The following is a 230,686-nucleotide window of genomic DNA, read 5'->3' on the forward strand; positions in this document are numbered from 1 at the left end:
GAAAGGCTTTTCGCAATACCATCACCATAATAGTCCGAGCTAGGATCTGTCAGCGCTGCCAGGGAAGCGCCTTGAATCTGGCCGCCATTGGCTAGTGTTGCCGCATCAATAGTGGCTCCGCCACCTATATTGATATAAAAATCGGTGAGTACGGTGCCATCGGCCGCTGCAATGCTTGATGCTGTACTTTGAACAACACCAGGCTGTGATCCCAGAGAGTTAATACGGGCATCCACACCAGACACCTCAACACCTTCTCCGGCATTCGCACCAATCTGAAAATAGTACGACGACAAGGTACCATCCAATACATTACGGCCATTGAAAGTGGTGGTGGTTGCTATACGGTCAACCTCATCAATCAGCTGATCCACCTCTGCTTGCAATGAAATACGATCTGCCTGACTGTTGGTATCGTTTGCAGACTGTACGGCAAGATCCCGTATACGCTGCAGTGAGGTCGTGATCTCATCCAAAGCACTTTCTGTTGTCTGCGCCAAAGAAATACCATCATTGGCGTTCCTGATCGCAACGTTCATGCCTCTAACTTGGGTAGTAAAGCGATTAGATATCGCCAACCCTGCGGCGTCGTCTTTCGCGCTGTTTATGCGCAGCCCGGATGAAAGCCGCTGCAATGATGTTTGCAACGAGCCTTGAGACTTGTTTAAGTTACGCTGAGCGTTGATAGACGAAATATTCGTATTAATAATTTGTGGCATTTTAGTATCTCCTACTCCGCCTTCCTTTATTCAATAGGGTTTGAGGAAGGCTCAATTAATTTGTCTGTTAAAACCAGTGGCATGAAAATTTTGTATCATGCTAGCCTCCTCGCCATTGACCATACTGTAATAAAAACTCTGTACTCATCTGCAAACCACGCTATATGAATTCAAAAAGGGATAGATTCTGAACCTTAACAAAACTTTGTTGCGCAGCCTGCAATGCCAACGTACGCTTATTTAACTCTGTTATTGCTTCTGCATAATCCAAATCCTTAACAACTGAAAGTGCTGATTGGGCCTCCACTTTGAGGCTTTCATTAATTTCACTTTCGCTCTCAATAACATTCAGGCGACTACCGACGCTGGCTCTTACTTCATCGATATGCGTCATCGCTTGATCAAGATTTTGCAGGCCAACATTTAAGGCATTCTGAAACGTCGCCTGCAATGTTGAGGTACTATTGGGGATCTCAAGAGCCGTTATGATTTGATTTACGGTGGCAAAAACAGATTGCCGGAAGCTAGGCTCAACAGTGAAGCTATCACCTGATGAAGGCAGGCCTGAGATCGAATAGTTAATGCCATTAAAAGACACCCTAGTGTCTTCATCGTATAGCGGTAGCGGCGCAGCGTAGACCGGCCCAGTATTAGCACCTGTAATCTGATACTGGAGTGCACCACTTCCATTCAAAGAGAAATCTATCGTATATACATCACCAACGTAGAGAGTCGGATCTTCCAGAACCGCCGAACTGATAACACCTGTACCAAGGTTTGATGGATCACCAGCCGCTACAAACGAACCATTGCCAGTTTTGATATCAAAAAACACTTCATCGCCACTATTGCCACTTTCTACACGGACCGAAGTATTAACATTGACATTCAATACACCCTGATCACCGTTGTACGAGATATTACCGGTACCATCAGCAGTGAAAGGCCTCACATTTGATTTGAACCCTGAAAACAGATACTCACCATTGGCTAATTGGCTATTACCAAGGCCCACCAGCTCGTCTAATCTTTGTTTAATCTCAACGGTAATAGCTGCCCTATCTGCCTGATTCTGAGTAGCATTGGCAGCCTGCAGAGTAAGCTCTCTAATTCGCTGAAGGATGTCGGTTACGTTGGACAAACTCGACTCTTCAATCGCGAGCTTAGTCTCAGCAGTTTGCCCATTGGATATATACTGAAGGGCATTATCGATCTGCTTTTGCAGATCCAGAGCGACGGCAGAACCAATAGGGTCATCTGAAGGCTTGAGAATTCGAGTACCTTTGGATAGCTGTAGCTGGGTCTGACTCACCTTGGACTGATTGTTGAGAATCGAGTTCGTGCCCTGGGAAAACGTCTGCGATGTTGAAATTCTTATAGGCATGTCAATATCCTCACAGCGAACTTATGATCGTATCGAACAGTTCGCCGGACACCTGAATAACTCTGGCAGATGCCTGGTATGATTGCTGGAACCGAATAAGATTCGCAGCTTCCTCGTCAAGATTGACTCCTGATATTGACTCCCATTGGGTTTGTGATTGCGTAAGTATGGTTTCTGCGGCTTCTTGACTGACGGCGGCGTCGTTGGTTCTTGTACCCACACCGCTTACCAGCTGTGCGTAGGCCCCCTGATAACTGACGGTGCCACCGGCTATAGTTTTTTCTGCGCTTAGCTGCCCAAGCAGAAGTGCGTTACGGTTATCTGCAACACCACCATTGTTGTAGCTGATCTCAACAACGTCATTTGTACCAGGGTTACCATTGAAAACGACATCGTAACCAGAGGCCGGATACAACCCGGCCTGACTTAACAGACCATTGGATTGGCCCGGAGTGAATGCCACGGCTCCAACTACAACCGCATTAGTACCAGCATCGACTACGTCATAAGATGTAGCGCTCGTGAATTCAACACGATAGGCAGGCGTCAATGAAAAGGGAGCAGTGGCAAAATCAACAGTAGTGGTATCAGAGACAACAACCTGCTCCACAAATCCACCACCTGTATTCGCAGAAGGCAAATTGGTCGAAACAGGCAGTGCCGCTGCTATTTGTCGTACGTCAGTGATATCTACCGTCATCTCGGACGCACCACGACGGGTTGGCAACACTCTAAAATTGTCCCCATTCGCAGGCGCACCGGAGATAAAATTCAGAGTAAACCCATCAGCAGTAGTGAAGGTCCCGCCTGCACCCGGATCAGCAAACGTAGAATTTGTAGTGCCGTTACCATTGAATAGCGTGTAGTTACCGGTTCCTGCATCGTAGCGCAACCGATAATCTTGAGTTGTCAAAAGATTCGTATCATCAATTGTTACGGATATTGATGCAGTGCCCGCATTCGACACATTGGATGCAATCCGGGAAAACTGGGCTGAAGGCAAATTTATATCGCCAAAGAATAATCCACCTAGCTGATTATCCAAGTCCATACCGAGCTGATGCTGATCGTTAAATGACTCTGAAACCGCCAGAGACATCCGACCCAGTTCATTGAAAACAGGATCAATCAGATCTTCTCTAACTGACAACAATCCTCCCAGCCGGCCACCGCTTAGAAAATCGGTAATATTCTGTGAGCTTGTTCCATCTGTAATAATGATATCTTTTCGGTTCAATCCTGTAGAATTAGACACCGTTTGAACCGAGAATGATTCATTGCCGATAACCAAAGGCTGGCCGCTGCCCACAAATACACTCAGGCTCAGGTTGGACTGCTGTATAACATCTACGCCTATCAGTTCAGCCAGCTGCTTAACCGCTTCATCGCGCTGATCAAGCAAGTCATTAGGAAGCTCACCTGTGTTATTCGAATACACCGACTGAATTGCTTGATTATATGAGGCAATACTTTGGCCCAACTGAGATATCTTTGACGTGACAGCATCCAATTCAATATTAAGCGTCTCGTTAGCCTGAAAAACCTGCTCATATACTGTATTGAACCGATTTGCTAACGCCTCGCCACTGCTTAAAAGTACCTGCCTGTTGGGGATCGATGCCGGATCGTTTGAAACATCCTGAACCGCATCAAAGAATGACTGTAGAGATGGCGTAATCGCGGTTGAGTCATCACCAAGCAATTGATCCACACGAACCGCATATTCGTAGTAAGAATCGAATGAGTTAAAAGAGGAAACGTCACGACGCAATTGATCAACAACATACTGATTGCTGACTCGAGCGATGCTATTAATATCGACGCCCTGGCCAACAAATGACCCCCCGTAAGATTGCGGAACCCGTGTGGCCAATCCAGTTGTTTGACGGCTATAGCCATCGGTATCGACATTAACAATATTATGGCTAGTGGTCGAAAGCGATGTCTGACTCGCTTTCAAACCTGATAATGCTATGCCTGCAAGATCTGCCATTAGTGTTATCCGCTTTCAAAAGTTCTTGTTTACTACGGGTTACTTGTTTGCCAATTGCAACGCCGACTTAAAAACGTCGCTATCCATAATGTTTGCAATTTTGTTGCCATAATTTGGGTCTGTAGCGTAACCTGATTGCTGAAGTTCATAACCCCATTGTTTCGCTTCAGTTTTTTTCTGTAATGCAGAGTCATAGCGGCTATTTGAATGAAGAAACTCAACGTAATCATCAAATGCCTGACCTAAAGAACGATAAGAGCGGAAAGCGGCATTCTCTTGAGCGGCAATACCATTCCGGTATTCAACAGTGTTTTTCCTTGTAACACCGCCATCCCAACGAGAATCGGCTTTGATCCCAAACAGATTGTATGAGCTCTGTTTGTCCGCCCCACTCATTACGTGTTGCCCCCATCCAGTCTCTAAAACAGCCTGAGCAATAATTGCCTCTGGGGAAACACCAAGACGACTCGCCGCACGACTGGCGTGGGGGTATATCGCTTCGATAAACGTTTCAGGAGAATTCCAACTCGATTGGGTAGGGGATGGTGAGGATTCAGTCTTGAGCGGAGTCTCAGCCACTACATTCTGTAAATCGGGAGACTCATCTTCAGTGACTTGACGGCTCTCAGTAAGTTGTCGAGCCAGCACCGGATGCTGAAGATATTGGGATATATCAGTGGATGATTCTGTGATACTTTTTTCCTTGCCCGCTGACATCTGGCGCACAATGACGTCTGCCAAACCAATTCCACCATTATTACTGATGTTTAGGGCTAGCTGCTTGTCATACATACCTTGGTAAAACTGACTATCACGGGATTCAAGCATATTTCCTTCTGAAAATATTGCATTAGCATCGCGCATGCTCTGCAGCATCATATTCAGGAAAACGCCTTCCATCTGCTTGGCAGCGGCAATAAGAGCCTGACCATTATCGTCTCGGCTCAACTTCCGCATCTGATTAAATTGAGAGAAATCCAGGTACAGGTCAGGTGAACTATCGCTGGCCGACTTTATCATGATCAGATCACTATCAGCTCTGCTCTAAGCGCTCCAGCCTGTTTAAGCGCTTCAAGAATTGCCATCAAGTCACCGGGTGCCATGCCAACCCTATTAACCGCCGCGACAATATCGTCCAGGGTGACGCTATCACCCACCTTGAACATATGGCTTTTTTCCTGGCTTACATCAATCTGAGATTCATTCGCGGCAACGGTTCGCCCACCCGCTAATGCGTTGGGTTGAGTCACCTCAACTCCTTCGGTAATGGTTACTGTCAAATTTCCATGAGTAACCGCTGCCGGCGACACTTTTACGTTGTTTCCGATTACAATAGTGCCGGTGCGAGAGTTTATAATCACCTTGGCAGAAGGTTCCGCTGGTTTAATTTCCAAATTTTCAAGCACTGATAGGTACGTCACGCGTTGAGATGGATCTCTTGGCGCAGTAACCACGATAGAAGTGGCGTCGATCGAACGTGCCACGCCGGGGCCGAGTAATCTATTGATCTCATCTCTGACCCTTTTAGCCGTGGTGAAATCTGCTTGGCGCAAATTGAATGTTAAGGTATCGCCTTGATTAAATGGATTGGGAGCAGCTGCCTCTACACTGGCACCATTTGGAATACGGCCCACGCTGGGAACATTCACCGTTATCTTGGATCCATCAGCCCCTTGCGCACCAAACCCACCGACAACCAGATCACCTTGCGCCAAACCATATACTTTGCCATCGGCACCTCTAAGAGGCGTCATCAATAACGTGCCCCCGCGTAGACTGGACGCATTGCCCAACGAAGAAACCGTCACATCAATACGCTGCCCTGGCTTTGCAAAAGGAGGCAGCTCCGAGTGAATGGATACGGCTGCGACATTTTTTAACTTTGGTGTTAGATTTTCTGGAACACTGATACCGAACTGTTCCATCATGTTACGAAAGGTTTGCGCGGTAAAGGGAGTCTGGTTGGTCTTATCGCCGGTTCCATCCAGGCCAACAACCAGGCCATAACCAATTAGTTGGTTACTGCGAACACCCTGCACATCGGTAAGATCTTTTAGCCTGTCTGCGAAGGCAAACTGCGGCAAACTGATTATCAATATGATGGATAGTACTACTCTCATATCTTGCGCTCCTGCTTAGAACGGCCACCAAGTACTGCCGAAGAATTTAGATGCCCAACCCTGCTCCTGAGCAGCTGCCAACGCACCGGTTGCACTATATGTAATACGAGCATCTGCCAGTCGAGTTGACAGCGCCGTGTTATCAGGAGACACATCAGAAGGACGCAGCATTCCCTCGATCCGAATAAACTCATCACCTTGTGAGAACGTCATCCATTTCTCACCACGAACCACTAGCACGCCATTGGGCAGCACATCTGCCACCGTTACAGAAATCTGGCCTTGCAATCTATTGCTTTGATCTGAATTGGCGTCACCTTCAAACTCACGAGTATTGTCCGCCTGAATCGACATATTCAGATTCGATCCATTCAAATGACCAGAAGGGTTGGTTCCCAACAGCGTTTCAACACCCATATCGAGCTTGTCATCCTTATCAATGGCGGTCTTATTTGACTTGGATGAAACCGTGCGCTCCTCAAGATACAGGGTGATAATGTCGCCAATTCGGCGAGCACGTTTATCTTCCCAAAGGCTTATGCCCGCTCCACTGGCATAAATTGACCCGGTCGCACTTTGACCCGGGGGCGGTGATACAGGCATAACGGGTGAATACCGAGCATCTCCCGGGCGAGGCGTGGGAGCCGATGCACACCCTGCCATGAATAGAGCAACTACCACCCAAAATACCCGTACTGCTCTATCTGTTCGCCGCGAAGAACTCATCATATCTCTCCTATACCAACTACAGTTGTTGCCCAACGAACTGCAACATCTGATCTACTGTAGATATCACCTTTGAATTCATCTCATAGGCACGTTGGGTCTCGATCATGTTGACCATCTCCTCCACCACATTCACATTCGAGCTTTCCAGCGCACCTTGAATAATGGGGCCCAATCCATTTTGACCTGGTTCACCCTGCGTGGGCGCACCACTGGCTACTGTTTCACGAAACAAGTTACTGCCCATCGCTTCTAAACCCGATGGATTAATGAAGTCTGCTAATTGAACGTTCCCTATTTGGGTAGAATCCCCGGTTTGTGCATCTGATACTGTTACAACACCATCGGTGCCTATAGTCACATTCTGAAAACCTTCAGGCACAGTCAGGCCAGGCTCAAGCGGAAACCCGCCGGATGTAACCACTTGACCGGTAGAATCAATTTGAAACTTGCCATCACGGGTATAGTTAACCGACCCATCTGGCATGAGAATTTGAAAAAATCCTCGACCATTAATTGCCATATCAAGGCCCTGATCAGTTACCTCGATGTTTCCCATGGTGAACTCTTTTTGAGTTGCTACCATGCGTACACCAGTACCCAACTGAAGCCCCGATGGCAATTCAGTATTCTGTGAGGACTGACCTCCAGGTTGTCGATTAATTTGATACAGCAGATCCTGAAACACCGCGCGATCACGCTTGAAACCCGTAGTACTCACGTTTGCAAGGTTATTGGATATCGTTTTTAACTTAGTATCCTGTGCGCTTAATCCGCTTTTACTTACCCAAAGAGCTGAATGCATGTCTTGTACTCCGATAAAGCTGGCAATGCTTAACCTTGTTGAGGAAAAAAATTGCCGTTAATTCTTTTCCTATGACATTTATCTGTCGTTGTAATTAGTTCTGCAGGATCCGTGCCGAGGCCTCATCCATTTCTTTGGCGGCCTGCATCATCTTCACATTCATTTCGAAAAGACGAGCATGAGATATGATGGCCGTCATCTCATTAACAGGATTCACGTTTGATCCTTCCAACATGCCATTGATAACCTGCACATCTGGATCAGACTCGAGTTCAGAGCCATCCTTCATACGAAACAAGCCATCATCCCCTTTCACCATCTGCTGCTGATCCGGTTTGACCAGTTTTAAACGAGCGATCTGCGTTAGAGATAGCGGATCCTCTCCTAGACCTGTTATAGAAAGCGTTCCGTCGACCCCTACTACCAGCTTGTCGTATTCGGGCAGTACGATCGGGCCTCCATCGCCCAAAACGGGCAATCCTGTTCCTGTCGTAACCGCCCCACTTACATCCCGCTTGAGGTCACCCGCTCGTGTGTATGCCTCCGATCCATCCTGCAACTGAACTGCAAACCAGCCATCACCTTTTATCGCCACATCCAGATCTCTGGCTGTTTCCATATAAGATCCCGCACCTGTATCAGTTCCGGGCCGCTCGTTCATTGCGTAAGCTCTGGATGGGTGGTGCTCACCAAACACGGACATCGAGCGGTATTGGTGAAAATCAGCTTTGAAGCCAGCGGTAGATACATTCGCCAAATTGTTGGCTCGCAGGCTTTGGGCATCCAAAGCCTCCTTTGCACCTGTCATGGAGATGTATAAGAACTTGTCCATAGCGATTCCTGCACCGTCAATAATTCATCGAATTAAGTCTCACTGAGTAAAAGTGCAATTCGCTTGCCAGTTTTCAGGCAAAAAAAATCCCTGCTATGCAGGGATCTTTTTTGCCTGGTTTTATTACCTTATCTGAATGATTGTCTGCGTCACTGCATTGGAGGTTTCTATAGACTTGGCATTGGCCTGAAAGTTTCTTTGCGACGTTATTAACGTCACCAGCTCTTCGGTGAGATCTATATTGGATGTTTCCAGAGCACCAGACTGTATTAGACCAAAACTTGAAGTGCCCGCCTCCCCAGGAATAGGTTCTCCCGATGCTGTAGACGAGCGCCAAGTAGTGTTACCAATTTGCAGCATACCCTGCGGATTAGAAAATCGTGCCAACGCAACCTTGCCAACGGCGGTTGTCTGTCCATTTGAATAGGTGGCCTGAATAACACCTTGGTCATCCACACTCAAACCGGTAAGACGGCCGATTGTAAAACCGTCCTGTGATAACGCCGAAACCGAGAAAGGCGACGCAAATTGTGTTGGTGGATTACCGGCAAAATCAAAATATACTTGCTGCGTGGTATCGGCACCGTTGGTTAAAAACGAAAATTGATCCGTAAATATACCGCCGCCAGGATCGGTTCCTTGAAACACACCCTGTGAGTCAAAAGCCAGAACACCATAGCCTACACCATTCGCGTTAACCTCCGAACTGATAGCGCCACCCAATCCATCATAAACATCCAGGGTGTTTACACCACCAGTGTCATCAGTAACCGTCAAGAAAACACCCCACGTATTTTGCTGGCCACTTGTTCCCAAGTTGGGCTCTTTAACAAAATACGCAGTTGCTATGTGCGAATCCCCCAGGCTATCGTATAAAGTGATAGATGTAGACGCGGAATAGGTGTTGGAGTCGGTCGGATCAAACACGTCAACGTTCAAGTTGGTAGCATTGGCAGGCAGGTTTACACCGATCTCCACTTCAGCCGTCGCCTGGGGCGCACCCGCTGTATCGGGCAATTGCAGAGGCGTGGTACTGGACAGAGCTGTTGCCGTTACCGAACCATCATCATTTACCGGAAACACCTGTAAATACTGGTTTGATGCATTCACAACAAATCCATTTTCATCAACACCAAAATTTCCGGCCCGCGTGTAAACACGCTCCTGACTTATTTGATCCGGAGACAGTACAAAGAATCCCTCACCGCTGATTGCCAGATCCAAAGCTTGAGATGTAAAATTGAGATTGCCTTGATCAAATAGCTGTTGAACCTGCTGCAACAACACACCATTACCCACCGCAGTATCACTGTTGCCAAACGCAGAGTTCGCATAAATATCGCCAAACGCGGTTCTTGAACCTTTAAAACCTGTCGTTTCTACGTTAGCAATATTATTACTGGTAACATCCAGTTGCGCTTGCGCAGCATTCAGTCCACTTAACGCAATATTAAAACCCATGACCTTCTCCTGCTATCATCGTACTTCTTGAATTTCACTTGAATTAATCTGACCCACACCATTCAGGTTTAACAGCATACCGCCTTGATTATCGACGATACTGACACTGTTAACCCGGCTATACATACTGGTTATCAAAGCTTCATTCTCACCGGACATCGTGCCCTCAATAGATATTGAGTAGAGGCCAGCGGGCAGATCCTCACCTAGATTATTGGTTCCATCCCAGCTAAACGGTGTTTCAGCGCTGCCTATATTTCCCAGATCTCGATTTGCCACAACCTGGCCGGCAGCATCTTTAATGACCATCATAACGTCGCCGGATGCTTGGTTGGCCTCAATCATGCCGCTGATCTCACTGCCCTGCTCCAGATACCCAACCTGACCCGGCACTAACACTTCCCGCCCCACCAGAGCAGTAGCCTGTAAGGCCTGGCTGGATCGGTACATGGCGCCGATATCCTGCACGCTGTTACTTAGATTCTGAATACCTTCTAACGAGCTGAACTGTGCCAATTGCGCTACAAAATCGGTTTGATCTGTTGGTTTAAGTGGATCCTGGTTTTCTATTTGCGCCAACAGAAGGCGCATGAACATGTCCTTATCCGACTGGGAGGCCGACTTCTCACTTTCTGGTTTATTGCGAATAGAGAGATCATTCAGAACACTGTTAGCTTCAACGCTGTTAATAGCCATGATTTATCCTCCCCCCGTTACCGGCCTAAGCTCAACACTTGCTGCATCATCGTTTTTGCAGAACTCATCACATCTACGTTAGTTTGAAACGCGCGTGAGGCGCTGATCATATTGGCCATTTCTTCCACGACATTTACATTGGGATACGACACATACCCGTTATCATCCGCCATTGGGTGATGAGGCTCATAACGCATTTGCAAAGGCGCATCACTTTCTACGATACCTTGAACCTGTACGCCGCCGCCCATATCCAGTTGTTTGGCCGAAAAATCGAAAGGCTGACCCGACATCGCCGCCTGCAGTTGGGCTTTGAATATCGGCTCCCTGGCTCGGTAAGTTTGATCTGTATTGCTACTCACGCTCTCGGCATTCGCAATATTGGAACTCACCGTATTCATTCGTACAGTTTGGGCACTCATGCCACTGCCAGCGATATCAAATACATTTAGTAGCGACATAATTAATCTCCTCGAATAGCTGACATCAGGGATTTGACTTTGCCATTGAGAAATTCAAAGGCCGCTTGATACTCCATGGTGTTACGCGCAAATTCGGTTTTTTCCGCTTGCGCGTCCACGGTGTTGCCATCTATCGCAGGCTGGGTTGGGTTTCGATACTTCAACCCGGTTATGGTGTCCGCCTGAGGTATTGCAATAAAGTGGTTGGCGCTGGTTGATTCAACCGGGACAATATCCGCGGTCTCCCCCATGCGCACTTTCAGCATCTGCTGAAAATCAATATCCCGCGCTTTGTAACCCGGGGTATCGGCGTTGGCTATGTTGTTTGCCAAAACATTGGCGCGCTGAGAGCGCAGCTCAAGTGCATGCTGGTACAACCCAATGTGTTTATCGATACTGATCGCCATGTATCACTCTCGTTCTGTCGTCACATGCCATAAAACTGGCAATGCGGAAGTAGATACACAGTACAAAGCAACCCTTGTGCCAGAGTCGATCAGCTCTTATAAATCATAGGGTTAGCGTTTAACGGAGGGATTTTATCAAGGCAATGCGGCAAAGGATTACCGAAAGCGGCAAAACTCTACTTTTTGATGTACGCCACACCTGGGGTGTAGTACTGAATGTCGAATAAATCGTTCAGGCCTTTGGGCGTTTCAGAGCCACCCAGAAAAAGCGTGCCACCGGGTTTAAGCACCCGATGAATGTTGGTAATAATCTGTTGTTGCAGCTCACTCGAGAAATAAATCAGAACATTGCGACAAAAAACCACGTCAAACTTCCCGATCGTCACAAAGTTCTCTTTAAGATTAATCGGGCGGAAATCAATACGCTTCCTGATTGCGGGGTCGATCTCCCAGCTGCCATCGGACAGCGGCTTAAAATGCTGCTTGAGTCTGTCATCGGGCATGCCACGCTTAAGGGCAAGCGGCTCATAGATTCCTTTTTTGGCTTGATCCAGCACCCGTGCTGATATGTCTGTAGCTAGAATTCTGATCTGCTTGTTGGCAAGGCTCATGTGTCGACGCTTGATTTCTTCCACACAAATCGAGATGGAGTACGGCTCTTGGCCTGTGGAACAGGCTGCACACCATATGGCGATTTCACCAGGGGCTTTAGCTAATTCAGGTAGAAGTGAATCTTGAAGATAGGTAAAAGGATGGCGATCACGGAACCATAACGTCTCGTTGGTGGTCATGGCGTCAATCACTTCCTGGCGCAAATGCCTTGCACTCACGCCGTCGATTTTACGCACCAATTCCGCAAGGGACTCAATTTTCTGTTCTTTCAGAAGCTTGCGTAATCGACTGTCGATCAGATAATTCTTGTTATCTCCCAACAGTATGCCGCAAGCCTTCTCAAGATATTGGCGAAACTGGGCATAATCACCCTCAGCAAACCTAGAGTTGTCACGAGAAGGAAACACCATGCTAGTTTTTTATCATCCCTGATTCAGGCTAACCATTGCGTTTTGCCAAGGCATCTTTGACCCGCTCTTGCACAAGATCAGCCAAGCTGTCTGGTTTAAACTTTGCCAAAAAGTTATCCGCACCAACTCTCTTCACCATCGCCTCATTAAAGATACCGCTAAGGGACGTATGTAACAGTATATGAAGGTCTTGAGTGCGCGGATCTTCCTTGATGGATGCAGTCAATGTGTAGCCATCCATTTCTGGCATTTCAATGTCGGAAATCAACATGATATAGCGATCCGTGATGGATTCTCCCGCATCAATCAGCTCGCGCAGGTGATCCAGTGCCTGGCGACCATCCGCCACCACATGGGTCTTAACGCCAACCTTTTCGACACAACGCTTGATCTGTTTACGCGCCACACTGGAATCATCTGCAATTAATACAGCCAGATCGCTGGCACTGGCCTGATCGACTGTATCTTGACGAATCACATCGTTAGAGATTTCTTCCTCCATGGGAGAAACTTCAGACAATATCTTTTCAACATCGATGATTTCGACAATACGATTATCCACCTCTGTCACCGCAGTCAGGTAGCTTCCTTTACCCGCACCGCTGGGTGGTGGATGAATGTTTTCCCAATTAAGATTAACAATGCGCTCAACGGCCTTCACCAAAAAGCCCTGAACAGCCATGTTGTATTCCGATATGATGACGAAGCAATTTTCGATGTCATCCAGAGGCTCATTACCCATGGCAAGATTCATATCCATTACGGAAATAGTGCCACCACGGATATGCGCGATGCCTCGAACCACTGGGTTGCGCTGAGGCAGTTCTGTGAGTTTTGGGCACTGCAGAACTTCCCGCACTTTAAACACATTGATTCCGTATATCTGGTTATCACCCAGCCTGAACAGCAGCAATTCCAGCCGGTTTTGGCCCACCAGCTTGGTTCGTTGATCGACTGTATCCAGCACCCCGGCCATATTAAAACTCCGCATTCGCCGTTTACGGCATACCCTTTGCTTGATTCACTGAGCACAGTTCGGATCGTCAAAAATGCGTCGCCTAACTGTATTTACTCACCATTCATTTAGAATAGGTCAATTTGGATAAATGAACAGAAAGCATCAAGAAATTATAGCGTCCTGCTGGCACGCACTGCTGCTTGTTCTGGCCATGTACTCAACTGCACTGCAGGCGGCCCCATCCAGCCTGCAGCAGCAGATTAATGACGCCATTAACCTGTATGTTGATGAAACACACAATGGTGGCTTTGAACAAATTGAAGTGGATATTCAGCCCGTCGACACTCGGCTGCGGCTAAGCGATTGCGAGTCAGCACTGGAGCTAGAACACCGCCCCCGTAATCGCTCAACTGGCAGGCTGACCTTTAAGGTTAGCTGCGCCAACCCCGAAAATTGGACAATCCACGTTCCAGTAACGATACAAGCGTTTGATAATATTGTGGTTTCAGACTTGCCCATAGCCAAGGGCACCCATCTGAGCCCAAGCGACCTGCGCCTGGAGTTGAGAGATGTGTCTAGGCTCTATGGCGGATATTTCAAAACCATTGATGAACTAGTGGGCTTTGTGGCACGCAGACCGATTCCCGCCGAGCAGGTAATGAACCCCGCGCTAGTGGACCCTGCCAAAATGATCAATCGCGGGGAAAGAGTCGTCATCATCGGCGAAGGCCACGGGTTAAGCATCCGCACTACCGGCTTGGCGATGGAAGATGGTGCCTTTGGTGAGCTTATCCGGGTTAGGAATACCTCATCAGATAAGGTGGTAGAAGGCCGTATTACGGCTCCAGGGCAAATTAAAGTCAGCCTCTAAATGGCCGATAAACAAAGTGGCGCGAACGAAAATTTTGTGCATTAATTGACTAAAGTTACTGTGCTTGCGGCCGATATATGGAGTAAGAACGCAGTATTTATATGAAGGCGTATTAAGATGGCTATGGAAATCAATGGCTTAAACAGCAACCAAGCAAATGCAGGCAAGGCGAAGTCTGGCCAGAAAACATCTGCTGTGGATACCGGAGTCAGGAAATCACCTCCCTCCGCTGATGGTAGCCGCGGTGAAACTGAGACCGTTAAAATCAGTGCTGAAGCTCAAGCGTTGAATCGAGCCAGCCAGCAACTTGAAACCGAAGCTCCGGTAAACCAAGAAAAAGTGGATGCCCTGCGTGCGGCCATTGCCGATGGCAGTTACAAGGCGGATCCCCAATCCATTGCACGTAAAATGCTGGAGAGCGACTCTCTGTTCTGATTTGTCCCAAACAGACGCTCTCCCACTTTTCTCTTTCAATCCACTCATCACTATTCTCCCCTAAATCGAATCAGGCACACTCCTTGCAATTAACCTCCATGAACGTCAATGTTTGTTGAGGAGTTGGTATGGCTACACAAATATCCCCTAAAGCTGCACAACAGCTGCTACAGGCCATAGAGCAAGATTTCAAACTGTCACAGACCCTGAAAACAGTTCTGCAGGAGGAAAAAACCATCCTGGAGAAGCGGCAATACGCTGCCCACCCGGCGCTGCTTGCCCGCAAAACCCAGCTCCTAATGGAACTGGATCAAGCGGATCAACTACGACGCCAAACCATGGCCGATATGGGGTTGGAATTGGATAAAGGCGGTTTTGATTTCTTTCTCACCCAAATACCAACGGCCTGGAAGGAACGCTTCCAAAGTGTTTGGGAGAAGCTTTCAGATACGATGAATACCTGTGCACGCCTGAACAAGGTCAATGGGAAGATACTGGCTCACGCCCAACATTCCATGGAAAGCCTCATGTCCATAATCAAAGGTACGGCCACCCAGGTTTCCATCTACCAAGCCAATGGCCGCCGCAATATGAACGCGGATCATCGCATGCTGGCAACTGCCTGATTTTCAAAGGCAAGCAGTAAATCAGAGTTCTGCTAAAATGAAGTCAAAGATGTTATTTCAGGGTAACAAACCCGGTATGATCAACGAATTACTGGACAAACTGTTCGGCAACGAAGACAAACCCAACGACGGCTCACCCAAAAACATCAAGCACAGCCCGAATGATATTGGTGAACTGTTGAGCTTATATCATGATCAGAATCACCTAGTGACTGCCATGATCATGAATTTGGGTAAGCGTAAAATCGCCAAATTGAGTACAGGCATACTGTCTGTGGACAGTGCCGCGCTCCGCTTTACTACTGACGAATTCATTCCCAGTGATCTACCTGAACTTTTAGGGGACGGAACCAAGGTTCAGTTTTCTCTGACCCACCACGGTGTGCGCCATCAATTCGACTCCATCCATATTCAGGCACTCCCCTCCGATTCTGGAACCCATCATGTGTTTCAATTCCCAAAGGGGATTGAGCAGATTCAGTTGCGAGACGCATTCAGGGTTAAGCTAAGTCAGGCTCACCCGATCAAAGTCACCCTCACTCATGCCACTAACCCGGCTATCACCGGTACGCTGGCAGATCTGTCATCCAGTGGCATGCGGATTCGTATTGATGGGCTGGTGACACCCAAGCCTGTTCGCGGGGAAATTTACAGCTCATGTCATTTAGTGCTGAGCGACGGCCAACCTGTAGTGGGTGGTGCACGACTGATGCATTGGCAATACGATCCTGACCTGCGTATTTCTTTTCTCGGTGTTCACTTTGAAAATCTGGACGGTACCACTCAAAGGGCGTTAAATCGGTTTTTAACCGACCTGCAACGTAAACAGAGATTAACGGGTTAAGATTCGGTTTTTAGCCATTGGGGCACATGTTGCTCTATGTCCTGCAGGGTGTCGATGTCCCACCGATCCCCCATAACATGGAAATTTACGCCGTTGGTAAGGAGTCTCTCCAGGGTCAGCCCCATTACATCGGCCGTACCCCAAGGCATATTCCCAAACACAAAGGATACTGGTTCAGTCGCACCAATCATAATGTATCCACCATCCAGCGCAGGCCCAACCACCACAGAAGACTGATCCAGGGCTCGGAAGGCCTCCGCCAGATAGTCCGGCGTAATTGACAAAGCATCTGCCCCAACAATGATGACCTGATCATAACGGGCCAAGCCATGACGCAAGGCAAAGTCCATACGGGTGCCAAGATGGGTGCCCTGCTGCTGCAAACATCTTGTGCCAAATTCTTCAAAGTACTGCTGAGCTGCGACATTCGTTGTCCACACCTCCACTTCATCTGCATCGCTTGCTAAAGCAGTGCCAATAACAGCGGCGCAGAGTTTGTGGTGAATGTGCAGTGCGAAATCGCCTCCCGCTGCTTTCGCAATGCGGGTTTTCACCTGCCCCTTCACAGGTGCCTTGGCAAACACTTGAATCAGTTTCGTCATCTGCTTGAACCGTAATACCATGAATGCAGACGCTGCGGGCTTACACCAAAGCGAAATGCCAATCGCAACCACCACATCAACAGCACCGTTTTTACAGGGCCATGTCGTATCCAGCGGCGCGCGGATGTCAGCACAGGCGCAGTAATACGATAAGGGCGAGTAACTTTACGGGCCCTAAGGGTAAACTCGACATCCTCCATCAATGGAATATCAACGTAGCCTTTCAAACGCGTAAATAATTCGCGACGTAAAAACAACGCCTGATCCCCAGTACACACGCCCGTAATCCAAGATCTTTGATTGATGAACCAGCTGATAATCTTAAAGAGCCAGCGGGGATCATCCAGCTCAACATCAAAACGCCCCCACATGCATCGGCTGTGAATAAACTTGTTCATTTGGGGCATAAAATCATCAGGAAGCTGCGTGTCGGCATGCAGAAAGACTATCAACTCACCGCTCACACTATTGGCACCGGCATTCATCTGCCTGGCTCGCCCCGCCTGACTTGAAATCACCTTTACCGGGAAGGCCTGTAGTTTCAACAAGGTATCATCTGTACTGCCACCGTCCACCACAACAACCTGCCATTGATCATTGAGCAGATGAAACAAGCGATCCAGATTCCTTTCTATGCCTGCAGCTTCATTCAGCACTGGCATGACAATGGTTCCAGTTACCGAATCAGACATGATCAGGCCAGTGCACCGCCACAACTGCTGCCCTGGCCGGCGGTGCAGCCGTAACAGTGATCGGCTACCAACACCGGGTTGCCATCCATATCGTCAACCAGCAGGTCTTTTAAGATAACGCCTTTACCAGAACGGGAAAGAGGTAATTCCAACATTTGATTAAAATCACAATCGTACAGATTGCCCTGCCAATCCACACTCACGGTACTGCGACACATCAGCCCAGCCAGATTGCCTTGATTAAAACTATCCTGTAACAACTGCATATAGTCATCAAATTGGCCTTTCGATACCAGCATGCTACCAAAACGGCTGATCGGCATGTTGGCCAAAGTAAGCAGATTATTGAACCTGATGCCGTGATCCTCCAGCAATCGTTGTTTGTAATCCTGCTCCAACACCTGCTGTGAGGGCGGCAAGAACGCGCCGCCAGGATTGTAAACCAGATCAAGTAACAAACCGCTGCCTTCAACACCAAAACCCAATTGATTCAGGCGCTGCAGACCCGCAATGGAATCGTGAAATACACCCTTGCCTCGCTGGGCATCTACATTCTGTTCGCTGTAGCATGGCAAAGAGGCCACGACACGCACCCCTTGCTGGGCAAGAAACTCGGCAAGATCCTCTTGCTCCGGCTCCAACAAAATAGTGAGGTTACAGCGATCAATTACCTCCACCCCCAAATCGCGCGCCTGTTTTACCAGCCAACGAAAATGAGGATTCAGCTCAGGCGCGCCACCAGTCAGATCCAGTGTCTGTAATTTGCGCTTGCGCAACACCTCAACCACCTGTTGAATCGTGTGCCAGCTCATCTCTTCTGTGCGTTTTGGACCGGCATTCACATGACAATGAGTACAGCTGAGATTACAGCGATACCCTAAATTGATCTGTAGCACGCTCACCTGCCCTCTCTGCACAGGCGGAAAAGCTGTATTAGAGCGAAACAGTAGCGGTTTGGTATCGATCATCCTTTCATTTCCTGGTGTTTAACGCACATGAACATCCCAAACATCTTAATGCAGTCGTTGTCGTGAATAAACTCAATAAAAAAACCCGCAACCGGGAAGATTACGGGTTTTGACTGCATTGAGGGGAATTCGTTACAGCTTACATTGCCATAAAACGTTTCAGGTGATAATCCCCATTTCCAAAGAGGGTATTAATGACATTGATACGTTTCAAATACATACCAACGCTCATTTCGTCCGTCATACCCATTCCACCAAAAATCTGAATTGCTTCGTGGGCGACTTTCTGACCTTTGGTGGCTACTGCATATTTGAGCGCCGAAACGTTTTTACGATAGTCCGCCTCATCTGCCTGATGGCTCATCACTGTACGCAGCAGCAGTGATTTGCACTCCTCATGAAGCGTGAACATTTCCACCATTCGATGCTGCAACGCCTGAAAAATAGAAATAGGCACACCAAACTGCTTGCGGTTCTTACTGTATTCCACTGTCTCTTTGTACAGTTTTTCCATCATACCGACCGCTTCTGCACAAAGCGCCATTGATGCCTCATCTGCCACCGCCTCTAATACAGTCAGGGCTGCTCCCTGCTCACCAATCAGTGCCGATTCGGGAACCTTTACTCCATTCAGAGACAGCTCTGCAGCGCGGTGCCCATCCAAAGTCGGATAATCCTGGATTTCCAGGCCTTCGCTATCAGTAGGCACCAAAAACAAGGAAATGCCTTCCCGATCACGACTGCTGCCACTGGTACGCGCAGAAACGATAAAGGTATCTGCTGAAGCGCCATGCAATACCATCGCCTTGGAGCCCGTTAACTCGTAGCGACCGGCACTGAGCTTGGCTTCAGTCACCACGTCAAACAGATCAAAGCGAGACTGAGGCTCGATCGCTGCCAGAGCCAGTTTTCGGTTGCCCTCGATGATGCCTGACAGAATCTCTGCTTTTTGCTCGGCACTGCCCGCTTTGGCTACAACCCCACCCGATATAAGAACAGTGGACACGTAAGGCTCGACTACCAGCCCTTTGCCGAACTCCTCCATCATGATCATGGTCTCAACCGCCCCGCCGCCGATCCCGCCATCCTCTTCTGAAAACGGAACACATAACCAGCCCAGTTCAGCAAAGGTCTGCCAGGTTGCGACATCAAAGCCGCCGTCCATGGCACTGTGTTTTCTGCGCGTTTCATAGTCGTAATCGTTGGCTATAAACTTGGCAACGCTGTCTTTTAAAAGGGTTTGTTCTTCGCTGTAATTAAAATTCATTGTGCCACCTATAATCCCAGTACCATTTTAGCGATGATATTCTTCTGCACTTCATTGGAGCCGCCGTAAATGGTGGCGGCTCGACCGTACAGGTACTTGGTAGAGATCGGGCCCGCGTAGTGGTTGCCGATTCCATCTCCGAGCGCATGTGCATAATAGCCACACGCCTCCACCGACAGTTCAGCTACAGCCTGCTGAATTTCGGTTCCCCGAATTTTCAGAATCGAGGATTCAGGCCCCGGAGCGCCACCATCAACCACGCTGGCAATCGCACGCAGCTCGGTATACTCCAATGCCATAAGATCCACCTCCACCTGCGCCAGCTTGGCACGAAACATATCATCTTCGATCAGAGGCTTGCCGCCAGACATCTCCTGGCTCGCTATTTCCTTAATCCGCTCGATGGCTTTTTTCGATTGTGGAACACCGGCAATCGCAGTTCGTTCATGGGTGAGCAGATATTTGGCGTAGGTCCAGCCTTTGTTCTCCTCGCCAATCAGATTGGTGACAGGCACTCGAACATTGTCGAAGAACACTTCGTTCAGAGAGTGCTGATTATCAATCGAGTTGATCTTACGAACTTCTATGCCTGGAGTATTCATATCGATAAGCAGGAATGAAATGCCCTCCTGCTTTTTCGCCGCAGGATCAGTTCGCACCAGGCAAAATATCCAATCCGCGTATTGCGCATAGGTAGTCCAGATCTTCTGACCATTGACGATGTAGTCGTCACCATCCCGCTCTGCCTTAGTTTGCAAAGCCGCCAGATCAGAGCCGGCACCGGGTTCAGAATACCCCTGACACCACCACACATTGCTCTGCAATATATCCGGCAGAAAGCGCTGCTTCTGCTCGTCGGTTCCGAACGTGTAAATAACAGGCCCCACCATCTTCAGGCCAAACGGCACCACACCCGGTGCTCCAACTTCGGCACATTCGTTCTCAAAAATAAACTTCTGGGTAATGGTCCAGCCAGTGCCACCGTATTGCTGAGGCCAATTCGGAGCAATCCAGCCTCGCTCATACAGTATTTTCTGCCACTCAATCATGGTGTCCTTGTCGATGTATCCACCGACGATCGCTTGTTTGATTCGATCGGACAATTTGTCTTTCAGGAATGCACGCACTTCTTCACGAAATGCGACATCATTGGGAGTCAGTTGAATGTCCATTCCTATCCTCTGTTGTTTGAGTAATTTGAGTGGCTATGAGCAATGGCGATTACCGCTACGACTGCCGCCGTTAGCCTGTCTGCTTAAACAGACCCTATATAATGGGATTCTCAGTCTATGCGACACTAGAAACAGCGTCACTGACCAAAATTGCCAGAATTTTGGCCTGAGTAATCCTTATCAAATCGATTACTTGCCGTATTTAGTATGGCATTTAGGGTAGATAATGCCCTACCAAGCCGCTAAAATCCTGCCTGTCTAGAATGTCCGCCCTTAGCTCAGCTGGATAGAGCGTCCCCCTCCTAAGGGGAAGGTCTCAGGTTCAAATCCTGAAGGGCGGGCCATATCAACCTGATTCCAGCGCCTACCGTAGGGCTTTCTCCATTCTCATCAAGCGATTACTATTGTTACACAGTGATCTTAAACCGTTGGGAAACCATGGATCTTTCTGCAGTCGACAACTCTGCCATCTGGCTGACACTGAAGTTGGCCCTCTACACCACGCTGACTTTATTAGTAGTGGCCACACCACTGGCCTGGTGGCTTGCCAATACCCGTAGCCGTATCCGGCACGGTGTATCTGCCCTGGTGGCTATGCCCCTGGTATTACCACCAACAGTACTTGGTTTTTACCTGCTGGTTATGTTGGGGCCTCAAGGCACTCTGGGCCAGCTCACACAAACCCTTGGGCTGGGGCTACTCCCCTTCACTTTTGGCGGATTAGTGGTGGCTTCGGTTATCTATTCGTTGCCTTTTGCAGTGCAACCCATCCACGGTGCCTTTGAACAACTCGGTCGACGCCCGATGGAAGCCGCCGCCACACTGCGAGCATCACCCATAGATCGCTTTTTCAGTATCGCCCTGCCCATGGCTCGCCCTGGTCTACTTACTGCAACGGTGCTTACCTTTGCTCACACCGTCGGTGAGTTCGGTGTGGTTTTGATGTTGGGGGGCAATATCGACGGGGAAACACGAGTCCTTTCGGTTGCAATATACGACCATGTTGAATCGCTCGAATACAGCCAGGCCCACGTACTGTCTATCGGGTTGATTGTATTTTCGTTCAGCGCGTTACTGCTGCTCCAACTCTATAGCAAAAGGAAGTGGCAACCGGTATGAGCGGCATAGAGATGCAGTTTGAGCTGAGACGGGATAGCTTCCACCTGCAGGTAGATACCACATTGCCGCACACTGGCATCACTGCATTGTTTGGTGCATCTGGCTCGGGCAAAACGACGTTACTGCGGTGTATTGCCGGCCTTGAGAACATTCCAGGAGGCAAGCTCAGTATGGATGGTGTGCCCTGGCAATCGGACTCTGTGTTCCTGGCTCCGCATCAACGCCCGATTGGCTACGTGTTCCAGGAAGCCAGCCTGTTTCCCCACCTTTCCATTAAAAAGAACCTTGAATACGGCTGGAAACGCACACCAACACAAAACCGAACCGTTCAACTTGACGAAATTGTGTCGTTACTTGGCGTTGAAGGCTTTATACATCGATATCCTCACCAATTATCAGGTGGTCAGCGACAACGAGTCGCCATTGCCCGGGCGTTGTTGACCAGCCCAAAGCTACTGTTGATGGATGAACCACTTTCAGGTTTGGATTTACAAAGCAAACAAGAAATTCTGCCCTATCTAGAGCGATTACATGAGCAGACAAACTTACCGATTCTCTACGTGAGCCACTCCCCCGACGAAGTTGTCAGGTTAGCAGACAGCTTGGCTCTTATGGAATCAGGCAGAATCCTGGCACAAGGTGAAATCAACACCATGTTAACGCGACCGGACCTCTACCTGTCGAAACTGGATGAAGCCAGCGCCGTATTGAACTGCCACGTTTCATCTCATGATGAGCGTTATCACATCAGCTATCTGAGCATGGATCAGGCTACACAAAACCAGACGTTATTGGTTCCTTACCGGGATCTTGATTGCGGCCACTCAGTGCGCGTGCGCATTTTGGCAAGGGACGTAAGCTTATCGTTGCACAAGCAAGAGAACACCAGCATCAGCAATATTCTGCCTGCAACAGTCACTGATGTTTTCCCGAGTATTTCGCCATTCCAGGTTATGGTTAAATTGGACATTGGGGGTCAAACCATATTGTCAAAAATCACCAGCCGCTCCCAGGAGTTGCTTGGCATAGAGAAAGATAAATTCGTCTATGCCCAAGTCAAATCCGTAGCATTGATGCGTTAAGCCTTACTGTTTGCCGCGCCATCGGTTCGGGCTAACAATCCCCCCAAAAAACACCCTGTAAGCAGCCCGCTGAGGTGGGCTTGATTGGCTACCGGTAAAATGTTGGCAAAACCCAACACTAATGCAATCACCATAAATACCATCAACCCAGGCGGCAGTCGAAATGGCGGAGCCGGGCTGAACCGTTCATAAAACCACAGATAACCAAGCACCCCATAGACCACACCAGAGAGGCCACCAAACTGATTACCGCTCCACAAGAACTGCACCAGGTTGGATATAACACCGCAGACGATAAACAACATAAACAAGCGCATTGAGGACTGAGATCGCTCGACCATACCGCCGAATACCCACCAAGCGCTCATATTGAACATAAAATGAAAAATACCAAAATGGATGAAAGCCGGTGAGATCCAACGCCAGATTTCACTGCTCCCAGACAGATGTTGCAGGCTGCTGAAAAACATAAACGGGGCACGCGCACCGGCATCATAACCGGTAGTGTTCAGAATTCTGTGTCATTTCTTTATCATTAGACCAAAAGAGATGACCTATGACCAAACCTACTTTCGATATGGAAGCCGCCCTCAAAGCCCTGCGTGAAGGCCAAGACCTCACTGGCAAGGACGGCATCCTGACACCCCTGATCAAACAGCTCACTGAGGCCGCCATGAAGGCCGAGCTGGAAGAGCATCTGGCCAACGAGGAAGCCCCTAACCGTAAAAACGGCAAGTCTTCCAAGACCATAAAAGGCCCTACGGGCAGCTTTGAGCTGGATACCCCCAGAGACCGGTCTGGCACCTTCGAACCCCAGCTGGTCAAAAAGAACCAGACTCACCTCACCGATGAATTGGAACGCAAGATCCTGGCTCTGTTTGCTCTGGGTAACAGTTATCAGGATATCCGCGGCCATATTGCCGATCTCTACGGTGTCGAGCTTTCCAATGGTACCATCAATGCTGTCACCGACAAGCTTCTCCCAGAGCTTCAGGCATGGCGTGAGCGAGATCTGGAGGCTATCTATCCGATCGTCTGGCTGGATGCGATTCACTACAAGATCAAGGAAAACGGCCGCTATGTCAGCAAGGCTATCTACACCATTCTGGGCCTCAATATCGAAGGCAAGAAGGAGCTGCTGGGCCTGTATTTATCGGATCAGGAAGGTGCTCACCACTGGCTATCTGTGTTGACCGACCTGAACAACCGGGGCCTAAAAGATATTCTGATTGCCTGCGTGGATGGCCTGAAAGGATTCCCTGAAGCCATTGAGACCATCTACCCCGACACCGAGATTCAGCACTGCATCATCCACCAGATCCGCAACTCCATGAAGTACGTTGCCTCCAAAAATCAGAAAGCCTTCATGAGTGACCTGAAGTGCGTTTACAAGGCTACCACCCTCAACGCCGCAGAAATTGCCTTGGACGACCTGGAAGCCAAATGGGGCGACAAATATCCAATGGTAATCCAGTCTTGGCGCAGTAAATGGCCGACGTTATCGACTTACTTTAAGTACCCGGATTACGTGCAGAAGGCGATCTACACGACAAACGCTGTCGAGGCTGTACACCGCCAGTTCCGAAAACTCACTAAGACGAAAGGCGGCTTCCCTAATGAAAACAGCTTACTGAAGCTGTTGTATGCCGGTATACTCAAAGCCACTGAGCGATGGACTCACCCGATACAGAACTGGAACCTGACGCTGTCACAGCTCACAATCCACTTCCCAGACCGGCTGGACAAATACATCAGCTTATGACACCGCTAGGCTGACACAGAATTTTGAACGCCCTCTCATAACCCTGTGCCGTCAGTAAATAGACTACCAAGCACACCACCACGATGGATTTTGTAACTATGCCCGTCAGCTCCAATATACGAGCAAAGGTAACTCCTCGATATAATTTGGAGAGCTTCTCTGCCTGGAGATTATCTTCCTCCACCAGCCAAGAAGCCTGACGATATCGGTCATGATTAGGCTCTTGTAAAAAACGTTGCAACTCTGTCTGCGCAAGATCCAGATCGGTCTCGTTTTCAACAAAAACATTGGCACCGTTATCCTGAATCTGTAACGATGCCGACACACCCAGGCTCTTCAAGTAATCTACCAACGCTTGGGCATATCGGGGATGCTGGATATAGGTTAAGTGATGCATCAGAGTGATTTCAGAATCTCTATGACATCATCATGGTGGGTTTTGGTTTTTACCTTATCCATGATGTGTTTCAAACGTCCGTCTTTACCGATAATGAAGGTGGTGCGCAGAATCCCCATAAACTCCCGACCCATGAACTTTTTCATACCCCACACTCCGTACTTCTCTGCAATAATCTTGTCTTCATCTGACAGCAGATCGAAGTTTAATTCTTTCTTCTCAATGAAATTCTGTAACTTCTTCACAGGATCAGGGCTGACACCGAATACCACGGTATCCAGTTTCTCAAATTCCTTCTTGGTATCCCTGATACCGCAGGCCTGGGTAGTACAACCGGGTGTCAATGCTTTTGGATAAAAGTAGAACACAACGTTTTTCTTACCTTTGAAGTCTTTCAGGCTTACTTTTTCTCCATTCTGGTTCTGCAATGTCCAGGCTGGTGCCATATTTCCCACTTTCGGCATGGCCATAGTTATTCTCCCATTAATCAATAGCTAGAAATAATCGTTCAAATGTCCCATTGAAGCATAATTGACTTACAATATCCCGATCAACCAAGGAGGCAGATCTTGTCTAGTCACAATAAAGCAGCGTTTGGCGTTATGCTCGTCAATTTGGGCACACCCGAAAACCCCGATGCCGCCAGTGTGCGAAAGTATCTGGCAGAGTTTCTGTCTGATCCCAGAGTGATCCGCATCCCTCGCGTTCTATGGTGGCTAATTTTACACGGCATTATTCTGCGAGTGCGCCCCGGCAAGGTCGCCAAACTTTATCAGACTGTGTGGACCGACGAAGGTTCTCCACTGATGCACATCAGTCGCAAACAGCAAGCTGCATTACAACTTTGCATTCAGGAAAAAACCGGGCAACCTATTCCTGTCGAGTTGGCCATGAGCTACGGCGAACCTAGCCTGGCCACAGCCGGACGTAAATTGGCCAGCAGCGGAGTGCAACGCATCATCGTACTGCCCATGTATCCTCAGTATTCCTCCACTACCACCGCTGCCGTGTTCGACGGCTTGGCCCGAGCACTGAAGCCGTGCCCAGATCTGCCCGAAATGATCTTCATTCGTGATTACTGGGAGCGGGAGGACTATATCGCCGCGCTGGCCAACAGTGTAAGGGAATACTGGGATGAACACGGCAAACCCGACAAGCTTTTATTATCTTTTCACGGTATACCGCAACGATACGAAGACACCGGTGACCCCTACCCCTCCGGTTGCCGCGGCACTGCCCAAGCGGTGATCAAACAGCTGGGACTAACGCCTGATCAATGGTCAGAAAGCTTTCAATCACGCTTTGGACGTGAGGAGTGGGTCAAGCCCTATACCGATGCGCTATTGGAAGAGTGGGGCCAGAACGACAGCATTCACCGGGTCGACGTGGTCTGCCCTGCCTTCTCTGCAGACTGCCTGGAAACCTTAGAAGAGATCGAAGAACAGAACAAAATCACCTTTTTGGAAGCCGGTGGTAAAGAATATCACTATATCCCATGCCTCAATGATCGCCCGGATCATATTGAAATGCTGGCCAAACTGGTGCTGGAACGTGCGAAAGCCTGGCTCTGACCGTGACATCCGGCGAATACTGACTACGCTTACTTATATAAATTAGTCACCGTATTTCAGTCTATTAGCGTCGCAGCATGGAACTAGAAGGATTCTCACAGCTGGAAAAAATTGCTGAGGGCGGTATGGCCGTTCTCTATCGGGGCATACAATCCTCCCTCAGCCGTCCAGTTGCCATTAAAGTCATGAAAGGTGCCTTATCCGGCACCCCTGAAGCCCATGAGATGTTCGAGGCTGAATCTCGTATCGTGGCGCGACTGGACCACCCACACATTATCCGGGTCATCGACCGCGGCCTAACCGCAGACGAAATGCCCTACTTCGTCATGGATTATGTGGAAGGTCTGACCCTGAAGGATGCCCTGAAAACCCAAAAGCTGTCTGATCGACGCAAATTACGCATCATCATGCAGATTGCCAAGGCACTGGGTTACGCCCACAAGAACAACGTTATTCATCGCGACATTAAACCGGGCAACATCCTGCTGGATAAAGAAGGCAATGCACGGGTGGTGGATTTTGGCATAGCACGGCTTTCGGAAGATACCGAAGTATCCATTCGCGAAGAAAGCATGACCGTGGGCACACCGGCTTACATGGCACCGGAACAGCGCCGGGGGGCCGCGTTTACCAGTTCCGCCAGCGACATCTATTCTCTGGGTGTCATCATGTATCTGATGCTGGCCAGCAAACTGCCCAAGGCCGGTTATCCCGCTCCATCCCATTTCAACCCTAAAATCCCCTCGTCCCTGGATAAAATCACCATGGCTTGTCTGGCGGATGATCCTGATCGCCGCCCCAGCGCCGACAAACTGGTGGCCCTGTTACTCAAAGCACTGAAAGGTGCCCACCTCAAACAAGAGCAAAAAGCCCAAGCCCAAGACACCTTCAAAGATCCAAAAGAAAAATTCAGGCTGCTTGATGTGATTCGTGAGACCCCTTACGGCACCGTTTGTCTGTACGAAAACCGGGAAGATCATTCTTTGATGGTGCTGAAAAAGCGGGTGGGTAATTTTCAGGGTTATAACGAATCAGAAATTCTGTCGCGGGTGAAACACCGCAATATTATCAACGTGAGGGGGGTGAGCCGTAACGATCGCATCTTCATCACCATTCTGGAATATCTGTCCGGTGGCAGCTTGCAAAATCGCATGGCGCAGCCCATGCCGCCTACTACGTTCACTGCCGTTGCCGATCAAATATGCGATGCCATGATTTTTGCTCATAACAACCGTATCGTGCACGGCAATCTGCGCCCCCACAATATTCTGTTTGACGACACCAACACGGTCAAGGTAATGGACTTTGGCTTCGAACCCCATTACGCCGAAGCTGCGGAGCAAAACTGGTACAAGGCACCAGGCGAAACGGCATCCGTACTGGCCGACATATTTGCCGCAGGGGTGATCTTTTATCAATTGCTTACCGGCATGCTACCGGAATGGAAACGGGGTTTACTGCAGCCCTGTGAGCCATTTGCCACTATTCCTCAGCATCTGCGTACCCTGATTAAGGGCATGCTGTGCCTCGAAGCCCATGTGCGCATCCAGAGCTTCGAAGAAGTGAAGCGCTGCCTGCACTTGATAGAAGAAGACGAAGACGAAAAAACCCGCACCAAGATCAAGCAGCACGCGCCAAGCAAGAAGCGCAGAAGCCCGTTACGAAGCCTGGCCATGGTATTGGCCCTGCTTTTACTGGTAGGCGTAAATGGCGCACTTTATTCCTGGCTGCTGCTGAAAAAGGGGCAAGATATGCCTGCTGTTGCCAGTATTTTGGCATCCTTGGGTTTTGAGCATCCTACCGCCACACCAACACCTGAATCGGCCAGCCAGACGGCTTCGTCGATACCGCCCAAAACGGCAAGCAAACCGGATCAGGAACTTACGCTAAGGCGGGTAGATCAAGCCAAACAAAATTAGCATTGTTTACTTCGTCGCCTATTCACTAATCCTGAAAGTGTGATAGTTTACCCGATTGTGTATAGTCGACGCGTTCAGGAAGAAGTTGCGTCTTTCTCCCACTGGAGGGTGTCATGATCGATTATGAACTAACCGATCTTTTAATTGAATTGGAAGAGATTCAACAGGATCGATTCCTTAACAAAGCGCGCGGTCAACAGGTTGTAGACTTATTAGCGTTCTACGATATACCAGAATCTTTGTATGAATTACGCCAAGAACCCCAAAACGGGCGTGAACCTCATCAATGTCGGCGCAAAATAGCACTGTTCAATTTTGCCCACGTACCACCTGAATTCAAAGTACAACTGATCGAATGTTTGTTTATGATTGGCCACTCACCCGAGTTCATCGCTGAAGCTATGGGTGAAGATATTCGTGCAGTTGCAGAATCATTGCGGTCGGTTGTGGATGAGAATCGTGCCCGACGGGCGTCCGATCTACGCAAGAATCCCCAGCGTTTTCGTTTAGTAAAATCCTGATCCCCAGCGTTCCAAACCTATCGAACCCATGTTGACTTAACACGCTTTAAGCCAACATGGGATCCTTTCACCTAGCTAGAAAGGTCCAGGCCTGATGGCTAAAGCCCGAAGCCAGGATCGTACAATCCAAGCCGGTTTCCAAATGCTGGGTTATTGTTGAAAATAATGCCCTTCTCGGTAACAAGAAAAGCTCCTTCTTCAAACATCGGCCCCTGAGTAGGCATGACCGCAGTCGGTGCAAAAAAAGTATCGGATTTTGTCTCCTGTATTTCGCCATCAAGCCAATACAATAAAGTACCTTTTAGATAATCCGTGATTACAAATCCCTCTGCATACGGCACAAAGTCATCCAACACCGTGCCCCAGCGCTCATATAAAACCTCCCGCTCGCCTGCAGTGCCATCGGCATTACGCTCTATGTATCCCAAAACTGAAACCAAGGTCCCGTACTTGATGCCGGTGTAATACAGCCGGCCGCCAACCCAGTTCAACCCATTCACAAAAAAAGCGGTGTTTTCATCCCAAACCGTTATGGAGCCTACCTGCATCGGCTCATCAAGCACGATTTTGAAAACATCCCCTTTACCTGAATCAGAGATAAAAATATTACCGTATTCATCAACATCAATACCGTTAGGAATGCCAACATCCGTCATTGGCGCAATCACTGACAACTCCATAAATGGATGCACTCCAGGTGTTATAACGTCATCAGGCGTAGGAGGCTGATCGCTGAGTTTTCCCGCCAAAAGGTATGAATCGGCAAATTCTGAAAAATTGGTTTTTGAGCAAACTGCGTATACATAATCGTAACGTTGAATGGTACCTTCGACCAAACAATCATCATGAAACATATCCAGCTTTTGAAATGTCCCATCTGCATTTTTTATAACTTCAAAAACGCTTGAGCCACCGGATAGAAATAAGCGTCCTTGTTCGGTAAAAAATAAATTTTCTGATTCAGGTACGTCATCCACTATCACCTCACTGGATGACCCGCACCCGGTGAGCCCCAACACCAAACAACATCCCAGTGACATTACCCATCGACTGCTTTCCATAACGCTAACCTCTTGTACTTTTTGTTTTAGTTCCAGGCTTGATGGTAGGATGGATGCTGATGCTCGAACACTGCCCGGGCGGCCATTGTTCTTGTCAATATCAGCCAGTACCGGGCTTTACCAACCTATAAAATAAAAAAGGTGTATACGGATGTCGCCACCATCAGAGGTAGCTCTCTGGCATCAAGAGACGGTGCCTATTCAATATATGCATGCGGTATTGCTTGCAGCAGAAGATTGGGATGCAGATTTCGCACATCAGCCCATTCCCAGACAACTTAAAGAGCGCTATCCCGCACATTGCGATCGAATCCCGTTGCTGGAGTTTATCCAGTTATGCTTTTGTGCTGCACAGCAGTTCCCCAAACGGGGCATTTCATACGATATTGGCTGGCAGCTGCCCCCTACCGCTTATGGCAATCTGGGTTACGCTATGCTGTGCTCCGAATCACTTTTAGACAGCGTTAACATCATGGAGCGATACTGGGCCTTAATATCCAAGTCCGTATCCCGGTTTAACTGGTATGAACAAGATGATCTGTGCGTTATTGATTTGACCATTAATGATCATCTTCAAGGGCCGCTACGAGCATTGTGGATAGAGGCTTCTCTCACCAGCTGGCAACGCTGCATTGAGTCCATGCTGGGCGAGCCTCTGACCTGGAAAGAAATCTGGCTTGACCACTCAAATACCTGCCAGCATCCGCCGAAACAGGCAGCCATTGGCTCTGTTAAATTCAATATGCCATCGAACCAACTGCGCTTCCCTTCCAGCTATCTTAAGGTGCGTTTACCCATGGCAAATTCGCGCAGCTTTGCCATTGCAGTGGATAACTGTGAAAAAGATATGCATTTTAATGGGCTGGATGGCGGGGAACTTATCGCGCGAGTGAAGGCGTTGCTAACCCTGTCTGACTCAGGCTACCCTAGCTTGGAAGCATTGTCAGATCAGCTCAATGTTTCCAGCCGGACCTTGCGACGCCAACTGTCTAGTTACGGCTATGGATATAAATCCATGCTGGATCAGGTGCGCCGCCAAGATGCCATTCGCCTGTTGTGCATTAACGACTTAACGATTCAACAGGTATCGGATTTACTGGGCTATTCTGATCCAGCCAGTTTTTCCAGGGCGTTTCGCCAGTGGTCGGGCCAATCACCACAACGGTTTCGTCATCAGGGTAAAATTGAAGCCTGCCCCATATAAAAAGGCCGCCATATAATCAGGCGGCCTTTTTATGGAACCATGGCAATGACTTCCGTCACTTACCCCTAATGCATCCAGCACTAACCAACGTAGTTCAACAGGATACCTGCAGCAACTGCTGAGCCGATAACACCCGCCACGTTGGGGCCCATAGCGTGCATCAGCAGGAAGTTTTGCGGATTGGCTTCCAGACCCACTTTGTTGGAAACCCGAGCCGCCATTGGCACAGCCGATACCCCGGCAGATCCAATCAGTGGATTAATCGCCTGCTTGGAGAATTTGTTGAGCAGCTTGGCCATCAACACGCCACAACCGGTGCCGATGCAGAACGCGGCCATACCCAACACCAAAATGCCTAGCGTCTCGGCAACCAGAAACGACGATGCACTCAACTTGGAACCGACAGCCAGCCCCAAGCCAATGGTAACAATGTTGATCAGCGCGTTTTGTGCAGTATCACTAAGGCGATCCACCACACCGCATTCGCGCATCAAATTTCCAAAACAGAACATACCCAGCAGCGGTGCAGCATCAGGCAACAATAGAGCTACCAACACCAGAATCAACATTGGGAAGATGATCTTTTCAGACTGGGAAACCGTGCGCAACTGCTCCATTTTGATTTTGCGTTCCGCTTCTGTCGTCAGCGCACGCATGATCGGTGGCTGAATCAATGGTACCAACGCCATGTAGGAATAAGCCGCAACGGCAATAGCACCCAACAGGTCCGGTGCCAACTTGGTGGTAACGTATATTGCAGTAGGCCCATCCGCACCGCCAATAATACCGATAGCCGCCGCATCAGCCAGCGAGAAGTCGATTCCGATGTTCATACTGGTGAGGGCTAATGCACCGAGCAGGGCAGCAAAAATACCGAACTGCGCTGCCGCACCCAACAACAAAGTGCGAGGATTGGCCAGCAAAGGGCCAAAATCCGTCATGGCGCCTACGCCCATAAAGATTAACAGCGGAAACAACCCGGTGGTTAAGCCTACGGTATAGATGAGATACAGTATGCCGTCAGAATGGCCGCCAGCTTTCACCATGTAAGCGACTTTATCGTGAATTTCCGGTGTAGCGGCATACCAGGCATTTGTCACCTGAGTGGCAGTCGCATCCGTCGCCAAGTTCAGCACGGATTTGATACTGTCCACAAGCGCCACATCACCATAGTACAGCGCGTGACCCAAGGCAGATTCTGCCATTCCGGCAACCGGGATGTTAGAAAGAATGCCGCCCACGCCGATGGGTACCAGCAGCAAGGGTTCAAAGCCCTTTTTGATGGCCAGCCAAAGCAACAACAGCCCCACCACGATCATCACCCCCTGGCCAATTTCCAGGTGGTAAATGCCGGTGCTATGCCAAAGCTTTACTAAATTATCCATGGTTTAGCGCTCCGCTCAGCCGATGATCATCAGTTGATCGCCTACTTTTACGGCGTCGCCTTCTTTCACAGTCACTGCCGATACCGTACCGGTTTTGACAGCACGTATCTCGGTTTCCATCTTCATGGCTTCAAGAATTACGATCACGTCACCTTCTTGAACCTGCTGCCCGGTTGCAACCTTCACTTTGAAGATGTTACCGGCCAGCGGTGCCAACACAGGCTCACCAGCGCCCGCTGCAGGTGCTGCTGTTACAGGTGCGGCAGCGGCAGGAGCAGGTGCCACACTGGAAATATCGCCACCTTCGGCAACCTGTACCACGTAGGATTGCCCACTTACCGTTACGGTGTAAACGCTGCTATCACCCGCGGCCACCTTGGCAGGCGCCGCTGCAGGTGCTGCGTCGGCTGCGGTAGGAGCCGGTTCGAAAGCATCTGGGTTACCACGGTTTTCCAGGAACTTCAGACCAATCTGTGGGAACAGCGCATAGGTCAGCACGTCGTCCACCGCGTCGGCAGCCAGTTTGATGCCTTTCTCGGCAGCAAGCTTTTTCAGCTCGGCACTGAGTTTGTCCATTTCCGGCTCAAGCAAATCTGCGGGGCGGCAGGTAACAGGCTCTTTGCCTTCCAGCACCCGCGCCTGCAACTCTTTATTGAAAGGTGCAGGGGCTGCTCCGTATTCGCCCTTGAGCACGCCAGCGGTCTCTTTGGAGATACTTTTGTAGCGCTCGCCGGTCAGCACGTTCAACACCGCCTGCGTGCCTACGATTTGCGAGGTTGGGGTAACCAGAGGGATAAAGCCAAGATCTTCACGCACGCGGGGAATTTCAGCCAAAACCTCGTCCAACTTGTCGCCGGCACCCTGCTCTCTCAATTGGCTTTCCATGTTGGTCAACATGCCACCAGGTACTTGCGCTACCAGGATTCGGGAATCAACCCCTCTTAGTGCACCTTCAAATTTGGCGTATTTCTTTCTCACTTCGCGGAAATAAGCAGCCACTTCCTCCAACAGGATAATATCCAGCCCGGTATCGCGCTCAGTACCTTGCAGTATTGCTACCACCGCCTCTGTGGGTGAGTGGCCATAGGTCATACTCATTGATGAAATCGCGGTGTCTACGTTGTCGATTCCAGCTTCGGCACACTTCAGCGCAGTCGCAGTAGACATCCCGGTGGTGGCGTGACACTGCATGTGCACGGGGATATCCAGTGTTTCTTTCAGGCGGCTTACCAGTTCGTAACCCACGTATGGCTTTAATAGACCGGCCATATCTTTGATACAGATAGAATTGGCGCCCATATCTTCGATGGTCTTCGCCATATCCACCCACATGTCGATGGTGTGAACCGGGCTGACGGTATAGGAGATCGTGCCCTGAGCATGCTTGCCTTGCTTCAGAACGGCCTTGACGGCGGTTTCCAGGTTACGCGGATCATTCATTGCGTCGAACACGCGGAACACGTCCACGCCGTTCACGGCAGCACGTTCCACAAATTTATTCACCACATCGTCGGCATAGTGGCGGTAGCCCAGCAGGTTTTGTCCACGCAACAGCATTTGCTGTGGGGTCTTGGGCATGGCTTGCTTTAATAATCGAATTCTTTCCCATGGATCTTCGCCCAAATAGCGAATACAGGAATCGAAGGTGGCGCCGCCCCAGGATTCGATAGACCAAAAGCCTACTTGATCCAGTTTGTCTGCAATGGGGAGCATGTCATCAATACGCATGCGGGTTGCAAAAAGCGATTGGTGCGCGTCACGAAGAACAACGTCTGTAATACCTAAAGGTTTTTTTACCTTATTCATGGGAATTGGCCTTTTTGTGGTTTTGCTTAACTCTGGTATCGACTCGCTACTTGTGGCGCGAACGATGCCGGTGTATTGCGGCTGCGATAACAGCCATCAACTGACCATCAGTTGCCTGAGTAGGCTTCTGGCCAGCGGATGTTGGTGTTGAGGGAGCTTCGGGGTCTGGCATGAATCTGGAAATCAGGGCGGACATACCGCTTGTTGTAACGACAAGCAGCACTAAGAAAGAGAATACCGCTCCCATTCCAATGGCCATCAGGTTGACACCTTCCCACAGCAAATTGCTCATTTTTTCGCCTCGATAGTGGTTTCACCTAACGCTGCACGGGGGGCTTCCCAATAATGAACGTCTTTTCAGACGCGCAAAAAACCCTCGGAACCCCGAACGCACAAGCTGCGCAAATTTACCGGTTATACCTACCCATAGCAACCTGAAGATGGCAAAAAGAGCCGGAAAAACCGCCCATTAGCGCCTATAAACTGGCTATTTAAGTATCACGATTGGTGGCTCATGTACGCAGTAAAAATCAATGGCTGCACGGACGTTTTGACCGCAATTTGTGACCGGCCAGTCCCAGGCTGGAAGCAAGCACAGCAGCAGGTGGGTTATGTTCAAACTGAAACAGAGTAGAAAGCAAACGGAGGGAATTTCGAAGATAAAAAAAGGGGTTACGTAAAACGTAACCCCTTTCTCAATATGGCGCGCCCGGCACGATTCGAACGTGCGACCGCCTGGTTCGTAGCCAGGTACTCTATCCAGCTGAGCTACGGGCGCGTGGGTGATGCATTCTACGTATCCAGCCTTTCATGTCAATCAAAAATGATAATTTTCTAATCAACTTTCAAGCAATTACGTGATCAACATCTTTTCAGTTGCTTGGCCACCCTAAACCTCTGGATAACCCTGAAAAATGGCGGAGAAGGAGGGATTCGAACCCTCGATACGGGATAAACCGTATACTCCCTTAGCAGGGGAGCGCCTTCAGCCTCTCGGCCACCTCTCCGAAACGTGCGCGAGATAATACTCGTCTTTGTTAAAAATTCCTAGCCCAAATCGCTGATTTAGATGGAATTAATTATTCGTAGTCCATAAAAGCAAAAAAAGCGATGGCCAGCATCGCTTTTCCATTACCGATCAGCCCATTACAGTTCGTTATGGTCTGAGGTTTTTTCCCGCTGAATGCGTTGGTATATCTCTTCACGATGAACGGCCACTTCCTTTGGCGCATTAACACCAATACGCACCTGGTTGCCCTTCACTCCCAGCACGGTCACAGTGACTTCATCACCGATCATCAACGTTTCGCCGACACGGCGAGTCAAAATTAACATATCCTTCTCCTGTTACTACTGCTCCCGGGGCATCCCAGCCAACCAGCCCAAATACGCCCATATTTATAAAGCACAAACCTAATCTAATTATTGACCAGGTTTCCCATTTTGGTAGGGCAGCAGATAGATTTATTTCGGTTAAAGGTCAAGTTTACTTGGCTTCGAACGGTTCTTTATCCAGCTCAAAACCACTGTGTAGGGCCCGCACGGCCAGTTCCAGGTACTTCTCTTCGATGATCACCGATATCTTGATTTCAGATGTGGAAATCATTTGGATATTGATGCTTTCTTGTGCCAGAACTTTAAACATGTTGCTCGCCACTCCGGCATGGGAACGCATCCCTACACCCACCATGGATACTTTGGCGATGGAAGCATCTGACTGAACTTCCTTGGCTCCAATCTCTGAAGCGATATTCTTCAGTACATTGGTGGCCTTTTCCATTTCGTTTTTGTGCACGGTGAAGGTGAAATCGGTTGTCTTGTCCGCTCCCACGTTCTGCACAATCATATCGACTTCGATGTTGGCCTCACCCACTGGCCCCAGGATGCGATACGCTGCACCGGGGATATCCGGAACGCCACGAACTATGATTTTGGCTTCGTCGCGGTTAAACGCTATTCCCGAGATGACAGGTTGTTCCATGGGATCCTCTTGATCTACTGTAATTAGGGTTCCGGGGCCATCTTCAAAACTGGACAGCACGCGGAGAGGTACATTGTATTTGCCAGCGAACTCAACTGAGCGAATTTGCAGCACTTTTGAGCCCTGACTGGCCATCTCCAGCATTTCCTCGAAGGTAATCTGGCTGAGCCTGCGGGCACTACTCACTACGCGTGGATCGGTAGTGTATACGCCATCGACATCGGTATAGATCTGGCATTCATCAGCCTTCAGCGCAGCCGCCAAAGCGACTCCGGTCGTGTCAGAGCCACCTCGACCCAGAGTGGTGATATTACCCTCACCATCGACACCCTGAAAGCCCGCCACAACGACTATTCGACCCTTCGCCAGGTCATCACGGATACGCTTGGCATCGATTTCCTGGATACGGGCTTTGCCATGGGCATCATCGGTCAGGATTCGTACTTGAGCGCCGGTGTAAGAACGAGCATCGTAGCCGTCACTTTGCAAGGCCATGCTCAACAATGCGATGGTAACCTGCTCACCAGTAGTCACCAACACATCCAGCTCCCGCGCAGAGGGCTGGGGGGTCATATCGTTTGCCAACGCCAGAAGACGATTGGTTTCTCCGCTCATGGCGGACACCACGACGACAACGTCATGGCCTTCATCACGAAAACGCTCTACGCGTTTGGCAACATTGCGAATACGCTCTATGGTGCCTACCGATGTACCGCCGTATTTTTGAACAATTAGCGCCATTGCAATAATTCTTAGATAGGATTAAAGGTATAGGTTCAGCATTACAGGCAGGAAAGATAACCGTTCTGCAAATGAAACTAAAGGCCTGTATTGTATACCTTTTGTTGTAGGACAAAAGTACAAAAAGGCCATATTTCATTCGCCTTTAGAGTTTATCAGTCAACCAGCTTTCCACACTAGCAATTGCGGCTGGCAATTTATCCACATCTGGACCCCCAGCCATTGCCAGATCCGGGCGACCGCCACCTTTGCCGCCCAGCTGTTGCGCCACGTAATTCACCAGATCCCCTGCCTTCACCTTGCTGGTGAGATCTTTGGTCACGCCAGCCACCAGACTGGCTTTGTCTCCACCGGCTCCTAATACGATGATGCCTGAGCCCATTTTGTCTTTGAGCTTGTCCACCATGTCGCGCAGGGATTTTCCGTCGACCCCTTCCACTACGGCACTCAGCACTTTAACACCTGCCAGTTCTTTGGCCTGCTGCAGCAGGTCATCACCGGCGCTACTGGCCAGTTTGGCTTTTTGCTTTTCCAGTTCTTTCTCAAGGGTTTTTACCCGATCCAGAATCTGCTGAACCTTGTCCAGACTGGTGTCACGGGAGCCTTTTACCAGGGCACCAATTTTATTCAGCACGGCGTCCGACTCATCCACCCAAGCCATGGCTCCGGCACCGGTTACAGCTTCGATCCTGCGCACACCGGCGGCAACGCCACCTTCTGAGATAATACGAAACAGTCCGATATCACCGGTACGACGGGCGTGGGTACCACCACAGAGTTCAATAGAGAAGTTATCCTCCCCCATGGAGAGCACGCGCACTTCATCGTCATATTTCTCACCAAACAGGGCCATTGCGCCTTTGGCCTTGGCGACCTCAATGGCCATAAGCTCGGTGGTGACCGGGGTGTTGGCTCGAATCTGTTCGTTTACCAGACGTTCCACCTCTTTGATCTCTTGCGGTTTCATGGCTTCCAGATGGGCAAAGTCAAAACGCAGGCGATCGGCTGTCACCATGGAGCCTTTCTGAGCCACGTGCTCCCCCAGCACCTTGCGCAGAGCGGCGTGCATCAGGTGAGTGGCGGAGTGGTTAAGACGGATGGCTTGACGGCGGGTGTTGTCGATTGTGGCGGTGACGCTGTCACCTACTTTCAGCTCTCCACTGGCCAATACGCCATGATGCAGGTGGGCATCACGCTCTTTGGTGGTATCGGTCACGTCAAACGTAGCGTCCGAGCTTCGGATAAAACCAACATCGCCGACCTGCCCACCGGACTCGGCATAGAATGGGGTATTGTTAAGAACGATCACGGCCTGCTGCCCGGCTGTGATTGCAGCGACCGACTGCCCTTCTACGAACAGCTCCACTACACTGGATTCACCCGCAATGTCGTCATAACCACAGAACTCGCTGGCACTGGTGACTTCCAGACCGTCGTGGTAGTTGGCCTTGAACTTGCCAGCCTCTTTGGAGCGCTTTTTCTGTTGCTCCATCTCTTTCTCGAAACCGGCTTCATCAATGGTGAGTTCACGCTCACGGGCGATATCGGCGGTCAAATCCGCAGGGAAACCATAGGTGTCGTAGAGCTTGAACACCACATCACCGGGAATCTGGGTGCCCTGTAAGGTTTCCAGATCCTGCTCCAGAATGCGCAGGCCCTGCTCGAGAGTCTTGGCGAACTGCTCTTCTTCGAGCTTTAGTACTTTCTCTACCTGAGCCTGGCTTTGCTTAAGCTCCGGGTAGGCATCCCCCATCTCGGCAACCAAGGGGGCTACCAGCCGGTGGAAGAACAAATCTTTCATCCCCAGCTGATTACCATGACGAATGGCTCGACGCAGAATACGACGCAACACGTAACCGCGCCCTTCGTTAGACGGCATCACGCCATCGGTAATCAGGAATGAGCAGGAACGAATGTGATCGGCGATTACCCGTAAGGATTTATTGTCGAGATCCTGGGTACCCACAATATTGGCAGTGGCCTTTAGCAGGTTGGTAAATAGATCAATTTCGTAGTTGCTGTGCACGCCTTGCATGACCGCCGCAATACGCTCCAGGCCCATGCCGGTATCCACGGAAGGCTTGGGCAGCGGTTGCAGCTCACCATCTGGCTGTCGGTCGTACTGCATGAACACCAGGTTCCATATTTCGATGTAACGATCGCCATCTTCTTCAGGGCTGCCTGGAGGCCCACCCCACACATCGGCGCCGTGATCGTAGAAGATTTCGGTGCAGGGGCCGCAGGGGCCAGTGTCACCCATCTGCCAGAAATTGCTGTCCGCCCCCAGGCGCGAGAAACGCTGTGGATCGACGCCCATTTCCTTCAGCCAGATGTCTTCTGCCTCTTGGTCCTCGTGGTAGACGGTCACCCACAACTTTTCTTTGGGCAGGCCCAGGGTCTCGGTCAGAAACTGCCATGCGAAACGGATGGCTTCGGGCTTGAAGTAGTCGCCAAAACTGAAGTTACCCAACATTTCGAAAAAGGTATGGTGACGGGCGGTGTAGCCCACGTTTTCCAGATCGTTATGCTTACCGCCAGCACGCACACAGCGCTGAGATGAGGTAGCACGGCTGTAACCACGCTGATCGCGCCCCAGAAACACGTCCTTGAATTGAACCATGCCCGCATTGGTGAACAGCAGGGTTGGATCGTTACCTGGCACCAGAGTGCTGCTGGCAACCACTTCGTGGCCTTGAGACTGAAAATATTCGAGGAATGCTTTGCGGATTTCTGAGGTTTTCATAGCAGTGGCTATCTGAACTCGCTGATTCGGTAAGTTTAGGGGGCGATTGGCCCGAACAGGGCGCAATCAGCAAAAGGCGAAGTTTACCATCTATTGGGACTATTGCATCTAGGGTGGATGTAATTTAGGGGCTCAGGGGTCGTAAGGGTCATACTGATCCGCCGGATCAAATTTCAACGCATGATTGATCTGATCAAGGGTGAATCCGCGATACTGAAGGAACCGCATCTGCTTGGCTCGGGTTTTGATGTCCGTGTCGCGCTTAATGCCAAAGCGGCGCTGACAGGTAGCAACTGCCTGCTCGAACCAATCGACCGGGTTGGCTTCCAGCGCCTGCTGGATTGTATCCTGGTCGATCCCTTTCTGCTTAAGCTCTGACTGAATGCGAATGAGACCGTGCCCCTGATTGATACGGCCTCGCACCAAATTCACGGCAAAACGGGCATCACTCTGCAACCCCCGCTCTGCCATCTGCATCAGTACCTGCTCCACCAGTTCGGGATCGTACTTGGCGGACAACTTAACGCTCAGTTCGCGCGCGCTGTATTCACGCCGCGCCAGCAGTTGCATCACCTTCTCCCGAATCTCCTGCTGGGCTTCCATCTCTGCTTATGCGACCGTTTCAGGGGTCAATCGTTTGATCAAGGCTTCCAGGCGGCTCAGCGCTGCCTCTACCTTCATACCTTTGAGCTGACGACGGGCATCGAATTCTGCCAGGGCCTGGGGCTTGCTTTTGGCAGGGCGACGACCGCTCACATCACCTTGCTGCACCTGCAGGGTCAACGCGTTCACTTCAAGCTGCTGCTGATCATCCAGCGACAGTCCGGCAGCTTGCTCACAGGCCCGAGCCAATCGCGCTGTCAGCTCTGGGCTAAGGCTGACTGGCGACTGCTTTTCGGTTGCCTTTACCGGCTTTCGAGCTGCGACCTTTTGCTGCTGCGGCTTAGCAGGCTGCTTGGGCACAGATTTGAGCGCCTGACTTGCGGGCGCCCTGGTTTTGGCGACGGGCCGGCTTTGAACGATACGGGCCGGAGCCGGTTTCGCGGCGGCGAGGGCTGGTGGATCTGTGCGGTTCAAAGCCTGCTCACCCTCTTCTACCAACTCATCAAATACCCTGAGGGATTCCTCCACCAGCAGGTTGATGGTGCCCGTACCTAGCAAGCTAATGCGCCCCACCACTGTATCGGAACCGCCAAGGGGCTCACCCATATCCACGATCTGCCGATACAGACGCGTGCGCTCCGAATCCACGATACTGGCTAATCCGACACCAGCCAGGCCCACCTTACGCAGATTGATCTTCACTTTCTCTGCCAAAGACAAGTCTTCCACTACCATGTCAGTTAACTTTCCCATGTTATTTCTCTCGTAATCGTTGTGATGAGGAGGGCTTCCGACCTTAGCTACGATCGGCGATGGTCGCTATGCTACACAAAATTGATAAGAATGAAAAAGCCCCTCGAAAGGGGCTTCTGCAAAGAGCTTCTTGATTTTCCATGAATGGATAAAGACTAGTCTTTTTCTTTATCCATAAACTCGGACTTGGCGGAAAGAAAGCCCAACTTGAGAGAATCCCAAGCCAACTCCAAACCTTCCTTGACGTCTTCCCAGGCCTCCTCCGCTGCATCTTCCAGCTTGTCGAACTTTTGCTTGATCTCAGCACGCTTGCTTTTCAGCTCGGCCAAGGTTTCATCCAGCTTAACCTTGTATTCATCCGACGCCTGATCGAGCTTTGTTTCAAGACGCTCGATATCCACTTCCCATTCGGCCAACTGCTTTTTCAACTTTTCAGTATATTCGTGCTTGCTCATAATGCGTGCCTCCAATTGTTATGGTCAGACTTTGGCAGATGCCAACAACCCAGGTATTGATACATATCAAGCAAGTATTTCAATTACACCATCATTACGCCGCCGGGTTGGAAAAGGTGATCACACCATCATCCAGATCACCGTATCGCAACATCGCCAAATCCAATGCATAGTTCTGATGCAGCTTCCACGGTGCCTTGTTGCCCTGACGAGGAAGGTGCGCTAGAGCACGCTGCACATAACCTGACTGAAAATCCAAAAACGGCTCTTCGTGCACACTGCTATCAGTCAAGCGCGGCGTGACCTGCTTCATCTTCTTCTTATCCATCAATTTGAGCAAGCGACACAGGTATTCAATGGTGATATCCGCCTTCAGCGTCCAACTGGCGTTGGTATAACCAAATACCATGCCGAAGTTAGGCACATCCTTAAACATAAAGCCTTTGTAGTTCATGGTCTGCGACATCGTAAAAGGCTGACCATCCAGCTCCAACGCCATCCCACCGAGCAATTGCAGATCAAGCCCGGTGGCGGTGATGATGATATCCGCCTCCAGCTCTTGCCCCGATTGCAGCAAAATGCCTTTCTCAGTAAAGGTGTCGATCAAATCCGTCACCACCGAGGCCTTGCCGTTACGAATCGATTTAAATAAGTCACCATTGGGCACAGCACAGAGGCGCTCATCCCACGGATTGTACTTGGGTGAAAAGTGCTTCATATCGAAGTTTTCACCCACCTGCCGACGCACCTGAGATAACAATAAGCGACGAATGGCTTTGGGTTTGGCTCGAGCCAGTTTGAAAAAGAACATCTGGAAACCCACGTTACGGGTTCGAGCCATGCGATAAACCAACTTCTCAGGCAGATAACGACGCAACTTGTTCGACAGCTTATCTTTCAACGGCACCGACGCTACATAGCTGGGCGAACGCTGCAACATCACCACATGCTCAGCGGTTTCGGCCATAGACGGAATCAAGGTCACGGCGGTGGCGCCACTGCCGATCACCACAACCCGCTTGCCGCTATAGTCGAGGTTCTCAGGCCAATGTTGCGGATGGATAATCTGCCCCTTAAAGCGATCACGGCCTTTGAATTCAGGTGTAAAACCAGCGTCGTAGTTGTAATAACCCGTACAGCCCAGCAAGAAACCGCATTCAATCTGAAACACGTCTCCAGTATCGGTACGCTGAACATCTACTGTCCAGCGCGCTTTATCGGTACACCAGGAAGCCTTGAGGCTTTTGTGCCCGAAGCGAATGTTCTTTTCGATTCCGTTCTCACGGGCCGCTTCCTGAATATAGGCGCGAATGTCCGGACCATCGGCAATGGCTTTTGGGTTGGTCCAGGGTTTAAAGTTGTAGCCCAGCGTGTACATATCAGAATCAGAGCGTATACCAGGATAGCGGAACAGATCCCAGGTTCCACCGATGGCCTGACGGCCCTCGAGAATGGCGTAGGTTTTATTGGGCACCTTCTTTTGCAGGTGGCAAGCAGCACCAACACCGGACAGACCGGCGCCAATAATTAATACATCCACGTACTCTGTAGTCATACAATACTCTCTGATCGTTATAATTCTGTGCTCTAATCAGGCATCACCAACGCTACCAAGCGGAACAACTAAAGCACTCGAGTTAACCATAAGACACCATATCAATGGTAACTGTCACTGACCGAACTGACCAAAAACTGATATTTTCAGCCAAGATGATCGGCAACCACCGCCTCCTGCTTTCGGTCGGCTCACTACCCCATTAAAAAAGGCGCATATCTATGCGCCTTTGTAGGTCTGGAGTTACAACAGAGATCAGGCCGTCTTGGCGCTGGATTCGGAGCCATTAGACATATGACACAACCCCTGCATATCCAGCACTTCTACTTCCTTACCATCCACATGGATGATCCCTTGCTTCTGCAAGCGCGTGAATACACGGGACACCGTTTCTACTGCCAAGCCAAGAAAGTTACCAATGTCATTACGTGACATCGGCAGACGGAAGCCCGACGCTGACAATCCACGCTTGGTATGCCGAGTAGAAATACTCAACAGCAAAGAAGCGATTCGCTCTTCAGCGCTCTTTTTGCTGAGCAGCATGATCAATTGCTGGTCAGCCTGAATTTCCCTGCTCATCAACTGGAAAAAGTGGCGCTGCAAAGTTGGAATCTGGGCGGATAACACTTCGAGCTTTTCGAAAGGAATCTCACATACTGCGGCCGTTTCAAGAGCTTTGGCAGAGTTGGAATGGATGTTAGTACTGATACCATCGATACCCAGCACCTCTCCGGGCAAATAGAAACCCGTAACCTGCTCTTCCCCATCTTCGGTGACAGAATAAGTTTTAATCGTGCCACTGCGTACCGCGTAAATGGACGCAAACGGATCGCTGGCGCGGAACAAATGCTCACCTTTTTTAAGAGGCTTGCTGCGCTTGATGATGTTATCCAGCTCTTCGAGCTGATTGTCATTCACTGCCACAGGAAGACAGATCGGATTAAGGCTACAGTCCGTACAGGACACGTTAATATTTCGGGTGGGAACCCGGCTCTTGCAATCATGTTCTGAGGACATAGGCTTTTCCGTGCTGACCTGCCGAGAGGTGTAAATCTCATTTATCTAATATGCGGCGATGTTAACACGGTTAAGCGGACTATAGAACTCTTGAGAAACGACGCCCCGATTTCATATGTTGAGGAAGATACGTATCAAAAATCATGCAGATCTTGCGCACAACCAAGCGCCCCTTTGGGGTGACGTGATAGTTATTCCCGCTGCGGGCCAGTAAGCCCTCCTCGACATACAAATTCAATTGATTGATTTCACTCGAAAAATGCGATGAAAAGTTGATATTGAACTGTTCCTCAATCTGCGTGGGAACAAGCCAGTTCTGACATAACAGAGACATAATGACTGCACGGCGGATTTCATCATCGGTGCTGAGCACGACCCCGGCAGTAACCGGCACAACCTCGTCATCCATACACGCCTGATATTCCGTTATAGATTTGGTGTTCTGGCAGTAAACGTTATTGATCAGGCTTATGGACGACACACCCAACCCCACCAGATCTGCATCTTTGTAGGTGGTATAGCCCTGAAAATTACGATGCAGCGTGCCATTGGCCTGAGCTTGCGCTAGCTCATCACTGGGCTTCGCAAAGTGATCCATACCGATATACACGTACCCAGCCGCAGATAACTGATTCGATGCCGCACACAAAATCTGCAGCTTCTCCTCGGCAGGAGGCAGAGCCTCTTCTGGCAGCAACCCTTGCGACTTGAAACGCTCCGGCAAGTGCGCGTAATTGAAAAGCGATATTCGATCAGGTGACAGGTGCACAACTTTATCGATGGTTTCCCGAACCGATTCAACCGTCTGATATGGCAGGCCGTAAATGAGATCAAAATTCACCGACCGATACTGATAATTTCGAGCAGCCAGCATCAACTCTTCTATTTGCTCATAGGATTGCACCCGGTTGATGGCCTCCTGAACTTTTTCATTAAAATCCTGAATACCCAGACTGATCCGATTGAACCCTAAGCCTTTCAATAACCCCAATTTGTCGGCATCAATGGTACGAGGGTCAATTTCTATTGAGTACTCACCCCTCTCTGAATCGACCAAATGAAAATGACGCCCTATCTCAAACCATAACTCAGTCAGTTCTGCATCATTAAAATAAGTGGGCGTACCACCGCCCCAATGCATCTGATACACAGGCCGCCCTTGCTCAAAGTTCCGTGATTTAATACGGATTTCTTTAATCAACGCATCCAGATAACGGCGCTTCTTCTCTTCATTTTGCGTGATTACTTTATTACAGGCGCAGTAATAGCAAAGGGAAGCACAGAAAGGTAAATGAATATAAAGAGACAACGGCATACGTGAGGCGTTACTGCGACCCACCGCGCTCAGATAATCCTGTTCGGTGAACTCTTCGTGAAATTGCAGAGCCGTCGGATAGGAAGTATAGCGAGGACCAGCGACGTCATGCTGCCTGATAAACTCACTGTCCCACAGCGAGTCAGCGTCGGACTGTTGTTTGACCAAATGCATATATAGTTCCCATCACCAATACGAAACCAAATTCTTTTGTTGTATTGGGTGAATTATCCATTTAAAGCAAAACAGAGCCTTGACCCACGTCAAACATGCCCTTGTCGGCACGATCTGGACGTGCAACTTACTGATAAAACATAAAAAAACCGACAGAAAAGCATCTGTCGGTTTTGTATAAAGCCTTGCAGGAAGTCTTTATGAGCAAAAATCAGGCTTCTTCCAGAGCCTCGGCTTCCTTAACCGGTGGCTTAACGCTCAACATCTGGTTACGGATCTCCTGTTCGATTGTGTTAGCCACATCGAGGTTATCCTCCAGAAACTTGGACGCATTGGCTTTACCCTGACCAATTTTGTTGCCCTGATACGCATACCAGGCACCAGATTTATCCACCAAGCCACAGGCTACCCCCAGATCCAGCACCTCTCCCATGTGGTAGATGCCAGAGCCATAGAGGATCTGGAACTCGGCCTGCTTAAACGGTGGGGCCACCTTATTTTTCACAACTTTGACTCGGGTTTCGTTACCCACCACTTCTTCACCTTGTTTCACTGCACCGGTGCGACGAATATCCAAGCGCACAGAGGCATAAAACTTAAGCGCGTTACCGCCGGTGGTGGTTTCCGGGTTGCCGAACATAACACCGATTTTCATACGAATCTGGTTGATAAAAATGACCAGACAATTGGCCTGTTTGACGCTACCGGTGATTTTACGCAGAGCCTGAGACATCAAGCGAGCCTGCAGCCCCACATGACTATCGCCCATTTCACCTTCGATTTCAGCTCTGGGCACCAGCGCGGCAACAGAGTCCACAACAATGACATCAACCGCGTTGGAGCGCACCAGCATGTCGGTAATTTCCAACGCCTGCTCACCAGTATCAGGCTGGGACACCAACAGATCATCAACATTAACACCTAGCTTTTGGGCATAGGTTGGATCCAACGCATGCTCTGCATCCACAAAAGCGCAGGTTAAGCCCTGCTTTTGTGCCTGCGCCACTGCACTGAGGGTTAAAGTGGTTTTACCGGAAGATTCTGGCCCGAAGATTTCAACAATACGGCCTTTAGGCAAGCCACCAATACCCAGCGCAATATCCAAGCCGAGGGAACCGGTTGAGATGGCAGGAATAGCTTGCAACTCCTGATCACCCATACGCATTACAGCACCTTTACCGAACTGACGCTCGATTTGAGAAAGTGCAGCACCTAGCGCCTTTTTCTTGTTGTTGTCCATCAATCTTTCCTCACATTGTTAATTCGCAGTGTTATATCGATCACCCAATCAATTACTGTATATTTAAACAGTATTATTCTGTTTCATCAAGTGATTCAGGCAATTCTTTTTCTGAGCCCTGTGGCTGCGCCTGTTCGGACAACCACGAACGAATGCGTACCAGCAGCCCCTGTAACGCCAAAGTGACCGCCGCAGCCCTCACATCCCGGCGCGCCCCTGGCAACAGGGTTAACGATGAATCCACCGAGCCAGCAATATTCCAGGCCAGCCATACCGTACCGACAGGCTTCTCATCGGTGCCGCCATCGGGACCAGCGATGCCACTGATAGCAACCGAAAAATCAGCACCGGACTTTTTTACTGCACCCAGCGCCATCTCCTCCACCACCTCACGGCTCACCGCACCATATTTATTGAGGGTGCGAATTTTTACTCCCAGCATTTCACGCTTGGCTTCATTGCTGTAAGTAACGTAACTGCGATCGAACCAGGCAGAACTACCCGCCACCTGAGTGATTGACTGAGATACCCAGCCACCAGTGCAGGACTCCGCAGTGACGATTTTTTTTCGTTTATCTGCCAACAGAGTGCCGAGCTGCGTAGACAAGGCCTCTATTAACATTATTTGATCGTTGTACAACAACATAGACAGTTCTAGGTTAATAAAAGTGCATTGAATTCTACTGGTTTAACCTGTCGGGGACTACGACGAATCCCCTATTTCTGGTAGTTCATTATCCTGACAGCAGGTCAGCAAATTACCGGTCAGGTTCTTTTAAACCCTGCCAGACAGGTTACAATGGCCTCTTTTGATTCTTAAACCTCCAGACCAAAAGAACACACCATGTCCGCTACTGAAGCTCAAGCCCAACACACCCCTATGATGCAGCAATACCTGCGCATCAAGGCGGAACACCCCCATGAACTGGTGTTTTATCGTATGGGGGATTTCTACGAGCTGTTTTTTGAAGATGCGCAGAAAGCCGCCGAGCTTCTGGACATTACCCTGACCCAGCGGGGCCAGTCTGCGGGCAAACCGATTCCCATGGCAGGTGTGCCTTACCATGCGGCGGAAAACTATCTGGCGCGGTTGGTAAAAATGGGTGAATCCGTGGCAGTCGCAGAACAGATCGGTGATCCGGCCACCAGCAAAGGGCCTGTAGACCGCCAGGTTGTGAGGATTGTCACGCCGGGCACAGTCAGCGATGAAGCCCTTCTGGATGAAAAATACGACAACCTGTTGTGTGCAATAAGCCAGCATATGGATCGCTTCGGTATCGCTCATCTGGACATCAGCAGCGGCCGCTTCTTTGTATCTGAAGTCGATGGCGAGGCCGCTTTGCAGGCGGAGCTGGCGAGGCTCGACCCTGCCGAATTACTGGTCACCGAAGAATCCCATGTTCACAGCCTGATGAAAGAGCGCAAGGGCGTGCGTTCGCGCCCAGCCTGGGACTTCGATCAGGAATCCGCCCAACGGGCACTGGTGCAACAGTTTCAAACTCAGGATCTGGCGGGCTTCGGCTGCGAACACATGACCGTAGCCGTGGCGGCAGCTGGCTGTTTGCTGCAATACGCAAAGGAAACCCAGCGCGCTGCCCTGCCCCATATTCGAGGCCTGGCGGTAGAAACTCTCAGCGACTGCGTAGTGCTCGACAGCGCCACACGCCGCAACCTGGAACTGACCGAAAACATCCACGGTGAGGATAAATACACACTCGCCTGGGTATTGGATAAAACCAAAACCGCCATGGGTGGCCGCATGCTGCGCCGCTGGCTGCATCGCCCTATTCGCAATCGTAAACAACTTACGCAACGCCAGGATACCATCGCCGCTTTGCTGGATAACTACCAGTACGAACCGATACAAGCTGTGCTCAAACAGATCGGCGATATAGAACGCATATTGGCGCGGGTGGCATTAAAATCCGCTCGACCGCGAGATCTGTCCCGCCTGCGGGACGCATTGAATGCGCTACCGGCGTTGCAAGACGCCATCACTGCCATGCGCTCCGACACCATGGCCAAACTGGCGCAAGAGATCAGCACCTACCCCACCCTGGCAGAGCTGCTCAACAAGGCCATTATAGAGACGCCACCGGTACTGATTCGCGATGGCGGTGTTATCGCCGAAGGCTATGATCCTGACCTGGATGAACTGCGGGGAATCAGCGAAAACGCAGGCCAGTATTTAATCGACCTGGAAGAGCGTGAACGGGAGAAAACCGGGCTCAGCACCCTTAAAGTGGGCTACAACCGGGTACACGGATATTTTATAGAAATCAGCAAATCCCAAGCCAAAGACGCTCCCGCGGAGTACATTCGCCGTCAAACCTTGAAGAACGCCGAGCGCTATATCACCCCTGAGCTGAAAACCTTTGAAGACAAAGCACTCAGCGCCAAAAGCCGTGCATTAGCTCGCGAAAAAGCCCTGTTTGACGAACTGCTGGACACCTTGAGTGAAACACTGTTCGAGCTTCAAGGCAGCTTTATGGCGGTATCTGAGCTAGATGTGCTCTCGTGCCTGGCTGAACGGGCTGACACCCTGGCCTTGTCCCGCCCAACCCTGGCGGATGAAGCGGGGCTGTATATCGAGTCCGGTCGCCATCCGGTGGTTGAACAAGTATTAAGCGATGCTTTTATTCCCAACGATCTGCGCCTGGACAGTTTTCGTCGAATGCTGGTCATCACCGGCCCTAACATGGGCGGTAAATCGACCTTCATGCGTCAAACAGCGCTCATTGCCATTCTCACCCATATGGGCAGCTTTGTACCTGCTGAGAGCGCCAAAATCGGGCCTATTGATCGTATATTCACCCGCATCGGCTCCTCCGATGACCTCGCCAGCGGGCGTTCTACATTCATGGTGGAGATGACGGAAACCGCCAACATCCTGCATAACGCCACGCGTCAAAGCCTGGTGCTGATGGATGAAATCGGTCGCGGCACCAGCACGTTTGACGGTCTATCGCTGGCTTGGGCCTGCGCTAACCATCTGGCGGTAAAGATTCAGGCATTAACCCTGTTCGCCACCCACTATTTCGAACTGACCCAATTACCGGATCAAGCACCCAATGTGGTGAATGTGCACCTGTCTGCCAAGGAGCAAGGGGACACTATCCTGTTTTTGCACAAAGTGATGGAAGGTCCAGCCAACCAGAGCTATGGTTTGCAAGTAGCGAAACTGGCTGGTGTCCCGGCGAACGTCATCAGCAATGCCCGTAAAAAGCTGACGCAGCTGGAAAAGCAGGATCTAAACAACCAAGTGCTGATCCAGGCCAACCAGCCACTGCAATCCGATCTGTTTGCGGAACCACCGACGCCACACCCGGTGGTAGAAATGCTGGGCAAGCTGGATCCAGACTGCCTGAACGCACGCCAGGCTCTGGATCTGGTGTACAAACTGAAAGAAATGACCGAAAAGTCATAACTCGCAAACTTTTGTATACCAGTACTTTGCGAGCAACGTAGAATGCGCGATTAGAGTTGCCTGTAATGGGTATAGGCAGTAGACTCCCCCGCGTAAAATTCAGTAGAGGGCGTTAATTCATGACATTCGTTGTTACCGATAACTGCATCAAGTGCAAATACACGGACTGTGTTGAAGTTTGTCCTGTGGACTGCTTCTACGAGGGCCCAAACTTCCTGGTCATCCACCCCGATGAGTGCATCGACTGCGCCCTGTGTGAGCCTGAGTGCCCCGCTAACGCAATTTACTCAGAAGATGAAGTACCGGCAGATCAGCAGCAGTTTATTGAACTGAATGCCGAGCTGGCTGAAACCTGGCCCAACATTACCGAAAAGAAAGACTCCCTTGCTGACGCAGAAGAGTGGGATGGCGTTGAAGGCAAGATTCAATATCTGGAAAAATAAACAGACGCGCAAAAAGAAGGGCGGTTTTTACACCGCCCCACCTCGCTTTGGATATCCCTACCCAGGCTTCCTGCCTAAACGTCCCTGACAATCATCCTGATTGTGTCCTTTGCACAGCGTCCTGCTGTTGAGGTAATACTACCCCATACAAACCACTACGATTGATATACAAAACAACACAATTTCGACGCGACTGTCGGACAATATATTTTTATGCCGTAATATCAAGGCATTACAGAGACACGAACAGAAAAATACAGAGTAGGATGAGGTACAAACTACGACTCTCGCACATACCTGTGAGATATCTCCTACACAGCTGCGGGATTATGTCCTATGATGTGATTATCGATTTATCGAAAGGAATTCTTTGGAAGACAAAGAAGGGCGGTTTACCGCCCACCTCGCTTTGAACCTGCTCCCTGATTCTATCCGCCTGGCGTCCATGCCGGCTTCCTTACTCGTCCCTGACTGGCATCCGATGCCTAGCTCCTGAACTTCCCTGTTGAACTCTACAAGCTTCCTGCCTGAACTTTCCTGATGCTGGTAATCCGTTACCCGCTAAATCCCTTTATCCCTTCTTAATCCATTGCAATCCGTTCGGAAACGATTCCTTCGTTTCGCACCAACATCCAGTTGGTTCCTTTTATCCTTTTAACGTCGGCTCCTGCCGTGGCCACTACCCTGTAACCCATCGACACCCTGTCAACGAAAGAAAGTGTACGCCAACGGCACCGGAGAACAATAACCACCATATTAGCTGCCGATAACCCGACTGCTCATCCAGAAAATTAACCTATATAATTCAATTACATAGAATACCGTCAGCACCTGATAGCGCACAACTTTTATACAAGAACCTACAGCACTGTGAGATATATCGCACAACCGCCCCTCCTCTTTTCCCACAAACAAAAAACGCGCCCGAAGGCGCGTTTCATAAGCAATGGCAGTGCTAGGGATTAACCACCAAAAATAGCTTCCCCAGTCAGACCCTGTTTTTCCAGCAGATCCCGCAACCGCTTGAGAGCTTCCACCTGAATCTGGCGCACTCGTTCACGGGTAAGACCGATCTCCAAGCCAACCTCTTCCAGAGTGCTCATTTCGTAGCCACGCAAACCAAAACGGCGAGCTATAACTTCACGCTGCTTGGTGGGCAACTGATCCAGCCAGTAATCAATGCTATAACGCAGATCGGCGTCCTGCAGTAACTCAGCGGGGTCAGAAACCGTGGTATCGGCGATGGTATCAAGGAGGGATTTGTCGGAATCGTGAGCCATGGGTGTATCAACGGACGAGACCCGCTCATTGAGGCCCAGCATGCGTTTCACATCATCCAGTGGCTTATCCAGCAGCTCGGCGATTTCCTCGGCACTGGGCTCGTGATCCAGCTTCTGAGTCAGTTCGCGGGCTGCACGCAGGTAGATGTTGAGCTCTTTGACCACGTGAATGGGCAAACGAATCGTACGGGTTTGGTTCATGATGGCCCGTTCGATGGTTTGACGAATCCACCAAGTTGCGTAGGTCGAGAAGCGGAAGCCACGCTCCGGGTCGAACTTTTCCACCGCACGAATCAGGCCCAGATTACCTTCTTCAATCAGATCCAGCAGGGACAGACCTCGATTCACGTAACGCCGAGCAATCTTCACCACCAGGCGCAGGTTACTTTCAATCATGCGTTTGCGGGCATCTTCATGGCCACGCAGCGCACGGCGGGCGTAATACACCTCTTCTTCCGGCGTCAGTAGCGGCGAAAAACCGATTTCATTCAGATAAAGCTGGGTGGCATCCAGCGTTTTCTGCATCCCGGGTTGAGCGGAAAAAGAATCATCGTCGATGTCATCAGCTCCACTGCGTTTATCGCGCAGTTCCGCGGCGCGCTCTTCAAACGCATCCTCCAGATCTGTGTCCTCTTCTATCAACTCCAAATTTTCGTTGTCATCCCGTTCTGCTTGAATCATCTCTATTCTTCCCGCGCTATTTATATTTAGTTGTTATCACCGCCCAGAACTGCGGCCCCGTCCTAATAAAAACTGCTCAATGGCAGTAAAAACAAATTGTTCAATTTCCATCAACGTCTTGGCAAATACTGCACCGGATTCACCGGCTTGCCGTCACGACGAATTTCAAAGTGCAATTTGTCGCGGTTTGTACCAGTAGAACCTATTTCGGCAATTTTCTGCCCAGCTTTAGCTGAATCACCTTCTTTTAGCAGTAAGCGGCTGTTGTGGGCATAAGCGCTCAAGTACGTTTCATTGTGCTTGATGATGATTAAGTTGCCGTAGCCGACCAACCCGGTCCCGCTATAAACCACCTTGCCATCCGCCGCTGCAAATACAGGCTCCCCTTTCTTGCCAGCCAGATCGATACCCTTGTTAACTTCCCCTGTCAGTGAGTACGCCTCAATCACGGGGCCTTTCGATGGCCAGCTCCAGGACATAATTACCTTGTTATCTCTTTGATTTGCAAATTTTTCTTGGACCGGTTTGGTATTGGTTTGCGGTTTCTTATAACGAGTTGCAGGTTTTGAGCTGGAACCGCTGGAGGTGGTTCGAGTTTTATTGACCGTTGTAACGGGAGCGGAAACCAAGCTGATAACCTGGCCAGGATATATACGGTAAGGGGCCGAAATGCCGTTGCTGCTGGCCAGTTCTTCGTGATCACGATTGTAACGCCAAGCGATTGAGTACAAGGTTTCACCAGCACGAACAGTGTGAGAGCCTTGTGTGACGGGGGCTGGAGAGCGGTATACATTTCGATAGGGTTCGTAGCGGGATGGACCACAGGAACAAAGCAGCAGTACGAGGATGCTCAGATGTATGCACTTTATAACGGCCATTCTTTCAGACAACACGACGCAGCTCCGACAACCCGCACCCATTCAGATCACAAATTCACCTAAATTACTTTAGAATCAAAACTCATAAACCTCTTAGGCTTATTACGACAAAATCTAACTGATTTTTGAACAAAATCACACTTGCTGATCACTTTATGTTCAATCTTGAGCTAACGTCCTGACTCCGTTGAGGCTGAATCAGCGCTGCTGAACCGCTCCAGAGCGAGCACCAACACCACCGCTACCGCCATCAAAATCAGGCTATAGATAAGATGAGGGTTCTGCCCGGTGAGCTCAAAATATTGTTGTGGCAGCACATTTAATTGCTCCACGGGAACCTGCTCGCCGTGACTGTTAAGACGGGTGGTGAGGGTATGTTTCCATGGCCACACCTTGTTGAGTGAGCCCAGCATAAAACCGGTCAGCACTGCGAGGGTGAGATTATGGTGGTGATGCAGTAACCATGACAACAGACGGGTGAACAACAGCAACCCGACCAAACAACCCGCTGCAAACACAGCCAGACTCATAACATCCAGTGATTTCACCGCGCCGATAACGTGAGCATACATACCTAACAACAACAGAATAAAGGATCCAGAGATGCCCGGCAGCACCATAGCGCAGATAGCGATGCTCCCGGCAATAAACAAGGTAAGCGGATTAAGGGCAATTTCTGTAGGGGAAACTGCCGTGATCCCATACGCGATCAGCGATCCCGCCACCAACGCTGTAACAGTGCCAATCTGCCAGCGGGGAATCTGTCTGCCAATATGCACCGCAGACACCAGAATCAAACCGAAAAAGAACGACCAAAGCAATTCTGGCTGCGTGTTGAGCAAATGCGATATTAATTTGGACAGGGTAAATACGCTGGTAAGGATGCCCAGCATCAGCGCTAGCAGGAAATTACCATTAAAGGAATGCCAAGCGGCTGCAGGCCCCTGCTTAAACAGCAATGACAGGGTTTTAGGGCCGATTGCACCGATACTGTCGATGAGCGTGGCGTAGATTCCTGTAATAAAGGCAACGGTGCCACCAGACACGCCGGGCACGATGTCTGCTGCCCCCATGCCCATACCTTTCACGTATACCCACATGTAGTCTTTAGCAGACAGTTTATCCATTGCTCACTACCAGGTTGAACTTGTTGAACTGGCCGGTTTAGCAGATTCAGCGCAAACCGGAACGAAATGGCACAAAACGCACATCTTCAACAAATTCTTTCTGAAATCCGTCTTCTGTACGCGTAATGCGATAGAGTTTTTGCTCTTGTTCACCGATGGGGATCACCAGCCGCCCGCCAATGGCAAGCTGATCCAACAGTTCACGAGGTACTTCTGCCGGTGCAGCCGCCGCCAATATGCCATCGAAGGGGGCTTTCTCTGCCAAACCAACACTGCCATCGGCATAACGAAAGACCACATTGTGGATTTTAAGGGCACGAATCCGCTTGCGGGCTTTTTCCTGCAGGGCTTTGATGCGCTCAAGGGAGTATATTTCTTTGCAAAAGCGGGCCAGCACCGCGGTTTGATAACCTGATCCGGTACCGATCTCGAGCACCTTCTCAAGCGGGCCTGCTTCAATAAGCAGCTCCGTCATACGGGCAACGATATAAGGTTGGGATATTGTCTGATTATTACCGATGGGAAGGGCGGTATCTTCATAGGCACGATGGGCCAATGCTTCATCTACAAACAGATGACGGGGCACGCTGCGTATGGCATCGAGCACTTCGAAGTTGCGAATGCCCTGATCCTGTAGACGCGCAATGAGCCGGTCCCGAGTACGCTGGGACGTCATGCCAATACCGCTGACCCCATTTGATGCCAGAAAAGAATCGTTCACTCGCTGGTCCTCATCCCACTCTTTGTATTCAATCCACCTCCCCCAATTGGCAGGCTTACGCTGAATAAATTCTTGTTATTCAAGTATTTCATTGTAAAAGAAGGTACCGTAAACGGCGAGTCGAATTCACTCTTTATTTTGCTGCAGGCCTGAAAGATCGTTGAGTTGGGTCAGTTCTCGTAACAATGTGGTTGCAAACGCCCCCTTCGGGAGCTGGAACTGCAGATGCAGCTGATCATTACACCATTGCCACTGAAAATTCAGGGGTCGCAAGCACAATGAACGCGGCTCTGCTTTAATCGCAGCCAGACGCAAAAACGCACTGATGGGTGCAGGCAGGCCTTCCTGCTCGGCGCATGGCAACCAGCCGCCTATGTGAATATCCCCACTCTGGTATCGTGCTTCGAGCACCTCAGACCATGCTGATTCTTGAAAATAGCTCTGACTGCCATCCAGCAGGATAGGATCTTCTGCTTGCCAGCGTGTCCAGCTTTGTGCCAAAACCCGCTGCCCCAACATGCCGTTAAACCACCAACTGCGCAATGTGGTCAGGGCGCGGCTACGCAGGGCTTTTTCCCGTGGCAGCGCGTTTTGCTCCACCCAGTGCATGGCCTCTTCAATATTGCCGCTATCGTGCCCGAAACGCTGCGCGCCAAAATAATTGGGCACGCCTGACTCTTTTATAAGAGCCAATCGCTGCTCCAATTGATCTTTCCCGACCAGGTTACGGAGCACTATTTGGAAACGATTGGTCTTATGGGTGCCAATACGCAGTTTTTTGTTATGACGAGCGTAGCGTAGCAGTGTGATGCCCTGCTCTGCCATTGCCACAGCATCGGGTTCGAGGTTTTTACCGGGAAGATGCAAAGAGAACCATTGACTGGTAAGGCCACGGCGATCTTTTAGCCCTGAGTAAGTAATGGCTCGTTGCGATAAACCAAACAGGCTGGACAAACACTTTACGGTAAAGCGGGTATTTTGATCATCGGTTTGCAGCAACAGAAACAAATGCTCACCCTCGCCACAGGGTTCGAAGCCCAGCACTTCCTCTACAACAAAATCCTGCGGGAAGGTCTTAAAATCCGCTTGGCAAACTGGCGCGCCATAAGCATAAGGAGCCTGATCCAAACCAAAGGCAGGCAACGCCTGATGCTGGATACTCATAAGGGATAAATCAAGGCGACGGCATGCACCGCAATGCCTTCCTTGCGGCCGGTGTAACCCAGTTTTTCGGTGGTCGTGGCTTTTACGTTGACCCCACCCAAGTCGAGCTGCAGATCTTCTGCAATATTCGCTCGCATCAATGGTATGTGTGGTGCCATTTTGGGGGCCTGCGCAACAATGGTGACATCCACGTTGCCGACCTGGTACCCGGCTGTGCGCACCACCCCCATCACATGGCGCAACAACACTCGGCTGTCCGCGCCTTTGTATTGGGCATCGGTATCAGGAAAATGTTGACCGATATCACCCAATGCCGCTGCACCTAGCAACGCGTCAGCCAGGGCGTGGAGCGCAACATCGCCATCAGAGTGAGCAACAAAGCCATGCTCAAAGGGAATCGAAACGCCTCCCAGCATTAAATGGTCGCCTTCTCCAAAGCGATGCACGTCAAATCCGTGGCCAATGCGAAACATCTGTGTCTACCTTATCGTGTTGCGGCTTATCGGGGTTCACTGCTGCTGCATAAACAGGGCAGCCAGAGGAAGATCTTGTGGATGTGTGATTTTGATGTTGTCATAGTGACCTTCCACCAACAATGGCTGGTGGCCCATTCGCTCCATGGCTCCGGCTTCGTCAGTTACCATCACGCCTTCTGCCAGCGCGGCCTCAATCGCTTTACGCAAAGCCCCCAAGCGGAATAACTGTGGTGTGAGTGCGTGCCATAGCTGCTCGCGATCCACTGTCTCGGCGATCTGATTCAAGCGATTGGCTCGCTTCATGGTGTCCCGCACGGGGTTGGCCAATATGCCTCCTACCGCATCAAATTGGTCGACCTGATCAATCAGTTTGCCAATATCAGCACTGCGTACACAGGGGCGAGCGACATCATGCACCAACACCCAATCTTGTGCATCGCCCACTTCAGACAGGTAACGCAACCCATTGAGCACCGAATGGCAACGCTCATTGCCGCCGGTCACGGCCTTTATACGCGAATGAGTGGCGATTTTCAGGCCTTGAAAGCGCTTGTCTTCTGGGCTGATGGCCACTATTACCTGGGCTATATCAGCCAGCTCAAGCAATCGCTCAAGGGTGTTTTCAACAACGGTCTTGCCGTTCAATTCCAGATATTGCTTCGGCATCGACGAACCAAAACGCTTCCCCACCCCAGCAGCGGGCACTACACACCAAATTCGCACTGAATTATTCATATCGGGTTACGGCTGATTGTCGTCAATAATAAGGAAAAAGGTTTCATCTTCTTTCACCATTCCCAGTTGGGTGCGCGCCCTTTCTTCCACCGCATCCAATCCTTCTTTGAGGTTTTTTACCTCTGCCTGCAAACGCTTATTGCGCTCCTCAGCCAGATAATTCTCTTGTTCCTGGCGCTCGATTTCGCCTTTCAACCGCCAGATATCTGCCAGACTGCCTTCGCCTATCCACAGCCGCAGCTGCAAAGCAAAGAAACATAGCACCAGCACCCAGAATAAAAACCTGGGAAGGGTGAACCACGTTGGTTGGCTGCTCTCGGTCATGATGATTTACTGTGGCGCAAGGTGAGTATGCGCATAAGAATGGAGCTTTAGGTAAGAATGGTCAAGCCACCCCGGCCAATGGATGACCTGAGGGCGGTACGCAGAGATGAACAGGACGGATGGAGTATCCTTCCGTCCTGTTAGCTGCCGTCACGCAGGTTCGGCTTATTTGAAATTGCGGAACTCTGCCTTACCGTTGTAGGGGGCCTGATCACCTATGACTTCTTCAATGCGCAGCAATTGGTTGTACTTGGCAACGCGGTCGGAACGACACAGAGAGCCGGTTTTGATCTGACCAGCCGCAGTGGCTACGGCTAAGTCGGCGATCGTTGCATCTTCTGTCTCGCCTGAGCGATGGGAGATTACCGCGGTGTAACCGGCATCCTTGGCCATTTTGATAGCATCCAAAGTTTCGGTCAGGCTACCGATTTGGTTGAATTTGATCAGGATGCTGTTGGCGATGTTCTTGTCGATGCCTTCTTTCAGGATCTTGGTATTGGTTACGAACAGGTCATCACCCACCAGCTGGACTTTGTCGCCCAGTTTTTCGGTCAGTATTTTCCAGCCATCCCAATCGCTTTCATCCAGGCCATCCTCGATGGAGATAATGGGATAACGGTTGCACAGATCCGCCAGGTAATCCGCAAACTCTGCAGACGTGAGGGATTTATTGTCACCGGCCAATACGTATTTACCGTCTTTATAGAATTCAGAAGCAGCGCAATCCAAAGCCAGGGTTACGTTCTCGCCCAGTTTGTAGCCGGCTTTTTCAACGGCTTCAGAGATAACTTTCAAGGCTTCTTCGTTTGAAGACAGGTTGGGCGCAAAACCACCCTCATCACCCACCGCCGTATTCAAACCCTTGGCACTCAGTACAGCTTTTAGCGCATGAAATATTTCCGCACCGCAACGCAGGGCTTCCGCAAAATTGGGGGCGCCCACTGGCTGAATCATGAATTCCTGAATATCAACGTTGTTATCAGCATGAGCACCACCGTTGATGATGTTCATCATGGGAACCGGCATGCTGTAAGGACCAGCTTTGCCGTCCATTGCTTCACTGATGTGCTGGAACAGAGGAACCTGTTTGTACACCGCAGCCGCCTTGGCCACCGCCAAAGACACTGCCAAAATTGCGTTGGCACCAAACTTGGATTTGTTTTCTGTGCCGTCGGCATCGATCATGAGCTGGTCGATAGCACGCTGATCCACAGCACTTTTGCCTTTCAACAGTGCCTGGATGTCTGTGTTAATCGCTTCAACGGCTTTGAGGACACCTTTTCCCAGATAGCGGGACTTGTCGCCATCACGCAACTCCAGCGCTTCGCGGGAGCCGGTGGAAGCACCAGATGGAGCACAGGCGGTTCCAGCCGCTCCGGATTCCAGAATAACGTCGGCTTCTACAGTAGGATTACCTCGTGAATCCAACACTTCGCGGGCACGGATTTGAGCGATCTTAGGCATTGTCAGGATGTCTCCTATGAATAAATTTCAATTGGTTATAAATATAAATCGGTGTGTATTGATCAGTGGGTGTCTAAAGGCTCAAAGCCTTTCACCAGTTCATCCAACGCTTTAACCTGAGCCAGGAATGGCTCCAACATGGCCAGACGCAGGGCACAGGGGCCATCACATTTGGCTTTGTCCGGATCCGGGTGGGCTTCCAGGAACAAACCGGCCAGGCGCTGGCTAATGCCCGCCAAAGCCAATTCGGTTACCTGCGCACGACGGCCGCCAGCCGCCTCTGCCAAGCCACCGGGCATTTGCAAGGCATGGGTAACATCAAAAAACACGGGGCTGCCGAATTCCTTCATGATGCCAAAACCAAGCATGTCTACTACCAGGTTGTTGTAACCAAAACTTGAACCCCGTTCGCACAGGATCACTTGATCGTTACCCGCCTCTTCGCACTTACGAATGATGTGTTTCATTTCGCGAGGTGCCAGAAACTGCGCTTTTTTCACGTTGATGATGGCACCGGTTTGCGCCATCGCCACCACCAGGTCGGTCTGGCGGGACAGGAATGCGGGCAGCTGAATGATGTCACAGACTTCGGCGACCGGCCGGGCCTGCTCGGGCTCATGCACATCGGTGATAATGGGCACGTTAAACGTCTTTTTAACTTCTTCGAAGATCTTAAGACCTTCATCCAGACCTGGGCCACGAAATGAACTGACAGAGGAACGGTTGGCCTTGTCAAAAGATGCCTTGAATACATAAGGAATGCCCAGTTTCTCGGTCACCTTAACGTAGTGTTCGGCAATCTCCATGGCCATGTCGCGGGATTCCAGCACATTCATACCACCAAACAGTACAAACGGCAGATCATTACCCATTTTGATGCTGCCACCGTTGGGGGTGGTCAGCTCAATCACTTTCTGAGGTTGAGTACTCATACCGGGTTCCTTCTCCGCAACCTATTCTTTATTGCTCAGTTTGCTGTCTTTGTGGGTTTTGGCAGCTTTGATGTAGCCAGTAAACAGCGGATGCCCATCACGGGGTGTGGAAGTAAACTCTGGATGGAACTGGCAGGCCACAAACCAGGGGTGATCAGGCACTTCAACCATTTCCACCAATGATCCGTCAATAGAACGACCGGCGACTCGCAGACCGGCCTTTTCCAGATCAGGAACATACTTGTTGTTCACTTCATAGCGATGACGGTGACGCTCATAAATGACATCCTGGCCATACAGTTCGCGGGAACGGCTGCCATCCACCAGTCGACACTCCTGCGCACCCAGGCGCATGGTGCCACCCAGATCGCACTCTTCGTCACGCTGTTTGACGGAGCCATCTTCTTCCACCCACTCGGTGATCAAGCCCACTACCGGGGTATCGGTATCGCTCACAAATTCGGTGCTGTGGGCGTTCATCATCCCGGCCATGTTGCGGGCGTATTCGATTACGGCTACCTGCATACCCAGGCAAATGCCCAGGTAAGGAACCTTGTTCTCGCGGGCAAAGCGTACGGCTGAGATCTTGCCTTCGGTTCCCCGCTTGCCGAAGCCGCCGGGCACCAGGATGGCGTCGTATTTCTCAAGGCATTCTACGCCATCGCGCTCCAGATCTTCAGAGTCTACGTACTCGATATTGACCTTGGTACGTGTGCTGATACCCGCATGCAGCAGAGCCTCATTTAGAGACTTATAAGCATCCGCCAGATCGGTGTATTTGCCCACCATAGCCAACGTCACATCGTGCTGGGGGTTCAACTGGGCGTCTACTACACCGGTCCACTCGTTCAGGTCGGCAGGCTCACAGTCCAGCGCCAGCTTTTCCACCACAAAATCATCCAGCCCCTGTGCGTGCAGCACAGAAGGGATTTTGTAGATGGTGTTGACGTCCTGCAAGCCAATCACCGCGCGGCGTTCCACGTTGGTAAACAGGGCAATTTTGGCCAGGGAGGAGTCGGGTATTTTATGATCTGAGCGGCACAGCAACACATCGGGCTGCAGGCCGATGGAGCGCAGCTCTTTCACTGAGTGCTGGGTGGGCTTGGTTTTGGTTTCTCCGGCCGTGTCGATATAGGGCACCAGCGTCAGATGGATAAACACCGAGTTGTTGGAACCCAGCTCTACCCGCAACTGACGCACCGCTTCCAGGAACGGCTGCGATTCAATGTCGCCCACCGTACCGCCGATTTCCACCAGCAGCACGTCTACACCCAGGTCATTGTTGAGGATGCGGTTTTTGATTTCATCGGTGATATGGGGAATCACCTGCACGGTGGCACCCAGATAATCACCACGGCGCTCTTTCTCGATAACATCCAGATAGATGCGACCGGAAGTAAAATTGTTCTTGCGCGTCATAGTGTTACGGATGAAGCGCTCGTAATGACCCAGATCGAGGTCAGTCTCGGCACCGTCTTCGGTAACGAACACTTCCCCGTGCTGATAGGGGCTCATGGTGCCCGGGTCGACGTTGATATAAGGGTCCAGTTTCATCATGGAAACTTTCAGACCACGCGCTTCCAAAATAGAGGCCAAGGAGGCTGCTGCTATCCCTTTTCCTAAGGAGGACACAACACCACCCGTCACAAAAATGTATTTTGTCATCGACTTACCAGTGAACGGAGAATGGAATCAGTTTGCGTAGGGACCGCCAATGCAGGATCGGCCATCGCCCGGCTCGGAATGGACGGCAATTCTACCCGATTAGGGGGGCAGACTCAATCGCGAGCGCGCAGGAGCCTTAGCCGCCTCGCACCCAATCCAGCAACAAGCCATCTTCACGGCTGTGCGGCTCAAAGCCTGCGCACACCAGCAGGCCGGGAAGCCCCGCAATTCGCTCACCGCTGTACACAATGGGCCAAATACCCCGCAACCAGGGCGGCACACCCATTTCCTGAAAGATGTCTTTAAGGGGTTTAGACGGCCGACCAGGCATTGTCAGGCGCTCGCCTCCTTGACGAAAGCCGATGCAAAGCGGTGCCTGCCGGAGAACCTCCCGTGAAAACGGGGTTGATTGGCCATTTGACCCGAGGCCACCACTAAGACAGCCATAAGGCAACCTGATTGGCTCAAATGGAATAGAAAAGGGGATAGATTCCTGTTCACCGCCGGGTAGATTCAGATCCATGCAATACAGCACAGACTGGAACCGGCGTACACAACAGGAGCCCCACTCCACACGGGGCTGGGCATCTTCTGCCGCCATCATTACCTCGGCCTCGATCCGGCCCAGCACCACCTCACTGGGTGGCTGAAACCCCTGCTGTCGCAACCAATAACGCAACAGATTATTGCGACGCGGGCTGCTCAGGGGCTCCAATCTGCTTAAGGAAAGCCCGCCATCGGCTCTGGGCAACCCCAGATCCAGCTCCGCCAGCTGCGCCAACAGTTCTGATGATTCCTGACACAACCTGGCGGAGCGGGCCAGGGTCTGATTTAAGCGGGGGTGCTGTTGCCGCCAACGCGGCAAAATACGATTACGCAGAAAGTTGCGCTCAAAGCTGTCATCCTGATTGCTGGGATCTTCAATCCATTTGAGCTTGTGGTGGTTGGCGTAGCGCTCCAGCTGCTCGCGATCAAGTTCCAACAGCGGCCTTACCACACGATAATCACGACGCTGACTAACCCTGGCCATGGCACCCAGGCCAAGAGGGCCACTGCCCCGCGCCAGGCGCTGCAACAGTGTTTCTACCTGATCATCCCGATGATGGGCCAACATCAGCACCTCGCCAGCCCCGACCTGCTCATCAAAACAGTGATAACGAGCAAGCCGCGCCTGTTGCTCTAAACTGGCAGCGCCCTGGTCTACGGTTACCGTGAGGCAGTCAAGCTCTACCTGCCATTGCTTGCAGACTTGCTGACAGTGCTGCTGCCAGCTTTGGGCTTGCGGCAATAACTGGTGATTGACATGGATGGCGCGCAGAGGCTGGGCTTTACCCCGCCCCGATGGGCGAGCCTGCTGCCAAGCCACCAGCATATGCAGCAACACCGTAGAATCGAGGCCACCGCTGTACCCCACATGAATACGGCAAGGCCCCGGCATGAATGCCAGGGCCTGCTCGATCAACTGAATGTAGGTGTTGTCAGTATTCAAATTAATAGATCAATTTATTCAGCACAGTCAGCGCTTGCGGCGGCGGTACACAGCAACACCCACCACCAGCAACGTTAATAAAACAGGTACCAGTGCAATATTGATCAGTTTTAATGTGAAGTCCAGTTGTTCAATATCCTTGTTCAGCTGGTGCTGCACATCTCGCAACTGTTTACGGATCTTGAGCTTTTGTTGCTGGAACTGCATAAGCTGGGCTTCGACCTCTGGCGTCAGCGTGATGGTGTTGCCTGCCTCACCCTGCTGACTCTGCAATTGCAGCAATTGTTGCTCGACCTGCTCCAACTGGTTCTGCAAATCCTGCTCTACATTCTGGAAACGGGCTTCCGCTTCGCGCTGCATCTCTTTCACCACAGTGAAAGGACGGAAATATCGGCCCTGCCCTCGGATGCTGATCAGATCGCCGCTACCGGACAGCATATCCACGGAATTGAAAAAGAAATCACCGTTGTCCGCGAAAGGCGTCGCCATGCTTTGACCGAAGAACTGTTGCACTTGCACCCAAAGTCGATCGGTGAGCACATCGGTGTCCGCGACAATGATCACATTGATAGGCTTGACGGATTCCTGTAGATATTCCGCCGGTTTTGCCTCCGCTGAGGGATCATCGGCTGACTCGACAGTCGCTTCCGGTGTGGGCGCATCTTCTGAGCTGGCCTCACCTTCTGATACCGGCACGCCGTCAGGGAACGCGGTTTTCACCTGCCCTCGAACTGTCGCCGCCAGCACATACTCCTCCCCGGTGGGGTTGAAACCTACTCCAAGCGCTCTTGGATCCTGCATCATATCCAACTTGCTGGAGACAATGGGCATAGCGTATTGAGTAGACTTCATGAGCGCGATCATTTCTGTGGTGGCTTTCTCCACAGGCTTCAGGTATCCGGCTGTGGACAGATGCAGGGTCTCCAACTGACTGACGATCTGATTATCCCGCGCCAGGTTTTGATCACTCAGCTGCAAAATACCCAGATGACGCATGGGCTGACCATTAGCACCTGACACCTGCAAAGCCAGCTGGGCATCGCCAATAAATTCACTGGTGGACACATCAACACCCCAGGCGTTAAACAACTTATTCAGATCGTCGGACGCTTTACTGGCGGCCCCCTGCGACTGCTCGGCATAAGGGTCTACAAAAAATAGCGCATGACCTCCCCGCAATACGTACTGATCAATAGCAAACAGGGTTTGCTGGGTAAGCTCCTTGGGATGAATGACCACCAACAGATCATAATCTTCGTTCGCTATCTCATCTTCATCGTTGCCTAAGGTGGTCACATCAAATAACTGTTTGACCTGAGCAACAGTGAACCAGGGCTGAGTAGGCTGACGCATCATCATATTGAACCCACCGTCCACTTCCAGGCCAGCGATCAACGCTACCCTGGGTTTGCGCTCCTGGCTGACCTGATAGATCATTTTAGCGATGTCGTATTCTAGGAATTCCTGTCGATCTGGTTTAAAGAACGGAATTTGCAGGGTAGCCCGTTCATTTTCCTCAGGTGTGGCACCTTCGACCAACTCACCGTATTGGGCCACCAACCCGAAATACACAGAATCACCGCTATTACCAATGGGCGCTGCCTGCAAACCGAAAGCGGCGGCACGATCCTCGTCCTCAGAGAAGGGTTCAGGATCAATGACCGTCAACGTAATTTTGCCGTTTGACGCCAGCACGTATTCTTCAAGCAATTCACGCACTTGCTTGGCATAACTGCGCCAGCCTAACGCCTCTTTGGTAGTGGAATCGGAGAAGAAGAAATACAGCTCCAGGGGCCGCTCTAACCCCGCCACAATATTCTTGCTACCGTCTGACAACGTATAGAGCCCACCTTCGGTAAGATCCACCCGCGCCCCTTTAAACAACCAATCTGTAAACAGTGTTGAAAACAATACAACCACTGCCAGCACGACAAGGCCGGCACCTGAAAACCATTTGCTTACTCGCATTGTGTCGGCTCCTCTTAGCTGGCTTTTTTCATATCAATGACAATTGCAGTGGCCATCAGCCAGCCCACAATCATGATGCAGAAATACACAATATCCCGCAGATCAAGAACGCCTTTGGCAAAAGCGTTGAAATGCGTGAGAAAGCTTAATGCAGCGATGGATTCCATCACCCAATCTGCCATCCAGCCAGGCACCCACCCCATGACGATGTCCATTCCGCTTACCATCATCAGAAAGCACACGACTACGGTGAGAATAAAGGCGATCACCTGATTTTTAGTGCAGGCTGAAATACACGACCCTACCGCCAGCATGGCTCCCGCCATAAACCAACTGCCAACGTAACTGCCCAATATCACGCCATTATCAGGATCGCCCAGATAATTCACGGTAAACCACATGGGAAACGTCAAAAACAACGCAATACCCGTAAATACCCATGCAGCCAGATACTTGCCCAGCACCATATCACGCAGGCTGATCGGCAGTGTCATCAACAGCTCGAGGGTTCCACTTTTACGTTCCTCTGCCCATAACCGCATCGACAATGCAGGCACCAAGAACAAATACAGCCAGGGATGGTAATTAAAGAACGCCTTAAGATCCGCCTGCCCGTTCTGAAAAAAACCGCCGAAGAAGAACGCGAACGAACCCGCCAGCACTAAAAAGATAACGATAAATACGTAAGCCAATGGCGTTGCAAAATAGCTGGCCAGCTCCCGCTTAAATACGACTGATAGCTGACTCATCACGCCACCTCCCCTGTGATCGTACGAAACACCTCATCCAGACGGCCACGCTCTACGTGCAGCTCGTCAACCTGCCAGCCGTGCTTCTGGATCAAATTATTCACCGGAGCAAACAGCGCGGCACCGGATCGAGGAAACACCACGATCTTATGCTCGTCGACTTCAACACTGGCTACCTCAGGCAGCTTCACCAGCTCGCTTTCGGCATTAGCGGCGCTTTGCAAGCTCATGGTGACCGCGCCGTGATAACGAGAACGGGCCTCCAATTGATCGGGGGTGCCGTCCGCCAAAATACGGCCACCGGCAATGATGATTGCACGAGAACACACGGCAGAGACCTCTTCCAGGATATGGGTGGATACGATAACGATCTTGTCCTTGGAAAGATTGGCAATGAGGCTGCGTACCTCCTGCTTTTGATTAGGGTCGAGGCCGTCGGTGGGCTCGTCCAGAATCAGTACCTTAGGATCGTGAATGATCGCCTGCGCCAGCCCCACCCGGCGCTTGAAGCCTTTTGACAGTGTTTCGATGGATTGGTCGAACACCGCACTCAACTGCAGCGCAGCTTCCACCCGCTGTACTCTGGCATTCAGATCTGCACCACGAAAACCGCGAATCTGACCTATAAAATTCAAAAATTGGCGTGGCGTCATATCGCCATAACTGGGGGCCCCTTCCGGCAGATAACCAATCAGCTCTTTGGCTTTCAAGGGTTGCTCGGTGGCATCATGACCAAATACAGTCACTTTACCGGAGGTAGGTGCCATAAAACCGGTGATCATCTTCATGGTGGTGGATTTACCGGCTCCGTTAGGGCCCAGAAAACCCAGCACCTCCCCCGGTGCCACTGAAAAAGAAAGGCCGTTTACCGCCGTAAACTGGCCAAATGTCTTAGTGAGATTGTCGATTCTGATCATGTTTGTTTCCTGTTGCTCCTGGCAGCGTGCGATAACATTCGCTCAGACACGAAAAGACAGTTAAACGTTAGATAGTTTGTCATAAGCGCGTTGGCTTATCCTGAAAACGCCTTTTTGACAGAGCCGGCTGCGGAAAGTTCTGAGAAATTTCACCCCCCGGCCCGCCGGTAATATGAGTTCACAACACTGACTTTTCAACCGCTTATTTTGCTATATCGTACACATTAATGCTTTGTTACAGTGAACGATGTAAGATTTTTGCCTAAGCCGTCGTTAGGCAGTAGACTGCAGCCATTTTGAAGGACTCTATAGGTAGTTACATGACTCACTGGTTAGGATTGGATCTGCTGCTCATCTGGCTAATCAAGCAATTTCTGTTCTGGATGGTACGTGCCAACGTGCAACCAGAGTCACGGGAAAGCCTGAATGTTGACCCCAATCTTCCGGTTTGCTATGTACTGAAAAACGAGTCTATCGCCGATTACCTGGTGATGGCCCGCGAGTGCAGTAACCTGGGCCTTCCGGATCCTACCAAAGGCCTGCAGGTGGGCCAGTATCACCATAAACGGGCCTCTTATTTCCTGACCGCCAAGGGCTGGTTTTGGGAGCGCAAAGAAAAAGCACTGGCACAACCACAAAAACTTCTCAAGATGATTGATGAACTGGAGAAAAACCCAGAGCTGGATGTGCAGCTGGTGCCGGTTTCTCTGTTCTGGGGGCGCGCCCCCGCCCGTGAGAATTCCATATTTAAAATCATTTTTTCTGACACTTGGCGCGTACCGGGTCTGCTGCGCAAATTGCTTATCATAATGATCCAGGGCCGTCAGACGGTGGTTCACTTCGATGAGCCCGTATCTTTGCGCAAAATGCTGGATGAGGGGCTCCCCAAAGAGCGTGCGATCCGCAAACTAGGCCGTGTATTCCGCACCCACTTCCGCCGATTGCGCGAGGCCGTGATCGGGCCTGACCTGTCCCATCGCCGCACCATGGTAAACGCCCTTCTGCGCATGCCCAGCGTTACCGCCGCCATCGAATCAGAAGCCAAACGCAACGGTAAAGGCGACAAGCGAAAAGCCGCCGCCACCGCACGCAGTTACGCCAATGAAATTGCGGCCGATTATTCCCATTCTGTTATACGCATCTATTACCTGGTGCTGACCTGGCTTTGGAACAAACTTTATAACGGCGTCTCCGTCAACGGAATGGATCGTCTGAAGAAGGTTGCCACCGATAACGAAGTGATTTACGTACCCTGCCACCGTAGCCACATCGACTATCTATTGATGTCCTATTTGCTGTTCCGCTACGGCATGGTGCCGCCTCACATTGCCGCAGGTGTAAACCTGAATATGCCGGTGGTAGGCCCCATTCTGCGACGCGGCGGCGCTTTCTTCTTACGTCGCAGCTTCAAAGGCAACCGACTTTATACCGCCGTTTTTAATGAATACCTCAACATGACCTTCGACCGGGGCTTTTCCGTCGAGTATTTCGTCGAAGGCGGCCGCAGCCGCACCGGCCGACTGTTGGCACCCCGCCCTGGAATGCTGTCCATGACCGTGCGCAGCTTCCTCCGCACCCGGCGACGTAACTTCGTGTTCGTCCCTGTCCATATCTGCTACGAGAAAGTGCTGGAAGGAGGCACTTATCTGGGTGAACTGTATGGCAAGGAGAAAAAACAGGAATCCATTTTCGATATTTTCCGCACGCTGAACAAAATTCGCGGCACCTTCGGCCAGGTCTATGTAAATTTTGGTGAACCGATTCACCTGAACGATGCACTGACCAACGCAGCGCCCGATTGGCGACAGTTCCAGTACGACGATAACAAACCACCCGCCTGGGTGTCCGAGACCGTCGATAGTGTCGGAACCGGTATCATCACTGGCATCAACAACGCTGCGGTAGCCAACCCCATCAATCTAATGAGCATCGTTTTGCTGTCCACGCCCAAACAAGCCATGGATGAAGGCGCACTGGCAAAGCAATTGGATTTCTATTTAGACTTCTTGCGCAAGGTTCCCTATACCGACCTGGTGGTGGTACCCGACATAAGCGGCGCAGACGTCATTGCATACTGCGAACGCATGGAAGTACTGACCCGTCAGAAGCATGCACTCGGGGACGTGATTCGTCTTACCGATGACAAAGCGCTGCTGATGAGTTACTACCGCAACAACATCATTCATCTATTTGCGTTGATTTCACTGGTGGCCTGTCTGGTACAGAACAACCGCAGAATCAAACGACAAACACTGACCAAGCAGATCAGCCAGCTGTACGTGTTTTTCAAATCTGAGCTGTTTATGCATTGGCAGGATGAGGACATCCCTGGGGTAGTGGAACGCAGCCTGGCGCTGCTGGTAGAACATGGTTATCTGATTGCCAATGAAAAGGAAGTGTGGGCACCGGATAGTCGCTCCACCGAATTCATGCACCTGAGCATTCTGGCCAATACCACCAAGCAATCTTTGGAGCGCTTCTTTATCGCGGTGGAGATTTTGGTGAAAGCAGGCTCAGGGAAATTACAGCGCGCCCAGCTGGAGAACGCCTGCACCATGCTGGCCCAGCGCATGTCGTTGTTACACGAATTCAGCGGCCCCGAGTTCTCAGACAAATCATTGTTCCGTAACTTTATCCAAGCCCTGGTAAAAAGCGAAGTTCTGAATGTGAATGACAGTGGCAACCTGACGTTCGGTGATGCCCTGTTACGCTCCCATGAAGATGCACATTCCCTGCTGGGTGAAGATACCCGCCAAAGCATCCAGCAAATCGCAGACATGGATCTGGAAAAAGAGTTCAGCGAAGCAAACGCCGACAAATAATTGCCGAACTGACTGCCTGATTGAAGGTTACACCGGGTACACATCAAACCGGCTGCTCTTACCCAGCAGCTGGTAGCCCGGTTTACGCCCCGCCACACTATCGGCCTTGCGTGGGCGCTTCACTACCACACGCTTACGAGCAACCTCCAGAGCAATCTCCATCAATGCGTCAGCGTCCATATCATCCCCCACCACATCTCGAAACAGGCGCATTTCCTTTTTTACCAACGCGTGCTTGGTGCGTTCAGGGAACATTGGATCCAGATACACCACATCTGGCCGCTCTGACTCTGCAAGCTGTGCCAAAATTGAATGCGCGACACCCCACTGAAGTTGAATCCGCTCCGCCACTGCTGCACCCTCTGGTGAGTAGCGGGCTCGATCCAAGCCGTCGGCCAAAAGACAGGCAATTGCCGGATGGCGCTCTATTGCAGTAACCGCAAATCCTGCGGCCGCCAGAATAAAGCTATCACGACCCAGCCCGGCAGTGGCGTCCATTACGCGCAGCGGATCCTTGCTGCGCCCGGCCACTGCTTTCACGATCATTTCATGCTGCGCCCGCATAAAACGAAAGCCTGTTTTGCCGTGAATAAAATCCACTGTCACCGGGTTTCCCAGCTCCTTGTCCAGCGGCCGCAACTGAACCACACCATCACGCCATTCCAGCACGGCTTTCAACCCTGCTTGATCCTGCCCCTGGCTGGACCAATGGCCATCCAAACACGCCAACGGCAGGTGAAGTTGACGGACACGATCACGAAAGTCAGGCTGATCGACAGCAATCCAGGTAGCGCTCACTATAAAAACTCGCTTGAATCAAAAACGGGCAGTATTACACAAACAGATCGATGCCACCCAGAAACTCACCACTGCCTTGGGCTTCACGGCTAATCTGCTGGGTATTGGTATACGCTTGCAAGGCACGCTGATTGGACGATGGCAGCGTATTCTGCTCCACCGGGCGATAGTACTGATAGCTAGGTTGGGCGGCCTCAGGGCGACTGGCTGGAACCACTTGTTGCAAAGCGGAAGCCTGGCGGGCAGCTTCACTTATTTGGACATCAGACTGCTGAGGCGAGGGCCCTGTTTGAGATGAGCGCGCATTGCCCTGCGACGCGTCACGGGCACGGTCAACGGGTTGCTCAATGAGCCGGTTTTCATCCCGACCCTGCAACCCATTAGATACCGCAGATTGTATGGCGCTACCGCTTATTCGCATATCGATCCGGCAACCAACTCAACTCAATCAAACCCTGGGTAGTTAAGTATAGCTCTGCTGTAAAGACTGGCCATATTCACTGGCTGTCTAACCCGCATCAAAACCTGATCGGGGCTTGCAGCCTAATTAATTTAGCCCCACAAACATAAACAACGCCGCCCCAAGCAACAGTCGATATACCACAAACGGCGTCATACCAATGCGCTCAAGCAAACTCAGAAACACATGAATGCACAAAAATGCGCTGATCGAAGACGCCAGAATCCCCAGCACCATCAAATTCCAAGGTACCTCCTGACCGCTAACCGCAAGCTTGGCCGTTTCCAATGTGCCCGCTGCAACGATGATAGGAATGGACAGCAACATGGAAAAGCGCGCTGACGCCACTCGACTGAACCCCAGGAACAACGCAGCAGTCATGGTTATACCGCTGCGGGAGGTACCAGGGATCAATGCAATCGCCTGGGCCAAGCCGATCACCAACGCAATGGTCAGTGTCATTCGATCCAGTTCCAGCCTGCCATTACCCTGCTTATCAGAGGCCCAAAGCAACAAGCCGAACACCACCGTTGTACAAGCAATCACAAAACTGGTGCGCATGTTCATTTCAATAAAATCACTGAACAGTCCACCGAATATCACCGCCGGAATGGTGCCAATAATCACGGCAAACGCCAGGTTCAGATCCTGATTCATTGATCGGGTCTGCACACCCGTCACCATACCACCCAGCATGCGCCGGATATCATGATTGAAATAGGTCACAACCGCCATCAACGTACCTAGATGCACCGCCACATCAAAAGCCTGCCCCTGATCCGGCCAACCCAACACCTGCGACGGTAAAATCAAATGCGCGGAGCTGGAAACAGGCAAGAACTCCGTTAAGCCCTGGATGATGGCTAATACCAATGCCTGAAGAATGATATCCATGTATGAATCCTTTTTTATAATACTGCGAGCGTTAAACTGGTGCTGTTAACTGATATCCACTCACGAACTCCGGGGGCATACGCTTGGGTCTGCCGGAATCCACCGCAACACACACCCACTTGGTACAACCGCGCAACGCAGTCACCCCATCCTTTGGCCGAATCAATTGATACCGTCGAGTAATGGAAATTTTTTGATCATTCTCCGTGATCCAGGTTCCCATTACCAAGGTATCGCCATTGAAGGTCGCCGCCAGATAGTCCACTTCATGACGTCTTGCCACCATTGCCCGATTCAGTTCAGTGTATTTATCCCAACCCAAACCCAATGCCTGCGAATGGCCCCAGGCTACATCTTCCAACCAACTGACATAGACCACATTATTGGTGTGCCCCATGATATCGATATGATCATCCACAACCTGGATAACACGATAGAAAGAAGGTGCTCCGAAATCCCAATCCAGCGCATTCACTTCTGCCTGATTCATGGCTCACTCCCAATTTCTGTCTTATGAATGTTTGGTGGATTTCACTGCCACATTATTGCGCAGATAAACCGGTACCACCTGTTCTGCAGGAATCAGCTCCCCCGCCGCAAACCCCGTTTGTGCCAGAGCGAGAAGATCCAGCCCGTGGGGTAACAGAGAGGGTTGGCAATGTTGCAACGGCCCTGTGCCTAACTCAAGTAGCTTTTGGTAACACCAACCACTACCAGCACCATTCCAGCTTGATTCAGCCTGAATTGCCCCATGACTGGCCACTTCTTCCGGCTTGCAAACACACTCACGCCCCACCAACTCAACTGATCCAGCTCCGCTTATACGATAAGAGCCCCAGTAAACCTCCCCCATGCGCGCATCGAATGCTGCGTGGCACTGGGTCCAACCCATTTCACGCCAGGTTCGATGGGCCAGAACTGCCAGCGACGACACAGACACCACAGGCAGGCCTGCACCAAAGGCCAATCCCTGCACCATACCAGCGGCGATACGCAACCCGGTGAACGCACCCGGGCCACGACCAAAGGCAATGGCATCGAGGTCTGACAGGGCCACCCCTGCCTCTGCCAGCAAGGCATCAACCATGGGCAGCACCAACTCAGCGTGCTTGCGTGGTTCATCCGTATGTCGAAAAAGATCCCCGGCCCCGGTACTAAGCGCCACAGAACAAGCTTCAGAGGAGGTATCAATAGCAAGAATTTTGGCGGTCATACTGCAGCTCGCATCCTAAACAGAGGCGGCATTATCTCAGGTTTCCGCAACGCTGAAAAACCCGCAATCAAAATGGATCTCTACCAATGCCCATTTTCAGCAGAAAAGCATCCACCTCCTGCAGCGATTCCGCCAAAGGCATAGGGGGCAGCGAGGATAAGAACCGTGGGCCGTATGATTTCTTCAGAATCCGGGTATCTCCCAGCACCACCAAACCTTCATCCTCGGTTGAGCGCAGCAGCCGCCCCACCCCCTGCCGCAGTCGGGTGATGGCATTGGGCACCATGTAATCATTAAACAGTGAAAGTTGCTCCTGACTGGCTTTGTAGCGCCACGCCAGACTGAGCACATCATCGGGGGAAGCAAACGGCAATTTATCGATGGCCACGCAGCGTAAGGCGGCACCACTGACGTCGATCCCCTCCCAGAAACTGCCCGTGGCCAATAACAAGCTACTGCTGTCTTGACGGAACTGTTGCAACAATTTATGGCGATTACTGTCCGGCTCGTAAATCAGCAATGTGCGGTCGGTGCGGCCCTGCAGAATCTGCGCCGTCTGCTGCAATGCTTCGTGACTGGAAAACAACAGCAACATGCCACCGTCCAAACGATCGGCTACCATCAACAACGTGTCTGACCAGGCCTGATAGAAGTCCTCATCTGCTGGCAGGGGCAGGTTCGTTGGAACCCAGAGTAAAGACCGATTAGAGTAATCCATCGCGGATTGGTGATGATGCGTTTCAACATCAGTTAGCGACAGACAACGCTTAAAGTAATCAAAGCTGCTATCAACCATCAAGGTTGCAGAAATAAAGATCCAGGCAGCAGAATCGGTATTCAGGCTCACAAACGGATTATGCAGGCGAGCCGCCACGATTCGTAGTTGGCTTTGATCTACATCACAGTACAGAACCGCCTTATCATCGCAAGCCTGCTGGAACATACTGATCCATTGCTGCAACTGTTTGATTTCTTTTTCTACGTCAACCGCAGCAAGATGCAGTGCAGCCAGCTGGGCCTGTAGCTGTAGCAATATTCCCTGCAGCGGTTTAAAACTGGTTGGTGCCACTGACTGAACACTGTCTGCCCCGCCTTTTTGCAACAATTGCTGACGGATTTGCCCCCACAACTGCTCCAGTCGCAATAACAGCGTGCCAAGATCGGCGAACAAGCCTGAATGCTCGGCACTACATCGACGAACCCGTTTCAACCAACGTTGGAATCCGTACTCCTCCATGGTTTCGGTATTACGGCGCACCAGCAGATCCGGTAACTGGTGGGCCTCATCAACGATGACCACATCCACCGCAGGCAGCAATGCTCCCATTCCCTTTTCAAACAGCCCCTGATCACTCAGAAGCAGCGTGTGGTTAATCAATAAGACATCAGCGTTTGCTGCTCGCTGGCGTGCTTTCTGGAAATAGCAGTTATCAAAATGTGGACAACGACGCCCCACGCATTGATCCGCACTGAGGGTTAACAGGGGCCGCAATTGAGAAATCTGTTCGCCCGTTACCGGCAGAGTCTGAATTTCACCATGACGGGTCTGCATCTTCCACGCCATGAGTTCAGACCATATGGAATGCACCAGCGCTGCCGCACCTGGTGCGGCCTTTCCATTCTGAATTTGCTCAAATCGGTAATGGCAAAAGTAGTTATCACACCCTTTCAACACAGATAACTGGCGCAATTCAGGTAACACCGCACGCAGTTTCTGATATTCACCCAACAGTAAGTGATCCTGTAATGTCAGGTTTCCCACTGACAATATAATGCGCCGACTGGACAGTAGCGCTGGCAGCAAATAGGACAGCGTTTTACCGGTGCCGGTGGGTGCTTCCAGCGCTAGGGATTTACCGGCAATCACCCCCTGCTCAACCTCAAGTGCCAGCCTGATCTGTTCTGGTCGCACCCCATAGCCAGGCCAGTGCTGAGCCAATAAGCCGGTCGGAGATAAACATTCTTCCACTCTGGATATCTGGGGATGCATAACAACTCGGGTATACTTTGGGCACTGGCGCGCGAATGAAGCGCAATGTATCACAATGGGAGATAGGCATGTCAAAATCGCGAGCTATTACCGGCATCATATTGGCCGGAGGTGAAGGCCGCAGAATGGGAGGTCAGGATAAGGGCTGGCTACAACTTCAAGGCCTGCCGATGATTCGCAGGGCCATTGAGCGACTGCAGCCCCAGGTGGAGCAAATCGTTATCAGCGCCAACCGCAATTTAGATGCATACGCCAAACTGGATGCTCGTATTTACTCTGATGATACGCCTTATCAGGGCCCGCTAGGGGGAATCGCAGCCTGCCTTGAACACATTGACACGGATTACGGTTTGATCGTGCCCACCGACGCACCGCTGATCCCAATTAACCTGGTGGAAAGTTTGAGCGCGCATATACCTGCCAAATTAATACTGTGTCGGGATGAAAAGCGTATGCAACCGCTGTTTGGGCTTTATCATCGCTCGTTGGCCGCGTCGATTAGAGCATTTCTGGCAGGAGGGGATCGTAAACTAATGCTGTGGTGTGAGCAGCAAGACCCTGAAGTTGTCACGATCGGTGACAATAGTGCTTTCACGAATCTTAATACGCCGTCTGAATTGAGCGAATTTGAGAAAAAACTTCACATATAAACAAGAAAAGCCCCAAAAAGGGGCTTTCTTGTAGCACATCACATCAAACCGATATTACGCTTTCTTTGGTCTGCCACGTGATACTGCTTTTTTCTTGGCTGGAGCCTTCTTGGCGGCTGCTTTTTTGGCTGGTGCCTTTTTAGCAGCTACTTTCTTGGCTGGCGCCTTTTTAACGGCTTTCTTCTTGGCTGGTGCCTTTTTCTTGGCTGGAGCCTTAGGAGCCGCCGGTGCTGCAGCTTTCGCTACACGCTTTTTGGCAGGACGCTTCTTGGGCTTGGCAGTAGCCTTTTTAGCAATAGCCTTCTTCTTGGCGGCTGCTTTCTTGGCTTCGGCCTTGGCCTTGGCAACTTCTTTTCTTTCCTTCGCCTTCACTTTCTTGGCGTCGGCAGCTGCGCGAGACTTCTTCCAGCGAGCTTCGAAAGCATTTACTGCTTTCTTCAGATCCGCTTCAGCACGGCTGGAAACCGACTCGGCGAACTCTTTAACGGCATGAACTGCTTTCTGTTCAGCTTCGATCACAGAAGCTTCAACTCGGGCAACTGCATGTCCCACTTTGGCGTGACGCAGAGCTTCGCGCTTTGCCTTGGCCTGCTCAGCAGCTTTAGCAGCGGCCTTTTTAGCAGACTCAGCAGAACGCTGGGCAGCTTTGGTGCCAGCTTTCTTGGCAGCCACAGCTTTGGTTTGAGCTTCTTTGCTTGCAGCAGCCGCTTTTTTGGTTGCTTCATTCAGTTCAGCTTGGACTTTAGATAATGCAGCTTCCGCTTTCTCCAGGATAGGATGCGCAGGTGCTGCCGCTTTTTTTGGAGCTGCTTTACGTACTGGACGTTTTTTCGCAGCGGCTTTTTTAGCTCTTGCCATGATTCTGTCTCCTCAGCTATGGCATTTTCAGGCACACACATTTACTCAGCTAGCAAAATGTGCTTAAAGAAAAAGTAGCACAAAAAAAATGCATGTGATACATACACATGGCAATATTATTTAATAATTAATTTATTTCCAGTATAAAGCCCCTTTTTTTCCAAAAAACGATCTAAAAACTCCTCTTTTTTTATTTTTTGAACTGTTTTTAATTCAAAACAAGTCTTCTGTGCGCAAGCCATTTGTTCGCATCACTCACAACAAAAGGCAAAACAAAAATGAACAGCCGAGGCATCTATTAAGCATTCAATTTACCAGCAAGCTTGTTCTTGAATCGAATAACGGCATTGAAAACTTGCCCCACACCAACACCGCATCACTGATCAATCCAAATCTGGACAAAAAAAAAGGCACCTCACGGTGCCTTCTCTAATAATCTGCCGACTTTTTACTGTTTCAGCGCAGCCATAACCGAGGCAGTAATATCTTCAACTGAACCTACGCCCTCAACTCGGCTATAACGAGTGCTGGCTTGGCCTTTTTCCGCCATTTGTTCGTAAAAACCAACCAGTGGTGCGGTCTGATCATGATAAACCTCAAGGCGCTTACGCACTGTATCTTCTTTATCATCATCACGCTGAACCAGGTCTTCGCCAGTAGCGTCATCTTTGCCTTCAACTTTGGGCGGGTTATATACAGTATGATAAACACGGCCAGAATTAGGGTGTACACGACGACCACTTAAGCGCTTAACGATTTCTTCGTCTTCGACGGCGATTTCAAGAACATGATCAATTTCAACGCCTTCATTTAGCATGGCTTCTGCCTGAGGAATGGTGCGCGGAAAACCATCGAACAAAAAGCCGTTCTTACAGTCGGCTTCCTGAATGCGCTCTTTAACCAGTCCGATAATAATGTCGTCTGAAACCAATTGACCGGCATCCATTACTTTCTTCGCGGCTTGACCCAAAGGTGTACCCGCTTTTACAGCCGCTCGCAGCATGTCGCCGGTAGAAATCTGGGGAATACCAAAAGTCTCTGAAATATATTGTGCCTGAGTCCCTTTACCGGCACCGGGAGCGCCTAAAAGAATGATACGCATTGAGTATGACTCCATAGTAGTTTGTTAAAAATTCGGGTGAGCAGAAATCTGTTTGGGCTGATGCCAGAAAACCGCCAGAAACTTTGTTGTTGCGTCTACTATTCCATTAATAAACAGGATCGGAAACATGCATTTGCAGTAGGCAACCTATCGAATTGTTATACCGTATTATAATAGCGAGGAAGGAGAATACAGGATCCATTCCAGCATAGAAAAGAATGGCCAAACATACACATGAACGCGTCGGGATACAAGCCCACCGACCACCTCAGCCTAACTTACTGATTTTAAATTATTTTATTGCGCTGCTTGAATGGTGCATCCGAATGCGCCCTATCAAAATTACAGGGCCCTGCCGGGCTCAGGCAGCCATATTATCAGCCAGATTGTCTAATTCGGGGCACAGCTCCATCACTTTATCCAATACAGTCTCTGCATCTTCCCTTGTAATAAATTCGTTGCCCCATTCATCCAGTTCTGCCCCCGCCAAACCCGCATCACCAATGCCTTTCTGGGCCAGCAACAGATTACTGAGACGAATCAGCGAGGCATATTCAGAGCATTCCCCCTCATATTCGTCATCGTGATGATGATAAGCGCACACACTGACAGCTTCTGGCAGATTCCATTTTTCCAGCAGGTACCCCCCCATATGGTCATGCCCCAGACGAATAAATTGCTGTGCATCGCCACCAATCACCAGGCTTCGCTCTATATCCTGCAATGAGCGTTGCGGGTAGCGTTCCAGCTCATGATTTAAGAGGCGAAACTCCTGAGGAAACAAATGCCCCATCAAAAGCACACCCAAATTATGGAGCAATCCGCACAGATACGCTCTGGCCGGGTTAATAACCCCCGGTCGGTTTATTTTTCGCGCCAGGCTTTGCGCCAGCACCGCACTGTAAAGCGCATGTTTCCAGAAAGCCCGCAGCCCCAGCGGCCCTTGTTGCGGAACAGAAAACGCCTTGCTTGATGCGATGCCCAACGCAATATTGCTGACCAACTCGAACCCCAGCACCCGTGTGATGGCATCCTGCACCGAATCCAGGTTGCCTCGGTAACCAAAATAAGGCGACCCTGCATAACGCATTACCTGAGCTGCAACACTCGGATCCAGTTCAATGGTGTCCGCCAGATCTGCAGCCGTACTCTCTGGGCTACTGGCCTGCTCCAAAAGACGCAAAGCCATTGCAGGGATCGGCGGCAGGCGCTGCAGCTTATCCAATGCGTTGTAAATTGCGGTAATGGTACGAGGATCTTCTGCCGCCAGCGCGTCACTGGTTGCTGCGGAAAAAACAGAAGGATTAGAAATTACAGCTTTGGGATAAGATTGATACAGTTTGGTCAGATTCGCGATATCAAAGCTGACCAACGCTCTATGACTGCCTCCGCGCATGAATATTCGAGGTTGATCGAACAGGCTGCGATCAATTATGCAGGGTAGATCATAGGGTTCCGCCACCGGAGGCTCAGCCCCTGGTTCTGAATCAAGAAACCAGGCCGACGTCTCCGCCTCATCCAAATACAAAAACTCCCTGCGCAGCAGAGCGGCCAAGCGATCCAGATCCAGCGAGCGGCTGAGGGGCAAAATCGCCATCAGAAACGCCTGTTTTTGTGTGCGCAGCAGAACCGGAACAGCAGTTTGCTCGGGATCAATACCCATTTCATCACACAGTTTGGACAGACTGGTTTCCAGCACATGAGGGTGCACGCGAAACTCCACTGCTTTCTTCTGTAAGTAGCGTCGCAGTGACTCAGCCATTTCCATAAGCGCCTCGGAACAATTTAACCATCAATTAAAACAGTCTAGCCCCTACAGCAGGACAGAATGGACTCAAGGCTGAATTGATTGCTCAGGATTAAAAAAACATCTCGTAACTGGTGAGACTTTAATCACAAAGGCGACAGTAGGCAGGAATAACAGAGTGAGCAGACAGAAAAAAGCCGTTCGATTCCAACAAAGAACGGCTTCAAACAAACCACATTAGGGCAATCGTGAATGAATATTCAACTCAACACGGTGCGAACCTTCCGAAACCGTTAACGGAAAAGGCTCTGCGCTCCAATCACCACTTTGTGGAATAGCGTTACCACTGGGGGAAATTCGCGCCTGTACCACTACCTCTTTAAATTTCGAAAGCGTCATGGCAGGCGTCATCGCATTGTTATCGTTCAATGTTGCCGAAACCGGCCAGCCAGACACGGGTTGACGCACCACAGCCAGGGGCATCGGCGGGCCATTGGCGGCTTTTGCATAGATAAAGAGCACATCCGTCGGGTTGAGATTCGCCTTCACCTCATCTGATACGTCAACCGTCACCACAACTTCTGGCCCAGCTGCCACCTCTTGAGTGGCACCGCTCGATTGCGCCATCTCATTACGTGCTACCTCAATACTACGCTGCAACAACTCAGCGGCTCTGGGGTCAACCTGCTCCCGATTAAGATAAAGCTCCCAAACATGAATGGCTGATTTAAAGTCGCCATCCTGAAACATCGCCATGCCCATGGTCATATACGGCTTGGGGTTATCGGGCTGGGCGCGCATGACCTGCTCCAGCGTACGACGTATTTCAGGCGTCATGTTACCTCCGTTGGCCGCGAGGGTAGCCTGCGTAAACCCCAATACGTAATCCACATTATTGGGGCTTAGGCCCAGCGCACGGCTAAAAGCCAGCTCACTCTGCTGAGGCATTTGTACCTGCAGGTAACTGACCCCCAGCAAGTACCAGCCCTGATCATCTTCGGGGTTCGACTGTAACTGACGTTGCAGTGCACGAATAAAATCATCAACACCTATATCTTCTTTTTCCACGGCCTCAAAGTTTCCGGCCATCATCATCGGCATCACCCGCTGCATGCGCTGCTCTGTGCTGAACCATTCTTTCAGCTCTGGGTGATACCCTTCTGTCCAATACACCAAAAACGCCGCAGCAGGCACCAGCAACACCACAGGCCAGATCATCCACTTACCGCCCTGACCGCGTCGCCTGCCTAGCTCGCTTACCCCAACATCACTCAAAAGAGTCAGCTCAAGCTCCTGTTTCAACTGATCGTATTCGGATTGCACGATGCGTCCATCAATCAGATCCTGATCCAGTTCTTTCAGGCGATCTTTAAACACCATGGCATTGATTACATCGCCAGAAAGCTCCTGTTTAGGGCGAAAATTCAAGACCGGGAGAATGATTATCAGCACGCCAACAATGGTCATGGCACCCAGCGCTACCCACATCAGGGTCATAATCGGATTCCTTTAATTCAGTTCAGGGGTGAAATTATCAACGATCAATGTCATCGAGCTTTTTCAGCAGATCTTCGACCTTGCGATGCTTATCTGCATCAATGACAACCGGCTTAGACGGTTTCGCACTGAGTTTTCGTGCCAGCAGAATAACCACGGTAATCAACGCAATAGCAAACGGCCCAAACCACAAAAACCAGGTGGATGGCTTTATGGGAGGGCGATAGGTAATAAAGTCACCGTAGCGCTCCACCATATAATCCGTGATTTCGCCATTACTGCGGCCCTCGTTTATTAACTTATAGACACGATCTTTGATGTCTTTCGCCAAACCCGCGTTAGAGTCGGATACGTTCTGATTCTGGCATTTAGGGCAACGCAGCTCTTCTACCATCACTCTAAAACGCTGCTCATCGTCATTATTCTTAAATTCATACGCATCAATGGTGGCAAATACACTGCTGCTTGCCAGCATGAATACCCATAGCAACCGAATCATGGTTTGCCTCCCATTTCCTGCCATTTAGGCCACAGTAATTCGCGCCAGTTTTGCGGCGTAATCACACCCACATGGCGATAACGAATCACCCCGTCTGCATCAATCAGATACGTTTCCGGCGCGCCATAAACCCCTAAATCAAGGCCTAAATCTCCGCCTTCATCATAAATATTGTACTTGAATGGATTGCCATGGATTTCCAGATACTTCAGGGCCGCCTGCCTGACATCTTTGTAATTCAAACCGACAATGGTAATACCGTTTTTAGCCAGCTCATTTAACACCGGGTGCTCCACCTGGCAGGAAGGACACCAAGTGGCCCATACATTCAACAACAACGGCCCCTTCAACTGTCGCTCTGTCAGTAGCTGGGCCGGATCTTCCAACCCAGGCAAGGAATACGCCGGAACCCGTTGGTCGATACGAGTAGAAGGTAGTAAAGAAGGGTCAGAATTGAGCGCTTCAAGAAAGAAGTATCCCAACACCACAAATGCAATAAACGGAATCGAAAACAACAGTTTGCTACGACTCATGCCGCATTGCCCCCCATCAAACCGGACGCTGCATTGGCCACCCTCTGCTTAACCTTGACTCGGTAGCGACGATCGCTCATAGCAACAAAACCACCCAGCGCCATAATCATGCCACCACCCCACACCCAGCGCATAAAGGGTTTAAAATATATCCGCACCGCCCAGCTGCCATCGGCCAACGGCTCACCCAAGGCCACGTATAGGTCACGGGTAAAGCCTGCATCTATGGCCGCTTCTGTCATCATATCTTTACGTACATGATAGCGACGCTTTTCCGGGGTCAGAATAGCGATGTGCTCACCATCCTGGGTCACAGAAACAATGCCTCGAGTAGCGAAGTAATTAGGGCCTTCAACATCTTTGACCCCTTCAAACACAAAGTGATACGGGCCAATGTTCACCTCATCACCCGCACTCATGCGCACATCCCGCTCAACATCATAGTTGGCCGTCATGGCTACACCCGCCACGGTTATGGCCATGCCGATATGCGCAATAACCATACCCCGATAGCTCAGCGACAAGCGCTTGAAGCCCGCAACAACACCAGCCTTGGCTGTGCGAATCTTTTTCCACATTTCGAACAAGGAATGGAAAACCACCCACACGCATAACAATAACGTAACAAACACCAGCCAGTTCCAGCCTTCATCAAACAACCACAGGCCAAGCGCTGCGGCCGAAGCAGAAATAACAAACGCCTGAATCATAGTGGTACGCAGCAAAGCAGCATTATGACGTTTCCAGTTCACCAGGGGCCCAATGGCTGAAAAGGCCATCAACACCAGAGTAATAGGCGCAAACATCGTATTAAAGAACGGCTCGCCCACAGAGATTTTGCCCAATTCCAGCACATCAAACAGGATGGGGCTTAGGGTTCCTGCCAACACCACACCGGTAGCGCAAATCAGAATAATGTTATTGATCAACAAGAACACTTCACGAGAGAACAAATCGTAATTGCTTTCACTGTTTAAGGACTGGGCTCGCAGCGCAAACAGCAACAAGGATCCCCCCACCACCAGCAACAGGAACACCAGAATAAAGAACCCACGGGTTGGATCCGCGGCAAACGCATGCACCGACGTCAACACACCGGAGCGCACCAGGAACGTACCCAACAAACTGAGGGAAAACGCCAAAATAGCCAGTAGCACGGTCCAGGCTTTAAATACACCACGCTTCTCAGTCACTGCCAGGGAGTGCATCAACGCAGTTCCGGCTAACCAAGGCATAAAAGAGGCATTCTCTACTGGGTCCCAGAACCACCAACCGCCCCAGCCCAATTCGTAATACGCCCACCAGCTGCCCAGAGCGATACCAATAGTCAGAAAACACCAGGCGACTATTGTCCAAGGGCGCGACCAACGAGCCCAGGCACTGTCCAGCCTTCCCCCCAACAACCCGGCGATGGCGAACGCAAAAGCAACTGAAAAGCCCACATACCCCATATACAGCATGGGCGGATGCACAATCAGTCCGGGATCTTGCAACAGCGGATTCAAATCACCACCATCGGGAGGAAAATCAGGTAGCAGGCGAGAAAACGGATTAGAGGTAAACAGCAGGAATGAATTGAAACCGATAGCAATCAACCCCATCACCCCCAGCACTCGGGATGACACGACAACAGGCAGGTGATGGCTCCAAATGGCTACCGCAGCCGTCCAACCGGCAAGCACCAAAGCCCACAACAGCAACGAGCCTTCGTGCCCACCCCAAACCGCTGAGATCTTGTATCCCACCGGCAGTAAGGTGTTGGACTGGTTAGCCACGTAGGAAACCGTAAAGTCGTTAACCAAAAAGCTATACGCCAGCATCACAAATGCCAACAACAGGAAAGCAAACTGCCCATACGCCGCTGGCCTGGCCACCGCCATCCAGCGCTCATTTTGGAGCCCGGCTCCAACCAGAGGTAACACCGCTTGCACCACGGCCAAGATCATGGCCATCACAATAGCAAAATGCCCGATTTCTGGAATCACGCGCCAACCTCTCTCTCAATTGCAATGTAAGTTGCGATACCCACAGTAAAAAACGCCGCTAACCTTACCATAAACCCCACCTACGCCCTAGTATTGGGCGCTGTGAGAAGCTGCTGTCAAGCAATCAAAGTCAGCAAACCGGCGCGACAACAGCCTAATCTGCCAAGTCTGAAACACATTCCCACACAATTTAGAGGATCAGGTTGTCGATTCTTGACCCCAGAACCGCTAACATGTGTGACTGAAAATAAAGCGTAATTTTGCGCAGGCTGCAGTCAGCTCGAGCCCAATAACAATAACAACACGAAGCGTTGGCCTGGCAATTGGGAATGCCATCTCGAACATCGACTTATCAGCCTGATGATTCTTTTCACTAACAAGACCTCAGATTACTCATGAATCAAAAAAGCTCTTACACCCTCGAAGAACTCTTGGACTGCGGACACGGCAAAATGTTCGGTCCCGGTAATGCTCGTTTACCATTACCCAACATGCTGATGATGGATCGGATCACCAACATCACAGCGGATGGTGGCGAACATGGCAAAGGCGAAATCATCGCCGAGCTGGATATCACCCCAGAACTATGGTTCTTCGCCTGTCACTTTGAAGAAGATCCGGTAATGCCCGGTTGTTTGGGCCTGGACGCAATGTGGCAGCTGATCGGCTTCTTCCTCGGCTGGAAAGGCAATAAAGGACGTGGCCGCGCACTGGGTGCCGGTGAGGTGAAATTCTTCGGCCAGGTACTGCCTACCGCCAAGAAAGTACGTTACGAAATTCAGATGAAGCGCGTAATCGAACGCAAACTGGTGATGGGTATCGGCGATGCCTCACTGCAGGTAGATGGCCGTGAAATTTATACCGCCAAGGATCTGCGTGTAGGGCTGTTCACCTCCACCGACGGCTTCTGATCAAGAACAATATAACGACAACAAACGCGACACACAGAAAGGGTATTACCATGAAACGTGTAGTGGTTACAGGCATGGGCATCGTATCCTGCCTAGGCAACGATAAGGAATCGGTTACTGCGTCCCTGCGCGAAGGCCGTTCCGGTATTCGCTTCAAAGAGGAATACAAGGAAATGGGTCTGCGCAGTAACGTGGCAGGCCAAGTAGACATCGATATTTCCGAACACATCGACCGTAAACCTTTGCGTTTCATGGGCGATGCAGCGGCCTATGCATACATTGCCATGGGCCAGGCTATCGCCGACGCCGGTTTAACAGAAGATCAAGTATCCAACATCCGCACCGGAATCGTAGCCGGCTCCGGTGGTGGCAGCTCCAAGAACCAAGTTGAAGCCGCCGATATTCTGCGCGCCAAAGGCGTCAAACGCATTGGGCCCTATATGGTTCCCCGCGTGATGACCAGCACCGTGTCCGCATGCCTGGCCACCCCATATAAAATCAAAGGGGTCAACTACTCCATCACCTCAGCCTGCGCCACCAGCTCCCACTGCATCGGCAACGCCATGGAGTTAATCCAACTGGGCAAACAGGACGTAATGTTCGCGGGCGGCGGTGAAGAAGAACACTGGAGCCTGACCATGATGTTTGACGCCATGGGTGCACTCTCCTCCAAGTTCAATGATACGCCAGAAAAAGCGTCCCGCGCGTTCGATGCAACCCGTGACGGTTTTGTTATCGCTGGCGGCGGCGGCATGCTGGTGCTGGAAGAGTACGAACATGCCAAAGCCCGTGGCGCGAAAATCTACGCAGAGCTGGTAGGCTATGGCGCTACCTCGGATGGCAGCGACATGGTTGCCCCCTCTGGTGAAGGTGCTACCCGCTGCATGCAAATGGCCATCGCCACCGTAGACACCCCCATCGACTACATCAATGCCCACGGTACCAGCACGCCAGTAGGCGATGTGGCTGAAATGGGCGCTGTGCGCAACGTATTTGGTGATAACATGCCAGTGGTTGGCTCTACTAAATCACTGACCGGTCACTCACTGGGCGCTGCTGGCGTGCAAGAGGCCATTTACAGCTTGTTGATGATGGAGAACGACTTTATTGCTGAATCCATCAACATTGAGCAACTGGATGAAAAGCTGGAAGGCGCCAACATCGCCCGCGAGCGCAAGGACAACGCCGGTTTGAAAACGGTGATGTCCAATAGCTTTGGCTTTGGCGGTACCAACGCTACTCTAGTGTTTCGCAAGATGGGCTGACCTTTAGGGTTGATTGAGGTTATCCGCGAAATCGTAAAAAAGGCAGCTTCGGCTGCCTTTTTTATTGGACGTAAGAAACCACACTTCCGCGTAAATGCCGGTAGTGTTCAGAATTCTGTGTCATTTCTTTATCATTAGACCAAAAGAGGTGACCTATGACCAAACCTACTTTCGATATGGAAGCCGCCCTCAAAGCCCTGCGTGAAGGCCAAGACCTCACTGGCAAGGACGGCATCCTGACACCCCTGATCAAACAGCTCACTGAGGCCGCCATGAAGGCCGAGCTGGAAGAGCATCTGGCCAACGAGGAAGCCCCTAACCGTAAGAACGGCAAGTCTTCCAAGACCATAAAAGGCCCTACGGGCAGCTTTGAGCTGGATACCCCCAGAGACCGGTCTGGCACCTTCGAACCCCAGCTGGTCAAAAAGAACCAGACTCACCTCACCGATGAATTGGAACGCAAGATCCTGGCTCTGTTTGCCCTGGGTAACAGTTATCAGGATATCCGCGGCCATATTGCCGATCTCTACGGTGTCGAGCTTTCCAATGGTACCATCAATGCTGTCACCGACAAGCTTCTCCCAGAGCTTCAGGCATGGCGTGAGCGAGATCTGGAGGCTATCTATCCGATCGTCTGGCTGGATGCGATTCACTACAAGATCAAGGAAAACGGCCGCTATGTCAGCAAGGCTATCTACACCATTCTGGGCCTCAATATCGAAGGCAAGAAGGAGCTGCTGGGCCTGTATTTATCGGATCAGGAAGGTGCTCACCACTGGCTATCTGTGTTGACCGACCTGAACAACCGGGGCCTAAAAGATATTCTGATTGCCTGCGTGGATGGCCTGAAAGGCTTCCCTGAAGCCATTGAGACCATCTACCCCGACACCGAGATTCAGCACTGCATCATCCACCAGATCCGCAACTCCATGAAGTACGTTGCCTCCAAAAATCAGAAAGCCTTCATGAGTGACCTGAAGTGCGTTTACAAGGCTACCACCCTCAACGCCGCAGAAATTGCCTTGGACGACCTGGAAGCCAAATGGGGCGACAAATATCCAATGGTAATCCAGTCTTGGCGCAGTAAATGGCCGACGTTATCGACTTACTTTAAGTACCCGGATTACGTGCAGAAGGCGATCTACACGACAAACGCTGTCGAGGCTGTACACCGCCAGTTCCGAAAACTCACCAAGACGAAAGGCGGCTTCCCTAATGAAAACAGCTTACTGAAGCTGTTGTATGCCGGTATACTCAAAGCCACTGAGCGATGGACTCACCCGATACAGAACTGGAACCTGACGCTGTCACAGCTCACAATCCACTTCCCAGACCGGCTGGAGAAATACATCAGCTTATGACGCCACTAGGCTGACACAGAATTTTGAACGCCCTCTAAATGCCACGCACAAAAAAACGCCAGCGGTTAAGCTGGCGTTTTTATTAAGCGCTAGTCTCAGGAGAGATTAGAACTTGTGGACGATACCAACACCCAGGTTATCTTTGCCTGAGTCAAGCTCAGAAACTTCAAAACTATAAGTATTGTAGTATGCATAAGCGGTTGTTTGCTTAGACAGCTTGTGATCTACACCCAAAGACAGTGCTTCCACATCAATATCTTGTTCCACACCATCAATTTCAGTAGTGGCAGAAGAGTACTGAACTTTAAACAAATTTGACCCTGCAGTGAAGCCAGCGCTCAAGACATATCCATCTTGCTCCAATGAGCCACCATCCACATCTTCATCACTGTTCTCAGCCATCTGATAAATCACCCCAAACTGGAACGCATCCATTTGGTATTGACCCACCAATCGCAAGGTATCAAAGCGAGAGCTAAAGACGCCAAACGATTCTTCATAGTCTTCGGCATCATCAGGATCCAGCATAGCTGTAAGTTCATCAAGAGCAGGATTCTTGATGCTGGAGCCCACCTCGGAATCATAGGCAATTGCTCCATATAGACCATCTTGCTCAAATGTTACGGATGCAGAAAAAGCATCAGCTGGGCCATCTTTAGCATCTTGGCCTGGAACATCCAGGTCATACTCTTCGCCAGGCTGCATAGCAATATTAAACTGCACTCCACCCATATCCGCAGTGGAATACTGGATAACGTTACTGAGGCGGTTCTCACCAACAATCACGTAACCAATATCACCAGACAAGTCATTGAACAGGTCAACCTTTCCCTGTGCTTTCTTTAAAGGGCTATCAAACTTACCCACTTTAACAGTACCAAAGCCGCCCGACAAACCAACAAATCGATCTCGTTGAGACATGTCTTCGCCACTATCAATGTTTACTCCCCACTCGATTTGATAGATAGCTTTCAGGTCATCAGTAATATTCTCACTACCTTTAACACCTACGCGAGAAGCGTTGCTAATAACCTGCCAATTATCCGAATCCAAGTCTAAATCTTCACTTGGGAGCTCGATATTCCAATCAACCATTTCGTAAGATACATTCACCTTACCGTAAACAGTAGGTCCATCTGCCAAAGCCACACCTGGCATAGCAATAGCAGCACCAATAGCTAAAGGAAGCAATTTTACTTTCATTTTTCTCTCCTAGAGGGTCCGAGGTTTTTTCGCAAATATTGTCGGCTTACGAACGGAGCGAAGTATGAATAAGCACTATGACACTTTCGTGACAAACGCATTATTCAAAATGACATCATTAGAATGAATTTAATACGGGGATCATTGGGCACAGCCCACACCATTTGTAGTCGATGCATTATGTGTTATCTCCGTATTTTTCTAATAATATCCTTCCCCTACGCGACCGCCTTAAACAAAAGAATCCGCGACATCGCCCATATGCACAAAAAAGCGATGTTTCGATTATATGACAATCAAGTTAAATGCAAAGAGCTTAGTGCACTTTTTTTGGTCGAAAAGCACACCAAATTCATGACTTGAAACAATATTGGTGCAGTTTGCTGCATAAGTGATCTGAAAGCACACCAATGGGCTGCTACTTTTGATTCACCCACTGCAAAAATGCATCACGGTCAGCATCAGAGGCGCTTTTCCACAGCGACTGCAAACTTTCCATCACTGACTGATTCGCCATTGGCGCTGACACCGGCGCTGCGGTTTGCACCTGATCACTTTCGAATTCATACACCGGTGCCACAGCAGAGCGCAGCTGTGTCATGAACGTTCTGGGCCGGCTCAGCTCCACTGTCGCTTCAACTGTCTGCTTGTTCGCGACATTAATCACGTTAAATTCCGGCTTTTCGGCAAAGCTTTGAGCAGCCCCCAGAGTCACCTGCTTTGGATTAACAACCTGATAGGTCTTACCCGCTTCTGCAAGAAACGTGATTTTTGCAGGGCGAGAAACCACTTTTTCGTGCTCATCATTGGATATTTCAAACAGATCCGAATACTCCACCATCAAAGTACGCTCACCGGCTTGCACGCGATAAGTGGTTTGCTGGCCAATGAAGCCCGTGCTCACCTCATCGTTATCAATATATTTAAACAACACAGTTGGTGAAGATTTGATCAGAGCAGCTTGTTTGTCCTGGCCTTCATACAGGTTTTGTACTTTCTGACTGGCGCATGCCGATAACAAAGAAACCAGCAACACAGAGAGAATCAGACGCTTCATAAAATCATTTCCTTAATCACAGCGGAGTTTTCGGCATCATATTACAGAATTATGTCACGGCTGTGACATACATTCTTAGCACGCATAAAATTCATGACGGAAACCGGCGATCGAAGAACAGGCTGCAGAACAGGTGCGCGGGCCTCTATCCCAGCAGTAATTTAACACCCACTACTACCAGCAAGGCTGCAAAGATCTTTTTAAGAGTGGCCGCCGGTAATCTGTGGGCCAGACGGGCACCGACTTGAGCGAAGATAACGCTGGTAACAGAGATCCCAAGCAGTGCAGGCAGATAGACATAGCCAAAACTGTATTCAGGTGTTGATTCATCCCACCCGGTAACGATAAAACCAAAGGCTCCCGCTACTGCGATTGGCATTCCCCCTGCGGCTGAGGTGCCAACAGCCTGCTGCATCTTAACGTTGCACCAGGTCAGGAAAGGCACACTAAGAGACCCTCCGCCGATACCGAATATTGCAGAAATTGAGCCTATCACCACACCCACCAACGATAGCCCCGCCTTACCAGGAAGCTCTCGGGACGCCTTGGGTTTTACTCCGGCCGCCATCTGCAGTGCTATGAGTATGGCAAATACACCAAACAGCATCTGCAATACTCGGCCGTTGATGATGTCTGCCAGCTTGGCACCCAAAAGGGCTCCGCCGGCTAATCCAAATGCAAACCAGGTAAGCACAGGCCAAAGCACAGCGCCTTTTTTATGATGCTGATAAACTGATCCAGAGGAGGTAATGATGATGGTGGCAAGGGAGGTGCCCACTGCCATATGAGTGAGCACGTCGGGTGAAAACTGAATTGCGCTAAAAGCGTAGATCAACACCGGGACAATAATTAAACCGCCGCCCACACCAAGCAGGCCAGCGGCTAACCCTGCCACTATACCCAGGGCAGGGTATATCAAGTATTCCATTAACCGGTGAAGCCGTAACTCATTAAACGCTGATAGCGCTCCGCCATCAGGGCTTCTTCATCTTTGGCGGTAAGGCGCTCCAGGTTTTCGATCAAGGCAGCCTTAAGTGAATCGGCCACTGCGCTATGATTACGATGACTGCCACCCAGCGGCTCCGGAATAATCTGATCCACCAGCCCCAGCTCATGCAGTCGTTCAGCCGTGAGCCCCATGGCGGCTGCCGCATCCGATGCGTACTCGGCACTTTTCCAAAGAATGGAGGCACAGCCTTCGGGCGAAATGACTGAGTACGTACTGTACTGAAGCATCTGTAAATGATCACACACGCCAATGGCCAGCGCACCGCCGGAGCCACCTTCGCCGATGACAGTGGCGATGATGGGGGTTTTCAAACTGGCCATTACCGCTAGATTACGGGCGATGGCCTCGCTCTGACCTCGCTCTTCTGCTTCGATGCCAGGATAAGCTCCGGGGGTATCGATAAAGGTCAGCAGTGGCATTTTAAAACGCTCCGCCATCTGCATCAGGCGCATGGCCTTGCGATAGCCCTCTGGCTGCGGCATGCCAAAATTACGGCGTACTTTTTCTTTAACATCCCGACCTTTCTGATGGCCGATGATCATTACCGGCTTGCCGTCCAAACGGGCCACACCGCCAATAATGGCCTTGTCATCCCCAAAGGTACGATCACCGTGGAGCTCATCGAACTCGGTAAAAATCAGGTCGATATAATCCAAGGTGTAGGGACGCTTGGGGTGGCGCGCCAGCTGGGCAATTTGCCAGGAGGTTAAATTGGAAAAGATGGTTTCAGTCAGCGAAAGGCTCTTGTCTTTCAGCTGTTTCACTTCATCGGTAATATTCAGTGCGGTGCTGTCGCCCATATTGCGCAGCTCGTTAATCTTGGATTCCAGTTCTGCGATAGGTTGTTCGAAATCCAGATAGTTAGGATTCATAACTCATTGATCCTGTTTAATTGTTATAGGCTATGGGTTAGCGAGTTTATTCAGCCCAATACCTTACGTGAAGCGCGCCAACCTGTCGAGATTTAGGCTGGCAAGAAGGGGCGCGATTTTGTGGCAAAATGTTATCCCAACCGGCTGGCAGTCAGGATCAGCGATAATGCACTGTCAGGGTTCGCTCACCACACAGCTGCTCTAATTGTTTTATAAGCTCCGGCTTGGGGGAAATACGCCAGTCGTCCCCCAGGTATAGGCGTCCATGAGCACCCTGACGGGCATACTGAATCCGGACCTTGCAGCCGCCTTCGCGATAGGGTGTCAGGGCAGCCTGCAATTGTTGGCTGAACTCTGGCCCTACTCGGGACTGGTCGATGTCTAAACTGATCAAACGGGCGTAGTTTTCCCGCGCTTGAGCGATACCAAAGACTTTGCGGGTTACCATTTTCAGGCCGCCGGAGTAGTCATCCATGCTGACATCCCCTTCCACCACCAGTACCGCATCTTTGATAAGCTGATCCTTATATTCTTCATAGGTATCAGAGAAGATGGATATTTCCAAACGCCCGCTCTTGTCATCCAACGTCAAGAATGCCATTTTGTCGCCGCGTTTGTTTTTCATGACCCGCTGAGCAATCACCAGCCCGGCCACGATGGAGCGCGACTCTTTAGTGTTACCTGGTTTCACATCGGCGATCCGACAAGAGATAAAGTGGGAAATCTCCTCTAGATACTGATCTATAGGGTGTCCGGTCAGATACAGGCCAAGGGTATCTTTTTCGCCGTTAAGACGCTCATCATCACTCCAGGGTTTGACCTTGGCCCACTCGGGTTCGGGCTGCTCCTCTTCTTCCACAGCACCGAACATGTCCATGATGCCAAGATCCTGGTTTTTACTTTCCTGCTCGGCGTAACGCATGGCCTCCTGCAGGCTGGCCATAAGAGTGGCGCGGTCTGGCCCCAGCTTGTCCAATGCGCCGGCACGCACCAAGGCTTCCATAGAGCGCTTATTGAGTTTTTTCAGATCGACTCTGCGGCAGAACTCAAACAAGTTTTTGAAGGGCTTATTAGCGTCGCGGGCCTCCAGGATAGCCTCGATGGGGCCCTCCCCCAATCCTTTGATTGCGCCTAACCCGTACACAACCTGCTCTTGCTCACCCACTGTAAACTTGTACTCACTGACGTTCACATCCGGCGACACAATAGCCAGTTTCATGCGACGACATTCATCAATCAACGTCACCACTTTGTCGGTGTTGTGCATATCGGCAGACAGCACCGCGGCCATAAAACCAGCTGGATAATGGGCCTTGAGCCAAGCTGTCTGATACGACACCAGTGCATAGGCAGCGGAGTGGGATTTGTTAAAGCCGTACTTGGCGAACTCTTCCATGGTGTCGAAGATTTCGCCTGAAAGTTTAGGGTCGATGCCATTCTTGGCAGCACCATCCACAAACAAACCCCGTTGCTGGGCCATAACGTCGGCTTTCTTTTTACCCATAGCACGACGCAACAAATCAGCGCCGCCCAGAGTAAAATCTGCCAGCACCTGGGGAATCAGCATCACCTGTTCCTGATACAGAATGGTGCCGTAGGTGGTATCCAGAACAGGCTTCAGATCGGGGTGGGGGTAATCTACCTTTTGCCGCCCATGCTTTCGGGCGATAAAGTCATCCACCATGCCAGAACCCAGAGGGCCAGGACGAAACAAGGCCACCAACGCGACGATGTCTTCGAAGGTGTTAGGTTTGAGGCGTTTTATCAGATCTTTCATACCCCGTGATTCCAGCTGGAATACGGCGGTGGTCTCGGCTCTTTGCAGCAGGTCAAAAGAAGCTTGGTCATCGAGCGGAATTCGCTCAATGTCTACCGGTGGCTCGCCCTGCTTTTCCAATACAGGATTGATGGTTTTCAGGGCCCAGTCCACGATGGTCAACGTGCGCAGGCCGAGGAAATCGAACTTCACCAAGCCCGCTGCTTCCACATCGTCTTTATCAAACTGGGTAACCAGGTTGTTACCGTGTTCATCGCAATAGAGAGGCACGTAATCCGTAAGGGCAGAAGGCGCAATGACCACACCTCCGGCGTGCTTACCCACGTTACGGGTAATACCTTCCAGCTTGAGGGCCATGTCCAGCAGTTCACGGACGTCCTCATCGCGATCGTACAATTCTTGCAGCTGGGGCTCCTGCTCTATGGCTTTGCTGAGTGTCATACCGACTTCAAAGGGAATCAGTTTGGCAATACGATCCACGAAACCGTAGGATCGACCTTGTACTCGCCCAACATCGCGCACTACCGCTTTTGCCGCCATCGAACCGAATGTAATGATCTGGCTGACCGCATTACGACCATATTTTTCGGCCACATAATCGATAACACGATCACGACCGTCCATACAAAAGTCAACGTCGAAATCGGGCATGGATACCCGCTCAGGGTTGAGAAACCGTTCGAACAGCAGATCGTATTCCAATGGATCGAGGTCGGTTATTTTCAGCACGTAGGCAACGAGAGAGCCTGCGCCGGAGCCCCGCCCCGGCCCCACCGGCACACCATTGTTTTTGGCCCATTGGATAAAGTCCGCAACAATGAGGAAGTACCCAGGAAACCCCATCTGAATGATTACATCCAACTCACTCTGCAAACGCTCATCATAAGGTTTGCGGATTTCGGCAAACCCAGGATCATTCACGTCATACAGAAAGGCCAGGCGTTGCTCGAGCCCCTTGCGGGATTCGGCGATGATAAAGTCGTCCAACGTCATGCCTTCAGGCACTGGGTAGTCCGGCAGGAAATAGGTGCCCAGGGGGATCTCAAAACTGCAGCGCTTCGCTATCTCAACCGTGTTTTCGATGGCCTCAGGGATGTCCTGAAACAGCTCACACATCTCTTCGGGGGATTTCAGATACTGCTCTTCACTGTAGCGTTGCTCACGACTGGGGTCTTCCAGTGTCCAACCCTCGTATATACAGACGCGGGTTTCGTGGGCTTCAAAGTCATCCCGTTTCAGAAAACGGACATCGTTGGTCGCCACCACCGGCAAGTTGAACTTCTGCGCGACATCTACAGCAAGGTGCAAATAGGTTTCATCATCCTGACGCGAGGTACGGTGAAGCTCCAAATAAAACGAATCAGGAAACAGCTCGCTGTACTCTGCAAGCAGCTGCTCGACTTTGTCGTGCTTCCCCCCTAGTAATGCACGACCGATTTCGGCTTGCCTGCCACCGGACAAACAGATCAAGCCATCTGTTTTTTGTCGCAGGTAGTCACGGGCAATAATTGCTTTGTCGAGCTTTTGGCCATGTAGATAAGATTCAGACACCAGTTCAGTCAGGTTGCGATAACCTTGTAAGCTTTTGGCGAGCAATACGATCTGGGTTGGCGGCTCATCGGGCTGGGCTGATTCAAGCAGTACGTCTGCGCCGTAAATGGGTTTGAGCCCCGCATCCATGGCAGACCGCTGAAACTTCACCAGGGCGAACATGTTGCAGAAATCCGTAAGAGCCAAGGCTGGCATATTCATTTCAGAACACAATTTCGCCAACGGCTTAATACGCACCAGTCCATCCACCAGTGAATATTCAGAATGAATACGCAGATGTACGAATGGTTGTGTCATGTTAGTGCGCCTGTGCTGTAGGTGAGTTTAATCCAGCAATTTTGCCACCGGCCCGAACGAGCGGCGGTGTATTTCCGTAGGGCCGAGCTTATGCAAGGCATCCATGTGAACTTTGGTAGGATAGCCTTTATGCTTGGCAAAGCCATAGCCAGGATAGCGCTGCTCCATCTCATCCATCTCTCGGTCACGAGTGACTTTAGCGAGGATAGAGGCCGCGCTGATGCAGGGTTCAGTGAGATCCCCTTTTACAATTGCCTGAGATGGGCAGGGCAAATTCGGACACCGATTACCATCCACCAAGGCAAATTCTGCCATCGGTGACAGTTGTTCTACTGCCCTCTGCATAGCCAGCATACTGGCGTGCAAGATATTGAGTTTATCTATTTCCTCTACATTGGCTCGGCCAATGGCCCACGCCAGAGCATCCCGCTGGATGATCTCAAACAGAGCTTCGCGCTTTTTTTCTGAGAGTTTCTTGGAATCGGTAAGCCCCGCAATGGGTTTGTCAGGATGAAGTATCACCGCTGCAGCAACCACATCCCATGCCAATGGCCCGCGCCCGACCTCATCAACACCTGCGATCAGTTTACCATTGGCGAAGCCAATCTCAGCCTGCATTTACTACGCCCTCACCCGCCGAACTAGCCTGCTTTTCGAGCAAACCGGCAATGGCCGCAGCGGCCTGCTCGCTGGCATTCATATTCAGTTGATCGTGGATTTCACCGAAACGTGCCTGCATGGTCTTACAGCGCTGTGGATCCTGCATTAAACCAAAGAGCGCACGAGCCAGAACCTCCGGGCGTGCATTTTCCTGCAAGAATTCAGGGGCAATTTCTTCATCCGCCAGTAAGTTGGGCAGGGCAATAAACTTGTTCTTCACCAATGGGGACAAAATCGCATGAGTAATCGCCCCCCAGCTGAAGGCCACTACCATCGGGCGTTTCAGCAACATGGCTTCCAATGTCACGGTGCCAGAGGTAGCCAACACGTAATCAGCGCCCGCCATCACCTCTCGGGCATGACCATCCACCAACTGGATGGGCAATTCAGTATTCAGTTGTTTCAACTGCAGTTCGAACTGGTGTCGACGCTGATCATTCGCTAACGGCACAATAAACTTGGTTTGGGGGCTCATGATGGCTATCAGGCGCATGGTTTCCAAAAACAATGGGCCCATGTATTTCAGTTCACCACCGCGACTTCCTGGTAGAACCGCTACAACCTTATCGGCCGGCGCAAATTCCCAATAGCGCTTGGCGCGGTCATGATCGATTTTGGAATCAATATCTGTCGCAAAGGGGTGCCCAACAAACTTTACCGGTACATCAAAGCGTTTATAGAAATCTGCCTCGAACGGAAGCAGTGTCAGCATCAAATCCACATCGCGGCGAATTTTGAAAACCCGCTTCTGTCGCCAGGCCCAAACGGTTGGTGAAACGTAGTGTACGGTTTTGATACCGTGCGTTTTTAAGAAGCCTTCTACGGGTAGATTGAAATCAGGGGAATCAATACCGATGAACACATCAATTTTTTCATCGAGAAATCGCTGTTTTAAAGTCTTGCGAATATTGAGTAGTTCTCGCAACCGGCCCAGCACCGCAAATATACCCATCACACTCAGTCGGTCTATGGGGAAAAGACTTTCGCAACCGGCCTCGATCATAGCCGGACCACCAATCCCCACAAATCGAGCGCTCGGCCAGTGTTTGCGCAACGCCTTAATCAGGCCGGCACCCAGCTGGTCACCGGACATTTCGCCCGCAACAATGCCAACAGTGATCGCAGAACTGTTATGAGGAGGCATATCAGTACCGAAATTAGCGGGCAATGCCACGACTGGAAGACTTTATCGAATCGATGAAAAGCTGTAGATTGGGATCGTGGGGCTTCGCTTCGAGCTGAGCCAAAGCCTGCTCGAGTTTCAATCCACGCATGTACACGGTTTTGTAGGCATCTTTCAATAACGACATGGATTCCTTGCTGAAATTGCGCCGCCGCATGCCTTCAAAATTCATACCTGCGGGCCTTGCCGGGTTACCCGCTACCATCATAAAGGCTGGCACGTCCTTACCGGTCAACGCTCCCATCCCCAGCATTGCATAAGGCCCCACGTGACAGAACTGGTGAGCACCGGAAAACCCGGCAAAAATCACATCATGGGCCACATGCACGTGCCCAGCCATGGTGGCATGGGCTGCAAAAATATTATCATCGCCGATCTGGCAGTCATGGGCCACATGCACGTATCCCATGATCAGGTTGCGACTGCCGATACGGGTTACACCTTCATCCTGTATGGTTCCACGATGAATCGTACAACACTCACGAATGTGGTTATCGTCACCAATTTCCAGGCGGGTTGGTTCGCCTTTGTATTTTTTGTCCTGGCAATCCTCTCCCACCGAGGCAAACTGGAATATGCGATTACGCTTGCCAATCTTGGTGGGGCCTTTAATGCAGGCATGAGAATTAACTACGGTACCAGAGTCGATTTCGACACCGGGACCGATATAGGAAAACGGGCCAACTTCGACATCCGCAGCCAGCTCCGCCTTTGGATCAACTACAGCTTGTGGGTGGATCAATCTACAAATCCCTTTCTGCACAGGTTATATCGGAAACGGCGACCTCTTGCCCGTCCACCGTTGCTACCGCATGGAACTTCCAAATAGTACGTTTTCTGGATTTAATGGTAGCTCGCATCACCAACTGCTCACCCGGCAAAACCGGCCGACGAAACTTGGTTTTATCTACAGAGGCCACCACATAAACCTTGTTGCTGCTGGCAGTCTGACCGACTGTCTTGAACGCCAGCAAGCCCGCCGTTTGCGCCATTGCCTCGATAATGAGTACGCCGGGCAAAATAGGGTTATCGGGAAAATGCCCTTCAAATACTGGCTCATTATTGGAAATGCCGCGTACCGCAACAATGTACTCCCCTTCAACCAGCTCAAGCACCCTGTCCACTTGCAGGAATGGGGCACGATGGGGAAGGATCTCTTTAATTTCGTTAATATTCATCATAGTTCAACGGGTAGAATCTATCTCATTTTAAATCACTAGCTTAGGGGGATTCCAGCAACAATTCATCTCTTATAAGGTAACACGATATGAATCACTGGTCAGAGGTTTGCTGAGATTTTAACAGCTTCTCCAGTCGGCTGATTTTGCGGGCCATTTCATCGAGCTGACGGAACCGCGCTGCATTTTTGCGCCAAAGAGACGTGGTAGACATGGCGGTACCTGAGGAATAGGAGCCGGGCTCTGTAATGCTTTTGGTAATAGCGCTGCGCATGGTGAGATGAACTCGATCTGTTATCTCAAGGTGTCCGGCAATGCCAACGGCACCGGCAATTGTACAGTACTTACCAATTTTGGTGCTTCCCGCGATGCCGGTACAACCGGCGATGGCGGTACACTCCCCTATCTCAACGTTGTGCGCTATCTGAATCTGGTTATCCAGAATCACCCCGTTGCCGATAATCGTATCCTGAATGGCACCGCGATCGATGGTGGTATTAGCGCCCACCTCCACATCATTGCCAATGCTGACCGCACCCACCTGGGCGATTTTCTGCCACTGGCCTTGGTCATTGGCAAAACCGAAGCCATCGGCACCAACCACTACACCACTGTGAAACGTGCAGCGATCACCGGTTTTGACGCCATGATAAAACGTTACGTTGGCATGCAGCGTTGTGTTTGCACCGATGCTGCAATTTGCACCCACTACAGCCCCTGCACCAACCTCGACGTTGTCCGCCAGTACAGCGCCAGACTCAATAACCGCCATTGGGCCAATTCGACACCCGGCACCCAACACGGCATCCGTTGCCACATAGGCAGAAGGATGCACTCCGCAATCTGGGCGAGGACGACGATCGAAAAAGTGGGATACTTTGGCGTACATCAGATAAGGGTTATCTGCCACCAATGCGGCCACAGGGCAATCGCTGGCAAACTGTGGATTGATAATAACCGCAGTGGCGGCTGTGCTATCAAGTTGGCGACGATACATGGGATTGGCAAGAAAACTGAGCTGCCCGCTCCCGGCGCTGCCCAAGGTAGCAAGACTATGCACCTCGAGATTCGGATTGCCGACCAGTTCCAGACCCAACGACTGAGCCAGATCCCCCAGTCGCCAGCTTGATTTAACCACCGCGCCAACCATAACTATTAGTCTTTAATGCTGTTCATCTTCTGGACCACCATATCCGTTATGTCCAGCTTGGGGTTGATACCCACAACGACGTCGCTGCGCAGCACCATATCTATGCCTTGCTCTGCGATCACAGCGTTCACTGCTTTCTTGAACTTGGGCAGCAATGATTCGACCACTTGCCGCTCATCAGCCTGACCGCTCTTTTGTAGCTGCTGCTGCTTGAATTTGAGCTCGTTGGCAATTTCCATAAGTTCTTTTTCCATCTTATGCTTTTCATCGGTGGACATGATGGCAGCATCTTTCTGCAGCTTTTCCTGCAGGTTCTTACCCTTCAAGCTGAGCGCTTCCAAGCCTGCACGCTCACGCTCAAATTCACCCTTGAGCTTCTCAATTTTAAGCTTGCCTTCCTCGGTACCCATCACAGCACGCATAAAATCCACTGTCACAATCTTGGAAGCTTCTTCAGCCATTGCAGATTGCAGCGCAAACAAACCCAACAAAACCACTAATATTTTCTTCACAACAAACCTCATTATTCTGTGTATAGAGTTAGAACGGTTGCCCCAGAGAGAACTGGAACGACTGCACATCATCACCGGGCTGATCATTAAAGGCCTTGGACAGGCTGAATGACAGAGGGCCAATACCGGTTATCCACGACAGGGCTATACCCGCAGACATGCGCATCTCACTTAGCTCGAAACCATATTCGTCTTTACGATGGGTATCAAACACGTTACCCGCGTCGATAAAGAACAGGGTACGGAATGATCGACTGTCTTTAACAAAGGGCATCGGAAATATGAATTCGGCGCTGGCTTCTGCCAGGAAATTACCACCAATCGCTCGGGGATCACCAAAGTCATAGGCTGACTGAATCTCACGAGGGCCCAGAGAGCGATCCTCATAGCCACGAATAGACCCAAAACCGCCAGCATAATAGTGCTCATAAAATGGCGGCTTATCATCATCGCCATAGGCATCCAGATAACCCAGTTCAGAGCGCAACCTCAATACCCAATCCTGAGTTATAGGGAAATACTTCTGTGACTGCAAACTGGATTTGAAATACTCAAGGTCACTACCGGGCGAGGTAATCTGCAGCGAAACCGTGTGAGACGATCCTCGGGTCGCGAATACTCCACGGTTCAACGTGCTAATAGACCAAGAACCCGTGAGAGGGAAATTCAGGAAATCCTCTGATTGAGTGAAAGCACCATTAATGTTTGCTTCATACAGGTCATAGCCTACCAACTCCCATACCTGGAGCGGTGAACGCCGACTGCCGTAGACCGTCACACTCTCGAAACCAATGCCGAAACTCAATCGCGAGATATCACTGGTCGGGTACCCAAAGGTTAAATTACCGCCCAAGCGATCCGATGCCCAGTTGGAAATTACGTCGTCTTCACTGATATCAGTTTTTTGGTAGAACAGCGAGTACCCTCGGGACACACCGTCAATGGTGTAATAGGGATCGAGGAACGAGAAGCTGATGCTGTCACGAATATCGCTGCGATTGGCCGCAATAGTCACCCTGTTGCCAGTACCCAAAAAGTTGGTTTGAGACAGGTTGGCACCAAAGACAAAACCGGTTCCCTGCTGATACCCCACACTGGCACCGATGGAGCCGGATGGCTGCTCTTCTACCGAGTAGGTGACGTCCACCTGATCGTCTTCACCGGGGACCCGCGGCGTCTCCACCGTCACACCTTTGAAGAAGCCGAGTCGCTCAAGGCGCACCTTGGAGTTTTCGATCAACTGACCAGAAGCCCAGGAGCCTTCCATTTGCCGCATTTCACGACGCAACACCTCATCGCGGGTTTTGGTGTTACCTAAGAAGTTAATTCGGCGCACATACACCCGGGTACCAGCATCCACGTAGAAAGTCACATCTACCGTATTATCCCCGGCTGGAGACAGTGACGGTACGCCGTTGACGTTGGCGAAGGTGTATCCCTCATTACCCAAGCGCTTGGAAATCAGTTCATTCGAGGTGGTCACCAGCGAACGGGAGAAAGTCTGCCCTGAACGCAACAAAATCAAACGACGCAGATCCGCCTCAGGTACTTTGAGGTCCCCGGTGAGTTTCACTTCGTTTACGGTAAAACGCTCACCTTCGGAAATATTAGCTGTGATATACACTTCTGATTTGTCGGGGGTTACCGATACTTGAGTGGATTCCACCCGGAAATTCACGTAACCGCGATCCTGATAAAAGGACGACAGCTTCTCCAGATCGCCGGATAGTTTTTCCCGCGAGTACTTGTCATCCCCTTTGAAAAAAGAAAACATGTGAGATTCTTTCAGCTCAAAGTTTTCCACCAGCTCTTCATCGGTGAATACAGTGTTGCCTACGATATCGACCTTGGAAATGGTCGCGACATCGCCTTCCTTGATTTTGATGTTGATAGCAACCCGGTTGCGAGGCAGAGGCTTCACCTCTGGCTCTACTCTGGCACCGTAACGGCCCTGGGCAATATACTGGCGCTCCAACTCAACCTTGAGGCGATCCAGCGTTACCCGCTGGAATACGCTGCCTTCACTGAGCCCAGCCTGTGATAGCCCCTGCATCAGGTTTTCGGTTTCGATGGATTTATTACCATCCAACTCTATGCTAGCAATCGACGGCCTTTCGCTTACCTGAACCACAAGGATATCGCCATCCCGCGCCAGGCTTATGTCCTGAAAATTGCCGGTTTTGAATAGAATACGAGCAGAACGGGCCAGAATGTTCTCGTTTACTTCATCCCCTACCTGTAATGGCAGCACGTTAAATACAGCACCAGCGGAGATTCGTTGCAGGCCTTCGACCCGGATATCTTTTATGACGAAGGAATCAGCCATTGCTGCGTTCGCAAAAAATGCCATCCAACACAACAACACTAATGTGGTAATTCGATTCATTTAACGCTCAAGTCCGAAGGAAATTGAAATGGTCCAAAAAGGCGGGATCAAAGCCCCATTATATCGTTATAAAATGCCAGCCCCATAAACATGACCAGCAAGCCGAGGCCAAGGCTGTTTCCTAATGCCTGTGCCTTCTCTGATACCGGGCTTCCTTTAATCATTTCAACGAGATAGTACATTAAATGCCCACCATCCAACACCGGGATGGGCAGCAAATTTAACACTCCAAGGCTGATACTTAAATAGGCCATAAAGCCAAGGAATGCTTCTATACCATAACCGGCACTGTCTCCTGCCACTTTAGCGATGGTAATAGGGCCACTGAGGTTATCCAGCGAGATCTTGCCAGTCACCATCTTTCCGATGGACATAAGCGTCAGCTCTACCCTGGACCAGGCATACGAGATGGATTTGCCAATTGCCGCAATCGGCCCATATTGCTGATCCCGGATCATAAAATCGGGGAACTGGGCAAATTCTTCAGGTGCATGAGCACCGATCTGCCCCATGGGCTCCCCGTTATCACCCTTTACCGTGTCGGGAGTGATTTGAACCAGCTGTTCCATCCCGTCACGAATGACCTTGAGCGTCATGGTGGTTCCGGGGTTTTCCTGGATCAGCATGACCCATTCACTCCAGTCCAGAATGTCTACATCATTGACCGACAGTACCTGATCTCCGGTTTTAAGCCCCTGACGCGCAGCGGCACCACCATCAACCAGCTTGCCCAGTATGGGGGGCACGGAAGGGAAGAACGGTTCCAGACCTAACAATTTAAGCGGGTGGGTTTTCTCAGCACCCTGCATCCAGTTCTGCAAATCGACAGACCGTTCAACGGTAGCGCTGCTGTTTTCCGGACGCACAGTGAACCGAACTTCAACGCTCTCTCCAATCCGGGAGATCAGCGCCATGGTGACGTCTTCCCAACTCTCGGTTGGTTCGCCATCGACAGCAATAATCTCATCCATGGTCTGAAACCCGGCTTCAGCTGCGTACCCTTTGGACTCAACATCGCCAACAAAGGGTGCCAGAGAGGTCACACCTGAGACAAAAACAACCCAGTACAGCAGTACCGCAAATACCAAGTTCACCAACGGGCCGGCTGCCACGATAGCGAAGCGCTGAAATACGGTTTTGTGGGCAAAAGAGAGGTGGCGCTGGTGCTCATTAACATCGCTGCCGGGTTCGCCCAGCATTTTAACAAAGCCACCCAAGGGGAGCGCCGCTATAACAAACTCGGTGCCTTGGCGGTCTTTCCATTTAACAAGGGGCTGCCCAAATCCGATGGAAAAGCGGATCACGCGCACACCACAACGACGAGCCACCCAAAAATGACCATATTCATGGACAAATATAAGCAGTCCAAGAGTTACAACGAACGCCAGCAGGGTTTGCAGAAAGTCGAACAAATCAGCCTCTATATTGTTGTTGTGTCAGCCATTCAAGTTAGCGGTTAAGTGATCGCAGGAGGCCCCGCGCCATTATACGGGCTTCTTCATCAGCCCTCAGGATAGTATCAATATCCACCGCATCCACCAACGTAATACGCTCTAATACCTGTTCTATCACTGTCGGGATAGCTGAAAAACTCAGGTTCCCATCCAGAAACGCAGCCACCGCTTCTTCATTGGCTGCATTCAGCACCACGGATGCTGTGCGCCCTGCCTGCATGGCTTCGCGGGCCAGCCGCAAGCAGGGGAAGCGAACCTCATCGGGCGCCTGAAAATCCAACTGCGCCACTTTAATCAGATCTAGGGGGCCCACTCCAGAATCCACCCGCTGCGGCCACCCGAGGCCATAAGCAATGGGGGTTCTCATATCCGGGTTGCCCATTTGTGCCAAAACTGAGCCATCCACATACTGCACCATGGAGTGAATGACACTTTGCGGATGCACCACCACATCAACCTGCTCTGGGTTTGCAGAAAACAGCCAGCAGGCCTCAATAAATTCCAAGCCCTTGTTCATCATGGTGGCAGAATCCACTGATATCTTACGCCCCATGGACCAGTTGGGATGGGCACAGGCCTGATCCGGCGTGACGCTCTCCAACTGATCCAATGGCAGATCACGGAAAGGGCCTCCAGACCCGGTAAGCAAAATGCGCGACACACCTTTTTCCGCCAATCCGCCCGCGTAATCCGAGGGCATACACTGGAAAATGGCATTATGCTCGCTGTCGATAGGCAACAGCTCTGCCCCACTTTGCTTTACTGCGGTCATGAATATCTGGCCGCTCATCACCAGGGCTTCCTTGTTGGCCAGCAATACACGCTTGCCTGCGCGTACGGCAGCCATAGTCGGCAACAAACCAGCAGCACCAACGATCGCAGCCATGACCTGATCGACTTCCTGCTGGCACGACACCGCCACCAAGCCCTCAGTGCCCGCCAAGACTTCAGTATCTGACCCCGCCTGCTGCAATCGGTTCCGCAATTGCTCCGCCAGCGGCTCATCCCGCATCACGGCGTAGCGAGGACAAAATTCTATCACTTGCGCGAACAATGTCTCCAAACTGGTATTGGCGGTCAGCGCGAATGCCCGATAACGATCGGGATGTCGCTTAAGCACATCCAACGTACTGACTCCAATTGAGCCGGTACTGCCAAGCACTGTGATGTTTTGGATGCTATTCATAGGGTGCCCGTCAGTGGAATACGCCCAGCACCAACATGCCGGCTGCGAATAACGGAACCGCTGCGGTAATGCTATCGATTCGATCCAGCACCCCGCCATGACCGGGCAGAACTTGGCTGCTGTCCTTGATGCCCCTGTGACGCTTAAACATGCTTTCCGCCAGATCGCCGAATACCGAGCCTACCACAGCCACCAGACTAACCAGCAGGAACCAGCCGAGCCCTAGGTTTTTTAGGGCGTCTGTTTGAGTGGCCACCAACAAGGCAATAACCAAGGTCAGGGCCAGCCCCCCCAGCAAACCTTCGATGGTTTTTCCTGGGCTCACATTGGGAGCCAGCTTACGCTTACCAAACGCGCGCCCGGCAAAATAGGCACCCGTATCAGCGCCCCAAACCAGCACAAAGGCATACAACATCCACCAGGGGCCACCGTCCTGACGGTGCAACACCACCAAACCCTGCCAAGCCGGAAGCAACAGAAGCAAGCCGATTCCACCTTGTATATAAGGGGACGCCCAGCGCGACACATTGTTGGGGTAGGCTCGTACCAGCGACACGGCTACCGCCCACCAAATGACAGCCAACCCCAGCACCCAATCTGTTTGCAGCCAGTATTCCAGCAACATGCCCACCACTACCAGCGCAGCATAACTGCAACGCCGGGCCTGACTGGTGATGCCCATTATATTGGCCCACTCCCAGGCAGCGACGGCCACTGGCAGCATCATAGCCAAAGCAAACCACTGAGTCGGCAAATAGAATATCGCCCCTAACACCAGGGGCAACAGTACAAGGGCGGTGATGATGCGCTGTTTTAGCATGTTATTGTTGGCTCGCTTCTATTTGTTCGCTGGTTCGCCCAAAGCGTCGCTGACGGCTCCGAAATTCAGAAAACGCTGCTTCCAGTGCCTGCTGATCAAAATCGGGCCAGAACAGATCAGTGAAATACAATTCGGCGTAGGCCAATTGCCACAACAGGAAGTTGCTGATGCGGTTATCACCGCCGGTGCGAATGCACAGATCCGGTGGCGGGAGATTGCCTAACGCCACATGGGACTGCATCAATTCAGTGGTAATGTCTTTAGGGTCAAGTTCACCAGCCTGGACTTTAAACGCCAGTTGCTGCGCTGCATTAGCGATGTCCCACTGCCCGCCGTAGTTCACCGCAACTGCGAACACCATCTGTTGGTTAGCAGCGGTCTGCTCCATGGCCAGTTGCATTTTACTGCGCAACTCATCGCTGAAGGCAGAAAGGTCGCCAATAAACACCAATTTAATGCCATTTTTGTGCAGGTCGGGCACTTCATCCGCCAACGCTTCCAGGAAAAGGTTCATCAGTGCACTAACTTCATCCTGCGGACGACGCCAGTTTTCACTGCTGAAGGCATACACGGTAAGCACTTCGACACCCAGCCTGGCGCAGCTTTCAACGGTATCACGTACGGTTTTAGCGCCCTGCTTGTGCCCCTCTACGCCACGCAGACCAAGCTGCTTGGCCCAACGGTTGTTACCATCCATGATGATGGCCACGTGACGCGGATTCGAGGACTGGACGCTGTCCAGATCCGGCGCAGAAGATTGTACTTTCACTGGTATCCTCTGGGGGTCAGGATGATTGGCAGAAAAAAGGGGCCGTAGCGGCCCCTCGAAGGGACTGGTAGGTTATACCTCCATCAAATCCGCTTCTTTTTTCTTCAGCATGTCTTCAATGATGGCGACGTATTTATCGGTCAGCTTCTGGATGTCATCCTGACCCTTACGCTCTTCGTCTTCACTGATTTCTTTTTCTTTCAGCAACTCTTTCAGGTCGCTATTGGCATCTCGGCGGATATTACGCACCGACACACGCCCTTGCTCTGCTTCTGCCTTACAGACCTTGGCCATTTCCTTACGAGTCTGCTCGGTCAAAGCGGGCATGGGCACCCGAATCAAATCACCATTACTGCTGGGATTGAGGCCTAAGTCCGCTTTCATGATGGCTTTTTCGATATCGGGAATCAGGTGTCGCTCCCAGGCACTGATCGCCAGGGTACGGCCATCTTCAATGGTGATGTTGGCTACTTGTTTTAGAGGGGTATCTGATCCGTAGTAGGACACCATTACCCCATCCAGAATACTGGGATGAGCACGACCGGTGCGCACTTTTTTGAAGGCATTTTCCAGCGCTTCAAGGGATTTTTTCATACGAGATTCGGCGTCTTTTTTAATATCGTCAATCACGGCCTTTATCCTTTTTCGATGAGGGTTCCATCAGCACCGCCCAAAGTGACGGTGAGCAACGAACCTGCTTGGTTCATATTGAACACGCGCACGGGCATATCGTGATCCCGGCACAGACAGATGGCAGTAAGATCCATGACTCCCAGCTTTTTTTCAAGCACTTCGTCATAAGTGAGACTATTGTATTTGACCGCTTCCGGGTTTTTCACAGGATCAGAATCGTATACGCCATCCACTTTGGTGGCCTTGAACACTACATCGGCCTCAACTTCAATACCGCGCAAACAGGCAGCAGAATCCGTTGTAAAGAACGGGTTGCCTGTACCTGCAGCAAATATCACGACGTCCCCTTGTTCCAGCAAACGCATGGAACGACGACGATCATAGTGCTCAACCACGCCGCTCATCTGGATGGCCGACATTAAGGTGGTTGAAATATTGGCGCGCTCCAGCGCATCACGCATGGCCAAACCGTTCATTACGGTAGCCAACATGCCCATGTGATCTCCGGTAACCCGATCCAGGCCAGCCTTCTGCAACGCAGCCCCCCGAAACAGGTTGCCGCCGCCTACCACCAGACCCACCTGTACGCCAATGCCTCGCAGCTGGCCGATTTCAAGGGCCATTCGATCCAGTACGTTTGGGTCTATGCCAAAGTCCATCTCGCCCATCAGGGCTTCGCCACTGAGCTTCAACAGGATACGTTTATACTTGGGGGTACGGTCAGACGCAGGCATGCATTACTCCAATATCAGGAAAGGGGTAGTTAACAAAAGGCACCCATGGGGGAGCATGATACCCAGAGTGTACCATGCAGTCCATGAGTGCCTTTTTGGAAGTATCTATTACTGGCCGCGAGCTTGAGCCATTACTTCGGCAGCAAAATCCACTTCTTCTTTCTCAATACCTTCACCAACTTCAATGCGGGTGAAAGAAGTCAATTCAGCACCAGCAGCCTTAACCAGCTTGCCAACAGTGGTATCTGGATCTTTAACAAAAGGCTGGTCAACCAAGCTGACTTCTTTCAGGAACTTGGAAATGCGTCCCAGTACCATCTTTTCGATGATGTCAGCAGGCTTACCACTTTCTGCCGCCTGAGCAGAGAAAATTTCTTTTTCTTTATCCAAAGTGGCTTGATCAACCTGGTCAGGGTTAACAACCAGCGGGTTGGAAGCCGCTACATGCATGGCCACATCTTTGCCCAGATCATCATTACCGCCATTCATGGAAACCAGAACGCCGATTTTACCACTGTGCACGTAAGCAGATACCAGGCCTTCGCTCTCTACAACGTAGGAACGGCGCACCTGAATGTTCTCACCGATTTTCTGCACCAGCGCGGAACGAGTCTCCTCGATTGAATCGCTGCCACCCTCAACCATAGCCACTTCCAGCAGCTTGGCGATGTCAGTTTCTTTGGTGGACAGAACGCGGTCAGCCACGCCATTGGCGAAGTTCAGGAAGTTATCATCACGGGCAACGAAGTCGGTTTCGCTGTTGATTTCCAACAGAATACCGGTTTTGCCATCGTCTGATACCTTGGCAATTACGATACCTTCTGCAGCCGTACGACCGGCTTTCTTGGCGGCTTTAGCCTGGCCAGACTTACGCAGGTTGTCGATTGCAGTTTCAATGTCACCATTGGTTTCTACCAGGGCTTTTTTGCATTCCATCATGCCCAAGCCGGTGCGCTCACGAAGTTCTTTTACCAGGGCGGCAGTCACAGCCATGAGAATATCCTCTTTATACCTTGAATGAATTTGGTTGCTATCTGATCAATTGGAAAAAAGGGGGCCAAGCCCCCTTTTTTGATCCGCCACAACAATGACTGTTATAACGTAATTGTGTGACGGCTATTTTTTAGCTGGCAGCAGGTGCTTCAGGGCTAGCTTCTTCAGCGACTTCAACAAAGCCGTCTGAGTCAGAGGCGCCGCCGGAAGTTTTTGCGTATTCAGCACCATCCAGACAAGCGTTGGCAATGGACTCAACATACAACTGAATGGCTTTGATGGCATCATCATTGCCAGGAATAACATAATCGATGCCGTCTGGGTTGCTGTTGGTATCCACGATACCGATAACAGGAATGCCCAGTTTGTTGGCTTCAGTCACAGCGATGCGCTCGTGATCAACGTCGATTACGAAAATCGCGTCTGGCAGGCCGCCCATATCCTTGATACCGCCTAAGCTGCGCTCCAGTTTTTCCATCTCACGGGTACGCATCAGTGCTTCTTTTTTGGTCAGCTTATCGAAGGTACCGTCCTGGCTCTGGGCTTCCAGATCCTTCAGGCGACGGATGGACTGACGAATGGTTTTCCAGTTGGTCAGCATACCACCCAACCAGCGGTGGTTTACGTAAGGCATGCCGGCACGGCGAGCCTGCTCCTGGATGATTTTGCTGGCAGCACGCTTGGTGCCAACAAACAGAATTTTGTTTTTGTGCGAAGTCAGTTTGTTAATAAACTGCAGGGCATCATTAAAGGCCGGAACGGTTTGCTCCAGGTTAATGATGTGAATTTTGTTACGGGCGCCAAAGATGAATTCGCCCATCTTGGGGTTCCAGAAACGGGTTTGGTGACCAAAGTGGACACCGGCTTTCAACATTTCGCGCATGCTGACTTGAGTTGTCATATAAGACTCCAGATTTTAATGGGTTAAGCCTCCATGAACCCCATGAATCAACCTTTGAACATTGGCAACCAAGGCCTTGGAACAAAGGCACCCTGACTCACGTGACGGTGCATGTGTGGATTACGGTTTTATTTGAGCGGCGCTTTATACCACAAAGCACCCACCACAACAACCAATTAGCGACGAACCAGGGCATAAATCCCCCACCCATCAGGGGTATATCCTGGCCGTAAGCCCATGTACAATACCCTGCTTTGCCCAGCCCCAGCGGATTCTAAGCGGTTTCCATATTCATGAGCATTATTATCAAGACCCCCGAACAGATCGAAAAGATGCGCGTTGCCGGCCGTCTGGCAGCAGAAGTGCTTGAAATGATTGGCGATTACGTGCAGCCAGGTGTCACTACCGGTGAACTGGACAAGATCTGTCACGACTACATTGTGAACGAGCAGAAAGCCATTCCTGCCCCGCTCAACTACAAGGGCTTTCCCAGGTCGATCTGCACGTCGGTAAACCATGTCATCTGTCACGGCATCCCCAGCGACACCAAAGTGCTGAAGAAAGGCGACGTCGTAAACATCGATATTACGGTGATCAAAGACGGTTACCACGGCGATACCAGCAAGATGTTTTTTGTGGGGGAACCCTCAATTCAAGCCCAGCGCCTGGCCACCATCACACAAGAATGCCTCTATCTGGGCATTAAGATGGTAAAACCGGGTGTCAGACTCGGGGATATCGGTGCCGCCATCCAGAAACACGCCGAAAGCAACCATTATTCGGTGGTACGGGAGTATTGCGGCCACGGCATAGGCGAAGGCTTTCATGAAGAGCCACAGGTGCTGCATTACGGTAAAGCAGGCACCGGCCTTGCTCTGCAAGCGGGCATGACTTTCACCATCGAGCCCATGATCAATGCGGGCAAGCGCTTCACCAAACTTCTGCCTGACAAATGGACTGTGGTCACCAAGGATCACAAGCTGTCGGCCCAATGGGAGCACACCTTGCTGGTTACCCAAACCGGCTATGAAGTGCTGACTCTGCGTTCCGAAGAAACCGGCCTCTAAGCCACGATGAAAACGCCTCTCGTTACTGAGCTGAAGCACGATCCAGAGCTGTTCGAAGAGGAACGCTTCGAGCGACTGGTGGCCGAAAAAGGATCCGTTGCACTGGCGTTCAAACAGGCTATTCGAGACGCCGATGAGATCCTGAATCAACGGTTTCTGCGCCTGGAAAACATCAAGCTGATTATTCGCCGTCGCGCCTGGGTGATGGACAACCTGCTGCAACGGCTTTGGTCACATTATTCATGCGCGCAGTGCCCCGATATTGCGTTGTTGGCCGTGGGCGGTTACGGCCGGGCCGAACTCCACCCCCATTCCGACATTGACCTGATGATTCTGCTGCGGGACGACGCCAGCGCCGAACGCTTCAAAGAGGATCTTTCGGCGTTCGTCACCCAGCTGTGGGACATTGGCCTGGATGTGGGCCACAGCGTGCGTACGCTGAAGCAATGTGCCGAACTGGCAGACAGCGACATCACCATCGCCACCAACCTGATGGAATCCCGGACCATCTGCGGCGACCCAAGCCTGACCGAAGAGATGCAAAAGGTCACCGGCCCAGAGCACATTTGGGACGCTAAAGCCTTTTTTATGGCAAAGTGGACGGAGCAAATCGCCCGTTACGACAAATTCAGCAATACCGAGTTCAACCTTGAGCCCGATATCAAGGGCGCTCCTGGCGGCCTGCGGGACATCCAGAATATCGGTTGGGTAGCGAAACGCTACTTCAATGCCAACCGTATGAGCGAGCTGGTCAGCCACGGCTTTTTGACCAGTGACGAATATGACATTCTCAATTCCGGGCACTTGTTTCTGTGGGAAGTGCGCTACGCTCTGCACCTGATCACCGGTCGCGGCGAGAACCGCTTGTTGTTTGATCACCAAAGAGCCGTGGCAGACATGCTGGGCTATCGCGATTCCAAAGCCACCCTGGCGGTGGAAAAGTTCATGAAACGGTATTACCGGGTGGCGCTGTCTATCTCGCAACTGAATGACATGCTGCTGCAGCACTTCGACGAGGCCATTCTGCGGGCAGATGAGCCAGAGGTGATCACGCCGGTCAACAGTCGTTTTCAGATTCGCAATGACTTCATTGAAGTCACTCACGACAAAGTGTTTGAACGCACGCCATCGGCACTGCTTGAGGTGTTCCTGATTCTGGCGCAGAACGAGAACATTCAGGCTATCCGCGCATCCACCATTCGCCTGATCCGCGACAGTCGACACCTGGTCGACGAGCACTTTCGTAATGACATTCGCAATATCTCACTGTTTATGGAGCTGCTGCGATCGCCGAACAAGATCTATACCCAGTTCCATCGCATGAAGCGCTACGGCATTCTGGGTAATTATATTCCAGCCTTTGGCCAGGCCATCGGGCAGATGCAGTACGATTTGTTCCACATTTATACGGTGGACGCCCACTCCCTGCACGTATTGCGGAATCTGCGTATGTTCCGCCATCCAGAGGTGAAAAAGGATTTTCCTATTGCCCACTTTTTGGTGCAAAGGATTCCAAAAATTGAGCTGCTCTACATCGCCGGACTGTTTCACGACTTGGGCAAAGGTCGCGGTGGCGATCATTCTAAACTGGGTGCAGTAGATGCCTATAATTTCTGCATCCATCACCGGCTCAGCAAGTGGGACGCCAGTCTGGTGGCTTGGCTGGTAGAAAATCACTTGCTGATGTCCATCACCTCTCAGAAAAAAGACGTATCAGACCCGGATGTTATTCACGAGTTCGCCTGTAAAGTAAGCGACCAGATACGACTGGATTACCTGCACGCACTTACCGTTGCAGACATTTGCGCTACCAACCCCAAACTATGGAATGGTTGGCGCGGCGCGCTGTTGCGGCAGCTCTACGCTGAAACACGCAGGGCATTACGACGCGGCTTAGAAAACCCGGGCAACCGCGAAGACTGGATCGAGGAAACGAAAGAACGTGCCATGGCGCTGCTCTCCAACCACAATTTCAAGGAAGCGGACGTTACCGCCCTCTGGGACTACCTGGGAGATGATTATTTTCTGCGGGAAACCTATGGTGATGTAGCCAGGCATACAGAAGCCATTCTGAACCACGCCGACAGCGATGAACCACTGGTGCTATTGGGCAAAACCGATGAACGCAACTATCAGGGAGCGGCAGAAGTTTTCATTTACACTCAGGATGCCCCCAACCTGTTTGCAGCAACAGTGGCTGCGCTGAACCAATTAAATCTGTCCATTGCTGACGCAAAAATCATCACCTCCAGTACCGGTTTCAGCTTGGATACCTATATTATTCTGGAAGAAAACGGCTCTCACATCGGAGACGATCCAGCGCGGGTTCAGCAAATTCAGACCAAATTACGCAAAGCCCTGAAAGATCCCAGCAAATATCCTGAAATTGTACACAAGCGCATGCCAAGAGCGCTAAAACACTTTAACATCCCCACTGAAGTCATCATCAGCAATGACATCGAGAAGGAATACACCATTTTAGAATTGGTGGCACTGGATCGCCCCGGCCTTTTGGCTGAAGTAGGCTGCATCTTTCTCGAAAACAATATGCTGATTCAAAACGCACGCATTGCGACCCTGGGTGAACGGGTGGAAGACGTGTTCTACATTACCGATCACAATGGTGACATGATCAAAGATCCTGCCCTGTGTGAGCAGCTGAAATCAGCCTTCAAAGAAAAACTGGATCAAACGGCAACCTGAGAATGAATAGCGACCTACAAAAGCTGCAACCTTACCCTTTTGAAAAACTCGCCCAGTTGTTTGCTGGCGTAAAACACGAGGCTGGGCTGCCGCACATCGCCCTCTCTATTGGTGAACCCAAACACCAAAGCCCGGCATTTGTAAAAGACAGCATCATTCACAATATCGACAAACTGGCCGTGTACCCCACCACGAAAGGCCTGCCGGAATTGCGTAAAGCCATCAGTCAGTGGGCCTGTAAACGATTTGAACTGGGCAGCGAGGGCTTGTGCCCCGATACCGAGGTTCTGCCGGTCAACGGCACCCGTGAAGCGCTGTTTGCATTCGCCCAAGTGGTGGCTGATCGTCATCAGGCCGAACCACTGATTGTGTCTCCGAATCCGTTTTATCAGATCTACGAAGGCGCAGCGTATCTGGCTGGCGTAGAACCGCACTTTTTACCCTGCCTGCCGGAAAACGGTTTTGTACCTGATTACGATTCGGTGCCTGAGAGCGTCTGGCAACGTTGCCAATTACTGTTCTTGTGTAGCCCTGGCAATCCAACAGGGGCGGTAACCGACGAGGCGACTCTGCACAAATTGATTGCCTTGGCAGACCAGTATGACTTTGTCATCGCCTCCGATGAATGCTATTCCGAAATATACTTCGATGAGACCAACCCACCCGTTGGCTTGTTGCAGGCCTGTAAAAACCTGGGCCGCACCGATTTCAAACGCTGCGTGGTGTTTCACAGCCTGTCAAAACGATCCAACCTACCGGGCTTACGTTCCGGCTTCGTCGCAGGCGATGCAGATATCCTGGCTGCGTTTTTAAAGTATCGCACCTACCACGGTTGCGCCATGCCAGTGCAGCATCAATTGGCCAGCATCGCGGCCTGGTCTGATGAGAGCCACGCGCAGGAAAACCGTCGTATCTATCAGCAAAAATTCAGTTCCGTGTTAAATGTTCTGGATGGCGTACTGGATGTTCAACGACCTGATGCCAGCTTCTACCTTTGGCCAAAAACGCACATTGCCGATACCGACTTTGCCCGTGGACTGTTTCAACAACAACATGTCACGGTACTGCCCGGCCGCTATCTTTCGCGCACCATTAACACAATAAACCCGGGGGAAAACCGGGTCAGGATGGCCTTGGTTGCACCGCTTGAACAGTGCACTGAAGCTGCCGAACGAATCAAACAGTTTGTCCAGTCGTCTTAAGGACAAGTCATTTTACAGGAGACCAATAATGTCCGATTTGAAATCCATCATAGAGACCGCGTTTGAAAACCGCGCCAGCATTTCCCCTACCAGCGTTGATGCCAGCGTAAAAGCGGCAGTAAGCGATGCCTTGGCCATGCTCGATAGCGGTGAAGCCCGCGTAGCCGAGAAGCTGGACGGGGACTGGGTGGTAAACCAATGGCTGAAAAAAGCCGTGCTGCTGAGCTTTCGCATCAACGACAACGCCCCCATTGCAGGACAGTTCACACAGTATTACGACAAAGTACCCTCTAAGTTTGCCAATATGACAGCTGAGGAATTTAAAGCTTCCGGCGTTCGCGTAGTGCCCCCTGCGGTGGCCCGTGCCGGTAGCTACATCGCACCCAATGTTGTGTTGATGCCTTCCTATGTCAACATTGGCGCCTATGTCGACAGCGGCACCATGGTAGACACCTGGGCCACCGTTGGCTCCTGTGCCCAGATTGGCAAAAACGTGCATCTGTCTGGCGGTGTTGGCATTGGCGGCGTGCTGGAACCCCTGCAGGCCGGCCCCACCATCATTGAAGATAACTGCTTTATCGGTGCCCGCTCGGAAGTTGTTGAAGGCGTGGTGGTTGGTGAAGGCTCCGTTATCTCCATGGGAGTCTACATCGGCCAAAGCACCCGCATCTATGATCGTGAAACCGGCGAAACCCATTATGGTAGAGTGCCAGCAGGATCTGTTGTTGTATCCGGCAACCTGCCGTCCGCCTGTGGCAAGTACAGCCTGTACGCCGCCATTATCGTGAAAAAGGTCGACGAGAAAACCCGTGGCAAGGTCGGCATCAACGAACTGCTGCGTATTACTGACTAAGTAACACGCTGCAGACCGGCATCAGCAGGGTCGTGACCCGACCCTGCGCCACAGACTTCAAGAGGCCCCCATGACCACCACCCTTTACGGCATACCCAATTGCGACACCGTCAAGAAGGCCCGCAAATGGCTGGACGCCAATGGCATCGAATACCGCTTTCATGACTTCCGCAAAGACGGCATCAACGAATCCATGATTCGTGAGTGGATGAAAACCCAGCCCCTGGAGATTCTGCTGAATAAGCGCGGCACCACCTGGCGCCAGCTCCCAGACGACGTAAAAGACAGCGTAGATGAACGCTGCGCCGTGCAATTAATGGTGGAACACCCCGCCATGATCAAACGCCCGGTCATGGTCAGCGGCAACAACACCAGCGTTGGCTTTAAAGATCAGGATTTCCAGGCTTTTTTCGGCCTGTAGGTCATTCCCTTTGGCGTGCATACCTGACGTTCCCGCTGAGTTGTCTATACTAATTCATTATATTCAATGAATTTTTAGGACACTATGAGCACCCTACCCTATCTGCTGCCCTGGATTATGTTACTAACCGCCGCTGGCTTGGCTGTAGCGGTGAAAATGTTACCGCTGAAATCCATCCCCGGTATTGCGGTCATTTCAGTTCTTAGCCTGATCATGTTGGCTGTTGCCATCTATGCCAATGTCGTCAGCAGCCAGCAGTTTGCAATGGTGGAAGAAAAAAACGCCGCTCTGGCTGAGATCGAGGATTGGAAGTACAGTCACCTGGACGAGCTGACCTTGATCCTGGCCCAACTCAAACCACCCTCCGATGAAGAGCAGGCGCTGCTTAAAGAGTTGATCAGTTATGGCTGGCTGCGCCAAAACCCAGCCATTACCCACGCCCAGCAATCACACCAGGCCCGGCAGCGCTTAATGGAACAGTACCAACCCAGTAAGCCCATGTTAATTAAAGGAATACCCACCTCGGTGGACGGCAACATCGTAAACCTGGCGCTGCGTGAAATAGGCTATCTGGTACTGCCCTATCGGGAGGACGAAACACCGGAAGCAGACGTGAACATCATTTATTTCGGCCGCGATATGGAGCTGATCGAAGTGAAGCTGGCCGCGCTGACATTGATGCAGGCCGGTGTAGACCTCAAGGCCATCAAGCCCTTCCCCAAAGCCACCCAGGGCAATATACGGGCGGTAAAAATTGAATGGAACAAGTACTACGAAGGCCGCAAGTCGGTGCTACCCGACGAGGTAGAGGCCGCCAAGGCGTTCAACTGAGGGTTTAACCAACGACGAGTCAAACTGGCATTCGGTAATAGGCCCGGCTTTTGGTATCATAGCCGGCCCTTTAATCACACTGGATGCCCTGCTTCATGTCCGAACTGTCCCCCACCCTTGAACTGGCCAAGCAACTGATCGCCCGGCCATCCGTCACCCCGGATGATTGCGACTGCCAGAACATCATGATTGAACGCCTGAGCGCCATCGGTTTCGAGGTGGAACGCCTGCGCTTCGGTGAGGTGGACAACTTTTGGGCTCGTCGCGGCAACCAAGGCCCCGTGCTGGCGCTGGCCGGGCACACCGATGTGGTCCCCACAGGTCCGGTGGAAAACTGGGATCACCACCCTTTTGAACCTGTCATCGAAAACGGGATGCTGTGTGGCCGGGGCGCCGCCGACATGAAAGGCAGCCTGGCAGCCATGGTGACAGCCTGTGAGCGTTTTGTAGCAAAGCACCCAGACCACAAGGGATCCATTGCGTTTCTTATCACCAGCGACGAAGAAGGCCCCTCCATCAACGGCACAGTCAAAGTAGTGGAGCACCTGGAAGCCCGCAACGAAAAAATGGACTGGTGCATTGTTGGCGAGCCATCCAGCTCGGAGAAAGTCGGCGATGTGGTTAAAAATGGTCGCCGTGGCTCGCTGGGGGCCAAACTGAACATCAAAGGTATTCAAGGACACGTTGCCTATCCGCATCTGGCCCGTAACCCCATCCATCAGGTAGCGCCGGCATTGAACACCCTAGCCACCGCCCACTGGGATAACGGCAATGAATTCTTTCCTCCCACCTCGTTCCAGATCTCAAACATCAATGGCGGCACAGGTGCGACCAACGTCATTCCAGGCCATGTGGACGTGGTGTTCAACTTCCGCTTCTCCACCGAGAACACCGCCGACTCCCTGAAAGAAAAAACCCATAAGATTCTCGATGACCACGGCCTGGAATACGACATCGAATGGACCCTGTTCGGCATGCCCTTTATCACCGGCCATGGCGACCTGGTGCAAGCAGTGATCAGCGCTATTCGCACTGAGGCCAATGTAGAGCCGGAGCTGTCCACATCCGGAGGCACCTCCGATGGGCGTTTTATTGCGCCCACAGGCACTCAGGTAATTGAACTGGGGCCCTGCAACGCCACCATCCATAAACTGAACGAGCGCATTAAAGCCGATGATCTCGACATCCTTACCGGTGTCTACGAACAAATCATGGTAAATTTGCTGGCATCGGACCTGTAGGCGGACCCTCAATGAGCAACGATTCCCTATCCCATCTGGACGACCTGGAAATCTACGTAGACAACAACGATGTGGAGGCCATTACTGCGTGGCTTGGCAATGCACTGCCCCATTTCGAAGTGACCCGCAGCAGCAAAAAGGGCTGCAAGTTTCGCTGCGGCCAAACCGGCCTGGTGGCCAGTGGCATGGTGGTACTGAACGCAGGGCGCACCGGCTTCACATCGGTATGGATCGACAGCAAAGATACCCCGTGGGCTGACGATGTAGAAATGGGCCGCTCTGCCTTCAGCGCACTCAACAGCGAAGTGCGTTGCGTAGAAAGTGCCTGGAGCAATGGCGACGATCCAGATCAGTGGCTACAGATCAACGCACAGGGCGAACACGTTATACAGTGGGTTACCGAGGAATCGTAACCCACTCTTATCACTTAAGCGGACACTAGCGCAGACTGCCCCAGAATCAACTTGTTGAGGGTTCCGGTCACCAAGCCTGGGGTATGCTTTCCCTTAAGACGGCGCTGAGCTTCGATATAAGGGGGCAAATACTTGAGGTGATTGGGCAGGTGAGGATAAACCCGCTTAATCAACCGGATGTTACGCTCAAATAATTGACGACTCCTTGGAGTATCGGGTGTCATCCCATACTGCTCACGGATTGGCTCCGGCAACAACAGCGACGTAATGATCTCATAACGATTCAGTACAGGCTTCAATATGGGGCTGAAGGTAAACAGAAACCCACCGATCTCTTGCGCCGCTGCCTGTACACTGAGCTGATCGGAATACCACATTTGCTCGTTGTATTCCAAAAACTCATTCCAGTTCGGGGGCAAGGCTTGCTCTGGAATGCCAAACAGATAAGCGAACATTTTCGATTCCTGGTAATAACGCTCCTTCTCTTCTGCGGTAAGCGGGCCGACAAACATTTCATACATTTTCACCGCCCCCTCCCACAATGTTGCGTGCACCCAGATCATGGCATTCACTTCATTGGCCATATAGCGACTGCCATCGGCAAAGGCACCCGACGCCTCCTCGACCTTGCCGACAATTTTGCGATGAATGTCGTGCACTTTAAGAGAGCTGTTAACCACTTGATCTAAATTGCCAAACACCATGGCAAACACATTGGTAAAGGTGCCGCGAAAACGCCCCAGAGGATCATCCAAGGTACGGGAATGCTGCTTAACGCCATTGGCAACCCAGGGATGAGCCGTTTGCAACAACACCGCACGCCCCGCTCCAACAAAACTGGCGGAGTGACGAATCACACGCCAGAACATGCTGTCAGGCCCAAAAATGCCCGCAGCGGGGTTTATTACCTGCCCCTTCATTTCTTCCAACTGTGCAATCAATTGATCCCGCGTGACCGGCTGAACCGAGGCCATGGTTTACCCTCCAAAACAGACAACAACAAAACACCACAATCGTGTTCTAATAACAGGCTTCCATTGAACCGTTTTTGTCGGCCAAGCCTCAATGGCGCGATCAGCCAGCAACCGTGATAGTTGCTGCCACAGCAACCCCAAAGCCCAAAGGAGACGTCAACATGTCCAACACCCCCACCCTGGATCTACGCGCAATCTACGGCTACGTACAGGAGCAATCCATTCGGGATGACGCCCTGTTGCAAAGCTTGCGACAGGAGACAGCGAAAGACGAAATGGCTCGCATGCAAATCGCACCGGAACAGGGTCAGTTTATGGCTTTGCTGGTAAAACTGATTGATGCACGCCGCATCATTGAAGTGGGCACCTTCACAGGCTACAGCAGCCTGTGTATGGCCAGAGCCCTGCCACAAGATGGTGAGTTGATTTGCTGTGACGTCAATGAGGATTGGACCAACATCGCCAAACAGTACTGGCAACAAGCAGGCGTGCAACAGAAAATAAAACTGGTGCTGGCACCGGCAGCCGATACATTGCAATCACTGCTGGATGAAGGTGGCGCAGGCAAGTTTGACTTAGCCTTTATCGACGCCGACAAAGAAAATTATGACCGTTACTATGAGCAATGCCTGGAGCTGATTCGACCCAACGGACTCATCCTGCTGGACAACATGTTATGGAGCGGAAGGGTCGCCGATGAGAGTTGTGTGGACGTGGACACGGAAGCTCTGAGAGCGTTGAATAAAAAGCTGAAAAACGATCAGAGGATAGACCTGAGCCTGCTGACTATCGCCGATGGAATCAGCCTGATCAGAAAGCGATAATGCCTTAAAAATCAATTAGATCGACCTACCCGATCGCGAAAAAAAGCCTGCTTCACCATAGCTGAGGAGAGTCATTCGGAAGGCAAGACAATTTGAGCGATCGGGTAGTCGAGACCCTGATAATAGACCGCAAAAACTCTCATAAGCAAGGGCTGAAACCGATAAATTCTGTAGTAATTTTTAGCCAGTTTTTCGGTTAGCGCCCGCTTACATTTAACAGCCTGAGCTGCATACCTTTTTACATAGCCTAATATTAGTAGGCAAAATGCCTGCCAGAAAAAAGAAATTTATACTGGCTAATAAGACAGCTATTCCAAAGCCGATTTGTCTATTTTTTGTTCGGTCATAATTGCCCTAATATGTCTCAGAGCAATTAAAGTGCAAAGCGGGGCAAAAATATGTGCATTTGGAAGGCAATGCCTTTTATGTACCGCATGCCAAGAGTAACATTGCTTCAAGCGAAGGCCAGACCCGCCAGCATAAAGGATTGACTATGCCTCAACCGCAAAAACATCTGCGTACCTGTAATCTCTGTGAAGCCATGTGCGGCATCGAAATCACCCATGATCAGGGCCATATACTGGCGATTAAGGGCGATCCCGGCGACCCCCTCAGTAAAGGCCATATCTGCCCCAAAGCCGTGGCTCTGCAAGATCTGCATGAGGATCCTGACCGACTCAAGTACCCCCTTCTGAAAACGCCAGAGGGCTGGGAGCAAATCAGCTGGGAGAACGCCCTGAATGAAGTGGCCTCGCGTCTGCGCAACATTCAGGCGAAACACGGCAACAACGCCGTCGGCATTTATCTGGGCAACCCCACCATCCACAACCTGGGCAGCATGCTGACCCTGATGCCATTCCTGTCTGCCCTGGGCACCAGCAACCGCTTCAGCGCTACCTCCGTGGATCAATTGGCCCCCATGCTGGTGGCCATGAAAATGTTTGGCAACCAGCTGATGATTCCGATACCGGACATCGATCGCACCGATATGATGATCTGCCTTGGTGCGAACCCAATGGCCAGTAACGGCAGCCTGATGACGGCTCCAGGGTTCAAAAATCGCGTCAAGGCGCTGCAGGATCGGGGCGGTAAACTGATCGTAATTGATCCACGGCTGACCGAAACCGCCAAAATAGCCGATGAACACCACTTTATTCGCCCCGGAACCGATGCGTTATTGTTGATGGCCATGCTCCACACCCTGTTTCGCCAGGATCTGGTGGATACCGGACGCCTCACCAATCATCTGCAAGGCATTAATATCGTCAAAAACATGGTGGTGGGATTTACACCGCAAAAGGTTGCACGCATCACCGGCATGAAAGCCAAAGACATTCGCCAGTTGGCGATAAACTTTGCCAAGGCACCCAGCGCCTGTTTCTACGGTCGCATGGGTGCATCCACCCAAGAATTTGGCACCCTCACCAACTGGCTTATCACCGTATTCAACACCCTCACCGGCAACCTGGATGAGCCCGGTGGAGTCATGTTCACTCGCCCTGCGGTGGATCTACCCGGGCTGGCGAATGTGAGCGGAAACACCGGCAGCTTTAACTCACGTAAAAGTCGAGTACGTAAATACCCTGAATTCGGTGGTGAGTTCCCCGCCTCCACCCTGGCAGACGAGATGCTCACCCCCGGTAAAGGTCAAATTCGTGCCTTCGTAACCTCTGCTGGCAACCCAGTCTTATCACTGCCCAACGGCCGCAAAGTTGAAAAGGCGCTGCAGCAGCTGGACTTCATGGTATCTGTGGATTTCTACCTAAACGAAACCACTCGCCACGCCCACATTATTCTGCCCCCCACCGGCCCACTGGAACACGGACACTATGATCTGGCGTTGAATATGATGACGGTGCGTAATACCGCAAAATACTCCAGCGCCCTTTACAAACCCATGCCTGACACCCGCCACGACTGGCAGATATTCAACGAGCTGACACGGCGCCTGCAATCACATTCACCACTGAAGTGGGCCGCCAGTGAAGCGCAATATCTGGCCATCAAAAAATTGGGTGACGAAGGCATGCTGGATCTGGCCCTGAAAGCTGGCCCCTATGGGCGACAACCGGAAGCGCTTTCGGATATGCAAAAACGCATGGCCCGCTTTATGTACAAGCGCTTCCCCGCCAGCGGCATCAGCGCTTTGCTGGATGTGAGCCCATACAGCCGCCATACCCGTGGCGAACAGCACAATCTGAGCCTGAAGAAACTAAAGCAGAATCCCCACGGTATTGATCTGGGGCCGCTGCAGCCATGCCTGCCGGAACGATTAGGCACTCAAGGCAAAAGCATCAACCTGGTGCCAAAGTTGTTTATGAAAGACATCGTGCGCCTGCAAAAGCGCCTAGAGCGCAAAACCAAACCCGCGCCCGACTCTTTTGCCCTGATCGGACGGCGGGATGTGCGCAGCAACAACTCCTGGATGCACAATAGCGAACGGCTGGTGAAGGGCAAAAATCGCTGCACTGCGCTGTTACATCCTGACGACGCGAAAAAGTTGGGCATCAATAACGGCGACAACATCATTGTCAGCACACGGATTGGTGAAATCGAACTACCGGCCCAAATCACCGAAGAGATTATGCCCAGCGTACTCTGTGTACCACACGGCTGGGGCCACCAACGTACCGGCACCCAACTTTCGGTGGCAGAAAAACATGCCGGGGTCAGCGTGAACGACATCACTGACGACTACAGCATTGATGCACTGACCGGCGTAGCCGCCTTCAACGGCCAGCAGGTCACTGTCAGCACCATCAAAATTGAAAAGAATGTGGTGCGGCTGAACGACAAACGATTGGCCTCAAGTTCAGCATCATAAGTTTAATTTTTTGACCAAAATAAGGTGCCAAGTGCACCGGGAGCAGAACATGAACACATCAAGAATTACGTTTATCGCCCTAATCTGCGGGCTGGCTCTGGCTGCCTGTGGAGGCGGTGGCGGCGGTGAAGGCAATAGCCAACGCAGTGCCGGTACGGGTAACTTAACCCTCGGCATTACTGATGCTCCGGTTGACGGTGCCAAAGAAGTCTGGATCACCATTGATGAAATCCTCCTGAAGCGATCCGGCAGCAATGAAAAAAGAATTGCGCTGAGCGGCCCCGACGTAGACCCCGTAGACGGCACTTTGGAAGTAAACCTGCTGGCCCTGTCGGGGGGTGTCGTCAAGCAGCTCTTCACCAGTGAATCGGTTACCTCCGGTGACTACCAGTGGGTGCGTTTCAGCTTGGTGGAAAATAGCGCGCGCATCGTGTGGGAAGACAACTCTGAAGACCCACTAGAGCTACCCGCCAATAAAAACGAACTCAAAACCAGCGGTGGATTCAGCGTAGGTTCCGGTGATTCTGTTGCCTACGTAATGGACTGGGATCTGCGCAAGTCCATTGTGGAGCGCAACAGCGGCTATCTGCTGAAGCCCGTCATTCACATCAAGCGGGACGACGAGTTCGCCCACGTCACCGGATCGGTGAACGACTCCCTCTATAACACCTGCGATGCGGACGACGTGCCAATGGTATATGTTTTTAACGGTACCGATGTAACACCAAAAGATATGAGCAACGTGGTCTTCCCCACCATGTCGGCACCGGTCAGTCCCGACCCCAACCAATCTTTCTATATTGGCCCGGTGGACGCCGACAATTATACCCTGGCCTTTGTCTGCAACGGTCAGGACGATAATCCCGAAGTGGACGACAACATTGTGTTCCCGGCAGAAGGTACCATTAATGTCACGTTACAAGTTGGCCAAAACACGGCGATCGTCATTCCCTGAACCAAGCAGCATTCTGTGGCATAATCCTGATCAATTCAGTCAACGACTGGCATCAGGAACCACATGAAACTGCCACACAAGACCCTTAATTACATTGCACAGCATCTGCCTGGGCTGGCAGCCCCCGCGAAAAAAACCACGGAGCTGCCTCAAGGCAAAGAATACACAATCGATGAACTGGCGCGCGCCTGCGACACCACGGTACGCAATATTCGCGCTTATCAGGATAGGGGGCTACTGGCGCCACCGGAACTTAGGGGGCGCAAAGGCTACTACTTCAACAGCCACCTGGCTCGTCTACGGGTTATTTCGGGCTTGTTAGACCGGGGCTATTCCCTCTCCAGCATCAAAGATCTTATCGATGCCCTGGAAAACGGCATCGATCTGCGCCATCTCATGGGGTTGGAATCCGCCATAACCAGCCCCTGGACAGACGAAGAACCCATACTGGTGCCTATGACTGAACTGATCAAAATGTTCGGCGCCTACCTCACCCCGGAAGCCCTTGCCCGCGCCACCGACCTGGATCTTATGAAACCGGAAGGCGCCATGGTACGGGTACGCAGCATGAGAACACTGCGGGCCGGAGCAGAACTGGTGGCCACCGGCATCCCGCTGGAGGAATTGTTGGACATCGTGCGGATGCTGCGCGGCAACGTGGAACGAGTGGCTAACGAACTGGTTCGCCTGGTGGGAGAGCACGTGCTTTCCAACTACGAAACAGAGGAACTGCCCCCACAAGAGGAATTCCCCAAACTGGCCGATCTGGTATGGCGCATGCGCCCTCTGGCAGAGATGGCAGTCCATGCCGAGTTGGCTCGAGCTATGGAGAACGCCGCCAGCCGACTGCTGTCAGACCGGCTGGAAAATATTATCGAACGTATGGCGCGCGAAAAAGACAGCAAATAAGCTCAAATAAAAAGGGCTCCGCAAAGGGAGCCCTTTTTATTAATGTCACCAGTTATCACGCGGCCGCAGAATTGCTCTGAGGAACCAGCTGAGCCTGCTCCGCAAAACCATCTACCAGACGCATCAATTCTTCAGCTTCGTCCAACAAATGGATATTGTTGATGTCCCATGGGTGGAAACCAGGCTTAAAGAATCGTAGCCAGTCACCAATCAAGGAAGGGAACACGCCACGCTTGCCAAACTGGTAACGGAATGACTTCCTCCAACCGGCCATATTAGTGTGCTCACCACGGCTCTTCATTACGCGATAATAGTAACGATAGAACAGGCTCCAGAAAATCACATTGGCCGCGACAAACACTGTCGATCGCAACGCATAGGCACCTGGGCCTTTACCCACCACCTCTTCGTACACATCATAAGCCACGCCTTTGTGCTCGGTTTCTTCCATGGCGTGCCATTTCCACAGGGCTTCATAATGTGGATCAGAGTTCTTGATGAAGCGATCATCTTCCATAACGATATCAGCCAGCATGGCCGTAAGGTGCTCAAGAGCAACCGTAACCGCCAATTGAACAGGACGCGGCATCACTTTCTGAACAAACGCCAACAGCTTCTCTACGCTGGCTTCCATTTGATCAGTTGGAATACCGGCCTCAACCATGGCCTCGTTGTATTCTTCATGTTCACGAGTATGGAACGCTTCCTGGCCAATAAAAGCAGAAACCGCTTTTTTCAGCTCTTTGTCCACCACGTCTTTACGGTAGTTACGTACGCTTTGGATAAAAAAGCGCTCACCGGCTGGAAAGAATATCGAGAGGGTGTTCAAAAATTGGGTCCAATGAGGACCAGCGCCATTCCAGTCGTCGATTTTTTCTTTGGGCAAATGGAACTGAAGATTGCGGCGTACAGGAAGAATCGCAGCTGTCATAGGTTTCCCTCTGTGTCATTGTTTTATGTTACATCACTGAATGTAATATAAAACAATGACGGCGTACAGAGGTTTTAACAGATATTAATGTAACATTATTCGATGTTATTGATGGTTATATATAACACAACTTAAACCTGTTTACATCTAGCTCAAATTATAGACAAACATGTCTCGAGATCAAATTTCAACCTAACCTACATAGCCTACAATTCATACGGAGCGTTCACTCAGCCATTGTGCCGTCTGCGGCCAAGCCTCTGCCGGAGCGTGACTGCCGCTGAGAATACCGGTATGCCCTCCCTGACAACGAATAAAGGCTTTATCGGCGCTGCCCACCAGTTCCATCACCGGCTTACAACAGTGCTCGTTCGCCAGTTTATCGTTGCTGCCAGCCAGTGCCAGCAGGTTGGCCTTCACATCCTGCAGATACACCCGCTCCCGCCCCAGCGTCATATAACCTCGCGCTGCCTCATTCTCCAGCCAGATGCTGTACATCCAATCACGGATCACACCACCGGGATAGGCTTCCAGGTTGTCCATAAACGCACTTTGGTTCGCGTGCTGAATCACAAACTCACGATCATCCAGGTTACGAACCAAATCCACGTAGCCCTGCACACTGCTCACCGGATCGGATAATTTGAAACCAATAGCGTTAATCCAGGCTGGCGCATAGGCCGCACTGGCGGGCACTTTACGGAAATTAATACCGACGCTTTTCAGGGCACGATTCAAGGCTGCATACTGACGACCAATCTGACCGTTGGCATGGCCATCCACTGCAGTGCCCACTGTGACGATATTGCGTATCGCTGCATCCTTGCTGTAAGCCTGATAACACAGGCCGAAGCCACCCCCCATGCTCCAGCCATGCAAAGACAGATCCTGTTTTCCGCTGTGTTCACGCACCTGGGCGATAAACTCGGGCATCAGCTTGGTAATGTAGGTTGCCAGCGTGTACTTAGCGTGTTTACGGCTAGGGCTGCCCCAGTCAATCAGGTACAGATCAAACCCCTGCTGCATGAAGTACTTCACCAGGCTACGATCAGGAAACCAATCATAAATCAGCATATTGATTGCCAAGGGGGGAACAATCACCAAAGGTACCGCATGCTTGACTGGCGGCATCCCCACACGGCGGTAATGCCTCAGCTTCACCAGACCATTGTCATGGATGACGTCAAATGGCGTCTTGCCCGCAGTGATAAGGGTATGTGGTCGAAGTATCCGCTCCCCCGCGTTGGATAGAACGGTTTTCACACGACTGGAATTGATTCGCTTCAACATAATTGGGCCTCCTAAGCATGGGGGGCATAATACCCAGCGCTAGCCGTCTGTCAGTGACTAATCAGATCAATAAATGGGCTAAGGGGCCAATTGCAGAGGATGAGTGCAAAAAGGAGTCGACAAGAAATTTACGAGAAGGTCTAAAAGATATGGTGCGCCAGGAGGGACTTGAACCCCCACACCTCTCGGTACCAGAACCTAAATCTGGCGTGTCTACCAATTCCACCACTAGCGCGTAATGTTGAGAGGCGCGCATTCTACCAATTTTTAACGGGTTGTAAAATGCTTTTGCCCCAGTGTTAACTGCTTTCTATTTGCGACAGCACTGCTGACCGCTGCTCTGCCGACAAAGCCTGCCACAAGGGCAGCAATCTCTGCATAGCCAGCGGGATCTGATCTTCAATCGCTGCTACACCGTTTTCACTGAGTGTGAGCAGCAATGCGTCAATGGAGAAGTCAGTGACATCCTGCAGACCCGGCTCCCGCGCTGCGGAGGTGGACTCTACCAACGCCTGAACCTGATTCCCCCCTGCTTCCACAGCAGATCGCAGAGCTTGCTCGGCCTTCTGCAGACAGGCTTCACTTAGATCACTGCCTTTGTCGCAGGGTACATACACCCCGATCGACACACTGATCTGCAGCACTTCACCCCGCAACTTGGCTTTAAAGCCAGAAACGGTCTGACAGATTCGTTCCGCCAGCCGGGTGGCCCCTTCCGGCCCTGCAGTGGGCAGTGAAGCCGCAAAACGGGCCAGGCCCAGGCGCCCGAGGCCGTCCTCTTTGCGCACATTCTTCGTCAGCACCTTGGCCACTTGCTGAACCAGGCTGTCAGCCCCTTTGCGGCCAATTTTAAGAAACAGGTCATTAAAATTATCGATCTCCACCATCATCAACGCTATTTCGTGATTATGGCGGGCGACAAAGGAAAGGTCTTTTTGCAGGTGCTCATCAAAACTGCGTTCGTTATTCAGCCCGGTCAGGGCGTCCACGCTGGCGACTTGCTGCAAGGTTTTGGTGTTGCGCTGATAGGTGGCGTGGGCGTGGGCTCGCGCTTTCAGGTCTGTTGAATTGAAGGGCTTGGTAATAAAGTCAGTGGCACCTTGATTCAGGGCTTGTTCTTTGGCCTCGTCGTCATTCTCGGCGCCGGTCACCACTATCACCGGCAAATTACGTACACCTTCATCCTGAGAGGTGCGCACCGCTTCCAACAACTGATAGCCATTCATCTTGGGCATGTTCAAATCGGTAAACACGACCTGAATGCTGGAATCACCCAAAATCATGTCCAGACCTTGCTGGCCATCCTCCGCCACCACCACATCAAACTCAGCCCCCAGCATTTTGACGGCAGATTTACGCATTACTTTGGAATCATCAATAAGCAGAATACGAGTTTGACTTTCTGCATCGGAATCAATCGAAGTTTGAACGGCTTCAGACATGAACAGGAGGCTCCCACCGGATCGTGACATCTATTCCTTCACTATAGACAGGAATGACCCGGTCGGGAGATTAACTGGATTAGGAACTGTGTGCAGCTGTGATAATGATCACAGTTTGAGCACTTTAAGGAGTAGCCGTCCTCTGTAACAGGATGCCCATTTCTGTATTCAGCTTCTCAAGACGACCATTCACCTGACTGCGGTGAGCATCAATGGCCTTAATAGCAACCTCAACACTGGTTATGCGATCATCAAAGTCAGCGGCACTGCCCAGCACCGCCTTCAATTGCAACAGATCTTTTTTCAGGGCATCGGTGGATTTTGCCAGCACGCCACTGCTTTCCTGCATATCACTGATTTGCTTTTTCAGAGCAGTCAGCTGGTCAGCGGAGGCGCTCACTTGTTTGCTCATGCCTCCCAGAGTACCTGAGCTGGCTTTGATATCCGCTTTCAATTCGCTGACCTGCTTGGTAAGCGCCGCAATTTCGGGCTTGTTGCGCTTATTGGCCAGATCCCACAATTTACGCACCTCGCTTTCCAGCTCTTTAATGTCCGCCGTCATCTGATCACCGGACTTACTCAAGGTATTGTCACGGTTGGCCAGGTTTTTCTGCAGGCTGGATAAAGCCTGCTCTGCCGACGCCAAGGCCTGTGTGGACTGGCTGAGACTGGTCTGCAGACGCTCTACCTTGTCCCATAAATACCAACCTCCACCTGCCGTGCAAACGATCATCACAATCAGCACCGACCACAAACCACCTTGGGTCGCGGCACTGCTGGGGGATGGCTTGGGGCTGGACGCCTGGGGTGCATTTCCTTTTGACGGTTTACCACGGCTGGTTTGCCGTTGCGCCAACTCGTCTCGGGTTGGCTTCATGCTCAGATCGCCAAGAGAATCTTTTGTCATTTTGGTTTCCGACTGGTCTCACAAATTCAGGGCATTATACAAAAACGCGACTGTGCTTACCCTGTCATTGCACAGGTCGCTGGGGTATTCAGTGATTCTGGTTACGCCACCAGGTGGCAAAGGCCTCCAAGGTGTCATCAATGCATAGCGCAGGATCGTATCCCAGTTTGCGTTTGGCGCGCTCAATATTCAAGGTGAAAGAGTTGCCCATGACGGCCACCTTGTGGCGCATGAGATCAGGTTCAGTCTTGCGCCGCAATAAACGGTGCCAAGCCTCGGCGGCCGAAGCAGTTACAAAGGCTGAACCGTACGAGATCTTGCGCGTTACCGCAGGCAGCTCCAGCAGCAGCATCAACTGATTGACCATGTCCCACAGATTAACCGGCTGCGGATCGGCGACATTATACACATCGCCGCATATATCATCTCCTCCAAACACAGCACAATCCAGCCCCAACATCATATTGCTGATACTGGTCATACTGACAATGTTGCGACCCTCTCCTACCTGCCGCAAAGCCCCCTGCTGGTGAAGCCGAATCAATCGTGGAAATATGGACTGATCCCCCGGACCCACCACAAAACGAGGCCGCAGTGACAGGGTCTTCATCTGTTCGCTGCCGGCACGTAACACCCGTGTTTCTGCCTGGAACTTGGTGCGCGCATAATTATCTGCAAACCTCGGCGGCAGGAAATCTTCGGTCACGTTGAGGTGATCATTGTAATCAAAATAAATACTGGGGGAGCCCAGGTTGACAAATCGGCGTACCCCCGTGTGCTGTGCCGCCGACAACAAGTGCTCTGTGGTGACTACATTAGACTGAAAATAATCAACGTAGCCCCCCCAGATACCTGACTTGGCTGCACAGTGCACAACCACATCGACATCTTTGCAGATCAACTTCACAAAGGGCTCATCCTGCAAATCACCGCGATAATAATGAACCCCTGTGCTTCGGGCCAGCTCATTACCCTTCTCCAGATTGCGCCCGGTAAAACACAACTTCACGTCAGGATGGGTCTGACACAAATGCCGCACATAATGCTCGCCAATAAAACCGGTTCCGCCGGTGATCAACACTTTCATAAGCGTGCGCCCGACATAAAGGAGAGCAATACAGACATGGTTCTCTGGTGATTCGGCATAAAGGGCAGAAAATCGAAAATAGGACGCACATGCCCGTAACCCGGCAATGGGTGAAGCACCGCCTTCTGACCGACCGACGCGGCCGCCTGCAACATCTGCTGCGCGTTCTTTATGCCAATCACCCCATCTTTATCGCCATGCAACATGAGTATGGGCACCTTTTTATCACCCACGTAATTGATTGGCTTCACTGATTCAAATCCTGGCTCTGCACTGGAAAATATATCCGAATACACCGGCGAGGTTTCCGGGCGAAACCGATACACACCAGACAGCCCAATGACACCGGCAACACTGGTTTCATCCAGCATCGCCAGGGCGCGATAGCGCTCATCCAATGCCATCAGGCAGGCAATATGAGCCCCGGCAGAATGCCCCATTAAATAGATAGGTGCATCGGCAAAACCATAACGCAACCCATCGCGGCGCAGCCAGGACACAGCATGAGCGACATCTTCAACAAACAGAGGATAGCGAACTTCAGGGTATAAACGATAACCAACCACAGCACAAGTGATGCCGTAAGCCGCCATGGCAGCCCCCAAATAAGCGTACTCATCCTTACTGCCAGAACGCCACCCACCGCCATGCAGAAAGACCACCTGGGTGCCACGGAACCCCTCTTTGGGCAAGAATATATCCAATACCTGGCCCGCTTCCCGCCCGTAATGCAGATTCTTTATGGCTTTACCGGGCTTATGCCCTGCCAGTTTCAAACCTGCAAACACACCCTTGCGAACACCCGCCTGAACCTGTTCCAGTCGTTTTTTGATCATTGCGTATTCGTTGCCAATCCAAGCCATTCCCGGGTCAGGGCTGACCGTCAAATACAACGTTTTTTCCTTCTTTATATTGAGGCGTTAGCAGTCTTAGCTTTTTGTCATCCGTCACGCTATAAGGAATAAACACCGACAGCGCATCGGGGTGAATATGATTCAACTCTACCCGAATCCCTGCCTGCGAAAAACCGTTATCCTCCCGCGTTGCCATATAATCCATAAAAAACGCAGCCCCCCGTATGCGGCGTTCTTTAGCTAACTGGCGAGTCTTTTGCACCATCGCCTGCACCGCTTGCTCAGGGCTATCCACCCGCAAAGAGGCTGGCGTGCCAATCAGCCGCACTTCGTTATCATGGCCGATCATCGTCACAAAGGGGTAGAAAGTGCCTTCTGTCACCAGTTCTTGTGCCAGCATTTTTACACCTTCATCCATCAGCCGTTGCAGCTCTTTCCTGGCAGCAGTAGAAGACACCGGTGGCCGACTCACCCCTCCCGGAGACACAACCGCCTCCTCTGGCGTGGATTGCAGCGCTTTTGTAGCAGGCACGACCTCCTCTGCCTGCGCAGACAGGCTGCTACCGAGAGAAACAACCGCAAACAACATGTATAGGTAAGGCTTCAAGACATAACCCCCCGATAAATAAAAGTAAAAACCCTCAGCAACCCTTTGACTTTGCGACTGGTTATAATTGATACTCTTCCTAATAACTCTAGAATAATAAACGGCCACTCGACTTGGAAGCGATCCATGCAGGGTAAACTGAACAGCCGACTTTCCAACAAACTCTTTTTCGCCGTAATGGGCACCGCCCTGCTCATGGGCCTTCTCCTCAGTATCGTACAAATCATGCTGGATGCACGCCAGGCCCGCAAAGGTTTGGAGCAAGAAGCACAGCAGGTTCTGGCCATGATGAAAGAACCCGCCACCCAAGCTGCATTCAATGAAGACTCAGAACTGGCCAAGCAAGTGGTTCAAGGACTGTTCAGAAACAACGCCGTGTTCTATGCCGCTGTATCCATTCCGGAAAAACCACCACTGGCCTCCGAATTCCGCAACAAGCACAGCATCCCTTATCGCTCATTGGTATCGTCCATCTTTGGGCAAGAACTTAGCTACACATTGGAGCTGCGTGGCATTACGTCGGATAGCGAGAGCCGGATGTACGGCAACCTTGAGGTCAGCCTCGACCCCTCAGGTGCAGCAGATGCATTTATCGAACGCAGTAAGACCGTTATTGTAACCGGGTTGGCACAAGCCATTGTGTTCGGTTCTGTGCTTTATCTGATATTTCAAGGCTTGATCGCCCGCCCCATGACATCGCTCCTCAGTTCTCTGGAAGAAATCGACCCCATGCGCCCCGCCCAGAATCAACTGGATGCTCCCCGTGGCCATGAAGACGACGAGCTGGGAGCCTGGGTGCAAAAAATAAATGACTTATTCAAGGCCATCGAAAAATACAACAGTAAGCGTCGGGTAGCAGAAGCCCACGTCGAGCGACTGAGCAATTACGATATGCTAACGGAATTGCCAAATCGTAATATGCTGTTGCGACGCATAGAACAATCGGTTCAGGACGCCAACAACCAAGACGACATGTTCGCCGTTCTTTACTGCGCACTGGACGACTTCAAATCCGTAAACCTGCTGCATTCCTATCATGCCGGCGACAAACTGTTATTAACCCTGGCCGATCGATTTCGCGCTGACCTTGATCCATCCCATACCATCGCCCGCGTGGGCGGCGATGTATTTGCGATGGTATTGCCGAATTTAAGCAACCACTATCAGGCGGCAGATGTCGCCCAAAAAGTACTGGATAGCGTCCGCCGCCCATTCCGTTTGGACAATCACAGCATCAGCCTGTCTGCCACCATTGGCATCACCATCTATCCCCATGATGCAGCCACGGCAGATCAATTACTGAAAAACGCTGAGAACGTCATGCAGTTGGCAAAATCACAGGGGGGCAACAGTTACCAGTTTTACGTAGCCAACGTAGATCAGCGCATTCGCGAAACCAAGGTACTGGAACGGCAACTGGCCACTGCGGTAGAAGACAACCAATTGCAACTGGTCTTTCAACCCCAGGTCAATTTGGTTACCGGGGAAATCCGTGGCGCAGAAGCCCTGGTACGCTGGCATCACCCCGAACGAGGCATGGTGTCACCGGTGGAGTTCATTCCCTTGGCTGAACGCACCGGAGCCATTGTCGCCATCGGCGAATGGGTGCTGAAGAATTCCTGCCATGCGCTACGTCGCTGGCTGGAGGCCGGGTTCCATAATATGACCATCTCCGTCAACGTCAGCGCCATCCAGCTGCACCAATCCGATCTGGTGGGCATGGTGAAACGTCTGGTCACAGAAACCGGTATCCCGCCCCATCATTTGATGCTGGAAATCACAGAAACGGCGGTTATGGAGAACGTAGACCTGGCCATCCGCCTGCTAAAACAGATGAAAGAGATTGGCGTACAACTGGCCATCGATGATTTTGGAACCGGTTACTCATCCCTGAGCTACCTGAAGAAAATGCCCATGGACGAAGTAAAAATCGATCGCGCTTTTGTGCAGGACATGCTGGAAGACCCAGACAACGGCACCATCGTGGACGCCATTATCCAACTGGGCCACAGCCTGGGGCTTTCTGTCATCGCTGAAGGCACCGAGACTCTGGATCAGATCAAGTATTTGCAGGAATGTGAATGCGATGTCGCGCAAGGCTACTACTACAGCCAACCCATTCGCGAAGATTCCTTCCTGACCTTCCTCAGCAATCAACGCACCCAAATCAAAAACGCCACACAACGGGCAGCTAAAGCCACACAACCCCTACTGAATAAATCCAGCTGATACTCTCTTCGAAGCTACTCCATTTGGAGTATCTGGTCATTCGCACCGGGGCACATTTACCGTTAAAATGGCCCACTTTTACAAATACACCCAGACCAACTAGAAAACTTAGGATCAGATGATGAGCGAAGACGCAGTTGTTATTGTAAACGGTGCCCGAACCCCCATGGGAGGCTTCCAAGGAGCCCTTTCCGCAGTAACCGCCACAGAGCTGGGTGCCATCAGCATCCGCGAAGCGGTCACCCGGGCCGGAATCGCCCCAGAAGACGTGCAGGAAGTGATTATGGGCTGCGTACTGCCTGCAGGCCTCAAACAGGGGCCAGCCCGACAAGCAGCGCTGGACGCAGGCCTGCCCACCGCAACCGGCTGCACCACCATCAATAAACTGTGTGGCTCCGGCATGAAAGCCACCATGCTGGCCCATGACCTGATCAAAGCCGGCACCAACGACATCATGGTAAGCGGTGGTATGGAAAGCATGTCCAACGCACCCTACGTAATGGAAAAAGCCCGTAGCGGCCTGCGCATGGGTCACGGTGAAATCAAGGATCATATGTTTCTGGACGGCCTGGAAGACGCCAAAACCGGTCGTTTGATGGGGTCATTCGCGCAAGAAGTAGCCGACAAAGAAGGCCTGAGCCGCGAAGCAATGGATGAGTTCGCCATCACGTCATTACAACGGGCGCAACAGGCTATCGCCAATGGCTCCTTTAAGGACGAAATTGTCCCGGTCACTATTACTACCCGTAAAGGTGAAGTGGTTGTGTCTGAAGACGAGCAGCCCGGCAACGCCAACCCGGAAAAAATACCGACATTGCGTGCAGCATTTGCCAAAGATGGCACCATCACTGCCGCAAACGCCAGCTCCATCTCCGATGGCGCATCTGCCCTGGTACTGATGCGTGAATCCGTTGCCAAAGAAAAAGGATTACAACCTCTGGCGCGCATAGTGGGTCACTCCACTCAGTCTCAGCACCCATCCGAATTCACAATCGCACCCGTTGGCTCGCTGGAAAAACTGTTCGCAAAAACTGGTTGGAGCGCAGCAGAAGTAGACCTGTTTGAAATCAACGAAGCGTTTGCGATGGTCACCATGCTGGCTATGCAGAAGCACAATATTCCTCATGAAAAGGTCAACGTTCATGGCGGTGCCTGCGCATTGGGCCACCCCATTGGTTCAACCGGTTCACGTATTATTCTGAGCCTGATTCATGCCCTCAAACAAAGAGGCGGCAAACGCGGTGTTGCATCGCTGTGCATCGGTGGCGGCGAAGCTACATCGATGGCCATCGAATTAATCTAAGTGCCTCAAAGGGGCGTTTGAAAAAACGCCTCTTCACCTTCCTTTTTTGCCTAAAAAACCCTCCGTTCTGACATACCTTTTTACACTTTTACAAATGGTTTCACTTTATCGCAACTATTATGACCAAGCGGTCTAGCGGTTAGGAATCCACTCCCTACAATGAAGCAGCTATATTCATTGCATCAATCACGGAGTCCATATCTTGAAAGCGTTACCTTTGATCATTGGATTTGGAGGAGTGAATGCGGCCGGGCGCGCCTCGTTTCATCATGGCTATCAACGCATGGTTTTTGAATGCCTGAACGAAACGGCACAACAAGAATGCCTGCAAAGCCTGTCAGTGCTGATGAAAAACGGCGAGAACAAAATCCTTTCCCAACACGACATTCTGGCCGGCACACTGATTCGCAAGATAGAAAAAAACCATTTCGATGTAGAACGTGTCACTTTGCAAAAACCGGTTAAGTTAAATGGTAAAGAAGACACCCTCAGCTTCACAGTGAAGAAAAAAGATTTACCAAACCGCATTCCCAGTAACTGGCAGGTTGAGATCAACGGCGGCGATGCCAACATCACCTGCACCGGCGGAGCTGATTTATTAATACCAGACTCGCAGCCTTACCCCGTACAAGCGGCAGGACAAATACCATCCGGCTTCAACCCGGGCGATGCTTACAGTTCTCGCAATCATCCCCGCGGCTTGCAACTTGCCATGTTCGCTGTTTCCGATGCACTGCGTTCCAGCGGGTTGGATTGGTCGACCATTCAACAAAAGGTCGACCCACAACACATCAGCGTATATGCCAGTAGCGCCATGGGGCAACTGGATGAACTTGGCACCGGCGGCATGCTGCGCAGCAGTCTTCAGGGTAAACGAGTCAGTTCAAAGCAATGCCCGATGGGATTCGCCGATATGACTGCCAATTTTGTCAACGCTTACGTACTTGGCAATGTTGGCAATACCGGCGGTATGGTGGGTGCCTGCGCGACGTTTCTGTACAACCTGCAAATGGCCGTACAGGATATTCAAAGCGGCCGCGCGCAGATCGCCGTAGTCGGAGCCAGTGAAGCGCCTATTCTTCCTGAAGTAATGGAAGGCTATCGAGCCATGAGCGCATTGGCAGAGGATGAAGGACTGCGCAAACTCGACGGCACGGACCAAACCGCCGATCACCGCCGTGCCTGCCGCCCATTTGCAAACAACTGCGGCTTTACCATTGCAGAATCATCCCAATTTCTGGTGCTGTGCAACGATAAACTGGCCCTTGAGCTGGGTGCACACATCTATGCCGCTGTTCCTAACGTATTTGTACACGCTGATGGCATCAAGCGCTCAATCTCCGCTCCCGGAATAGGCAATTATCTGACTGTGGGCCGAGCGCTGGATTGCATGGATCAGGCACTGAACCGTCAAGGCAGCCGTGGCCACAGTTTTGCTATGGCGCATGGCACCGGCACGCCCCAGAATCGCGTGACTGAATCGCATATACTGGATTCGCTGGCGCAAGCCTTTAATATGCAACAGTGGCCAGTCGCAGCGGTTAAATGTTTTCTGGGGCATTCAATCGGTGTCGCAGGTGGTGATCAAATTGCTGCCGCCCTGGGTGTATTCCAACACGGCATTCTGCCAGGCATCACCACTGTTGATACCTTCGCTGACGATGTACACCAAAGCCATATCGCCTTAAGCAACCAACACCGTGAATTCGGCCAGAATCATTTTGGTGGGGCTCTGATCAACGCAAAAGGATTTGGAGGCAACAACGCCAGCGCCGTATTGCTGTCACCTCGCTGGAGCTGTGACTTTTTGCAGCAGCGTTACGGCAAACAACATTGGACAGCGTATCAAAACAGCTTGGAAACCACCCAAACCGCACAGCTGAAATACCATGATGATGTTCTGACAAAAATACCAGAGTCTATATATCGGTTCGGCGAACCTGAGATAAAAGGGGAAGAACTGAACCTGTCCCGTGACAACATCCACATCCCAGGATACCTTGACGTAACGCTGAAAGGCGATTTCCCCTATTAGTTTATTCAGCCTCCAACGTCAGTAGCGTCGAATACAGTTCCTTGCATACAGGGCGTTGGTTATATAACTAACGCCCTATATCCAACTGAGTTATTAACGCCTCACCGACACGAATTAATTCTGAGCATTTAATTGGTCAGCACAAAAATATAAAGCCCTTAAACATCAATCTATTACGCCTGTCTTTACAAAACCCACACAGTCTTTCGTTGTTTCCAATTCGGAAAAGCACAATAAATACATTATATTTTGATTAACACCTATCACATTACGAATAGATAGTTGCGATCCAACCATCTATTCAACACCGGAAAAACAACGAGTGTTATCCCACTCTCGTTTGGAAGGAGATGTATATGTTCGACATAATCGAGCAGGCGCACTTAGGCGAACTGCACTTCAAATCTGATCCCTCCACCGGGCTCAAGTCAATCATTGCCATACACAACACCAAGCTGGGAGCTGCGCTGGGCGGCTGTCGCTGCATTGAATACGACTGCGATGAAGACGCCATAAAAGACGTTATTCGCCTTGCTCGTGGCATGAGTTACAAGGCTGCGCTGGCCAAAGTTCCGCAAGGCGGCGGCAAAGCAGTCATTCTGAAGCCCTCTGGACACTTTGATCGCAAAGCGCTTTATCAGAGCTTTGGTAAATTCGTAAATGAATTGGGTGGCCGATACATTACCGCCGTCGACAGCGGTACGACTTTACAGGATATGGATGAAGTGGGCCGGGTCACTCCACATGTCTCTGGCAGCTTGAGTGACGGCCTTGATCCATCCCCCAACACAGCTCTTGGTGTGCTGGCAGGAATCAAAGCAGCCGCACTCCATCGCTATGGCAATTCAAAACTGAAAGGTTTAACCGTAGCCATACAAGGCGTCGGTAACGTTGGCTTTCATCTGGCATCATTGCTGTTCAAAGAGGGTGCGCGAATACTGGTTTCAGATGTTGATGAACACAAAGTCAAACAAGCGCGCACGGCCTTTCAGGCTGAATCCGTATCACCTCACCAATTCTTCAGCGCCCACTGCAACATTCTTGCCCCCTGTGGACTGGGTGGCGTGATTAACGAAACCACCCTACAGGAGCTGCACTGCGATATTATCGCCGGATCTGCCAACAATCAGCTCGCTGATCCTGAACACGGTCAGCAGTTGCATAACAAAGGCATTTTATATGCGCCCGACTACGTTATAAATGCCGGTGGATTAATTCAGGTATCCCTCGGCCTTCGGCACACATCTATTCAGGAAATCTCCAACAAAACCTGGGGTATCAGCGAAACCCTGTATGACATCTTTACTCGATCCAAGTCCGAAAACATACCCACATCCAGTATCGCCGATCTGATGGCTGAAGAAATTCTGTACGGACACCACGACATTCCCGAACCCTATGCCTTAGCGAAGGGAGCATGAACAATGCAGTACACCACAACCCCCTATCAACAAAAACAGTTCATTAATGAAGAGGGCCTTTGCGTCACTCCACTAACCTCGCATTTAAACAACGCCATGCTGTTGGAAAGCTATCGCGCCATGGTGATGATTCGCACGTTCGATCAGCGCGTCGTTGCTTTACAGCGTACCGGGCAAATGGGCACTTATGCATCCTGCCTCGGCCAGGAAGCCATCGGTGCTGGCATTGGTCTGGCGCTGGGGGCAGAAGATGTGTTTCTGCCCTACTACCGGGATCAGGCTACCCAATACCTCCGTGGCGTGCCCTTAGAACAACAGATGCAATACTGGGGAGGGAATGAATGGGGCAACCATTTTACAGGTGTGGCCGCCCAGGATTTCCCTAATTGTGTCCCTATTGCAACACAGGTCACCCATGCCGCCGGGGTAGCCAGCGCCATTAAAATTCGCGGAGAGAAACGTTGCGCACTGGTAACCTGCGGTGACGGAGCTACCTCTCGTGGCGATTTTTATGAAGCGATGAACCTAGCCGGCGTTTGGCAGTTACCCATGATCATGGTTGTAAATAACAATCAATGGGCCATCTCCGTACCACGCCAGATACAAACCGGCGCAACAACAATTGCCCAAAAAGCAGTTGCAGCGGGTATTGAAGGCTTTCAGGTCGATGGCAATGATGTCTGCGCTGTTTATGACGCGGTACATTACGCTGTTAAAAAAGCCCACTGTGGCAAAGGCAGTACGCTCATTGAAGCGGTCAGTTATCGACTCGGGGATCACACCACAGCAGACGATGCAACGCGCTACCGATCCCACGAAGAAGTTAACGAAGCCTGGAAGCGAGAGCCCATCAAACGATTGCAAACCTGCCTGCATCAAAAGGGTCTATGGAGTGAAAACCAGGAACAAGCATTATTGTCAGAATGCAAACAGGAAGTTGAACAATCCGTACAGGCCTATCTAAAACACGAAGAACAACCCGTGTCAGACTTGTTCGATTATCTTTTTGAGGAAACGCCATCCCATCTAGTCACGCAAAAAGAACATGTTCTGAAGAAATGGTCTATGTTGGGAGGTAAATAGCATGGGCGCACAGGAAGACATCAAAACTCTGAACGCTGATAACAACAACGTTAGCGCGAAAACCCCGCATGTAGTCACCATGATTGAAGCCATCAACCTGGCGTTACACCGTGCTATGAACAGCGATTCCAATGTAGTCGTGTTGGGTGAAGATGTGGCAACTAACGGAGGGGTTTTCCGGGCCACCGTGGGTTTGAAAGAGCAATTTGGCCACAAACGAGTCATGGACACACCACTGGCAGAAACCCTGATCGCGGGTATCAGCGTAGGAATGGCTGCACAAAAACTGAGACCTGTCGCCGAAATTCAGTTTATGGGGTTCATCTACGCCACCATGGAGCATATTGTTTCCCATGCCGCGCGCCTGCGCAACAGAACAAGAGGGCGGCTAACCTGCCCTATGGTGCTGCGTGCACCCTATGGTGGGGGCATACACGCACCGGAACATCACTCAGAAAGTACCGAAGCACTGTTTGCCCATATCCCAGGTATTCGAGTGGTGATTCCATCATCCCCAACCCGCGCCTATGGCCTTTTATTAAGTGCCATAGAAGACCCAGATCCAGTTATCTTTCTGGAACCAAAGCGTATTTACCGAATGGTAAAACAGGAAATCTATGATGATGGTGTCGGCCTGCCACTGGACACCTGCTATACCCTGAGGCAAGGCGAGGACATAACCCTTATCAGTTGGGGGGCCATGATACACGAAACACTGCAAGCCGCGACCCAGTTAAAAAAGCAAGGCATCTCAGCCGAAGTGATCGACGTGGCCACCATCAGCCCTCTGGATATCGACACACTGATCGCATCCGTGCAAAAAACCGGGCGTTGCATCATCATTCAAGAGGCAGCCAGACACTGTGGTGTTGCCGCAGAGATCAGTGCGTCGTTGCAGGAACAGGCCTTCGCCTCACTGCTCTCCCCGATCAAACGCATAACCGGCTGCGACACCCCCATGCCCTACCTGCGTCGCGAAAATCTTTACATGATCAGTAGCCAAGAAATTGTAGACGCAACGATAAAAATAATGGAGGCCCCATGAAGTACTTCAAACTACCGGATCTGGGAGAAGGCTTACAAGAGGCCGAAATAGTAGAGTGGCATATAAAGCCTGGGGATACTGTGACCACCGGGCAAACTATTCTCTCGGTTGAGACCGCCAAGGCAATCGTGGATATCCCAGCGCCACAGGATGGCATCATCGCCGCCTGCTTTGGAGACGAAGGCGATCTCATTCATACAGGCGAGCCACTATTGGAGTTTCAGGGAGAGAACCAGGAAGACACAGGAACCGTGGTCGGTAAAATGGAATCCGCCTGCGATCAGTCAGAACGGGAGCAGTTTGTTATTGGCAGCCCCTATCGGCCCGGCCCAAATGTACCTTTGGCCACGCCTGCTATTCGAGCACTGGCTAGACGGCTGAACGTAGACCTGAACCACATCAGCGGTACTGGCAATCATCACATGATCACCGGCGACGATGTGGAAAAAGCAGCTCGCCTGACCCACGATCTGGGTGAAGCTCAGGCACTGAAAGGCGTACGCCGCAGCATGGCACGCAACATGGCTATCGCTCATGCCGAAGTGGTAAAGGTCACCATCAATGACGACACAGACATACACCACTGGCACAAAGAGGAAGACATCACCCTGCGTCTGGTTCGTGCGATTGCCAGCGCATGCCAGCAAGAACCCAACCTCAATGCCTGGTACGACAGCGATAACAACACTTTCAGAGTCATCGATAAAGTTGATCTGGGTATCGCAGTAGATACTCCCGACGGCCTGTTTGTACCAGTACTACGAAACGTATGCCAACGGGAACCGGAAGATATACGACAGGGTTTGGATCATATCAGGAAAGACGTAAAAGACCGCACCATACCGCCACAAGAAATGGCCGGTGCCACCATCACCCTTTCAAATTATGGCACGATCGCCGGTCGCTACGGCAACCCGATCATAATGCCTCCAATGGTAGCTATATTGGGGGCGGGCAAGATTTACAAAAACGTAGTAGAGACCGCAACAGGATTTGCCAGCCATCGCTTCTTACCGCTGAGTTTGAGTTTTGATCATCGAGTGATAACAGGAGGCGAGGCTGCACGCTTTTTACGAGCGGTTATGGATGACGTGGCGTTGCCGGTATAAACACCTCAATATCGTCAATAGGATATGGCTTGGAGATACCGTAACCTTGCGCATAATCGACTCCCATACGGCGCAGCATGTCGGTTATCTCCTCGCTTTCGACAAATTCCGCGATGGTTTTCTTTCCCATTACATGACCAATTCGGTTAATTGACTCCACCATGGCGCAATCAATATCACTGGCAACCATATCCTTAACAAATACCCCATCGATCTTTAGATAATCCACCGGGAGACTCTTCAAATAACCGTACGAGGAAAAACCACTGCCAAAATCATCCAACGAGAAGCTACAACCAATTGCGCGAAACTCTTCAATAAACTTCAAAGTAGTAGAAAGGTTCGTAACCGCAATGGTTTCCGTAATCTCAAAACAAATTTTGTTGGGCGCTATACCATAACGCTCGAACTGCTCTCGCAAAAAAGCCGGGAACTCATTATCCCCCAACGTTAAACCGGAAAGGTTCACAGACACATCGGCCACGCCACTGAGTTTTTTTGGATTATTCTCCATCCACTTAAATAGATTCTGAACCACCCAGCGATCGACTTGAGGCATCAAGTTATAACGTTCGGCTGCCGGCAGAAAGGTGCCTGGGTATACTATTCCATTATCATAATTCAACCGCAGCAGAACCTCATAACTCTTACCCACAAAAGGATCAGCAGTGACTGCGACAATAGGCTGCACATACAACATAAAACTATCGTGCTCGATGGCGTCGGAAATGCGTGCTGCCCATTGCATATGGGTTTGATGGGAAGCCAGATGGACATCCTCAGGGTCATATACATGCACCCGATTACGCCCGGAATTCTTTGCGGTATGGCAAGCAGCATCAGCCAGGTTAATCACTTCCTTAACCGAGTCCATTTCCCGTTTAATAGTGACGAGGCCGACACTTCCAGCCATGTTGAACATGCTTCCATCCCACTCAAAGCGCATGCTCTGGATCTGATGACGAATCTTCTGAGCCACCATAATTGCGTTATCTTCGGCACAGTTCGTTAGAAGAATCCCGAATTCATCTCCACCAAGACGCGCCAGTACATCGCCACCCCGTGTTAACTGACGCAGCAATACGGTTACCTGCCTCAACAACTCATCACCTGCCACATGCCCACATGTATCATTAATCAGTTTAAACTGATCAAGATCCAGCAATAGCAGCGTATGATGTTCACTTTGATGGTGCACTTCCTCAAGCGCCTGATGCAACCGGCTTTCGAATTCTCTTCGATTCACCAACCCAGTAAGCGGGTCATGGCGCGACAGAAACATCAGTTGCTCTTCGTTTCTTTTACGCTGAGTAATGTCGGAAACGAAGCCTTCCACCATCGCATCGTTGCCCCACTGGGCACCTGCGACTACTTTGGCAGACACTGACAACCAGCAAACCTGACCGTCCCGACGCAGCCCTCTCAGCTCAAACTGGTGTACTCTGCCTTTCTCCATAATATTGCGAATAAGCGAATTGTAATCCACCTCATTCAGGAATTCGGTAATTTCCTTTTGCGAAAATGCTGTCATCAGCTCAGCTGGATTGGCGTAACCCAGCATGGATGCCAACGAGGGATTCACCGAGATCAAACGCCCGTCCAAATCACTTTGATAAATACCTTCGGCTGCATTTTCATACAGAGAACGATAGCGTTCCAAATTTTGTATTGATTGCCTTTGGGCTTCCAGTTTTTCCCTGCGTTCAATATTGATGCTATCGGCCAGCGCCATCGAGAACAGCACAACTTCCAATGCCACTCCAATCTGCAACATATACTCTGTGAGCTCATTTACGGGTATCCAGCCCATACGAGTAAGCGTAAGGACAAAGGCTCCAAAAAAATATACAAACCACCCACCCACAAAATATCGCGCGCGACGTTCACCTTTATACAAAAGATAAACACCAACAGACATACAGGTAATTAATGTCGGCAACACCAGAAACGTTACCAGCTGAATAGACACATTGTATGACAGCACCACTGAAAGTGATGATAACAACAACGCCACTGATATCAGCAGGGCCAAGGCATAACTTGCCGCTGGCAAGCGCTTTGGCAAATTAAGAAAGGTTAGCGTGAACATACAATGAAATACTACGCTGAATGCCAGAAACAGAATCAAACTGATCTGGTGCCACTCCTTTAGTTGTGGCCACAGATATTGATAAGCTAATCCTTCTATTGAAAGCTGGAACAATAAGATCGAGACGCCGTACCCTACGTAATAAAGGTAACTTTGATCCCGCACTACCACATAAATAAAGAGATTGTAGAGAACCATCACCAGCATGATGCCGATAAAGCCGCCTTTCAGCAAAAGCGTACTCTGCTCCTGAGCCCAGAAGGCATCCTGTCGCCACAACCGCACCGGCACCAATACAGACCCCTCGCTGCGCACCCTCAAGATGACTCGCAGATCTTCAAACTGCTCATCCGGCAAGGCCAGCACATAATCCCTATGCCAAAACGGACGCTGCATAAAGGGTCGCTGATCACCCGTAATCACATGGCTTACGACTTGTTCACCACTTACAAAGAACACGTCCAACTCATCCAACAGAGGAAAGTCAACGACTAACAGGTAGTCTGAGCCTCGCGCAAAATTAGGAATAGATGCACTTAGCCAAATGGTGCTCTGTACAAAACCAAGGTTAAGAGAGGGCTCCGTTAGCGGGCTCCATTCCTGACCCAAACGGGAGGTAAGAAGGTCATCAATTAGCAAACGGCCAGAACCATCCACCAATACTGAAATAGACAAGTCCAGTGGATCATCTTGCTGATTGGCGGCTACGTGTGAAACACCAGAAAAGCCTGTGGCAGCCTGCAATACCGTAGCAAAAAGGCTAAACACCGACACAACCAGACAGGCAAGCGTGGCTTTCAGGGTTAGCGGGTTGCTGTGCCGGTTACAGGTCATGAAATACGAATCACAGGGTTTGGAGGCATTTACTTTTTCGTACTCAGCGAATGCAAATCAGTCATTTTCTAAGCATAGACCAGAACATTGCCGCCAGCAGGCTCCGAACCTGCATTAACATTTAGATAGATGATGTTAGGATTTAATTGCTGCCAAAAACACTCTGATTCTGTCAGCGTTTTTTCCTAGATCACTTTTGCCCACTCGACTGACGGAACGAACATCCACCCGGGAGCCTCCTTCAGGGCTCGCTTGGATGCGCACCGTAATATCGTCGACAAAGCCAAACCAAAAAGTACGGTCCGTCGCTTCCAGAATCCCTGCCTGCTCATTTACCGCTTCAACCCGCCAGCCCAACTCAGTGGCTACGAATACAGCCTTCTGTAAAATGGACGCGGCCGATTGCGCCAGAACCAACCCCTGAACATCTGGGTAATGCTCCGATTGCAGCGCTTTCACATCGGCAGCACCCTGTAGAGGATTAGCGCTGTCCGGCCGGACATTGGAGATAGCCGCTATCGCTGGAGGCTGACCCCAATCAGTAGAGACATCATAGATAACGGGCGATTGACTGGCTTTAAGACCAAAATGAAAAACCGTCGCAACGGGCACCACTAACACCAACACAACCAGAATCGCGCGATGCACCGCGGCCTGCTCTTGACGCCTGATGGCAGACAACAAGCACACACCCGCCAACCCCATGATGATCGCTGCCGTCAGAGCTGCTCCTGCCATCAACGGCAATGCCACTAAGACTCCCCACAGATCAAACCGAACCCCCAACGCCAACAGAGGGAATGACCAAGCAACAATAATGGAAACCACCACTAACACGGGAAGCAACCTAAACAGTTTCTGCATTTGAACACACCTTCCTTACATTCAGCCCGGAGTCATTAACTTCGCTGCACAACCACATGGTAATAACGCCCAAGGGAACGATATGGCTCCTCCCGCGAAAAACGCTTTTCCAGTGTAATGATGTCCTGCTCAGAGCGGCGATCACGAATCTCTTTGTGCATGTAATCGTGAAACACCCTTATACCGCTTTTGCACAGCACTGTCATACCCTGCTCTTTTAGAAAGCCTAGCACCTGTTCCGGCAACAATGGATTGATCGGCGTAAGCCCTTGCCCGTTGCCACGCAATTTACCGTCAACAACCCGATCGAAGTAACCTCTGACCAGACTGCGAAACACGGTGGAATGCTGATTGTAAAACATCAACGAAAGATATCCGCCACCGCCCATTTGCCCTAATAAACTAAGGACTAGAGCCTGCCAGTCTATCACCCACTCCAGCACTGCATGACATAGCACCAGATCATAGGGCTGCTGAGGCTCAGGCAACGCCTGAATTGTACTGTGAATGTATTCAAATGCGTGATCAAGGCCCTCCTCTGCTGCACCTTGGCGAGCACTCTCAAGCATTACCGCTGAATGGTCACACAGCGTCACCTGATGCCCTTGGCGGGCCAAAATACGGGCAAACTGCCCCTGACCACCACCAGCATCCAGAATGCTCAATGGCGCTTGCAACCGCTGACCCAGGGTCTCATCCAGATCTCGCTCCAGCAGGGCCAAACGGACCTTCCCCTTGGTACCACTGTATATTTTCTGAGTAAACCGATGGGAAAGCTCATCAAAATTCTGATCTGTTGCCATATATCTCCAGGCCCGATGTGATTACGAATAAAACTAGGGAGCAAAGCAGCTATTGAGTGGGTCATTGTCAAAAAGTGACCTACAGAAGGTGACCCTCAATGTCACAATCAGACATAAGTGATACCGGGTTCACAGTTCCTGAGTACAACTCACGTCAGTTTTTGACACTCTTAACACTTTTGATTTTTGCCACTACTCAGGTAGTGTCGAATCATTTTACACTTACCTCAACAAGCACAACCAAGAAGAACAATAATTGCCCAAGGGCATCAATATCCAAACTGATTTAATGACAGCAATACAAATCCGTTTGGGGGGAAGCATCAGGCGTATCGATTGTAGGATTTTTGAGGTTACCCGGCATGTTAAAATTGATTCAAACCCACATGAAAAAGAAGCGGATTCAGGCCAAGGCTTCTGTTCCTAAGCAGGTGGTCATGGTGAACAAAGAAGATATTCAGCGCAAGCTGGCAGCTTATAAGCCTGTTGATAGCGGCAAGAAAGCCAATTTTCAAGGCCCCAGCTTGAACCGCAAAGAGCTTGAGGGCGCAGTGTAAGTACCTGTTGGACAACCCAACGGCAATCACCGCTCCCATCAATCGGGTATCTGATGGGAGCGAGCGTTGTAACCGTCTACCAAGCCTTCTCTAAAACAGCCTTCGCATCATCCAGATCGACTTCCACCGGATTGAAAATAATCGATCCATCATCCAAAGCCATCTCAGCCAATCGCGCCAATTGATCTTTGGTTACCTTGCCGGTTTCTGACAAGGTTCGGGGCAATTTGCATCGTCGATACAGCTCATCGCGGATTTCACGAATAGTATTGATAGCCGCACGGCCTCGTTCGCCAGCCGGGGTTTTAGCGTATACGTCCGCTCCGGCCAGAGGCAGCAATAGCTCACCGATAATATCGCCCCTCTCTTCCAGGTTGTATTCCAGCACATAAGGCAGGAACAGGTTCATACACAGGCCGTGGGGTAAATGGCACAGAGCCCCCAATGAATGCCCCAGCGAGTGCACCAGGCCAACCATAGAATTGGAGAAAGCAATGCCCGCCATGGTGGACGCCTGAGCTAGCTCTAAACGAGCATCGGCATCGTCCGGCGCGTTCAGCACCTTAATCAAATTCTGACTGATTTTCGTGATCGCAGACACGGCGTAGGCATCACTGATTGGGTTTTTACCCATGCAAGTGAACGCCTCGATCGCATGGGTCATGGCATCCATGGCGGTCATCGCAGTAATGTGGGCAGGCAATGTCAGCGTCATGCGCGGATCTAAAATCGCAGCATTGGGCAACAGGAAATAGGAGGTAAACGGCAACTTAACCCCTTTCTCTACATCTGAAATAACGGCCACAAGCGTTACCTCAGAACCCGTACCCGCAGTTGTGGGTACAACGAAGAAAGGCTTCAAAGGCTTGGTCAAAACACCAACCCCTGAGAACTGGGATAGATCTTCACCATCCTCCGACACCAGAATGTTAACTCCCTTGCTGGTATCGATAACGGAGCCACCGCCAACAGCGATAATGGAATCACAACCACTGTCTCGATAGAGCTTGGCAATGTTTTTTACCACAGTGGTGGAGGAATCTGGTGGTACATCATCGAAAATCTCTACCACATCCATACCACTTTCGGCGAAAGCACCCAGCACATGATCAACCAGACCCGCGCCGCGCACCCCTTTATCCGTAATGATCATGGGGCGAGACGCCGCAAGATTGCGCAATTCAAAAGGGATGTGTTCCAGAGCCGCATTACCGGCAACGACTTTTACTGGGCAGAAAAATTCATAATAGGCTTTTGTCATTGTATTAACCCCAAACCAGGTTTTTCGCGAGACGCGTGTAAATTCGGCCGCCATCAGCCAGCTTTTCCTTCAATGAAAGCCGGGGATAACGTTTCAGCGCCCTTACTGCCACAAACTTGGGCAATATCAGGCTTTCCATACGATTAAGGCTGCGCACCAGCTTCATGGTATAAGCAATTTCGCCATCTACCAGCAAGCGATCATTCGCAAACGCCCGTGCGGTTCCCTCTTGGAATGAGAGCACTAGAAAAGCATGGTTTAGATGTTTGAACTTAAGGGAGACGTCCGGCTTGCGTGGTGCTGTTTTACCCAAGTAGCGAAGGCAACCAGAGCTGTCTTTCTGCATGACGAAACAAGGGCCGTTTGGCAAAGCGCGCATATCAAACATGAAGCCCTCAGGTAGATTTTTGACTTCATTTTGTATCTTCTCGTCCACCTGACTGGCGGCTTCCAGTCCACGGCCGATTACGTCCATCATCAACGCCACATAGGGGCGCTTAAGCGGTGCCGCGTTCAAGACGCCGCTGTTGAGCTGGTGTTGTCGATTCATAATTCACACTTCTAATGGTGCTGTATAATTAGACTACGATTAAGCCAAGTGGTTTACACCAAGGCAAGAGGTTAATGCTAATTATCTAATTGTAGGACGTCCACTAGCAGGTGCGACAAAATAGGCATGACTGATCATTCAGGCACAATTTAGCCCGAATAATAAGAAGTTATTGATTGAAATCAGGTTTTGACAGGGATCAGTAGCGCAGCCGCGCATCCAGCTGATCTACCGCCTCGCACCACTCCGAATCCTCATCTATGGCACTTTTTAGAAACTGGGATTGAGAGTCGTTCCAAAACGGAGCCTGCTCGATCGAGGTTCCATTGGATAAATCACGATGCTGGGCAATGAACTCATCAATATTCTCAGGCTCATTAGGCAGCCCCAACTGTTTGAATAAATTACACATTGAGTAGTAAACAGAATCCATCACTTGCACGCTCCTTCTCAATTTACCTTCCACTAATCCTGCACGCTCAGCGCCGGATGCGCCAGCATTCCGTTATATCGAATGAACATAAATGAGTTAAGTCTGATTGCCTTAGGCGATGAGGCAGCCCGCACCCCACTGCGATGCTGTCTTTTCGGAAACCAAGAGTGGCCAATTCAACCGCCAAAACCGCCTCTTCTGCTAATGCATCTGCAATGAGAGACCCTATAATGCTGTTCTGAGTAACCCAACAATAACGACAACAGGTATACGCTACGATGAGTGACCTTAAGCAACAATTTGAAGACGCAGTGAATTTTGTACAGAACGGACCTGGGGATTTCAAACCTGACAACAGCCTAAAACTGCAGTTTTATGCCCTGTACAAGCAAGCCACAGAAGGGGATGTTAAGGGTAAGAAGCCCGGTTTGACGGACTTCGTAGGTCGAGCCAAATACAGTGCCTGGGAAAGCTTAAAAGGTATGTCCAGCGACAAAGCGATGGAAACTTACATCAGCAAGCTGGATGCCTTCCGCTAATTCAGAATCATTTCGTAGGGTAGAAAGCGCACCAAATCGCCTTCTGACACCCGCTGCCCTGGGGGAACCACAGCAAACCCGTTCCCCCAGCTGGCGGAAAACAGTACGCCGGAGCTTTGATTGGGGTAGATCTCTACTTTACTGCCCTGCTCCGATTGCACCAGTCGTGCCCGCAAATATTCTTGTCGCCCTCCGGGTTTTCGGGTGCTGAATCCAGCAGGCACCAGCACCTCGGTCGGCATATAGTCGCTGGCGCCTTGCATTTTCAGCAGCCATGGGCGACACAGCAGTGCAAAAGTGACAAACACCGCGGCTGGATTACCGGGCAAACCGGCAAACGGAATATCCATGATTCGCCCCAAGGTAAAGGGCTTGCCGGGCTTGATCGCCAAACGCCAGAAGGCCAAACTCCCAAGTTTTTCCAACACCGCTTTGATGTGGTCCTCCTCGCCGACTGATACGCCACCGCTGCTCAACACCACATCAGCTTCAGATGCCGCCCTGATAAACGCTGCTTCAGTCGCGCCGATATCGTCCGGCACAACGCCCAAATCCAGAATATCCAACCCCAAGCCACGCAGCAGCCCGATCAGAGTGTAACGATTGGAGTTATAGATCTGACCTTTCTGCAGCGGTGTTCCTGGCTCCACCAACTCGTCCCCAGTGGATAAAATCGCCACTCGCAAGGGTTTATACACCCTGACCTCACCAACCCCTACCGAAGCCAGCAGCCCCATATCCTGGGGCCGTATACGGCTGCCTTTGGCAAGAATGGTCTGGCCACTGCCGATATCCTGGCCGCGAGGTCGAATATGCTGACCACGCTCAGGCGCCTCGTTGATAACGACACCCCGCTCATCAGCAGCCACGTCTTCCTGCATGATCACTGTATCGGCGTTGACAGGTACTTCGGCACCGGTGAATATCCGCGCCAAGGTGCCAGGCTCCAATGGCTGTGGCGCAACTCCCGCAGGTATACGCTGAGACACCTGCATGGACTGGCCGGGCTGGTAATCCTCAAAACGCAGACAATACCCATCCATGGCACTGTTGTCTGCCGGTGGAACGTCAACACCGGAGCAAACATCTTCCGCCAGAACTCGTCCCAGAGCATCCACAATGGATACCTGTTCAGTAGCCGTTGTAACTTTAACGGAATCCAGCAATTGGCTAAGCGCATCGGCTACCGGCATCAGCCCCGGCTTATCACAGCAACTCATCCACGGGTCTCACAGGCTTCGACGTCGGTGCGATGTCCGGTAATCAGTTTCACGAAATTACAGGGCCGATGGGTGGAATCCAATTGCTGTTGAATTATGCCATTCCACGCTGTGCGGCATGCATTGGTAGAGCCTGGCATACAGAAGATCACTGTATTATTGGCCAACCCACCTACAGCGCGTGACTGTATGGTAGAGGTGCCAATTTCACTGTAAGAAATCTGCCTGAACACCTCGCCAAAGCCCTCGATATATTTATCGAATAGAGGTTCAACGGCCTCTGGGGTGGTATCCCTGCCAGAAAAACCGGTGCCCCCGGTAATCAATATGGCTTCGACAGCAGAGGACGCAATCCAGGCTGAAACAATAGCGCGAATCTGATACACATCATCCAGGGAGATTTTTTTATCCGCCAGAGCATGACCTGCTGCGGTGACACTTTCCACCAGCAACTGTCCAGAGGTATCGGTTTCTTCGGTACGGGTATCAGAGACCGTGAGCACGGCCACATTAACAGGAATAAAATCGGATGATGCGCTCATAATGACAACACCTTATGTCGTGTGAGATACCGAAGGTTTTTATCCTCCGGTCATGTTCATAAACCGCACGATCTGCGGTTCATCTTGCAAATCAAAATAATGCCTATCCGGCTTGATGCCCATGGCATCCACAATAACCTGCTTCAGCAGCGTATCGTCATTACTAGTGCGAACCACTTCCCGCAAATCCACGGAATGTTCGTTGCCCAAACACAATAACAAGCGGCCCTCTGCAGTCAGGCGTACCCGATTGCAATCACCGCAGAAATTGTGGCTGTGAGGCGAAATAAACCCTACTTGGGTATCGCTATCAGCAAAACCATAGAAGCGGGCCGGACCAGCACTGCGTTGTTGTATTGGATTACTCAAATTACGTTTATGTTCGACCGGATGCAGCGGGTAACGCTGCGCGATCACCTCCCGCACCTCGTCTGACGCCATAAAACATTCATCGCGCTGATGCTCGGAAATATTCCCTAACGGCATTTCTTCGATAAACGTAATGTCCAAGCCCTTGTTGCGCGCAAATTCTATCAGCGGCAAAATCTCATCATCGTTACGGCCTTTCAGGATAACAGCGTTGATTTTTACCCGATCAAATCCCTGCGCGAGCGCCGCATCTATACCTTGTAATACGACTTTAACATCACCGGTACGGGTGAGCTGTCGAAAACGATCCGGCAGCAGGCTATCAAGGCTTACGTTTATCCGTTTAACACCGGCAGCGCGCAACCCGGCTGCCATGGTTGGCAATTGTGAGCCATTTGTAGTCAACACCAACTGATCCAGATCAGACATTTGGCCCAACCGCTCCACCAGGGAAAGCACATCTCTGCGGATCAGTGGTTCACCACCGGTTAAACGTATTTTCTTAACGCCCAACTCGACAAAGACTCGAGCAATGCGGTGAATTTCTTCCAGAGTCAGAATTTGTTTGCGGGGCAGAAAGGTCATTTCTTCCGCCATACAATACACACAACGGAAATCACACCGATCTGTTACAGAAATACGAAGGTAGTTGACCTTTCGGCCAAACTTGTCCACCAACGAAAGATTACTCATGGGCTTCTTTGCTCACCAGCTGTTCCGAACCTTTGGCGTTCTGCCACTCCTGTTCCATTTGCTCAAGCGAGGCATCATCCAGGCTAATTCCTCGTTGTTTTAATGCGTTTTCCAGCGCTCGGAAACGTCTCTCAAATTTCTGATTGGCTTTCACCATAACCATCTCCGGATCCAGCTTGTAATGTCGTGCAAGATTAACGCAGCAAAACATCAAATCACCCAGCTCATCTTCAATCTGGCCGATTGGCCCATCGGTGTAGACCTCTTCACCCAGCTCACCGATTTCCTCTTCCAGCTTGGCCATCACCTTTTTCGGGTCCTGCCAGTCGAACCCTTTTTTTGCCACGACGGATTGTAGTTTGTGGGAGCGTTTCATTGGCGACATACCGCCAGGCATAGTGTCGAGGATAGATTCACCCAACTGTTTCTTTGCGACCTTTTCCTGCTGTTTTATCGCATCCCAGTTGGCTTTAATGGTTTGCTCTGCAATCTGTTGCCCGGGTTGGATACGGCTCTCCAGTGTGCCATCAGGAAACACATGGGGATGACGCCGCACCAGTTTCTGCTCCAGCTCTTGCATGACGTCATCAAAGTGAAAGCGATTTTGCTCTTCGGCCATCTGGCTATAGAACACCACCTGAAAGAATAGGTCGCCCAGCTCCTCTCGCAAGTGTTCGTAATCCTCGCGAGCGATGGTATCCGCTACCTCGTAGGCTTCTTCAATAGTGAATGGCGCTATGGTTTGATAGGTCTGCTTTAAGTCCCACGGGCAACCATACTCAGGCTCCCGAAGTCTGGCCATTAAATAACGAACACGCTCCAGTGGAGTGGCTTCAGAAAGATCAATGTCGAGACTTCGCATCTTTGTTTCCTTGGTGGGAGCGTCGAACTTCGATCACATTAGAAAGCTGATTGATCCGCGCCAGAACATCACCTAACCCGGCAAGGCTGTTAATCTCCATGGTCAGTGTCATGGTAGCAGTATTGTCCGATGGATTGGACAGGGTATTGATCGAGGTCACATTGACCCGCTCGGTAGACAACACCAAGGTAATATCGCGCAAAAGCCCCTGACGATCATAGGCCTTTATAAACACTTCGACTGGATAGGTTCGCCCGGCCTCGGCCGACCAGGTGACATCCACGACCCGATCACCGTGAATTTCCATCAGGCGCTGCAGTTCTTTACAATGCTTGCGGTGAACGGTCACACCACGACCGACAGAAATATACCCCACTACAGCATCACCCGGAACGGGTTTGCAACAGCCGGCAATACTGGTCATCAAATTATCGACACCGTTGATACTGAACTCGGATGCAATAGGATTAACCCGAGGCTTACGCGTATCAATGGGCAACAATTCCTGCTGGCGGGTTTCGTTATCAAACTCCTGAATATTGTTCAGCACCTGGCTTACACGCAAATCTCCCGCACCAACTGCAGCATAAATATCATCAGCCGTTTTTAAATTCAGCGCTTGAGCCACTCGATCCAGGTTGAGTTTACCAACATCCAGACGCTTAAATTCTTTATCCAGCAACTCGCGGCCGCCTTCGATATTGCGATCACGATCCTGCAATTTAAACCAATGTATGACCTTGGCTCGAGCCCGACTGGTGCCTAAAAACCCAAGCGAAGGCTGTAACCAATCACGACTCGGGCGGGATTCATTGCCCTTCAGTATTTCTACTTGCTCGCCAGTACGAACCTGATAGTTCAAAGGCACAATACGGCCATTCACTTTAGCGCCACGACAACGATGGCCAACCTCGGTGTGAATGTGATACGCAAAATCCAAGGGCGTTGCACCTTGGGCTAAGTCGACTACGTGGCCTTCGGGCGTGAACACATATACGCGCTCATCCACGATGTCTTCGCTGAACTGAGACAAGACGCTAGAGACGGAACTGTCGCCCAGATCCTCCTGCCATTCCAGCACCTGCCGCAACCAGGCAATTTTGCCATCGTAACTATCGCTTCTGCCGGTGCTGCCTTCTTTGTAGCGCCAGTGAGCACACACACCCAGTTCAGCCTCATCGTGCATGTCTTGTGTTCGAATCTGCACTTCCAGCACTTTGCCTTCGGGCCCTAACACCGCCGTATGCAGAGAGCGATATCCGTTTTCTTTTGGGGTGGCGATATAGTCGTCGAATTCTTTTGGGATATGCTGCCAAATATTATGCACCACCCCCAATGCCGCGTAGCAGTCACGAATATCTGGCACCAAAACACGCACAGCACGAATGTCATACACCTGATAGAAATCGATGTTTTTGCGCTTCATTTTACGCCAGATGCTGTAGATATGTTTGGCACGGCCATTGATGTCGGACTCAACGCCCACCCGTGCCAATGCAGCATGCAATTGCTCAACTACACTACGGATGTAATCATCTCGATTCAGCCGTTTTTCATCCAACAGTTTTGCAATGCGCATGTAGGCATCAGGTTGCAGATAACGGAAGGAAAGATCCTCCAGCTCCCACTTTAAGTGGCCAATGCCCAAACGATGAGCCAGCGGTGCATAGATATCAAATACCTCGCGGGCGACACGCTGTTTTTTCTCTTCCGGTGCATTTTTCACCGCACGAATTGCGCAAGTACGTTCTGCCAGTTTGATGAGTGCAACTCGCACATCATCTACCATGGCCACCAACATCTTACGCAAGTTGTCTAATTGATCGGTGGCCTGACCCAGCACCACTCGGTTTTCCGGGTTCATCACGGCGCTGATCGCTGCCATGCGCAGAACGCCTTCAATTAACTTGGCAATATTGCCACCGGTTCGCTTACTGACATCACCTAAGCTGGTTTTGCCTTCACGCACGGCACGATAAATCACAGCAGCCTTCAGTGCATCCGTATCCAGGTGCAGCTCGGCCAGGATTTCGGCAATTTCCAGCCCGGTATAAAAGCTGTTACTGCTCTCCCATTGGGCATCATCCCGGGCAATCGCTGCAGTTTCCATCTCTTGGGCGTACAAAGCCACTTCACGCAGACCGACTTCATCCGTGATTTCCACTTTATCTTTCAGTCGATCAATCCAGGCATCCAGATCGACACTGCCGTCTTCTCGGATAACCTGCTGATTGCGTACCGTTACCATAATTTATTCCGGTTCAAACACGGCGATGGATTCTACGTGAGTGGTATGAGGGAACATATCCATCACACCGGCTTTCAGGAGTTTATAACCTTGTTTTTTCAGTTCGCCTGCATCACGAGCCAAGGTTGCCGGGTTGCAGGATACATACACAATACGTTTGGGTTTGAATACTGTCATCTTGCTGACGATTTCCAGTGCTCCCGAACGGGGAGGATCAATCAGAATTTTGTCAAAACCGCCTCGCCCCCAGGGTTGGTCATCGAAGGGCTTAGTCAAATCAGCGCCATAGAACGACACATTGTTTAAACCATTGTGCTCCGCATTCTCGCGGCCACGCACCACCATGGCATCATCACCTTCTACACCCACCACTTCAGCGGCTTTAGTGGCCAATGGCAGGGTAAAGTTCCCCAATCCACAGAACAAATCCAGAATCCGTTCACCGGGTTGGATATCCATGAAGTCCATGGCCATACGGATCATATCCTGATTGATGTCCTGATTGACCTGAGTGAAGTCGGTGGGATGGAACTTCATGTTCAAACCAAACTCAGGCAGGCCGTAGCTCAAGCGAGCCTCGCCTTCGGGCCACACCTTATGTACTGTGTCATTACCGCCGGGCTGTAGATACAGCTGCAGGTTATGTTGCTGGCAGAAACTCAAAATTGCAGCCTGATCCTGATCAGTCAACGGCTCCATGTGGCGCACAATGATGGCGACAGCATCATCCCCTTTTGCTACTTCAATTTGGGGAATGGTACTGCGCGCCTGCAGTGACATGACCAGCTGCTTCAGCTCTGGAAACTTTAGGCCTACTTCCTCGGCCAAAACATGACATTGATCAATCTCAGCCAGGAAGCTGTTGCGTTTCTCTCGAAACCCCACCAGCACCGACTCTTTTTTGGCTACGTACTTAACACCCAAGCGGGCCTTGCGACGATAGCCATATATCGGGCCGGTCAACGGAGCCAGCACTTCCTCGGGCTGCAGCTCACCGAAATGCTGCAACTGCTCCATTAACACGCCCTGCTTCATTGCAATCTGCGCTTGTGGTTCCATATGTTGCAAACTGCAACCACCACAGAGATGGGCCTGAGCACACTGGGGTTGAACTCGCTCTACACTGGGCTGCAGCACTTCCACAGTGCGGCCTTCATCAAATTTGCCACGTTTCTGTGTATAAACAAATTTAACCGTCTCACTGGGCAAGGCACTGTCAACGAATACGGTTTTTCCTTTTATACGACCAATACCACGACCATCATGGCTCAGCGCAGTTATCTGTAATTCCACCGGATCAGCCGGCAGGGTTTGCTTGCGTCTTCTTCTGGCCATGTACTGCTTAACCTTCTTTTACTGCAGACGATTGTTCACTGGATTCGGCCGTTACGCCTTCCCAGTGCTGTAAAAATTCTGTGAAATGCGGACGCGCTTCTCGCCGCAAGTAGTCTTTCACCATGTTCAACTCAGCTTGATAGCCATCGTCCATGATAACGCCACGTATCAATTGAAAGCGCAGATAAACCAGCCATGTATTCAATACATCCGTTTCACAGTAGTCGCGAATGCCTTTGATATCACCCTGCTGGAACGCATCCCACACCTTGGCGCCGCTCATCCCCATCTTGCCTGGGAACCCCAGCAAGGCCGCCATCTGATCCAAAGGCACAAACGCCCGGTTATTATAGAGTGCCATCAAATCCATGAGGTCTGTGTGGCGATCATGATAGCGGCTAAGATAGTTATTCCATTTGAAGTTCTTGTCATCATGACCCTGATCCCAGTATCGAGGGCTGGCCACTCCATGCACCAAAGCACGGTAATGCAGCACCGGTAGATCAAAGCCTGAACCGTTCCAGCTCACCAACGTAGGCGAATAACGTTCGATCAGGTGGAAGAACTTTTCAAGAATGGTTTTTTCATCCGCCTGCTCATCCCCCAGCGTCCACACAGCGATCTGATCACGGGAACGAAATACGGCGGATATGGCAACGATTCTCTGCAGATGGTGGCGCAGAAAATCATTGCCGGTTTCTTGCCTGCGCAAATTAAACATGGCTTCAGCGGCAGCGTTATCATCCAGCCCTTCCAGACCAAACAGACGGCGGCCACCGGCAACGTCGGGGACGGTTTCTATGTCAAATACGAGTACATTCATGATCAGGCCGGGTCGAAGACGCCAGTGGACAGATAGCGGTCGCCGCGATCACAAATGATCGCTACGATCACGGCGTTCTCTACCTGCTGCGATAATTGCAACGCTCCTGCAACGGCACCGCCGGAAGAAACACCACAAAAGATGCCTTCTTCGCTGGCCAGACGACGCATGGTCACCTCTGCATCTTGCTGTGCGATATCCAGGACCGTGTCCACGCGAGAAGCGTCAAAGATTTTAGGGAGATATTCCTCGGGCCAACGGCGAATACCAGGAATGGCCGCACCCTCCTGCGGCTGCAGACCTACGATCTGAATATCAGGTTTTTGCTCTTTCAGAAAGCGGGAAGTACCCATAATCGTGCCAGTGGTGCCCATGGAGCTTACGAAGTGAGTGACTGTACCTGCGGTGTCTCGCCATATTTCAGGGCCGGTGCTCTGGTAGTGTGCCAGGGGGTTGTCCTGATTGGAGAATTGATCCAGCACCACGCCTTTACCTTCCTGCTGCATCTGCTCGGCCAGATCCCGCGCACCTTCCATGCTCTGCTGTTTGGTTACCAGTATCAACTCGGCACCGTAAGCGCTCATGGCTGCCCGACGCTCGGCACTCATGTTATCGGGCATGATCAACACCATTTTGTAACCTTTAATCGCCGCCGCCATGGCCAAGGCGATACCTGTGTTGCCGCTGGTGGCTTCAATCAGAGTGTCCCCGGGCTTGATGAGGCCACGCATCTCAGCGTGCTGAATCATGCTGAGAGCTGGTCGATCTTTAACCGATCCGGCAGGGTTATTACCCTCCAGCTTGACCAGAATGGTGTTGCTGGTGTTCCCAGGTAAACGCTGTAACCTCACCAAGGGAGTATTACCTACAAAGTCTTCGATCGTGGGATAATGCATTGTTCTGATTAATTGTTTGCTCAAACGGGGGCCTATTGTACCCTGCACGGGGGGTAAGCGCCTATCATTACCGCCAATTTATGCCGCAGTCCACGGCAGGCAAGACATCATTGGAATTAGGGATAAGGAGAAGATGGCATATACTGTTTAAAAAGCCATCGGTCATAACACGTGAAACTGAAACAACACTTTAACCTCTTGAAAGGCCTGGGTTTGCGGTCTCGAGCCCTATTGATCAGTTCCATCCCTGTCTTGGTGATCGGACTGATACTGGCCACCCTGTTTACCGCCCAACGCTTCAAAGAGCTGGATGAATCCCTGCTGGAGCAGGGGGAGATGATTTCCGCAGCCTTTGCCCACGGCATCTTCGAAAGCATGACTCAGCGTCAGGGCCATACGGTGCCCTTCTATGCCCAGCGAATTCTGGAAGAGGACAATGTTCGCTCTGTTGCCATTCATGAGGTGGATGGCACCCTTATCACCCGCGCCGGGCCGAAGATGCGCCCCCTCGCAGAGGGCGTGAGCCTGCTACCCGCTCCAGACACAACAACCGCCACAGGCCGCCTGACGGATTCCACCCTACGGGTGATACACCCTATCTACCCTGCGTCGTCGTATCATCCACTGGCAGGCGGAGACGCTAACGCGGGCTGGCTGGAAGTGGAAATTGACCGCTCCAACCTGATCATCGCCAAATATCGCAGCCTGCTCTACACCACCTTTTTGATTGTGTTGGCGCTGGCCATCAACACGGTGATTTCTCTGCGCTTCTCCAACAGCATCGGCGATGTGGTCGACGGGATCAAAAAAGCGCTTGAAGACATGAGCGAAGGCGATCTGGAGGTACGACTTGAGGAGGACGCCTACGGCGAGCTGCGCGAACTGCAAACCGCACTGAACCAGCTGGGCTCGTCGATTCTGGAAGGCCAGCAAGAGCTGCAACAAAACGTAGATCAAGCCACAGAAGACCTGCGAGAAACCCTGGAAACCATTGAGATCCAAAACATTGAGCTGGATTTGGCCCGAAAAGAAGCGCTGGAGGCGAGCCGCATCAAGTCCGAGTTCCTGGCCAACATGTCCCATGAGATCCGCACGCCTCTAAACGGCATCATTGGCTTCACCAACCTGCTGCTCAAAAGCGATATTTCTCTCACCCAACGCGACTACCTGGATACCATTCAGAAATCATCCGAAAGCCTGCTGTCCATCATCAATGACATCCTCGACTTTTCGAAAATTGAGGCGGGCAAACTGGTACTGGATCAGATCCCGTTAAATTTCCAGGAGGTGGTAGAGGACGTGCTCACCATGCTGGCCCCCATGGCCTATGAGAAGCACCTTGAACAGGTCAGCCTGTTCTACTCCGATGTGCCCACAGGGGTTATCGGCGATCCACTACGCTTGAAGCAGATCCTTACCAACCTGGTGAACAATGCCATTAAGTTCACCGAACATGGCGAAGTCGTGATCCGGGTAATGCTGGATGATCAAAAAGATGACATGGCCACCATCAAGGTGACCGTGTCGGATACCGGTATCGGCCTCACCAAAGAACAACAAAGAGCGTTGTTCAGCGCCTTCCGGCAAGCCGATACCACCACCGCTCGACGCTTTGGTGGCACGGGGCTTGGACTGGTTATATCCAAGCACTTGGTAGAGCAAATGCGTGGCGGAATCGGGCTGGAGAGCGAGCCTGGCCAGGGCTCTACATTCTGGTTTACCTTCCGCGCCAAAGTGCACAACCGCGATGCGACCTTCACCCCATTGATCATCAACCAGAGCTGTAAAATTGCTATTTGCGACGTTAATGCCACGGTGCGAGCCAACCTGCGCAACACCCTGCAGAAGCGCAAGATCGAAGTTGTAGAATATTCCGACATGGGGGCACTCACCAACTTGCTGCGCTCCAATGACAGCGCACAGCCACAAGCGATCATTGTTGGCGTCAATGCCCAGAAGCCTCTGTACACCGATATCACCCAACTCTCCAAAATGAATCAACATGGGATTCCGCTGATTCTGCATGGTAACCCGGCTGATCAAACCACCCTTGCCGAGTTACTGGATGGAAAGCAGTTACCTCTTATCAGCAAACCCCTGTGCCAACAAAAAGCCTACGAAGTACTGGGTGGCCTGCTTGACTCAGACGCATTCGAAACGGGCAAATCTAACGTCCAAAACAACCCGCTACTTCTGGGAAGTATGACAGCCCAAGACCTGCGCATCATTGCTGTTGATGATAACGCGGCCAACCTGAAACTACTCTGTGCGTTACTGGAGGATCTTGATGTATCCGTAACCGCGTGCGACAGCGGCATCAAGGCACTGCAACAATTTGAACAACGCGAGTTCGATCTGGTGTTGATGGACATCCAAATGCCAGTAATGGATGGCGTAGAAACAGCACGCCGTATTCGCTCCATGGAAGGGCGCGACAAACACACCCCCATCATCGCCGTAACCGCACACGCCCTGGCCAGTGAGAAACACACCCTGCTCAATTCAGGCATGGATGACTACGTAACCAAACCCATCAACGAAGCCCAGCTGATTCACATTATTCACAAATGGACAGGCGTCAACCTCCACGCAGAAAACGAACGGAAGGTTGAACACACAACAAATGACACTCAGGACGCAGCAGTAGACATGAAGCTAGGCCTGAAGCTGGCGAACAACAAAGCAGATCTGGCGGAAGAGATGTTAGAGATGCTGTTCAACTCCCTGCAGAAAGACAAGGAAACCATCCGAGTTCTGCTGGAAGACGAAGATTACGAGACCCTACAGGAGGTCGTGCACAAACTCCACGGTGCTACTCGCTATACGGGTGTCCCAGTGCTGCAGGAAGCCTCCTTGGTACTTGAAGAAAGCCTGAAGTTGAAAAAACTTGAAACCGTGCACGTACTCAGTAACGCATTGCTGAACGAAGTTGATCGAGTGATTGAATGGTGCGAGCAAAACAGGGACATGGTAGCCCCGTAACATGTAACCTGGGCCTCAGGACTCCAAAATCACAAATGCCACAGCGTGCTCTTTTTCATCCGAGAGAGAAAGATGAACCCGCTGCACTCCCATTGAAAGGGCTCGCTCCTGGGCCGGACCACTCAGTTCGATAAACGGGGCACCCTTTTCATCATTACTAATACAAACATGTTTCCAGGTTATCCCCTCCGCAAAACCGGTACCCATCGCCTTTACCGTGGCCTCCTTGGCAGCAAAGCGCTTGGCTAAATAGGATGCTCCATTATGTTTTTTTTCAAACTCAACGTATTCGGAATCTGTCAGCAAGCGTCGAGCAAAGCGATCACCTATTTTTTGCAGGTTTTCTGCCATCCGTGCAACAGTAACAATGTCGGTACCAATACCTAGGATCATTGACTGGCCTGCAACATGAGGCGTTTCATTTCCCGAACCGCTTCATCAATACCGGTAAAGAGCGCACGCGCAATCAGCCCATGACCAATATTAAGCTCATTAACACCAGGGATAGCGGCAATGGGCTCTACGTTATGATAATGCAGCCCATGCCCTGCGTTGACAACCAAGCCTAACTTTAAACCCAGCGCCACACCCTGTTTAATGCGCAAAAGCTCTGCCGTCTGCTCAGCAGCCTCGCTCGCATCGGCGTAAGCACCGGTGTGAATCTCAATCACGGGTGCGCCACAACGGGCCGCCGCCTCGATTTGTTCCGGGTCTGCATCAATAAACAGTGATACATCTATACCTGCGGCGGCCAGCCGGGATACGGCATCCTTCACACGCTCAAACTGCCCCGCAACATCCAGGCCACCTTCAGTGGTCAGTTCCTCACGCTTCTCCGGCACCAAGCAGCAATATGCCGGCTTAACTGAGAGCGCAAACTCAACCATCTCATCAGTTACCGCCATCTCCAGATTCATGCGGGTCTGCAGGGTTTCCATCATCACCCGAATGTCGCGTTCCTGAATGTGGCGTCGATCCTCACGCAGATGCACGGTGATACCATCAGCTCCGGCCGCTTCAGCCATCATGGCCGCCTGCACTGGATCTGGATAACGTGTACCGCGAGCTTGGCGCAAGGTCGCCACATGATCCACATTAACACCCAACAAAATTCGATTATTTCGATTCACTACAACCTTCGCCTATTATCTATTGTGCAAATTGTTTAAACAGCTCTCGGCTTCTGAGGGGCTTGTCACCCAAATGAGGCGCCAAAGCCAAGCGGCTTAATTTCTTCGCGGCCGAGGCTACTGCCTGATCATCATATTCATGGCGCTGGATTGCAAGCAGGTGTTGCCCGGAAAAACAGCGCTGGTGCAATGCACTGTCACGGGGAAGTTGATGTATCAAAGAGAAGCCTTGGTCCGGCTGATAGAGATATATCGATGTAGCAGAAACCGGGTCACCACTGGTATCCCATTGTAAGGTCAACTCATAACCCAACTCCGACAACAGCTCCCGCTCAAACCGACGCAGAACCATTTCCAAACGGCCTCCAAGCAGATCCTGAATAGCCCGTTGATACTGATCAAACAGAGTGGGAACGGGCTCTTCTTTGTGCAGCAGCCGCACCATCAGCTCATTCAGGTAAAGGCCGCTGTACAGCTGATAACCAACCAGAAAAGTCGGCGCTCCAGCAGATTCCAGTACTCGCCCGGCTTTCAATTCATTACGACCATCAAAGCTGACGCTTAGCTGTGAGAACGGTTGCAAAAGTCGCCCTTTGGCCCCCTGCTTTCCCGCTTTACGAACACCTTTGTACAGAACGGAAACCCGCCCATGCTGTTGCAGCAAAAAATCACAAATAACGCTACTGTCCCGAAACGGCCGACTGTGTAACAAATAGCCGAGATCAGTATTGACCATCGTCATAGCCCAGACTGCGCAGGGCTCGTTCATCGTCGGACCAGCCGCTCTTCACCTTAACCCAGAGCTTCAGCATTACCTTGGCGTCCAACAGCTTTTCGATGTCCTGGCGTGCTTCTGTACCGACTTTACGAAGACGGTCACCCTTATCACCAATGACAATGCGCTTCTGACTGGCCTTTTCCACCAGAATCAGCGCACTGATGTGCCACACATTATTGGCAGACTCAAATTCCTCGATCTCAACAGAACAAGCATAGGGCAGCTCCTTGCCCAATTGCCGCATCAGCTTTTCGCGCACGGCTTCCGCCGCCATAAAACGCATGGAACGATCGGTAACCTGATCCTCTGGATAGAAGAATTCACTCTCAGGTAACCGCCGATTGATCTCCTCTTCGAGCTGATCCAGCTGACGATTCCGCAGTGCAGAAATGGGAACAATCGCAGCAAATTCTCGCTTGGCAGACAGCATTTCTATGTGTGGCAGCAGATCGGCTTTATCTTCCACGGCATCCAATTTGTTGATCGCCAAAATGACCGGTGCCCGATTGGATTGCAGCTTACGTAAAACATGATCATCACCCTCGTTCCATTTGAGAGCGTCCACCACCATGACAATCACATCCACATCTTTTACAGAGCCGGTTGCTGCTCGGTTCATCATGCGGTTGATAGCTTTGGGTTCCTGCTGATGTATTCCTGGCGTATCCACATAGATTGCCTGAACATCACCTTCAGTTTTGATGCCCAGAACTCGGTGCCGGGTAGTTTGAGGTTTGCGCGAGGTGATACTGATCTTTTGCCCCAACAAATGATTCATCAGGGTGGATTTGCCCACATTCGGACGACCGACAATGGCGACATAGCCACAACGGGTGTTATCTGCCATTTTCACTACCTTCAAGTTCTGTAAGAATCTTGCCTGCTGCAATCTGTTCGGCCTGCCGTCGGCTTTGGCCTTCGGCCCGCGCTGACAGATCCAATTCATCCACCCTGCAATCCACAATAAATTGCTGAGCATGGGACTTGCCGGTAACGTCCACGATTTCGTAAACCGGTAACCCCAATTTGCTCGCCTGTAAGGTCTCTTGCAACAGGGTTTTATTATCCTTGCTGGTATCCTGTAGCGAAATAACCTGCAAACGGCTCTCAAACCAGCTCAAAATCAGTGCCTTGGCCTGCTCCATTCCACCATCAAGATAGACTGCGCCAATAATCGACTCCACTGCATCACCCAATATCGATTCTCGGCGGGCACCACCAGACTTCAACTCCCCGGGGCCAAGCCTCAAGTAAGGCCCTAAGGCCAACTGGTTGGCGACTTTGGTCAGGGTTACCCCTTTTACCAAACTGGCTCTGAGGCGGCTAAGCTGACCCTCACGGGCCTGAGGAAACTTTTGGAACAGGGCTTCGCCAATGACGAAATTCAGAATCGAATCGCCCAGAAACTCGAGACGCTCGTTGTTCTCTGCGCCATTGAAACTGCGATGAGTCATCGCCAGCTCCAGCAGCTGAGGCTGCTGGAATGCATAGGCAATAGTACGGGAGAGCGGGGTTAAATCGTTTTCCATTTAACCTTTGGCTTTGACGCTAGTGTTATGTTGAAACTTGAGGATGGCATCAATGTTGCCGTACATAGGAATACGACGCTCATAGATGATATCTATTAAGATTTCACCGTCTTCTTTCTTAATCAGGATTTCATCCTTATCCAGCTGCACACCATTAACCTGCAGACGCTTGTTGATGGTAGCGCGAATCTCCTTTGGCCCCATGGTACGCGTGCCCTCTTCTGCGGAAATATTCTTGACCGCTGTGCCTACCGCCATATCGTCGTAGTAAGGTGCCCACAGCTTCATTAAGGTGACAGCACCGAATATCAGCATCAGGATCAAAAACATGGTCGTATACATCGACGAACCAATCTGCTTGTTCTTGTTAATTTGCATGGTCTTCCACCTCCAGTAAGGTTATGCGACCCTAATCAACGAAACGGTTGCGTTCAAAACTGGGCACCCAGCCAGGCATACTCATCCAGATCGCGAACGCTTTGCCCACAACATACTTGTCCGGCACGAAGCCCCAGTATCGGCTGTCCCGGCTGTTATCCCGATTATCACCGAGCATAAAGTAGTGACCTTCGGGAACGGTCCAGGTCATCGATGGCTCCGATGGGCGCTCCAGGGTGATCATAATGTCATGTTCGACACCACCCAGTGTTTCATTATAGATTTTAATTTGGGGTTGGGCCGGTGGAAGTTGGGCTTCAAGCACTTGCTGAACCGGCTCACCGTTCAAATAGATGACTTTGTTCTCATAACGAATCTCATCCCCCGGCAGACCCACCACTCGCTTGATGTAATTGATACTGGGCTGCTCCGGGTATTTGAACACCATAATATCGCCGGTTTTTGGCTCGCCAATGGGGATGATTTCCGTACCCAAAATAGGGAGGCGCAAACCATAGGCGAACTTGTTGACCAGGATATAATCACCCACCAGCAACGTGGGTATCATTGAACCTGTAGGGATTTTGAAGGGCTCCACCAAAAAGGAACGCAATGCCAATACGATAAGCAGCACGGGGAAAAATGAGGCCGGAAACTCAAGCCACTGAGGCGCCAGCTCACCTTCGGATCGCTTTGGTTTAAATACCAGAATATCCAGAAGAAAAAATACACCGGTGAACGCCACCAACCCTACTAATAAAATCGCAAAATCGAAATCCATTCTTTATTTATCCACCTTCAGAACCGCTAGAAACGCATCCTGGGGAATCTCTACCCGCCCCACCTGCTTCATACGTTTCTTACCTTCTTTTTGTTTTTCCAGCAGCTTGCGCTTACGGCTCACATCACCACCGTAACACTTGGCCAGAACGTTTTTACGCAGTGCCTTCACCGTTTGACGGGCGATGATCTTGCTACCAATCGAGGCCTGAATAGCAACATCAAACATCTGCCGGGGAATCAATTCTTTCATACGCTCAGTCAGGACTCGGCCGCGATATTCTGACTGGTCGCGGTGACAGATGATGGCCAAGGCATCCACCTTTTCACCGTTAATCATAACATCCACCCGCACCAGGCTGCTGGCATCGAACCGCTTGAATGTATAGTCCAGCGAGGCGTAACCCCGGCTGGTGGATTTCAACTTATCAAAGAAATCCAACACCACTTCACTGAGTGGTATTTCATAGTGCAGGGACACCTGCTTACCCATGAACTGCATGTTTTTCTGGACGCCGCGCTTTTCAACACAAAGCGTAATGACGTTGCCCAGAAACTCCTGGGGCACCAGGATATTCACATCTGCAATGGGCTCACGGAACTCTTCTACCTTGGAGGGATCAGGCAGGTCGGATGGGTTATCCACCTGCACAATTTCACCGTTTTTCAGCAACAGCTCATAGACCACCGTAGGGGCAGTGGTAATCAGATCAAGATCGTACTCTCGCTCCAACCGCTCCTGAATGATCTCCATATGGAGCATTCCCAAAAAGCCGCAACGAAACCCAAAGCCCAGCGCATCTGAGGTTTCTGGCTCATAGTGCAGAGACGCATCATTCAGGCTGAGCTTACCCAGCGCATCACGAAAATGCTCATAATCATCTGAACTGACGGGGAACAGCCCGGCATACACCTGGGGCTTGACCCGTTTGAAACCAGCCAGGCTCTCCACTTCAGGGGTTTTGGTATGGGTTAATGTGTCCCCCACAGGAGCGCCGTGAATGTCCTTGATTCCAGCCACCAGGAAGCCAACTTCACCGGCCTCCAGCACGTCTGTCTCTAGGCGTTTTGGCGTGAATACACCAACAGCATCCACTACGTGATCCCGGCCAGTGTGCTTGACCCGGATTTTCTCACCTTTACGAATACGGCCATTCAGCACGCGAATCAGCGAGACGACACCCAGGTAATTGTCGAACCAGGAATCGATGATCAAACACTGCAACTTGCCTTCCCGGTCGCCCTGCGGCGCAGGAATGGTGCGTACAAGGCGTTCCAGCAATTCGGGAACACCCATGCCGGTCTTGGCGCTCACCTGGGCCGCATCAACCGCCTCAATTCCGATGATCTCTTCTATTTCCTGGCACACCCGCTCCGGCTCGGCCTGGGGCAGGTCAATTTTATTGAGCACAGGCATAACTTCCAGCCCTTGCTCAATTGCCGTGTAACAGTTGGCGACAGACTGAGCTTCTACGCCCTGGCCAGCATCCACTACCAGCAAAGCACCTTCACAAGCGGACAACGAGCGGGATACCTCATAGGAGAAATCCACATGTCCGGGGGTATCGATAAAGTTAAGCTGAAACTTTTCCCCGCTTTTCGACTGGTAATACAGAGTAACGCTCTGGGCCTTGATGGTGATACCACGCTCGCGCTCAATATCCATGGAATCAAGCACTTGTGCTGCCATTTCTCGCTGAGTAAGGCCGCCACATTCCTGAATAAAACGGTCTGCCAGAGTGGACTTACCGTGGTCAATGTGGGCGATAATGGAAAAATTTCGAATGTGGCTGATGTCTGTCACGGGTGTGGTGTACTTCAAATAAGGGAATGATAGGGAAAAACTGCGGCAATTCTACCGATTTTCGGTCTACCTTGCACCAGCTGAATACAGATACGTTAAATGTCTGAAATTTATAGATTTAAAGAATCATGGTGAGGGCTGCCATAGACTCGACGCAACACGACTGGCTGATATCGATCATCATGCTGGTTTTGGTGGAAATGCCAGCGCAACAGGGCAAAACCCGCGCCCAGACCAGCCAGCCCCGCTACAGCCGTCACCAGATCCTGGGCACCGGCAGCGTCCGCTGCAAGGCCGAACACCATCATCATCAACAGGGGCATCAAATAGGCCAATAACGAGCTCTTTACCATGATTTCCTCCGGCACACCCACTATGACCTGATCCCCGACAGACACGCTAATGTCACACAGAGCCTGCATATGCACAGCGCTCTGCCCAAGTTTGGCCAGGGCGCTGTGCCCACACCCCGCCTTTGCGGAGCAACTGTCGCAGGCCGACTGGCGAATAGTCTCTACCCATGCCAGGCCGGAGTCTGTGGCCACTACTCGACCGTGTTCTTCTATCATGGTATCAAACCGAAATGAAACGCAGGGCTCAACTCTATCCAATCAGCGAGGCTGCGCCAAGGCTTTTACACTGGAGGCTATACGTTCAGCTGTAACCAGAGGAACCTCACCCACGACTGTCACCACCGCCCCAGACATACCCCGATTCACGGCTACAGTGGCCCCATGGGCACTGGTGGTATCCATAACCGGCTCTGATACTGGCTCGTGAAAGATGGTAAAGGATGCCAAGCCATCGGTATAAGCACGGATCGTAACCTGTCCCTGGCCTTCAAAACGCGCGACACGCTGCGACTCAACAAACCCCTCAGGCAGCCAGCCGGGTTCCCAATGGCGGGCTGGTGCCTCGCTTTGAGGGGATGCAGGAGAATACGCATCAGAACCGGGCCGAGCCGGTTGCGTCAATCCAGCACCTGGCTCAAAGTCAGCCTCAGTCAAAGGCTGCCCGATGACAATATCAACAAATTCAAACTGTTCCAGTGGCTCGCCTGCATCAGGCAAAGTTTGGCTGCGCAACAAAACACCCGTATCGCTATCAAGCCACAAACTGTAGCCATAACGATGGGCATCCAGGGGTGATAGATTCAAGCGCATTGCCTGACGCCCGGCTACCCGACTGGTTTCTGCCCGCTCGAAGCGATAATACCTGGAAAGTGACTGCAACCCCTGCTCCAAGGCGCTCCAACGGGGTACGGGGGATTTGAATGCCATGCCTGTGGATTTGGCCGGGTGCAGGCAGACCACATTACTGCCTCGCCTGATAATTTCAGCGGGCTCACCGTTCATGTGCACCACTCTTTCCCAGACTTCGCCATTGATAGGGGCGTGATAAACCGCCAGCGCGACCATCTGACCACCACTGACCAATACCGAATGACCGCTGAAACTGGATTCTTTCGCAACCGCAAGCATATCCTGGAGCCACGCTTCAGGGCTTTTATCAGCCGCTTCGGCCAAGGCCCAAGCAGGCATCCCCAAGGCCAACATTACGAGGACTGCCGCTTTCAACAACATCATGCCCTAGCGCTCCGCACTGACCTTCGAGGCCCCCTCTTTATGCGGTTTCACGGTAACAACTCTGGCATAGGGTGTGATTCCGGCTGCGGTATTGGCAGCGGCATTACTGGAATGGGAAAGCAGGTAATAATTAAGACGATCATCCAAGTCCGGGCTGTAACGTATCATCTCGGGCTGCATGACTCGGGCTGAGGCGGCCGGACCACTGGTCTGTGACACCGCCATAAATGGACTGCTGCCAGACGCCGTTACAGGAGACATAACGGTCGAGGAAGACGCCACACTGGGCCCCGTTGCCACCGCAGACGGGCCACCAGCAAAGTTCTGCCAACCCAGTATCACAGCCGCCGACACTGAAGCGGCGACCGCCACATTGGCAAAGGGTTTGGATAGGAAGGTAGCTGCACGGTACTTGCCTGAGTTTGATTGAGATAGCTTAGGTTCGCTTTCTATAGCCTGTTGCACCCGAGCAGATATATCGACATCCAACCAACCGTTGGCTCGGCCCGCAGTCTGGCCGCGCAACACAGCGCTAGTAAGCTGATAGCGGCTCCATTTACGACACAGTGCCTGATCCTGTTCGATATTGTTCAATACACGGCGCAGCTCAAGCTCGCTGACCTCACCATCCATCAAAGCCGAAAGCTCTTCAGCGCTTCTGTCCAGGTCTTTGTTTCCCATGCTCATAACCCTTTAACCTGTTTTAAACTTCATTCGTACTTTGTATGTACCTACCGATGCAACAAGGCATCAAACCTGCATCGCCTGGATACGCTTGTCGATGGCCTCTCGCCCCCTGAAAATACGGGAGCGGACAGTACCCACCGGGCAATCCATCACTTCGGCAATCTCTTCGTAACTAAGACCATCAAATTCACGCAATGTCACCGCTGTGCGTAAATCATCGGGTAATTCTCGTAATGCCTCATACACGACGCTCTCCAGCTGATCCCTCATCATTTCTTTCTCAGGATCGGCAGACTCATGCAAGGCATCACCACCGCTGTAGTATTCTGCGTCACTGACTTCCACATCGGTGTCCGGCGGCCTGCGCCCCTTAGACACCAGATGATTCTTGGCCGTGTTAACGGCAATGCGGTATATCCACGTATAAAACGCACTGTCACCGCGAAAACGATCCAGGGCCCGGTAGGCTTTGACAAAGGCATCCTGTGCCACGTCCATCGCCTCATCCTGATCCCTCACAAAGCGACTGATGACTGCCAGCACCTTGTGTTGATATTTCTTTACCAGTAAGTCAAAGGCGCGTTTATCGCCTTGCTGTACGCGCTCTACCAACAGCTGATCGGGATGACGCTCAGCCATCTATCCAAACTCCCCATATGGGCTTCCGACTACTTTTTCAGGAAGCATACATTCAGAGACACGTTATGGTTCGCAAAGTTCCCCTGCCACACAGAATCGGTCCCATATTTTTGTTAAACCAGGCATTATAACCCCCTCTAACGGGCTATACCGCAGAAGGACTATCACGCCTGTCGGCGTTCTGGCGTTATAATAGCCCTTTTCGCTGCCTTTCTGGCAGAAATGATAACTGTATTTGGCGGGGGCCTGCCGGAATTCTTTTATGACACGATTTAAGCACGACATTTTGATCATCGGCAGCGGTGCCGCAGGCCTTACGGCAGCCTTGCACCTGGCCCCATTCAGCAAAGTCGGCGTACTGAGTAAAGGCTCCCTGACTGCAGCCAACACGTTTTACGCCCAAGGCGGCGTGGCAGCAGTCTTGGATGAAGGCGACTCTGTAGAGGCTCACATCAATGACACCCTCATCGCCGGCGGTGGATTGTGCCGTGAAGAAGCCGTGCGTTTCACTGTAGAAAATGGCCCCGACGCCATCCGCTGGCTGATCCAGCAAGGGGTGGGGTTCAGCCGGGAAATACACCAGGATGGGCGCCGGGAATACCACTTAACCCGGGAGGGTGGCCACAGCCATCGACGCGTAATTCATGCTGCTGACGCCACCGGTTTTGCTATATCCAGCACGCTCATTGATAAAGTACAGCAGCAAGAAAATGTAAGCCTGTTCGAATCACGGGTAGCGATTGACCTGATCACCAGCCAGAAGCTGGGGTTACGGGGCAAACGGGTGTTTGGGGCCTATGTCTTGAATAACGAAACCCATGAAGTAGAAGTACACGAAGCGAAATTCGTATTGTTGGCCACAGGAGGCGCAAGCAAGGCCTATCTCTACACATCCAATCCGGATGTTGCCACCGGCGATGGCATTGCCATGGCCTGGCGAGCGGGCTGCCGGGTAGGCAACATGGAATTTAATCAGTTTCACCCAACCTGCCTGTATCACCCTGAAGCACGCTCATTTTTGATCACCGAAGCCATTCGCGGTGAAGGCGGCTTGCTGAAGCTGCCCAACGGCGAACGCTTCATGGATCGCTTTCATGACATGGGCGAGCTGGCCCCCCGCGATATCGTCGCCCGGGCCATCGACCATGAAATGAAACGTCTGGGCGTGGACTGCTTGTATCTGGATATCAGCCACAAACCCAAAGAGTTTATCAAAAGCCATTTCCCCACCGTGTATGATCGCTGCAAAAGCTTGGGCATAGACATATCACAAGAACCTATTCCAGTAGTACCGGCTGCTCACTACACCTGTGGCGGCGTGCTCACCAACCTGGACGGGCGCACCGATCTTGGTGGCCTTTATGCCATTGGAGAGACAGCGTTCACCGGGCTCCATGGTGCCAATCGCATGGCCAGCAATTCGTTGTTGGAATGTATGGTGTTTGCCATCTCAGCCAGCAAGGACATCCGCAACTTACTGAATCAAGCACCAGAGATCCCGGCTATTCCTGATTGGGATGAGAGCCAGGTAACCGATTCTGACGAAGCCGTTGTTATCTCGCACAACTGGGAGGAGCTACGCCGCTTTATGTGGGATTACGTCGGCATTGTGCGCACCGACAAACGCTTGCAGAGGGCCACTCACCGGGTAAATTTGTTGAAGCAGGAAATTCTGGAATATTACGGCAATTTCAAAGTGAACAACGATCTTATAGAGCTGCGTAACCTGCTGCAGATTGCTGAGCTGATTATTCGCTGTGCTTTGTCACGCAAAGAAAGTCGTGGGCTGCACTATACGTTAGATTACCCAGACACCATGCAAGAGGCCAAAGACACCCTGATTGTTCCCGGTAATTACGCCGCCGACGCCTGGGCCGACTAAAGATTACCCAACACCTCACCCTTCTGGTTCATGGCAAGCCATTTCACTCCTAGCTGATCCAACCAAGCTGGCCCATGCTCTCCATTGAGCATGGCCAGGGTACACGCAGTACCGGCCAGCAAACAGTGATCTGCCAGCACAGTCACCGCAACCAACCCACTAACAGGCCACCCCGTACGGGGATCCAGAATATGCCCGTAGCGCTTGCCGTTATGAACAATTGCCCGCTCATAGTCACCGCTGCTGGCAACTGCTCCTTGCAAAACAGACACTTCCGCCAATACCGCTTCCGGCAGGCGAGGATGACGCACACCCACCCGCCAAGGCCTTCCATCCAGATGGGGGCCGATCACTCGAACATCCCCCCCCAGCTCCACCAGCCCATGACGCACACCCAGCCGATGCGCCACTGCAGCTGCACAATCAGCCGCATACTCTTTAACGTAACCACCAAAGTCCAACTCCATCCCGGGCACAGAAAAGCGTAGACACGATTGCTGCCACTCCACATTATTCCACCCCACCAGCGGCAACAGTGCATCCAATTGCCTTTGCTCAGGTATGACGTTGCACTTAAAGTTCCATGCCCGCCTCAAAACACCGGATGTAATATCAAATAACCCATCACTTTCACAAAACAGCGTGTTGGCATAATCAAGCAACAACGATGTTTCTTCATCAACCTGTATCGGCTCACCATCATTCGCAGCACGATTGATTGCAGAGGCGATACTGTCATCTCTATAGCGTGAATATTTGCGTTCAAGCCTGACCACCTCCGCAATGACCTGATCCACGACTAAAGCTTTTGGCTCGGATGAATTCAGATACAAATGAACTGCGCAAGGCGACCCCATCGCTCGAAACTCTTTGTGCAGGTAATCCAGAATGCCCCCTTACAATCGATAATCAATACCCAGAGTCATCAATGTATAGCTGACCAAAGCAGGATTTGGAATCTCTACCGACTTGGCCCCATAGCGGCCATCGCTTTCGTACTGTTCCATTGAAAACACCAGACTGTATTTAGGTTGACGGTAGTTGACGCCTACCCCATAGGCCACTGCCCCAAACGGGGACAACCGATGATCAGATGACTGATATCCTGAGCGGCCTACGCTGTCGGTGCTCACATAGAAATCAGCCTGACTTTGGCTGTAGTAACGCAGGCTGGGTGAAACCCGCAAGGACTCCGTCAACGATTGATGCCAGGTGAACTTCAGCGTATGCGATCGAATGCCCCAATCATCACTGTAGTAGCGATAATCGCCATGCAGTGCCGCATCGTACCGACGCAGAAAATATCTGGATTTTGCACTGACGGCAATTTGTTGCCTTGAATCCGGCCTCACATCGATGGATTTGTAGGGGTCTGACATGTAGCCATCATACACGCCCACGTATAAACCCAACTGAGTTTGCCACACCACGCTATGCACCTTGGCCCGCGCCACATAGCCATTCAAAAACCAGCGATCTTCCGCTTCAATTCTATTAATACCCGGCGTTTGCTCCGGTTCAAGCTCATCGTATGAAACCCCCATACCGCCAGACCAGCTGACAATACCATCACGACTGTCACGCTGAAAATCCACACCGGCATTAAGTGCAGTGTAGTCATCCTCTGCTGAGTAACCCACGGAAACAGCGTTGCTGCTTCGCCCCTGATAACGACGCAATTCAGCAACCACATCGACTCTGGTATCCTGGATGCTCGCTCCAGTCATAATCAATACCGGATCGCCATTTGCGCCCTCTACCGTACCCATCGGAGATGCTCCTGTCATGGTCTCATACAACGCATCAATCTTTAGGGAAGTTTGATCGCCAACCGGTGCAAGCAAACGAAATTGATGAGTGGACACATCATAGCGATCCCTGCTGCCGACCAAAACGTCTTCACTTTTTAAATCATCCTCCTGATAGTCCGAGTAACGATACCCTAACTCCGTTTCGCTCGGCATCGAGTCAGCATGTGCCAGTTGAGAGATAGCAGGCAATGCCAGCGCTGCACTGGTCAATGCAGCCATGGCAGAGGGCTTACCCTTAGTAACAGCCACAACCACCTCCCCCTGTACCCACTCCACCGGAAGCTCCCTCCTTTGAAGTGTATATATGCTCGCGCATTATGGATCTCATGGGGTCAGGCTCCCAGGCCATATCCTGCCGGGCCAAATACGTTCTTTCCCATGCTTTTACAGCCACGCTCTCACAACCAGATAACAATAAAACAGCCACCACAAACATGCCTTTTCCCATTAGCGCACCCCCTCATTTAATAGCTCTTGGATCAACCCCATTAACTTCTCGGAATCACTTTTCTTGAACCCTGCATGGGTAGATCGAACGCGCCCGGCACGATCGATCAGAAATGCAGTAGGCATACCTTCGACACCGTACAACACGGGTGTAATCTTGTTGATGTCAAACAACACAGGATAAGAAACTGGCCTGCTCTTTAAGAAATGCGTTGCCTCCCTTTCAGACAAATCCAGGTTAATCGCAACGACTTCAAAACCCTGACCCAAAAATTGCGTGCGTATATCCTCTAATGCAGGAATTGATACAACACAGGGAGGGCACCAGGATGCCCAGAAATCCACATAAACGACTTTGCCCTTTAAGTCGGACAACTTTAAGGTGGTTGACTGGCCTATAACCGGCAGCTCAAACTCGGGGGCTGTTCTGGCCAGCGTGGTTGTCGTTTTAAGTATCGCAACCACACACAGAGCCAGAATGAATGACGACCTCCTCAGCATCACAGTGTTTTCAAATATTCGACTACGGCCCGCGTCTCGATTTCATTCAACACCTGTGTAAATTCATGCCCCGAATTACTGTTACTGAAGTCATGGGTATTGAATATTTTACGACGATCGATTTGAGCCTGAGTGCCATAAGGCTTGCTTAAGTACCCCAATATCCAGATGTCGTCTTTTAAACTGTCAAGCCAACGATACAGCAGGTTATTGATCACTCGGTTGTCTCCGCTGCACTCCTCTGGTGTTGAGTCCAGACGGCTACAATACTCGTGATATTTCCAACCCACTTGATCCTCCAGATCGTAAGAAGCCAAACTCATATCATAACCTTTGACTCGACCTTCCACAGGAGAATCGTATCTGCGCCATATGGCTGGTCGTTCTTCTGGCTTCAAAACCTGACGCAATGTTGGAACTGAACCATTGTGCAAATAGGGCGAAGATGCCCATACGCCATACAAAGGTGGGGCCAGGTACCCGACCTCCTCAATCCAGCCACAGGCTCCCTGCAGCGGGCGACCATTAGGGTTGATAATCGGTGATGCAAAATCATCGATGTATTCCTCAAGAGCACCTTTGTCTTCTGGTGGAATATAACCATCAACACCATCAGGATAACCCCACCAGGTACTTCTAAATACCGCGCGAACTTGTGCCGAAATTGAAACCGCACGCGCAGGATCGGTGCCAATGATATCCAAGGGAACTAAATAGCTGGCCACCCCTTCCAGAGCAGGATGCTCAAGAAAGGCCTCATCATGCACGTAACGGGGGGAATACACACCGTGGCACCCGGCGCAGGAGCCATTCCCTTCCGGCTGAGGAATATCCACATTATGGTTGTCCGCCCAAAGGTTCTTGTTATGAAATATGATGGCTCCCTGCTCCGCCAAAGATTGGTCAACTTCAGCAGGAAACACTGGTGCAACCTGAGCATCAACGTAAGCCTGCAGATCTTGATCATGCTCTTCAGTAACGGCTCTGCGCCTGGCTCCGCTCTGCAACAAATTAACTTGATCTGCTGCTGCCATATCAATGCGAGTCGAATCCACGGAAACACCACCATCAAAGAATTTGCGCGGCCGATGACTGGTGTTCCACCAGTTCGGCATATCCTGATTACCATGATAGGAATGATTGAACGGCAACTTAATAGGATTCGGAGCAAGTGACAGCGTATCCACATCCCATATCAGCGTCAGCAGATCGAAAGCACCTACTGCATTGGAAGTGCCCCGCGTATTGTTCAACGAAACAGGCAACAACCCACCAATCAGACCTTTCGAAATATCCCGCATAAAAATCATCATGTCTGTATTGGTATTACCCATGCCCGGAATAGGCCCAAGCCCTTCACCCTCCTGTGCATAGCCTATCTGACCACCGTGGCAGATGTAGCAATTCATGCTGATTTTACCGTTGAAATTGCCATCCTCGTCTCGCCCTTGAATTAGCCCCATAGGCAACTGACCGCTTCCGCCACTGGAGTTAACGGGATCTTCATCGGGCAAAGGGTACGGGTTGGCATAAGGTGCGGGGTTAAAGCCGTAACGCTCAGTCAGCAATTGATCAAAGTTAGCTGGACGCTCACGTAAGCCCCATTGCTTCCAAAGGGAGTTCAGCGCGTTAGCAGAAATCGACAAATCGGTCATAGCGGCACGTTGATTTGCAAAGTAATCACCCGCTGCCACTCGTGCTTTATACTCGCCACAGGTTTTTGGTGCCTGTTCACGCTCTGGCAGGTTTACATGGCAATCTTCGAAATAGGCATTGAAGTGCACAGCCTTTCCTTGGTTCACACCAGCCTGAACCAAGGTGCGAGGGTCAGCAGGTAGCTCGGTGGCATCGCTATTGGACTCGCAGAATTGATTCCACAGATGGTTACCATGAGAACTTCCCAGCAGAGGCAGACCGGATACTGGCGGAACGGGTGGCACCTCAGGCACCGGCCCAGCAGTTAATGGACAATCATCAGGCTGATCCCAGCAGGACAACAAAGTAACAACGTGACTGTAAGCACCCGAATCCACACCCCAGGTTTTCCCACCTGTATGTGGCTCTGATGGGTCGGAGTTCTCGGTCACCAAAGGGTTTCGTTCTACACCACCGCCCAACGCAAGCCATGCCTGCTCGAAGCTGACATAATGACTCTGCCCTGACAGCAAGGTAAAGCGTCGACCTTCATCAGTATCTGCCACCCCACCAGGCGAATGACACACACCACAGTAATCCATTTGCGGCTCAATATTTTGAACGAAGTACGCAGTCAGTACAGCTGAGTCATCCGGCTCATTAGAATCGGAGCCTGCTGGATTCAGTTCCGCCGATACATCTTGCCCTGATCTTTCATCCCCACTGTAGTCTCCACCGCAACCTGACAAGACACCACTGAATACAACCAGAAAAACCAAAATCACTTTGAAAATAGTCGGATACGTTTTTTTCACAATCCATGCTCCCGCTTATCTGAAGTCTATTTTCGCGTTCTCATCACAGGAGATAGATCCAACAACGGACGATGGCTACGATGACACGCAGAGTACTCGGGTGGCGGGAGCGGTTTCAAGATTAGGGCTGGCCAATGGCGACACCGGCGTGCCATACTGATTCTGCGTATTTAAAACATGACTCAGCTGGGAAGTTTGGTCACAAAATAGTGAATGATATGTTTGCAGCCTTGCTACTTTTTGGCTGCTTTTGAGGGACGCATCATGCCTGCACCAACGGTTGCATTTGAGCTGTATGACGCAGTGTTCCAGTATATGGAACAACTCGGACATTCCGAGCATACGCTGTGTGAGAAACTCAACGTTAAATCCAAATTCGACTACAACCACAACGGCCGAATCCCCCTTTTACTTTATGAGCAGGCATTTATTGCCGGTGAGAATCTAACCGACGATCCCGCCTTCGGCATGAGAATGGGAGGCTCAGGGTTTCCTGCTCATCTCGGGGTATTCTATTATCTGTCGATGACAGCCAAAGACGTCAGCCAGGTAATGTGCGCCATCAGCAAGTTTTTCCCTTTAGCCTTTGATTTCATCCGACTGGATATGGAAACCAATGACAGCCACCTGAGAACCACCTTTTTTTACAACTGTCCACGCCCTCATCGTCACGTTATCGAATACATCACGGCGTATTGGTATCGAGTATCCAGCCAGATGAGTTTTAATGTCGATAACGTTCCTCGCACGCTGTATCTAAAAAATACCCAGCACTGTGAAAACCCCGTGGTACATTCCATTTTTCAGTCTACCGTCATACTGTTTGATCAAGATGAAGATCGCTTCGATTTAAATCTCGAATGCCTGGGTTATCACTCAACTCTGACAAATGAAAAACATTTCACCTTATCTGAGAGTCGCGCGGTTAACCTGCTGATGCAACTGCGATCGCAGGATCGAATCGCCAGAGAAATCTGCAACCATGTAGCTGATATGTTGGATGCGGGCGCCCCCAGCATTGAAAACGTTGCCAGCAAAATGAATTGTTCCGGCAGGACACTGCAACGCAGACTGGCCGAGCGTAACCTAAGCTACCAGATGCTGCTTGATTATGTGAGGAAAGACCGGGCAATCGACTTATTATGCAAAACCACTTTGCCCATCACAAAGATCGCCATACGCACCGGGTTTGCCGATGACAGCACCTTTCATCGAGCGTTTCGGCGCTGGACTGGAATGTCCCCCGGCAGCTATCGCCACTAAAGGGATTAGCGACTTATAGCCGCTTGATTTTTTTGAGGTGCCCAACGCAAGAACACCTGCAATTTACGGAAGACATCTTTGCCCACCATGCCGGGTGTCACCAACAGATGGCGCGCACGGCCACCGTCAGCTTTCAGACTAAGGCGAATGAAATAACTATCAAGGTGAGACCGGCCCGATAATTGGAACGGGCCCTGCTCTTGGCTATTTCTGGTACGAATATACCATCCATCCGGCCCAAGCCAGACCCGCAGAACCGAACGATCCAACAGCAGAAGCCCCCGCTTCGCAACGGTTACACCTAAGGAGGCCACCCATAGTGGCAACAACAAAAGGAAGGCAGCGGGCAACATCCAGATCGCAACAAGAACACAAAAATGAAGCGCTAACAGCACTAAAACAAACACCGCAGAAGGTCTGAAAGTTATATCAGGTACCCACACGATTCAGCACCATGGCAACAATATGCGCCAAATCAGGCTGCTCTGGCCTGGAGCGATGAGTGAACCACTCAAACATTTCCACATCGTGCTGATCAAGCAACTTTTCAAATAACAGCTTGTCATCTGCACTAAGCTCAGGATAGCGTTCTTCAAAGAAAGGCAGTAACAGCACCTCAACCTCTTTTATTCCCCGACGACACTGCCAGCGCAGGCGGCGCACATGTTCTTCCTGACTCAGGTTCTGGTTAGACATAGCGATAAACTCCAATTCTGTGGCGGCATTATAAAGAATCCTTGAGTGATCACCTAATAGTGCGACGCTGACTTTTTCCAATACTCGCCGTATGATGGCGCTTGTTACCATGCCATATCCACTTAAGGGGACTCTATGTGGTCTGACCATATTACCGTCAAACAGCAAGATACGTGGGGAGCCTATATCAATGATATTGACACAGAAGCCGCCATCGTCGAACAGGGCTCCACCTATGCGGCTTTGCTCAATTGCCTGACCGTCATCGAGGTCAGCGGCGAGGAAGCCGCCACCTTCCTTCAGGGGCAACTGACCTGCGACATCAACCTGGTTAACGAGCGCCAAGCCAAATTGGGTGCCCACTGCAATCAGAAAGGTCGCGCCCAGACAACTTTTGTTTGTGGTAAACGCAATGACTCCTATTTTTTAGTACTGCCCAGCGATCAGGAAACCGCCACCACCAAAGAATTAGCCAAATATGCCCTGTTCTCAAAAGCACAGATTTCGGTCAACCACGAGTTTCTGATAATGGGGCTGGCGGGTGCAGAATCTAAGGCGCTGGAACACACGCTGAGTGAGCGTGTTTCAGGTTTGAGCCTGATCTCGGCCCAAAACCTAACCTCATTAGCCTTGATACCCAAAACCTCCGCTCAAGCCTGTATTGACACGCTGCAGGAGCACAAAATCAACCTGGTGGGTGACAATGGGTGGCAGCTTGGACAAATCAACGCTGGAGTCACCCACATCACTGCTGATCAGTCAGAAAAATGGATTCCCCAGGAGCTCAACTATGACCTGATAGACGGCATCAGCTTCAAAAAGGGGTGCTACAAAGGCCAGGAAATCATCGCCCGCATCCACTACCGAGGCCAAACCAAGGTGCGGACCTATGCTCTGGAAATTACCGGCAGTGAACAGGTTCGTATTGGCGACAAAATCATCAGTGAGGCGGGCCAGGGCACCATTCTTGCCGTAGCAAGAGTAAGCGAGCGCACACTGAAGGCGCTTAGCACTTTGAAAATTGAAGCATCTGAATCACAAAACCTGAAGTTAGAACAAAATGATGACTGCCAAATCCGAGTGCTTCCCCTGCCCTATGCTATAACTTAAATAGGTTTAATCGAAATCTATTCAAAAGCATAGGAAGTGGAGTTGCTGATGGCGAGCATCGAAGAAGTCACCCTGCAAGAAATCAACGAGCTTATCGACAACGACCGGCTGGTATTACCCACCCTGCCGGAGGTTGCCCTGAAAGCCAGGGAGACCGCGGAAGACCCCAATGCCTCAGCGGGCGATTTGGCCAAGGTTATCAACAACGATGCGGCCATGACGGCTCGCATTATAAAGGTCGCCAACAGCCCTATCATGAGGGGCTCCCGCGAAATTGAAGATGTACAAATGGCCATCGCCCGGCTTGGCATCACGTGCATTTCCAACCTGGTTACCGGCCTAGCCATGGAGCAGATGTTCCAGGCAACCTCGGACCTGATTGACAAAAGCATGCGGCAATCCTGGCACCACAGCACCGAGGTAGCAGGCATCGCCAATGTGATCTGCAAGCATTACACCAAGCTCAAACCAGATCAGGCCACGCTGGCGGGCCTGGTGCATGAGATTGGAGTGCTGCCAATCCTCACCTACGCCGAGGAATCCGATAAATTGAACGACCCCATCACTCTGCAGAAAGTGATCCACTCAATCCACCCCAAGGTGGGCGTCAAAATCCTGCAGTCATGGGAGTTTCCGAAGGAGTTGATTGATGTCCCAGCTCACTACCGCAAGTTCAATCGTGACACTGGTAGCGACAAGCCCGATTACGTCGACATTGTGATGGTAGCGAATCTGCAGACTTACATGAACAAGCCGGATCACCCCTATATCACTAAGCTGAACTGGAGCGATGTTACTGCATTCAGCCGGGTTGGACTTGACCCCAATATGGAGGATTCAGGCGAAGAAGATCTGGCGGCCGAAATGGAAGCAGCCATGGCCATGCTGCAGGCAGGATAGCGAATAGCTGCTTGATGTACAGATGAATAACGGGGCCTAGTTGGCCCCGTTTTTATTTAAGACTTTTTTAAACCAAGTTTGGATGCTGGAAAAATCCTTTTTACCCCAACCTTGCCGACCATGCTGAGAATAAAGGCTTTTTGCCAACGTACCCATTGGTGTAGCAGACTGGCTTTTCAGTGCAGCTTGCAGAGCAAGCCCTAAATCCTTATTCATCAAGTCAACTTGAAATCCACCGTTATAGTCATTGCTGGCGGGCACCGAATCCATTACACCGGGAAAAGGGTTGTACAACTCCAATGACCAGTTACGACCTGAGCTTTGCAACATAATATCGGACAACACTTTCGGGTCCAATCCATTGTCCACCCCCAGTTGCAGTGCCTCTGCGGTGCCTATCATATGCACTGCCAACAGCATATTGTTGCAGATTTTAGCCGTTTGACCTGCGCCGTGATCACCAGCATGGAATACATTTTTACCCATGTTCATCAGCAGGGGCCTGGCCTGTTCAAAGGCTTGAGCCTCACCTCCCACGATAAAGGTCAGAGTTCCTGCTACAGCACCACCCACGCCTCCTGAAACCGGCGCATCCAGCGTAACTATACCTTTTTCTTTCGCAGCCAATGCTAGATTAATCGCATTTTCCGGCGCTATGGTGGAGCAATCGATCACCAACGTACTGGCACTGATGCTTGCCAATAAACGCTCTTTGTGGATATAGAGATCCTCAACGATTTTGCCTGATGGCAACATGGATACGAGAACATCTATATCTTTAACTACCTCCTGAGGTGAAGCCGCCGCAACCGCCCCCACCTTGACCACATTATCCACCAAGTCAGGCGATAGATCGTACACCTTCACCTGGTGGCCAGCGTTAACCAAATTAATGGCCATGGGCCCACCCATGTTTCCCACGCCAATAAAACCTACGGTTGCCATGCTGTTTCTCCTGTTTTTTATTCAGGCCAGATCGCTGAGGGGGTTATTGCCATCAGCCCACGGCGGCTGGAAATGCTGCTCTACCCATTGCGGATCAACCGCTGCTACTGATGCGTGCTGCCAATTCGGGGCACCATCCTTATCCACTAGCAGGGCCCGCACACCTTCGGGAAAGTCAGGATGCAACGCGCATTGTAGCGACATAATTAATTCCATCTGAAACACCTGCGGCAACGACAATTTTTTTCCTCTTTGAAGTTGCTCAAATACTAGATGTGCAGTGGTGGGGCAACCCGCTTTCAGTGTGGCAACCGCTTTCTGCAACCACTTTTCTTCAGAGACAATAGCAGAAATCTTTTCTACCACCTGAACAGCGCTATCACCATCGGTTACTGCCTGGATAAGATCATAATGCTCACGAACATTACCTTTAGGTAGCTGATCCAGAGCTTCATGCTGGCGTAAAACAGAGCTTACAATGGCGGCATTATCTACGGCCGAATCACTCCACACCTGCTGCTGCAGCAACTCCAGTACTGCCTGCTTTGACGCGCTGGGAACAAACCGATCTGCCATACCCACGAACAGCGCATCCGCCGCATTGAAATTGGCACCCGTAAGCCCCAAGAACAGCCCGGTTCGCCCTGGAGCGTGATTTAAAAACCATGTACCGCCCACATCGGGGTACAAGCCTATTGTGATCTCAGGCATCGCCATGCGAGAGGTTTCGGTGACCACACGATGGGAGGCCCCGGACATCAACCCGATACCACCCCCCATAATGATTCCATGTCCCCAGCAGATAATCGGTTTAGGGTAACGATGAATTCGATAGTCCAGCCGATATTCGTTCTCAAAAAATGCCTGTACAAAAGGCTGAGCCTGCTGTGGGCCTACTTCCGCAATTTTGTCACGCAAACAACGCACATCGCCACCGGCACAGAACGCTTTCTCACCAGCACCCTGCAACCACACACACACCACACTCGCATCCCGCTCCCACTCTATCAATCTGGCATCAAGCAAAGCCACCATGTCCTGAGTCAGGGAGTTGAGTTTCTTTTCCACATTCAATGTGGCTAAACCGATACTCTTGCCATTGCCTGCCGCTAGCAATTCAAATACAACACTGTCTGTCACTGGATAACCTCCGTTGCACCTTCCATCAATGCTCGCCGCGCAATAATCATACGCATAACCTCATTGGTGCCTTCCAGAATTTGATGCACGCGCGTGTCACGCACATGGCGTTCCAGCGGGTACTCTTTGATATAACCATATCCACCATGAATTTGCAGGGCATCATTACATACCGAAAAACCAACATCGGTGGCAAAGCGTTTGGCCATGGCCGAATACACCGTTGCTTCGGAATCATTATGATCCAGTTTAACGGCAGCCAATCGCACCATTTGCCGTGCTGCTACCAACCGGGTAAGCATGTCGGCCAACTTGAATTGCAATCCCTGAAACTCGGCCAGAGACTGGCCAAACTGCTTCCGTTCCAACATATAACGCTGCGCTGCGTCTAGTGCCGCCTGAGCAGTGCCCAGTGAGCAGGTGGCGATATTAATGCGGCCACCATCCAACCCTTTCATGGCAAACTTAAAACCATCGCCCTCACCGCCCACGAAGTTAGCCTTCGGCACCCTCACATTATCAAAAGAAATAGTGCGCGTAGGCTGGCAGTTCCAACCCATTTTATCTTCCTTGCGCCCATAACTGATGCCATCACTGCCAGCTTCCACCAGAAAGCAGGAAATCCCCTTGGCTCCAGGGCCACCAGTGCGCGCCATCACCACCAACACATCCGTAGAGCCAGCACCTGATATAAAACATTTGCTGCCATTTAGCACATAGTGGTCACCATGCAGTTGGGCGCTGGTTTTAAGCGATGCGGCATCAGACCCCGCGTTAGGCTCTGTCAAACAATAGGAAGCCAGCTTCTCACCTGTGCAAAGCAAAGCCCCCCAGCGTTGCACCAATTCCTCACTGCCAAAAGTCGTAACCATCCAGGTACACATGTTATGAATGGTGATATAAGCAGCAGTAGCAGTACAACCGTATGACAGCTGTTCAAAAATAAGATGGGCATCAAGCCGCGACAGCCCCATACCACCTGCAGATTCAGGTGCATAAATACTGCAAAAGCCCAGTTCACCCGCTTTGCGAATCACGTCAACCGGAAAGAAAGCGTCCGCATCCCATTGTGCGGCATTGGGTGTTAATTCAGTTTCGGCAAATTGCTTCGCTGCTTGCTGAAAGGCTTTCTGATCATCGTTCAGTTCAAAGTCCATAATTCACTTATTTCAAATGAATGGTCATATTGGGGCCGCTTGCGGCTATGTCACTTTCAAACCATCTTGCAGTGATGGTTTTAGTTTCGGTATAGAAGCGAATGGCCTGCTTGCCGTAAGCGTGTTGATCGCCATAGAACGACGCCTTCCAGCCGGTGAATGAAAAGAATGGCAGCGGCACTGGAATGGGTACATTAATGCCCACTTGGCCCACTTCGATCTCATGCTGATATTTTCGCGCGGCGGCACCGCTGGCTGTAAAAATAGACGTTCCGTTACCACAGGGATGCTCATTAATCAGCGCAATAGCCTCTTCCAGTGAATCAACGCCGATAACGCAGAGCACTGGGCCAAACACCTCTTCGCTGTAAATGCTCATCTGCGGTGTAACATCGGCAAACAGTGTCGGGCCAACCCAGTTACCATCCGGAAAACCTTCCACCACGCAATCGCTGCCATCCAGCAGACAGGTCGCTCCCTCCTCCTTTCCTTTGGCAATCAGGCTGAGCACTCGCTGTTTCGCCTGCGGACTGATAATCGGTCCATAGGCTGCCTGTTTATCGTTCCATGCCCCTGGACGTATTCCAGCCAACGCCTCTTTTATGTCGTCTACCCAGGCTCTGGCATCACCAACCAACACCGCTACGCTAATAGCCATACAGCGCTGTCCGGCCGCGCCGCAAGATGCGCCAACTATATTGTTTACCACCTGCTGCTTATTAGCATCGGGCATCACCACCATGTGGTTTTTGGCCCCGGCAAACGCCTGCACCCGTTTCATGTTCGCAGTACCCGTTTGATAGATGTACTGCCCTACCGGCACCGAGCCCACAAAGGAAATAGCCTTGATCTCTGGATCAGTCAGCAAGGCGTCAACCTGCTCCTTACGACCGTGAATCACCTGTAACACATCCTTCGGCGCACCCGCCTCAATAAACAGTTCCGCCAGACGCATGGGGGTCATGGGATCCTGCTCAGAAGGCTTTAAAATGAAGGCATTACCGCAGGCAATGGCCAATGGAAACATCCACAGCGGAATCATGGCCGGAAAATTAAACGGAGTGATGCCCGCACACACGCCCAGAGGCTGCGTATAAGAATAAGTATCGATCCCGTTGGCAACGTTCTCAACTGTCTCCCCCATCAACAGGCTGGGAATATTGGCTGCGTGTTCAACCACCTCAATGCCGCGCCACACATCGCCTTTGGCATCCTCAAACGTCTTTCCGGTTTCCTGAGCCAGGATTTCGGCCAGCTCATCGTGATGCTCTTTCAACAGCGCCTGATACTGCAACATCACCCGCGCTCGCGCTGGCACCGGTGTATCCCGCCACACTTTGAACGCAGCCTTGGCAGACGCAATCGCCTGCTGCACCTCATCTGCGGTTGCGCAGGGCACCTGAGCGATTACCTCTTGAGTGGCTGGATTGGTGACATCAATCCAGTCTTTGGAAGCACTGCACTGGAATTCACCGTTAATTAATTGCTGAACTTTGACTGGGGCTGAGTCTGAATTGGGATGAGTCATGAATGATTCCTTAGTGCGATATTCGACATCCTGTATATGTAGCATAGCCCAGAGGCATACACCATTGAGGATTTTGCTTATAATATGGACTATATTGCGTTTAAATAAACAGGTTCACAATGCCCGTATCTTCCAGCTGGCCGCTTAGCCCAGATTCTATTCGCTTCTTCGTGCCACGCTTTGCCAGCGTGCAGCTGTCTACTAACCCATTAACTGAATCTCTGTACATCAACGGCATGGGCTTCTACCCAAACGCCGATGGCCATCACATGACCCGCTGGGAACATGATGATCACCTATTGATGTATTGCAGTGCAGGCAAAGGCTGGGTTCAAGCCCTCAACGAAAGATTCGATGTTAACCCTGGCAGCCTGATCATGCTGCCCAGGGGAGTCGCTCACCACTATGAATCTGATCCAAAAAACCCGTGGACCCTACGCTGGGTGCATTTTACCGGCAAGCATGCACAGGATTATATTGCGAATATGGGCCTGCCAGAAAACGGCTACGTCACAGCGATTGGCTTGCACCCCAAAATCATCAGCGATTTTGATGCGCTGTTTACTGTGCGGGAAACCGGTTACAGCATGAAAGCGCTGATCCACGCCTCTCAAACCCTAAAGCAGAGCCTGACATACCTTGCCCTGCTGACCACCAGCCAGACCCAACAAGCACGCCAGCCAATCGACCTGGAGGCAATACAAACCATCATGGCGGCCAACCTGAATCAAGATTTGGAATTAGATGATCTGGCGGCGGCCGCAAACTTATCCAAATATCATTTTTCCAAACGTTACAAGGATTTAACCGGCTATTCCCCCATCCAACACTTCATTCATTTGAAAATGGAACGAGCCTGTTATTTGCTTGATATCAGCCGTCAACCCATCGCACTGGTGGCGGCTGAATTAGGCTACGAAGATCCACAATATTTTTCAAGGTTGTTCAAAAAGGTAACCGGCGTTTCGCCACGAGAGTACCGCAGCCTTGATGCCGGTTAGAGCCGATACGAAACGCTACTCAGGGACAGACCAATCAATGGGCATTGCACCAATGGATTCCAGATAAGCATTCGCCTTGGAGAAATGTTTACAGCCAAAAAAGCCTCGATAGGCCGAAAGGGGTGATGGGTGAACTGTCTTCAACACACAGTGCTTCTTCGGATCAATGATCTGCCCTTTCTTTTGGGCATAACTGCCCCACAACAAAAACACGATACCCTCACGCTGTTCATTTAACTCTCTAATTGCCGCATCAGTGAACAACTCCCAACCCTTACCCTGATGTGCTGCGGCCTTTGATTGCTCTACAGTAAGCACAGCATTCAGCAACAACACCCCTTGCTGAGCCCAGTGGGTGAGGTTCCCGGTTTTGGGAATCGGCAAACCAAGATCAGCATGAATCTCTTTATAGATATTCTGCAAAGAAGGCGGCAGCGCCACCCCATCCTGTACCGAAAAGCATAACCCATGGGCCTGACCCGGCCCATGATAGGGGTCCTGACCAATGATCACGACTTTCACTTGATCAAACGGCGTTAGATTAAAGGCGTTAAAATACTCTTCCCCTTTTGGGAATATGACCTTTCCTGCCTTTTTCTGCTCCAGTAAGAACTCACGCAACGTCGTCATATACGGCTGCTGAAACTCAGGCAGCAAATGCTGCTTCCAACTGGGTTCGATCTTCACTTGATCCGGCGACATTTATGATTCCTGTTTTTACGTTAAATCAATCAAGGCAGAAACGCTTTCAATTGACGCTTAATCATCTTACAGGCTTTTACTTCGTCAAATTGCTCCGCAGGAACCATCAACGCCTCATGCTCGATCCGGAACACGGTGCCCATCAACAACTCGCCTGCAATATCTGGCTCATCGACTCCAATGACCTTGCACAACTCAACCAACTCATTCAGCAAATAATCGAAATAAGTCTGAGCAATGCTGCGCAAACGGGCATCGCGCAAACACTCGTGCTTGAAAGCCTGTTCTGCGATCATGTGATCACGTTTCTCGTTCAGCTCCAACTTCATAAAGCCGACAATAATCTGCGACAAGCTTTCCAACAGCTGATTGGTCACATCGGGGTTCGCGCTCACCTCTTCCTTGTGCTGCTGAATAAACTCCCCCACATTCTGATAGATGGGTTGCACCACATCACTCATGGCATTTTCAGCAAACAGCGTGAACGTATCGGAAATAAGATCCGAAATATCTTTGAAATAATAGGTAGTGGCCGAAAGCGGCACATCCGCTTCCTTAGCGACGGCCCGATGGCGCACCCCACGGACACCGTCGTTCACCACAATGCGCAGAGCGGCCTCAAGAATAGCCTTGCGTCGCTGTTCACTGCGGGCGCGGGAGGCTTTGCGGCCGCGATAATTAATGGCGTTTTCATCCGACATGGCAGTCATTACCGGTCAATTTACTTGGCTGGCAATGATACAAGAAATTGCGCCCCAGTTCATGGATAGAGACTGGGTAACGCTTTGTTTTTGTGCCCTTTTTTTAAACACGTGGCAAAAAAAGGCCCCACCTGCATGAACTGCAAAGTGGGGCTCCCAGCAAGAAAGTGGATAAGGTAGTTGGTCTGTTGTGCTGCCAATGTAACTATTGCAACGCCCTTGCCAACTCACCAAACTCCCTTATCTTGCTGTTTTTACAGAATTTTAGCCTCGCTTATCAAAAACTAATACTGTTTCCAAACTGATGCGGCAGGTCAAAATTCGACCTTTTACGTCAGGCCAGGCTACGGAACGCGAACCGTGCCGGATCGCCCCCCAAACCATCAAAAATGTTCTTGCGCCGCATGCTGTGGTTTCCCTTCTCTAGCAATTTCTGCAGTACCTGGGGCGCAAAAACCCGGCCTTTAGCTGCAACACGGATCGCCTCCCTAATCAGTTTCACCTTAATGCGATCCGCAGGGGTGGCGTGCAGATTGATATCTTTTGCAACCAACGGCCCTACCAAATACTCACTAAACGCAACCAACAAGCCTTCTGACAGATAAAAAGGTGGCTCCCCCGCCATATCCCGCAACAGCGCTTTGGCCAGCTTTTCGCTATCTGGGCTTGGGCTGTATAAATGAGACGACAACTGTAAAGCCAGCATCTCCTGCTCTTCCAGCCCCGCTGGCAGCAAAGCCTCTTTCACCCCCAGAACATAACCGGCATAGCGCCAGAAATACTGCATCAGGCTCTTTTCCTCATGACTTAGGTTAACGCCCAAACGGCCGATGCCCCTTGCCACCATAAAATCAAACTCCATAACCGTACCGGCCATATCTTCCTGATTTATGGGCTGATCGTACTTTTCCACATCCCATTTACCTGAGTTCCAGAGAAACTGACGAACTGAAGAGTGGGTGAGACGCACCTCCATCAACGTACGATGGCCAATGGAACCCGGTGCAATATTTCCTGTGCCAACCATATTGTGTAGTAACTGCCCTGTTTCATAAATTCGTCGCGTAACATCTTTCTGCAAACGACCGGTTGCCACCAACACCTGAGACGGCTTGTTATAGGCATAACCTTCCACCAGACTGCTGCACAGCAACACCAACCCTTGCAGGGGAGCATAGCGTTTGAACACGCGGCTCCCCTCCTCAAGCACATCAAAGTCCACCCAACCGGGCACGTCGTTGCAGCTATCAAAAAACGCTTGAAAGACACCACCTTCGGACTGAGCACGGGCCTCCACCTGATCATACATGTCCGAGGGACGACCCCGCTTTATCAACGCAGTGCAAGCATCTGCCTGATCATCACAAACCTGTCGCCATTGCTGAAGCCGGGCATGAGAGTAACGATCCCACCAAACTCTCTGCTGGGGGGTTTGCGGGCCTTGCTGGATTCGTTCTAATTCTTCTGGAGTTGGCATACTGACACCGTTTAATAAATGACCGATTGGTTCTCTAAACAGTAGCAAAACCCAACACGGCTGACAAGAACCCGTGAGTTCTATATTTGAGGCGTGCTTCTAGATCTATTAAAAATGTTAATAAAGTTATCCAGAAAAACATTTACGAAAATTGAATCCTATAATAAACGCAGTCGAGTTTCGATTTTATTCGATACCGAAACACTATCCATAACAATAACGACAGCTCAGAATCCATGAACAGTAAAAACGACTGCCCCATCCTGCTTTACTTGTGGAAACAGCGCACCCTTTACATAGGGGAGCTTCCCCATATACCCAACCTTACCCCTGGCGCATCCACATTATTACTGGGAATGGAAAAGCCGTTTCCTATCCGCAACCATAAAACCGGTGAAGAACGTATTGTACGATCGGCATTAATTCCAGCCGGCACCCATTTTGGTGCAGATCCACAGGGTCAGTACATGGTGAATTGTTATCTTGATCCATTGGGTCATGACACGCGGCGCCTGTCGACGTTGATGCAACATCAGTTAGGGGCGATCTGGACTGACAGCATCACAGAACACCATCAGTTGAATGTATTTAACGACATCCTCAAAAGTCGTATGCCACCATCCGAAGCTTATACAGCATTAACTGAGCACGTGTTCCCAACCGAAACCCAGGGCGAGGGGCCGTTAAGCAATGACGCTCGTGTCACCACAGTCATTAACCTCATACAAAATGATCCGCTCTCGAATGTATCCACAGACCGGCTCGCCGAGCAGGCAGGATTGACCCCGTCACAATTGAATCGCTGGTTCAAGAAAATTACGGGGGTACCGGTACGTCGCTACCGACTGTGGCATAGGTTATTTATAACCGCGACGCTTATGGGGCAGGGAAAGAACTTAACCGAAGCCGCCCACGAAGCAGGCTTTTCAGACTCATCTCATCTGAACCATACCTTCCGCAGCATGCTTGGATTGACACCATCATTTGTATTTCAGCGTTCAGATCGACTCCATATATTTGCACACCAAGGACAATAAAAGCGGCAAGGCTCCCAAACTGGGTAGCCTTGCCAAACATCCCACTACAGTGAGTCTAACCAGTCGGCCATTGCGGGAAAGGAAATCGCTGGCGCTGTGTTACCTAACACAACATCCAGATGCGACGTGCCGGGTATAACAATCCAATCGTCCTTATCTGTAGGTGTTTTGCCATTGAATATTAAATCCGACATTCGATCAGGGCTGACACCGCCATCGGACTCAGAAAACACAGCAAACGCCGGCACCGTCAACAAACTCATATGATCGTTGTAATAGTAATAGCCATCGCCAGCCACACGATCCTCAGCGATTAAACGATCTCTATTCTCATAACCATTCTGCCAATGCTCACGCAGCTGATAGTCGTTCAGCCCCCAGTCCGCAAACTGCGCTATCCCACCAACGTAAAAACTTGAAAGACCAATGCGCACCATAAAGTCTTCTACGTACCCGTTGGTATTTCCAGCACTCCAGATTTCCAAAGCACCAAACAAATCCATCCAGGAGGGCAACAACGTAGGGAATGCATGAGCCATATTAGCAATAGTTTTAAATATCAAATCAGTCGCACCAGACACAAGCACCGGCGGCAACACAGATAATACAACGGGTAAAACCGCATCCAGATCCATCTTCACTTCGAGCGCCAAAATATCCCAGCCGACTGCATTATCCAGCATAAAATTGTATGCAAGCTTAGGTGCGCCAGCGGGGTCAATCGCCAAATACCCGGCAACCTGACTATTACGTTGAGCTGCCAGGGAGGCATCTCCCACGACATGAGGCAAGTAGTCTCCCTGACGCACCACTGCCGCATCCATTGTCGTGCCCTGCAAATACTGATAGGCACACATGCTGCCGGTACTGAACCCACCAATGACCGGTTTTCTACCCGTTACGGCACGAACCTTACTGACCGCTGCGGGGTAATCCAACGCACACCATACATCCAGAGTCGTATTGGGATGGCCATCATCCGACTTAAAATCACCTCGCCCAACCCCCCGATAATTTGCCATCCAAACATCGTAGCCACGCAGGTACAAATAATGGGCCAGACTATACATCTTCAGGTTATCTTTCTTGATGGTTGGATCGTTACGCGCCCACGCGGGTGCATCTTCGGGCAATTTATAGTTATAGCTGTTCAACCACAAAGGGGATCGAACATCGAACTGATCAAAGTTATTCATTATTCCCGGAAACAATAAAACCGGCATACTGTTACGATATCCATGGGAAGGGCTGGGCCGATAACGGCGCATCTTTATATCCAGCCCGTCTTGGGTTTTGGCAACATACAACCCTTCAACACCGGCAGCTCCACCACCACATCCAGGCAAAACCATAATCAGGCCCAGCAACATCAGCACTGGAAGCGCATTAGTTATTCTCATCACATATAGTCTCTTATTGTTTTAACTATTATTTTTGATTTACAGAAGGCAAAACAACGCCGCGCCCTGAAATTCAATTTCAAAGCATCCTCGCTGAGCAGCGAACAATTACCTTTCTGATAGGCCACTACCTTAATGCGAGTGTCCGAATTAGACTTGTATGAATTTAACACCCGGCCCGTAAATGATAGACTGGCCGCAATCATTGAATCTCTGCAGGCCTCTCATGCACCAACCCTATGTATCACTCCGCCAGATAGATGAACTGGTTTGCCTTCAAATAGATCACCCAAAAGCCAGGGCATTAGTGGCACTGCAAGGGGCGCAACTGCTGGAATACACACCAGCAGGGGCACAACCTGTTATATGGCTGAGCGAACAGGCAGAATTCAAAAGAGGACAATCCATACGTGGAGGCATACCCATCTGCTGGCCCTGGTTTGGGGATGCACGTAAAAACCCTGAAACGGTACAAGCCATGCTGCCAGAAGGAAACCTGCCCGCTCACGGCTGGGTAAGAAGCAAACCTTGGCTGCTTGACCGAATCAGCAGTGACGATAACGGGGTACACCTGAAACTATGCTTTCCTGAAACACAGTGGCCAGCACCGTTCCCTCAAGGTGTAGAACTGAGCGTAGAAATGAGCATTGGGGAGGAGCTGAACATAGCCCTGCTCACCGAAAACAAATCAGACCAAACCCTAAATATAAGCCAGGCACTGCACAGCTACTTTGCAGTTAGCGATGTTATCCACGCCAGCATTAACAATCTAATACACGTACCCTTTATCGACACACTGAATGACTGGAACGAAAACATCGACCAAGCTCCGATCTGCATTAGCGGCGAGACTGATCGCATATACAAGAACACGCCTGAGATGATTTGCATTGTAGATTCTAAATGGAATCGAGAAATTCAAATTTACTCCAAAGATTCACAATCGGCCGTAGTGTGGAATCCGTGGATTGAAAAAGCCAAACGACTGAGTCAATTTGAGAGCAGTGCATACAAACAGATGCTGTGCGTGGAAACGGCTAATGTATTGAATAATTGTAAGGAGCTACCACCAGGAAGTGGATGGGTATTGCAGACAAACATTGCAAATCACAGCACTCCGCCTATCGCTAACTGTTAGGGGCACCCCCAAACAGTTACATTGCGCTTATAAGATCAACGCCTAGCAATGCGGCTACATCCTCAACCTCGAAGGGCTTGTTTAAGTAACCATTAAACAGCGTATCGCAGCCTCTTTCTTTCATTTCATCTATGGTATGGGCTGTAACCAAGTAGATGCTTGCAGAGGAAATACAGTTTTTCAATTCCCAATCTCTAATCTTTCGTGCCGCCTCGATACCATCCATCCCCGGCATCTCACAGTCCATAAATACAATGTCAGGCCTCTCTGCTTGACAGCATGCATCGACAGCCTCACGACCTGTACAGGCAATATCAATGTCTGTGTTTTCCCAATCTTCAAGAACGCTAGACAGAATAAAGCGGTTCACATCATCGTCATCAACAATCAAAATCTTAGTAGGGTTAATGAAGTTAGGTTTCTTCGATTCTTGCGGTATGAACTGAACCAAACAATCCACCAGCTCGGTATAAGTAATGGGCTTACTTAAATAACCATCAGTAACCTCGAGGATTTTTTTCTTTTCCACCATTAGAGCGGATGCCGTAGCGGCAACAACTGGTATGTTCTTTGTGTCTGCATTGGATTTAAGGCGCTGAGTTGCTTCGTATCCATCCATAACCGGCATTTTCATATCCATGAAAATAAGATCCGGACCATGCTGCTGCGCCAGAGCTATCGCTCGCTCTCCATTATCTGCCAACAAAACCTTAAAGCGCCACTCATCAAGGTAGGTAACCAGCAGATCTCGATTCATCTGGTGGTCATCCACCACCAATATAGTTGCAGGGGAAAATTGAATGGAACCAGGGCGACGCTCCCGTTTGAGATCACCTTTATGACCAAGCTCGGATAAAACCTCAACACCGTCGAATCTGCACTGAAACGTGCTGCCGCGCCCTAATGTACTTTCTAGCGTCAGATCACCGCCCAGAAGATCCACGAGTTGTTTAGTCAAGGCCAGCCCCAACCCTGTCCCCCCATAATCACCTAATTTCTGACCTGTCGCCTGCTCAAATGCTTTCAAAACGAGGGGTTGGTCGGCTGAGCTAATTCCCTTCCCGGTATCAGAAACTGACAATATAATGGTCGTCAAGGCATCATTTTTATCGTTCGAAAACGCCTGGCAATGAACTTTAATATAGCCGTTGTCGGTAAATTTTAAGGCATTACCAACCAAGTTCATCAGTATTTGCCTGAGTTTAGTCTCATCAAAGCTAATGACATCTGGCACCTCACTGGAAACATTCAGCGTTAAATCCAGATCTTTCTCAGCCGCTTGTCGTTTGAATATAATGCCTATCTCATGTAACAGGGATTGCATAGACATCGGCTGCTTTTGAACAGGCATCTTCCCTGCTTCTATTTTTGAAAGGTCTAATACTGAATTGATAAGATTCAGCAACCCTTTCCCCGCTAGATGGATAGATTCCAAATACTGCTTCTTATCAGCGTCTTTCTCTTTTGCCCTTAGTATTTCAGAATACCCTAGTACCACATTGAGCGGAGTACGGAGTTCATGGGACATATTGGACAGAAATTTGGATTTCGCCAAGTTAGCAGCCTCGGCTAACCGTAAAGATTCGTTAAGCTTGGCAGTTCGCTCATCAACCAATGATTGCAATTGATTTCGGTGATTCTCAAGTTCTTTATTGGCCTCGAGCACTCTCAGATTGGCTGCGCCGGATGCTCCTATCATTTCCGCAATTCGGACTAGAAACGCCATATGCGATTTTATGGTGGCCTCATCATATACGGGCACCTTCGCAATGGCCTCCAGATAAGCCTCCTCCTCAAAGCCCGCCTCTTCAGCTTGCCTCAAAAATACTCTACATCAGGCTTCTCTATGAAAAACTGACCGGTGAAAAAGTTTGCCATATGCCGCCCGTTAACGATGACGGGCGTCGCCACATCGACTAACCCATTTCGACAACGATACACATTATACTTATCACCTTTGGATAATGATCCCGCCAATGATGTATCACTTTCGTGGCAACGCTTTCTTGTGACATCACTTTCGCGGTGGAATTGAGTGCAGGAATCCTGCCAGTTGGTGGCTATCAGTATTTCGCCTTCGAGATCAAGCAGCGCAGTAACCATTCCTGTGATATCGCTGTAGCTCTGGAATAGTTCCGTTAGCTCTTCAATATCAATGATTTCATTGATATGTGGCCCGCCCTTATCGCGAATAATTATATTATTATTCGACATTTCATTATTACCTGGCCGCATCTAAAACTTGAGCTGTGCAGATACAAAAGTGAATTTTTGCCTAATTACGAACAATCAGAAAAGCAACTGCAATATTGATATTAGTACAATATAGTTCAGAAACCAAACGATATTGCCAGGGGCGAGGGTCAAACTGGGGATGAACGGGTAGTGTTCAGAATTCTGTGTCATTTCTTTATCATTAGACCAAAAGAGATGACCTATGACCAAACCTACTTTCGATATGGAAGCCGCCCTCAAAGCCCTGCGTGAAGGCCAAGACCTCACTGGCAAGGACGGCATCCTGACACCCCTGATCAAACAGCTCACAGAGGCCGCCATGAAGGCCGAGCTGGAAGAGCATCTGGCCAACGAGGAAGCCCCTAACCGTAAGAACGGCAAGTCTTCCAAGACCATAAAAGGCCCTACGGGCAGCTTTGAGCTGGATACCCCCAGAGACCGGTCTGGCACCTTCGAACCCCAGCTGGTCAAAAAGAACCAGACTCACCTCACCGATGAATTGGAACGCAAGATCCTGGCTCTGTTTGCCCTGGGTAACAGTTATCAGGATATCCGCGGCCATATTGCCGATCTCTACGGTGTCGAGCTTTCCAATGGTACCATCAATGCTGTCACCGACAAGCTTCTCCCAGAGCTTCAGGCATGGCGTGAGCGAGATCTGGAGGCTATCTATCCGATCGTCTGGCTGGATGCGATTCACTACAAGATCAAGGAAAACGGCCGCTATGTCAGCAAGGCTATCTACACCATTCTGGGCCTCAATATCGAAGGCAAGAAGGAGCTGCTGGGCCTGTATTTATCGGATCAGGAAGGTGCTCACCACTGGCTATCTGTGTTGACCGACCTGAACAACCGGGGCCTAAAAGATATTCTGATTGCCTGCGTGGATGGCCTGAAAGGCTTCCCTGAAGCCATTGAGACCATCTACCCCGACACCGAGATTCAGCACTGCATCATCCACCAGATCCGCAACTCCATGAAGTACGTTGCCTCCAAAAATCAGAAAGCCTTCATGAGTGACCTGAAGTGCGTTTACAAGGCTACCACCCTCAACGCCGCAGAAATTGCCTTGGACGACCTGGAAGCCAAATGGGGCGACAAATATCCAATGGTAATCCAGTCTTGGCGCAGTAAATGGCCGACGTTATCGACTTACTTTAAGTACCCGGATTACGTGCAGAAGGCGATCTACACGACAAACGCTGTCGAGGCTGTACACCGCCAGTTCCGAAAACTCACCAAGACGAAAGGCGGCTTCCCTAATGAAAACAGCTTACTGAAGCTGTTGTATGCCGGTATACTCAAAGCCACTGAGCGATGGACTCACCCGATACAGAACTGGAACCTGACGCTGTCACAGCTCACAATCCACTTCCCAGACCGGCTGGAGAAATACATCAGCTTATGACGCCACTAGGCTGACACAGAATTTTGAACGCCCTCGATGAACGGACAAGAACGATCCTGAAGTCAAAAGATTACGAGCCACACCCTAAAAAAGAGGCACGGCTCGCACAGGGCATTAGAAAGAACTTCATAACACCTTAATTAAAAACCACCATTACGCACAACATTAATGAGGCAGCGGAATTGCGTATAGTCTGCCCCCTATCTTCATGAGTTGCACATGGGATCCTCGATATTGCACCAATGTAATACTTTCTACGCTCTCAATCTCAGTAGCTTTTATTGGGAACTTCACATCCGAAGGCTCAATGATATTACCTTTTGCATCAAGTACTACCGGGGTGCCATCTTTCTCAAAACCAATAGAGTAGGGCCTCAGCTCTGTGCTTGGAACGGTATCTTGCGGTCTCTTCTCATCAGCACACGCTGACAACGAAATAGCCATACCCAACAAAACATACTTCACACTACCCATACGACTAGTTTTCATATTGTTCTCCTATTTACATTACAAAATTTATTGAAGCATACCCAAACCTGCCAGGATAAAACAAAAACGAACTGGAATTCCAAATCTCATATTCGTCTTTAATGTCTTCCAAATTATCCAAACCTACAACAACCTTCCCACAACGACAATCAAACAAATATTCAGCAGACAACCCGGTTATTATATTCTCCTCAGTCGAGCTGACCGCCACAATCGGAGAAAAACCATCACTTTGATTCTCTGTTTTTTCCTGCCGAAAGTAATTAGCATACAGCCTCAACTTCCACCTATCATCAAAAGAATATCTTACCGCCAAGGGAATACCTACATCATTCAATGATGCAACCCCTTGAGCATCTTCTACCAAATCATCACGAAGCCGACTAGAGTAGTACTCCGCAGTCAAACTCAAACCGTTACTGAATGAACTATTAAGATAAACCGAATAACCATTCTCCTCTGCGGAAACCAAATAATCGGCATCACTCAATGCTGTCACATTGTATTCATAGTCACGCCGATAAATAGCGAGCCCTGCAAAAAGATTTTCATCAATACGCCCGTCAATACTTATAGTTTCGATCAAAGCTTCAGTTTGATCATAGACAGAAAAAACCTGATCAAACCCCATAAACATTGTTGGCTCAACAGTCTGCATGCTCGACTCATTTCGCATAAATGTTTGATAAACTGCCGATCTAATTAGCCAATCATCACTTAATTCCCAGTATGCTCCGATCTTAGGAAGAATTCGATCATCGCTATCGATGACGTTTGAGTCAGTTGGCATTCCATAAACCTCTGCTGACTCATCTCCAACGTCCTCACCTCTTAGGTAGGAAACTCCGCCCTCCAAGCCAAAACCATCCTGAACCTCTTGAGAGACATATAAGTAAATATTAATCTGATCATACTTGGAAATTGAGATAGCCTTGTAGAAATCGAATCCAAAAACACTAGATACAATTGAAAGATCTCTTTCTTCCTGTAAATACCCTGCCCCAAAAATAAGCGATCCATTTCTGTATCTTCGAATCAACTGGAACTCAATAGCCGATGGATCCACCTCTAAATCTGACACCGTTTCAATACCGTCACTTCTTACAGATGACTGATGTTCTTTATAGGTCTGTCTAATAGCAGATACCAAAAGATAGCTATCTGAAGACAAACGATGCGTCCCACCAATACGGCTTGTATCACGCTCAAAGTCTCGAGCGTAGTCAACAATGTCGTCGTCAGAATTTATCCCATATATCTCCCCATGAGTCCATTCCAGATGACGATGCTCAAACTGCAACGACGTGGAGGGAGACACCTCCCACTGCACAAAGCCGCTATAAACATCCTGCTCCTGATCTGCATTATCTCGCCATCCATCCGACTCGAAATGATATTGCCCTAAACTGACCGCGACAGGACCAGCCAGGAAAGACCCGACCAGATCATCACCCCAAGTACCATCACTGCCACCATAACCATTCACTGCACCATACACCCCATCCTGAGTAAACAACGAATGGTACTCGTTATAACCTGGCTGCTGAGGCCCTGCACCCTCCACAAAGCCGATGCCGGTTTCACTGAGCTGAGGCTGCAACGGGTAGGCACTCAACGGCTGCCACAATTGCGACTGCAACAGCTCCGATGCACGAGCAGCATCATAGCGACTATTGCCCCTATATTTATCAGCTAACAAACGATGCCCTTCTGAATTGGTAGGATCTTGACGTATTGCATCCCACCCAGCCAGCAATACTCCTTGATCATAACCTACTTCATCATAGGCTCTGGCCAATGCAGCACTGCGACTGGCCGCATCGCCTTGCAGTAGAGTTTCCGAGCGATACAACGCGCGTTCATCGTTGAGCCTGCGAGAGGTTTCTAATTCCTCTATGGCCCCCACGGGATCGTTACTGTAAAGCTTGCGCACACCTTCATAGTAATATGCAGTCGGATCCTGCGGATCGAGTTGTTTAGCTAATGCCCACTGAACCGATGCCTCGTCGTCTCGCTTTTCTTCAAAGTAGGCTCTGCCTAGATAACTGCGCAAAACGCTTCTGGCTGGATCAAGACTTACAGCATATTCCAGCTGCATCCGGCCCGCCTCTAATTCACCTTGCCGCAACAATACCAACCCCATACCCAACCTGGCTTGAGGATTTTCGGAATCGGCTTTAATGGCAGATCTAAACAGCGATTCTGCTTGCTTATAATGATGATTAAACAAGTCAACAAAGCCAGACTGCACCAGCACCACGGGTGCAGCATTGTTTAACGCCATAGCACGGTCAATTGACTGATCGGCTCCCGAGATGTCGCCGGTGGCAACCTGTAATTCACTCAAGCGCACCCATACGATATATTCCTGCGGATAAGCCTGCGCTGCCTCACGGGCTACCTCTAGGGCAGCATTCAATTGCAGATTGCCCTGATAGGCATAGGTGAGCGCCAGCAATGCCGCTAATGATTGGCTGTTAGCTTTAACCGCTGATTGCGCCAACTCTACCGCCTGTTGCGGTTGGTTGGTTAAGGTGGCTATCAAACTTTGCAGTGCCAGGGCTTCCCCAGTATGGATATCGGTTACCACCATCTTGGCTAAGCGCAAATTCCCTACGGACAAATACGCAGATGCCAATGAAACTTGAACCGCTGTATCAGGCGCTGGAATAGAGGTCAACAACTGGATCGCTAAATCGGCTCTGCCCGCCGTAATATGACGCGAGGCACGGGAAAGCTGCTGGTTATACTTTGGGGAACTCAGCTGGGCGGTGAGTACAAGCGGGGGGAAATACACCGCCCAATCTACTGTATCGGTTGCTGTGAGCTGCATCACCTGCATCGGTGATCCCTTAACAAGGGTAGCGCTCTGACCATCGATTAAGGTTTGAGTGGCCCCGCTCTGCACCGGAGTCACGCTAACCTGCCCTTCTATGACGCTTATTTTGCTACCGTTGGCATCCGCAGCCACCAAAAATTCGGTGCCATCCACAGCTGCATTCGTGTAAGTCGTTCGAACTTCAAACCGCTGGGTGAGCCGACTGATGAAATGGCTGACACCCTGCTTGACCTCGATCCAAAATCCCTGGCTTTCAGCTGTGTATGCAGCCGGAAAAGACAAAATGGTATTCTCATCCAGTCGCACAAAACTGTTATTCCGCAGATAGATGGCTGCCCTACTATTAGCCCCCACATGTAACTGTTGCCCAGGGCATACCACGTCATCAGGTTTCAAATTCTTATTTTCAGATACAACGCCGTCAACTTTTAACACGTCAGCGTGCTTCAGCTGTACATGACCATTCACGGACACTACCATCGCCGCCCAGTCGTCACAGGCATAGGCTACTGATTGAAATAAAAACGACAACCACAATACAACAGCAGTCGGTGTTCGCACGCGAGTCTCCCCATAAATATCAACTCAACCCATCTTGGGCCAAGCTGTATGTCGCTGGCTGAATCGAAACAACACTACAAGCCCAAACTGGGCAAATCTGTTCAATAAATCTGTGGTTGGTATTCTGAGAGCTTTCCAGATAGGAAAAACACTAACGACCTCTTAAAACCCAAGGACATTTTGCTTATTTTTATTAGCTAAATCTAGACACCTGTGAAAATTACCAAAACATAGATGGAACTTTTCCAGGTATTACTTTTCTTCCAGGACTATTATCCCATCAGGTTTAAGCAACTCTGCGTTATCTGCACTGGCAATATTGCTTAATAATTGCACAAGCAATTCGGTCGGCCCGTCCTCTGGATAGTAACGCGCAATAGACTTAAACAGCTTAAGCGCTGCCTGTATGTGTCCTGCCTCAAACTTCAATATTGCCAATTGATACTGTTTCAACAGCACAGGATCAGGTGTCTGTTTGACCGTGTATAAACGCAGCGGGTTGGCTTTCCCCACAAAGCGGAAGCGCCCCAAATATCGAATAGACTCATCTGTTCTGTCTATACAGGTTTCACTGATTAACACATCAGTTCCTAACTGCTTGTTCGCGCCCTCAAGCCTCGACGTTGTGTTAATAATATCTCCCATGGCTCGAAATTCATGATGATCCATTGCGCCAAAATGCCCAAGCACGATTTCACCAGCATGAATGCCTATTCTTGTCGGCAGCTCATTACCGGGATGAGCTGCATTGAATCGCTGCACATTGATGCTGATCTCATCCACTACCGATTTTAGCGCCTGCCATGCCCCATGCTGATCCAGGTGCAACCAGAGGGCAATCACTCCATCGCCTGCGACATCGGATATGATGCCACCCGCTTTGCGAATCGGTGGAATGATGGCTTGATAGTAATCCTGCATGAGTTCAGCCAGTTCGACCGGGCTTAGGGATTCTGACAGGCGTGAGTAGCCCTGCGCATCGGTGACCAAACACACGCTATTATGATAATCCCGTAACGCGGGCAATCCCTTTTCTGCAACCAGACGATTCAGTTCGTCCGGGGGCAAATATTTGCCAAAGGCCCATTGCAAACGACCTTTTTGCTGAAACAACTCCCGGTTTCTCAACCAAATACCTAAGCCACCACACAGCGGCAGTGTTACTACCACGCTATTGAACCAGGGGAACCATACGTAAAAATGGCTGAACAGTACGTGGGCTGCGATAGTAATGAGACAGACAAACCCCAGTAGCACAGCGCCTGCAGAAAGAGGAGGCAGGTAGCGAGCGCACAGAAAAACAGCCCACCCCAACACAAAAACCAGCAACCCACTTTGCCAGGGCAGTAACTCGCGCAGCCATATTCCAGTGCTAAGGTTGGCGAAAGCCGTTGCCGCTAGTTCAACACCGCTAATATCAAGGCCGTCTTTACGAGTAAATGCCGTGTAAAAGCCATCCTGCTGATCCGGCTGATCTTCTGCTGAATAGCCTACAAATACTGTCGCCCCCTTAATATCGGCTGCCAACACGTCTGGCTGGGTAATCAGATCCGAGAATTCCACTGTCCGAATGGTTCTGGGCGGCCCATACAGATTCAGAGGGAGCGATGCAGGTAACGCCATCAGTGCCTGCATGCCATATGCTCTATCATCCTGCTGTAACACCCAGGTTAATCCGTGGAGCGTTGGAATATCACTGAACGATGGGTGCCGAACAAAGAAACGGCTGACACGAGCGGGGACTTTTGGCAAAACCAGAGGTGCCGTGCCTTGTGCAGCCTGCCGAAACTGAAGCAGGGGTTGTTCTAGTTTTTCCAGGTGAGCATCACCTATTGAATCGCGAGTGGAGCGCGCAAATAACAACACATTACCGGCCTCTGTAATCGCGTTCTGAAATTCCGTATCAGACCCAGCATGCCTTTCTGCTTCAAAAAAAACATCGTAGGCGATGCTCCTCGCTCCAAGCGTTTTCAGGCTGCGAGTTAGATCAGCGTACGGTTGTCGATTCCATTCATGAAGTTTTTCAGAAAGGCCTAACGCGCGAGCGCTGTTACGAGTGATCGCGACAACAACCACATCATCAGGCGGGTCTATCGGCCCCCTGAGCGCAAACAAAAACTCAAGCCCAAGCCGCTCTTCCATTGCGCCACCCACGGGATGCGCACTCCACACCACAACAGCCAGGATGACCAGAAAGGGCGTTATACGCGACATCAACATTTGGAGCAACGAGTGCAAAGGCTATATCCCGAATAATGAGACTTAGCTGCACACTATATGAAACCCGGAGCAGTTTGACTACTGCCGAATCAGCCCGTGTCGCTCAAACTCAACCCATGCGTCTTCGCAGATATTGAAGTCATGAGGATTCTTGTAAAGCAAATGCCCATCGATCAGAGTACATTGCGATGCAACCGCCCCGCCGTCACAATCGTAATAGGTTTTGCACTGTGTTTTGCCATATTCACAATCAGGGCCACTACCGGGCCGATCACAAACGTCCTCAACAATCGGTTCACCACTACACCCCATGGAGTAGCCCCAGCGCTGCAAGCTCTCGCCTGCAGGCACCGACCATCCCCAACTGAACCCGTATGGCACAATCACATCGACTGTACCTCGCGTCTCAATGATCGGAACGGCTGGTTTCCGGGTTCCATTTGCATGAACCGAACGACACTGCTCAGGGTGTTGTAGTGGAAAACTTTGCGATGTTACCACTGCCCCCGAAAACACTTCCGAATGCTCGCACGCAAGCAACCCGGCCATTGCTCCACCATTGGATAGCCCTGCAGCGTAAACACGATCCTGATCAACGAAGAGCCCTTTATTGCGACTGTTGGTATTAGTGAGACATCCCACCAGCTGCAGAGAGAAATCTATATCGTTGCCACCACCGGTATCGCAACAGTAGTCACCTGCATCCCAGGATGGAACGACACCGCCCCCTTGTGGGTATACCACGATAGCTCCCTCGCGCTCAGCCAATTCACCCCAACAAGAGCTTTGCTCCTGGGCGACTCGATTAGCTCCAAAGCCGTGAAAATCTATTATTAAAGGGGAATCAGGGCGAAGATTATGGGGCACATATAAACCGTACGCACGCACCCGGCTGTTCACAATCATGTAATTGGTTTTGACTTCTCCTGGCGTGATTCTGGACGTGCCACACCAATCAAACGAGAAGCAAACTTGAGGCAGGAAAACTACGATAAACACCAATGCTTGAACAATACTTCTGGCCACACTACACCTTCCTGAAAAGCAGAATAATCTGCACTGCTGTAAGGCACTCACCAATACTGCAATCATTTGGAGGCGTATTAATGAGTATAGTCTGGGTAAAATATGTGATAGATGTGTTTAAGGAATTTTTTAGAGTATGAAAGACTAAGGCTATGAATAAATGTTATTGGTTTTTAGCGATTGGTAAGGGAAAGCGCATGCTAAACTTCGAGCCCTTTTCAACCTCGCTTACCACAGAAATATCACCATCAAGTAACTCAATTAGGCGCTTTACGATGGCCAGCCCTAACCCGGTTCCTTTCGCGCGCGCTGACAACGGGTTATCAATCTGTTCAAATTCTCCAAAGATGCGTGATAGATCCTCAGGGGCAATACCCACCCCCTCGTCGATCACATCCACTATAAGGCAACCTTCTACATAGCGTGTATTCACACAAACTTTTCTGTTTGAATACGTGTACTTTACGGCGTTTGACACTACGTTCATCAGTATCTGAGCTATCTTTCCTTCATCCCCGATCACCATGCATGGCAATTCGCTTTCAAGCGTTAGAACAAGCTCAATTTGATCTTGAGTGGCTCGTTCACTGTTTACCAGAATGATCTCTCTCAGCACTGCATGGGGATCGAATTGAGCCTCTTTTCGCACCATTTTACCTGCATCAATTTTGGAGATACTCAGCACGTCCTCTACCAGATAATTAAGTTGTCGCGATGCAACCTGAATGGTATTCAAACCTTCACTAACGAACTGAGGAACATCCACATCCGCCAGTCGCTGCACCAGCTTATTGCTGAAACCCAATATAGCGTTAAGCGGCGTTCGCATCTCATGATTTAAATTGGCCAGAAAGCGGCTATTGTGTTCCGCCATTCTTTGAACTTGCTTTTTGCTCTCCGACAATTCACTGGCGAGCATTAAGGAATCGCGATAACGGATGCGTAGCTCCATGAGGCTCACAACATGTGAGGACAGCAATTTCAGAAGCTGGAGCTGTTGAGGTGTCAGGCTACGAGGCCTAGTATCAATCGCACACAGAGTGCCAAGCCGAAACCCTTCCGGCGTTGTCAAAGGCGCGCCAGCATAAAAGCGAATCTCCGGAGGCCCAAGCACTAGAGGGTTATCACAAAAACGCTGATCGGCCAGCGCATCTTCGACAATCAGAGTGTCGCTGTTATGAATTGCGTGAGCACAGAACGCGAGATCTCGGCTGGTTTCATTCGCGGCCAAACCGACCTTAGCTTTAAACCACTGACGATCCTTATCAACCAGGCTGACAAGGGCAATAGGAACCTCGCAGATATTGGATATCAGGGCGACAATGTCGTCGAAGCTTGCTTCAGCTCCCGTATCCAGAATTTCGTAGTTCCAAAGCGCTTGCAGTCGCTCGTCTTCATTCCCTGGTTTTGGAGCAACAATCACAGCGAACCCCCAATTTAGTGTCGGTTCGATGAGTATAGACCATAGAAAAAGGCCCGACATTGAAGCAATGCCGGGCCTTTTTGTTGTGCTTACTGAGCCTGATTAGTGAACGTGGCCGTGGGCCAGTTCTTCTTCAGAGGCTTCGCGTATCGATTCGATGCTCACTGCAAAGTGTAAGCGCACGCCTGCCAGCTCATGGTTACCATCGATGGTTACTTCATCACCTTCTACGGCGATGATTCTGATGGGTACCGGCCCCTGTTCAGTCTGGGCCTGGAACTGCATGCCAATCTGCAAATCATCCACGCCTTCAAAGGCTGCACGCGGCACCTGCTGAATCAGTTGATCGTGCTTTACGCCATACCCGTGTTCTGGCTCGACCACCACGTCCAGCGCGTCACCCTGCTTTTTGCCTTCCAGCTCGGCTTCCAAGCCGGGGATTATATTGCCGTAGCCCTGCAAAAACACCAGCGGCTCACGACCTTCGGAGGTGTCGATGATTTCACCTTCTTCATTACGCAAAGTGTAATGCATTCCAACAACCCGGCCTTTCTGGATCTCCATACTCATTCCTCAAATTCTCTAAATGATTGTGCGACGCCTGAAAAAACTCGGGAAGTTCGATCAAACCTCATAAAAAACCCGCCAATACGCGAGATGGCGCTAAGTTTAACAGCCTTGTCGGCCTCACACAAAAAGGGGGCTAACTCCTCCAACTTAACAAAGTTTCGAACGATTGCTGGTATTGGTAGTTAAGTTGTTGTTCTGAATACTGATGTTGTTTTGCTATGGGGCAACGCTTGCGCGCTAAGCAAGTGGATTGACAGCTGGACCGATCCGTTAAACGGTAGTCGATACAGGTGTTCAATTGTTTAACATCACCAGAAAGCGCATTTGCAGGGCAAGCACTGATACACGGCTTGTCTGCACAGGCCGCACAAGGGGCATCAAAGCTCACCGGTGTTGTGGTTGGCAATATTGTTTCGATCCAGATCAACGCCCGATAGGCATACCACAGGCCAAACACCGGGTTGATACCCAGCTTCAGGGGTGAATCGCTATGCCAGCCGACCACTCTGCCTAAACTCTGTAACCCTACCGGTAATTCGCCCGGGTACAGAACCTGATATGAAACACCAGGCCATTCGGCGAGCAGATATTCCTTCACACATTGAATAGAGTGGGTATCCAGGGGGTGCGCTTGTTGCCACGCAGCTTCGGGCAGGTTGTCCCAAAACGCATTACCTCCATTTCCCAACAGTATGAAAGAGCCGTGACTCCCACCGGCACCTACCTGCGCCGATAGAGCTTCTGCCACCGCCTGCGGCAAATCCGCCAAACGAAAGCTCGCCTGCATATTCAGCCCGAATGCGTCGAGTAAAGTGCTGTTCAACTGCCCGTAGGGGTTTGGCACCGTCATATAAAATTCATCCCTTTGAATAACATAGCGGCGGCTCGGCATTTTCATGAGAGCATCACACTGGAATTTTGTAACTAACTGAATTATAGAACTTTATCATGCCCATTTGCGAGGCATGGCTGCCCCAAAAATGTGCTTTAATCTGTGGTTTTGGAGACGTTGACATTCCTCTTAATCCGTATATCCTCAACATTAGCTAGGAAAGTTCGGCTAGATATTTATGTTCAATCGTTACGAAGTCCCATCAGTAGAACCTCGTCCTTTTAATCATAAGTAACACCATCTCTTCTCAGCTAAACCGCCCTGATAAGGCAAATATACAAATGTTTTAATAGGAAAAGGCTATGTCAACAACTACTGGCACCGTTAAATGGTTCAACGAAAGCAAAGGTTTTGGCTTCATAGAACAGGATAACGGCCCTGATGTTTTCGCTCACTTCAGTGCTATTCAAGGTTCAGGTTTCCGCACCCTGACTGAAGGACAACGCGTTCAGTTCACAGTCACTCAAGGCCAGAAAGGCCCTCAGGCTGAGAACATCGTTGCGATCTGATCTAGTCGTTAGATAAGATCTTCTGAAAGGCAGGCCTAGAGTCTGCCTTTTTTGCTTTGCCAAATAGGAATCAACAGCGCAACGCTTCGTATGCTTGACGAATTTCAATAAAATGCGCTGGATCACCCCCTCTGTCTGGGTGGTGCTGCCTGGCGAGAGCTTGATAACGCCGCTTGATTTCATCCATGCTCGCGCCCTGCCCCAAACCCAGAGCCTGCAAGGCATCTTGCTGCCATTTTGCTTTTTCAAAGCGATTCCAGAAACTATCCAATAACGCATCCACTTGCTCTTGAGTGGTTTCATGGTAGTGATGCCAATCAAGGTAGTACTCCGCCATCGGGTCGGCTGTTGGTAAATCGTCACTGATCATTGACGACTGGCCGCCGACCAGCAAGCGCACATCCAACGTTTCGATCTGCAGAAGCAAGCGCTCCTCCGCCCACAGAGCACGTCGCAACCGATGCAATCCATTCATGATCAGGAAGTTCTTTTTAAACAGGCTGAGCTCACCCGCGCAATCCAGAGATTCGAATACAGGGTGATCGGAAAGCTCGGTTAACAGGTGATGTACGCCGTACGGAGCCGCGCTAAGCGAGGCAAGGTTGCGCCTAAGTATGGCAAGGATATCTGGGATTAAAGGGTTCTGCTGACTCGTGTTCATTTAACAAGCCTAGCAGAACCCTTCTTTTTGGGGGATATTCGAAGAGTATTTACGCCTGTGGGCGCATATGCGGGAACAGGATAACGTCACGAATGGATGGCGAGTCGGTAAACAACATTACCAAGCGGTCGATTCCGATCCCTTCTCCCGCCGTAGGCGGCATACCATATTCCAGCGCGGCAATGTAATCCGCATCAAAGTGCATGGCTTCGTCGTCACCGGCGTCTTTTTCTTCCACCTGCTTTTTAAAACGCTCGGCCTGATCTTCCGGATCGTTCAGCTCCGAAAAACCGTTGGCAAGCTCACGGCCGCCGACAAAAAACTCAAATCGATCGGTAACAAACGGATTGTCATCACTACGACGAGCCAGGGGTGAAACCTCAGTTGGATATTCGGTGATGAACGTGGGGTTCTTCAGCCGATGCTCAACGGTTTCCTCAAAGATCTCAATTTGCAGTTTGCCCAGGCCATAGGTCGGCTTAACCGCCACACCCAGTTTTTTGCACACGGCGGTGGCTGCTTCAATGGTACTGAGATCTTCTGCTGTCAGATCAGGGTTGTATTGAAGAATGGAATCGAACACGCTGATGCGGGCAAACGGCGAACCGAAGTCGTATGTTTCGCCCTGATATTCAACATCGGTTTTACCCAGCACATCCATAGCAATAGTGCGCAACATGTCTTCGGTCAGATCCATCAGATCTTTGTAATCCGCGTATGCCTGATAGAACTCCACCATGGTGAATTCCGGATTATGACGTGTAGACAAGCCTTCGTTGCGGAAATTGCGGTTGATTTCGAATACGCGCTCAAAGCCACCCACCACCAGACGCTTCAAATACAGCTCCGGCGCGATACGCAGAAACAGCTCCATATCCAGCGAATTATGGTAGGTAGTAAAAGGGCGTGCTGTTGCACCACCAGGGATCACCTGCATCATGGGCGTTTCCACTTCAAGATACCCACGGGTGCGCAGGTAGTCACGAATGCCTTCCACCACAGCGGTGCGAACACGGAAAGTTTCCCGCACGTCTTCATTGACGATTAGATCCACGTAGCGCTGACGATACCGCAGCTCCTGATCCGCCAGCCCTTTGTGCTTATCCGGCAGCGGACGCAGGGATTTTACTAAATGATCGCACTCTTCAATATGAACATAAAGATCGCCTTTGCCAGACTTCTGCAGGGTTCCGGCCACACCGACGATGTCCCCCAGATCCCAGGTTTTTATGTCATCTAATACAGTTTGGGGCAGCGCTTTACGGTCCACATAAAGCTGAATACGGCCGGTCATATCCTGCAATACGATGAAGGCGCCGCGATTGAGCATGACCCGCCCGGCAACTTTAACGGGAATGGCCAACTCTTCCAGCTCTGGCTTGGTTTTCTCGCCATACTGCTCTTGCAGTTCGGAGCAATAATGCTCACGACGAAAGCCGTTAGGAAAGGCATTGCCTTTCTCACGTTTGCTGGCCAACTTTGCACGACGTTCGGCGATGAGTTTGTTCTCGTCCTGTTCCGCTGCTGGTTGCTTCTGTTTGTCTGTCATGGTGATGCCTTTTTCGTGGTTAAGTATGCCAAGGCAAGCTCGGCATCTTAATGCGATAGATTACAGTCCGGCCTTTAGACTGGCCTCAATAAATTGATCCAGATCCCCATCCAATACAGCGTTGGGGTTGGAGCTTTCCACTCCGGTACGCAAATCCTTAATGCGGGACTGATCCAGCACATAAGATCGGATCTGGCTGCCCCAACCGATGTCTGATTTGGCGTCTTCCATCGCTTGCTTTTCAACATTCTGCTTCTGGATTTCCATCTCATACAGTTTTGCACGCAACTGTTTCATGGCTTGATCTTTGTTCTTGTGCTGGGATCGGTCATTCTGACACTGGGTAACAATGCCGGAGGGCATATGGGTAATCCGCACCGCAGATTCGGTTCGGTTAACGTGCTGTCCACCCGCTCCGCTGGCACGATATACGTCGATCCGCAGATCCGCTGGATTGATCTCGATTTCGATATTGTCGTCAATCTCTGGTGATATAAAGACTGAAGCGAACGAGGTGTGTCGACGATTTCCGGAATCGAAGGGCGATTTACGCACCAGACGATGAACTCCCGTTTCGGTTTTTAACCAGCCGTACGCGTATTCGCCCTGGAAGTGAATGGTGGCACTTTTGATACCCGCCACTTCGCCATCGGAGACTTCGATCAGTTCTGTTTTAAAACCGGCACGCTCACCCCAGCGCAGATACATGCGCAGTAGAATATTGGCCCAATCCTGCGCCTCGGTGCCACCGGAACCAGACTGAATATCCAGATAACAGTTATTGGCATCCATCTGACCGGAGAACATACGCAGAAACTCTAGGCGAGCCACGTCGGCTTCCAGCTTATCCAGCTCAGCCTCGACATCCTGTACGGACGCTTCGTCGTTCTCCTCTACGGCCATATCGAGCAACTCGCTGAGGTCGCTGACACCAGCGGAGAGATTCTTGAGGGTGGATACAGTTAACTCCAGTGAGGCCCGCTCACGACCCAGATCCTGGGCCCGCTCGGGATCGTTCCAGATGCTGGGGTCTTCTAGTTCGCGGTTTACTTCGTCAAGACGTTCGCACTTGATATCGAAGTCAAAGATACCCCCTCAACGCGTCGCCGCGCGCTTGAAGGTCTTTGATTTTATTGAGAATTGGATTGATTTCCATGGGTGTCGACTATCCGGAAAATGCACATGAATGTGGAAAGGCGCGTATTTTACCGGTCAATGGAGCGAGTATCCAGCCAAATTAGTCGGCGCTGGCGGGCGAAGCTGTTGTTGGGTGTGAATGCTGCAGATAACGCTCCAATGTCGACTTCAACACATCGAATTCCAGAGGTTTATTCAAGACCTCATCCATTCCCGCATGGTTGGCATTTTGCTTCAACTCATCCATGACATGGGCGGTGAGTGCTATTACCGGCTTTCGCACATGGTGCAGTTTCGATTCCTGCTGACGCAATGCTCTGGTAGCGTCGAATCCATTCATAATGGGCATTTCGCAGTCCATCAGCACTAGATCATAGGCTTGGTAATCTTTCAGCAAGCGATCCAATGCTTCTCGACCATTGCCCACCAAGTCAAATGCAACCCCCATTTTGTCGAGCATTTTGGCCACTACCATCTGATTGACCTGGTTGTCCTCCGCTATCAATATTCGCTTGCCACCAAAACAATTGTCACCGTCACGGGAGGGGGCGCTATGGGGGGCAACCTCCGTCAGCCCCAACATCATATCAAGTATCGGATCCAGGATACGTTGAACAACAACCGGGCGTGTGATGGAGCGCACCTGAGCCGACCTGCTTTCCATCATGGGGTTCACAACGGCACTAGCCTCTCCAATGGGCGCTATTAACAGGCAGAATATACCCTGGCTGTGTATCTCGTTTTTTAACTGGGTGCACCAATCCACCCCACCTGCATCCAGCAATTGCTGGTTAATGATTACCAGATCAAACCGCTTACCATCGGGATCATCGCGCAGCAGCGAGAGTGCATCCGCACCACCACTGGCAGTAACTGGTTCGATACGTTGGTGACGCATTACTTCGGCCACCGCCTCCTGATAACCGCGAGAGCCATCGATGATCAATATGCGTTTATTGGCCAGCACCCACATGGATCTGTGCCGCAACGCCGCTCTTGCAGTTGAGCCCACAGGGCAATCAATGCTGAAACGAAACACGCTGCCTTGACCAGGCATGCTGTGTACTTCGATGCCTCCGGCCATCATCCCTGCCAAGCGATCACTGATGGTGAGGCCCAGCCCCGCGCCTCCGAATTCACGTGTAAGGGAGGTGTCGACTTGCATAAAGGGCTGGAACAGGGCTTGCTGTTTATCCAACGGGATGCCAATTCCGGTGTCCTGAATCTCAAACAGCAACCGACATGTTTGATCGACATGCTGATCCGGTTTTTGACTGACCCGCATGATCACTGAGCCATGCTCGGTAAACTTGAATGCGTTACTAATGAGGTTCATGAGCACCTGGCGCAGCCGGGTTGGATCGCCCTGAATGCCCTCAGGTATGCCGGGGTCGATGGAGATGATGAACTCTAAGCCTTTACGCGCGGCAGTCGTCTGGAACACACTGGCGATCTCTTCACACATTGCCTGCAGTTCGATATCCAGCGTTTCTAATTCCAGTTTGCCTGCTGCAATCTTGGAGTAGTCCAAAATATCATTGATGATGTTTAACAATGATTTCCCTGAACTATCAATGATGCTTAGATACTGCTGTTGCTGAGGATCAAGGTCTGTATCTTTCAGCAGTTCGGCCATTCCCAGCACGCCGCTCATAGGGGTACGGATTTCGTGGCTCATCGTAGCAAGAAATTCGCTTTTCGCGCGGCTCTCGGCTTCTTCTTCAAACACTCTCTGGTGGGTTTTGAGTTCCTCCACCTTGGCATTGTAACGCACCTTCAGGTAACGCTCGTGCTCATCCTGCGCCAGTTTTTCGTTTTCCAGCGCGCGCTTTTGGGCTTCGGATTTTTGCCGCCGCTCCTGATTAATACGATCGGCCAATGCAAACGAGAACAGCACAACCATCACCATGAAGCCAACTTGAAGTGTGTTATGGGAGGTGCCACTGGGCGGCAAAATACCGATTTTTTCAGCCACCACCAACAGCCCGATGATGAACAAGGTAGCATTGGCAAGGATATGATAGCGTGCCTCGCGCAGGCCATTTTGAAACGTCACACAGCCAACCAGCAGACTGATAGCAGCAGCGCTAAAACCCACTACTGCCGCCATCAGTACCGCCAGATAATACGGAAGCACAAAAGCACTGAAGAAGACGCCTGCATACAGTACAGCGCATACTCTGACTAGTTTGAAGAAACGCGGGTTGTTACGACTTAAATGCAATAAAGACGCGGTGAAAGCGCAATTGAACAGGCCATAAACGCCCAGCGACATCATTAAAGCCCACTGATTCATGGCTGGAGCAGCAGGCCAGAGGTATTGGAAGCCAAAGCCATTATAAGCCCCCATAAAAAGGCCCACACCAATGACCGACCCTGCGTAATACACATAGGAGGGGTGGCGCACACTGACATAAATGAACAGGTTATACAGCACCATCACCAACAGCACACCAAAATACAGCCCCTGCACCATCAGGTTTCGCTGGCGGTGCTGATAAAATGCGTCTTTGTTCCACACCAGCAACGGCAGCCGCAAAGCCCCCTCTGATTCCACTCGGATGTAAATTAAACTCAGGCTATTGGGTGAGATGGGCAGCGGAACTACAAAGTTGCGATGCGAAACCGGACGCGATGAGAAAGGAAGCGAATCCCCCAGAACAAACTCGGTCAGCGGCTTTTCCTGCTCGGTAGGCAAGTTGATAAAGCGATACACCCTGACATCATCTAACTGGGGATAGGCGATCTCAAGCAGGCCATCCAGTGGATCTGAGGTGTAGTTAGCGACGGAAAAACGCAGCCAATAGCTAGCCGAATCAAATCCAAAGGCGGCGATACTGGAATCCACCGGCTGCCAGCCATTCTGAAAGCGAGCCTGATGCAGAGTCCAATCCCCACGCTCATCCCGCAGGTATTCAACGCCGGATTCAATATTAAGACTGGTAAAGTGACGATCGGTAATTTGAACAGGCACAACGGCGCTGACGCTGTTATGCAACAACGCGATTAATAGAACAATCAGGAAATAACACGGCCGAACTACCCCAGATCGCAGCGACATTCCAAACCCAACCAATCAGTCATCCCTTAACTATAGTCCAGTTGGCAGATCTCGTAACAGGCTGATTTAATCCAATTTTTACATGGCAGCCTTGCTGAAGCGGCCACGATATTCGCGGGGTGAAAGCCCCACTTTGCGCTTAAACATCTTCGAAAAAGATGAAACGTCTTCATAACCGACTTTTTGAGTGATCTCGGCGATCGTTTGGGCGCTGGATTCCAAAAACTTTTTTGCCACCTCAATTCGAACTGTTTGCAGGTAGGCCAGCGGAGATTCTCCTGTGGCGGTTTTAAATCGCCGAATCAAGGTGCGGGGGCTCATGGCGTATTGTTCTGCCAGCCAGGCCAATGAAAAGTCCTCGGCATAGTGTTCATCAATCCACTCCTGCACGGCTTTCACGGTTTCATCGCTGTGATACTTGTTCTGATGGGTGGCAAAATAGCTTAATTGGGAGTGTCGACCGGTATCCAGCACCATGGCTTTGGCGGATTCGATTGCCGTTTCGTGGTCGATATACAGCTCGATCAGGTAAAGCGCCATATCAAACCAGGCGGTGCCACCGCCGGAGCAAAACACCTGGCCATCAGTGGTAATTAATTGCTCCGGCACCAACTGAACTTTGGGGTAGCGAGCTTTGAAGCGCTCTGCATGCGCCCAATGAGTGGTGGCCTTGCGGCCATCCAGAATACCCGCTTCGGCCAGAAAGAATGCACCGGTGCAATTGCTGATGATTTGGGTGCCTCGACTGGCGTAGTCTTTTAACAGGCTAATCAGTTCGCCATTGGTTTGCAGCGCCTTGTCGACATCACCACCAATGGACGGCACCAAGATAACATCCACGTCACCGATTTGATCAAACCGACTGTGAGCATTCACCACAATATTGTTCAAACAACGAATCGGGTTACCGTCTCTGGTGGACAGCTGCACATCAAATTTGGGTTCCATGTGCTTGCCGCTGAAATAGTTCCACGCTGTGCCGGCGGTGGATAAAAGATCAATCACGCCAACCACAGAGGTCGCAAAGGCATAGTCAAAACCGAGAATGCGTACTTTAATCATAACTGTCTAATTCAGCCCTGTATTAGTCATAAATGACAATTACACACTCGGAACAACAATGCAAATATGATCCATCATTTTCCACAACAACACTGGGTATATTTTCGCCAGGAGGGATACATGCCGCTTTTATCACGCCGGGATCTGGAATTTTGTCTGTATGAGATGATGGATACCGAGGGCCTGCTGCAACACCCCCGTTATACCGATCATTCGCGAGAAACCTTTAGCCAGACCATGGACACGGCAGAACAGGTGGCGGAAAGATATTTTGCACCCCACAATCAGCTGGCAGATGAGAAGGAGCCCTGGTTTGATGGCGAACAGGTGCACACCATCCCCGAGGTAAAGGAGGCGTTCCGCCACTATGTGAATTCCGGCCTGCTCAACGCGCGCCTGGATTTTGATGAGGGCGGCATGCAGTTACCGCACATTATTGCTGCGGCCTGCTCGGGCTACATAACCTGCGCCAACCCATCCAGCGCAGCCTATCCGTTTCTGACCATGGCCGCAGCCAATCTGATCAAGCACTTTGCCAGCGATGACTTAAAGAGCCTGTACTTGCCGTTGATGCGCACCGGTATTGCTGCTGGCACCATGGCCCTGACGGAACCCGATACCGGATCCTCACTGGCAGACATCAAAACCAGCGCCACCCCTGTCGATGGGGGACATTACCTGATTCGCGGCAATAAAATGTACATCTCCGGTGGTGATCAGGATATTACCGACAACATCGTGCATTTGGTGTTGGCGAAAATCAAAGGCGCGCCTGCGGGTGTAAAAGGCATCTCGCTGTTTCTGGTACCAAAATGGCTGGTGGACGAAAACGGCCAGCCACTGAAACGAAACGATGTGAAACTGGCCGGGCTACTGCACAAAATGGGTTATCGTGGCACTACCTCCACGGTACTGAATTTTGGTGAGCAGGATCAATGTGTGGGCTATCTGATTGGCGAAGCCCATCAGGGCCTGAAATACATGTTCATGATGATGAACGAAGCGCGGGTGGGTGTGGGCCTGGGTGCCGCTGTCATCGGCTATCGCGGCTACGTGGAATCTTTGGCCTACGCCAGAGAGCGCCCACAGGGGCGCCACCCCAGCAACAAAAACCCTGAATCCAAACCAGTGGCGATCATCGAACACGCTGATGTGAAACGCATGCTGCTGGCGCAGAAAGCCTACGCGGAAGGCTCTATCGCCCTGTGTCTGTATGCCAACCATCTGATCGACCGCATTGAAACCTGTGATGATAAAGATCAGCGCAAACCATTGCAGGAATTACTGGACCTGTTAACCCCCATCGTCAAATCCTGGCCTTCGGAGTTCGGCCCCAAGGCCAATTCACTGGCGGTACAAGTGCTGGGGGGGGCCGGGTATATCCGTGAATATCCGGTTGAGCAGTGTTACCGGGATAACCGCTTGAACCCTATTCATGAGGGCACCCACGGCATTCAAGCCATGGATCTGCTGGGCCGTAAATTGTGGCAGTCCGGTAGCCTGGGTCTGCAAACACTGGCAACCGAGATTCAACAAACGCTTCAACAGGCGGCAGAATTTGATGAGCTGCACGAGCATTGCCAGCAACTGCAACAAGCGCTGGCCCTGATGCACACCACGACCCAGAACCTGGGGGTACAACTGCAACAACAGGGCCCGGATATCGGCTTGGCCAACGCTTCGGCTTACCTGAGCCTGAGCGGCCATATCGTTGTGGCATGGCTTTGGTTATGGCAAGCTACTGCGGCAATGAAAGCACTGCAAAGTGGGTCTGAGGAAGACTTTTACCGGGGTAAACTGCACGGCTGCCAGTTTTTCTTCCGCTGGGAGCTGCCCAAAATTCAGCACTGGAGCAACCTGCTGCAAAGCGCTGATGACACCTGCCGCACCATGCAGAACAACTATTTCTAATTATTCAAAAAACCAATTTACCGAAGCAATGACGAGGACACTATGGCACACGTTGAGACCAGCACCGAGGGACACATTCTTCTGATACGCATCAACCGGGCCGAAAAGTACAACGCTCTGTCACCAGAGATGTACCACGATATGGGCAAGGCACTGATGCGCCTGAACAGCGATCCGGAACTGCGAGTGGCGGTTCTGTATGCAGAAGGCAAACACTTCACCGCAGGCGTGGAATTAGACAAGTGGGCACCCATTTTTGGTAGCGGCAATGCCTTCCCCGTCGGTGAAGATGAAATCGATCCCATGGGTCTGACCGGTGAGCGCCACACCAAGCCAGTGATTATCGCTGTGCAAGGCTACTGTTTCACTTGGGGCGTGGAAATTTTATTGAACACCGAAATTCGTGTTGCCGCCCGCGACACTCAGTTCCAAATGCTGGAAGTACAGCGTGGACTGTATCCCTGCGGCGGGGCGACATTGCGCCTACCGGTTGAAGCAGGCTGGGGCAATGCGCAGCGAGTACTGTTAACTGGCGAACGTTGGAGTGCCGAAGACGCCTATCGCTGGGGCATGATTCAGGAACTTGTGGAACCCGGCGAGCAATTCAACAAGGCGATGGAAATTGCCCAAAGCGTTGCCAAAGCTGCGCCGCTGGGTGTGCAGGGGGTTTTGAAGGCCACTCGCTTCAGCGCCGCTCATCCTCACGATCAGGACGCCAGCGTGCAGCAATTTATGGCGGATCTAAAGCCCGTGATGCAGAGCGAAGATGCGGCTGAAGGCGTTAACTCGTTTATGGAACGACGGGAAGCGGTATTTAAAGGGCGCTGATTTTTCGCCCAACCCAGCTGACACAAACCAAACAGCCCCGCATCGGTTCACGGGGCTGTTTGGTTTAGCTGAGGAGATCAGTTTGAAATATTGGCTGCCAGACTGGATTCACCCAGGATACGACCACCGTTCATAGCGATGCGATCGCGGATGTGGTAAGCGGCCGCTAAAGTATCCGTTTGTTTCACCATGCTTTCCATGGTCACGCTCATCACCACCGGTACATACTTGCCGCTGCTGAATTGTTCCAATCCTAATTTGGCGTAATCCCAATTGCTGGACAGTTGCGCCACAATCAGAGGGTCCACCGCAGCATCCTCTGACGCCAAACGTAATTCTTCCATGCCGGTTTCATAGGCGGTCACCGTGAACTGCATCTCATCCTGCAACCAATCGGCCTCTACACCGATATATTGAGCCAGATAATAAACACCAATGCGTTGTGACAACATGCTTTGCTGCTGGGCCAGATCAATGCGCTCACCGTACAGGTGGGGCAATCGGGCTTGCCATTCCCGCATCAAAAGATCGTTTTTCAACATCAGATCGTTGCCTTCTTCGATCAACTCCAATGACGATTCCTGGCTGGCAACAGTCAGCGCCACAGAGCGGAACTTCTGCCAATCCCGTTTGATATCCAACACGCGCTGATTGAGGTTGGAATTCGGGGAATTCAGCTCCAGCTGGCCCAGCAGAAACTCGTACTCTTCGATGCTGGCCTCCATATCCGCTCGGGAAGCCTGGTAATCCACGCCTGCCGCCATCTGTAAATGATCTTTGGCAATGCGCATTACCAACGTACGCTGTACGGCGGCTTTATGCACCGCATCCAGATCGCTGATGGTGCGGGCCGATGCCATGGTTGAAACGACCCCAAGAACGACAACCAAAAAACTACGAATACTGAACAGCTGATTCATTTTTGCATTCCTTTCGCGTGATGCTTCTACGTCAGAGGTTCCTAGTGGGAACCACGAAACCAAACCTGCTAGGCACTAGTTACAATGCGAACATGCCTGTTACACAATGTTACTGAAATCAGTGTATGCGATGATCGTAGTTTGAACAGGTCGAGAAAGGCGGATTGTGAAGAAGTTCCTACTCTTTTGGCTGTTTTGGTAATTTGACTCAAAATCGATGCAATACGGCGCACACTATGCAAAAAATGAACATTAATTCACCAGTTAGACAGGCTCCAGATGTTCCACCATCAGCTGGGCATTCTGCACGCCACGAAACTCGTTCACGTCCAGTCGGTAGGCTAGATAGATGCGGGATAAATTGCGGTTAGGCCACTTTGCCAGATCCACATTGAAGGCGATGGCATCCACTACGCGCTTGCTTGAAGGCAGGCCAATGGACAGCTTAAGGTGTTTTTCGCCCACAATACGTTGATCCAGCAGCTCGAACTCACCATCGAACAGCGGCTCAGGGAAGCCCTGGCCCCAGGGGCCAGCATTGCGCAGTAAATGAGCAACCGGTAGGTCAATATCCGCCTCGGTAAGCGAGCCGTCGCTGTGCAGCTCGCCGGTCAGATCATCACGAGTCAACAAACGACGGGCTTCTGCATCGAACGCGGCTTCAAACCGAGGCAGATCTTCCACTCGAAGGCTGAGCCCCGCCGCCATAGCATGGCCGCCGAATTTAACGATCAGCCCCGGGTGGCGACTGGCAACCGCATCCAGTGCATCGCGGATATGGAAACCCGGTATGGAACGGGCGGAGCCTTTCACCTGCCCTGCCTCAGCAGGTGCGAATGCAATGGTGGGTCGATGAAAACGTTCTTTGATTCGGGATGCCAGTATGCCGATCACCCCTTGATGCCAATCCTTTTTGTAAATGCATAAGCCCCAGGGCAGCTCCGCCTCATTACCCAGATGCAGTTGCTTGAGGGCAGCCAAGGCCTGTTGCTGCATGTCGCCTTCGATGGATTTACGTTCATGATTAAGCTGCTCCAATTCGGCAGCATATTTCGTGGCAAGACGGTCATCATCCACCAACAGGCACTCTATACCCATCGACATATCTGTGAGCCGCCCAGCCGCGTTCAGGCGTGGCCCTACCGCAAAGCCCAGATCTGTTGCCACCAGGTTGGGCAGACGGCGCTTGGCCACCTCCACCAGAGCCTTGATGCCGGGTCGACAACGCCCAGCCCGCATACGGGCCAAACCATGATGCACCAAAATCCGATTGTTACGATCCAGGGGCACCACGTCCGCCACGGTTCCCAGCGCCACAATGTCCAGATAGTCGGCCATATTAGGTTCTGCCAGACCTTGTCGCTGGAACCAGTTGAGCTGCTTCAAGCGGGTACGCAGGGCCGTCATCAGATAGAAAGCAACGCCGACCCCCGCCAGGTTCTTGGATGGAAACGGACAACCGGGCTGATTGGGATTCACAATGGCATCCGCCTGGGGCAGCTCCGCCGCCGGCAGGTGATGATCGGTTACCAGAACTTTGATACCGGCCTCTCTGGCGGCTTTCACCCCTTCAATACTGGATATGCCATTGTCTACAGTGACGATCAGATCGGGATGTTTCTGCTGCGCAACCGCGACGATTTCCGGGGTCAGACCATAGCCATACTCGAAGCGATTAGGCACCAGATAGTCCACCGAGGCGGCCCCCAGCGCACGCAAAGCCAGTACCGACAGTGCACTGCTGGTGGCACCATCGGCATCAAAATCCCCCACCACCAAAATGCGCTGGCCCTGCTCCAGTGCCACCACCAACAACTCCAAGGCACTATCCAGCCCTTTCAGCTGACTGGCTGGAAGCAAATGTCGCAGGGAAAGATCCACCTCGTCATCACGGTTTAATCCACGATTGGCGTAAATACGTTGCAGCAAACTGGGGACTTCAGGGGAGAATGCAGGAGGATTGACAGGGGCACGGCGGGTTATTCGTTTCATGCTGGGGCGCAGGCGTCCTCGTCAGGAATGATATTGGGGGGGCAGATGCCCCCCCAACAATGGAGCGGCTTACTGCATATTGCGCAGAATGCTTTCTTTTACGGAAGCCAGTTTGGCGTCAATGGTTTCCATGATGGAAGCCTGACACTGGGCGATAGCGGTATCTGGATCTTTCAAACCGTTACCAGTCAGTGTACATACGATTTTGCTGCCTTCAGGGATCTTACCGTTCTTAACGTCACGGATTGCCCCGCCCAGGGAAGCTGCCGAAGCCGGCTCACAGAATACACCTTCGGTCTGCGCCAGCATGCGTTGGGTATCCAGGATTTCCTGATCACTCAGTTCGTCGAACCAGCCACCGGACTCTTTCTGCACAACCCAGGCTTTATCCCAGCTTTGCGGATGGCCAATACGGATGGCAGTGGCGACCGTTTCAGGCTTGTCTACCATGGCTCCACGCATGAATGGCGCAGCGCCGGCGGCCTGGTAACCCACCATTTTAGGGGCGCTGTTGCAGATGCCCGCTTTCTGGTATTCGGTGTAACCCATCCAGTGCGCCGTGATGTTACCGGCATTACCCACAGGCAGGCAGTGATAATCGGGAGCGGCACCCAGCTCTTCAACGATCTCGAAGGCGGCTGTCTTCTGACCTTGCAGACGGTAGGGGTTGATGGAGTTAACAATGGTTACCGGTGCCTCTTCGGCCACTTCCTTAACCAGTTGCATGCCTTCATCGAAGTTGCCACGAATCTGCAGCGTCACCGCACCGTACATCATGGCCTGGGCCAATTTGCCCATGGCGATTTTGCCTTCCGGAATCAACACGAACGCCGTGATCCCGGCGCGAGCAGCATAGGCAGCAGCGGCAGCGGAGGTGTTACCGGTAGAGGCGCAAATGATGGCTTTGCTGCCCTCTTCCACGGCTTTGGTGACCGCCATGGTCATACCGCGATCCTTAAACGAACCGGTGGGGTTCAAGCCTTCGTATTTCACATAGATATCCACATCCTTGCCGATCAGGCGGGGGATGTTGTTCAACCGGATCAGGGGGGTCTTACCCTCACCCAGGCTGATCAGACGGGTATCGTCGTGAACGGGCAGGTAGTCGCGATAGTTATCGATCAGTCCGGTATAGCGTTTACTAGGCATGATAAAGATTCCAACAGTTTTCAGCGTTCAGTTAATTTTTTCGAGGCTTTGACGAATTCGCCTTTAGCCGTCCAGCGTTTCCAGTCGGATGCGCACAATGTCGTCCGCCAGCACATCCAAAGCGCGGATTTTATCCAGCGCACCGTTCATTTTACTTTCCACCACCTGCCGCACGATCATAATCAGCGGCACCGGACTGGATTCGTCCGCCTGATCCTTTTGGATAATGGCTTCTATGTTGATGTCAGAATCGCTCAAGGCAGCGGCAATTTTCGCCAACACACCGGGCTGATCCTTGACGTGCATGCGCAGGTAGTAACCGGTCACCACATCTTCGATGGGTAAAATGGGCGCATCGCTGAGGGAATCTGCGCGGAACGCCAAATGAGGTACACGGTTGTTCGGGTCGGTAGTGAGCGCTCGGGCCACATCCACCACATCGGCCACCACTGCAGAAGCCGTAGGCTCAGAACCGGCTCCGGGGCCATAATACAGAGTGGGCCCAACGGCATCACTCTGAACCATGACGGCATTCATTACGCCATTCACATTGGCGATCAAGCGGCTTTCCGGGATCAGAGTGGGATGCACTCGCAGCTCTACGCCTTTTTCAGTTTGACGGGTAACCCCCAAGTGCTTGATGCGATAACCAAGCTCCCGGGCGTACTCCACGTCTTCACGGGTGATCTTGGTGATGCCTTCGGTAAAGGTTTTGGAGAATTGCAGCGGAATACCAAAAGCAATTGACGCCAGAATGGTCAGTTTATGGGCCGCATCAATACCCTCAACATCAAAAGTGGGGTCTGCTTCGGCATAACCCAGCGCCTGGGCTTCTTTCAGCACATCATCGAAATCACGGCCTTTCTCCGCCATTTCGGTAAGAATAAAGTTACCGGTACCATTAATGATACCCGCCACCCAATCGATACGGTTGGCAGACAACCCTTCACGGATCGCCTTGATGATGGGCACACCACCGGCCACAGCCGCTTCGAATGCCACGTTCACGCCTTTGGCCAGCGCCGCCGCAAAGATCTCATTACCGTGTTCAGCGATCAGCGCCTTGTTGGCGGTAACGATGTGCTTGCCGTTCTGAATGGCTTTCATCACCAACTCGCGGGCAACGGTGGTACCACCGATCAGTTCCACCAGAATATCCACGTTAGGGTCTTCTGCAACGGCAAAGATGTCGCGCGAAACGGTGACACCTGTTGTGTCCGCATTAGCATTATCGCGACGGGCGCCCACATGGGTCACCAAAATTTCGCGCCCTGCTCGGCGGGCGATGTCTTCAGAGTTGCGACACAGCACGTTGAAGGTTCCACTGCCAACAGTGCCCAGACCCACAATACCCACGTTAACCGGTTTCAACTGACGTACCTCTTTTTTATGTGTTATGCCGACTGCAGTAGGCGCTTAATGCCTTTTACCGCCTGTCGTATGCGTTGTTCGTTTTCGATCAGTGCAAATCGCACATGATCGTCCCCATATTCACCAAAACCCAAACCGGGTGAAACCGCTACTTTTGCTTCCTTCAACAATAACTTGCTGAACTCCAGCGATCCCAGCGCACGAAAGCGCTCGGGGATCTTGGCCCATACAAACATGGTCGCCTTGGGGCGCTCTACCTCCCAGCCTATGCCGTTTAGCCCGTCACACAGGACATCTCGACGGCGTTGGTACATCGCGCAAATATCCGCAACGCACTGCTGATCACCTTCCAGGGCAGAGATGGCCGCAACCTGAATGGGCGTAAAGGTGCCATAATCCATATAAGACTTAATGCGAGCCAACGCACCCACCAGGGTGGGATTACCCACACAGAAACCCACTCGCCAGCCGGGCATATTATAACTTTTCGACAAACTAAAAAACTCAACGGCGATATCCTTGGCCCCAGGCACCTGCATAACAGAGGGAGCCTGATAGCCATCAAAGACAATATCGGCGTAGGCCAAGTCATGAACCAGCCAGATTTCGTGCTCCTTGCACACCGCCACCACCTTCTCAAAGAAAGGTAGCTCCACACACTGGGTCGTAGGATTGCCAGGGAAATTCAATACCAGCATCTTGGGCTTGGGCCAACTTTCCCGAATCGCCTTTTGCAATTCTTCAAAAAAGTCCACATCTGGCCCCATGGCGACGTGACGAATATCGGCACCGGCAATAACAAAGCCATAAGGATGAATAGGATAGGAAGGGTTGGGCACCAACACGGTATCCCCGGTGCTCATGGTGGCCAGGGCCAAGTGCGCCAGGCCCTCTTTAGAGCCGATGGTAACGATTGCTTCTTCCACCGGGTCCAGATCCACACCATAGCGGCGCTGATACCAGTCACATATGGCCTTGCGCAAACGCGGTATGCCTTTGGACTGAGAGTAGCGATGGGTGTCGCCCCGCTGCACGGTTTCTACAAGCTTGTTAACAATGTGCTGGGGAGTGGGCTGATCAGGGTTGCCCATACCGAAATCGATAATGTCTTCCCCGCGGGCACGCGCCTGCATCTTCAATTCACCAACGATGTTAAAGACGTAGGGAGGAAGGCGCTTAATTCGGGAAAATTCGGTCACAAAACATCCTAAACCACATGTAAATGGTTACTAACTTCTGGCCTGTAGGCAAGGAGTGTGAACAATACTGATGTGACGGGTAATCGTCAATGGAGGTTATGTAGGGGGTTCTGTTACAGGCCTAAACGAAAAGCCCAGACAGCTGACCTGCCTGGGCCCTTGGGGAATTAGCTATTGTGCTGCTGGCTGCTGGGCGATGGCTTGCTGGATTCCCAACTGATCGGCCAACTGGTCAGCTTTCATATAGCCTCCCAACTGTCGACCATCGGTGGCAAATACGGCAGGGGTGCCGCGCACACCAATGCTATGGCCTAAATTGATTTGATCTTGCAGAGTATTTTGTTCGCAGGTTTTGCCACCAGGGGCAGCGACAGGCTGATTGCTCTTGGCTTGGGTCATGGCAGCACCCCGATCGTCAGAACACCAGATATTGACCATGGTCTGGCCGGCGGGTGATTGCAGGCCATAACGGGGCCAGGCCACGTATTTAACCGTGATTCCCAGGTTATTCATGGCCGTTATCTCTGCATGGAACTTACGACAGTAGCCACAGCTTGTATCGGTAAACACCAGCACCTCGCCCTTTTCTTCGTTGGCTGCCGGGTATACCACCAAATCAGCATCTTTGAGATCGTTGAGGGCGCTCACCCGCTTGTTACTGCGCCAGTTCTCACTGACGTTAACCGTGGCACCGCCGCCGATATTAAGCAGGTCACCGGTAAACACAAACTTGCTGTCGCCGGAAACATACAACAATTCCCCGGCACTGGTTTCAACCTGATAGATTCCACCCACACCGGACTTATCGATGCTGGCAATTTCCACCTGAGGAAACTTGGCGGCAAACGCCCGTTTGATAACATCCTGCTCTGCGGCCGCTTGCAATGACATGGGCAGGGTTAACAGCGCTGCTGCCGCAATCAATATAAATCTGAACATTCCACTCTCTCTGTCTGAGGATTTCCGATAGTGTCTAGCTAGTGGCTACTTACGTATTAGACCCGACACTTCTGCAACATCAGGGTATTAGACCCAACTTCAGACACAAGTTCCACCTCTGAACACTCAAAGCTCGGATTTACCCCCGTGGATGGTGTTTCTGATGCAAGGCCTGCAAGCGATGTTTAGCCACATGAGTATAGATCTGAGTGGTGGATAAATCGCTATGGCCCAGTAACAGCTGCACCACGCGCAGATCGGCTCCGTGATTCAACAGGTGGGTTGCAAATGCATGACGCAGAGTATGCGGAGACACCGAACTGCTGATGCCCGCCACCACCACATAGTGCTTAATGCGATGCCAGAATGTCTGCCGCGTCATCTGATCCCCTCGACTGCTGGGAAACAGCACATCGCTTTCGGGGTTGCGCAATAGCAGGCTGCGCGCCTCTTTTATGTACTTTATAAGCCAGCTGATGGATTCTTCACCCATGGGCACCAGACGCTCCTTGCTGCCTTTACCCATCAAGCGAATCACCCCTTGACGCAAGTTGAGATCATAGGTGGTGAGAGACACCAACTCACTTACCCGCAAGCCGCAGGCATAAAGCAGCTCCAGCATGGCTTTGTCCCGCAGCCCGATGGGCTCAGCCAGATCAGGAGCCGACAACAAGGCCTCTACATCGGCCTCACTGAGTATCTTGGGCAGGGGTTTGCCCAGTTTGGGCATCTCAATGCGCAGGGTGGGATCGGTGTCGGTAATGGATTCCCGCACACAGAATTGATAAAAACCCCGCACAGCAGAGAGAAACCGGGCCGTAGAACGAGCATTGAATTGAAGCGTAAAGCGGTGAGACAGGTAATCGTTCAAAGCCAGATCCGTGGCCTGGGCAAGACAGGGCAAACCGGATTGATCCAGCCACTGCCCATAAGCCAGCAGGTCTCGCCGGTAGGACTCCAGGGAGTTATCGCTCAACCCGCGCTCAAACCAGCAGGCATCCAGATATCGATTAATAATGTTCGTGGATTCTGCCAATGACATGACCGGCAAACCGCCTTTTCGCTACGCTATTGAAAAGCATAACAAAAAAACGCACCTAAGAAGAAAAAAACTGGGCCCGGAGAACAAGGCCCATAAGGGCTAATCCGCCTCGCAATTTGCGGATACAAAAGGAATCTTTACGATGTGGAACGCGCCACGAACCAGAATGAGTGCTAATGCGGATACCAGGACCAGAAGAGTTACTGCTTTCATGTCGACCACCCTCTGCTTTTCTTATAATTATGGTTTTCATAGTACCCGGGCTGCTTATAACTACAATGCCAGTTCACAGCATTACTCCCTAACAGAACAATCACGCAACAATTTATAGGATCAAGTTACATTCAGGCCCATCTATCTAGCTCTCAGCGCCCAGTGATCTACACTAAAACAAAGGATAATTGACGGATGATCATCCACCACCAATGCCCGTATTCGCATTACTGCTGATTTTACTGTCTGGCTACTGCGCTGCTGCCTCTGGGTCAGGGCCCGAGCCACAATCTGACCTCATCGGAGCGTTAGACCTGTCTGAGTACATAGACTATCTGGAGGACGCAGATAACACCCTCTCATTGGAAGAGGTGGTAACGATCCACAGTAGCAACTGGAAGCTGAATCAATCCACCACCTTCACCCAGGGTTACAGCGCCTCAACCTGGTGGCTCAAACTGACGCTCAACAACTCTGACAGCGCAGCGCAGGATCGCCTGCTGGAGATAGCCTACCCGGGGCTGGACACGGTGAACGTGTTTATTAAACACAGTCACGGCCTGGAAACATTCCGACTGGGAGATGCGCTGCCGTTCGACCAGCGCCCCATAAAATCCCACACCTTTATTGTTCCTCTACAACTGGACGGCAACAGTGCCACCGACATCTATCTGCAGATTCGCAGCAAAAGCGCCATCCAGGTTCCCCTGACACTGTGGCAGCCCGCAGCCTATCTGAAACACGATCGCGGTGAGACGCTTATGCAGGGGTTCTACTATGGCGTAATGATCGTAATGGGCATCTATAACCTGTTTGTCTATCTGGCAGTAAGGGAGAAGAACTTCCTTTATTACGTGTGCTTTGTGTTCAGCATCCCCCTATTCATCGCCAGCGTGAAGGGCTTTAGCTTTGAATACCTGTGGCCAAACCACCCCAACTGGAATGATCAAGCCATCATCTGGTCCCTGTGTTTCACCATCATGTTCGGCGCATTATTTACCGAAAGCTTCCTGAAGCTGGAAAAGCTGGGTAACTGGGCGGTAGTGTTATTCAGGGTTCTGCTGGTGATGATCACAGCAATACTGCTTGCCTCCATCGTTCTGCCCTACCGCGACGTCATCACACTACTGATTCCGCTCACCACTTTTTGCTGCTTTTTGGGGCTGATGTTCGGTTTGATGATGTGGAATAAGGGCGGACTTTCTGCCCGTTACTACACCGTAGGATGGGCTGCCTTCCTGACCGGCGGCATTACCTTAGGCCTGAACAAACTCAACCTCATTCCCACCAACGCCCTGACCGAAAACACCCTCCAGGTGGGCTCCAGTTTCGAGGTGGTACTGCTTTCGTTCGCCCTGGCCGAAAGCATCAACGAAGATCGCAGGCTTCGATCCCAGGCCCAGCAGAATGCGCTGGAAACAGAGCGCAACGTACGCCAGGCCAAAGAACAGGCCCTGCACTTGCAACAACAAGTAGCCACAGAGCTGGAAGCCAGGGTGCGGGAACGCACGCAGGAACTGGAAGTGCTCAACCAACAACTGGCAGAAATCAGCGACACCGATCAACTGACCGGGCTCAAAAACCGCCGTTACCTGAACCGCGTCTTGG

206 protein-coding genes, 4 tRNA genes and 1 pseudogene (2 of these 211 only partly in view) are annotated in these 230,686 nt (G+C 51.0%); 53 read left to right on the forward strand and 158 right to left on the reverse strand.

Annotated elements, in window-relative coordinates:
• The 14 genes from Kalk_RS04060 to Kalk_RS04125 form a co-directional block, all read right to left on the reverse strand.
• Positions 1 to 719, reverse strand: the start of a protein-coding gene (locus Kalk_RS04060; protein ID WP_101892983.1) for a flagellin. Its footprint begins 808 nt before the window's first position; the window shows 719 of its 1,527 coding nt (coding positions 1–719); it begins with the start codon at positions 717 to 719; its stop codon lies off the left edge, out of view.
• Positions 720 to 879: 160 nt separating this feature from the next.
• On the reverse strand, positions 880 to 2,103 hold the full coding sequence (gene flgL, locus Kalk_RS04065; protein ID WP_101892984.1) for a flagellar hook-associated protein FlgL: 1,224 nt from the start codon (positions 2,101 to 2,103) through the stop codon (positions 880 to 882).
• 10 nt (positions 2,104 to 2,113) lie between these two features.
• The gene (flgK, locus tag Kalk_RS04070) at positions 2,114 to 4,096 is read right to left on the reverse strand and encodes a flagellar hook-associated protein FlgK (protein ID WP_101892985.1); all 1,983 of its coding nucleotides are present in this window, start codon (positions 4,094 to 4,096) and stop codon (positions 2,114 to 2,116) included.
• 39 nt (positions 4,097 to 4,135) lie between these two features.
• On the reverse strand, positions 4,136 to 5,116 hold the full coding sequence (gene flgJ / locus Kalk_RS04075) for a flagellar assembly peptidoglycan hydrolase FlgJ (RefSeq protein ID WP_101892986.1): 981 nt from the start codon (positions 5,114 to 5,116) through the stop codon (positions 4,136 to 4,138).
• A gap of 2 nt (positions 5,117 to 5,118) precedes the next feature.
• Positions 5,119 to 6,216 (reverse strand): flagellar basal body P-ring protein FlgI, encoded by a 1,098-nt coding sequence (locus Kalk_RS04080; protein WP_101892987.1) that lies wholly within the window; start codon positions 6,214 to 6,216, stop codon positions 5,119 to 5,121.
• A 15-nt stretch (positions 6,217 to 6,231) separates the two neighbouring features.
• Positions 6,232 to 6,945, reverse strand: a complete 714-nt coding sequence (flgH, locus tag Kalk_RS04085; protein ID WP_101892988.1) for a flagellar basal body L-ring protein FlgH — start codon at positions 6,943 to 6,945, stop codon at positions 6,232 to 6,234.
• Between the two features lie 16 nt (positions 6,946 to 6,961).
• Positions 6,962 to 7,747, reverse strand: a complete 786-nt coding sequence (gene flgG / locus Kalk_RS04090; protein WP_101892989.1) for a flagellar basal-body rod protein FlgG — start codon at positions 7,745 to 7,747, stop codon at positions 6,962 to 6,964.
• Between the two features lie 94 nt (positions 7,748 to 7,841).
• Positions 7,842 to 8,579 (reverse strand): flagellar basal body rod protein FlgF, encoded by a 738-nt coding sequence (locus Kalk_RS04095; RefSeq protein ID WP_101892990.1) that lies wholly within the window; start codon positions 8,577 to 8,579, stop codon positions 7,842 to 7,844.
• Between the two features lie 123 nt (positions 8,580 to 8,702).
• Complete coding sequence (gene flgE / locus Kalk_RS04100; RefSeq protein ID WP_101892991.1) at positions 8,703 to 10,040, reverse strand: flagellar hook protein FlgE; 1,338 nt, start codon at positions 10,038 to 10,040, stop codon at positions 8,703 to 8,705.
• A gap of 15 nt (positions 10,041 to 10,055) precedes the next feature.
• A complete protein-coding gene (locus Kalk_RS04105; RefSeq protein WP_101892992.1) occupies positions 10,056 to 10,736 on the reverse strand; it encodes a flagellar hook assembly protein FlgD in 681 nt (226 codons plus the stop codon).
• A 17-nt stretch (positions 10,737 to 10,753) separates the two neighbouring features.
• On the reverse strand, positions 10,754 to 11,197 hold the full coding sequence (gene flgC / locus Kalk_RS04110) for a flagellar basal body rod protein FlgC (protein ID WP_101892993.1): 444 nt from the start codon (positions 11,195 to 11,197) through the stop codon (positions 10,754 to 10,756).
• A 2-nt stretch (positions 11,198 to 11,199) separates the two neighbouring features.
• Entirely contained in the window at positions 11,200 to 11,604 is a 405-nt protein-coding gene (gene flgB / locus Kalk_RS04115; protein ID WP_101892994.1) for a flagellar basal body rod protein FlgB, read from the reverse strand.
• A 176-nt stretch (positions 11,605 to 11,780) separates the two neighbouring features.
• Positions 11,781 to 12,626, reverse strand: a complete 846-nt coding sequence (locus Kalk_RS04120) for a CheR family methyltransferase (protein WP_101892995.1) — start codon at positions 12,624 to 12,626, stop codon at positions 11,781 to 11,783.
• Positions 12,627 to 12,654: 28 nt separating this feature from the next.
• Positions 12,655 to 13,602, reverse strand: a complete 948-nt coding sequence (locus Kalk_RS04125) for a chemotaxis protein (RefSeq protein ID WP_101892996.1) — start codon at positions 13,600 to 13,602, stop codon at positions 12,655 to 12,657.
• Between the two features lie 130 nt (positions 13,603 to 13,732).
• Between Kalk_RS04125 and flgA the strand changes: the two genes are divergently transcribed.
• From flgA to Kalk_RS04145, 4 genes are all read left to right on the forward strand, one after another.
• Positions 13,733 to 14,455, forward strand: coding sequence for a flagellar basal body P-ring formation chaperone FlgA (gene flgA / locus Kalk_RS04130; protein WP_101892997.1), 723 nt, complete (start codon positions 13,733 to 13,735; stop codon positions 14,453 to 14,455).
• A 117-nt stretch (positions 14,456 to 14,572) separates the two neighbouring features.
• Positions 14,573 to 14,890 (forward strand): flagellar biosynthesis anti-sigma factor FlgM, encoded by a 318-nt coding sequence (gene flgM, locus Kalk_RS04135; protein ID WP_101892998.1) that lies wholly within the window; start codon positions 14,573 to 14,575, stop codon positions 14,888 to 14,890.
• 128 nt (positions 14,891 to 15,018) lie between these two features.
• Positions 15,019 to 15,516: a flagella synthesis protein FlgN gene (locus tag Kalk_RS04140; RefSeq protein WP_101892999.1), complete on the forward strand. Its 498-nt coding sequence runs from the start codon at positions 15,019 to 15,021 to the stop codon at positions 15,514 to 15,516.
• A gap of 37 nt (positions 15,517 to 15,553) precedes the next feature.
• Entirely contained in the window at positions 15,554 to 16,360 is an 807-nt protein-coding gene (locus tag Kalk_RS04145; protein WP_101893000.1) for a flagellar brake protein, read from the forward strand.
• On the opposite strand, the gene Kalk_RS04150 is transcribed toward Kalk_RS04145, so the two are convergent.
• From Kalk_RS04150 to Kalk_RS04170, 5 genes are all read right to left on the reverse strand, one after another.
• Entirely contained in the window at positions 16,357 to 16,962 is a 606-nt protein-coding gene (locus tag Kalk_RS04150) for a TIGR04282 family arsenosugar biosynthesis glycosyltransferase (protein WP_158643296.1), read from the reverse strand. The genes Kalk_RS04145 and Kalk_RS04150 overlap by 4 nt on opposite strands.
• Positions 16,959 to 17,654, reverse strand: coding sequence for a TIGR04283 family arsenosugar biosynthesis glycosyltransferase (locus Kalk_RS04155; RefSeq protein WP_199768007.1), 696 nt, complete (start codon positions 17,652 to 17,654; stop codon positions 16,959 to 16,961). The genes Kalk_RS04150 and Kalk_RS04155 overlap by 4 nt, the downstream gene beginning before the upstream one ends.
• Positions 17,655 to 17,656: 2 nt before the next feature.
• Entirely contained in the window at positions 17,657 to 18,622 is a 966-nt protein-coding gene (gene arsS / locus Kalk_RS04160) for an arsenosugar biosynthesis radical SAM (seleno)protein ArsS (RefSeq protein ID WP_101893002.1), read from the reverse strand.
• A 139-nt stretch (positions 18,623 to 18,761) separates the two neighbouring features.
• Positions 18,762 to 19,889, reverse strand: a complete 1,128-nt coding sequence (locus Kalk_RS04165; RefSeq protein ID WP_101893003.1) for an acyl-CoA dehydrogenase family protein — start codon at positions 19,887 to 19,889, stop codon at positions 18,762 to 18,764.
• Positions 19,890 to 19,897: 8 nt separating this feature from the next.
• Entirely contained in the window at positions 19,898 to 21,061 is a 1,164-nt protein-coding gene (locus Kalk_RS04170; protein ID WP_101893004.1) for an acyl-CoA dehydrogenase family protein, read from the reverse strand.
• Positions 21,062 to 21,328: 267 nt separating this feature from the next.
• Here Kalk_RS04170 and Kalk_RS04175 point away from each other — a divergent pair.
• The 3 genes from Kalk_RS04175 to modC all read left to right on the forward strand — a co-directional run bounded on the left by Kalk_RS04175 (position 21,329) and on the right by modC (position 23,262).
• Positions 21,329 to 21,405: transfer RNA gene (locus Kalk_RS04175), tRNA-Arg, on the forward strand.
• Positions 21,406 to 21,499: 94 nt separating this feature from the next.
• Positions 21,500 to 22,180, forward strand: coding sequence for a molybdate ABC transporter permease subunit (gene modB / locus Kalk_RS04180; protein WP_101893005.1), 681 nt, complete (start codon positions 21,500 to 21,502; stop codon positions 22,178 to 22,180).
• A complete protein-coding gene (gene modC / locus Kalk_RS04185) occupies positions 22,177 to 23,262 on the forward strand; it encodes a molybdenum ABC transporter ATP-binding protein (RefSeq protein ID WP_101893006.1) in 1,086 nt (361 codons plus the stop codon). The genes modB and modC overlap by 4 nt, the downstream gene beginning before the upstream one ends.
• On the opposite strand, the gene Kalk_RS04190 is transcribed toward modC, so the two are convergent.
• A complete protein-coding gene (locus Kalk_RS04190; protein WP_101893007.1) occupies positions 23,259 to 23,732 on the reverse strand; it encodes a rhomboid family intramembrane serine protease in 474 nt (157 codons plus the stop codon). The two genes, modC and Kalk_RS04190, sit on opposite strands and share 4 nt — an antisense overlap.
• A gap of 86 nt (positions 23,733 to 23,818) precedes the next feature.
• Here Kalk_RS04190 and Kalk_RS04195 point away from each other — a divergent pair, with 86 nt between their 5' ends.
• Complete coding sequence (locus Kalk_RS04195) at positions 23,819 to 25,024, forward strand: IS256 family transposase (protein WP_101893008.1); 1,206 nt, start codon at positions 23,819 to 23,821, stop codon at positions 25,022 to 25,024.
• Here the strand turns inward: Kalk_RS04195 and Kalk_RS04200 are convergent.
• Positions 25,014 to 25,421, reverse strand: coding sequence for a hypothetical protein (locus Kalk_RS04200; protein ID WP_101893009.1), 408 nt, complete (start codon positions 25,419 to 25,421; stop codon positions 25,014 to 25,016). The two genes, Kalk_RS04195 and Kalk_RS04200, sit on opposite strands and share 11 nt — an antisense overlap.
• On the reverse strand, positions 25,421 to 25,891 hold the full coding sequence (gene bcp, locus Kalk_RS04205; RefSeq protein WP_101893010.1) for a thioredoxin-dependent thiol peroxidase: 471 nt from the start codon (positions 25,889 to 25,891) through the stop codon (positions 25,421 to 25,423). Before bcp ends, Kalk_RS04200 begins: the two co-directional genes overlap by 1 nt.
• A gap of 99 nt (positions 25,892 to 25,990) precedes the next feature.
• On the opposite strand from bcp, the gene hemH reads away from it, so the two are divergent.
• The 3 genes from hemH (at position 25,991) to Kalk_RS04220 (ending at position 29,432) form a co-directional block, all read left to right on the forward strand.
• Positions 25,991 to 26,992: a ferrochelatase gene (hemH, locus tag Kalk_RS04210; protein WP_233716810.1), complete on the forward strand. Its 1,002-nt coding sequence runs from the start codon at positions 25,991 to 25,993 to the stop codon at positions 26,990 to 26,992.
• A 77-nt stretch (positions 26,993 to 27,069) separates the two neighbouring features.
• Positions 27,070 to 28,911, forward strand: coding sequence for a protein kinase domain-containing protein (locus Kalk_RS04215; RefSeq protein ID WP_101893011.1), 1,842 nt, complete (start codon positions 27,070 to 27,072; stop codon positions 28,909 to 28,911).
• Between the two features lie 113 nt (positions 28,912 to 29,024).
• The gene (locus Kalk_RS04220; protein ID WP_101893012.1) at positions 29,025 to 29,432 is read left to right on the forward strand and encodes a hypothetical protein; all 408 of its coding nucleotides are present in this window, start codon (positions 29,025 to 29,027) and stop codon (positions 29,430 to 29,432) included.
• A 98-nt stretch (positions 29,433 to 29,530) separates the two neighbouring features.
• Here Kalk_RS04220 and Kalk_RS04225 read toward each other — a convergent pair whose 3' ends face one another.
• Positions 29,531 to 30,493, reverse strand: coding sequence for an SMP-30/gluconolactonase/LRE family protein (locus Kalk_RS04225; protein WP_101893013.1), 963 nt, complete (start codon positions 30,491 to 30,493; stop codon positions 29,531 to 29,533).
• 151 nt (positions 30,494 to 30,644) lie between these two features.
• Here Kalk_RS04225 and Kalk_RS04230 point away from each other — a divergent pair, with 151 nt between their 5' ends.
• Complete coding sequence (locus Kalk_RS04230) at positions 30,645 to 31,697, forward strand: AraC family transcriptional regulator (protein WP_101893014.1); 1,053 nt, start codon at positions 30,645 to 30,647, stop codon at positions 31,695 to 31,697.
• Positions 31,698 to 31,777: 80 nt separating this feature from the next.
• Here the strand turns inward: Kalk_RS04230 and Kalk_RS04235 are convergent, their stop codons facing one another.
• The 16 genes from Kalk_RS04235 to Kalk_RS04310 all read right to left on the reverse strand — a co-directional run bounded on the left by Kalk_RS04235 (position 31,778) and on the right by Kalk_RS04310 (position 48,111).
• Positions 31,778 to 33,082, reverse strand: coding sequence for a sodium ion-translocating decarboxylase subunit beta (locus tag Kalk_RS04235; protein WP_101893015.1), 1,305 nt, complete (start codon positions 33,080 to 33,082; stop codon positions 31,778 to 31,780).
• A 15-nt stretch (positions 33,083 to 33,097) separates the two neighbouring features.
• Complete coding sequence (gene oadA / locus Kalk_RS04240) at positions 33,098 to 34,888, reverse strand: sodium-extruding oxaloacetate decarboxylase subunit alpha (RefSeq protein ID WP_101893016.1); 1,791 nt, start codon at positions 34,886 to 34,888, stop codon at positions 33,098 to 33,100.
• A gap of 46 nt (positions 34,889 to 34,934) precedes the next feature.
• Positions 34,935 to 35,180 carry an OadG family protein gene (locus Kalk_RS04245; protein ID WP_101893017.1) on the reverse strand — a complete coding sequence of 82 codons (246 nt, stop codon included), beginning with the start codon at positions 35,178 to 35,180 and terminating at the stop codon, positions 34,935 to 34,937.
• 409 nt (positions 35,181 to 35,589) lie between these two features.
• Positions 35,590 to 35,666 (reverse strand) — tRNA-Arg (locus Kalk_RS04250).
• A 137-nt stretch (positions 35,667 to 35,803) separates the two neighbouring features.
• Positions 35,804 to 35,895 (reverse strand) — tRNA-Ser (locus Kalk_RS04255).
• 139 nt (positions 35,896 to 36,034) lie between these two features.
• Complete coding sequence (csrA, locus tag Kalk_RS04260) at positions 36,035 to 36,223, reverse strand: carbon storage regulator CsrA (protein ID WP_101893018.1); 189 nt, start codon at positions 36,221 to 36,223, stop codon at positions 36,035 to 36,037.
• 151 nt (positions 36,224 to 36,374) lie between these two features.
• The gene (locus Kalk_RS04265) at positions 36,375 to 37,610 is read right to left on the reverse strand and encodes an aspartate kinase (RefSeq protein WP_101893019.1); all 1,236 of its coding nucleotides are present in this window, start codon (positions 37,608 to 37,610) and stop codon (positions 36,375 to 36,377) included.
• Between the two features lie 145 nt (positions 37,611 to 37,755).
• Positions 37,756 to 40,353: an alanine--tRNA ligase gene (alaS, locus tag Kalk_RS04270; RefSeq protein ID WP_101893020.1), complete on the reverse strand. Its 2,598-nt coding sequence runs from the start codon at positions 40,351 to 40,353 to the stop codon at positions 37,756 to 37,758.
• A 132-nt stretch (positions 40,354 to 40,485) separates the two neighbouring features.
• On the reverse strand, positions 40,486 to 40,956 hold the full coding sequence (locus Kalk_RS04275; RefSeq protein WP_101893021.1) for a regulatory protein RecX: 471 nt from the start codon (positions 40,954 to 40,956) through the stop codon (positions 40,486 to 40,488).
• Positions 40,957 to 40,962: 6 nt separating this feature from the next.
• Positions 40,963 to 41,709, reverse strand: a complete 747-nt coding sequence (locus Kalk_RS04280) for an acyl-CoA-binding protein (protein ID WP_158643297.1) — start codon at positions 41,707 to 41,709, stop codon at positions 40,963 to 40,965.
• 155 nt (positions 41,710 to 41,864) lie between these two features.
• Positions 41,865 to 42,164: a sll1863 family stress response protein gene (locus Kalk_RS04285; RefSeq protein WP_101893023.1), complete on the reverse strand. Its 300-nt coding sequence runs from the start codon at positions 42,162 to 42,164 to the stop codon at positions 41,865 to 41,867.
• A gap of 94 nt (positions 42,165 to 42,258) precedes the next feature.
• Positions 42,259 to 43,719 carry a flavin-containing monooxygenase gene (locus Kalk_RS04290; protein WP_101893024.1) on the reverse strand — a complete coding sequence of 487 codons (1,461 nt, stop codon included), beginning with the start codon at positions 43,717 to 43,719 and terminating at the stop codon, positions 42,259 to 42,261.
• 255 nt (positions 43,720 to 43,974) lie between these two features.
• On the reverse strand, positions 43,975 to 44,736 hold the full coding sequence (gene fnr / locus Kalk_RS04295) for a fumarate/nitrate reduction transcriptional regulator Fnr (RefSeq protein WP_101893025.1): 762 nt from the start codon (positions 44,734 to 44,736) through the stop codon (positions 43,975 to 43,977).
• Positions 44,737 to 44,815: 79 nt separating this feature from the next.
• Positions 44,816 to 46,225, reverse strand: a complete 1,410-nt coding sequence (gene hemN / locus Kalk_RS04300; RefSeq protein ID WP_101893026.1) for an oxygen-independent coproporphyrinogen III oxidase — start codon at positions 46,223 to 46,225, stop codon at positions 44,816 to 44,818.
• 211 nt (positions 46,226 to 46,436) lie between these two features.
• On the reverse strand, positions 46,437 to 47,465 hold the full coding sequence (gene recA / locus Kalk_RS04305) for a recombinase RecA (protein WP_101893027.1): 1,029 nt from the start codon (positions 47,463 to 47,465) through the stop codon (positions 46,437 to 46,439).
• Positions 47,466 to 47,538: 73 nt separating this feature from the next.
• Positions 47,539 to 48,111, reverse strand: coding sequence for a CinA family protein (locus tag Kalk_RS04310; RefSeq protein ID WP_267892416.1), 573 nt, complete (start codon positions 48,109 to 48,111; stop codon positions 47,539 to 47,541).
• A 198-nt stretch (positions 48,112 to 48,309) separates the two neighbouring features.
• On the opposite strand from Kalk_RS04310, the gene mutS reads away from it, so the two are divergent.
• Together mutS and fdxA are read left to right on the forward strand one after the other, a co-directional pair.
• Complete coding sequence (gene mutS, locus Kalk_RS04315; RefSeq protein WP_101893028.1) at positions 48,310 to 50,892, forward strand: DNA mismatch repair protein MutS; 2,583 nt, start codon at positions 48,310 to 48,312, stop codon at positions 50,890 to 50,892.
• A gap of 119 nt (positions 50,893 to 51,011) precedes the next feature.
• Positions 51,012 to 51,335, forward strand: coding sequence for a ferredoxin FdxA (fdxA, locus tag Kalk_RS04320; RefSeq protein WP_101893029.1), 324 nt, complete (start codon positions 51,012 to 51,014; stop codon positions 51,333 to 51,335).
• A gap of 962 nt (positions 51,336 to 52,297) precedes the next feature.
• On the opposite strand, the gene rpoS is transcribed toward fdxA, so the two are convergent.
• The 15 genes from rpoS to Kalk_RS04395 form a co-directional block, all read right to left on the reverse strand.
• Positions 52,298 to 53,296: an RNA polymerase sigma factor RpoS gene (rpoS, locus tag Kalk_RS04325; RefSeq protein WP_101893030.1), complete on the reverse strand. Its 999-nt coding sequence runs from the start codon at positions 53,294 to 53,296 to the stop codon at positions 52,298 to 52,300.
• Positions 53,297 to 53,406: 110 nt separating this feature from the next.
• A complete protein-coding gene (locus Kalk_RS04330; protein ID WP_233716934.1) occupies positions 53,407 to 53,925 on the reverse strand; it encodes a peptidoglycan DD-metalloendopeptidase family protein in 519 nt (172 codons plus the stop codon).
• Positions 53,926 to 54,344: 419 nt separating this feature from the next.
• Positions 54,345 to 55,301 (reverse strand): DUF368 domain-containing protein, encoded by a 957-nt coding sequence (locus Kalk_RS04335; RefSeq protein ID WP_233716813.1) that lies wholly within the window; start codon positions 55,299 to 55,301, stop codon positions 54,345 to 54,347.
• 46 nt (positions 55,302 to 55,347) lie between these two features.
• A complete protein-coding gene (locus Kalk_RS04340) occupies positions 55,348 to 55,977 on the reverse strand; it encodes a protein-L-isoaspartate(D-aspartate) O-methyltransferase (protein WP_101896213.1) in 630 nt (209 codons plus the stop codon).
• A gap of 171 nt (positions 55,978 to 56,148) precedes the next feature.
• The gene (gene truD, locus Kalk_RS04345; protein WP_101893032.1) at positions 56,149 to 57,186 is read right to left on the reverse strand and encodes a tRNA pseudouridine(13) synthase TruD; all 1,038 of its coding nucleotides are present in this window, start codon (positions 57,184 to 57,186) and stop codon (positions 56,149 to 56,151) included.
• On the reverse strand, positions 57,183 to 57,659 hold the full coding sequence (ispF, locus tag Kalk_RS04350) for a 2-C-methyl-D-erythritol 2,4-cyclodiphosphate synthase (RefSeq protein WP_101893033.1): 477 nt from the start codon (positions 57,657 to 57,659) through the stop codon (positions 57,183 to 57,185). The genes truD and ispF overlap by 4 nt, the downstream gene beginning before the upstream one ends.
• A 36-nt stretch (positions 57,660 to 57,695) precedes the next feature.
• On the reverse strand, positions 57,696 to 58,397 hold the full coding sequence (gene ispD / locus Kalk_RS04355; RefSeq protein WP_101893034.1) for a 2-C-methyl-D-erythritol 4-phosphate cytidylyltransferase: 702 nt from the start codon (positions 58,395 to 58,397) through the stop codon (positions 57,696 to 57,698).
• A 6-nt stretch (positions 58,398 to 58,403) separates the two neighbouring features.
• Positions 58,404 to 58,721: a cell division protein FtsB gene (ftsB, locus tag Kalk_RS04360; RefSeq protein WP_101893035.1), complete on the reverse strand. Its 318-nt coding sequence runs from the start codon at positions 58,719 to 58,721 to the stop codon at positions 58,404 to 58,406.
• A 165-nt stretch (positions 58,722 to 58,886) separates the two neighbouring features.
• Positions 58,887 to 60,185 (reverse strand): phosphopyruvate hydratase, encoded by a 1,299-nt coding sequence (gene eno, locus Kalk_RS04365; RefSeq protein ID WP_101893036.1) that lies wholly within the window; start codon positions 60,183 to 60,185, stop codon positions 58,887 to 58,889.
• Between the two features lie 62 nt (positions 60,186 to 60,247).
• Positions 60,248 to 61,117, reverse strand: coding sequence for a 3-deoxy-8-phosphooctulonate synthase (gene kdsA, locus Kalk_RS04370; RefSeq protein WP_101893037.1), 870 nt, complete (start codon positions 61,115 to 61,117; stop codon positions 60,248 to 60,250).
• Positions 61,118 to 61,138: 21 nt separating this feature from the next.
• Positions 61,139 to 62,782: a CTP synthase gene (locus Kalk_RS04375; RefSeq protein WP_101893038.1), complete on the reverse strand. Its 1,644-nt coding sequence runs from the start codon at positions 62,780 to 62,782 to the stop codon at positions 61,139 to 61,141.
• A gap of 136 nt (positions 62,783 to 62,918) precedes the next feature.
• Complete coding sequence (tilS, locus tag Kalk_RS04380) at positions 62,919 to 64,271, reverse strand: tRNA lysidine(34) synthetase TilS (protein ID WP_101893039.1); 1,353 nt, start codon at positions 64,269 to 64,271, stop codon at positions 62,919 to 62,921.
• Between the two features lie 27 nt (positions 64,272 to 64,298).
• Positions 64,299 to 66,239 (reverse strand): GldG family protein, encoded by a 1,941-nt coding sequence (locus tag Kalk_RS04385; RefSeq protein ID WP_101893040.1) that lies wholly within the window; start codon positions 66,237 to 66,239, stop codon positions 64,299 to 64,301.
• Between the two features lie 14 nt (positions 66,240 to 66,253).
• Positions 66,254 to 66,988 (reverse strand): ABC transporter permease subunit, encoded by a 735-nt coding sequence (locus Kalk_RS04390; protein ID WP_101893041.1) that lies wholly within the window; start codon positions 66,986 to 66,988, stop codon positions 66,254 to 66,256.
• Complete coding sequence (locus Kalk_RS04395) at positions 66,988 to 67,905, reverse strand: ABC transporter ATP-binding protein (protein ID WP_101893042.1); 918 nt, start codon at positions 67,903 to 67,905, stop codon at positions 66,988 to 66,990. Before Kalk_RS04395 ends, Kalk_RS04390 begins: the two co-directional genes overlap by 1 nt.
• A 320-nt stretch (positions 67,906 to 68,225) precedes the next feature.
• On the opposite strand from Kalk_RS04395, the gene plsB reads away from it, so the two are divergent.
• Positions 68,226 to 70,727, forward strand: a complete 2,502-nt coding sequence (plsB, locus tag Kalk_RS04400; protein ID WP_101893043.1) for a glycerol-3-phosphate 1-O-acyltransferase PlsB — start codon at positions 68,226 to 68,228, stop codon at positions 70,725 to 70,727.
• A 27-nt stretch (positions 70,728 to 70,754) separates the two neighbouring features.
• Here plsB and Kalk_RS04405 read toward each other — a convergent pair whose 3' ends face one another.
• The 6 genes from Kalk_RS04405 to Kalk_RS04430 form a co-directional block, all read right to left on the reverse strand.
• A complete protein-coding gene (locus Kalk_RS04405; protein ID WP_101893044.1) occupies positions 70,755 to 71,525 on the reverse strand; it encodes a class I SAM-dependent methyltransferase in 771 nt (256 codons plus the stop codon).
• A 34-nt stretch (positions 71,526 to 71,559) separates the two neighbouring features.
• The gene (locus Kalk_RS04410; RefSeq protein ID WP_101893045.1) at positions 71,560 to 71,946 is read right to left on the reverse strand and encodes a hypothetical protein; all 387 of its coding nucleotides are present in this window, start codon (positions 71,944 to 71,946) and stop codon (positions 71,560 to 71,562) included.
• A gap of 126 nt (positions 71,947 to 72,072) precedes the next feature.
• Entirely contained in the window at positions 72,073 to 72,879 is an 807-nt protein-coding gene (locus Kalk_RS04415) for an undecaprenyl-diphosphate phosphatase (protein WP_101893046.1), read from the reverse strand.
• A 31-nt stretch (positions 72,880 to 72,910) separates the two neighbouring features.
• Complete coding sequence (locus Kalk_RS04420; RefSeq protein ID WP_324775051.1) at positions 72,911 to 73,345, reverse strand: acyl-CoA thioesterase; 435 nt, start codon at positions 73,343 to 73,345, stop codon at positions 72,911 to 72,913.
• A gap of 45 nt (positions 73,346 to 73,390) precedes the next feature.
• Positions 73,391 to 74,092, reverse strand: a complete 702-nt coding sequence (gene tsaB / locus Kalk_RS04425) for a tRNA (adenosine(37)-N6)-threonylcarbamoyltransferase complex dimerization subunit type 1 TsaB (protein WP_101893048.1) — start codon at positions 74,090 to 74,092, stop codon at positions 73,391 to 73,393.
• Positions 74,093 to 74,159: 67 nt separating this feature from the next.
• A complete protein-coding gene (locus tag Kalk_RS04430) occupies positions 74,160 to 76,082 on the reverse strand; it encodes an ATP-dependent DNA helicase (protein ID WP_101893049.1) in 1,923 nt (640 codons plus the stop codon).
• 68 nt (positions 76,083 to 76,150) lie between these two features.
• Between Kalk_RS04430 and mobA the strand changes: the two genes are divergently transcribed.
• Entirely contained in the window at positions 76,151 to 76,732 is a 582-nt protein-coding gene (gene mobA / locus Kalk_RS04435; RefSeq protein WP_158643298.1) for a molybdenum cofactor guanylyltransferase MobA, read from the forward strand.
• A 54-nt stretch (positions 76,733 to 76,786) separates the two neighbouring features.
• Here mobA and Kalk_RS04440 read toward each other — a convergent pair whose 3' ends face one another.
• The 7 genes from Kalk_RS04440 to Kalk_RS04475 all read right to left on the reverse strand — a co-directional run bounded on the left by Kalk_RS04440 (position 76,787) and on the right by Kalk_RS04475 (position 84,953).
• Entirely contained in the window at positions 76,787 to 77,590 is an 804-nt protein-coding gene (locus tag Kalk_RS04440; RefSeq protein WP_101893051.1) for a hypothetical protein, read from the reverse strand.
• A 448-nt stretch (positions 77,591 to 78,038) separates the two neighbouring features.
• Positions 78,039 to 78,692 carry an adenylate kinase gene (gene adk, locus Kalk_RS04450; RefSeq protein ID WP_101893053.1) on the reverse strand — a complete coding sequence of 218 codons (654 nt, stop codon included), beginning with the start codon at positions 78,690 to 78,692 and terminating at the stop codon, positions 78,039 to 78,041.
• A gap of 361 nt (positions 78,693 to 79,053) precedes the next feature.
• Entirely contained in the window at positions 79,054 to 80,454 is a 1,401-nt protein-coding gene (locus Kalk_RS04455; protein WP_158643299.1) for an HDOD domain-containing protein, read from the reverse strand.
• Positions 80,455 to 80,676: 222 nt separating this feature from the next.
• Positions 80,677 to 81,936, reverse strand: coding sequence for a c-type cytochrome biogenesis protein CcmI (gene ccmI / locus Kalk_RS04460; RefSeq protein ID WP_101893055.1), 1,260 nt, complete (start codon positions 81,934 to 81,936; stop codon positions 80,677 to 80,679).
• 37 nt (positions 81,937 to 81,973) lie between these two features.
• A complete protein-coding gene (locus Kalk_RS04465) occupies positions 81,974 to 82,435 on the reverse strand; it encodes a cytochrome c-type biogenesis protein (protein ID WP_101893056.1) in 462 nt (153 codons plus the stop codon).
• On the reverse strand, positions 82,432 to 82,968 hold the full coding sequence (locus tag Kalk_RS04470; RefSeq protein ID WP_101893057.1) for a DsbE family thiol:disulfide interchange protein: 537 nt from the start codon (positions 82,966 to 82,968) through the stop codon (positions 82,432 to 82,434). The genes Kalk_RS04465 and Kalk_RS04470 overlap by 4 nt, the downstream gene beginning before the upstream one ends.
• Entirely contained in the window at positions 82,965 to 84,953 is a 1,989-nt protein-coding gene (locus tag Kalk_RS04475) for a heme lyase CcmF/NrfE family subunit (RefSeq protein ID WP_101893058.1), read from the reverse strand. The genes Kalk_RS04470 and Kalk_RS04475 overlap by 4 nt, the downstream gene beginning before the upstream one ends.
• Positions 84,954 to 85,348: 395 nt before the next feature.
• Between Kalk_RS04475 and fabA the strand changes: the two genes are divergently transcribed.
• The 3 genes from fabA to Kalk_RS04490 all read left to right on the forward strand — a co-directional run bounded on the left by fabA (position 85,349) and on the right by Kalk_RS04490 (position 88,490).
• Positions 85,349 to 85,864: a bifunctional 3-hydroxydecanoyl-ACP dehydratase/trans-2-decenoyl-ACP isomerase gene (fabA, locus tag Kalk_RS04480; RefSeq protein ID WP_101893059.1), complete on the forward strand. Its 516-nt coding sequence runs from the start codon at positions 85,349 to 85,351 to the stop codon at positions 85,862 to 85,864.
• 50 nt (positions 85,865 to 85,914) lie between these two features.
• The gene (gene fabB / locus Kalk_RS04485) at positions 85,915 to 87,129 is read left to right on the forward strand and encodes a beta-ketoacyl-ACP synthase I (protein ID WP_101893060.1); all 1,215 of its coding nucleotides are present in this window, start codon (positions 85,915 to 85,917) and stop codon (positions 87,127 to 87,129) included.
• A 155-nt stretch (positions 87,130 to 87,284) separates the two neighbouring features.
• On the forward strand, positions 87,285 to 88,490 hold the full coding sequence (locus tag Kalk_RS04490) for an IS256 family transposase (protein ID WP_101892936.1): 1,206 nt from the start codon (positions 87,285 to 87,287) through the stop codon (positions 88,488 to 88,490).
• Positions 88,491 to 88,595: 105 nt separating this feature from the next.
• Here Kalk_RS04490 and Kalk_RS04495 read toward each other — a convergent pair whose 3' ends face one another.
• The 20 genes from Kalk_RS04495 to rpsB form a co-directional block, all read right to left on the reverse strand.
• On the reverse strand, positions 88,596 to 89,693 hold the full coding sequence (locus tag Kalk_RS04495) for a porin (RefSeq protein WP_101893061.1): 1,098 nt from the start codon (positions 89,691 to 89,693) through the stop codon (positions 88,596 to 88,598).
• Positions 89,694 to 90,111: 418 nt separating this feature from the next.
• The gene (locus Kalk_RS04500) at positions 90,112 to 90,750 is read right to left on the reverse strand and encodes a DUF2057 family protein (protein WP_101893062.1); all 639 of its coding nucleotides are present in this window, start codon (positions 90,748 to 90,750) and stop codon (positions 90,112 to 90,114) included.
• A 145-nt stretch (positions 90,751 to 90,895) separates the two neighbouring features.
• On the reverse strand, positions 90,896 to 91,678 hold the full coding sequence (locus tag Kalk_RS04505; protein WP_101893063.1) for a sulfite exporter TauE/SafE family protein: 783 nt from the start codon (positions 91,676 to 91,678) through the stop codon (positions 90,896 to 90,898).
• A complete protein-coding gene (locus Kalk_RS04510) occupies positions 91,678 to 92,631 on the reverse strand; it encodes an acetyl-CoA carboxylase carboxyltransferase subunit alpha (RefSeq protein ID WP_101893064.1) in 954 nt (317 codons plus the stop codon). The genes Kalk_RS04505 and Kalk_RS04510 overlap by 1 nt, the downstream gene beginning before the upstream one ends.
• A 157-nt stretch (positions 92,632 to 92,788) precedes the next feature.
• Positions 92,789 to 96,256 carry a DNA polymerase III subunit alpha gene (dnaE, locus tag Kalk_RS04515; RefSeq protein ID WP_101893065.1) on the reverse strand — a complete coding sequence of 1,156 codons (3,468 nt, stop codon included), beginning with the start codon at positions 96,254 to 96,256 and terminating at the stop codon, positions 92,789 to 92,791.
• A 27-nt stretch (positions 96,257 to 96,283) separates the two neighbouring features.
• On the reverse strand, positions 96,284 to 96,874 hold the full coding sequence (gene rnhB, locus Kalk_RS04520; RefSeq protein ID WP_101893066.1) for a ribonuclease HII: 591 nt from the start codon (positions 96,872 to 96,874) through the stop codon (positions 96,284 to 96,286).
• Positions 96,864 to 98,060, reverse strand: a complete 1,197-nt coding sequence (gene lpxB, locus Kalk_RS04525) for a lipid-A-disaccharide synthase (RefSeq protein WP_101893067.1) — start codon at positions 98,058 to 98,060, stop codon at positions 96,864 to 96,866. The genes rnhB and lpxB overlap by 11 nt, the downstream gene beginning before the upstream one ends.
• A gap of 13 nt (positions 98,061 to 98,073) precedes the next feature.
• Positions 98,074 to 98,841 carry an acyl-ACP--UDP-N-acetylglucosamine O-acyltransferase gene (lpxA, locus tag Kalk_RS04530; protein ID WP_101893068.1) on the reverse strand — a complete coding sequence of 256 codons (768 nt, stop codon included), beginning with the start codon at positions 98,839 to 98,841 and terminating at the stop codon, positions 98,074 to 98,076.
• 1 nt (position 98,842) lies between these two features.
• Complete coding sequence (fabZ, locus tag Kalk_RS04535; RefSeq protein WP_101893069.1) at positions 98,843 to 99,280, reverse strand: 3-hydroxyacyl-ACP dehydratase FabZ; 438 nt, start codon at positions 99,278 to 99,280, stop codon at positions 98,843 to 98,845.
• A 91-nt stretch (positions 99,281 to 99,371) separates the two neighbouring features.
• Entirely contained in the window at positions 99,372 to 100,415 is a 1,044-nt protein-coding gene (lpxD, locus tag Kalk_RS04540) for a UDP-3-O-(3-hydroxymyristoyl)glucosamine N-acyltransferase (protein WP_233716815.1), read from the reverse strand.
• A gap of 17 nt (positions 100,416 to 100,432) precedes the next feature.
• Entirely contained in the window at positions 100,433 to 100,939 is a 507-nt protein-coding gene (locus Kalk_RS04545) for an OmpH family outer membrane protein (protein ID WP_158643300.1), read from the reverse strand.
• Between the two features lie 28 nt (positions 100,940 to 100,967).
• Positions 100,968 to 103,289: an outer membrane protein assembly factor BamA gene (bamA, locus tag Kalk_RS04550; protein WP_101896214.1), complete on the reverse strand. Its 2,322-nt coding sequence runs from the start codon at positions 103,287 to 103,289 to the stop codon at positions 100,968 to 100,970.
• Positions 103,290 to 103,372: 83 nt separating this feature from the next.
• Complete coding sequence (rseP, locus tag Kalk_RS04555) at positions 103,373 to 104,737, reverse strand: RIP metalloprotease RseP (RefSeq protein WP_158643301.1); 1,365 nt, start codon at positions 104,735 to 104,737, stop codon at positions 103,373 to 103,375.
• 37 nt (positions 104,738 to 104,774) lie between these two features.
• Positions 104,775 to 105,965: a 1-deoxy-D-xylulose-5-phosphate reductoisomerase gene (gene ispC / locus Kalk_RS04560; RefSeq protein WP_101893073.1), complete on the reverse strand. Its 1,191-nt coding sequence runs from the start codon at positions 105,963 to 105,965 to the stop codon at positions 104,775 to 104,777.
• Positions 105,966 to 105,975: 10 nt separating this feature from the next.
• The gene (locus tag Kalk_RS04565; RefSeq protein WP_101893074.1) at positions 105,976 to 106,785 is read right to left on the reverse strand and encodes a phosphatidate cytidylyltransferase; all 810 of its coding nucleotides are present in this window, start codon (positions 106,783 to 106,785) and stop codon (positions 105,976 to 105,978) included.
• A 1-nt stretch (position 106,786) separates the two neighbouring features.
• Positions 106,787 to 107,527, reverse strand: coding sequence for a polyprenyl diphosphate synthase (uppS, locus tag Kalk_RS04570; protein WP_324775054.1), 741 nt, complete (start codon positions 107,525 to 107,527; stop codon positions 106,787 to 106,789).
• 99 nt (positions 107,528 to 107,626) lie between these two features.
• Positions 107,627 to 108,184 carry a ribosome recycling factor gene (gene frr / locus Kalk_RS04575; protein ID WP_101893075.1) on the reverse strand — a complete coding sequence of 186 codons (558 nt, stop codon included), beginning with the start codon at positions 108,182 to 108,184 and terminating at the stop codon, positions 107,627 to 107,629.
• A 5-nt stretch (positions 108,185 to 108,189) separates the two neighbouring features.
• A complete protein-coding gene (pyrH, locus tag Kalk_RS04580; RefSeq protein WP_101893076.1) occupies positions 108,190 to 108,921 on the reverse strand; it encodes a UMP kinase in 732 nt (243 codons plus the stop codon).
• A 108-nt stretch (positions 108,922 to 109,029) separates the two neighbouring features.
• A complete protein-coding gene (tsf, locus tag Kalk_RS04585) occupies positions 109,030 to 109,914 on the reverse strand; it encodes a translation elongation factor Ts (RefSeq protein WP_101893077.1) in 885 nt (294 codons plus the stop codon).
• A 130-nt stretch (positions 109,915 to 110,044) separates the two neighbouring features.
• Complete coding sequence (gene rpsB / locus Kalk_RS04590) at positions 110,045 to 110,815, reverse strand: 30S ribosomal protein S2 (protein ID WP_101893078.1); 771 nt, start codon at positions 110,813 to 110,815, stop codon at positions 110,045 to 110,047.
• Positions 110,816 to 111,108: 293 nt separating this feature from the next.
• Here rpsB and map point away from each other — a divergent pair, with 293 nt between their 5' ends.
• The 8 genes from map (at position 111,109) to Kalk_RS04630 (ending at position 119,546) form a co-directional block, all read left to right on the forward strand.
• The gene (gene map / locus Kalk_RS04595) at positions 111,109 to 111,882 is read left to right on the forward strand and encodes a type I methionyl aminopeptidase (protein ID WP_101893079.1); all 774 of its coding nucleotides are present in this window, start codon (positions 111,109 to 111,111) and stop codon (positions 111,880 to 111,882) included.
• Positions 111,883 to 111,888: 6 nt separating this feature from the next.
• Complete coding sequence (locus Kalk_RS04600; protein WP_101893080.1) at positions 111,889 to 114,585, forward strand: [protein-PII] uridylyltransferase; 2,697 nt, start codon at positions 111,889 to 111,891, stop codon at positions 114,583 to 114,585.
• Positions 114,586 to 114,587: 2 nt separating this feature from the next.
• Complete coding sequence (gene dapC / locus Kalk_RS04605; protein ID WP_101893081.1) at positions 114,588 to 115,787, forward strand: succinyldiaminopimelate transaminase; 1,200 nt, start codon at positions 114,588 to 114,590, stop codon at positions 115,785 to 115,787.
• Positions 115,788 to 115,815: 28 nt separating this feature from the next.
• Positions 115,816 to 116,640: a 2,3,4,5-tetrahydropyridine-2,6-dicarboxylate N-succinyltransferase gene (dapD, locus tag Kalk_RS04610; protein WP_101893082.1), complete on the forward strand. Its 825-nt coding sequence runs from the start codon at positions 115,816 to 115,818 to the stop codon at positions 116,638 to 116,640.
• Between the two features lie 70 nt (positions 116,641 to 116,710).
• Entirely contained in the window at positions 116,711 to 117,061 is a 351-nt protein-coding gene (locus Kalk_RS04615; protein WP_101893083.1) for an ArsC family reductase, read from the forward strand.
• 84 nt (positions 117,062 to 117,145) lie between these two features.
• Positions 117,146 to 117,892 carry a hypothetical protein gene (locus Kalk_RS04620; protein WP_101893084.1) on the forward strand — a complete coding sequence of 249 codons (747 nt, stop codon included), beginning with the start codon at positions 117,146 to 117,148 and terminating at the stop codon, positions 117,890 to 117,892.
• A gap of 95 nt (positions 117,893 to 117,987) precedes the next feature.
• Positions 117,988 to 119,133, forward strand: coding sequence for a succinyl-diaminopimelate desuccinylase (gene dapE / locus Kalk_RS04625; protein ID WP_101893085.1), 1,146 nt, complete (start codon positions 117,988 to 117,990; stop codon positions 119,131 to 119,133).
• Positions 119,134 to 119,144: 11 nt separating this feature from the next.
• Positions 119,145 to 119,546: a hypothetical protein gene (locus Kalk_RS04630; protein ID WP_101893086.1), complete on the forward strand. Its 402-nt coding sequence runs from the start codon at positions 119,145 to 119,147 to the stop codon at positions 119,544 to 119,546.
• 14 nt (positions 119,547 to 119,560) lie between these two features.
• On the opposite strand, the gene Kalk_RS04635 is transcribed toward Kalk_RS04630, so the two are convergent.
• Complete coding sequence (locus Kalk_RS04635) at positions 119,561 to 120,520, reverse strand: oxygenase MpaB family protein (RefSeq protein WP_101893087.1); 960 nt, start codon at positions 120,518 to 120,520, stop codon at positions 119,561 to 119,563.
• A gap of 161 nt (positions 120,521 to 120,681) precedes the next feature.
• Here Kalk_RS04635 and Kalk_RS04640 point away from each other — a divergent pair, with 161 nt between their 5' ends.
• The 4 genes from Kalk_RS04640 (at position 120,682) to Kalk_RS04655 (ending at position 126,032) form a co-directional block, all read left to right on the forward strand.
• Positions 120,682 to 121,344, forward strand: coding sequence for an O-methyltransferase (locus Kalk_RS04640; RefSeq protein WP_101893088.1), 663 nt, complete (start codon positions 120,682 to 120,684; stop codon positions 121,342 to 121,344).
• Between the two features lie 493 nt (positions 121,345 to 121,837).
• Entirely contained in the window at positions 121,838 to 124,168 is a 2,331-nt protein-coding gene (locus Kalk_RS04645) for a molybdopterin-dependent oxidoreductase (RefSeq protein WP_101896216.1), read from the forward strand.
• 49 nt (positions 124,169 to 124,217) lie between these two features.
• On the forward strand, positions 124,218 to 125,123 hold the full coding sequence (locus Kalk_RS04650) for a DUF4382 domain-containing protein (RefSeq protein WP_101893089.1): 906 nt from the start codon (positions 124,218 to 124,220) through the stop codon (positions 125,121 to 125,123).
• Positions 125,124 to 125,186: 63 nt separating this feature from the next.
• Positions 125,187 to 126,032 carry a MerR family transcriptional regulator gene (locus tag Kalk_RS04655; RefSeq protein ID WP_101893090.1) on the forward strand — a complete coding sequence of 282 codons (846 nt, stop codon included), beginning with the start codon at positions 125,187 to 125,189 and terminating at the stop codon, positions 126,030 to 126,032.
• Positions 126,033 to 126,087: 55 nt separating this feature from the next.
• On the opposite strand, the gene Kalk_RS04660 is transcribed toward Kalk_RS04655, so the two are convergent.
• The 8 genes from Kalk_RS04660 to Kalk_RS04695 form a co-directional block, all read right to left on the reverse strand.
• Entirely contained in the window at positions 126,088 to 126,963 is an 876-nt protein-coding gene (locus Kalk_RS04660; RefSeq protein WP_101893091.1) for a metal-dependent hydrolase, read from the reverse strand.
• Positions 126,964 to 127,176: 213 nt separating this feature from the next.
• The gene (locus Kalk_RS04665; RefSeq protein ID WP_101893092.1) at positions 127,177 to 128,253 is read right to left on the reverse strand and encodes an alpha/beta fold hydrolase; all 1,077 of its coding nucleotides are present in this window, start codon (positions 128,251 to 128,253) and stop codon (positions 127,177 to 127,179) included.
• Positions 128,254 to 128,403: 150 nt separating this feature from the next.
• Positions 128,404 to 128,488: transfer RNA gene (locus Kalk_RS04670), tRNA-Leu, on the reverse strand.
• A 64-nt stretch (positions 128,489 to 128,552) separates the two neighbouring features.
• Positions 128,553 to 129,695: a GGDEF domain-containing response regulator gene (locus Kalk_RS04675; protein ID WP_158643302.1), complete on the reverse strand. Its 1,143-nt coding sequence runs from the start codon at positions 129,693 to 129,695 to the stop codon at positions 128,553 to 128,555.
• 124 nt (positions 129,696 to 129,819) lie between these two features.
• Positions 129,820 to 130,602: a hypothetical protein gene (locus Kalk_RS04680; RefSeq protein WP_101893094.1), complete on the reverse strand. Its 783-nt coding sequence runs from the start codon at positions 130,600 to 130,602 to the stop codon at positions 129,820 to 129,822.
• Positions 130,603 to 130,690: 88 nt separating this feature from the next.
• Positions 130,691 to 131,689: an NAD-dependent epimerase/dehydratase family protein gene (locus Kalk_RS04685; protein ID WP_101893095.1), complete on the reverse strand. Its 999-nt coding sequence runs from the start codon at positions 131,687 to 131,689 to the stop codon at positions 130,691 to 130,693.
• The gene (locus Kalk_RS04690; RefSeq protein WP_158643303.1) at positions 131,686 to 132,525 is read right to left on the reverse strand and encodes an alpha/beta hydrolase; all 840 of its coding nucleotides are present in this window, start codon (positions 132,523 to 132,525) and stop codon (positions 131,686 to 131,688) included. Before Kalk_RS04690 ends, Kalk_RS04685 begins: the two co-directional genes overlap by 4 nt.
• 34 nt (positions 132,526 to 132,559) lie before the next feature.
• Positions 132,560 to 133,150, reverse strand: coding sequence for a hypothetical protein (locus Kalk_RS04695; protein WP_158643304.1), 591 nt, complete (start codon positions 133,148 to 133,150; stop codon positions 132,560 to 132,562).
• A gap of 126 nt (positions 133,151 to 133,276) precedes the next feature.
• Between Kalk_RS04695 and Kalk_RS04700 the strand changes: the two genes are divergently transcribed.
• The 7 genes from Kalk_RS04700 (at position 133,277) to Kalk_RS04730 (ending at position 143,375) form a co-directional block, all read left to right on the forward strand.
• Positions 133,277 to 135,379, forward strand: a complete 2,103-nt coding sequence (locus Kalk_RS04700; protein WP_101893098.1) for a putative bifunctional diguanylate cyclase/phosphodiesterase — start codon at positions 133,277 to 133,279, stop codon at positions 135,377 to 135,379.
• A gap of 121 nt (positions 135,380 to 135,500) precedes the next feature.
• Complete coding sequence (locus Kalk_RS04705; protein WP_101893099.1) at positions 135,501 to 136,682, forward strand: acetyl-CoA C-acyltransferase; 1,182 nt, start codon at positions 135,501 to 135,503, stop codon at positions 136,680 to 136,682.
• A 202-nt stretch (positions 136,683 to 136,884) separates the two neighbouring features.
• On the forward strand, positions 136,885 to 138,717 hold the full coding sequence (locus tag Kalk_RS04710) for a beta-ketoacyl synthase (protein WP_101893100.1): 1,833 nt from the start codon (positions 136,885 to 136,887) through the stop codon (positions 138,715 to 138,717).
• Between the two features lie 356 nt (positions 138,718 to 139,073).
• Positions 139,074 to 140,138 (forward strand): Glu/Leu/Phe/Val dehydrogenase family protein, encoded by a 1,065-nt coding sequence (locus Kalk_RS04715; protein WP_101893101.1) that lies wholly within the window; start codon positions 139,074 to 139,076, stop codon positions 140,136 to 140,138.
• A 3-nt stretch (positions 140,139 to 140,141) separates the two neighbouring features.
• The gene (gene pdhA / locus Kalk_RS04720; RefSeq protein ID WP_101893102.1) at positions 140,142 to 141,221 is read left to right on the forward strand and encodes a pyruvate dehydrogenase (acetyl-transferring) E1 component subunit alpha; all 1,080 of its coding nucleotides are present in this window, start codon (positions 140,142 to 140,144) and stop codon (positions 141,219 to 141,221) included.
• A gap of 79 nt (positions 141,222 to 141,300) precedes the next feature.
• Positions 141,301 to 142,266, forward strand: coding sequence for an alpha-ketoacid dehydrogenase subunit beta (locus Kalk_RS04725; RefSeq protein WP_101896217.1), 966 nt, complete (start codon positions 141,301 to 141,303; stop codon positions 142,264 to 142,266).
• Entirely contained in the window at positions 142,263 to 143,375 is a 1,113-nt protein-coding gene (locus Kalk_RS04730; RefSeq protein WP_101893103.1) for a dihydrolipoamide acetyltransferase family protein, read from the forward strand. Before Kalk_RS04725 ends, Kalk_RS04730 begins: the two co-directional genes overlap by 4 nt.
• Here Kalk_RS04730 and Kalk_RS04735 read toward each other — a convergent pair.
• The 3 genes from Kalk_RS04735 to Kalk_RS04745 form a co-directional block, all read right to left on the reverse strand.
• A complete protein-coding gene (locus Kalk_RS04735; protein ID WP_101893104.1) occupies positions 143,347 to 146,298 on the reverse strand; it encodes an EAL domain-containing protein in 2,952 nt (983 codons plus the stop codon). The two genes, Kalk_RS04730 and Kalk_RS04735, sit on opposite strands and share 29 nt — an antisense overlap.
• A gap of 135 nt (positions 146,299 to 146,433) precedes the next feature.
• Positions 146,434 to 147,162 carry a DUF1499 domain-containing protein gene (locus tag Kalk_RS04740; RefSeq protein WP_101893105.1) on the reverse strand — a complete coding sequence of 243 codons (729 nt, stop codon included), beginning with the start codon at positions 147,160 to 147,162 and terminating at the stop codon, positions 146,434 to 146,436.
• Positions 147,163 to 147,197: 35 nt separating this feature from the next.
• On the reverse strand, positions 147,198 to 147,965 hold the full coding sequence (locus tag Kalk_RS04745) for a methyltransferase domain-containing protein (RefSeq protein ID WP_101893106.1): 768 nt from the start codon (positions 147,963 to 147,965) through the stop codon (positions 147,198 to 147,200).
• Between the two features lie 362 nt (positions 147,966 to 148,327).
• Here Kalk_RS04745 and Kalk_RS04750 point away from each other — a divergent pair, with 362 nt between their 5' ends.
• Positions 148,328 to 148,522 (forward strand): hypothetical protein, encoded by a 195-nt coding sequence (locus Kalk_RS04750; RefSeq protein ID WP_101893107.1) that lies wholly within the window; start codon positions 148,328 to 148,330, stop codon positions 148,520 to 148,522.
• 76 nt (positions 148,523 to 148,598) lie between these two features.
• Here the strand turns inward: Kalk_RS04750 and Kalk_RS04755 are convergent, their stop codons facing one another.
• The 3 genes from Kalk_RS04755 to Kalk_RS04765 all read right to left on the reverse strand — a co-directional run bounded on the left by Kalk_RS04755 (position 148,599) and on the right by Kalk_RS04765 (position 150,766).
• Complete coding sequence (locus tag Kalk_RS04755; RefSeq protein ID WP_101893108.1) at positions 148,599 to 149,783, reverse strand: iron-containing alcohol dehydrogenase; 1,185 nt, start codon at positions 149,781 to 149,783, stop codon at positions 148,599 to 148,601.
• Between the two features lie 4 nt (positions 149,784 to 149,787).
• Complete coding sequence (locus Kalk_RS04760; RefSeq protein ID WP_101893109.1) at positions 149,788 to 150,333, reverse strand: SCP2 sterol-binding domain-containing protein; 546 nt, start codon at positions 150,331 to 150,333, stop codon at positions 149,788 to 149,790.
• A 199-nt stretch (positions 150,334 to 150,532) separates the two neighbouring features.
• The gene (locus Kalk_RS04765) at positions 150,533 to 150,766 is read right to left on the reverse strand and encodes a DUF2789 domain-containing protein (protein WP_101893110.1); all 234 of its coding nucleotides are present in this window, start codon (positions 150,764 to 150,766) and stop codon (positions 150,533 to 150,535) included.
• A gap of 278 nt (positions 150,767 to 151,044) precedes the next feature.
• On the opposite strand from Kalk_RS04765, the gene Kalk_RS04770 reads away from it, so the two are divergent.
• On the forward strand, positions 151,045 to 151,305 hold the full coding sequence (locus tag Kalk_RS04770; RefSeq protein ID WP_101893111.1) for an acyl-CoA-binding protein: 261 nt from the start codon (positions 151,045 to 151,047) through the stop codon (positions 151,303 to 151,305).
• Here Kalk_RS04770 and Kalk_RS04775 read toward each other — a convergent pair.
• Genes Kalk_RS04775 through cysM form a run of 8 tightly spaced genes read right to left on the reverse strand, consistent with a single transcriptional unit; the run spans position 151,302 to position 160,293 of the window.
• Positions 151,302 to 152,525, reverse strand: coding sequence for a molybdopterin molybdotransferase MoeA (locus tag Kalk_RS04775; protein ID WP_199768011.1), 1,224 nt, complete (start codon positions 152,523 to 152,525; stop codon positions 151,302 to 151,304). The two genes, Kalk_RS04770 and Kalk_RS04775, sit on opposite strands and share 4 nt — an antisense overlap.
• Positions 152,522 to 153,067: a molybdenum cofactor biosynthesis protein B gene (moaB, locus tag Kalk_RS04780; RefSeq protein WP_199768012.1), complete on the reverse strand. Its 546-nt coding sequence runs from the start codon at positions 153,065 to 153,067 to the stop codon at positions 152,522 to 152,524. Before moaB ends, Kalk_RS04775 begins: the two co-directional genes overlap by 4 nt.
• A gap of 39 nt (positions 153,068 to 153,106) precedes the next feature.
• Complete coding sequence (moaA, locus tag Kalk_RS04785; protein WP_101893114.1) at positions 153,107 to 154,129, reverse strand: GTP 3',8-cyclase MoaA; 1,023 nt, start codon at positions 154,127 to 154,129, stop codon at positions 153,107 to 153,109.
• Complete coding sequence (gene mazG, locus Kalk_RS04790; RefSeq protein ID WP_101893115.1) at positions 154,122 to 154,991, reverse strand: nucleoside triphosphate pyrophosphohydrolase; 870 nt, start codon at positions 154,989 to 154,991, stop codon at positions 154,122 to 154,124. Before mazG ends, moaA begins: the two co-directional genes overlap by 8 nt.
• Positions 154,972 to 157,239, reverse strand: coding sequence for a GTP diphosphokinase (gene relA, locus Kalk_RS04795; protein ID WP_101893116.1), 2,268 nt, complete (start codon positions 157,237 to 157,239; stop codon positions 154,972 to 154,974). The genes mazG and relA overlap by 20 nt, the downstream gene beginning before the upstream one ends.
• Before the next feature lie 3 nt (positions 157,240 to 157,242).
• Positions 157,243 to 158,574 (reverse strand): 23S rRNA (uracil(1939)-C(5))-methyltransferase RlmD, encoded by a 1,332-nt coding sequence (rlmD, locus tag Kalk_RS04800; protein WP_101893117.1) that lies wholly within the window; start codon positions 158,572 to 158,574, stop codon positions 157,243 to 157,245.
• Positions 158,575 to 158,581: 7 nt separating this feature from the next.
• Positions 158,582 to 159,397 carry a 3'-5' exonuclease gene (locus tag Kalk_RS04805; RefSeq protein WP_101893118.1) on the reverse strand — a complete coding sequence of 272 codons (816 nt, stop codon included), beginning with the start codon at positions 159,395 to 159,397 and terminating at the stop codon, positions 158,582 to 158,584.
• Between the two features lie 2 nt (positions 159,398 to 159,399).
• Positions 159,400 to 160,293: a cysteine synthase CysM gene (gene cysM / locus Kalk_RS04810; protein WP_101893119.1), complete on the reverse strand. Its 894-nt coding sequence runs from the start codon at positions 160,291 to 160,293 to the stop codon at positions 159,400 to 159,402.
• A gap of 171 nt (positions 160,294 to 160,464) precedes the next feature.
• Between cysM and Kalk_RS04815 the strand changes: the two genes are divergently transcribed.
• On the forward strand, positions 160,465 to 163,275 hold the full coding sequence (locus Kalk_RS04815) for a response regulator (RefSeq protein WP_101893120.1): 2,811 nt from the start codon (positions 160,465 to 160,467) through the stop codon (positions 163,273 to 163,275).
• Between the two features lie 15 nt (positions 163,276 to 163,290).
• Here the strand turns inward: Kalk_RS04815 and acpS are convergent, their stop codons facing one another.
• The 12 genes from acpS to rpoE form a co-directional block, all read right to left on the reverse strand.
• On the reverse strand, positions 163,291 to 163,668 hold the full coding sequence (acpS, locus tag Kalk_RS04820; RefSeq protein WP_101893121.1) for a holo-ACP synthase: 378 nt from the start codon (positions 163,666 to 163,668) through the stop codon (positions 163,291 to 163,293).
• Entirely contained in the window at positions 163,665 to 164,405 is a 741-nt protein-coding gene (pdxJ, locus tag Kalk_RS04825) for a pyridoxine 5'-phosphate synthase (protein ID WP_101893122.1), read from the reverse strand. The genes acpS and pdxJ overlap by 4 nt, the downstream gene beginning before the upstream one ends.
• 19 nt (positions 164,406 to 164,424) lie before the next feature.
• Positions 164,425 to 165,147, reverse strand: a complete 723-nt coding sequence (gene recO, locus Kalk_RS04830; RefSeq protein ID WP_158643305.1) for a DNA repair protein RecO — start codon at positions 165,145 to 165,147, stop codon at positions 164,425 to 164,427.
• Positions 165,128 to 166,030 (reverse strand): GTPase Era, encoded by a 903-nt coding sequence (gene era, locus Kalk_RS04835; RefSeq protein WP_101893124.1) that lies wholly within the window; start codon positions 166,028 to 166,030, stop codon positions 165,128 to 165,130. Before era ends, recO begins: the two co-directional genes overlap by 20 nt.
• Positions 166,020 to 166,712, reverse strand: a complete 693-nt coding sequence (rnc, locus tag Kalk_RS04840) for a ribonuclease III (protein WP_101893125.1) — start codon at positions 166,710 to 166,712, stop codon at positions 166,020 to 166,022. Before rnc ends, era begins: the two co-directional genes overlap by 11 nt.
• On the reverse strand, positions 166,713 to 167,090 hold the full coding sequence (locus tag Kalk_RS04845) for a DUF4845 domain-containing protein (protein ID WP_101893126.1): 378 nt from the start codon (positions 167,088 to 167,090) through the stop codon (positions 166,713 to 166,715).
• Positions 167,091 to 167,121: 31 nt separating this feature from the next.
• Entirely contained in the window at positions 167,122 to 167,871 is a 750-nt protein-coding gene (gene lepB, locus Kalk_RS04850; RefSeq protein WP_101893127.1) for a signal peptidase I, read from the reverse strand.
• A gap of 3 nt (positions 167,872 to 167,874) precedes the next feature.
• On the reverse strand, positions 167,875 to 169,674 hold the full coding sequence (lepA, locus tag Kalk_RS04855; protein ID WP_101893128.1) for a translation elongation factor 4: 1,800 nt from the start codon (positions 169,672 to 169,674) through the stop codon (positions 167,875 to 167,877).
• 110 nt (positions 169,675 to 169,784) lie between these two features.
• Positions 169,785 to 170,243 carry a SoxR reducing system RseC family protein gene (locus tag Kalk_RS04860; RefSeq protein ID WP_101893129.1) on the reverse strand — a complete coding sequence of 153 codons (459 nt, stop codon included), beginning with the start codon at positions 170,241 to 170,243 and terminating at the stop codon, positions 169,785 to 169,787.
• 42 nt (positions 170,244 to 170,285) lie between these two features.
• Positions 170,286 to 171,260, reverse strand: a complete 975-nt coding sequence (locus Kalk_RS04865; RefSeq protein WP_101893130.1) for a MucB/RseB C-terminal domain-containing protein — start codon at positions 171,258 to 171,260, stop codon at positions 170,286 to 170,288.
• A gap of 3 nt (positions 171,261 to 171,263) precedes the next feature.
• Complete coding sequence (locus tag Kalk_RS04870) at positions 171,264 to 171,941, reverse strand: sigma-E factor negative regulatory protein (protein WP_158643306.1); 678 nt, start codon at positions 171,939 to 171,941, stop codon at positions 171,264 to 171,266.
• Positions 171,942 to 172,010: 69 nt separating this feature from the next.
• Complete coding sequence (rpoE, locus tag Kalk_RS04875; RefSeq protein ID WP_101893132.1) at positions 172,011 to 172,586, reverse strand: RNA polymerase sigma factor RpoE; 576 nt, start codon at positions 172,584 to 172,586, stop codon at positions 172,011 to 172,013.
• 262 nt (positions 172,587 to 172,848) lie between these two features.
• Here rpoE and nadB point away from each other — a divergent pair, with 262 nt between their 5' ends.
• Positions 172,849 to 174,468: an L-aspartate oxidase gene (nadB, locus tag Kalk_RS04880; RefSeq protein ID WP_101893133.1), complete on the forward strand. Its 1,620-nt coding sequence runs from the start codon at positions 172,849 to 172,851 to the stop codon at positions 174,466 to 174,468.
• Here nadB and Kalk_RS04885 read toward each other — a convergent pair.
• From Kalk_RS04885 to roxC, 5 genes are read right to left on the reverse strand one after another with little or no spacing between them, the layout of a single operon-like run.
• Entirely contained in the window at positions 174,465 to 175,325 is an 861-nt protein-coding gene (locus Kalk_RS04885) for an FAD:protein FMN transferase (RefSeq protein WP_101893134.1), read from the reverse strand. The genes nadB and Kalk_RS04885 overlap by 4 nt on opposite strands.
• A 39-nt stretch (positions 175,326 to 175,364) precedes the next feature.
• On the reverse strand, positions 175,365 to 176,528 hold the full coding sequence (locus Kalk_RS04890; RefSeq protein ID WP_101893135.1) for a DUF3570 domain-containing protein: 1,164 nt from the start codon (positions 176,526 to 176,528) through the stop codon (positions 175,365 to 175,367).
• Entirely contained in the window at positions 176,515 to 176,727 is a 213-nt protein-coding gene (locus Kalk_RS21750) for a DUF4266 domain-containing protein (protein ID WP_199768013.1), read from the reverse strand. Before Kalk_RS21750 ends, Kalk_RS04890 begins: the two co-directional genes overlap by 14 nt.
• The gene (locus tag Kalk_RS04900) at positions 176,727 to 177,191 is read right to left on the reverse strand and encodes a TlpA family protein disulfide reductase (RefSeq protein WP_158643307.1); all 465 of its coding nucleotides are present in this window, start codon (positions 177,189 to 177,191) and stop codon (positions 176,727 to 176,729) included. The genes Kalk_RS21750 and Kalk_RS04900 overlap by 1 nt, the downstream gene beginning before the upstream one ends.
• 35 nt (positions 177,192 to 177,226) lie before the next feature.
• Positions 177,227 to 179,677, reverse strand: a complete 2,451-nt coding sequence (roxC, locus tag Kalk_RS04905; protein WP_101893137.1) for a putative rubber dioxygenase RoxC — start codon at positions 179,675 to 179,677, stop codon at positions 177,227 to 177,229.
• Between the two features lie 264 nt (positions 179,678 to 179,941).
• Between roxC and Kalk_RS04910 the strand changes: the two genes are divergently transcribed.
• Complete coding sequence (locus Kalk_RS04910) at positions 179,942 to 180,940, forward strand: helix-turn-helix transcriptional regulator (RefSeq protein ID WP_158643308.1); 999 nt, start codon at positions 179,942 to 179,944, stop codon at positions 180,938 to 180,940.
• Positions 180,941 to 180,945: 5 nt separating this feature from the next.
• On the opposite strand, the gene Kalk_RS04915 is transcribed toward Kalk_RS04910, so the two are convergent.
• On the reverse strand, positions 180,946 to 181,383 hold the full coding sequence (locus Kalk_RS04915) for a protein YgfX (RefSeq protein ID WP_158643309.1): 438 nt from the start codon (positions 181,381 to 181,383) through the stop codon (positions 180,946 to 180,948).
• Positions 181,370 to 181,747 carry an FAD assembly factor SdhE gene (locus Kalk_RS04920; RefSeq protein ID WP_233716817.1) on the reverse strand — a complete coding sequence of 126 codons (378 nt, stop codon included), beginning with the start codon at positions 181,745 to 181,747 and terminating at the stop codon, positions 181,370 to 181,372. Before Kalk_RS04920 ends, Kalk_RS04915 begins: the two co-directional genes overlap by 14 nt.
• A gap of 24 nt (positions 181,748 to 181,771) precedes the next feature.
• Here Kalk_RS04920 and ygfZ point away from each other — a divergent pair, with 24 nt between their 5' ends.
• Both ygfZ and Kalk_RS04930 read left to right on the forward strand, forming a co-directional pair.
• A complete protein-coding gene (ygfZ, locus tag Kalk_RS04925) occupies positions 181,772 to 182,746 on the forward strand; it encodes a CAF17-like 4Fe-4S cluster assembly/insertion protein YgfZ (RefSeq protein ID WP_101893140.1) in 975 nt (324 codons plus the stop codon).
• A gap of 48 nt (positions 182,747 to 182,794) precedes the next feature.
• On the forward strand, positions 182,795 to 183,646 hold the full coding sequence (locus Kalk_RS04930; RefSeq protein WP_101893141.1) for an HDOD domain-containing protein: 852 nt from the start codon (positions 182,795 to 182,797) through the stop codon (positions 183,644 to 183,646).
• A 36-nt stretch (positions 183,647 to 183,682) separates the two neighbouring features.
• Here the strand turns inward: Kalk_RS04930 and mmsB are convergent, their stop codons facing one another.
• From mmsB to Kalk_RS04950, 4 genes are read right to left on the reverse strand one after another with little or no spacing between them, the layout of a single operon-like run.
• Positions 183,683 to 184,591: a 3-hydroxyisobutyrate dehydrogenase gene (mmsB, locus tag Kalk_RS04935; protein ID WP_101893142.1), complete on the reverse strand. Its 909-nt coding sequence runs from the start codon at positions 184,589 to 184,591 to the stop codon at positions 183,683 to 183,685.
• A gap of 21 nt (positions 184,592 to 184,612) precedes the next feature.
• Positions 184,613 to 185,731, reverse strand: a complete 1,119-nt coding sequence (locus tag Kalk_RS04940; RefSeq protein ID WP_101893143.1) for an enoyl-CoA hydratase/isomerase family protein — start codon at positions 185,729 to 185,731, stop codon at positions 184,613 to 184,615.
• On the reverse strand, positions 185,728 to 186,888 hold the full coding sequence (locus Kalk_RS04945) for an acyl-CoA dehydrogenase family protein (RefSeq protein WP_101893144.1): 1,161 nt from the start codon (positions 186,886 to 186,888) through the stop codon (positions 185,728 to 185,730). The genes Kalk_RS04940 and Kalk_RS04945 overlap by 4 nt, the downstream gene beginning before the upstream one ends.
• Positions 186,889 to 186,895: 7 nt before the next feature.
• Entirely contained in the window at positions 186,896 to 188,416 is a 1,521-nt protein-coding gene (locus Kalk_RS04950) for a CoA-acylating methylmalonate-semialdehyde dehydrogenase (protein WP_101893145.1), read from the reverse strand.
• Positions 188,417 to 188,535: 119 nt separating this feature from the next.
• Here Kalk_RS04950 and Kalk_RS04955 point away from each other — a divergent pair, with 119 nt between their 5' ends.
• Positions 188,536 to 189,417, forward strand: coding sequence for an AraC family transcriptional regulator (locus Kalk_RS04955; RefSeq protein WP_101893146.1), 882 nt, complete (start codon positions 188,536 to 188,538; stop codon positions 189,415 to 189,417).
• Between the two features lie 15 nt (positions 189,418 to 189,432).
• On the opposite strand, the gene ung is transcribed toward Kalk_RS04955, so the two are convergent.
• The 3 genes from ung to Kalk_RS04970 all read right to left on the reverse strand — a co-directional run bounded on the left by ung (position 189,433) and on the right by Kalk_RS04970 (position 192,297).
• Positions 189,433 to 190,119 carry a uracil-DNA glycosylase gene (ung, locus tag Kalk_RS04960; protein ID WP_101893147.1) on the reverse strand — a complete coding sequence of 229 codons (687 nt, stop codon included), beginning with the start codon at positions 190,117 to 190,119 and terminating at the stop codon, positions 189,433 to 189,435.
• Between the two features lie 29 nt (positions 190,120 to 190,148).
• Complete coding sequence (locus tag Kalk_RS04965) at positions 190,149 to 190,820, reverse strand: TetR/AcrR family transcriptional regulator (protein ID WP_101893148.1); 672 nt, start codon at positions 190,818 to 190,820, stop codon at positions 190,149 to 190,151.
• A 334-nt stretch (positions 190,821 to 191,154) separates the two neighbouring features.
• A complete protein-coding gene (locus Kalk_RS04970; protein ID WP_101893149.1) occupies positions 191,155 to 192,297 on the reverse strand; it encodes an oxygenase MpaB family protein in 1,143 nt (380 codons plus the stop codon).
• 236 nt (positions 192,298 to 192,533) lie between these two features.
• Between Kalk_RS04970 and Kalk_RS04975 the strand changes: the two genes are divergently transcribed.
• Positions 192,534 to 193,334: a helix-turn-helix domain-containing protein gene (locus tag Kalk_RS04975; protein ID WP_101893150.1), complete on the forward strand. Its 801-nt coding sequence runs from the start codon at positions 192,534 to 192,536 to the stop codon at positions 193,332 to 193,334.
• Between the two features lie 44 nt (positions 193,335 to 193,378).
• Here Kalk_RS04975 and Kalk_RS04980 read toward each other — a convergent pair whose 3' ends face one another.
• Entirely contained in the window at positions 193,379 to 194,734 is a 1,356-nt protein-coding gene (locus Kalk_RS04980) for an alpha/beta hydrolase (RefSeq protein ID WP_101893151.1), read from the reverse strand.
• Between the two features lie 226 nt (positions 194,735 to 194,960).
• On the opposite strand from Kalk_RS04980, the gene Kalk_RS04985 reads away from it, so the two are divergent.
• Positions 194,961 to 195,872 (forward strand): D-hexose-6-phosphate mutarotase, encoded by a 912-nt coding sequence (locus Kalk_RS04985; protein ID WP_158643311.1) that lies wholly within the window; start codon positions 194,961 to 194,963, stop codon positions 195,870 to 195,872.
• Positions 195,873 to 195,888: 16 nt separating this feature from the next.
• Here Kalk_RS04985 and Kalk_RS04990 read toward each other — a convergent pair whose 3' ends face one another.
• Positions 195,889 to 197,598 carry a response regulator gene (locus Kalk_RS04990; RefSeq protein ID WP_407656852.1) on the reverse strand — a complete coding sequence of 570 codons (1,710 nt, stop codon included), beginning with the start codon at positions 197,596 to 197,598 and terminating at the stop codon, positions 195,889 to 195,891.
• Positions 197,599 to 197,616: 18 nt separating this feature from the next.
• Positions 197,617 to 198,107: pseudogene (locus tag Kalk_RS04995) on the reverse strand (PocR ligand-binding domain-containing protein); the annotation flags it as partial.
• Between the two features lie 202 nt (positions 198,108 to 198,309).
• Between Kalk_RS04995 and Kalk_RS05000 the strand changes: the two are divergent.
• Positions 198,310 to 199,515: an IS256 family transposase gene (locus Kalk_RS05000; RefSeq protein ID WP_101892936.1), complete on the forward strand. Its 1,206-nt coding sequence runs from the start codon at positions 198,310 to 198,312 to the stop codon at positions 199,513 to 199,515.
• 165 nt (positions 199,516 to 199,680) lie between these two features.
• On the opposite strand, the gene Kalk_RS05005 is transcribed toward Kalk_RS05000, so the two are convergent.
• The 7 genes from Kalk_RS05005 to Kalk_RS05035 all read right to left on the reverse strand — a co-directional run bounded on the left by Kalk_RS05005 (position 199,681) and on the right by Kalk_RS05035 (position 209,541).
• Positions 199,681 to 200,004: a hypothetical protein gene (locus Kalk_RS05005; protein ID WP_101893155.1), complete on the reverse strand. Its 324-nt coding sequence runs from the start codon at positions 200,002 to 200,004 to the stop codon at positions 199,681 to 199,683.
• 13 nt (positions 200,005 to 200,017) lie between these two features.
• The gene (locus Kalk_RS05010; RefSeq protein WP_101893156.1) at positions 200,018 to 203,404 is read right to left on the reverse strand and encodes a FecR domain-containing protein; all 3,387 of its coding nucleotides are present in this window, start codon (positions 203,402 to 203,404) and stop codon (positions 200,018 to 200,020) included.
• Between the two features lie 252 nt (positions 203,405 to 203,656).
• Entirely contained in the window at positions 203,657 to 205,642 is a 1,986-nt protein-coding gene (locus tag Kalk_RS05015) for a CHASE2 domain-containing protein (protein WP_158643313.1), read from the reverse strand.
• Between the two features lie 60 nt (positions 205,643 to 205,702).
• Entirely contained in the window at positions 205,703 to 206,650 is a 948-nt protein-coding gene (locus Kalk_RS05020; protein ID WP_158643314.1) for an alpha/beta hydrolase family esterase, read from the reverse strand.
• Positions 206,651 to 206,813: 163 nt separating this feature from the next.
• Complete coding sequence (locus Kalk_RS05025) at positions 206,814 to 208,073, reverse strand: GAF domain-containing sensor histidine kinase (protein ID WP_158643315.1); 1,260 nt, start codon at positions 208,071 to 208,073, stop codon at positions 206,814 to 206,816.
• Positions 208,074 to 208,175: 102 nt separating this feature from the next.
• Positions 208,176 to 208,637, reverse strand: a complete 462-nt coding sequence (locus Kalk_RS05030; RefSeq protein WP_101893160.1) for an FKBP-type peptidyl-prolyl cis-trans isomerase — start codon at positions 208,635 to 208,637, stop codon at positions 208,176 to 208,178.
• Between the two features lie 139 nt (positions 208,638 to 208,776).
• Positions 208,777 to 209,541, reverse strand: a complete 765-nt coding sequence (locus Kalk_RS05035; RefSeq protein ID WP_158643316.1) for a hypothetical protein — start codon at positions 209,539 to 209,541, stop codon at positions 208,777 to 208,779.
• Between the two features lie 296 nt (positions 209,542 to 209,837).
• Between Kalk_RS05035 and cspE the strand changes: the two genes are divergently transcribed.
• Complete coding sequence (cspE, locus tag Kalk_RS05040) at positions 209,838 to 210,044, forward strand: transcription antiterminator/RNA stability regulator CspE (protein ID WP_101893162.1); 207 nt, start codon at positions 209,838 to 209,840, stop codon at positions 210,042 to 210,044.
• A gap of 70 nt (positions 210,045 to 210,114) precedes the next feature.
• Here cspE and Kalk_RS05045 read toward each other — a convergent pair whose 3' ends face one another.
• From Kalk_RS05045 to Kalk_RS05065, 5 genes are all read right to left on the reverse strand, one after another.
• Positions 210,115 to 210,705, reverse strand: coding sequence for a DNA-J related domain-containing protein (locus Kalk_RS05045; protein WP_101893163.1), 591 nt, complete (start codon positions 210,703 to 210,705; stop codon positions 210,115 to 210,117).
• A gap of 49 nt (positions 210,706 to 210,754) precedes the next feature.
• Positions 210,755 to 212,254, reverse strand: coding sequence for a lysine--tRNA ligase (gene lysS / locus Kalk_RS05050; RefSeq protein WP_101893164.1), 1,500 nt, complete (start codon positions 212,252 to 212,254; stop codon positions 210,755 to 210,757).
• 60 nt (positions 212,255 to 212,314) lie between these two features.
• A protein-coding gene (gene prfB, locus Kalk_RS05055) for a peptide chain release factor 2 (protein ID WP_101893165.1) occupies positions 212,315 to 213,410 on the reverse strand; the annotation gives its coding sequence in 2 pieces (ribosomal slippage) (positions 212,315 to 213,337 and positions 213,339 to 213,410; 1,095 coding nt in all).
• 81 nt (positions 213,411 to 213,491) lie between these two features.
• Entirely contained in the window at positions 213,492 to 216,452 is a 2,961-nt protein-coding gene (locus Kalk_RS05060; protein ID WP_101893166.1) for a 7TM diverse intracellular signaling domain-containing protein, read from the reverse strand.
• A 78-nt stretch (positions 216,453 to 216,530) separates the two neighbouring features.
• Positions 216,531 to 217,514: a GlxA family transcriptional regulator gene (locus Kalk_RS05065; protein WP_101893167.1), complete on the reverse strand. Its 984-nt coding sequence runs from the start codon at positions 217,512 to 217,514 to the stop codon at positions 216,531 to 216,533.
• A gap of 120 nt (positions 217,515 to 217,634) precedes the next feature.
• Here Kalk_RS05065 and Kalk_RS05070 point away from each other — a divergent pair, with 120 nt between their 5' ends.
• A complete protein-coding gene (locus Kalk_RS05070; protein WP_101893168.1) occupies positions 217,635 to 219,425 on the forward strand; it encodes an acyl-CoA dehydrogenase in 1,791 nt (596 codons plus the stop codon).
• A gap of 42 nt (positions 219,426 to 219,467) precedes the next feature.
• Positions 219,468 to 220,253: a crotonase/enoyl-CoA hydratase family protein gene (locus Kalk_RS05075; RefSeq protein ID WP_101893169.1), complete on the forward strand. Its 786-nt coding sequence runs from the start codon at positions 219,468 to 219,470 to the stop codon at positions 220,251 to 220,253.
• A gap of 77 nt (positions 220,254 to 220,330) precedes the next feature.
• Here the strand turns inward: Kalk_RS05075 and Kalk_RS05080 are convergent, their stop codons facing one another.
• The 7 genes from Kalk_RS05080 to xerD all read right to left on the reverse strand — a co-directional run bounded on the left by Kalk_RS05080 (position 220,331) and on the right by xerD (position 228,865).
• On the reverse strand, positions 220,331 to 221,173 hold the full coding sequence (locus tag Kalk_RS05080) for a type IV pili methyl-accepting chemotaxis transducer N-terminal domain-containing protein (RefSeq protein WP_101893170.1): 843 nt from the start codon (positions 221,171 to 221,173) through the stop codon (positions 220,331 to 220,333).
• 264 nt (positions 221,174 to 221,437) lie between these two features.
• Complete coding sequence (gene recJ / locus Kalk_RS05085) at positions 221,438 to 223,165, reverse strand: single-stranded-DNA-specific exonuclease RecJ (protein WP_101893171.1); 1,728 nt, start codon at positions 223,163 to 223,165, stop codon at positions 221,438 to 221,440.
• A gap of 69 nt (positions 223,166 to 223,234) precedes the next feature.
• Positions 223,235 to 224,314, reverse strand: a complete 1,080-nt coding sequence (gene thrC, locus Kalk_RS05090; protein WP_101893172.1) for a threonine synthase — start codon at positions 224,312 to 224,314, stop codon at positions 223,235 to 223,237.
• Between the two features lie 63 nt (positions 224,315 to 224,377).
• A complete protein-coding gene (locus Kalk_RS05095; RefSeq protein ID WP_101893173.1) occupies positions 224,378 to 225,685 on the reverse strand; it encodes a homoserine dehydrogenase in 1,308 nt (435 codons plus the stop codon).
• Positions 225,686 to 225,708: 23 nt separating this feature from the next.
• On the reverse strand, positions 225,709 to 226,884 hold the full coding sequence (gene alaC / locus Kalk_RS05100; protein ID WP_101893174.1) for an alanine transaminase: 1,176 nt from the start codon (positions 226,882 to 226,884) through the stop codon (positions 225,709 to 225,711).
• Positions 226,885 to 227,055: 171 nt separating this feature from the next.
• Positions 227,056 to 227,823, reverse strand: a complete 768-nt coding sequence (locus Kalk_RS05105) for a DsbC family protein (protein ID WP_101893175.1) — start codon at positions 227,821 to 227,823, stop codon at positions 227,056 to 227,058.
• Positions 227,824 to 227,962: 139 nt separating this feature from the next.
• On the reverse strand, positions 227,963 to 228,865 hold the full coding sequence (xerD, locus tag Kalk_RS05110) for a site-specific tyrosine recombinase XerD (RefSeq protein ID WP_101893176.1): 903 nt from the start codon (positions 228,863 to 228,865) through the stop codon (positions 227,963 to 227,965).
• Positions 228,866 to 229,290: 425 nt separating this feature from the next.
• Between xerD and Kalk_RS05115 the strand changes: the two genes are divergently transcribed.
• Positions 229,291 to 230,686, forward strand: partial view of a sensor domain-containing diguanylate cyclase gene (locus tag Kalk_RS05115; protein WP_101893177.1) — the 5' portion only. 497 nt of this gene lie beyond the right edge of the window; only the first 1,396 of its 1,893 coding nucleotides appear in the window; its start codon is at positions 229,291 to 229,293; its stop codon lies off the right edge, out of view.

Source organism: Ketobacter alkanivorans (assembly GCF_002863865.1).
In the GTDB taxonomy this organism is placed as follows: domain Bacteria; phylum Pseudomonadota; class Gammaproteobacteria; order Pseudomonadales; family Ketobacteraceae; genus Ketobacter; species Ketobacter alkanivorans.

Excerpts from the sequence above, each read along its gene's own strand:
- flgL (WP_101892984.1), bottom strand. The coding sequence starts at position 2,103 with ATGCCTATAAGAATTTCAACATCGCAGACGTTTTCCCAGGGCACGAAC.
- flgK (WP_101892985.1), bottom strand. The coding sequence starts at position 4,096 with ATGGCAGATCTTGCAGGCATAGCATTATCAGGTTTGAAAGCGAGTCAG.
- flgJ (WP_101892986.1), bottom strand. The coding sequence starts at position 5,116 with ATGATAAAGTCGGCCAGCGATAGTTCACCTGACCTGTACCTGGATTTC.
- Kalk_RS04080 (WP_101892987.1), bottom strand. The coding sequence starts at position 6,216 with ATGAGAGTAGTACTATCCATCATATTGATAATCAGTTTGCCGCAGTTT.
- flgH (WP_101892988.1), bottom strand. The coding sequence starts at position 6,945 with ATGATGAGTTCTTCGCGGCGAACAGATAGAGCAGTACGGGTATTTTGG.
- flgG (WP_101892989.1), bottom strand. The coding sequence starts at position 7,747 with ATGCATTCAGCTCTTTGGGTAAGTAAAAGCGGATTAAGCGCACAGGAT.
- Kalk_RS04095 (WP_101892990.1), bottom strand. The coding sequence starts at position 8,579 with ATGGACAAGTTCTTATACATCTCCATGACAGGTGCAAAGGAGGCTTTG.
- flgE (WP_101892991.1), bottom strand. The coding sequence starts at position 10,040 with ATGGGTTTTAATATTGCGTTAAGTGGACTGAATGCTGCGCAAGCGCAA.
- Kalk_RS04105 (WP_101892992.1), bottom strand. The coding sequence starts at position 10,736 with ATGGCTATTAACAGCGTTGAAGCTAACAGTGTTCTGAATGATCTCTCT.
- flgC (WP_101892993.1), bottom strand. The coding sequence starts at position 11,197 with ATGTCGCTACTAAATGTATTTGATATCGCTGGCAGTGGCATGAGTGCC.
- flgB (WP_101892994.1), bottom strand. The coding sequence starts at position 11,604 with ATGGCGATCAGTATCGATAAACACATTGGGTTGTACCAGCATGCACTT.
- Kalk_RS04120 (WP_101892995.1), bottom strand. The coding sequence starts at position 12,626 with ATGGTGTTTCCTTCTCGTGACAACTCTAGGTTTGCTGAGGGTGATTAT.
- Kalk_RS04125 (WP_101892996.1), bottom strand. The coding sequence starts at position 13,602 with ATGGCCGGGGTGCTGGATACAGTCGATCAACGAACCAAGCTGGTGGGC.
- flgA (WP_101892997.1), top strand. The coding sequence starts at position 13,733 with ATGAACAGAAAGCATCAAGAAATTATAGCGTCCTGCTGGCACGCACTG.
- flgM (WP_101892998.1), top strand. The coding sequence starts at position 14,573 with ATGGCTATGGAAATCAATGGCTTAAACAGCAACCAAGCAAATGCAGGC.
- Kalk_RS04140 (WP_101892999.1), top strand. The coding sequence starts at position 15,019 with ATGGCTACACAAATATCCCCTAAAGCTGCACAACAGCTGCTACAGGCC.
- Kalk_RS04145 (WP_101893000.1), top strand. The coding sequence starts at position 15,554 with ATGAAGTCAAAGATGTTATTTCAGGGTAACAAACCCGGTATGATCAAC.
- Kalk_RS04150 (WP_158643296.1), bottom strand. The coding sequence starts at position 16,962 with ATGACGAAACTGATTCAAGTGTTTGCCAAGGCACCTGTGAAGGGGCAG.
- Kalk_RS04155 (WP_199768007.1), bottom strand. The coding sequence starts at position 17,654 with ATGTCTGATTCGGTAACTGGAACCATTGTCATGCCAGTGCTGAATGAA.
- arsS (WP_101893002.1), bottom strand. The coding sequence starts at position 18,622 with ATGATCGATACCAAACCGCTACTGTTTCGCTCTAATACAGCTTTTCCG.
- Kalk_RS04165 (WP_101893003.1), bottom strand. The coding sequence starts at position 19,889 with ATGAATTTTAATTACAGCGAAGAACAAACCCTTTTAAAAGACAGCGTT.
- Kalk_RS04170 (WP_101893004.1), bottom strand. The coding sequence starts at position 21,061 with ATGGACATTCAACTGACTCCCAATGATGTCGCATTTCGTGAAGAAGTG.
- modB (WP_101893005.1), top strand. The coding sequence starts at position 21,500 with ATGGATCTTTCTGCAGTCGACAACTCTGCCATCTGGCTGACACTGAAG.
- modC (WP_101893006.1), top strand. The coding sequence starts at position 22,177 with ATGAGCGGCATAGAGATGCAGTTTGAGCTGAGACGGGATAGCTTCCAC.
- Kalk_RS04190 (WP_101893007.1), bottom strand. The coding sequence starts at position 23,732 with ATGTTTTTCAGCAGCCTGCAACATCTGTCTGGGAGCAGTGAAATCTGG.
- Kalk_RS04195 (WP_101893008.1), top strand. The coding sequence starts at position 23,819 with ATGACCAAACCTACTTTCGATATGGAAGCCGCCCTCAAAGCCCTGCGT.
- Kalk_RS04200 (WP_101893009.1), bottom strand. The coding sequence starts at position 25,421 with ATGCATCACTTAACCTATATCCAGCATCCCCGATATGCCCAAGCGTTG.
- bcp (WP_101893010.1), bottom strand. The coding sequence starts at position 25,891 with ATGGCCATGCCGAAAGTGGGAAATATGGCACCAGCCTGGACATTGCAG.
- Kalk_RS04215 (WP_101893011.1), top strand. The coding sequence starts at position 27,070 with ATGGAACTAGAAGGATTCTCACAGCTGGAAAAAATTGCTGAGGGCGGT.
- Kalk_RS04220 (WP_101893012.1), top strand. The coding sequence starts at position 29,025 with ATGATCGATTATGAACTAACCGATCTTTTAATTGAATTGGAAGAGATT.
- Kalk_RS04225 (WP_101893013.1), bottom strand. The coding sequence starts at position 30,493 with ATGGAAAGCAGTCGATGGGTAATGTCACTGGGATGTTGTTTGGTGTTG.
- Kalk_RS04230 (WP_101893014.1), top strand. The coding sequence starts at position 30,645 with ATGTCGCCACCATCAGAGGTAGCTCTCTGGCATCAAGAGACGGTGCCT.
- Kalk_RS04235 (WP_101893015.1), bottom strand. The coding sequence starts at position 33,082 with ATGGATAATTTAGTAAAGCTTTGGCATAGCACCGGCATTTACCACCTG.
- oadA (WP_101893016.1), bottom strand. The coding sequence starts at position 34,888 with ATGAATAAGGTAAAAAAACCTTTAGGTATTACAGACGTTGTTCTTCGT.
- Kalk_RS04245 (WP_101893017.1), bottom strand. The coding sequence starts at position 35,180 with ATGAGCAATTTGCTGTGGGAAGGTGTCAACCTGATGGCCATTGGAATG.
- csrA (WP_101893018.1), bottom strand. The coding sequence starts at position 36,223 with ATGTTAATTTTGACTCGCCGTGTCGGCGAAACGTTGATGATCGGTGAT.
- Kalk_RS04265 (WP_101893019.1), bottom strand. The coding sequence starts at position 37,610 with ATGGCGCTAATTGTTCAAAAATACGGCGGTACATCGGTAGGCACCATA.
- alaS (WP_101893020.1), bottom strand. The coding sequence starts at position 40,353 with ATGAAAACCTCAGAAATCCGCAAAGCATTCCTCGAATATTTTCAGTCT.
- Kalk_RS04275 (WP_101893021.1), bottom strand. The coding sequence starts at position 40,956 with ATGGAAGCCCAGCAGGAGATTCGGGAGAAGGTGATGCAACTGCTGGCG.
- Kalk_RS04280 (WP_158643297.1), bottom strand. The coding sequence starts at position 41,709 with ATGGGAAAGTTAACTGACATGGTAGTGGAAGACTTGTCTTTGGCAGAG.
- Kalk_RS04285 (WP_101893023.1), bottom strand. The coding sequence starts at position 42,164 with ATGAGCAAGCACGAATATACTGAAAAGTTGAAAAAGCAGTTGGCCGAA.
- Kalk_RS04290 (WP_101893024.1), bottom strand. The coding sequence starts at position 43,719 with ATGACTACAGAGTACGTGGATGTATTAATTATTGGCGCCGGTCTGTCC.
- fnr (WP_101893025.1), bottom strand. The coding sequence starts at position 44,736 with ATGTCCTCAGAACATGATTGCAAGAGCCGGGTTCCCACCCGAAATATT.
- hemN (WP_101893026.1), bottom strand. The coding sequence starts at position 46,225 with ATGCATTTGGTCAAACAACAGTCCGACGCTGACTCGCTGTGGGACAGT.
- recA (WP_101893027.1), bottom strand. The coding sequence starts at position 47,465 with ATGGACAACAACAAGAAAAAGGCGCTAGGTGCTGCACTTTCTCAAATC.
- Kalk_RS04310 (WP_267892416.1), bottom strand. The coding sequence starts at position 48,111 with ATGTTGTTGTACAACGATCAAATAATGTTAATAGAGGCCTTGTCTACG.
- mutS (WP_101893028.1), top strand. The coding sequence starts at position 48,310 with ATGTCCGCTACTGAAGCTCAAGCCCAACACACCCCTATGATGCAGCAA.
- fdxA (WP_101893029.1), top strand. The coding sequence starts at position 51,012 with ATGACATTCGTTGTTACCGATAACTGCATCAAGTGCAAATACACGGAC.
- rpoS (WP_101893030.1), bottom strand. The coding sequence starts at position 53,296 with ATGATTCAAGCAGAACGGGATGACAACGAAAATTTGGAGTTGATAGAA.
- Kalk_RS04335 (WP_233716813.1), bottom strand. The coding sequence starts at position 55,301 with ATGGATAAACTGTCTGCTAAAGACTACATGTGGGTATACGTGAAAGGT.
- Kalk_RS04340 (WP_101896213.1), bottom strand. The coding sequence starts at position 55,977 with ATGACGTCCCAGCGTACTCGGGACCGGCTCATTGCGCGTCTACAGGAT.
- truD (WP_101893032.1), bottom strand. The coding sequence starts at position 57,186 with ATGAGTATCCAGCATCAGGCGTTGCCTGCCTTTGGTTTGGATCAGGCT.
- ispF (WP_101893033.1), bottom strand. The coding sequence starts at position 57,659 with ATGTTTCGCATTGGCCACGGATTTGACGTGCATCGCTTTGGAGAAGGC.
- ispD (WP_101893034.1), bottom strand. The coding sequence starts at position 58,397 with ATGAATAATTCAGTGCGAATTTGGTGTGTAGTGCCCGCTGCTGGGGTG.
- ftsB (WP_101893035.1), bottom strand. The coding sequence starts at position 58,721 with ATGACCGAGAGCAGCCAACCAACGTGGTTCACCCTTCCCAGGTTTTTA.
- eno (WP_101893036.1), bottom strand. The coding sequence starts at position 60,185 with ATGCCTAAGATCGCTCAAATCCGTGCCCGCGAAGTGTTGGATTCACGA.
- kdsA (WP_101893037.1), bottom strand. The coding sequence starts at position 61,117 with ATGAGTACTCAACCTCAGAAAGTGATTGAGCTGACCACCCCCAACGGT.
- Kalk_RS04375 (WP_101893038.1), bottom strand. The coding sequence starts at position 62,782 with ATGACAAAATACATTTTTGTGACGGGTGGTGTTGTGTCCTCCTTAGGA.
- Kalk_RS04385 (WP_101893040.1), bottom strand. The coding sequence starts at position 66,239 with ATGCGAGTAAGCAAATGGTTTTCAGGTGCCGGCCTTGTCGTGCTGGCA.
- Kalk_RS04390 (WP_101893041.1), bottom strand. The coding sequence starts at position 66,988 with ATGAGTCAGCTATCAGTCGTATTTAAGCGGGAGCTGGCCAGCTATTTT.
- Kalk_RS04395 (WP_101893042.1), bottom strand. The coding sequence starts at position 67,905 with ATGATCAGAATCGACAATCTCACTAAGACATTTGGCCAGTTTACGGCG.
- plsB (WP_101893043.1), top strand. The coding sequence starts at position 68,226 with ATGACTCACTGGTTAGGATTGGATCTGCTGCTCATCTGGCTAATCAAG.
- Kalk_RS04410 (WP_101893045.1), bottom strand. The coding sequence starts at position 71,946 with ATGCGAATAAGCGGTAGCGCCATACAATCTGCGGTATCTAATGGGTTG.
- Kalk_RS04415 (WP_101893046.1), bottom strand. The coding sequence starts at position 72,879 with ATGGATATCATTCTTCAGGCATTGGTATTAGCCATCATCCAGGGCTTA.
- tsaB (WP_101893048.1), bottom strand. The coding sequence starts at position 74,092 with ATGACCGCCAAAATTCTTGCTATTGATACCTCCTCTGAAGCTTGTTCT.
- Kalk_RS04430 (WP_101893049.1), bottom strand. The coding sequence starts at position 76,082 with ATGCATCCCCAGATATCCAGAGTGGAAGAATGTTTATCTCCGACCGGC.
- mobA (WP_158643298.1), top strand. The coding sequence starts at position 76,151 with ATGTCAAAATCGCGAGCTATTACCGGCATCATATTGGCCGGAGGTGAA.
- Kalk_RS04440 (WP_101893051.1), bottom strand. The coding sequence starts at position 77,590 with ATGGCAAGAGCTAAAAAAGCCGCTGCGAAAAAACGTCCAGTACGTAAA.
- adk (WP_101893053.1), bottom strand. The coding sequence starts at position 78,692 with ATGCGTATCATTCTTTTAGGCGCTCCCGGTGCCGGTAAAGGGACTCAG.
- Kalk_RS04455 (WP_158643299.1), bottom strand. The coding sequence starts at position 80,454 with ATGGCTGAGTCACTGCGACGCTACTTACAGAAGAAAGCAGTGGAGTTT.
- ccmI (WP_101893055.1), bottom strand. The coding sequence starts at position 81,936 with ATGACCCTGATGTGGGTAGCGCTGGGTGCCATGACCATTGTTGGCGTG.
- Kalk_RS04465 (WP_101893056.1), bottom strand. The coding sequence starts at position 82,435 with ATGATTCGGTTGCTATGGGTATTCATGCTGGCAAGCAGCAGTGTATTT.
- Kalk_RS04470 (WP_101893057.1), bottom strand. The coding sequence starts at position 82,968 with ATGAGTCGTAGCAAACTGTTGTTTTCGATTCCGTTTATTGCATTTGTG.
- fabA (WP_101893059.1), top strand. The coding sequence starts at position 85,349 with ATGAATCAAAAAAGCTCTTACACCCTCGAAGAACTCTTGGACTGCGGA.
- fabB (WP_101893060.1), top strand. The coding sequence starts at position 85,915 with ATGAAACGTGTAGTGGTTACAGGCATGGGCATCGTATCCTGCCTAGGC.
- Kalk_RS04490 (WP_101892936.1), top strand. The coding sequence starts at position 87,285 with ATGACCAAACCTACTTTCGATATGGAAGCCGCCCTCAAAGCCCTGCGT.
- Kalk_RS04495 (WP_101893061.1), bottom strand. The coding sequence starts at position 89,693 with ATGAAAGTAAAATTGCTTCCTTTAGCTATTGGTGCTGCTATTGCTATG.
- Kalk_RS04500 (WP_101893062.1), bottom strand. The coding sequence starts at position 90,750 with ATGAAGCGTCTGATTCTCTCTGTGTTGCTGGTTTCTTTGTTATCGGCA.
- Kalk_RS04505 (WP_101893063.1), bottom strand. The coding sequence starts at position 91,678 with ATGGAATACTTGATATACCCTGCCCTGGGTATAGTGGCAGGGTTAGCC.
- Kalk_RS04510 (WP_101893064.1), bottom strand. The coding sequence starts at position 92,631 with ATGAATCCTAACTATCTGGATTTCGAACAACCTATCGCAGAACTGGAA.
- dnaE (WP_101893065.1), bottom strand. The coding sequence starts at position 96,256 with ATGACACAACCATTCGTACATCTGCGTATTCATTCTGAATATTCACTG.
- rnhB (WP_101893066.1), bottom strand. The coding sequence starts at position 96,874 with ATGCAGGCTGAGATTGGCTTCGCCAATGGTAAACTGATCGCAGGTGTT.
- lpxB (WP_101893067.1), bottom strand. The coding sequence starts at position 98,060 with ATGCCTCCTCATAACAGTTCTGCGATCACTGTTGGCATTGTTGCGGGC.
- fabZ (WP_101893069.1), bottom strand. The coding sequence starts at position 99,280 with ATGATGAATATTAACGAAATTAAAGAGATCCTTCCCCATCGTGCCCCA.
- bamA (WP_101896214.1), bottom strand. The coding sequence starts at position 103,289 with ATGGCATTTTTTGCGAACGCAGCAATGGCTGATTCCTTCGTCATAAAA.
- ispC (WP_101893073.1), bottom strand. The coding sequence starts at position 105,965 with ATGAATAGCATCCAAAACATCACAGTGCTTGGCAGTACCGGCTCAATT.
- Kalk_RS04565 (WP_101893074.1), bottom strand. The coding sequence starts at position 106,785 with ATGCTAAAACAGCGCATCATCACCGCCCTTGTACTGTTGCCCCTGGTG.
- pyrH (WP_101893076.1), bottom strand. The coding sequence starts at position 108,921 with ATGCCTGCGTCTGACCGTACCCCCAAGTATAAACGTATCCTGTTGAAG.
- tsf (WP_101893077.1), bottom strand. The coding sequence starts at position 109,914 with ATGGCTGTGACTGCCGCCCTGGTAAAAGAACTTCGTGAGCGCACCGGC.
- rpsB (WP_101893078.1), bottom strand. The coding sequence starts at position 110,815 with ATGACAACTCAAGTCAGCATGCGCGAAATGTTGAAAGCCGGTGTCCAC.
- map (WP_101893079.1), top strand. The coding sequence starts at position 111,109 with ATGAGCATTATTATCAAGACCCCCGAACAGATCGAAAAGATGCGCGTT.
- Kalk_RS04600 (WP_101893080.1), top strand. The coding sequence starts at position 111,889 with ATGAAAACGCCTCTCGTTACTGAGCTGAAGCACGATCCAGAGCTGTTC.
- dapC (WP_101893081.1), top strand. The coding sequence starts at position 114,588 with ATGAATAGCGACCTACAAAAGCTGCAACCTTACCCTTTTGAAAAACTC.
- dapD (WP_101893082.1), top strand. The coding sequence starts at position 115,816 with ATGTCCGATTTGAAATCCATCATAGAGACCGCGTTTGAAAACCGCGCC.
- Kalk_RS04615 (WP_101893083.1), top strand. The coding sequence starts at position 116,711 with ATGACCACCACCCTTTACGGCATACCCAATTGCGACACCGTCAAGAAG.
- Kalk_RS04620 (WP_101893084.1), top strand. The coding sequence starts at position 117,146 with ATGAGCACCCTACCCTATCTGCTGCCCTGGATTATGTTACTAACCGCC.
- dapE (WP_101893085.1), top strand. The coding sequence starts at position 117,988 with ATGTCCGAACTGTCCCCCACCCTTGAACTGGCCAAGCAACTGATCGCC.
- Kalk_RS04630 (WP_101893086.1), top strand. The coding sequence starts at position 119,145 with ATGAGCAACGATTCCCTATCCCATCTGGACGACCTGGAAATCTACGTA.
- Kalk_RS04635 (WP_101893087.1), bottom strand. The coding sequence starts at position 120,520 with ATGGCCTCGGTTCAGCCGGTCACGCGGGATCAATTGATTGCACAGTTG.
- Kalk_RS04640 (WP_101893088.1), top strand. The coding sequence starts at position 120,682 with ATGTCCAACACCCCCACCCTGGATCTACGCGCAATCTACGGCTACGTA.
- Kalk_RS04645 (WP_101896216.1), top strand. The coding sequence starts at position 121,838 with ATGCCTCAACCGCAAAAACATCTGCGTACCTGTAATCTCTGTGAAGCC.
- Kalk_RS04650 (WP_101893089.1), top strand. The coding sequence starts at position 124,218 with ATGAACACATCAAGAATTACGTTTATCGCCCTAATCTGCGGGCTGGCT.
- Kalk_RS04655 (WP_101893090.1), top strand. The coding sequence starts at position 125,187 with ATGAAACTGCCACACAAGACCCTTAATTACATTGCACAGCATCTGCCT.
- Kalk_RS04660 (WP_101893091.1), bottom strand. The coding sequence starts at position 126,963 with ATGACAGCTGCGATTCTTCCTGTACGCCGCAATCTTCAGTTCCATTTG.
- Kalk_RS04665 (WP_101893092.1), bottom strand. The coding sequence starts at position 128,253 with ATGTTGAAGCGAATCAATTCCAGTCGTGTGAAAACCGTTCTATCCAAC.
- Kalk_RS04675 (WP_158643302.1), bottom strand. The coding sequence starts at position 129,695 with ATGTCTGAAGCCGTTCAAACTTCGATTGATTCCGATGCAGAAAGTCAA.
- Kalk_RS04680 (WP_101893094.1), bottom strand. The coding sequence starts at position 130,602 with ATGACAAAAGATTCTCTTGGCGATCTGAGCATGAAGCCAACCCGAGAC.
- Kalk_RS04685 (WP_101893095.1), bottom strand. The coding sequence starts at position 131,689 with ATGAAAGTGTTGATCACCGGCGGAACCGGTTTTATTGGCGAGCATTAT.
- Kalk_RS04690 (WP_158643303.1), bottom strand. The coding sequence starts at position 132,525 with ATGATCAAAAAACGACTGGAACAGGTTCAGGCGGGTGTTCGCAAGGGT.
- Kalk_RS04700 (WP_101893098.1), top strand. The coding sequence starts at position 133,277 with ATGCAGGGTAAACTGAACAGCCGACTTTCCAACAAACTCTTTTTCGCC.
- Kalk_RS04705 (WP_101893099.1), top strand. The coding sequence starts at position 135,501 with ATGAGCGAAGACGCAGTTGTTATTGTAAACGGTGCCCGAACCCCCATG.
- Kalk_RS04715 (WP_101893101.1), top strand. The coding sequence starts at position 139,074 with ATGTTCGACATAATCGAGCAGGCGCACTTAGGCGAACTGCACTTCAAA.
- pdhA (WP_101893102.1), top strand. The coding sequence starts at position 140,142 with ATGCAGTACACCACAACCCCCTATCAACAAAAACAGTTCATTAATGAA.
- Kalk_RS04725 (WP_101896217.1), top strand. The coding sequence starts at position 141,301 with ATGATTGAAGCCATCAACCTGGCGTTACACCGTGCTATGAACAGCGAT.
- Kalk_RS04730 (WP_101893103.1), top strand. The coding sequence starts at position 142,263 with ATGAAGTACTTCAAACTACCGGATCTGGGAGAAGGCTTACAAGAGGCC.
- Kalk_RS04735 (WP_101893104.1), bottom strand. The coding sequence starts at position 146,298 with ATGACCTGTAACCGGCACAGCAACCCGCTAACCCTGAAAGCCACGCTT.
- Kalk_RS04740 (WP_101893105.1), bottom strand. The coding sequence starts at position 147,162 with ATGCAGAAACTGTTTAGGTTGCTTCCCGTGTTAGTGGTGGTTTCCATT.
- Kalk_RS04745 (WP_101893106.1), bottom strand. The coding sequence starts at position 147,965 with ATGGCAACAGATCAGAATTTTGATGAGCTTTCCCATCGGTTTACTCAG.
- Kalk_RS04750 (WP_101893107.1), top strand. The coding sequence starts at position 148,328 with ATGTTAAAATTGATTCAAACCCACATGAAAAAGAAGCGGATTCAGGCC.
- Kalk_RS04755 (WP_101893108.1), bottom strand. The coding sequence starts at position 149,783 with ATGACAAAAGCCTATTATGAATTTTTCTGCCCAGTAAAAGTCGTTGCC.
- Kalk_RS04760 (WP_101893109.1), bottom strand. The coding sequence starts at position 150,333 with ATGAATCGACAACACCAGCTCAACAGCGGCGTCTTGAACGCGGCACCG.
- Kalk_RS04765 (WP_101893110.1), bottom strand. The coding sequence starts at position 150,766 with ATGGATTCTGTTTACTACTCAATGTGTAATTTATTCAAACAGTTGGGG.
- Kalk_RS04770 (WP_101893111.1), top strand. The coding sequence starts at position 151,045 with ATGAGTGACCTTAAGCAACAATTTGAAGACGCAGTGAATTTTGTACAG.
- Kalk_RS04775 (WP_199768011.1), bottom strand. The coding sequence starts at position 152,525 with ATGAGTTGCTGTGATAAGCCGGGGCTGATGCCGGTAGCCGATGCGCTT.
- moaB (WP_199768012.1), bottom strand. The coding sequence starts at position 153,067 with ATGAGCGCATCATCCGATTTTATTCCTGTTAATGTGGCCGTGCTCACG.
- moaA (WP_101893114.1), bottom strand. The coding sequence starts at position 154,129 with ATGAGTAATCTTTCGTTGGTGGACAAGTTTGGCCGAAAGGTCAACTAC.
- mazG (WP_101893115.1), bottom strand. The coding sequence starts at position 154,991 with ATGCGAAGTCTCGACATTGATCTTTCTGAAGCCACTCCACTGGAGCGT.
- relA (WP_101893116.1), bottom strand. The coding sequence starts at position 157,239 with ATGGTAACGGTACGCAATCAGCAGGTTATCCGAGAAGACGGCAGTGTC.
- rlmD (WP_101893117.1), bottom strand. The coding sequence starts at position 158,574 with ATGGCCAGAAGAAGACGCAAGCAAACCCTGCCGGCTGATCCGGTGGAA.
- Kalk_RS04805 (WP_101893118.1), bottom strand. The coding sequence starts at position 159,397 with ATGAATGTACTCGTATTTGACATAGAAACCGTCCCCGACGTTGCCGGT.
- cysM (WP_101893119.1), bottom strand. The coding sequence starts at position 160,293 with ATGCATTATCCCACGATCGAAGACTTTGTAGGTAATACTCCCTTGGTG.
- acpS (WP_101893121.1), bottom strand. The coding sequence starts at position 163,668 with ATGATCCTAGGTATTGGTACCGACATTGTTACTGTTGCACGGATGGCA.
- recO (WP_158643305.1), bottom strand. The coding sequence starts at position 165,147 with ATGACGATGGTCAATACTGATCTCGGCTATTTGTTACACAGTCGGCCG.
- era (WP_101893124.1), bottom strand. The coding sequence starts at position 166,030 with ATGGCAGATAACACCCGTTGTGGCTATGTCGCCATTGTCGGTCGTCCG.
- rnc (WP_101893125.1), bottom strand. The coding sequence starts at position 166,712 with ATGGAAAACGATTTAACCCCGCTCTCCCGTACTATTGCCTATGCATTC.
- Kalk_RS04845 (WP_101893126.1), bottom strand. The coding sequence starts at position 167,090 with ATGCAAATTAACAAGAACAAGCAGATTGGTTCGTCGATGTATACGACC.
- lepB (WP_101893127.1), bottom strand. The coding sequence starts at position 167,871 with ATGGATTTCGATTTTGCGATTTTATTAGTAGGGTTGGTGGCGTTCACC.
- Kalk_RS04860 (WP_101893129.1), bottom strand. The coding sequence starts at position 170,243 with ATGATAGAAGAACACGGTCGAGTAGTGGCCACAGACTCCGGCCTGGCA.
- Kalk_RS04865 (WP_101893130.1), bottom strand. The coding sequence starts at position 171,260 with ATGATGTTGTTGAAAGCGGCAGTCCTCGTAATGTTGGCCTTGGGGATG.
- Kalk_RS04870 (WP_158643306.1), bottom strand. The coding sequence starts at position 171,941 with ATGGGAAACAAAGACCTGGACAGAAGCGCTGAAGAGCTTTCGGCTTTG.
- rpoE (WP_101893132.1), bottom strand. The coding sequence starts at position 172,586 with ATGGCTGAGCGTCATCCCGATCAGCTGTTGGTAGAGCGCGTACAGCAA.
- nadB (WP_101893133.1), top strand. The coding sequence starts at position 172,849 with ATGACACGATTTAAGCACGACATTTTGATCATCGGCAGCGGTGCCGCA.
- Kalk_RS04885 (WP_101893134.1), bottom strand. The coding sequence starts at position 175,325 with ATGGGGTCGCCTTGCGCAGTTCATTTGTATCTGAATTCATCCGAGCCA.
- Kalk_RS21750 (WP_199768013.1), bottom strand. The coding sequence starts at position 176,727 with ATGGGAAAAGGCATGTTTGTGGTGGCTGTTTTATTGTTATCTGGTTGT.
- Kalk_RS04910 (WP_158643308.1), top strand. The coding sequence starts at position 179,942 with ATGCCTGCACCAACGGTTGCATTTGAGCTGTATGACGCAGTGTTCCAG.
- Kalk_RS04920 (WP_233716817.1), bottom strand. The coding sequence starts at position 181,747 with ATGGTAACAAGCGCCATCATACGGCGAGTATTGGAAAAAGTCAGCGTC.
- ygfZ (WP_101893140.1), top strand. The coding sequence starts at position 181,772 with ATGTGGTCTGACCATATTACCGTCAAACAGCAAGATACGTGGGGAGCC.
- Kalk_RS04930 (WP_101893141.1), top strand. The coding sequence starts at position 182,795 with ATGGCGAGCATCGAAGAAGTCACCCTGCAAGAAATCAACGAGCTTATC.
- mmsB (WP_101893142.1), bottom strand. The coding sequence starts at position 184,591 with ATGGCAACCGTAGGTTTTATTGGCGTGGGAAACATGGGTGGGCCCATG.
- Kalk_RS04945 (WP_101893144.1), bottom strand. The coding sequence starts at position 186,888 with ATGGACTTTGAACTGAACGATGATCAGAAAGCCTTTCAGCAAGCAGCG.
- Kalk_RS04950 (WP_101893145.1), bottom strand. The coding sequence starts at position 188,416 with ATGACTCATCCCAATTCAGACTCAGCCCCAGTCAAAGTTCAGCAATTA.
- Kalk_RS04955 (WP_101893146.1), top strand. The coding sequence starts at position 188,536 with ATGCCCGTATCTTCCAGCTGGCCGCTTAGCCCAGATTCTATTCGCTTC.
- ung (WP_101893147.1), bottom strand. The coding sequence starts at position 190,119 with ATGTCGCCGGATCAAGTGAAGATCGAACCCAGTTGGAAGCAGCATTTG.
- Kalk_RS04965 (WP_101893148.1), bottom strand. The coding sequence starts at position 190,820 with ATGTCGGATGAAAACGCCATTAATTATCGCGGCCGCAAAGCCTCCCGC.
- Kalk_RS04970 (WP_101893149.1), bottom strand. The coding sequence starts at position 192,297 with ATGCCAACTCCAGAAGAATTAGAACGAATCCAGCAAGGCCCGCAAACC.
- Kalk_RS04975 (WP_101893150.1), top strand. The coding sequence starts at position 192,534 with ATGAACAGTAAAAACGACTGCCCCATCCTGCTTTACTTGTGGAAACAG.
- Kalk_RS04980 (WP_101893151.1), bottom strand. The coding sequence starts at position 194,734 with ATGAGAATAACTAATGCGCTTCCAGTGCTGATGTTGCTGGGCCTGATT.
- Kalk_RS04985 (WP_158643311.1), top strand. The coding sequence starts at position 194,961 with ATGCACCAACCCTATGTATCACTCCGCCAGATAGATGAACTGGTTTGC.
- Kalk_RS04990 (WP_407656852.1), bottom strand. The coding sequence starts at position 197,598 with ATGGCGTTTCTAGTCCGAATTGCGGAAATGATAGGAGCATCCGGCGCA.
- Kalk_RS05000 (WP_101892936.1), top strand. The coding sequence starts at position 198,310 with ATGACCAAACCTACTTTCGATATGGAAGCCGCCCTCAAAGCCCTGCGT.
- Kalk_RS05005 (WP_101893155.1), bottom strand. The coding sequence starts at position 200,004 with ATGAAAACTAGTCGTATGGGTAGTGTGAAGTATGTTTTGTTGGGTATG.
- Kalk_RS05030 (WP_101893160.1), bottom strand. The coding sequence starts at position 208,637 with ATGGAGATCCAGAAAGGCCGGGTTGTTGGAATGCATTACACTTTGCGT.
- Kalk_RS05035 (WP_158643316.1), bottom strand. The coding sequence starts at position 209,541 with ATGAAAATGCCGAGCCGCCGCTATGTTATTCAAAGGGATGAATTTTAT.
- cspE (WP_101893162.1), top strand. The coding sequence starts at position 209,838 with ATGTCAACAACTACTGGCACCGTTAAATGGTTCAACGAAAGCAAAGGT.
- Kalk_RS05045 (WP_101893163.1), bottom strand. The coding sequence starts at position 210,705 with ATGAACACGAGTCAGCAGAACCCTTTAATCCCAGATATCCTTGCCATA.
- lysS (WP_101893164.1), bottom strand. The coding sequence starts at position 212,254 with ATGACAGACAAACAGAAGCAACCAGCAGCGGAACAGGACGAGAACAAA.
- Kalk_RS05060 (WP_101893166.1), bottom strand. The coding sequence starts at position 216,452 with ATGTCGCTGCGATCTGGGGTAGTTCGGCCGTGTTATTTCCTGATTGTT.
- Kalk_RS05065 (WP_101893167.1), bottom strand. The coding sequence starts at position 217,514 with ATGATTAAAGTACGCATTCTCGGTTTTGACTATGCCTTTGCGACCTCT.
- Kalk_RS05070 (WP_101893168.1), top strand. The coding sequence starts at position 217,635 with ATGCCGCTTTTATCACGCCGGGATCTGGAATTTTGTCTGTATGAGATG.
- Kalk_RS05075 (WP_101893169.1), top strand. The coding sequence starts at position 219,468 with ATGGCACACGTTGAGACCAGCACCGAGGGACACATTCTTCTGATACGC.
- Kalk_RS05080 (WP_101893170.1), bottom strand. The coding sequence starts at position 221,173 with ATGAATCAGCTGTTCAGTATTCGTAGTTTTTTGGTTGTCGTTCTTGGG.
- recJ (WP_101893171.1), bottom strand. The coding sequence starts at position 223,165 with ATGAAACGAATAACCCGCCGTGCCCCTGTCAATCCTCCTGCATTCTCC.
- thrC (WP_101893172.1), bottom strand. The coding sequence starts at position 224,314 with ATGCCTAGTAAACGCTATACCGGACTGATCGATAACTATCGCGACTAC.
- Kalk_RS05105 (WP_101893175.1), bottom strand. The coding sequence starts at position 227,823 with ATGTTCAGATTTATATTGATTGCGGCAGCAGCGCTGTTAACCCTGCCC.
- xerD (WP_101893176.1), bottom strand. The coding sequence starts at position 228,865 with ATGTCATTGGCAGAATCCACGAACATTATTAATCGATATCTGGATGCC.